Below are 230686 nucleotides of genomic sequence, written 5' to 3'. Positions count from 1 at the left end.
CGATACCGATGAAGGTATTAAAGTAGAGGGAATATATGACTATTCTGTATATACGTATATAATATCCAATTTATTTGATTATGAACTTGAAAAGAAACTAGCTCCTTCATTACTTGATTACATTAAAATGCACAAAATAGTTTCTGAAAAAGATATTATGACTTTATATGATTGGGATGAACAAATCACTGCTAGAGAATTAAAAAAGTTAAATCTTCAAAAACATGTCACTTATTTTGTAGGAAGAGATCAATTAACTTATTGGAAATTAAACAATGTATAGTACCCCTATGATAAATAAGGGTACTATTTTTTTGCAAAAAAATAGTGACGTGTGTTGCACGTCACTTAAACAAAGGGGATGGGAGAAATTTATTGACATAAAAGCAAAGGGGTATGCTTTATGTGTAAATTTCATAATCAAAATATATCACGAATTAAAGATATATTCAATCGTTTTGTCTTGAATTCTAAATTAAATATTGAAATTTTCTATAATATTATAAAGATTTAATTAATTTCTCAAATTCATCTAATTTTTGTTCAAATACTTTACACGCTTTTACAATCGGCTCTTTTGATGTCATATCAACGCCAGCATTTTTTAGCACGGTTAATGGTTCTTCAGAACTACCAGCTGATAACATTTCTTTAACATAACGATCTACCACTGGTTGTCCTTCTGATAAAATTTGCTCACTTAACGCAATCGCAGCACTATACCCTGTCGCGTATTGATATACATAGAAATTATAATAGAAATGAGGGATTCTTGACCATTCTTTTGAAATATTCTCATCTGTTACAACTGCATCACCATAGTATTTTTTATTAAGATTACCGTATAATTCATTTAATGCATCCGCAGTTAATGGTGTACCTTCTTCTTTCATCTGATGAATCAAATGTTCAAACTCAGCAAACATTGTTTGTCTAAATACCGTTCCCTTGAATCCTTCTAATTCATGATTTAACAAGTATAATTTCTTCATTGGGTCTGTCAGTTCTTGATGCATCGTATGAGCTAGCAATGCTTCATTGCAAGTCGATGCTACTTCTGCGACAAATATTGAATAATCACTCATATGTGACGGTTGATGTTTACGTGACAAATAACTATGTGCTGAATGACCGAATTCATGTGCTAATGTAAATAAATTATTGACGTTATCTTGCCAGTTCATTAAAATAAATGGATTTGTTAAATATGATCCAGATGAGTATGCTCCACTTCGTTTACCTTTATTCTCATATACGTCAACCCAACCGTTGGATAAGCCTTCTTTAATGATATCTAAATAGTCTTCACCCATTGGTTTTAAACCTTTGATCAACCACTCTTTTGCTTCTTCATAGGTTACTTTAAAATCGATATCTTTCACAAGTGGTGTGTACATATCATACATATGCATTTCATCTAATTGTAACAACTCTTTGCGTAACGCAGTATAACGATGGAGCAGTGGTAAATGTTCATTCACCGCATCAATTAATTGATCATAAACCACTTCATCAATTCTGTTCTGGTGCAATGCTTGGTGTCTACTCGAGTCATATCCTCTTACTCTTGCTGAGAATATGTGTTTATCTACAACACCTGATAATGTTGATTGAAGTGTGTGATTGTATTGTCCATAAGCTTTATACATACTATTATATGTGTTTTTTCTCAACACACGATCAGATGATTCCATCAACTTGGAATATGATCCTTGCGTTACAATGTGTCGTTCACCTGCTTGATCAATCGCATCATCAAACTGTATATCTGCATTGCTAAACATAGAAAATGTTTCTTCAGCAGTTGATAATGGCTCACTCGCAAGCGCTAATATTTTCTCTTCATTTGTTGATAGTGTATATGGTTTATCTTTTAAGATATTAATTAAATTAAATTCAAATGACTTTAATCCTTCATGCGACTCAATCATTTCCTTCATACGTGATTCATCAATGGACAGTAACTCTGCTGTAAAGTAGCTCCACGCAGCACTAAATTGTACCGCTAAACTTTGAACTTTATTCTCCATCGCACTATACGTTGAATTCGAAGTATCTTGATCATGTAACAAATGTGCATATACATAAAGTTTAGATAGTTGTTGTGAATCATTCTCAAGGGTTGTTATTGCTTCATATAACGTCTCACTTGATGAATTCAACTTCGTTTTAAATTGTTCTGCTTTATTGATATTTGATTTTACAACTTCAAATTGATCCCAAAATTGGTCATCACTTTCAAAAATTGTCGTTAAGTCCCATTGATCTTTTGGATTTATTTCATGTCTCTCTTTTAATGTAGTCATTAAAAACCCTCCTAAATATTGTGAATATTATTAATTCTATCATAATATTCTGTCGTTAATAAATCAATACGATCTGCTGTCAACGTTAATTTATAGTCATCATAAAATGTTCTCATAAAAAATGAATGTTCTATAAGCAACCTTGTTCCCTGCTCACTTTGTAACAACATTTGCCATGTCACAGGTGAGATTTTACAATACAGTGAATGACATGTTGTAATACCAACACATGATGGAATCGTATTATCAAATCTTTGAGCATAGTACATAGCCGTTAATGTAAGATCGTTAACATTCCTTTTTCGACGACATCGCTTGATATAGTCTTGAATTACATTCGATTTAATATGATATGGAATGTGATTTAGTTTATTGTTTGATGATTTACAATTAAGAGATTGGCGATTTAATAAATCATTTGCCGATATAATATGGTCATAATACATAAATGTGTGATCGCCACAATAGCTAAACAAATAAATTTGATGTAGCTGCAGTGTAGTATTATCAAGAGCATAAATGCTCAATGTTTCACCACAAATTAAAGACTGTTGAAATTGTGTCAAATCAATTAAATGTCCATTAAATTTTAAAGATTGATAATCAATAATCCATACAACATCAAACCCACATTCATAGTATCCATTTGAGCGCATTAGTATATCACTAAATGGAATGTTAGAACATTGAATTTCAATCGCTGTATGATGATTTACGAAAACATCTGGTATTTGTTCAATGTCTTTGATGTAATATTCTAAAGCAACACGATGATTTAAATGACGAAACAATTGATATAGATTATGTTTCATTGACAAATGTAATGGACTTTCTTTTTTATATTTATATGCATGACATAAGTGATGTCTTGCATGAGCAAAATGTGGTATTTTATGTTGACCGTGTTTAATAATGACAGGCTCATGACAGATTGGACAGCAATATTTATTGTTACGATTTGCATCATGAATTGACACAACTTCATTTGTTTGAATATCTTTAGCCATTAACATAAAAAAATACCTCCTACTATATATATCGTAAAATAGTAGGAGATTTCTTAATTATTTAACAAAAAATTTACAAACTTGTCTAAACACGTTATAAGTGAAAATTACTTTCCCATAATCTTCCAAATAGTGTCGTGTTTTCGTTGTCCTTTCAGCATACTCACTTATAATACTTAAAAATCTCAAGTACTGTTGTTGATCTGTTCCATGTAACTCGACTAAGTAATAATATTCATCATTTAAAACGTACAGCATATCATCCTTATCGAATGATTGTAATTCCTGTACTTTACTACATTGAATTACATCTTCAAAGTCATTAAACTTCATCAATAGTTCTTTATTGTATAATCTAACTTTCTCATCTTCTTTAGAATCAAGATGACCAGCCATTACATCGTCATATAATGCATTCATTTCATCATCAATCGCTTTGTTTTCTTCACTTTGCTGGTTAGATCTAGCTAATTTATAACCATTGTTGTGTACATCATACATATGCTCTTCATGTGTTGATTTCGTAACAATGACCTCAATCCCTTTATCAAATGCATGAATTTGAATCCACAACGGTCCATCCATCATGAAGTCTTCTTCCTCATTCACTTCATCCATCATCTTCCAGAAAAATTCTTCACCTTTTTGCTTATTGAACCATAGATCATCTTGCTTAAATCCACGTTCTTCAATATCACTGTACGTTACATATAATTTAATTGTCGATTCATCAATCCGTTCAATTCTCACTCTAATTCACCTCTCGTCCATATCTATTATATATATATTATCGCTTTTGGCGTTAAAGTTAAAATATAATGATTAAGTATATTGTCAAATAATTATATAGAAAGACGGACAAAATTGCAAATTAAAAGCGTATCTATCTTAATGATAGACACGCTTTTAAATGCATTTAATTGATTTTTATAAATCAACCATTTTTTGTGCTTCTTGTAATTGGAACGTACGAACTTTTCGTGGTAAAAATCTACGAATCTCATCTTCGTTGTATCCAACTTGAAGTCTTTTCTCATCCAATATAATCGGACGACGTAATAAGCCCGGGTTTTCTTGGATGATTTGATATAAATCTTGTAATGGCATTGCATCGATTTCGATGTTTAATTTTTGATATGTTTTAGAACGCGTAGAAATAATCTCTTCCGTTCCATCTTCAGTCATTCTCAAAATAGATTTAATTTCATCAATTGTTAACGGCTCTTGAAAAATGTTACGTTCAGTATAAGGAATATCATGTTCTTTTAACCATGCTTTCGCTTTTCTACAAGACGTACAACTTGGTGAGGTAAATAATGTAACCATACATATTACACTCCATTTCATATAAATTAGCCATTGTAACGAGATATGTAACAATAACTTGCTAAAAATTAGCTTATATATATTATAAAACGAGAACATTAAAATTTAATGAGATTCACATAAAATTATTGTAAATCTTCTATTAAATTAAATTCATAATTGTTTACAAATGATATAAAGCTTTATTCATCCTATATATTATTGTATCATAAATAGTATTAATATTAAAGTTAGTGGAGGTCATAACATGAAGACTTTATTTTCGGGTATACAGCCTAGTGGTGTCCCTACCATCGCAAATTATATCGGTGCGATTAAACAATTTCAAACGATGCAATACGATTATGAATCATACTTCTGTATTGTCGATCAACATGCAATTACAGTGCCTCAAGACCGTCTAAAACTTCGTGAACGTACACGACAACTTGCCGCAATTTATCTAGCTTCTGGGATAGATACAACCCATTCAACACTATTTATACAAAGTGAAGTTCCAGCTCATGCACAGGCCGGTTGGTTGATGCAATGTATATCATACATCGGTGAATTAGAACGAATGACTCAATTTAAAGATAAATCGTCGAAACAACAGGATGGTATTTCTGCTGCTTTATTAACATATCCACCATTAATGGCTGCTGATATATTACTCTATGGCACTGATATTGTGCCTGTCGGTGATGATCAAAAACAACATTTAGAACTGACTCGTAATTTAGCTGAACGTTTTAATAGTAAATACAATGATATCCTTACAATTCCAGAAGTAAAACTACCTGAATATGGTGCTCGTATTAAAAGCTTACAAGAACCAACAAAGAAAATGAGCAAGAGCGACTCAAATCAAAAATCATTTGTTTCATTGCTTGATCCACCTAAACAAATTGAGAAAAAAATTAAAAGTGCAGTCACAGACTCAGAAGGGATTATACGATACGATAAAGAGAATAAACCTGGTGTATCAAATCTATTGGATATTGTGAGTGTACTCAAAGATGCAACTGTTGAATCTATCGAAAAAGACTTTGAAGGTGTGCAATACGGAGAATTCAAATCGTTCGTTGCAGAAGTCGTAGTCGATGAATTAACTCCATTTCAAGAGCGATATGAACATTATATGAATTCAGAAGAGCTTGACCATATTCTAGATAAAGGTCGTGATCAAGCAAATATGAAAGCACAGAAAATGCTCACTAAGATGGAAAACGCAATGGGATTAGGTAGAAAAAGAAAATAAATATAAAGAAGGTATAACATAAACATATTTATGTTATACCTTCTTATTATTAATTATTATTAGCTTTATACTATTTCAAGTTACCTGTATATCCATTTTTATTTGCTTCTTTACGATATTCTTCGAATTCTTTCTCAGAACAATATACATAATGGTCTGGAGTAATTTCACGTAATTGAACAACATCATCCTCATCATAATTATGAACTTCAGGATCATATGTCGATCTTACACGTGTTCTCTCTGACTCAGGGTCTGGATGCGGAATGGCACTTAACAATGATTTCGTATATGGATGGAATGGTGAGTTATAAATATCATCACTCGTCCCGATTTCAACCAATTTACCAAAGTACATTACCCCTATACGGTCAGATATATATTTAACCATTGATAAATCATGCGCGATAAATAGATAAGTTAAATCATCTTCACGTTGCAAGTCTTGTAAAATGTTTACAACTTGCGCTTGAATTGATACGTCCAATGCAGAAATTGGCTCATCGGCGATAATAAAGTCTGGACTTACAGCTAATGCTCTTGCAATACCAATACGTTGTCGCTGTCCACCAGAGAACTCATGTGGATAACGGTTCGCATGCTCTCTATTTAAACCGACACGCTCTAGCAATTGATAAACTCTCTCTTTTTTATCTTGTTTATTTTTTGATAGTTTATGAATATCAATACCTTCTGCGATGATATCCATAACTTTCAAACGTGGGTTAAGCGAAGCATAAGGATCTTGGAAAATCATTTGCATTCTTCTATTGAATTCTGCTAAGTCTTTACGTTTTTTGATATCTTGTATATTTACATCATCAAAAATTACTTTACCAGCTGTCGCGTCATAAAGCTTAATAATTGTACGACCTGTTGTTGATTTACCACAACCTGATTCACCTACAAGTCCAAACGTTTCACCTTTATAAATATCAAATGAAACATCGTCAATCGCTCTTACTTCATTAGGTTTACCCTCATTAAAGTATTGCTTAAGACCTCTCACTTGAACTAATTTAGTCTTACCATCTTTATATAATTTAACGCCTTCTTTTTCTTCATCTGATAACCAGACAATATCATTACGAATACTAGATTTAACATCAATTTTAGGTGGTGTCATTATGCAAGTACCCCCTTCACTTGTTTTGGTGTATCAAACTGCCCTGGTAAATCACGATGCTTCATTTTCACCATTTCAGGTGGCTCTACATGTGGTGCATCCGGATGTAGTAACCAAGACCTTACAAAGTGTGTATCAGATACTTGGAACCATGGCGGTGGTTCTTCGAAATCAATTTCCAATGCGTATTCACTACGTGGTGCAAACGCATCACCTTTAGGCGGATTAATCAAATCAGGCGGCGTACCTGGAATGGCTTGTAATGAAATGTCTTTCGTTGTATCTAGTGATGGCATACTTGACAATAACCCCCATGTATATGGATGTTTCGGATTGTAGAATATTTCATCTACTTGACCACTTTCGACAATTTGACCACCATACATTACAGCAACTTTATCCGCAACATTTGCAACGACACCTAAATCGTGAGTAATGAAAATAATTGCAGTTCCAAATTTCTCTTTCAATTCATTCATCAAATCAAGAATTTGTGCTTGCATCGTCACATCAAGGGCTGTTGTCGGTTCATCAGCAATGAGTATTTTCGGCTCACATGCTAAAGCAGTCGCAATAACGATACGTTGTCTTTGACCACCAGAGAACTGATGAGGATACATCCCGTAACGCTCTTCTGCCTTCTTAATGCCAACATCCTTCAAAATTTCTATGGCTCTTTTCTTCGCATCAGATTTAGACATATTCATATGTTTGATTAATGGTTCTGCAACTTGACGTCCAATCGTCATTGTTGGATTAAGAGACGTCATTGGGTCTTGAGAAATTAATGAAATTTCACTCCCTCGAATGTTTTGCATGTCCTTCTCTTTAAGCTTAGCTAAGTCTTGATTATTAAATAACACTTGACCAGATTTAATTCTCCCAACACGACCTGGTAATAACCTCATAATCGCTTTCGTTGTAACAGATTTTCCTGAACCTGATTCACCAACGATTGCTAATGTTTCACCTTTATTTAAAACGAAGTCTACACCACGAACAGCTTGTACTTCGCCTGCACGTATGTCGAAGGATACTTTTAAATCTTTAACTTGTAATAACGGTTCTGTTGTATTTTCCATTAGGTTATCCTCCTTAATCTCTCATCTTCGGATCGAATGCATCACGTAATCCATCACCGAATAAGTAGAATGATAATATCAACACACTCAATACTAATGAAGGAATCATTAGTTGATATGGATGTAATAATAATACTTTACGGCCATCATTTATTAATGATCCTAATGATGCGTTCGGTGCCGGTATACCTAAACCGATAAAGCTTAAGAAAGCCTCTGAGAAGATTGCACCTGGAATTGAGAACATCAATGTTACGATAATTGGACCTAAAGTATTCGGTAAAATATGTCTAAAAATTAATCGACTTTTAGATGCTCCTAATGTTCTTGATGCCATAACAAACTCTTCATTCTTTAACTTTAAGAACTGCCCACGTACAATACGACTCATTCCGAGCCAACCAAGTACTGCCAGTGCAAAAATAATAGTGAACAATCCAGCATCCATAACAACAATTAGTAAAATAACTAAAATCAAGTATGGAATACTACTTAAAATTTCAACGATACGCTGCATAATTGTATCTACTCTTCCACCGACATAACCTGAAATCGAACCATAAATTACACCGATGATTAAATCAATTAATGAAGCTGCTAAACCGATAATGACAGAAATTTGAGTCCCTTTCCATACACGTGTCCATAAATCACGACCTAAGTTATCCGTTCCAAACCAATACGCTTCTTTAATGTCTCTCGTTTCATATACGTCGATTCCATCTTTATTTAAACCATCAAATGGTGAAAATGGTATATCAGCTAAAGCATGGACTTTCGGTGGCAAGTTTTTATGATCTAAGTTTTGTGCATGGAAACTATGACCATTCATCATCGGCCCTACCCAAGCCATAATACCGAGAAGTATCATGACAATTAAGCCAGCAAGTGCTAATTTGTTTTTATATATTTGATATGCTGCATCTTGCCAGAAGTTTTTACTTTTTCGTTGAATAACTTCATGTTGGCTTGAATCTTGTTTGGCAAACGCCATTGACCCTATTGGAGATGTTAATTCCTGATGTGCATCTGCTGCATTAACGTCAATTTTTTTTGTATGATCTTGTTCTCTAGTCATTAACTGTCACCATCCAATCTAATTCTCGGGTCAATTATCACATATAAAATATCTACCACGAGTAAAATTACAACGAGTAAAATACTGAAAAACATTGTCAACGCCATAATCACTGGATAGTCATTCGTCATAATTGAATTAACGAACTGATCACACATCCCTGGAATAGCAAAAATTTGTTCAATCGTTAAAGCCCCTGTTAAAGTAAATACAGCCATTGGCCCAACGATTGTAACGATTGGGATCAATGCATTTCTTAAAGCATGTTTAAACAATACCGAAACTGTCGAATTCCCTTTTGCTTTAGCTAAAGTAATATAGTCTGATCCTAATACTTCAATCATTTCAGCACGAATATAACGAGCTACCGTCGCAATTGGACTACACATTAATGCAATCGCTGGCATGATAATATATAATGGTCCATCCCAACCTGCAACCGGAAGTATTTCCCATTCAACCCCAAAAAAGTATTGTAAGTATGTACCAATTACAAATGACGGAACGGCTACGAATAATACTGAGATGAATGTTGCAAGGTAGTCAATCCAACTATTTTGTTTAACCGCTGCAATGACACCGAGAATTACTCCGATAATCACACCGAAAAAAATAGCATAGATTCCTACTTCAGCTGATACTGGTAATCTTTCCATAATCAATGGTAATACATCACGTCCATCGTATTTGAAAGAAACACCAAAATCTCCTGTTGCGATATTCTTTAAATATGTTAAGTATTGCACAAATACAGGGTCTCCTAATCCATATCTTTCATTTAAAATTTGTCGTTGTTCTGGAGATAATTTTTCATCATTAAATGGTGAACCTGGTAATAATTTCATTAAAAAAAACGTGATCGTTGCAATGATGTATAGTGTTACAAACATATAACCGATACGTTTTAAAATATATTTGAACATCGTTTAACCTCCTTAATATAGATGAATACGAAGAGTATGACATACTCTTCGTGTTCATCACTTATGTTGTATTATTTTGATTCTTTACCTTCAATACTTGTTGTCTTCAATGAGAAGTCAACACCAAATTTATGACGGTGATAATCTTTAATGTACGGTTGTTGTAAGTATGCAGCACCTGTTTGATACAACGGCATTACTGGTGCATCTTTCAACATTAATGCTTCAGCTTCTTGTAATGCTTTGATTCTTTCTTCCGGCTTCGTCGCTAGATCACCTTTTGCTGATTCAATTGCTTTATCATATTCAGGGTTAGACCAACCAGAACTGTTTTGGTTATTGCCAGTCGTTAAAATTTCTAAGAATGATAATGGATCTGGATAATCAGCTCCCCACCCTGAGAAACCAATTTCAAATTGTCCTTTATCTTCTAGAGCAATTTTTTGTTTGAATGGTTGTTGCTTAATTTTAAGTGATAAACCATCTAAGTTTTGCTCAAGTTGTGATTGGAAATATTCAGCATCCGTTTTTGCAGAATCTTGATCAAATGTTAACAATTCAATTGTAATCTCATCTTTTCCAAGTTCTTCTTTCGCTTTTTCCCAAGCTTTCTTAGCAGCTTCTGGGTTATAGCTATACGGTGCGTCTACACCTTCTGTATATTCTTCTCCACCTTCTGATTCAACTAATTCTGATGGTGTGAATTTGTCATATGCTTTTGAACCATTATTTCTATTTGATGAAACATATTTCTCTTTATCAATCGATTGTGCAATCGCTTGACGGACATTTTCATTCTTTAATGTTTCATTTTCTAAGTTAAATACGAAGTAGAATGTTGATGCACGTAAGTCAGTCTCAAAGTTTTCATCTTCTTTATAACTGTCAACATGTTCTGCACTTAAACCAGTAATATCAATTTTCCCTGTTTCGTAAAGGTTAATTCCTGTTTGAACGTCCTTAACAATTTGGAAGTTTACTTCATCTAAATTAACTGCTTCTTTATCCCAATATTCTTCATTTGGTGTTAATTGGTATTTACTTTCAGTCTCCCAGTTATTTAAAACAAACGGACCGTTGTATAAAGTCTTATCTTCTGACGTTCCATACTTACCATCTTGTTCATTATAGAACTTTTCGTTTAACGGATAGAACGTAGGGAATGTTAATAATTGTTGGAAGTATGGCACTGGTTTTTCTAATTCAATTTCTAATGTTTGATCATCGATTGCTTTGACACCTAATTCATCGACTTTCTTATCGCCATTATTAATCGCTTCTGCGTTTTTGATATCATATAAAAAGTACGCAAATTCAGATCCTGTTTCAGGGTTTAACGCTGTTTGCCATGCGAATACGAAATCTTTCGCCGTCACCGCTTCACCATTTGACCATTTGGCATCTTCACGCAATTTAATCGTATAAGTTTTCTTATCTTCTGATACTTCAGGCTCACCTTCGGCAACCCCTTCTTCAATCTTGTCATCTTTCCCTAAAGAGTATAGACCTTCTTGTGTTTGTCCTAACACACTCGTTGAAGCTGAATCTGTTGCAAGTGCTGAGTTCATTGTTGGAATATCAGATGCTGCAGATAAGTTTAAGACTTGTTTATCCTCACCATCTTCACCTGAACCACCTTCTGATTTACCACCACCGCTCGTTGAGCATGCTGCAAGCACTAACGATGCTGATAGTGTAAGCGCTGTCATCTTACCAAGGTTTTTATACATAATGTAACTCCTCCCAATGCAACTAACGTTGCAATCAATAATTCCTTCAATTTTCTGAAGATTAGTTTTATTATAGGGTAAATATTTTTTCAATGCAATATTGAATTTAAATTATATTTGTGCTTGTGGCAATTTTCTAATATTTTAACAGAGTAAAGAGCAATGAATGGGAGGATTCATTGCTCTCTATGAATGAAATTATTGATTTATATTCAAGGTAAATTATTCTTTACCTTCAATATCAACATGTTTGAATGTCATATCAGCACCAAATTTATGGCGTTGATAGTTTTTGATGTAAGGTTGTTGTAAGTACGCTGCACCTGCTTGATACATCGGCATAATTGCAGCATCTTCTAACAAGATATTCTCTGCTTCTTGCATTGCAGCCCAGCGTTCTTCAGGCTTATCGGCTAATTCACCTTTAGCATCTTTAACCAATTTGTCAAACTCTGAGTTCGACCACTCCATTTGGTTGTGTGCACCATCTGTCACAAACAAATCGACAAATGTCATTGGATCCGGATAGTCAGGACCCCAACCAGCAAATGATAATTGGTAATCTCCTTTAGATTCAAGCGCAAGCTTTTGTTTGAATGGTTGTTGTTTAATCTTAAGTGATAAACCATCTAAATTCTTTTGAAGTTGTGCTTGGAAATATTCTGCATCTGTCTTCGATGTTTCAGAATCATATGTTAATAACTCAATTTCTATTTTATCTTTACCGAGCTCTTTTTTAGCTTTTTCCCAAGCTTCTTTCGCACCTTCTAAGTCATATGACAATTCTGATTTAACGCCTTCAACATAATCCTTTTCGTCTGGACCTTTAACAAACTCTTTAGGCGTTAATTTATCAAAAGCGATGGAACCGTTGTTTAAATTTGATTGAACATATTTTTCTTTATCAATTGCCTTATTGATTGCAAGTCTTACGTTTTTGTTCGCCATGATTTCGTCATTTTGGTTAAATCTCATAAAGAATGTTGACGTTCTGAGTTCTGTGTTAAAGTTAGGATCTTCTTTATAATTATCTACATGCTCAGCACTTAAACCTACAATATCGATTTTTCCTGTTTCGTAAAGGTTGATCGCAGTTTGAGGGTCCTTTACGACTTGGAAGTTTACTTCATCTAACTTAACTGCTTCTTTATCCCAATATTCTTCGTTTGGTACAAGTTTGAACTTACTTTCTGTTTCCCAATCTGTTAACTCAAACGGTCCATTATATAGCGTCTTTTCTTCTGTCGTACCAAATTTATCACCTTGTTCTTCTACATACTTTTCATTCAATGGATAGAATGTAGCAAATGTGAGTAACTCTTTAAAGTACGGTAATGGTTTTTCTAATTCAACCTCTAATGTATAATCATCAACCGCTTTAATACCCAGTTCATCAACTTTTTTCTTTCCTGTATTTACGGCTTCGGCATTTTTAATATCGTACATAATATAGCCATATTCTGAAGCCGTTTCAGGATCTAACGTACGTTTCCAACCATATTCAAAGTCTTTGGCTGTTACTGGATCACCATTAGACCACTTCGCGTCTTCACGAAGTTTAAATGTATATTTTTTACTATCTTCACTAACTTCTGGTTCACCTTCTGCAATCCCATCTACAGCTTTATCATCTTCTCCTAATCTATATAATCCCTCTTGAGTTTGATTCATTATGTAGAATGATACTTGGTCAGTTGCTAATGAACTATCCATCGTAGGAATATCAGATGCTGCAGATAAATTTAATACTTTCTTTTCATCCGATCCTTCCCCACCTTCTTTAGATGCAGAGTCACCACTATTTCCTGTTGATGAACAACCTGCCAATGCTAATGTGAGTGCTAGTGTTGATGCAGTATAAAGTTTCCATCTTTTTGCCATGTGTAAATTCCTCCTAAGGTTTTATAAAATCTTTCTAATTAGAATTTTCAGAAGATTTGACTTAATTATACAAAGGCTTGAAAAATAATGCAAGTTTATTTTTAGAAAATTTAAATATTTTATTATTTTCAGTTATTTATTATCGTATTATCTTCTAAGAAATATTATGTTAATATTTAAAATAATAAAATACCAAAGGAGATCATATGAAACATATTTTAAGAAACACATTAATTTATTGTGCTGTAATCATTATAATTTCTATCATTGTTTTTCTATTTTTTAAAAATGATAAGATTGGTCAAACATTATTCGACTATATCGTCTTTTTCTCTATCATCGGTTTAACCATTTCACTCATTTTATTTTTGATCAATCGGAAAGCATATAGTATTTTTAGTTACTCTTTCAAAAAGTTTATGTACCGTATGAAACCAAAAAGTTTACAAAACATTCAAGCAAATGATGACGTGATGAATCCTAAGTCATTAAGTATCAACCCCGACATGCCATATCAGTTCGGAGGATTATTTATTGCATCGCTCTTTTTATTATTTACTTCAGGCATCATTTCATTATTCATTTAAAAAACGATCGACAATTTTTATTTTGTCGATCGTTTTTTTCATATTCATTCCATCTACAACTCAATCCATTTTATTTCATGGATTAATCATCAAACAAAAAAGATTAGGGTATTTTAAAATACCTTAACCTTCATAACGCTTCAACATTAATGTTGAATTATGACCACCAAATCCTAAACTATTCGATAGAGCATACTTAATATCTTGTTTTATCATTTCATTTGGCACATAGTCCAAATCACATTCTGGGTCTTTCTCAACATAATTAATGGTTGGTAAAATAATCCCATGTTCTAATGATAATGCAGAAAAAATTGCTTCTATTCCTCCAGCTGCGCCAAGCATATGACCTGTCATTGACTTCGTACTAGAAATCTTCATATTATAAGCATGATCTCCAAACGCATCCTTAATGGCCATCGTTTCAAATTTTTCATTTAGCGGTGTGCTTGTTCCGTGAGCATTGATATAATCTACATCTGTCGGTTGAATGCCAGCGTCTTCAATGGCCATCGTCATTGCACGTGATCCACCTGACCCACCAGGTGCTGGTGCTGTAATATGATGTGCATCTCCTGTTGATCCGTATCCTACAACTTCCGCATAAATATGAGCACCACGTGCTTTCGCATGTTCTAACTCTTCTAACATGACGATGCCTGCACCTTCACTCATTACAAATCCGTCTCGATTCGCATCAAATGGTCTACATGCACTATTAGGATCAGGATTCAATGTTAATGCTTTATTCGCTTGAAAACCTGCTAATCCCATTCGACTGATTGGTGCTTCTGTTCCACCAGCGACCATTGCTGTTGCATCACCACGTTGAATAAATTTAAACGCTTCACCAATACTATTCGTTCCTGTCGCACATGCTGTTACAGTACATCCATTTGGTCCTTTCGCACCTAAGTCAATCGAAACCTGACCTGCAGCCATGTCGGTTATCATCATCGGTACAAAGAAAGGGCTTACTCTTTTCGGACCACGTTTTAATAGCATATCATAGCCTACTTCGAATGTTCCGATTCCTCCAATACCACTACCAATCCACACACCAACACGTTCACTCAATTCTCCTTCTATTTTCAATCCACTATCTAACACTGCCTCACGAGAAGCGACGATTGCGTATTGAGTGAATCGATCCATTTTTCTTGCTTCTTTTTTAGAAAAATGATCTAACGCATCATAACCTTTTAACTCACCTGCAACTGATACTTCAAAATCTGTCGTATCAATTCGTGTAATCTCTCCGATACCATTTTGACCTTTCATTCCATTTTGCCATAACTCTTTTGCATTATTTGAAATTGGTGACAATGCACCTAATCCAGTAATAACAACTCTTTTTTTGTCCATCCGTGTCATCTCCTTATTTCCCCCAAGTTAATCCTAACGCACCATAAGTCAGTCCGCCACCGAAACCAACAAGTATAATGTTATCTCCATCATTTAGTTTATTGTTTTGACGTTCATAGTCCATCGACAACGGAATACTTGCAGCACTCGTATTACCATAACGATCGACGGTCACACTTAATTTATCAACATCAAGATTCATTCGTTCTCTAGCCGCTTCCATAATTCGAATATTCGCCTGATGAGGAACAAGTAAAGAAATATCTTCCGGTTGCCAATTACATTGTTCCATTACTTCAACAGAAATTTCCGGCATCATTCTTACAGCAAACCTAAACACTTCTCGACCATTCATTTTTAAATAATGTGTGTTTAAATCTTCATATAATAAATCTGCTCCAGAACCATCACTTCCTAGTTTATGGCTCTTGATTCCTTTGCCTTCACTGACCTTCGAAACAACAACGGCACCTGCTCCATCACCAAATAAAACAGCAGTAGAACGATCGGTCATATCTGCAATCTTTGATAATTTATCTACACCAATCACCAATACATTATCATACATATTAGATTGAACATACATTTGAGCCGTAATCACACTATATATAAAACCGGTACATGCTGCTTTTTGATCCAACGAAGGAATGGATGTAGCACCTAATTCATGTGCAATGATATTAGCAGTCGACGGAAATTGTTGATTACTCGTTGATGTTGCTACAATAATCAAATCAATATCATCGATTGTTAGATTCGCATCTTCTATTGCTTTCCTTGCTGCATTCACTCCTAAATCACTCGTTGTCTCATCATCTCTTGCAAATCTTCTTTCTTTAATACCTGTCATTTTGCTAATCCATTCATCATTCGTATCGAGGAACTTTTCAAAATCTGAATTTTTCATAATACGTTCTGGTACATATGTCCCTAATCCTATAATTCCAACACCCATAGGCTTAACCTCACTTTATTTTTTTAATGTAAGTTTTGTTATTTATATATTAAACATAATTTTATTAACTGATATTATTATTAGGTACTAATTTATCATATATCACATTAAATTGAAAACTTTTGATTTCTATATGTACATTATTAATACTTTTATTTATAATGATATCGAATGGGGAAAAATTGGAGGTTTAAACATGAAATATATTATCACATTATTTTGGGGCGTTTTATTATTTCATATGGTCAATTTCATATTAAATAGTTTAGCAGGCGGTGGTCCAATGGATCTTGTACAGGCTACGATTGCAAGTTTAATTTTTGGTGTCATTGTTATCCTCTTTGCATTGGTTTTAGATTTGTTAGCACCTAAAGTTGATGAGGAGTCAACGCATCATTAATAATTATATTAGTAAAGGGTTACTCAGAAGAGTAACCCTTTTTCTTTATTCACCATTCATCTGAAATTGAACTTCACTACCTTGACGTACTACATTAATTGTACAACCTTCTTCTAATCCTTCTCGAATAATGAATCTTGCAAGTGGCGTTTCAATCTGTCTTTGAATGAATCGTTTTAATGGTCTTGCACCGAATTGAACATCATACGCTTCTGTTGCTATCCATTCTTTAACATCATCCGATACATTCAATAATAAATGCTGATCTTTTAATCGTTTATTCAATTCACCGATTAATTTATCGACAATTCTAGTCATCTCAGATTGTTGAAGTGGTTTAAATATCACAATGTCATCCATTCGATTCAAAATTTCTGGTTTAAAATGAGCATGAAGGCTATTTTGTACTTGTTCTCGAGCCTCTTCTGTAATCATACCTTCAGAATTGATTCCATCTAATAAATATTCAGATCCAATATTACTTGTCATAATGATGATTGTGTTTTTGAAATCAACAGTACGTCCTTTTGAATCGGTTAAATGCCCTTCATCTAACATCTGCAACAGGACATTGAATACTTCTGGATGTGCTTTCTCGACTTCATCTAATAATACGACTGAATATGGTTTTCTTCTCACTGCTTCTGTTAATTGTCCACCTTCTTCATGTCCAATATATCCAGGAGGTGCACCAATTAATCGTGCAACTGTATGCTTCTCCATGTACTCACTCATATCGATACGAATCATATGCTTCTCAGAATCAAACATCGATTCAGCAAGTGATTTCGCAAGTTCTGTTTTACCAACTCCTGTTGGTCCTAAGAATAAGAATGATCCAATCGGTCTATTCGGATCTTTAATACCAGCACGTGCTCTCAATACTGCATCACTAACAAGTTCAACCGCTTCACCTTGACCAACAACTCGCTGATGAAGAATAGAAGATAAGTTCAACAATTTCTCTTTTTCTGTTTCGACTAGTTTGTTCACTGGAATGCCTGTCCATTGACTCACTATTGTACCAATCTCATCTTCAGTGACGACTTCACGAATATAACGTGTTGTTTGATCATTTTGCTCTTTATACTCTTCTTCTAACGCTTTCAATTGTTGTTCTAATTCTGGAATCTTACCATGTCTTAATTCTGCAGCTTTCTCAAGTTCATACTGTCTTTCCGCTTCTTCTAATTGTTGCTTATATTGATCTAACTCAGTTCTTTTATTTTGTACAACTTGAATTTTATCTTTTTCGACTTGTATTTTCTGTTGCAAATCTTGTTGTTCACTCTTTGCTTCAGATAATTCATCTTCTAGTTCTTTAAGTCTATTCTGACTTAATTCATCTTCTTCTTTCTTTAGTGCTTGTGCTTCGATTTCAAGTTGCATAACTTTACGATTTAACGCATCCAGTTCAGTAGGATTAGATCCCATTTCAGTATTAATCGTTGCACACGCTTGGTCAACTAAATCTATCGCTTTATCTGGTAAGAATCGATCCGTAATGTAACGATCAGCAAGTTCTGCTGCACTCACCAACGCTCTATCTTGAATTCTTACGCCATGATGGACTTCATACCGTTCTTTCAAACCACGCAAAATACTAATCGTATCTTCGATTGTAGGTTCTGACACGTTTACCTTCTGGAATCGTCGCTCTAAAGCACTATCCTTCTCTATATATTCACGATATTCATTCAAAGTTGTCGCACCAATGCAATGCAGTTCACCACGAGCCAGCATCGGTTTTAACATATTAGAAGCATCCATTGCTCCGTCAGTTTTACCCGCACCGACAAGCATATGAATCTCATCAATGAATAGTATAATTCTTCCTTCACTGTCCTTAATTTCTTTCAATACCGCTTTCAATCGTTCTTCGAATTCACCACGATATTTAGCCCCAGCAACGAGTGCACTTAAATCCAGTTCGAAAATCGTTTTATCTAACAAACTCTCTGGTACATCACGATTGACGATACGTTGTGCTAATCCTTCTACGATTGCCGTCTTACCTACACCTGGTTCTCCGATTAAGACTGGGTTATTTTTTCTTTTACGACTAATAATTCGAATTGTATTTCTAATTTCTTCGTCACGTCCTATAACTGGATCCATTTTCCCTTCTTTTACCTCTTTGACTAAGTCACGTCCATATTTTTCTAACGCTTCATATTGTACTTCTGGATTTTGTGTATTCACGTGATTACCCCCTCTTATTTTTTCAATTGCAAATTCAATTTCTTTTTTTTCTTTTTTCAAATAGTTTTTTGATACTGTGTGATGATCTATTGCACTAAGGAGTATATGTTCTTGTGATATAAAATCATCATCAAATTGATTCATTACCTTCTCAGCACTAATCATTACTTGATTTAAATCTGTACTTAAATATTGTCCATATTGTACAGAATCCCCTGATATTTTTGTATTACATTGATCAAGGTCTTCTTTTAATCGTTTAATATATGTTCCAATGTCTATTTCAGCTTTAAATAAAATCCTTTCCATTAATGAGCCTTCGGCGTTCATTAATGCTAACATTAACATTGTCGCGTTAATTTGTTGTTGTTGCTTTTCAATGGCGAGTTCTCGAGCACTGTTTAATGCTTCTGCGACAGATATTGTTAATTTGTTCATATCCATACGATTCACCTCTTAGTTTATTTAATAATTTATCGGTCAAATTTAACTTTGACTTTCTTTGACCTTAACTATAATATACATTATTTTAATCATTAATTCAATACCTTTTCTTAATAAAATTTCTTTTAAATTTTTGCATTTTCGTCAGTGCGTCACTATAATTATGAGTATTGCATAATGCAATTACTCTGCTGTATCAGTAAATAATTTAATATTTGAAAATTGTATCATCAAATACATAGTTCATAACAAAAGGATGGATGATCATGGAGCAATTATTCGATTGGATAGAGTTTTTGAAATACGTATTTTTAGGATTAGTTCAAGGCGTTACCGAACCAATCCCTATTTCCAGTAGTGGACACCTTGTATTACTACAAGAATTTTTAGGTATTGGGGCAAAGGGATTTACGTTTGAAATTTTAGTCAATACAGCGTCTTTAATTGCTGTCGTCATTATTTATTGGAATGATATCGTACAATTATTCATTCATTTTCTACAATATATTGGTGGCAAACGTTCAAAAGAAGTCATCGAAGACTTCAAATTTGTCATGTATTTAATCATCGCAACGATTCCAGCTGGTATATTAGGCTTGTTATTAGAAGACTTTATAGGAGATTATAAAAGTGCTTTACTTGTAGGTATCATGCTAATTGTTACAGGTATTGCATTGTGGGTCATTCGTAATAATCGTGGGAAAAAATTCGACGGCGACTTAACGTTGAAAGATGCTATTATTGTTGGATTTGCTCAAGCTGTTGCATTAATCCCAGGAATTAGTAGAAGTGGTGCAACAATCGTCGGTGCAATGGGTGTTGGTATGAATCAAAAGACTGCATTAAAGTTCTCTTTCTTATTGTACATTCCTATTAGCTTAGGGACTGCACTACTCGGTATTAAAGACATTATTAACGAACCACCAACTCAAAATATGGTCATTGCTTATATCGGTGCCTTTACTGCATCTCTTGTTGCAAGCTATATTTCATTGAAATGGTTACAAGGTATTATGGCGAAAGGCAATTTATTTATTTTTAGCCTATATTGCTTCATTGTAGGACCACTAGTTATCATATTATCTTTTTTCTTTTAACATAATCCATAAATTAACACTATCACGATGAACCAAATGTTCACACATTTGATTCATCGTTTTTTAATAGTATACTAGTAATTAATATTAACTATTCAAAGGATGAACGGTAATGTTAAAAAACAAACTAGAACACACTCCGTATTCTGTCATTAATTTCATTAGAGAAAATGGCACTCAAGTGTCGTTCAAAAAAAATGAGTACATTTACCAAGCGACAGATCAACGTGAATACATTTATTTAATATTAAATGGTCAAGTCGTTATTTCGAGAAGCTTTGAGAATGGCAAAGAATTTGCGATGAAACTTCTGAGTACATTTGGTCTATTCGGATCTACAGAAATTTATCCTTTGCAACCAACGTATCAAAACGATGCACAAGCAAGATCTGACGTTGTACTTGTCAAAATGGATACTGAAGTATTTGAACGTAGCGTCTTAGAAGATCAAGTGTTAACATACGAATGGATCCAGTGGTTACAAATCGATAATACACGAAAAGAATCACGAATTCGCGACCTGTTTCAATGTGGTAAAAAAGGCAGTCTCTATTCAACACTCATTCGATTGTCTAACTCATACGGACTAACTATTGATGGAGGTATATTATTAGATATTTCATTAACAAATCAAGAACTCGCTAACTTTACAGGTTCATCACGAGAAGTCATGAATAGGATGTTAAACGAACTCGTTAAATTAAATATTATTTCAATTGACCGCAAAAAAATCACGCTTCACAATATTGACTATTTACGCCAAGAAATTTCATGCGAAGAATGTATTAGTTCAATTTGTCGTATAGAATAGTAAATAAGAAAGGATTCCAATGTTTATTGGAATCCTTTCTTGCTTACTTGCCCTTCTAACACAATTTGAATTGATTTGCTGATCAAATTACTATATGCTTTTTTTCCTTTACGATTTAATTGACCCGATTCTTCATCAAAATAATCATCATTCGTATTCACTTCATAATTCCAATCAATGAGATACGTATTGTCGTACTCATTCGTCAATGCATAATAACTTTCATTGATCTCTCTAGAATACTCTTTATTACCTCTTAAATTAATCAAAAATATATGTTGATGAGGATGATTTATAATGAAGTCCTCAACTGATTCTAAATCTGGTTTTAACGTTCCACCTAATTGAATCACCATGACTTCACCACGTTGATCAAATTCACTATGATTCGCAAGAATTCTTGATAATCCTGTTCCACTTCTATTCACTTCAACATCTGTTGTCAAATTTGGTGTATCATTCTTTAATTGATCAACTACATCATTTGAAAATCCATCACCAATATAGAGATAATTTATTTTTTTCATATTAACATTTCTATACTCTGGCTTCTCGAGTTTAATTTCATCTTTAATAATTTCTGTATTTGATGATGAATAATCCTTAATGTCATCTTTAAAAAAACTATTAATATAGACAGTACTGACAATGAACAATATTAACAGACAAATAATCAATGCCGGTCTTATAAATTTCTGCCAATTTATTGATCTGATTGCATTTTTAAATCCTAACTTCTCTATAGGGCGTTGTATTTTACGATATGTTAATTCTGTTAATACACTGATAGCGATGATTGCAATGAGCCACTCAATAATTGAATGGTTAAATCCTATCGAACGAATGAGTACGATGATTGGCATGTGCCACATATATAATGGAAATGCTCGTTTACCTAGTAATACTAACGGTTTAAATTTGAAAATTAATTGCCCAATATTATTATCACGTATAGTAATCGACCAGATGAGTACACCGACAATCAAACTAAAGATAAATGTCCCACCGAAATATAGTAAAATATTTGTCGTCTTAGCTGTCATAAATGAAATAATCAATAATACAACCATTAAAATGGTCACTACAGGTAACACAAATTTGTCATAACGAAACTTAAATCGTGATGTGTTAAATTGTTGTGATATAAATGCTACTAAAGCACCCATTAAGAATGTTTGTAGTCGGGTATCAGTCCCTAAGAAACTCCTTGAAACACCTGCTGTCAAGAATACAATAGGCATTGCACTTGCACTAATAATCATTAAAAAAGCGATCGCTTGCATTGCTTTTAGATGGCTTTTAAATTTAAATAGCAATCGACAAATGAAAGTCCAAATTACAACACATTGTAATAATACACCTAACGCAAATAGATGTACTAATGGTTCTAGTATATATGCATCAAAATAACCATCATGGTATTGAATCATGTACCAATTTGGGACAATAAAAATCATAGACAATGCTGTATTACGGAGTTGATGAAAAGGTTCATATTGCATCAAGCTAAAGATGATTAATGTAGCCACGATAACAATCATCAATGTTGGTAAATACCTTAGCATGTATCGAGACATTTTTTCATTAATTTGATGGCCTTGATGACCATTTATACGTAGTAAATAATTTGTATGTAAGTACCCAGCAATTACGAGTAAAACATCGACGCCAAAAAAACCACCTGAAAACACTGTTCGATTCAAGTGGTATAAAACGATAAATATGATGGATAGTCCGATTAATCCAGTAATGCTATTATTATTTTTAGAATCGCTTATTCGTTGGTTCATAACTATTTCACCTTTATTCAAAATCAACAAAAACCATTATAGCATAAATCATAATAAATAAAGCATATGTAAAAAAAATAAATACACTGCATCATAAGTGAAATTTAAAATACTTACAATACAGTGTCAAAAATTATTTCATCTATTATATTAGCTTACACCAAGTGCAATTTTTGCATAACGTGACATCATGTCTTTATCCCATGGTGGATTCCAGACAATGTGTACATTGACATCTTTAACTTCAGGTAACTCCATCACTGCAGTATTCACTTGCTCAACTATTTGTGGACCCATTGGACAACCCATTGAAGTTAATGTCATTTCAACATTGACAACACCATCTTCATCCATATCGACATTATATACTAATCCTAAGTTAACGATATCGATTCCAAGCTCTGGATCAATGACGTTTTCAAGTGCTCCAAGTAAACTATCTTTCATTGATTCTTCCATATTTCTCTCCTCCATTCGTACAATTCGTGACTTTATTATATCAAACTCATATCCATAACAAAAGAAACTGAAATTCTTTTATGATAAAATAAATTGTATTAAACATTCAACTATTCAATTGATGATTGGAGTCACAATATGGAAAAACATTTAATTTGTTTAGATTTAGATGGCACATTACTATCAAATCAAAAAGAAATTTTACCTTTTACAAAAAAAGTACTATTAGAGCTTAAAGCTCAAGGACATATACTCATGATAGCGACTGGAAGACCATATCGTGCAACAGAAAAATATTACAATGAACTTTCTTTAAGTACACCTGTTGTCAACTTTAATGGCGCATTCGTTCATCATCCAACAGATTTATATTTTAAAACAGTCCATGAAACATTAGATTTGCAAATTGCAAAGGATATCATTGAAGAGTTACATGACTTAAAAATTCAAAATGTCGTTGCTGAAGTTAAAGATCAAGTCTTTATACACTACCATGATTCATTACTGATTGATGAATTTAGTATGGGTAACCCTACGATTTTACACGGTAATCTTGCTGAATTAATGGACGAACACTCAACAAGTATACTCATCCAGGCAGAAGAACGACATATTAAGGACATTAGAGAGCACTTGACGAATATTTACGCAGAAGCGATTGAACATAGACGTTGGGGCGACCCATTTCCAGTCATCGAACTTGTTAAAAAAGGAATCAATAAAGCTCAAGGTATTATGTATGTTAAAGAAAAGCTTGATTTAAATGGTGTAAAGACAATAGCATTTGGGGATGAAGATAACGACTTAGAAATGATTAAATATGCTGACATTGGTGTTGCAATGCATAATGGAATAAATGATTTAAAATCTGTTGCGACACATACAACATTATCCAATGAAGAAGATGGGATAGGACACTTTTTGAATGATTACTTTAACTTAGAAATGGAGGAATAACTTTATGGTAAGACTCATTACTGACTCAGGTGCTGATTTATCAGTCGATTATTTACAAGCTCATAATGTTGAATTCATTCCCTTCACGTTGACGATTGATGGAGAAACTTATACAGATCAACATGACATTACGACAGATGGTGTCTTACAGGCTATAAAAGATAAGAGAAATGTTAAAACACAACAAGCATCTCCTGAACAACTACTTAATGCTTTTACTAAAGTTGCAAAAACTGGTGAAGACGCAATATATATATGCTTTAGTAGTGAATTAAGCGGGACTTATCAAACGGCTAAATTAATATATGATGATGTGTTAAATAATTATCCAGACTTTAACTTAACAATTGTTGATACACACGCTGCAAGTATGGGACAAGGTCTGATTGTAAATCGTGCAATTGATCATAATAATCATTATAATCACCTTGACGATATATTATCCGCGATTCAACGCGATATAGAAAATATTATACATTACTTTACAGTCGATGATTTACATCATTTAGCACAAGGTGGCCGATTATCTAAGGGGTCAGCATTTTTAGGTAGTGTGATGAACATCAAACCACTCCTTCATGTTGAAAATGGCAAGCTTGTACCATTTGAAAAGCATCGTGGTACGAAGAAACTAATTAAAAGTATGGTCAACCACTTTGATAAACAAGCACAATCATCTGTAAAAAAACATATCGCAATCTGTCACGCAGATGCCATTGAATCTGCCGAAACGTTGAAGCAAGAACTTTTAAATATTAGACCCGATGCTGAAATCGATATTTACAATATCGGACCAATCATCGGTTGTCATACTGGAATGGGTTGCTTCACACTATTTTTCTTCAAGGAGTTAGACGATGAATAAGCGTATCATTATCATTGGTGGTGTTGCAGGTGGTGCGACTGTAGCAAGCCAGATTAGACGTTTAGATGATCAATGCGACATTGTCATTTACGAAAAACGACCATCCTTTAGTTTTGCAAACTGTGGCTTACCATATCATTTAAGTCATGAAGTTGAAGACATTGAATCATTATATGCAGCGTCAGTGGATGAATTCGACAACAAAAGAAACATCAAAGTTCACTTAAATCATGAAGTCATAAATATTGACACAAAGGTCAATAAAATTACAATAAAGGATGAACACAACGAACAAACGACAGACACTTACGATTTTTTGATTTTATCACCAGGTGCTCATGCTAAGCGCTTAGAAGTGAGAGGTCAGCACCGGCAATTCGTCCTTCATAATATTGAACAACTTGAAGATATCGAATCATCGATTAAGACACATGATATTCAAAACGTGACCATTATTGGGGCTGGTTACATTGCTTTAGAAGCAGCAGAGAACTTGAAAGAAAGAGGATTAAATGTTTCTATCATCAATCGAAGTGATCAATATTACAAAGCTGTAGATAGACAATTCAATGATGACTTAAGAGATACTTTATTATCTAATGATATTAAGCTGTATGAACATTGTGAAGTCGATCAGATCGATGCACATCAAGTAATATTAAACAATGGACAAACAATTTTATCTGACTTAGTTATTACTGCAATTGGTATAACACCATCAACTCAGTTTATTCAATCGAGTCAGATTGATTTAATAGATGACAAATTTATTAAAGTCAACGCATTAAATCAAACGTCTGTCGATAATGTATATGCATTAGGAGATGCGATCATGACAAGACGTGCGATAGATAATCAACCGATTCACTTACCATTAGCATGGATCACACACCGAGATGCAACGACCATCGCACATCACATTACAAATACAAAGATAGATAAACCTTCTCAAGGTGTATATAGTGCATCCATTATTCGACTGTTTGATTTAACGATTGCTACTGTCGGTTTGAAAGAATCAGAATTAACGGATGAATACATTAAGATAGAACATTCAGGTTATGATCGAGCAGGTTATATGCCAGATAAAGAAAAAATTCAAATCATTGTTTATATCGATCCATCTACCCATCAAGTTGCCAGAGCTTCAGCAATCGGTGGACGTGATGTCAGTAAGTATATTGATTTAATCACAATGTCGATGATGAATCAGATGGTTGTTGAAGACTTCATCAATATCGAACCTACATATTCACCACCATACGCAAGTCCTAAATCTATAATAAATATGATTGGATATAAAGCAATCAATGCATTTAAGAAATAAATCAAGGCAACCACTAAACTTAGTGGTTGCCTTGATTCTTTTTAGTTCGTTTCGTCAAGATAAATACGAAAATCCCAAATCCTATAAATATAATAAACGCTGCAATCAAATATCCCCAATTCATTGGTTGAACGTCAATCGTTGCATATAGTTCAGACTCTTCACGATTTAATATGAGTTCATGTTCTTCTTCCTTAGGATATACATTGTCTCCAATCAGAAGTCCTCGTAGCATTTTATCTTGTGATACAGAAGTAATGCGTTGATCTAACGTTTTATCCGTATTATTAATGTAATAAACAAATGGTACGTCGTCAGTCTTAATAGAAGTTAATAAGTAACCTTCGCCTTTTTTAATCAATTGCTTATCACTACGATAAACGACTTGATGATCTTTTAAAGTCGTCATGAAATGAGTAATATGATCAATAATCTCAGCATCCGTTCTAAAGTTCATTAATCGATGTATTGTTGGAAGTTCTTCTCCATTTAAGGCAATTTCTGTTCCATAATTAAAAAACACCGGTCCATTATGCATCATCATATAATCCGATAATTGCTTTATACGCTGCGGTGGAAACATATTTTCACTCGCTGCGAAATGAGTAAATCGTTCTGTAAACCACGTATCAGCAGCAAGAATTTCATGTTTATCATTACTATATGATTCTATCGGTTGGTTTATTGTTTTAAATGATTGTTGCAATGTTTTCGTTTTATGCGGCTGTTGAACATGGTCAAAGTTAGTTGATTTTCCAACCGTTTCAAAAGCATATGTCGTCACATTAGAAGGGAGAATTTCATTTGCATCAACGGATTGATGAGTATACATCGATAATCCATCAACATTATATTGTTCAACAAATTCATTCAACATCGATTGATATTGTTTTTTATTTTGCTCCTTAGTAAAGTCTATAAATTCAGTATCACCATAATAATCAGCAACAAGACCATCCATTTCAATCGATTGACCCGAATACTGATCGTTCGCTGTCATTGGTATATCAATTATGACTTTCATCTCTCTATCATGAGCAGCTTTGATCAGTTGTTTGAATTCATCCTCTGTCCCAAACATAGGCTCTAACGTCCCATAATCAACTTCTTTATACCCTAAATAATCTGTATCTTCATGGTCAAACACATTTGATAATTGAATTGCATTAAACCCCATGTCTTTGATATAGTCTAATTTATCAATGATCCCTACATAATCTCCACCATACGGTAGATGATCGTCTTCATCATTAGAAATATGCATATCATTTTGTGAATCACCATTGCTAAATCGATCGACGATTATACTATAAACTCTATCTGGTGTTTCATTATGTTGTTCACTTGCTAAAGCTTTGTAATTTGGCGTAGTGAATAAACTACTTAAAATCAATACACCGATGATCAGTTTCCGCATAAAGGTATCCTCCACAACTATATTATACCCATTATAATTGAATTATTGATATGAGTTCAACCATACACATGTCAAAGTCATGACAATCATTATATTCGACTAAATGGGAATATAATATTTTAAGTTGCCAGTCTCATCTCTATCCTTATTATCTGGCACTCACCAATCAAAAAAGACTACATCATCATGATGTAGTCTAAAAATCAAAATAAATTACTTGAAAATTGCCATGATTGCTTCCATAGGCAAGTGTAAACCTAATGCAATCGTTAATATTAATGCAACGATTGAACCGATAAAGAAACCACGTGATTTTTTCGCTTTTTTCTTCTTAATTAATGTCATTTCCATTAATCCAATTGTTATAATACCAAGTAAAAACTTAATACCGTACATCATTCCATCAATACCCATTGCATCCATAAATAAGACGATACCTGTAACGATAATGATCACATAAAATACTCGTAACACCATATGTAATACTTTGTATTGTGGTGTTGGTCCTTGTTGATCTGAGATGTTATTGTATGCGATTAAAAATAATATCACTCCAATAACCCAAGCTGTAATATGCGCATGTAGCATTTAATTTCACTCCTTTTTCAATAATACAAATTTCATTGTATCATGGTTTGATTTAAATAACTATCCTGTTGCTTTACGCCATATCCATTCAAGTGGTCCGTATTTAAAAAATTTACGATAGACCATAACGATGATGAGTTGGACAACAAATATTGTGATTAATAGTGGATAAATTTCTGTCAGTCCTAGGTCACCATATAACCCAAAGCCAATACTATAATACATAATTACAAGTGCAATGCTTTGTGTGATATATGTCGTCAAACTAAATCGCCCAATATATTGGAATGGTTTCATGAATAATTGTATGAATCGTTGCTTCATTAATTTCATAATCAGTCCTATATAACCAAATGCAACGAGATAGCCACCGAATGATGCAATTAATTGACTACTCAAAGAACCATTAGTGATGACTGGTAAAGCCTTTATAGCTAATCCAACACCAAGTAAAATAGGTATAATCCATAGTAGATGTTTGTCTAACCATTGTGACTTATACAACTGATGGCGTATAAACAGTATACCTAAAATCATGATTGGCAATATGCCGAATAAATCGGCTGTGAAAATATTGAGTAATCTGAATGTGAGAAAGAAATTAATATTCTCTTGAATAATATCAATGAACTGTCCTTGATCATAGCTTCTCGTACTCGATTCGATATCTTCCATCGATGTATAAATATCATTCTCTACTGTTAACGACAATAGCCATGAAAACAGTAGAGTACACATCAAATTAATTGATAGTAATGCAATAGATATGATGAGTTGTATCTTTGCTCTTAATCGAATAATTAATAATAACAATAGCCCACATATAGCATAATCTACGAGAATATCACCATAAAATAAAAATACACTATGAATTATCCCGAATAATAATAAAATCACTACTCTTTTCAATAACTTAAGTTGTCCATTTTGTCCTTTATTTACGGCGTTCTTATAAATAATATAAAATGTACATCCAAATAAAAATGCAAAGATTGGATAGAATGATCCGTTGATGATGATTGCACTCACGTCATACAATATATCATCTAAGCCCGAATAAAATTGGAATGGATTTGTGAAATGGAGGGGTGCGCTCATTGCAACCCCATTCATTAATAAAATACCAAATAAACTAATACCTCTCAATATATCTAGTAAATGAATTCTTTCCCGTTTATTCTCCATTGATTTCAACCTCTACTCCACTAAAATGATAAACATAAGCATCCACTCGTTTTTTTAGTATAGATTGTAATGCCAATTTATACTGAACCAGTTGAGTTGTGTAACGTTCTTTCAATATTGATTCCAAGTTATCTTTCATTCGATTTGTTTGAACTGAATCTGTCTTATAATCAATAATCTCATAATGGTCATCGAACACAAGCAGGACGTCAACCATTCCTTGTTCAAGCTGTGGATAATCTATCGACTCATTAATATGACTTCGATTGACGATGAATGGTAACTCTTCAATCACTTCATTCGCATTCAAAATTCTGTCATAAAGTTTAGAATTATAAAATTTTTGAATTTCATTCATATTAACAATGTTAAATTCATCATCTGTTATTGTACCATCATCAACTAATGAGCGAACGAGTGATTCGACCATATTAGCATCAACCGTGTCTTTAAATGGTAAATGCTGCATCACTTTATGCATTAACGTCCCATACTCTGCACGTGTTAACTGTTTTGTCTCTGCTAAAAACTTCGGTCTTTTTAATATAACTTGATCATGTTGAGTGGATTGATTTATTTCATATGTTTTGACTGTTTGATCTCCTTCAGTAGCCTTAATATCACTCACTGAAATTTTCGTCGGTTTATTTAAACGATTCGATGAATAAGGTGTATCAATACGCTCAAACCAAGCATCCTCTTGGATCATATCGTCATCACGATCTTGATTTTGCTTTAATAACGGTTGAACAGCTTTAACTTTAGGAAATTCGATGTTATATCGTATATCGTGATTCAGATTAATTTTATTTGCTTGATAATATAGCTCTGCAAAAACAGCGTATACAAAATCACTCGCTTTTTTGTATTGTAATCGCTCAAACGATGCAATGCGTTGATCCAACACTGAATATTGATAATGTGATTCTAAATCCAAGTCATCCTCATCTAGAGATTCATTCGTGACGAATATTAATTGCTGCTTTGCACGTGTCATCGCAACATACATTAATCTGAGCTCCTCACTATACGATAGATGCTTTCTAATTAACTTCGCTGCGTTCGATTGAATACTTTCAAACGTATATAGATATTCCTGATTAAAGGCAGGCATTGTAACACCTGTCTCATCAGTCAATATCACTCTATTATCCATAACCCGTGACATCATTTCGTAATTCAGGCAATAATAAACATATTCAAATTCTAACCCTTTAGATTTATGGACTGTCATCAATTTGACAACATCTGCATCATCTCGTAATACTGACACTTCTCCGATATCAATATTGTCATCAAGCAATCGTTGAACATAACGGATAAAATCCATAATCACAACGTTATGTCCTTCATTGAATTGCTTTGTCCGTTCAAATAGTCCTTGTAAATTAGCTTGTCTTTGCTCACTATTTGGAAGTCCAACTTGTTTTTCAATCAAATGATAGTAATCATAAATATAGACAAGCAATTCATTCATACTATGTTTCAGACTGTAGGCTCTTAAATTTTCAATATCATCCAACACTTGCTTACATCTTGATTGTAATGGGTGTGTATTACTCGTTGAAATGTATTGTAACTGCTCATAAAATGATAATCGTGAATTGCTCTGGTCACAATCTATACGTATCATTGCTAATTCTTCTTCATTGAAATAATAGCAATAAGATCTGAGTATTCCAATCAGTGGGATATCGTACATTGGGTTATGAATCACTTTCAATATACTCATCACTAATTTGACTTCGATCGCATCATAATATCCTGAAACATTTTCAGCATAGAACGGTAAGTTATACTCACTCATTATACGTTTATACGTATTTATATCTTTATTCTTACGATGTATGATTGCAAAATCTCGATAACTCAATTCACCATTTGACGCTTTGATTTTATCAATAATGTTTTGAGCGATAAAGTGTGCCTCGAGTTCCACAATCTCATCGTACTCAACTTGTTCTTGTTCATTCTCAGTGATTATATTTAACACAACAGGCTGATCTTCGATTGAAGATTGCCCCTTTCCAAAGTATAATTTCTGGTCATCATCATAGTTGATTTCACCAACCGACGAATCCATCACCGCTTCAAAGAACATATTCGTAAAATCCAATACCATTTTATTTGAACGGAAGTTTTTCGACAATGTGATCAACTGTCCATCGATATCTTCTTTATATTTATTGAATTTATCAATAAATAATTGTGGTTCTGCTTGTCTAAAACGATATATTGATTGCTTCACATCACCAACCATAAAGACATTACTATAAGGTTCATACCTTTTAAGTTCATTTATAATCGCTTCTTGCATCAAATTCGTATCTTGATATTCATCGACCATAATTTCTTTAAATTGTTGCCTATAATGATCAGCTACAAAGCCATGACGTGCACGAATAATATCCAATGCGAAATGTTCATAATCATTGAAGTCGATATATTGATTTTTGCGCTTTAATGCACCATATTGAGTGATGACCTTTTGAATCAATTTAAGATAAAATATTTGTGCATCTATCGCATCATAACTATATTCGATATGTTCGTCATAATCTATTGCAGCAAATTGCTCAACAATTTGTTTTAATTGTTCTTTATAAAGCCCATAAGCCTCTTTGACTGCCAGACCTTCTTCTGATTCGGTCATTTTCTTGGAGATTGTAATTGTGAAATCTCTTAAAGTAATATCAATAAAATATTGATTCACCGTTTTATAGTCCAATTCGTTATGTTGATAAAGCATAAACATCCGTTGAATCATCGATACATTTCTTTCATATTTTGAAATAAATGCGTCTGTTAATTTAAACGGGCTTTCTTCAACATTTACAGTGTGCTGACATACATCAAGCTGCTTATCCATTAATAACTGTGAAAATTGATTAAACAATCTAAACAATATGCTAAATTGCCCATTTAAATCATTGTTCACAATTTCTAATTGTTGTTTAATATATGCCTCTGGCTGATGTTGTAAAATCTCAATTTCTTGTTCAATGACTTCATCATAATCAGGTTTTGCAATGTAATGGTAATAACCATTGATGATGATTTTATATAATGTTTCTTCATTTGCATATATGTTGAGCATAGATAAGAATTTCGTCAATTCATCAACCTCTAATGCATCACCTGAGATATCATTCAACACTGTGTCAATCGAATCATTCAGTAATAATTTTACTTCGTTTGAATCTGCGGTTTGAAAATTCGGGTCCAAATCAATTAAATAATAATAAGTTTGAATTAATTTCAAGCAAAAACTATGAATCGTTGATATATGTGCATCTTGTAGCTTCGACAGTTGAGACAGTAAATGTTCATTTTTCGGGTCCGCTTTTAGATATTTGTGTATCGCCTTTTCTATTTTTAAGGACATATCTTTCGCACTTGCATTCGTAAATGTAACAATCATCAATTCATCGATGGATATACTATCATTTAATATTTTCTGCATAATGCGTTCAACTAATACCGTTGTTTTACCACTACCGGCGGCCGCTGCAATTAATATATCACTATCTTTCGCTTCAATTGCTCTCAATTGATCTTCAGTCCATTGTGGTGTATTACTCATCTACTTCACCCCACTGTTCAATCTTTTCTTTCGCAGTTTTATTGGAATGGGTTATTTTATTATAACGATTCCCTTTGAGCGTGATATCGATATGACAACTTTCTTTAAAATCACACATTGAACATACTGTGCGCTGACCATCTTTTAATGGATGAATCGATGTCTTACCATGATAAATATTTGAGACCGCCTGTTCAATATTATAGTCATTTACTTCAAGCATCTTGTATATAAAATCTAGTGGGACATGACGACCTTGTTGACTTAATGTACCATCTTTTTTTATTGATTGTGCGATAAATAATCCTTTTTGCTCATCCTTCAAATGTGCATCAAGTTGTTTAAGGATTTCAGCATCCGATACAAAAACACCATCAAATCTAAACTTCTTCATATGTGATTTGTCTAAATCATTAGTTTTTGGTAATTCATTCAACGTTGATATATGTTTATGTCCAGAGTTTACATGGTAGTATGCTAATCCTATTGGTACGATTGTTTGATCATCATGCTGACTTAATACAGTTTTTAAGTAGGTTGTGAGCTGCATTTGATGCCCTTCAAAGAGTTTTTTATAGTCAAGACTTTGATCACTACTTTTGTAATCAATGACAAAACTGTGCAATTTGTCATGATCATCTTGATACATATCGACTCGGTCAATTTGACCTTTTAATGTCACATTAATATTAGACTGGTCTTCAACCGTATATGATGGTCCTTTTAGTTGCTCTGCGACACCAAATTTCGCCTCAAATAATGATGGTTTAAAGTTGGATTGTTTAAGTTGGACTTGAATGGCTTTCATATTTTCGATTAGAAGTGCTTCTAGACGTTGAATCAAATGAATATCTTTAGACGTTTGAACAATCATTCGAAAGTTTTGCTCAATAAATTGTGATATATACTCACGAACGTTAACCTTTAATTCATCTTTCGTTAAAGTTTCTATTGGAAGTTCTTTTAACATCTTGTCCATCACATAATGGTAAAGCAATCCTGTTTGTTTTTGATCTAATTGAATAGGTTCAACTGGATACGCTTTAAGTGCATATTGCATATAGTGCTTGAACTGACACCCATTAAACATCTCAAGTCTTGATACGCTTGCTTCAAATGACTCTCCATACAAAGCCCGAGCTTGTTCTGTAGATAATGGTATTGCTTCATTAATATAATGGAAGCTATTGATAACATCGTCATATAATGCTTTATGTTGCTGACTCATATATTTTAAAAACTGTTCACTGCTTTGTTGTCCTTTTATTTGAATTACATCTTTTAAGTAATGTTTTGCCGAAGCGATTGTAAATATATATTCTGTTAAATATTTTTCTTTGATGATATTAAAGGATTGTATTTTGAGCCCATTGATCGATTGAATCAATTGTTGAATGTAAAATGATGGACCTACTGATTCGTTATTTTGATTACCTTCAGCAAATGAGACGAAAACTTTATCCGTAGCTCTAGTCATTGCATAATAGAATACAAATTTTTCATCAAGACTAAGCACAGATTGACTCGGACTTATATTAATATCATTATTCGAGAGAATTTCTTTATCTTTAGTATTAATAATAGCAGTATCAAGTGTTGCACTTGGTAATACGTTTTGATTCACACCAATTAAAATGACAATCGGTTTATTTGAAATCTTTGCTAAATCCATCGTACCAATCGATACTTCATCTAACGTTTGTGGAATATCACTGAACGTTAAACTGTTCAAGCCTGCAAGTAATATATCCAAAAATGTATCAACAGTCATTGAATGTTCATCAAGTAACGTCAGTTCATCTAACAACTCTATCAAACCATCATACGCTTGCTGTGTCTCGTCAAACCGATTAAAATGATCACCTGCTTGTTGTTCCAATTGAATCATCTGTTGAATATGTTCAACAACTTCTTCTTGATTAATACTGTGATAAATCCATTCAACAAGTTTATAAATAGTTATTTCATTCGATGTTTTCATTGAACGATATTGTTCAATCACCGGATCGATTTGATACAATATTGCATTTTTCAACTGGTTCATATGCTTTAACATTTCAGTCGTATAGTTAGAATGTTTGAACAGTGCTTCAGTCGTCCATCGGTTGAACGTAAAATGATGAATTAGACAATACTGTTCAAACCGATATATAGAATCTTTGTGATTTAGCTTCGGTAATAAGTATCCAGTCTTTAACATATCAAATACGGCATCATATTGATAAGGATTTTGTATAATTGATATTAGTTTTTTAACATATGTAATTAGTGGATGATTTTTCATCGTTTTTTTCACATCGGTCGCGTATGGAATCTCAAATTTCGTAAAGTAACGATCAATATATGGGATATATGCAGAATCACGGTATAATAGACCAATATCTTTATAGTTGTAACCATATTGTGTGATCATTTTTTCTATATGTCTAATCGCAAGTAATACTTCATCTTCATAGTTCGATGCACTATAAACCTCGATTGCTCCATCATTTTCTATTTCAATTGAATCGGTTGGATCTAGTATATGCTGGATACTATTTAACGTCTGTTGATGATGTCGATATACTTTATTAAAGGTCGTCACTAAAGGATCAACTTGTAACGTTTGACCAATGTGTTGCAGTCTATTAAATGTTTCATTTGTCTTTCGAAAAAGCGGTTTATCATTAAAATCTAACGTTAAAGCAATCGTTACAGATTGAGCATGTTGTATTAACAATTGTATAATATAATATTCTAAGTCTGTGAAATTATGATAACTGTCTATATATATATTTGATGTTCGGATATACTCGCTATCTTCGATATGAATTGCGAATTGTTTTAAAATATCTTCTTTATATAAAAATTGATCCTTCAATGCCTCTTCTACTTGTTCATAAATCAATGCTAAATCATGATATTTATAATAATAATATTCATCATGCTCATCCAACGCTTCAATCATTGCATATAAATCATCTGGCGTAACCATATACTTGTTGAACTCATCGATGCTTTCTTTAATTTGTTCACTGAAACCTACATACTTTACATGGTCATTAAAAAATTTTAATTCATGTCGATGTTTCGTCATAATGCTTTGTATAAGCATCGTCATCCCTTGATCAGTCAAACTATCATGTAACGGAACTCCTAAATCACTCAATACTCGATATGCTAACCGACCGAAATGATAAACATTCGTTCTAACGCTTCCAGAAATATCTTCTTCAGTTAACTGTTGTTCAAGTTGAAATGTTTCTTGTGTCGGTGTAATTAAAATTTGTGGATGCCCTAACGGATTGATCTGTTCTTGCTGCTGAATCTCATCTAAGATAGCCTTCGTTTTACCAGTACCACTTCGACCAATATATAATTTCATCAACATATCGTACTACACTCCTTAAAAACGCTTCCGTATATAAATACGAAAGCGTTTTGTTATTTCGCTGGATCAAAACTGTATTTAAACGTATCAAATGGGAAGTATCTCAAGCTGACTTCACCAACAATTTGATCTCTTTCGATTAAACCAAAATGTCTTGAATCTTTACTATTAATACGATTATCTCCAAGGACTAAATAATGATCTTCAGGAATCTTACTTTGACCTTCCATCCCATAAATATTCTTCATCTCAATATTTTCAGTCACTCGACCACCAACATTAGATTTGAGTGTTTCTAAATAAGGTTCAGAAACTTTCTGATCGTTGACAAATAATTGATCATCTTCATATTTAAAAGTATCACCGGGTGTAGCAATGATACGCTTAACATAATCGTCTTGATCATTTGCATGAAACACTACAACATCACCTTGCTCTATCTCTGTCAGTTGATAACCAATTTTGTTAATGATTAACTTATCCCCATCTTTTAGTGTCGGGAACATTGAATCCCCTTCAACAGAATATGTTATAAATAAAAACATTCGGATTACAAAAAATAAAATAACAGCAATAATAATTGTAATAATCCACTCTATAATTTCTTTTTTCATTGTGTACACCTCATGTTTTTAATTATATCACTTTACTGCGGACTTGATTGTTTATGCATTTTTTTCTCTAAAAATTTAGCGACAATATATAAAACTACTAATAATATAATGGTTGTGATTGATTTGATTGGCTTTTCAAAGAAAGAAGCGATATCATGACCGACAAAGCTCATGATAAATATCATGACAAATTTACTCACAATTAAAATAAATAAATATTGTTTGTATGTAATGTTAGACATTGCTGCGATAACATTGATAAAAGATGACGGAGTAAATGGAATACATAGCATAATAAAAATGATAATAGATCCTTTATGATCGACCCAGTCAATAAATCTTTGTATATTATCAATTTTTAAGAAACGTTTAACCCATCGATGCTGTTGAAACTGATTAATGAGTGCAAATACAGCAAAACATCCTGATACAGTTCCTGTATAAGTTAATATAAATCCTAACACAACTCCGAACGCATTCACATTAACAACCGCAAACATAAATAGTGGTAAAAATGGTAAGAAAGATTCAATAAATGGCAAGAGAAATGCCAGTATGAAATCAAATGGAGATATTTGTTCCATCAAAGCCTTAATATTTTCTTCTGATAAGTTTTGGAGAAGGTTATTCAATTGGTCAAACATATGATAAACCTCCCCCTCACTGAATCATTTTGAATATGATTATTTAGATTGGTTATTTAATGATTTTAAAATATCTTCATAACCAGGCTTACCTAACAATGCGAACATATTTTTCTTGTATGCTTCAACACCTGGTTGGTCAAATGGATTAACACCAAGTAAATAACCACTCATTGCACACGCCAATTCAAAGAAGTAAACTAAATAACCGAATGACTTAGCGCTTAATTCTGGAACTACAACTTCAATATTCGGGACACCACCAGAAGTATGTGCTAGCATCGTACCGATCTTTGCTTGTTCATTCACTTCATGAACTGTCTTACCTGCTAAGTAGTTTAAACCATCTAAGTTATCATCATTCTCTTCAATCGTAATATCTGCCGATGGTGAATCAATTGTAACCGTCGTTTCAAATAAATCTCTTCGGCCTTCTTGAATATACTGTCCAAGAGAATGCAGATCTGAAGTGAAATTAGCACTTGCTGGGTAAATACCTTTAAGTTCTTTACCTTCTGACTCTCCGTATAATTGTTTCCACCATTCATTAAAATATGACAACCTTGGATTGTAGTTGACAAGTAATTCAATTGTGTATCCTTTATTATATAATACATTACGCATTGCAGCATACTCATATGCAATATTATCCAATAATTCACTACTCGATAATTCATCCATAGCAAGTTTTGCACCGCTCATCATTTCATTAATATCGATCCCTGCAACAGCAATTGGCAATAGACCCACAGCCGTTAGAACAGAATAACGGCCACCGACATTATCTGGTACGATAAAAGTTTCATAGTCCTTATTATTGGCAAGTTCTTTTAATGCACCTTTTTCTTTATCCGTTGTTGCAAAAATTAGCGATTTAGCGCGTTCAGCGCCAACCGATTTTTCTAATATATTTTTGAAGATTCTAAATGCAATGGCAGGTTCAGTCGTTGTGCCTGATTTAGAGATAACATTGATCGCAAATGTTTTATCTTGAAGGTATGATTTTAACTCGCTCATGTAATCACTGGATAAATGGTGTCCTACAAATATAATTTCTGTACTACTATTCTTAAAAGGTGAAGTTAACATTTCTATTGCAGCACGAGCACCGAGATAAGAACCACCGATACCAATGACTAACAGCACATCCACTTCTTCTTGAATTCGTTGACTTGCCTGTTGAATACGTGAGAATTCATCGCGATTATAATGGAGTGGTAAATCTAGCCATCCTAAAAAGTCACTCCCCGCGCCAGTCCCTTCGTGCAAATTGTGATGTGCATTTTTAACAAAGTCTTGCATTCTTTGTAACTCATTATCATTAATGAATTGTTCTGTCATCGTTTTATTTAGTTTAATATATGTCATCTTGCGGCCTCCTAAAATTACTTCTTCTTAAATTATATATGGATTTGTATATATATTCAAAAAATTAATCAAAAAAAAGACACATATTAATGTGTCTTTAAAAATATCAATAAAATTAATTACTTATGCCCAACCACGATATCTTACTGCTTCAGCTGTTCGCTTAATACCTGACATATAGGCTGCTAAACGCATATCGATATGACGATTTTCATGTAAATCATAAATATCACTAAATGATTTGGTTAATTTTTCACGAAGTTTCGTATTCACTTCTTCTTCTGTCCAATAATATCCTTGATTGTTTTGGACCCATTCGAAGTACGATACAGTCACTCCTCCTGCTGATGCTAATACATCTGGAACAAGTAATACTCCACGGTCATGTAGTATTTTAGTTGCCCTCGGTGTCGTTGGTCCATTCGCAGCTTCAACGACAATATTCGCCTTGATTTGTTCTGCATTATCTTCAGTAATTTGATTACTGATTGCTGCAGGAATTAAAATATCACAATCTAATTCGAATAATTCTTTGTTCGTAATCGTATCTTCAAATAAGTTCGTTACCATACCAAAACTATCACGGCGATCTAATAAATAATCGATATCTAGACCATTTGGATCTTGTAATGCTGCATTGGCATCAGATATACCAACAATTTTCGCACCCATATCAGACAAAATTTTAGCTAAAAAGCTTCCCGCATTACCAAATCCTTGGATTACAATTCGTGCATCTTCTATATTAATATTACGCTTCTTACATGCCTCTTCAATACAAATGACTACACCTAGTGCTGTTGCACGATCACGGCCTTGAGAACCACCAAGCACTAACGGTTTTCCAGTAATGAAACCTGGCGAGTTAAACTCATCAATTGCACTGTATTCATCCATCATCCATGCCATAATTTGTGAATTCGTAAATACATCTGGTGCAGGAATATCTTTAGTAGGTCCAACGAATTGTGAAATTGCTCGGACATAACCACGACTTAATCGTTCAACTTCACCCATACTCATTTCACGAGGGTCACACATGATTCCACCTTTACCTCCGCCGTATGGTAAATCTACAATTCCACATTTAAGCGTCATCCACATAGATAATGCCGTCACTTCTTCTTCGTCAACATCTGGGTGGAATCTTACTCCACCCTTTGTTGGTCCAACAGCATCATTATGTTGAGCACGATATCCAGTAAATACTTTAGTTGAGCCATCATCCATCTTCACAGGAATACGTACTTTCAAGATGCGCAAAGGTTCTTTCATTAATTCATACATACTTTCTTCGAAACCTAGTTTTTCTAATGCATCTTTCATAATATTTTGGGTTGATAACACTAAATTATTAATCTCAGCCATTTAAATTCGCCTCTTTTATATTATAGTCAAATCTATTTCGATACACTGATCAATTACTTGCTTAACACTTTATTAATACGCTCAAGCGCCCAGTCTAATTGTTTTTTTGTAATAATTAATGGCGGTGCAAAACGAATTACTGTATCATGTGTTTCTTTACATAACAGCCCTTCTTCTTTAAGCGCTTCACAATATGGTCTAGCACTTTCAGTTAATTCTACACCAATGAATAGGCCTTTACCACGAACTTCTTTAATGATAGGATTATCAATCTTCTTAAGTTCTGACATGAAATATTCTCCAAGCTCTAAAGACCTGTCGGCAAGCTTTTCATCAATTAAAACATCTAATGCTGCTTCACTAACTTTGCACGCCAATGGATTACCACCAAACGTTGAGCCGTGAGATCCAGGATTGAAGACTTCTAGAATTTCTTTGTCAGCAAGAACACATGAAATTGGGAATACTCCACCGCCTAATGCTTTACCTAAAATATACATGTCCGGTTTAACATCTTCCCAATCACATGCAAATAATTTACCACTACGACATAAACCTGCTTGAATTTCATCGGCGATAAATAATACGTTATTTTCATCACAAATTTGGCGTACTTCTTTTAAGAAACCATCTGTCGGAATTAAAATACCTGCTTCACCTTGGATAGGTTCTAATAATACAGCAGCAGTATTTGGAGTGATTGCTTCACGAATCGCATCCGCATCACCGAAATCAACAAGTTTAATACCATCTAATAACGGACCATAACCGCGACGATACTCAGGTTCACTTGATAACGATACTGCGGCTAAAGTACGGCCGTGGAAATTATTATTCATTGCGATAATTTCCGCTTTATTATCTTCAACACCTTTCACATCATATGCCCAGCGACGAGCTGCTTTAATTGCTGTCTCAACAGCTTCCGCACCAGTATTCATTGGAAGCGCCATTTCTTTATTTGCCAATTTACAAATCTTTTCATACCAAGGACCTAGTTCAGCTGAGTGAAATGCACGAGAAGTTAAAGTAACTTTATCTGCTTGAGCTTTAAGCGCATCAATAATTTTTGGATGTCTATGTCCTTGGTTTACTGCAGAATAAGCACTTAACATATCCATATATTCCTTACCTTCTGGATCTTTTACGTATACACCTTCTGCTTCTGAAATAACAATTGGTAACGGCTTATAGTTCGGTGCTCCATATTCATCCGTCACTTTAATAATTTGTTCTGATTTACTCATAATATTCACTCCTTATTTAATATCGTACATGCTAAGTAATCACTAGATAAAGAGATACTTATTAGTATCTCTTTAACATTTCACTAGATGTTCTGCCTTGCATATGAAGAATTAAATAATCAGGGCCTCCTGCTTTTGAGTCTGTACCACTCATTTTGAATCCACCAAATGGTTGGTATCCGACAATTGCTCCTGTACAGTTACGGTTAAAGTATAAGTTACCTACCATGAAATCTTCGCGCGCTTGTTCAATATGCTCACGGTTTTTAGTAATTACTGCACCTGTTAAACCATAATCTGTATCATTCGCGTATTCAATCGCTTGTGTAAAGTCTTTAGCTGTTGTAAATCCAACAACTGGTCCGAAAATTTCTTCTTGCATTAATCGATCATTATGCTTCAGTCCAGAAAATACGGTTGGATGAACGAAATGACCTTTATTTTCATCAGTCGTTCCACCAGCTTCAAGTTTCCCTTCTTTTTTACCGATTTCAATGTATTCTTTAATTTTATCGATAGAAGCCTGATCAATCACAGGTCCCATCATATTAGATTGATTTACTGGGTCTCCAACTGTTAATTTAGTTGTTTTCTCTTTAACTTTTTCTAATAATTCATCATGAATATCTTCTAATGCGATGACACGTGAACATGCTGAACACTTCTGTCCACTAAATCCAAACGCTGAATCTACAATCGCTTGTGCCGCTAACTCTAAATCTGCACTTGCATCGACAACGATTGTATCTTTACCACCCATTTCAGCGATCACACGTTTTAAGTTCACTTGACCTTCTTGAACAATCGCTGCTTTCTCATAAATTCGTACACCAACATCGCGTGAACCAGTGAATGATATAAAGCGTGTGTCTTTATGCTCAACGATGTAATCACCAATATCTCTTGATGAACCTGGTACGTAGTTAATCACACCTGCAGGCAATCCAGCCTCTTCCATCACTTCAACGAACTTATAAGATACTGCTGACGCTAAACTTGAAGGCTTCAACAATACAGTATTTCCTGTTACGACCGCAGCAGCTGTCGTTCCTGCCATAATCGCTAATGCGAAGTTCCAAGGAGATACAACAAACCCTACACCTAATGGGATATAATCAAATTGATTGTACTCACCAGGACGACTTTCAACAGGCTCTCCGTCTTTAATTTTAAGCATTTGGCGACCGTAGTACTCTAAGAAGTCAATCGCTTCAGCAGTATCAGCATCTGCTTCTTTCCAAGGTTTCCCTGCTTCTTTAATTAATAATGCAGTGAATTCAAACTTGCGATCACGAATGATTGCAGCAGCTTTGAATAAAACATCTGCTCTTACTTCAGGAGCAACTTTTCTCCACGTTTCAAAACGTTCTTTTGCAGCTTCCATTGCTTGATTAGCATGCTCTTGTGTTGCTTGAGATATTTTACCAACAACCTCTTCAGTGTTTGCTGGGTTATATGTATCTTTCTTTTTATCTGTCATAATACGTTCACCATTAATAATTAATGGGTATTCTTCACCTAAGTATTCGCTTACAATATTAAAGCCTTCTTGCATCAACTTTTGATTCTCTTCTAATGAGAAATCTGTAAATGGTTCGTGTTTGTAAGGTATCATTGCATTGCCTCCTAAAGTTATATAAATTTAATTTTAATGTATACACTATATATAATGACAATATTCCAGCATAATTTCAACCATTTTGCCATACTTTTTGAAAGCGTTTAAATGACTGTCATTATCAAATCTATGACTCTATACTTATAGGTCCACTATAAATTTGTTAGATAATAAAGTAAATTCAAATTTTTAAATAAAAAAAATATATAGATAAACACTTTAGTTTTATCTATATACTTATAATTGTTTACCTCGTGCAATCCACTCTGGCATGTGTTGCTTTAATGATTCAAACCCTAATGTCTCAGTCGATATAACTTCATCAATGACAGATGAATAAGTTGTTTTCTTTTTATTAAAATGTTCATTATCTTTTAATGTTAAATTTAACTTACCACTTGGTTCTATACTCTTCACTTTGGCAACCACGATTTGTCCCTTGGATAAATGATCACCGATTGAATGTACAAAGTCATCCATCACTTCTGATATATGAATCAGACCATCTGTTTTATCTGGAGTTTGAACAAAAGCACCGTACGGCTTTATCGCAGTAATTTTCACCTTTACGCGATCTCCTTCGTTATATCTGCTCATTATTACCCCTACTTTTAAATTGAATTCGCTCATTATACAATTTGTATTTTATCATATTTTTATTGAGTTCTCTACAAATGTGAAATTGATTATATTTTAAAATAAAAAAGCATCACTTACGTGATGCTTATAAGGGAAGTTAAATCCTTACTCATTATCTTTATATAGTGATTTAAGTTGAAGTGCTTTATGAGTTATGTGTTCGATTTCATCGAGCTCAATCACTTCATCAAAGGCATTGATATATTCTTGCTGTATTGATTTACTGATATCCGTAGAAAGCTCATAATGATGAACACATTCCATGCACATATAAACTTCTGGATCTTGTAACGCATCATCATCAGGAAGTTCGAGAGGGTTCCACGTTCTAAATAAACGATATAATTCAATATTGAGTTCACTATTCATTACGTCGTTCCTCTTCGATTCTTTTCATTACTTCTTCTTCAAACTGCTTCATCGATTGCTCTTCTTTACGTGCTTTAATGACAAATATACGATAGCAAATAAAAGCTAATATAAAGAAAAACGTTAACGACAACATCGCAGGGATATATTCCGTTTTATCCTCTGGAAAGTATAAAAACTCCATCATATTAATCACCTTCTATTCACATACAGTGTAACAAATATCACATATAAATGTGTTGTTAATTGTGACAAATTAATGGAATACAATTAATCAATTGAAATAGATTCAATCACTACATCTTCTACAGGTTTATCTTGTGCCTTTGTCTCTACATTTGCGATTTTCTCAACAATATCCATGCCATTAATGACATGTCCAAATACTGAATGACGACGATCCAACCATGGCGTACCACCTTGCTCAGTATATGCTTTGACAATTTCTGCTGGGAATCCAGCACCTTCTAGTTGCGATAACATCTGACTCGGTACCATCTTCGCTTGTACAATGAAAAATTGTGAACCATTTGTGTTTGGACCAGCATTCGCCATACTTAGTGCACCATATAAATTATACAGTTTATCATCAAACTCATCTTCAAAAGCACCTCCAAAGCTACTTTCACCACCCATTCCAGTACCTGTTGGGTCGCCGCCTTGAATCATGAAGTCTTTAATCACACGGTGAAAAATAATACCATCATAATAATGGTCTTTTGCCAAAGTAATAAAGTTCTCAACAGTCTTAGGCACCAATGATTCAAACAATTTAATGTCGATATCCCCATAGTTCGTATGCAAAGTCGCTTTACGTTCACCGTCTAAAATTTCAGTTGTTAGTTGTGGATATTGTGTCATATTTATCTCCTTCTTAAACATAATCATTTTCTATTTCATTATATCAAAAAATAATAATTTTTCATTACGAAATCATCTAAAAGAAAGATGATTTTAATTAGAACAAAAGTGGTTTCATTTAAATATGAAGAAAGTATATTATATTGCGCTTGATTTTAGAATATACTGATTTTGTAGTATAATATTTAGTTGAGATTACAAACATTATCGAAAAGGAGTACGGTCTTAATGACATTTTTGCACATTGCAATTTTCATCCCTATCATTTGGGCAATTATTGTAAAGTCATTGGAACGATTCATTCATAGATTACATATTGGATGGTATGTATTACCTGTTCCAGTCTTTTTATTTATTTATTTCCTAACTTATATCCCTATTATTAAAGGAGGAGATGTCCATTATAGTGCCATGCATTTAATGCATCATTTCATGATGGATTTTAACCTTTATATTGATGGATTAAGCTTACTATTCGCTCTGTTAATTACCGGAATTGGTTCACTCGTTGTACTATATTCCATCGGTTATTTGTCACAAAAAGAGCAACTGAGTCATTTCTATATATACTTATTAATGTTTATGACAGCGATGCTTGGTGTTGTATTAAGTGATAACTTATTAATGCTCTACCTCTTTTGGGAGCTCACATCGATTTCAAGTTTCTTGTTGATATCATTTTGGAATAATCGTGCTCGTTCACTATATGGTGCTCACAAATCAATGATTATCACAGTATTTGGTGGTGTTATGATGCTTGGTGGATTCATCATCATCGGAAACATCGCTGGTACATTTAACATTCACGAAATTATTCCTCAGTTTGAATTGATTCAAAGTACGCCGTCAATTTGGATTGCAATCATTCTTATATTACTTGGCGCGTTTACAAAGTCTGCTCAATTCCCATTCTATATATGGTTACCTGATGCAATGGAAGCACCAACACCTGTTAGTGCTTATCTCCATTCAGCAACAATGGTTAAAGCAGGCATATATCTTGTCGCACGTTTAACACCAATCTTTAGTTTTCATGATTTATGGATATATAGCGTATCATTCGTTGGTCTCATTACACTTGTTTGGGCAAGCTTTAACGCAGTTAAGCAAGATGATTTAAAAGGTGTCCTTGCATTTAGTACGGTGTCTCAACTCGGTATGATTATGAGTATCTTAGGACTTGCTGCATTTGGTTATAATCACGGATACAACGATGCGGTATTCCAAGTCGCAACGGTTGGGGCAATATTTCATTTAATTAATCATGCAACATTCAAAGGAAGTTTGTTCATGATCGTTGGTATTGTCGACCACGAAACTCATACGAGAAGCCTGAAAAAGCTCGGTGGCCTCATGACGCTTATGCCAATAACCACTGGTATTGCAACAGTTACCGCATTAAGTATGGCTGGTGTTCCACCATTTAACGGTTTCTTATCAAAGGAAATGTTCATCAAAGTGATGTATATGGCAATGGATGCACCGAATAATGGTTTCAACAATTTCGGCATCATATTCCCAATTCTAGCAATTATCGGTAGCATCTTTACATTTATCTATTCTATTATGTTTGTCATCAAAACATTCGGAGGCAAATTGAATAAAGATGATATTCCACAAGTACCACATGAAGCACCATGGCTAATGTTAGCTTCACCATTAATTTTAGCGGTACTTGTAGTGTTCTTTGGATTATTCCCTAACGTACTATCTGAAACAATCATCGAACCTGCACGAAATGCAATGTTACACCAATCAATTGAAGAACACGTTCATATTTCAATGTTCCACGGTGTTAACAAAGCATTAATATCTACAATTGTTATTTTTATCATCGGTAGTATATTGTTCTACTTCTTGAAATCATGGATTCATTTATATGATAAACATCCTGAGAAGTTGACGTTAAACTATTATTATGATCGCCTGCTAGATTTCAGCAGTTTAATCGCGCGCAAAATAACACAAAGCTATATGACAGGATTTACAAGAACGTATTTAGTTTATTTGTTCAGCTTTTTGAGTGGGCTAACTTTATTTGCACTTGTCATGAAAGATATTCAATACTCATTACCAAAACTTGGGCAAATTACGATTGTGGAAATTACGATCACACTAATAATTGTCATTTCAACAACCATGATCATCATTGCGAAATCTAGACTATTTAGTATCATTATGCTCAGTTGTGTCGGCTATTCAATGGCTCTATTCTTTGTATTCTTCAGAGCGCCTGACTTAGCATTGACTCAACTTGCAATTGAAACAATTACGACAGCACTATTTCTAATTTGTTTCTATCACTTACCAAAGTTAAGTCGTCACGAAGAACAACGACGATTCAAAATTGGTAATTTTATCGTTGCAATTTCTGTTGGTTTATCAGTGATTGCAATTGGCTTATTGTCATTAGGTAATAAAACATTTGATTCAATCTCACAATATTATATCGATAATGTATATAAACTCGGTGCTGGTGAAAATATGGTTAACGTCATTCTTGTCGATTTCAGAGGGTTCGATACATTATTTGAAACGGTTGTGTTAGCCATTACAGGAATTGGCATCTATATATTAGTTAAATTAAGATTATCGAAAGGAGGCAGAAGAAATGAGAAAACAAGATAATGACGTGATTTTACGTAGTATGACACTCGTGATATTCTTTATCATTTTGACCTTTTCTTTTGCCCTTTTCTTCGGTGGTCACTACACACCAGGTGGAGGATTTGTCGGAGGATTAATGACGGCAGCTGCACTTATCTTAATTATCATTGCGTACGATATGAAAACATTAAAAGAAGCTGTGTCAATCGATTTCAAGAAACTATTAAATGTTGGATTAATATTTGCAATTGGGATGCCTTTTGTTTCTATGTTATTCGGTAAAAACTTTTTCCAACATTTCCATACGTATATTGACATACCCGTTTTCGGCAAAACAAGCTTACACACTGCAGTTTTATTTGACTTAGGAGTTTACCTTATCGTCGTATCTGTTACATTGATTATTATATTAACGATTGGAGAGAATGAATAATGGAGATTTTAACAATTTTTCTCAGTGGATTTTTAGTCGCTGCGGCCGTTTATTTAATGCTCTCTAAAAGTTTAATACGTATCATTATCGGTACAGGATTACTCAGTCATGGTGTTCACTTAATGTTACTGACAATGGGTGGATTAAAGCATGGTCGTGTTCCAGTACTTACTGAAGGGGTTAAAGATTATTCAGATCCATTACCTCAAGCATTGATCTTAACAGCGATTGTAATCAGTTTTGCTGTGACGGCATATTTCTTAGTCATAGCGTTTAGAAGTTACAAGGAGCTCGGAACAGATAATTTAGAAGCGATGAAAGGGGTGCATTTCGATGACTAATATTGCAGTATTTCCGATTATCATCCCATTGATCATTGCCATCATCCTACTTATTGTTCCGAATAAACCGATGATTAAGCGTATGATCTCTAGTGTGTCATCGCTCTTCTTAATTGCCATAACGATTTGGCTTTGTTATACCGTTTTTCATGACGGGACTCAAACAATGGCAAGTAGTGGATGGGTTGGCCCATTCGGGATTGTAGTCGTGGCTGATATGTTAAGTGCATTGCTCGTTTTAACAAGTAGTATTATTACGTTCTTTACAATCGTTTACAGCTTTCAATCGATTGGTAAAGCGCGAGAAGAACATTACTATTATGCAAGTATTTTCTTTATGATTTGTGGTGTTCATGGTGCATTTTTAACGGGTGATATATTCAATATGTTCGTCTTTTTCGAAGTATTTTTATTGTCATCATATGTTCTATTAACACTTGGTGGGACAAAAGTTCAACTTCAAGAGAGTATTAAATATATTTTAATTAATATCATTAGCTCAGGATTTTTCGTCATGGGCATGGGTATGCTTTATTCAGTCGTCGGGTCATTGAATATGGCTGATATCCATATGAAGCTGTCAACGCTGGATGAACCACTTCCAATTATTAGTATCATTAGTGTTATGTTTTTGTTTGTATTCGCAACAAAAGCGGGACTATTTCCATTGTACTTCTGGTTACCAGGAACATATTACGCACCACCAATACCAATTATTGCACTATTTGGTGCTTTGTTAACTAAAGTTGGTGTGTATGCGATTATGAGAACATATAGCTTAATATTTTTCCAAGATCCTACATTTACGCATAACATATTATTATTCTTTGCATTAGTGACAATTATATTCGGCTCAATTGGTGCCATTAGTTACAAAGATATGAAGAAAATTATCATTTATAATATTATGATTGCAATTGGTGTTATTTTAGTCGGTGTAAGTATGATGAATGTATCTGGTATTATGGGTGCTATTTATTATTTAATTCATGATATGTTCATTAAAGCAGCGCTATTCTTACTCGTCGGTATTATCATATCCATTACTGGATATGTAAACATTAACCGCTTCGGTGGTTTAATCAAATATTTCCCAGTGCTGGGATGGATTTTCTTTATTGCAGCACTATCTTTGATTGGAATACCTCCTTTGAGTGGATTCTATGGTAAATTTTTAATCGCACAATCAACGTTCCAGAATGGTCATTATATCGCTGGCGTTATAGTTTTGTTATCCAGTTTGTTTGTATTATCTTCAATTATTCGAGTGTTTATGAAAACGTTTTGGGGCAAAGAAGTCAATCCATTGCCTGCAGGAGGCGCCAATCATATTGACAAACTTAAATTTAGCGCATATAGCTTAGTCATCATTTCTGTACTATTTGGATTATTCGCTAATTCACTGTATCCAGTCATTGAAAAAGCACAGGATTCTTTCACAAACCCAACATCATATACTGAATATTTAGGAGGTGACTCACATGGCAATACAGATTCTCATTAACGTCTTACTGGCATTGCTATGGATGTTTATTAACAACTCATTCCAAGTCTCCTCGTTTTTATTCGGGTATATACTAGGACTATTTACCGTATACATCATGCGTAAATTTTTACCTGAAGAGTTTTATTTAAAACGCGTCATTAAAATATTAAAGCTTGTTTATGTATTTGCTGTCGAACTATTTAAAGCAAATCTGTCGGTATTAAAGATTGTAATGAAGCCACAGATTGATATAGAGCCGGCATTCTTTGCTTATCCGACAGAGCTTGAAAAAGATTGGCAAATTACTTTATTATCATCATTGATTACATTAACACCCGGGACTGTCGTTGTCGCTGTCAGCCATGATCAACGTACACTTTATGTACATGCAATTGATACAAAAGATGTTGACGAATCGATACATGGAATTAAACGTTCTTTCGAAAAAATGATCAAAGAGGTGAGTGAAAGATGACAATGTTTATAAAAATTATTCTATTAACGTCTCTGATCATCGTCTGCATCTCAATGATTGGTATCATTTATCGCTTAATTGTTGGTCCGACAGTGCATGACAGAGTTGTTGGTCTTGATGCATTAGGCATTACATTGATGGCAATCATCGCACTAATATCTATGGTGTTAGATACGAAATACTTTTTAGTCGTCATTTTATTAATCGGTATCTTAGCATTTATCGGAACGATATCCTTTGCGAAGTTTCTAGAGAAAGGTGTGATCATAGAACATGAACGATCTAATTCAGAACATCGCGATTAGTTTTATCATGGTCTTAATATTAATTGGTGCTTTACTAAGTCTCGTATCAACGATAGGTCTATTAAGACTGCCAGATGTTTATACTCGTACCCATGCAGCATCTAAAGCATCTACTCTAGGTGTAATGATGATGATGTTTGGTACTTTTCTCTACTTTTGGATTGTCAAAGGGCATTTTAACGCTGAGCTATTCTTAGCGGTACTATTCATATTTATTACAGCTCCTGTTGGTGCTCATTTAATTACGAGAAGTGCTTATTATTACGGCGTTGAACCGAGTAAAAGTACGTCTCATGATGACCTTAAAGAGACTAACGTCGATCAATCATAATTTAACACAGAGCGACTCAAATGAGTTGCTCTGTTTTTATTTGTCAAATGTTGATAATTAATGTTTAATAAAATATAAAGGATTAGCGCTTACAAAGGAAGGTACTTTATGGATGATAAATTAACTTTATGGTTAACGCATATGAAGAGCAGTTTCATTGATGAATCATATTACATTGACCAAACCGACGAGGAAATTAACAACTGTTTTACTGGTGCCCTTGACTTTGGAACAGCCGGTATACGAGGCGAGATTGGAATTGGTCCAAATCGATTGAACGAATTTACAGTACGCAGAATTGCTCATAGTGTTGCACGTTATCTCAACGATTCAAACTTACATAAAACAGCTGTCATCATGTATGACACACGACTATTCTCTGAAGAATTCTCAAACACCATCGCGACTGTGCTATCAAGTTATCAAATTCATACATTTATTTTCGATGCATATCACACGACACCAGAGTTATCATATGCTGTTAGATATTTAAATGCATCAATAGGATTTATGATCACTGCAAGTCATAATCCTAAAGAATATAATGGGATCAAGGTGTACAATCGTACAGGTGGACAAATATTAGACGAACAAGCGCACTCTATTAAATCCATATACGATCAGTTAAATGAAGATGAATTATTCAATCAATCCATAGAAGCAAATGAATCATTTATAGACATTTTAACAGATGAAGTCTCATCTTCTTATGATCATGAAGTCGTTAGTCAATACCATTCAATGGCCGATTTCAACGTTAAAACTGTATTTACAAGTTTACACGGGACTGCTTTACCGAGAGTGAAATCTATTTTATCAACACTCAATTATGATCATCTATTTGTGCTTGAAGACCAATCTAGTGCAGATGGAACATTTCCTAATGCGACGAGTTTAAATCCTGAAGATCCTAATGCTTTTAAAGATGCGATAAAATATGCTCAACAACTCAATGCTCACCTTGTCATTGCAACAGACCCTGACAGTGACAGGTTAGGAGTCGTTGTTTATCATAACGGAACATATAGACATTTAACTGGCAATCAATTAGGAGTCATTCTTCTAAAGCATATCATTGACAATACATCACATTTAGAACAAAGAACCGTCATCAAGTCAATTGTGACAAGTGATCTCGCGAAAGTAATATGTAAAGCACATGATGTTGAAATCAAAGATGTTCTTACTGGATTTAAGTATATTGGTGAGTGCATTGAAGAAATATCAAAAGATGAACAACAAAACTTTATTTTTGGATATGAAGAAAGTCATGGCTATCTAACATCTTCTCTTGTAAGGGATAAAGACGCAATACAAGTGATTCCTATGTTGATTGAATTAGCAGATACATTAAATCAAGAAGATAAAACATTAATTGATTATTTAGAAAACATTAATAATCATTATTGTCATTCGAGTGAAAAATTATATTCATTAACACTTCAACGTTTTGAAGGTGCGGAGAAAATCCAAAAGTTAATGAACTATTACCGACATCAACCAATTGAACAAATTGCTGGACTAGAAATTATATCCAAGGAAGACTTCATGTTGCAACAACAATTTGACCCAAATGGTCATGAACTTGGGACGTTAAAATTACCTCCAGCCAATGTCATTAAGTTTCACTTAAGAAATGGTTGGATCGTTATTCGCCCTTCAGGAACCGAACCGAAGGTTAAATTGTATATTTCAATACTTGAGCAATGTGACGATAGATTATTATCCAGTATTTACGAAGAAATTTTTGGAATTATTGAATAGAAGAATCCATCAACAACTTCATTGATTTTGTTGATCTAATAACATAAAAAGCCACCAACACTTTGTAATGTTGGTGGCTTCAATTACCTATTCCAAAATAAAATCCAACACCGGTTCGATTAAAAATCCAGTTGGCCCTTTCGGTCCTAAATGGCTGTCTTTATCAAACACTGCTGGTCCAGCAATATCAAAATGCATCCAAGGGTAAGATTCAGTGAAGTGTTCTATAAATGCTGCTGCAAATAATGCTTTTCCTGGGGTGTTCGTATTATTGACCACATCAGCAACATCACTATCTCGAACTTTTTTACGATCTTCATCTGTAATTGGCATTTGCCAAGCCGTCTGATGATAAAGATGCGCTTGTTCTATAATTGATTGAACCGACTTATTCATTGAATTCGTCATAACTGCTGCTTTATCATTGCCAAGTGCCATGACACTTGCTCCGGTAAGCGTTGCAAAGTCCAGTATACATTTCGGTCGATATTGACTCGCATAAAATACACTATCTGCTAAAACAAGTCGTCCTTCGGCATCTGTATTCGTAACTTCAACGCTGTCCCCTTGCATCGAAATAAAAACGTCATCTGGTTTCATGGCATGTGCGTTAACCATATTTTCACTGGCTGCAACAACAGCAATGATACGCTTGTTCGGTTTCAATTGCTTAATCGCCTTCATCATACCTAATACGTTCGCTGCACCACACATATCATATTTCATCGTTGGCATCCCTGTTTTTGATTTAATCGAGTATCCACCTGAATCATATGTAATTCCTTTACCAACAAGTACAATTGGTGCTTCGTCTTCCCCTGTCGGATTATAGTCAATACTAATTAAAGCTGGTTCATAAATTGATCCTTGTCCAACAGCTAAAATTAATCCTGCACCTAAATCCTCTAATGATTGCCCTTGGTAAATGTTGACCGTTGTATCATCATCAGCCATATGATTTGCATCTTGGACAAGATAATCAGGGGTTAAAATATTCGGTGGTATATTCGCTAAGTTTCTTGCATGTTCTATCCCTTTACCGTAACTTAAACCTACTGAGAACTCACTTTGCTCATCATTCGATAATGGTTGTTGAAAGGAAACATTTAACTGGAATAATGGTTTCTCTTTATAACCATAGTGATCAAAATGATAGCTATGTCTCAACAATGATATCGCAAGATGCTTATGAAATTGTGGTAATGATTTTATATGATCATCGATATAAAATTCAATTTCTGTAATATTATTTTTTTGAAGAAAGGCAACAAGATATTGAATGGCTCGTTGCAAAACAGATACTTTAAAGTTTTTTACATGTCCAATAGCCACCGCAATAACACGTTCTACATGGTCATCCTTCGATACTGATACTTGGCTCACTTCACCTTCGCTTAAAGCAATGACCTTAGACTTAACATATTGGTCATATTTTGAATCGAACAGTTGATCAATTGACTCTGTACTTTTTAACTGATTGATATTGTGTGGAAGAAACACAACACTTACCGCACTTTCTTGTGATTTCAATATATGCATACTTTCGCCTCCTTAAAACATTTGATACCCAGATTTCCGTAAATATTTCATCGTAAATCCTGCCGCAATTACACCGAACAAACCACTTGATAACATAATAATATCGGCAAGTTTCATATTGATAAAGCCATCTAATAACGCTTTAAAAGCACTTTGTGTATTGGTGAAATACTCAATCGTATCTATTTTATCGATGATCATCATGACAATAAAAGGATAAATCAATAACATAATCCACGTTTCTTTTAAAACCATATTCAATAAAAATGAAATACCATAAAACAAAACGAAAAACAAAACGACACTAATAATTAATTGGGGTAATGAAATGCCCATCTTAACACATCACTTTCATATAAAATATAGGCCTTATCAAAGTGACAAGGCCTATAAAAATCTTTGAAATTATAATACTTTACCTTTTTTGTATGCTAACAGTGGTCCACCGATTTTGTATATTGCTCTTGTATCGATAACTTTTTTCATAAATGAAGCTTTCTTACCTTGTAAATCTTTGCCCATTACATGTCCTACAGCATCGTTTGGTCCAAGTGAACAAACTGTCCCTTTTTCATCGTAATTAAACTTAGACGTCTTGTCTCCATCTAATACTGCTTTTAAATTTTTCGCTAAGTGATCACCTTGTTGCATTGCAATCTGAGCTGTTGTAGGATAAGGTCGAGCATTCTCACCTTCACCATTCATCACTGCTGAACAATCTCCAATGACGAAAATATTTGGATATCCTTCAATTGATAAGTCATCTTCAACAATGATACGTCCACGTTTAACGCCATCAAATGATGTATCCATTAAAGCATTCCCACGAACACCCGCTGTCCAAATTGCTGTATTCGCTTCGATTGTTTTCTCTTCATCATTCTCTTTTACAACAAAGCCTTGTTCATTCGCTGCAACAATCGGTGTTGCAAGCTTGAATTCTACACCTTTAGATTCAAGTGCATTCACTGCATAATTGACAAGTTCTTCAGAGAACATAGGCAACATCTTAGGCGCCGCTTCGATACAGATTAATTTTACATCTTCAGCATTCACATTGTACTGTGAACATAATTCAGGAACGCGTTCAGCGAGTTCTCCAAGTAATTCAACACCAGTAAATCCAGCACCACCAACGATAATTTTCAAATCATTAGGGTCTTTTACTTCTGATTCACTGTAATGCGCGAAACGCTCTTCGATATGTTGCTTAATCTTACGTGCAGACTCGACATTTGTAATCGACATTGCATGCTCATCCATACCCGTAATTCCAAATGTTTCACTTTCAAAGCCTAATGCCATCACTAAATAATCGAATGAGAATTCACCTTGGGTTGTATTCACTGTTTGATTGTCTTTATCAATTGCAGTGACTTCTGCAGGGACAAATTTAACTTTGCTTGCATCAATTACACTCGTAATTGGATAAATACCTTGTTCATAATTAATTGTTCCTGCAGCTGTTTCATGCAACCACGTTGATTCATAATGGTATGAATTTTTATTAATTAATGTAATCTCACAATCTTGAACTGATACTAATTTTTGTAATTTCACAACGGTTTGTAATCCAGCATATCCCGCACCAAGTACTAATATTTTTTTTCGTTCGAATCCCATTCAATACACCTCATTTTATTATTCTTATTTTCACCATATTTCTCATACATTATAAATTTTATCTGTTTTATGATTTGAATTCAAGCTTATTATTAACAATCTTCAGGAGTACCCGCGACATTTTTCGTTCTAAATGATGTTCCACAACCACATGACGCAATTGCATTTGGGTTGTCGATCGTAAATCCTCCACCCATCATACTTTCTTTGAAGTCGATTATCGTGCCGTTGAGTACTGGTGCATCTGACTTTTTCACAAGTACTTTTACACCATAATATTCTAATATAATATCATCATCAGATGGCTGTTCATCGCCACTCATTTGATACGTTAGTCCTGTACAGCCACCACCAGTTACAGATACTCTTAAATAACCATCTTCAAGATTTTGACTCTTTAATACATCTTTTACCGCAAATGATGCACTCTCTGTTAAAATAATTGCATTTTGTTCAGTCATAATATTCTTCCTTTCTCTCTGTTATTGATCTATTGAATCAATCTTTGAAATAATTTTATCGTATAGACGTTCTGGATTTTGTGCAGCTACTTTTTCTCCCTCGACAAAGGCATACATTGTATTGCTACATAATCCACACTCACTCAAGCATCCATAATCGATGACGTCGACTCTTGGATCTTGTTCAAGTTTTTCAAAAACGGGTCGTGAACCTTTCTCGATATTGGCTGCACACATTTCGACTAATATATACAATCCATCACCTCATTATAGTCTATAGTATAACATTGATTGACATAAGTTATCACTTAATTCATTTTCATGATATTATAGAATTGATACGAAATTGATAGGGGGCATTACAATGAAACGCTTACTTTTACTTGGTGGTGGCTACGGTAATATGCGTATTATGCATAAATTATTACCAAATACATTACCTAAAGATTATGAAATTATTTTGGTCGATGAGAAGCCTTTTCATGGCTTGAAAACAGAATATTATGCACTTGCTGCAGGTACAAAATCTGACAAAGAAGTGAGAATGAGTTTTCCAGAACATGAGCGCTTAAGCTATGTATATGGTGAAGTATCTAATATTGACTTAGACAAACAACTTGTAACCGTTGGTGAAAATCAAGTCGATTATGATATTTTAGTCATTGGTCTTGGTTCTGAAGATAAGTTCCATAACGTACCTGGTGCAAAAGAATATTCTTATACAATTCAACGTATGAATAATGCACGCCGTACACTAAAAATGACGGCTGAATTACCATCAGGTTCAACTGTAGGTGTCGTTGGTGCTGGATTAAGCGGCATAGAAATTGCGAGCGAACTACGTGAAAGTCGTAAAGACATCAACATTAAATTATTCGACCGTGGTGAACGCATCTTACCAGACTTCCCTGCTCGATTGAGTAAATACGTCGAACGTTGGTTTATTGAAAACAATGTTGAAGTCATCCCCCATTCTAATATTACTAAAGTCGATCAAAACAAATTGTACAATAATGAAGAAGCAATTAAAGTCGACGCTTCGATTTGGACTGCCGGAATTCAACCCGTTGAGGTTGTACGAAGTCTTGACATAGAAAAAGCAAAAAGTGGTCGAATCAAAGTCAATCAATACCATCAAATTCCTACGGATGAAAAAGTGTATATTGTTGGAGATTGTGCCGATTTACCATTCCCACCAACGGCCCAAACTGCCGAATTACAAGCAGAACAAATTGTAGATGTATTTAAATATACATGGGCAGACAAAGAATTACCAGGTACGATGCCAAGTCTAAAAGTACAAGGGATGATCGGTTCTCTAGGAAGTAAAGAAGGCTTCGCATACATTAAAGAAACAACCGTAACAGGTCGTATTGCTAGAATTTTAAAATCGGGCGTCTTATGGATGTACAAATTGAATGCTAAATAAACAAAAAGTAGCGAATCATGATTGATCCGCTATTTCTTTTTGTATGAAATGCTTAATTTGCTGGTACTGTATATAACCATCAGCTACTACTTCATCATTGATGACTAACGTTGGATAAAATAGTTCATCCTCATCGATTTGTTGAACGATATAATCATCATAATCTGTAATAATATCATCCTTAGACTGAATATCTTTATAGACATAATTAAAGTCTAAGTCAGGAAAGCTTCGTTGTAATATTGATTGTAGCCATTCATACGTTTCTTTAGATGATGGTGCATTGACACAACTTGCGCACACAACATCTGCACCATATACAACTACATTCATATGCGTCACGATTTGTTCACCCTTTCAACATTTAATAATTGACGTAATTATGTTATATTGTTATATATATTATACTATATATGTTACGCGAATGTGTAATGTTAAAGGAGCATGATAATAATGACAACTGAACAAGATACAATGTTTGAACAAGTTGAACAAGTGCTAGAGAAACTTCGCCCCTTCTTACTTCGAGATGGTGGTGACTGTGAGCTAGTTGCTGTCGATGATGGAATTGTCCAATTACGCTTACTTGGAGCTTGTGGTACATGTCCTAGTTCAACAATCACATTAAAAGCTGGTATTGAACGTGCACTATTAGAAGAAGTCCCTGGCGTTGTTGAAGTAGAGCAAGTATTTTAATCAATTCAATATATAATAAGACACGCGAGATGAATCATCATTCATCTCGCGTGTCTTATTTACTATTACGATAAATATCTATAAATCTATACGTTTTCGGATTATCGATGCAAGAAACCCTACAACTACTGCAACGATAATATCTTTTAATAAAAATGGTAATACTGCCAGTTGGAGCGACTTCATCATTGACGTTTCAGTCCCTGTAATGTAATTCATATTTAAATAAAAGCCAATAAAACCAATGATATAAATTACGATCATTCCAAGCACACTATATAATATTCGAATAACAAGTTGAGTATTCGAATGTTGTAGTCCAGCGACAAAACTCGCAAGTGGATAAGAAATCAAAAATCCAAGTGTTGGGCTTGCAAATGTAGATAGTCCTCCCCCTCCTGCAAAGACAGGGATACCTACAAAGCCTAATAATAAATAAATTACAGAACTTAACGCACCAATCTTTGGCCCAGCAATGGCACCTGCAAGTAAAACGAATGGAACTTGCATCGTAATCGGTACTGGTCCGATTGGGATTCTAATTTGTGCTCCAATTGAAATTAATGCTGCAAATAATGCAACGAATACTAAATCTTTTGCTTTCATATGTATAACTCCTTATCAAATTAGTAAACCTAATTAAAGATTATAGTTTACTAATTGATAAGTGTCAATGTCACTTTACAGAAATTACTTATTGATTGGTGTAATTGGATCTTTACCATCTAATACATTCAAAATATTATCAACACACAGTTGAATCATCTTATCACGCGTATCAACCGTTGCACTACCAATATGTGGTGTCGTCACGATACGGTCTTCTTTTAAGAATGGGTGATCTGTTTTCATTGGTTCTTCTCTAAATACATCAAGTGCCGCACCTTTAATCGATTCAGACTGAATTGCTTCAAGTAAATCTTCTTCGACAACGTGTCCACCACGTCCGATGTTTACAAATAACGCACTCTCTTTCATTTTGTCGAATGTCTCTTTATTAAATTTATCTTTCGTCCCATCATTTAATGGAGCAGTACATACAACAATGTCACTCGATTGAACCAATTCATCAAATTCACAATATTTCGCACCTGTTAACTGTTCAGCTTCGTCATTTCTAGAGCGGTTATGATACAGAACGTTACAATTAAATCCTTGAAGTCTTCTAGCGAATGCAGTACCAATACTACCCATGCCGTATATTCCTACCGTCTTATTGAAAATATCTGTTCCGCTCAATAAGAATGGCGACCAACCTGTCCATTCACCATTTTTCATGAAGTGATCAGCTTCAACGATACGTCTAGCAAGACTCATCATGATACTAAACCCTAGTTCAGCAGTCGTTTCCGTTAATACATCAGGTGTATTTGTGCCGATCACATCGTGTTGTTTAAATGCGTCTAAATCGAAATTGTCATATCCTACGGCAAAATTCGCAACAACCTTTAAATTTTCAGCATTTTCAAGCACTTCGCTGTCAATTTGATCACTCATCATCGTCATCATTGCATCAACATCTTTACTTTGCTCTAATAATGTCTCTCTCGGAATCGCTTTATCGAATTCTTCCCACACAATTACTTCATGACCTTCGCGTAATTGATCAATAAACTTCTCTGGCATATTTCTAGTCACTAAAATTTTACTCATTATAATCCTCCATTCTTTGAATCCAATCATATAATGTATCAACAGTATATGTTGGTTGTATTTCTTTATCTTGAACTTGATTCGTTGAGCTCACACCTGTATTCACATGTAATGTATCTACCGAAGCGTGAATACCTGTTAATATATCTGTATCATAATTATCCCCAACCATCAAAACATCTGTTTGGTCCCATCCATTTAATCTTAATATTTCTAAAATCATTAATTCATTCGGTTTACCGATGCTGATAGGTTCAATACCCGTTGAACTTTGAACGAGTGTTGTCAATGCACCATTACCGGGCATCATTCCACGTTCTGTCGGAATGTTTTTGTCAGGATTCGTTGAAATAAATTTGGCACCATTACGAATGAGTAATGTAGCCTTTGCAAACTTCTCATAAGTCACTTCTCGATCTAATCCGACAATCACCGCATCTACAGATTCACTTTCATCATCAACAATTTGAATATTCGCTGATCGTAACGTATTCTTTAATCCATCTTCACCAATGACAAATACACGCTTCATTTTATGCTGAATTAAGTATTCTTTCGTTGCCATTGCAGAAGTCATCACATGTTTTTCCATTGCTTTAATACCAAAACTTTGCAACTTTTCCGCAACGTCTATCGGTTGTTTCGTTGAGTTATTTGTCAAGAATCGATATGGTATTTCTTTATAATCTAAGTAATCAATGATCTCTTTCGCTCCATCGATTGGTTCATTGCCGTGATACATCGTCCCATCAAGGTCGAATATATAATATTGATATTGTTTCATGACTCACCTTCACCGAATGCATTCACTGGTCCAAGTTCCTGTTCTAAATATTGAATGACTGCTGCTGTGAATGATGTATAAGCATCGATATGCTCTTCAAGTAAAGCATTTAATTCGTCATGCTCAGATTCATATTCTCTTAACAGCCAACGTCTCACGACAAGCATTTCACTTAAATGTTGATGTATCGGTTCATCAATCACTTGTTCAGTCTTCATAATGTCTAACACATCTTGATAACTGCCCGGGTCACGCATAATAAATCCATCAATCATCATATTTCCAATATCAATAGATGATTCAACAAGCATATGTGCGATGCGTTCTGTTTTAAATCTTTCACGTTCTGTCGACTTAAATTGCTCAACTAACTTTTCAATATAGCGAGTCCTTTGGACTAACTTTTCACGATCTACAAAATACATCTTTACCAACTCCTCTTATGTTTATGATAGCATAGATATATATTGATTTAGAAAAGGAATGATACGTTTGATTGATTTCTATTTATACGATGATAGTGAAGATGCAAATATTAGATTTACGAGCTTTGTAGGTGATGAAAGTCGTTATGACTTGGCACTATTACAAACAAACCGTCACTTCGGCAAAACCATTGTCATGAATATGCAGAATAATAAATTTAGTATTATGGGTCGTGATGACTTGAATGAACCCGGTTATATTGAATATAGCTTAGGTGTTAATGAAAACGAAGCGAAAGAAGTTTATGAGTTTTTATCTGAATATATTCATTAAGAAAAGTCCTAATCATTTGATTAGGACTTTAAATATGCATTAAATGTTTTATTTTGTTGAATCAGTGGTTGATCACTCTCCGGTTGCTCTAATGATTCCACTTCTATATTTGTCTCGGTTGTCTCTTCATCAAGAGATATATCATAATCTTTATCATGCGTCGTAAGTCTCTTTAGAATGAAATACGGGCAGTTAAAATTACAATATTCCATCAAATAATCTTGAATCGCAGTTGACTTTTTCATCGCCAATATACCTTTTTTATTTCGCTTATAAAAGCCAGTTAATCGCAACTTATCGTAACCGATATCTCCTAAAATATAATCATATTTATCAAATAAATCTGCCCATTTATCTTCAACATCTTCAAGATTAAATGCACCTTTATAGTTTTCGATTAATTTATATTGATGTTTGTGGATTTTCATCGCACTCATGCATTATTCACCCTGTTCAAGCAACGCATCACCTTTGGCTTGTCTTTCTCTTGATGCTTCGTTCACTTGTTCATCAGCGTGATAAGAACTTCTGACCATAGGACCTGCTTCACAATGCTTGAACCCTTTCTCCATTGCAACTTTACGTAATTTACCGAACTCTAACGGTGAATAGTATTTCTTAACTGGTAAATGTTTACGAGAAGGTTGTAAATATTGACCAATCGTCATGATATCTACATCATTAGCACGTAAATCATCCATCACTTCATAAATTTCTTCAACTGTTTCACCTAATCCAATCATTAAACTAGATTTCGTTGGAATCTCTGGATAAAGTTCTTTCGAACGTCGTAATAACTCTAATGAACGATCATACTTCGCTTTAGCACGTACTCTAGGTGTTAAACTTCTTACTGTTTCTATATTATGATTTAAAATATCCGGTTGTGCGTCCATTAAAATTTTTAAGTTGTCATAACTACCGCCCATGTCAGATGGTAATACTTCAATCGTCGTATATGGATTCATTTCACGAACTTGTCTTACTGTATCGGCGAACACTTCAGCTCCGCCATCTTTTAAGTCATCACGTGCAACAGCAGTGATCACCGCATGTTTTAAGTTCATTTGCTTAACGCTTTCAGCAACACGTCTTGGCTCATCACGATCTAGTTCATTTGGTAATCCCGTCTTTACCGCACAGAAACGACAAGCTCTCGTACAAACTGCTCCTAAAATCATAAACGTCGCAGTACGTCTTTCCGCCCAACATTCGTGAATATTTGGACACTTTGCCTCTTCACAGACTGTGTTTAAGTTTTTCTCACGCATCATCTTCTTTAAGTTTGTATAATTTTTGTTCGTGTTTAATTTTATCTTTAACCAGTCTGGTTTACGAAGGATCTCTTCATTTTTTGTAGCCATCCGTTTCACTCTCCCAAATATGTATTATTATATTGATTTTATCATACGTTCTGTTGATTTCAAACACAGGAAAATCCCTATCCTTTATAATTAGAATATTACGACTATTCAATCCCTACTTTACAACTATGAATTAATGGAGTATGATAACTCTTATTTGTTACTACAATTTTTAAGGAGGTCTATTTAATGAATACTGTATTTATTATTTTGAATTTAATTGTATTCGTCGGTCTAATCATTGGACTTGTTTTATTGGAACATCGTAAGATGAAGTTTTCATACCGTGTCATGATTGGATTAATCATTGGTTTGCTATTTGGAGCATTGTTACAACTATTGTACGGAATGGATAATGAAATATTATCTAAAACTGTGTCATGGATTTCACTTGTTGGGTCAGGCTTTGTTCGCCTACTTCAAATGATCGTGATGCCGTTAATCTTTATCTCAATTCTTGCTGCATTTAGTAAGATGGATGTGACTGAGAAGTTTTTTAAATCTGGTGTAAAGATTATTTCAATATTGCTAGGGACTACAGCAATTTCAGCAATTGTAGGTATTGCCACTGCATTGCTATTTAAATTAGATGCATCAAGCATCAATTTAGGTGACGATGAGAATCAACGCGCTGTCTCTATCGAAGAAAGTGCAAATGAAATGGGAGACTTATCATTACCTGAACAACTTGTATCACTATTACCTTCAAATGCATTCGAAGACTTTGCTGGCATGAGACCTACATCAACGATTGCCGTTGTATTATTTGCTGTATTTATGGGGATTAGCCTCATTAAATTATTGCAAAAAAATAGTGAACATGGAGAGATGGTTCGCTCAATCATTTTAGCAGTAAACGATTGGATTATGGAGCTTGTTAAATTTATTTTGAGATTAACACCATACGGTATTTTAGCAATTATGGCGAATACTGTCGCAACAAGTAACTTTGCAGCATTGAAAGATTTAGGGTTATTTGTCATTGCGTCATACGTTGCATTAATTGGAATGTATCTTATTCACTTACTACTCATTGCTTTAATCGGATTAAGTCCAGTTCGATACTTTAAGAAAACAGCAGAAACATTAATCTTTGCATTCACATCTAGATCAAGTGCCGGTTCATTACCACTTAACATCCAGACCCAACAAAATAGACTTGGTATTCCATCAAGTGTTGCAAACTTTGCTGGAAGCTTCGGATTATCAATTGGTCAAAATGGATGTGCAGGGGTCTATCCATCAATGCTAGCAATTATGGTCGCGCCTGTCGCTGGAGTTGAAGTGAACTTACAATTCATTCTCACTTTAATCGTTGTAACAGTGATCTCATCACTTGGTATCGCAGGTGTAGGTGGTGGTGCAACATTTGCAGCCATCGTTGTATTATCTACAATGAATTTACCTGTTGCATTAGCAGCCGTTCTAATTTCAGTAGAACCACTCATTGATATGGGAAGAACTGCGTTGAACGTAAGTGGTTCAATGTTATCTGGAACAATTACATCGAAAACAGACGGAACATTGAATAAAGAAATATATAATTCAAATCAAATGGATGAACTCACAACACCGAGTATTTAAAATAGTGCTACCAACTAACAACAGGTTAGTTGGTAGTTTCTTCTTTCATCTCTAAAACTACCATTCAAAACACCGATTTAGTTGGTAGTTTCTCTTTTCACTTCTAAAACTACCATTCAAAACTCCGAATTAGTTGGTAGTTTCTCCTTCCATCTCTAAAACTACCATTCAAAACGCCGAATTGGTTGGTAGTTTCTTCTTTTATCTCTAAAACTACCATTCAAAACACCGAATTAGTTGGTAGTTTCTTCTTTCATCTCTAAAACTACCATTCAAAATAACAGGTTAGTTGGTAGTTTTATAAAAATACAACTAATCTACCCACTATAGTTTATACTCAATGTATAGGCTTTCAATTATGTATTAATTTCATTATAATGAAATTAGACTCAAATTTTTCAAAGGAGTGATAATATGTCGCGCGCTAAAGATTACCAAAGTGCTTTTGATATTATCGGTCCCGTGATGATTGGTCCTTCAAGTTCTCATACAGCTGGGGCTGTCAAAATTGGACAAGCTACAAGATCATTATTACATGGAACACCTGAACATATTGTAATACATTACTACGAATCATTTGCCAAAACACACGATGGTCATGGTACGGATCATGCAATTCTTGGTGGATTGTTAGGATATTCAACTTTTGACGAAAGAATTCGTGATGCTATAGAAACTGTGAAATCATTAAATATACCACTTCAAATTATTGAAGAAGAAATTGATTCAATAGGAGATCACCCAAATTGTGCGTTAATTAAATCTCAAATTGGGTCTCGTCGTATTGAGTTAAATGGAATTTCAATTGGTGGCGGTACGATTAAAATAAAAAGTATCGAAATTAATGGATTGATGATTTCACTGGATCATACATTACCATTACTCGTCATTGATGGACATTGCGATCGTAACATTATTGGTGATATGCTTGATGACTTATTCGATATGAATGTACAAATCGAGCAAGAAATTAAATCAATGAATAACGACCAACTGACAATGGCACTTCACCTTGATAGACCAATGTCAGATGAAGCTTACGATGAAATAAAAGAGAAGTATTCACAATTAACTTTTTCTTATATTAGTTAATCGTGTGTTAGGGGGGAAACTATGTTTGATACGATACAAGAAATTATAGATTATTCGAATACGCATCAAAAACCATTACACGAAATTATGATCGAACAAGAGATGCAACTGAGAAATATGTCATACGATGAAGTAATGGCCATGATGCAACACAACTTAGATGTCATGAGAGATGCAGTCATTAAAGGGACAACAGGTGATGGCGTAAAAAGCGTAACAGGTTATACCGGTGGCGATGCTGTTAAGTTAAAGCAATATAATACTGAACATAAAGCATTATCAGGTTCTGATATGATTGAAGCTGTTACTGGTGCAATCGCAACAAATGAAGTAAACGCTGCAATGGGTGTCATTTGTGCCACACCGACTGCTGGTTCGTCTGGTACAATTCCTGGCGTATTATTTAAACTCGAAAAAACGCATGATTTAACGAATGAACAAATGTTACATTTCTTATTTACCGCTTCTATTCTAGGGATGGTCATTGCCAACAATGCAAGTGTATCGGGTGCAATGGGTGGCTGCCAAGCAGAAGTTGGTAGTGCATCTGCCATTGCAAGTGCTGCTGCTGTATCGACATTTGGTGGAACACCTGAACAAGCCGGTCATGCATTGGCGATTAGTTTAAGTAACTTACTTGGGTTAGTTTGCGATCCAGTCGCTGGACTGGTTGAGATTCCATGTATTAACCGAAATGCCATAGGCTCAGGGAATGCATTAATATGTGCTGACTTAGCACTGGCTGGTGTTGAGAGTAAAATTCCTGTCGACGAAGTCATTATGGCGATGGATAAAATTGGACGAAATTTACCAAGAGAATTACGAGAAACAGGACTTGGAGGACTTGCTGGTACACCGACGGGTGAAGAAATAAAACGCAAAATCTTCGGCCCAAAAGCCTAATCATTAACAAAAAATACAGTATCCTTTTGAAATGGATACTGTATTTTTTATACTACATTATACTGTCTTCTTCTTTTTCCTAGGGATTGGCTTATAGAAGAAATATGCAAGTAAAGTCAAAATTATAAGTAATACAATAACAACCGATAAACTGATTAATAAACTCGATGTAAACCCTAATACTACATAACCGATCAATGATACAATTGCTGCAATAATCGCATATGGCATTTGTGTCAAAACGTGTACTATATGGTTACATCCAGCACCAGTCGAACTCAAGATTGTAGAATCTGAAATCGGTGAACAATGATCCCCAAATACACTTCCAGCAAGAACTGCTGCAATGCTTGGGATAATCAGATCAACAGCATCTAATTTCGTCATTATTTCACCTGCGATTGGAATGAGTATTCCAAATGACCCCCAACTCGTTCCAGTTGTTAATGCCATCACACCAGCCACAAAGAAGAATACTGCCAACATAAAGCCAACAGGAATTGATGCTCCGTTAATTATGTTAGCCATTGTATCGCCTGTACCCATTTGAGCGATTAAATCCCCTGTCATCCATGCTAAAGTTAAAATATAGACCGCGGGTAACATTGAACGTACACCGTGAATAAATCCAGTGCCGATATTTTTCGATTCGAATCGGTCTTCTTGTTTAGATTGCTTGAAATAATAAATTAATGCCGCAATCAAACTGACAAGACCACCAACGACAAGTGAATCTGTCACTTTCGTGTTTTCAAAAATTTTAATAAAATCAAATGTATAACCACTCTCTTGATATCCAGTGAAAATAATCATTGTAAATACAGTAATAATTAATAACGTCACTGGTATAATCAAACCTTTATATGTACCGTGTAAAATCGGTAAATCTGCAGCATCCACTTCACCAGGAATATCTAAACTTTCATCGACCAGCGAACCATGATAAATGGCTTCTTTCTCTTTATCTCTCATCATACCGATATCGACTTTGAAGATGATCACAATAAACATCACAACAATCGATGAAATTGCATAAAAATTATATGGAACTGTTTGAATAAATCCGCTAAATGCGCTCATATTCAATTCAGCCGCAATTAATACCGGGGCTATTAATCCCATAATACCTGCACCCCAACTACTAATCGGTGAAATAACACATATCGGTGATGACGTCGTATCGATATAATAACTCAACTTTGCACGAGATACTTTATGTGCATCTGTAATTGGACGAGACACTTGCCCTACAATTAATGCGCTAAAATAATCATCAATAAATACTAACATCCCTAAAATACCAGTGAAAAATTGCGATGCTCGTCTCGTTCTAATACGCTTCAACATCATTTCACTAAAACTTTTCGTTCCACCAGTCATCGTCACAAATGCAATCATACAACCTAATAGTATTAAAAAGATTAAAATATAAGCATTCCATGTATTAATCTCACCATCTGCATAAAAAATACTACTAAACGCACCCCATATGGAACCGATTGTCTCTAAAATATTTCCTTTATTGATGACAATTGAAGTAAGTAAAATACCAACACCTAAACTAAGCAACACTTTACGAGTAAAAACAACAAGCAACAAAATTAACAACGGCGGGATTAGCGTGATGTATTCCCATTCAAAAATATTCATCTTTTCTCTCCTCTCTTTTAAAAACCAACACAAAAAGAGCAATGACAGAATACGTCATTGCTCTACACAAGTATTCCATCCAAATTCTAGCTCACCAATGTTTAATTGACAGTGTATCGTTTGTTAAACTATACCCCAATAAAATGAATACCACATATTCATTTTATTTCGGCTTCATCGCCTTTCAATGCTGAATATTGGCTTGTGGAACCATTCAACATATACTCATCTTTGAAGCAACCTCTAATTATTTTGGATTGGTTATTTAATTAATAGTTAGTATATACAAAATTCATTGCCTTTTCAACCGTTTATTTTGAAGATTGAATATAAGTTCTAAAAATATCTCTTAAAAAGTCCGGTAAATAATAGACCTTATTCATAGACTTAAACTGTGGGATAAACTTACCAAATGTATACATATCAATCGTCGCGATATGATACGTCTGATCATTTTCGATACGTTCGCCTTTGATAAAATATTGTTCGGAGCTACTCATATAGCCGATATTATGGAAATAATACATTCCAAATAAATCGCCTCGAAATCCGAATCCTTTCACTTGTTCATTCTTATACTCATTCTTCAAACAATGTTTAAGGACTTCAATTAATTCATGACCTTTCAATTCAATATCTACCGTATTAATCGGATGAGGCAACATTTTGTGTAAGTCATATTCAGTAAAATCCCCACCGTCGAACCCACGAACAATTAAACCACTATTTAAAATAATTGTATCAGTTTCTGTATATATTCTTACCGCTTCTGCCAACTCGTATAATAATCGATTTGTAGAATATATTCTTCGCTCATAACGATTTAAATCGTTAGAAATTATATTATTTTTTAATAGTTGGCGACCTTTAATATAATATTCATCTTCAACTTTTGCCATATCATCTGTCGTATATAGCAAAGCTTCTATATTCAAAATCCGTCCCTCATCAAAGTGGATTTTCACTTCACCTAAGTATTGTCCGTGTTTACCCGCTGCCGCTTGCATTACGCCATTATGATATTTACCATGTTCAAAACGATGATGAGTATGGGCACCAAGGATTAGATCAATCGATGATAGTTCTTCTGATAATTCATCATCAATCCATTTTCCAAGATGACTTAATACAATGATTGCATCAACTTCATCACGGCGTGATTCAATGATTCGGTTCAATTGACTTTTAGCTTGATCGACAGTCCATCCAAGCGCCTTATAAAATACTGTAAATTCTGCTGTCACTCCAATGAATAGTAACTTCTTTCCTGCGACCTCATGAATGACATAATCGACGATATGATTCGGTTTCACTCCGTATTCATCATGTATATTACAACACGTCACTTTAAATTGTGCTTCATCGTATAATTGATTTAGATCATCATGTGTTAATGTAATACCTTCATTATTGCCGATTGTCGCAATATCAACCCCTGCTTCATTCATCAATTCTATATTCCCTTGACCAAGCGTTGCCTCGGTATATGGGTGACTACGATCGACATGATCCCCTAAATCAACAAAAACTGATGTATTAGGATATTCTTCACGTTTTGATTTCATAAACTCTTTAATTTGTAAGAAATTATTCAGATTACTATGGATATCGTTTGTATGGAAAATATGAATCGTTTGCATATTTTACCTCCTTCAATGAAGTTCAATCCTTACAAGAAATATTTAATGACAGAATATATACCGATTAACAATAACATCATTCGAAGTAATAAGACGATACGTTCAGATGCCATTTTTTTGTTTAACCATGAACCAATTTTTGCACCGATAAATGCTGCAATGATTAGCGTCACGGCATATATCCATACGACATTCCCTTGCATAATATGGCTCGTTGTGCCAGATAAACTTGCAGCAAACACCATCAACATACTCGTTCCGACTGCTAAATGCGGTGGGAATCTAAAGATAATGAGCATCAATGGTGTCATCAACACACCACCGCCGATACCGAACAATCCTGTAAAGAAACCAACAACAAATGTTGATACAATACCAGCAATTACGGGTACACCATATTCAAAAAATTCACCCGTCGGGCTACGATAGGTCGTCATCTGTTTCGGTTGAAACAGCTTCATCGGTTTAAATCGATCACGGAATAACAATATGAATGACACGATAATTAAAAACAGACCAAATACTAAATTAAAACTATCCAATGAGAAAAATTGACTCGTGTATGCGCCGACAAAAGCACCGGGAATGATTCCAATGAGAAATATAATCGCATTCTTAACATCGATTTGGTCGGACTTATAATAGCTAATTGTTGCGGATAATCCAGTAGCAATCAAAATAACGGATGAAGTACCAATGGCTTTTTGAGGTGTCATCATCGGCAAAATGCCAAGTTCAATTCCGAAGAAAATAAGTGACGGAACGATGATAATTCCCCCACCAATACCAACGAGTGAACCGGCGATACTTGCGATGAGCCCAATCAAAATTAACGTAATAATTTGTAGCATCTATATTCTCCTCATTCAAAAAAGTTTCATTTGACGTGGTGCCAAATCCACATATTCGATATTCAAAATATCTATTAATTTTAATGCATTCTTCGCAGCATGTCCCCCTGAATTATTGTTAAAGATCACATATACATCATCATCAACTTGATCGTCTACTGACTGAATATCGTGTGCGAATTGTGTTAATTCTTCTAAATTATAATCATACAAAAACCTCACCGCACGCCAAGCGTCATCTGTCATATCCTTTCGTGTCCAACCTTCATTGTTACGACCGTGAAATCTAAAGAACGCAGATTGTGCAGTAGTCTGTAATTCATAAGGTACATAGCCTTCTCCGACATTCGGTTCATCACATATTGCATGAATCAATTTTTGATGGTTTAAAAAGTTCAACGTATCTTGTTTAACATGTGGTAAAAACCAACTGTGATGTCTAAACTCAATGGCTACTGGCATTCCTTTAAGATTATTCCGAGCAAATATTAAATATTGAATATGTTCTGTACGACAATCAAACCATGGTGGGAATTGCATTAATACAAGACCAAGTCGTGATGATTTTACCAGTGGTTTAACAGACTCGATAAATTGATCAAATAACGCATCATATGTTAATTGTGATTCATCTAAAGTAGAATGTTGCGTCATCCGTCGCTCTGCTTTTACGATAAACTGGAACGAATCTGGTGTTTCACTCATCCATTTATACATATTTCGCTGCGGCTGAATTGCATAAAATGCAGTATCTAATTCAACAATCGGAAAAAATGATGCATAAGTTTTAAGCTTGTCACTTTTACGCATAATATCTTCATACAACAGATCATGATCTGTAAATCCACTGACACCAATTTTAATCATTTTATCACCATTTTTATTTTATCATATGTATCGACATAATTAATTTCATTCATTCCAATATGAATAATTCGTGTTAGAATAAGCTAGAGGTGAAATAGATGACAATACAATTTCTAGACATATCTTTTAAAGATGTACTCAAAAATATAACCGTTGAAATTCCTACTCACCAAATCACTGCAATTGTCGGTCCAAGTGGTGCTGGGAAATCAACATTTCTTAAACACATTAATCGATTAATATCACCCAATTCAGGTGATATTTTAATAGACGGTCAATCGATTGAATCCGTCGACATATTATCACTACGTAAGCGCGTTGGACTAGCTTTCCAAAGTGCACCAATGTTTAATGGAACGATTTATGATAACTTGAATATTCCGATGAAAATCCATCAACAACAGTTAGATAAAGATCGTGCACAGTCATTGCTTGATAAGGTTGACTTATCTCATCTATCCATCGACCAATCAATCAAAAATTTATCCGGTGGAGAAAAGCAAAAGCTTGCCATTGCGAGAACTTTAGTATTAAATCCTGACATATTATTACTTGATGAAATTACATCTAGCCTTGATGTTCATAGTGTTCAGGAGATTGAATTGTTGATTCAAAAATTAAATCAAGAAGATGATAAAACGATATTATGGATTACACATAATTTGCAACAAGCAAAACGGATGAGTCATTACACAATCGTTATGGAAGATGGAGAAGTCGTCGAAGCAGGTCCATTTGATACGTTATCACATCCATTTGTGAAAGGAGAATATTAATATGGATACATTTGCACTGATTGCATCGTATGTCTTTGTGCTAATTCCTATCATTATGAGTGTTGTACTTAAACTGGGCTTAGAGAAAGATGTCATTATTGCTGCGATTCGATCAACGATTCAGTTATTCATTGTCGGATTAATTTTGAAATATGTATTTGATAGTGAACAACTCATTTTCACATTTTTGATGGTGCTTTTAATGATTATCGCGGCAACACAGAATATTATCCAAAAAGACTCTGGTATTCAAGGGATGACGTGGAAAGTATTGACAGCTTTAATTACAGTCGAATTTTTAACGATGTCAATTTTATTATTCTTTAATATCATTCCACTGGAACCGAGATACATTATTCCAATTAGTGGGATGATGATTGGAAACTCGATGGTTTTATCATTGCTATTTTTGAATCGATTCCAAAGTGAAGTAGAACAAGGTCAAGAACAAATAGAACTCATTTTGTCATTTGGAGGCAATCCAAAACAAGCTGTCCATACTCAATTAAAGAACTCGATTAAATCTAGTATGATTCCAACCATTGAAAGTTTAAAAACAGTTGGTCTTGTACAGTTACCAGGAATGATGAGTGGTCAAATCATTGGAGGTGCTGAGCCCATTGTCGCGGTTCAATTCCAATTATTAATCATGTTCTTATTACTTACAGCTGCAACACTTAGTGCTGTCATTGTAGGATTTCTAAGTTATCCGACATTGTTTAATGATCGAATGCAATTTATTAATCTAACTTATCGAAAGGAGTCTTAATATGAAGAAGTATTTTAATTTGAACATTTTAATTTTCACTGTTTTATTTTCACTCGTGTTTAGTTATATTTTGAACATTTTTATCGGTATTCCAATTGGTATTATGTTAGGCATCTTTTTAGCTAACATTGATTTTAAATAAACATCAAAACTGCTTACTCAATGAGTAAGCAGTTTTTTTCTAATTATTAAAACTACAGTTCTACTCATTTCTACCTAATTTGTAGTCTTAAAAATTTTATTTTACGGCATCATATCCTTGTTCTTCGATAATGCCTTTAATTTGATCTAATGTAATATCATCGTCGAATTCAACACCGACTAATCCATCTTCCAAATTGACATCAACAGTATTGACACTTTCTTGTTCTAATAAAGCACCTTTTACGGCTTTCACACAATGATCACATGTCATACCTTCCACTTTAATCACTTTTTCCACATCAATCACCTCCTTTTAAAGTTTTACCCTTTTTAGTCTTAACGCATTCGTCACAACACTTACACTACTCAACGCCATTGCAAGACCTGCAATCCATGGTGCAAGGATTCCAATTGCTGCAATTGGAATTCCTAGTGTATTATACCCAAAGGCCCAAAACAAGTTTTGTTTGATATTTTTAATCGTTTCATGACTCATTTTAATCGCTTTCGGGATGAGCATCAAATCTCCACCCAGAATTGTAATATCTGCAGCTTCAATCGCAATCTCAGTTCCTGTTCCAATTGCAATCCCACTATCAGCAGTTGCAAGGGCTGGTGCATCATTGATACCATCTCCAATCATCGCGACACGTCTACCGTCGGATTGTAAATTAGATATTTTATCCGCTTTCTCTTCAGGCAACACACCTGCAATGACTTCATCTATTCCAACAGATTGGGCGATGGCTTTCGCAGTTAATTCATGATCACCCGTTAGCATAATCACATGAATGCCTTGTGTCTTCAACGTATCGATTGCTTCTTTCGCTTCATCTTTCACCGTATCTGCAACAGCGATTGATCCTACAAATTGCTGATTTATCGCGATCAGCATTTGAGTCTTCCCTTGCGATTCATAGTCAGGCAAATGCTGTTGATCAAATCCAGAGACGCCTATATGATCCATTAACTTTCGGTTCCCAATTAAAACGTGTTCACAATTAACAGATGCTTGAATACCTTTACCTGTTACTGATTCGAAATCATTCACTTCAAGCAATTCAAGATCCAATCGCTTCGCTTCTTCTACGATTGCTTTAGCTAATGGATGTTCTGAATGATTCTCGGCACTCGCAACGAGTTGTAATGTATTATGATCAATATCTAGGTTTGTCACGACTGGCTTTCCGTTTGTAATCGTTCCTGTCTTGTCTAATACAATTGTATCTATAGAATGTAAGTTCTCTAGATGTTCGCCACCTTTAAACAAAATGCCTGCTTCAGCTGCTTTCCCTGTCCCCACCATGATCGATGTAGGCGTTGCAAGTCCTAATGCACATGGACATGCAATTACAAGGACTGATATTGCAGCGACAAGTGCGGGTTCAAATTGTCCTGAATTGACAACAAAATACCATATGATAAATGTCATCACTGCAATCCCAATGACAATCGGTACAAAGTATCCAGAAATCACATCCGCTAATCGTTGAATATTTGCCTTAGAACCTTGTGCATCCTCGACAACTTTAACGATTGAAGCAAGTGCTGTGTCTTGACCGACCTTTGTTGCACGAAGTTCAACACGACCAGACTGATTGATCGTTGCACCAATTAACTCATCATCTACACCTTTCTCAATCGGTAATGATTCTCCGGTTAACATCGATTCATCGACAACCGTTTCTCCATTTACAATAATACCATCGACAGGTATTTTCTCTCCGGGTTTAATGATCAACCGATCTCCTTCGACCACTTCATCTACGCCAATCATCATTTCTTGACCATCACGTATCACACGTGCATCTTTCGCCTGTAGATTTAATAAACTTGTTAATGCATTCGATGTTTGAGTTTTCGCACGGGCTTCTAAATATTTACCGAATAAAATTAACGTAATCAACACGGCACTTGTTTCAAAGTACAAGTGCGGTGTATATCCATCAATCATGACATACTTTATTGTTTCATAGATGCTGTAAAAGTATGCTGCACTTGTACCGAGTGCAACGAGTACATCCATATTCGCGCCACCTGTACGCAAGTTTTTGTATGCACCGACATAAAATTGCCATCCGATAATAAACTGAACTGGTGTCGCAAATACCAATTGAAACCATGGATTCATAAAAATACTTGGTAAGTGCACATTAAACAAATGAACAAGCATCGTGAGTAATAGAGGGAATGATAATAGTGCTGAAATCAGTACTTTATTGCGCTTTCTCTTCAATGACTTGAGTTTACGATCTGAGTCATCATGAGCTTGTTCTATAGGTGTTGCATCATACCCTAACGATTGAATTCGTTCAATGATCGTTGCCGTATTTGTCGTATTCGTATAATAATTAATCGTCGCTTTCTCAGTCGATAGATTGACGACTGCTTCTTTAATCGTCGAATCTTTATTCAATACTTTCTCAATACGATTCGAACATGCTGCACACGTCATCTGATGTACATTTAACTCTAACTCTGTCGTTTGTACGTTATACCCTAATTTTTGTACAGTTTGAACCGCCTGTTCAAGTGTTGCATCTTCGGTCAATTCAACCATGGCTTTTTCGGTCGATAAATTAACTTGCGCATCCATGCCTTGTTGTTTATTCAACATCTTTTCAATTCTATTCGAACACGCTGCACACGTCATCCCTTCAATATTTAACGTATAAGCTTCACTCATTGATTTCACACCTTCCTATTTGTTGAATTGTTTCAATACCGTCATGAGTTCTTGAATACTCTCATCACCTTCACCATTCTGGATCGCATGCGTTACACAGTGTTGAATATGCTTCTCTGTCACTTGGAATCCAACATTTTTTAGTGCGGATTGAATGGCACTCAGCTGGATTAAAATATCAATACAATAACGGTCATCTTCGACCATTTTCTGCACACCACGAACTTGTCCTTCAATACGTTTCAATCGATTTAATGTTCTTTGAATATCTTCCTTAGGCGTCTCAGTCACTGGTGCATCTCTTAATGTTTCATCACACTTCATAAAATACCCCCATCACGTATTATTTATATTTTTATAATACCCTATATAGGTATTATTGTCAAGAAAAAAAGACCATACTAATATGTATGGTCCTCGCCTTGTATAAATTGAAGTTCATAAATCTCTTTGTCATTGAATGAATAGAAGTTATCAATTCTCGCATTAAAATCAACTGTTTTAGTTTTTTTACTCAAGTAATTATTATAATCAATACGAACTCTTAGCTTTGTTTTGTAGAATTGGTTTTTCAACGCATGTTCTAATTCTTCGTATACGCCTTGGTTAATCGGTAATAAATACGCATCATTACTCGGTAAAATATTCAAATATTTATTTTGTAATTCATTCTCACCATCAATATACATTGAGATACTTACGTTCCGTGCAGCACCACCACCCATATTGGATAGCTTAATATAATCAACAAACCGTTGCGGGTTATCTTCATTCGCATTTTTTAACTTTAATTCACCATCGACGTCTTCAAGAATTGTTTGGTTGAACCCAATCGACGGCATATATGATATTCTCATTTGAAAAATTTGAATCGATACAGAAATAAAATAAATCGTTGCCATAATAAATGTTCCAATCGAACCGATTGCACTGATCCAATCAATCATCGTAGCTCATCCTTTCATCCATATTAACGTATTCCACATTTAATCTATGATAAAACAAAAAGACCAGCCTCAGCTGGTCTTTCATTAAGGGTATAGGATAGTATTATCCTATAGATCCTTCCATTTCAAATTTGATTAATCGGTTCATCTCAACCGCGTATTCCATTGGTAACTCTTTCGTGAATGGTTCGATGAAGCCCATAACAATCATTTCTGTCGCTTCTTCTTCACCAATTCCACGGCTCATTAAGTAGAATAATTGCTCTTCTGATACTTTAGACACTTTCGCTTCGTGTTCTAATGAGATGTTGTCATTTAGAATTTCATTATATGGAATTGTATCTGAAGTTGATTCATTATCCATAATTAACGTATCACATTCAATGTTAGAGCGTGCACCTTCTGCTTTACGTCCGAAGTGAACGATACCACGGTAACTTACTTTACCACCATTTTTCGAGATCGACTTCGATACAATCGTAGAAGATGTATTTGGTGCTAAGTGAATCATTTTGGCACCAGCATCTTGATGTTGACCTTTACTTGCTAAGGCAATAGATAATGTCATACCACGTGCACCTTCACCCATTAATAGGCATGATGGATATTTCATCGTTAATTTAGAACCGATATTTCCATCAACCCATTCCATTGTACCGTTTTCTAATACTTTAGTACGTTTTGTCACTAAGTTATAAACATTGTTTGCCCAGTTTTGGATTGTTGTATAACGACAATACGCATCTTTTTTAACGATAATCTCAACAACTGCTGAGTGTAATGAATTTGTCGTATAGACCGGTGCTGTACATCCTTCGACATAATGTACGCTTGCCCCTTCATCGACGATAATTAATGTACGTTCAAATTGACCCATGTTTTCAGAGTTAATTCTGAAGTATGCTTGTAATGGTGTATCAAGCTTCACGCCTGGTGGGCAATAAATAAATGATCCACCTGACCATACTGCTGAATTCAACGCTGCAAACTTATTATCAGATGAAGGAATAACGCTTGCCCAGTGTTCTTTGAATAACTCTTCGTTTTCACGAAGTGCTGAATCAGTATCTTTAAAGATGACACCTTTATCTTCTAAATCTTGCTCCATATTGTGATACACAACTTCTGATTCATATTGTGCTGATACCCCAGCTAAGTATTTTTGCTCAGCTTCTGGGATTCCTAATTTATCAAATGTTTGCTTAATTTCCTCTGGTACTTCGTCCCATGAACGTTCCGCACGATCACTTGGTTTAACGTAGTACGTAATTTCATCAAAGTTCAATTCTGATAAATCGCCACCCCACATTGGCATTGGCATTTTATAAAATTGGTCTAATGATTTCAATCTGAAATCTAACATCCATTGTGGTTCTTCTTTCATCTCTGAAATTTTGCGAACGATATCTTCAGTTAATCCACGTTCCGATCTAAATAATGATACGTCTTCATCGTGGAAACCATATTTATAATCTCCTACATCTGGTGCTTGTTTAGCCATTTAAATCACTCCTCTTCATTTTCTGTGCCTTTTTCAAGGGCTTTCCATGCTAATGTTGCACATTTAATTCTCGCTGGGAATTGTGATACACCACTCAGTGCCTCTATATCTCCCATATCCTCTGTGATTTCGTAATCTTCTCCAAGCATCATGTTAGAAAATTGTTGACTCATCTCTAATGCACGTTCAACAGTTTGACCCTTCACCGTTTCGGTCATCATCGATGCACTTGACATCGAGATAGAACAGCCTTCGCCATCAAACTTTGCATCTTCTATAATATCATCTTTAACATTCATTGTAAGGCGAATGCTATCACCACATGTCGGATTATTCAAATCAACAGTCAAAGTTCCATCATCAATTTGCCCTTTATTACGTGGATTCTTATAATGATCCATAATCACCGAACGATACAATTGGTCTAAGTTTCCCATACTCATGCGAAAAACTCCTTCGTCTTCTTTAATGCTTCAACAAACGTGTCAATCTCTTCTTTCGTATTGTATAAATAGAAGCTTGCACGTGCTGTTGACGATACGTTCAACCATTTCATTAACGGTTGCGCACAATGATGGCCTGCTCGAACAGCAATCCCTTCGGTATCTAACACGGTCGCTAAATCATGAGGATGCACTCCGTCTAAATTGAATGTAATCAGACCAGCACGTTCATCTTTACCCGGCCCGTAAATTTCCAATCCATCGATTGCAGCCATTTGGTCGTATGCATATCGTACGAGCTCTGTTTCATGCTGATGAATGTCATCCATACCGATTTCATTTAAATAATCAATCGCGGCATGAAGTCCTATCGCTTCGGCAATCATTGGTGTGCCTGCTTCGAATTTAACAGGTAAGTCAGTCCATGTCGATTCATGCAATCCAACATAGTCTATCATATCTCCACCGTATTCTATCGGTTGCATTTTATTTAAGATTGATTTCTTACCATATAATACACCGATGCCTGTTGGTCCGAGCATTTTATGACTACTAAATGCATAGAAGTCACAGTCCAGTGCTTGAACGTCGACCTTCATATGTGGCACACCTTGTGCACCATCAACAAGTATATATGCTCCATGCTCATGTGCAATCTGTGCTACCGTCTTCACGTCATTGATTGTTCCAAGGACATTCGATACGTGCGTAATTGCGACGAGTTTCGTTTGATCTGTAATCGTCTCTTCCATCGCTTGTTTCGTAATCGTACCATCCTCACTTAAAGGGATGAACTTTAACTTGGCATTCGTACGAATCGCAAGTTGTTGCCAAGGGACAAAATTTGCATGGTGCTCCATTTCAGTGATGACAATCTCATCACCAGCTTCAATGAAGTCACGTTCATAGCTTGATGCAACAAGATTAATCGCAGCTGTCGTACCTCTAGTAAAAACAATTTCACCGAAATGCTTTGCGTTAATAAATTGTTGAACTGCCGTTCTCGCATTTTCATAGCCATCTGTCGCTTTCGTTCCGAGTGTGTGCACACCACGGTGAACATTCGAGTTATATTGTAAATAATAGTCGCTCATACGGTCGATGACTGCTGTTGGACTCTGACTCGTCGCTGACGTATCTAAATAGACCAGTGGATGGTTATTCACTTGTTGGTCTAGAATTTTGAAGTCTTGACGTATTTTATTAATATCCATCAACTCATCCTAACTTTTATGACTTACGATAATACTTTTTGTTCAATGACTTCTCTTAATTGTTTTTGAACACTTTCAATCGGTAATTCACGAACGACTGGGTCTAAGAATCCATGAATGACTAAACGTTCTGCTTCTTCTTGTGAAATTCCACGGCTCATTAAGTAGAATAACTGCATTGGATCGACACGACCAACACTTGCTGCGTGACCTGCAGTAACATCATCTTCATCGATTAATAAGATTGGGTTCGCATCGCCACGTGCTTTCTCACTGAGCATTAATACACGCGATTCTTGTTGTGCATCACTGCCTGATGCTGCTTTCTTAATGTATCCAACACCGTTAAATATAGAACTTGCAGCATCTTTCATCACACCATGTTTTAAAATATGTCCTATACTATCCTTACCGTAATGAATGATTTGAGTTGTAAAGTTCAACTTCTGTTCTCCACGACCAACGACAACTGTCTTCAAGTCACTTGAACTGTTATCACCCATTAAGTATGTTGTATTATCATTAATCGTATCGCCATCGTTCATTAAACCTAACGCCCAGTCTATGACTGCATCACGTGCTGCTACACCACGACGATTCACATAGCCTGTAAATCCTTCTGTTAAGAAATCAACAGCGCCATAAGTCACTTGTGCGTTGTCTTTAGCGATGACTTCGCTGACAACGTTTAATTGTCCATTAGAACGATCTACTGTTGAGATATAGTTCTCAACGTAAGTGACTTGTGCACTTTCTTCTGCAACAATTAATACGTGGTTGTATAATGATGCGTGCTCATCGTCGTGAATTGTCACCATTTGAATTGGCTCTTTCACTTCAACATTTTTCGGTACGTATAAGAATAAACCACCGTTCATTAATGCTGCATGCAACGCTGTTAACTTGTTGTCATCAACTTTCACACCGTCTTGCATGAAGTATTTCTGAACAAGCTCAGAATGTTCTGTCACCGCAGTTTTGATATCTTGTAAAATGACCCCTTGATTGATGAGTTCATCATCTAATTGAAGGTAAGCTTTCGTATTGTTATGTTGTACGTAAATATTTTTAACCGATTCGATGTCGATTAATTGCTTAGCATCTTCTGGTAAATCATTTAATGAATCGAATGATTCACCGTCAACGTTTAAAGATTCAATGTTGAAGAAGTTCCATTTATCTAATTTTGTTTTGTCTGCTTTTGGCATATCTAATGTTGCGACTTTATCCATCGCAGTTGTACGGATATCCATTAACCATTGTGGATCATTTAAAGATTTGGCAAATGATTCCACATCTGATTTTGTCACCGTTAATTCGCTAATCGATGTCATACTAATTCCTCCTATACTGTTAAATTGACTTACTATTCTACTGATGCATCTTCAATATTTAATTCTTCTTTGATCCACTCATAACCTTCAGCTTCTAAACGCTCTGCAAGCTCTTTACCACCTGATTTCACGATACGACCATTCATCATAACATGAACGAAGTCTGGTGTAATATAGTTTAATAAACGTTGATAGTGAGTGATCATTAAGCATCCGAAGTCTTCACCGCGTAATTTATTGATGCCTTTAGATACAACTTTCAATGCATCGATATCAAGACCTGAGTCAATTTCGTCTAGGATTGCAAATTTAGGCTCTAACATCATTAATTGAAGAATCTCGTTACGCTTCTTCTCTCCACCAGAGAATCCTTCGTTTAAGTAACGTTGCGCCATGTCTAAATCCATTTCCAAAAATTCCATGTTTTTATCTAATTTCTTAATGAATTGCATTAAGTTAATTTCGTTACCTTCTTCGCGTTGTGCATTCATCGCTGAACGTAAGAAGTCAGAGTTAGTTACCCCTGAAATTTCAGAAGGGTATTGCATCGCTAAGAATAAACCAGCTTGCGCTCTTTCATCAACTTCCATTTCTAAAACGTTCTCTCCGTCTAAATATACTTCACCTTGAGTGATTTCATAACGAGGGTGGCCCATAATTGCTTGAGCAAGTGTTGATTTACCTGTACCGTTAGGACCCATAACCGCATGAATCTCACCTTGGTTTACTGTTAAGTCGACACCTTTCAAAATTTCCTTGTCATCAATTGATACGTGTAACCCTTTAATTTCTAATGTTGAACCCATATCTATACCTCCACTATTATAATATATTCAATATTGTTTAATCGCACGTCACTATTTTATAATAATTATAATCTAGAGTCAAAACGTGTTTAAACATTTATATTCATTATATCGAATTTTAACGTTAATTAAAACTATTAATCATTATCTAATTTCCCTTAATAAAAAATATGTGTGTATTCATGGCTCCATGAATACACACCTAAAAAACCTATTAGCATAGCGTCAATAAAAAATTTCATTTACATTATTTCATTCTCATTTAGATAGAAAGTTCACGATATTAACCACGCCTTCCATCTTCGTCATAAATTCTACATATTCACCATTTTCAAAACGCATCAAAATTGGAACCGATTGAATCTCTTTGGATTGAGTCCATTGTGGCACGTAATTCAAATTCACTTTAATGATCGGCACGTCACGAACGTCTAATGCAATGTTTAACATGCGTTCAGCCATTTGACATGTTCCACACATTGAAGTATAGCCAAAGATAAAACATGTTGAATTAGATTGAATATGCGTTAATATATCGCTCAATTGTCTCGTGTCGTTCATGATACTTAAACTTTCCTTTCCAAACAAAACCTGTATCTACATAGAATTCATGTCGCATTAATACATTCGCCAAGTAATCCCTTGGACAACGACCGACTTCTGTAAACTTAGGATCAATATATATATGTGTTGATTCACTTAAATGCTTTTTGAACCATTTACGAATTTTGCGTCCTTCAGAGTCCGCATCGGATAAAATATAAACTTGTCTATCATATAACTCTTCGATCATCGCATCTAACTTTGCAACACCCATCGTACCATTCGTACATATAATGTCTACTGGTTCTAACAATACTTCTTCTACTCTTCTTTTGTCGGATTTCCCTTCAACAATTAGTACTTTATTTACAATACTCACTGCTTAATCACCCTTTATATAGAATTTTGAAGCGGATATAACAAAGACTCTAGATACACTCTAGAGTCTTATATTATTATTCATTTGTCATCTCTTTGTATTCAGCAGCAGACATTAATGCATCGATTTCTTCTTGCTTGAAATTAGATACTTGTACAATCCATGCTTTATCATAAGGTGATTCATTCACGAATTCAGGACTATCTTCTAATTCTTCATTGATTGCAACAACTTCACCAGAAATTGGAGCATATAATTCAGAAACAGTTTTAACAGATTCAACGTTACCAAATGACTCTTCTTTTTCTATAGAGTCGCCAATCTCTGGTAATTCAACGAATACGATATCACCAAGCTCTGATTGAGCGAAGTGAGTAATACCGATATACGCTTTATCTCCGTCAACTTTAACCCATTCGTGTTCTTTAGAGTATTTTAATTCCTCAGGTGTATTCATACTAAACCCCTCCATCAAATATCCTTATGTACTACAATTTTATTGTGACATTAAAAATATCAACTTGCAACTTTTTTAACTATTGATTCAACCATTTATTTGTAAATTCAGACTCTTTAAATCCGAACGATGCTTGCTCACCATCATAGACAAACGGACGCTTAATTAACATCCCATCGCTCGCCATCAGTTTCAACACATCCGTCATCGCCATATCGCTTAACTTCTCTTTCAAGCCTAATTCTTTATATGAATTGCCACGTTTATTCAACATTTGATCTAGATCAACATCATCTAACCCAATGACATGCGTTAATACATCCATCGTCGGTGGGTTTTCACGAATGTCAATTCGCTCATAAGGGATATCATGATCATCTAATGTTTTGATCGCCTTCTTACATGTACTACAAGACTTTAATTCGTATACTTTTAACATCATTATCAATCCTTTCATTTGTCAAAACTTTATTTTAATTATAAACTATTCAACAGAAAATCAAAAATTTTAAATGATGGAGGGAAACAAAATGAAAGAGATTAAAGAATTAAGTCAATTTAACGACATCATTCAATCAGAACAACCTGTCATCATTAAGTTCTATGCAACATGGTGCCCAGATTGCACAGTATTAAATAACTTTATCGGACCTGTTGTAGAACAATATAATGACTACGAATGGTATGAAGTGAATCGCGATGAACTGATGGAACCAGCTCAAGATTATGAAGTGATGGGGATTCCAAGTTTATTAATCTTCAAAGACGGAGACAAAATCGCTCATTTACATTCACGCGATGCCAAAACGAAAGAACAAGTTGAAACATTTTTACAAGCACACTTGTAATATGACGAAAAACGAGCGATGCAAAGTTTGCATCGCTCGTTTTTGTTGTGTCGTTTCGTATTCCATCTACAACTCCATCAATTTTGTTGATGGAATTCAACACATTATCACCACGTCTCAACGATATCATCATACCCATTAGAACGTTCTGAACTGTTATCATCATTGACATCCATCAAATACAACTCTGCAATGATCTCTTGATCACTTGAGATATTCATCATTTGATAATACTCTGGCGTGAACATGTAACCTGGTGTATGCCAACATGTTCCAACGGCTTCAGCGTGTAGCAAAAGCATTAAGTTTTGCATAAACGCACCACCAGCCATCAAATTCTCATGATGTTGCTTCTGACGTACATCGCGATCAACTGATACAACTAAAATCCCACCGAGCATTGATAGCTTCGATGCATGATTACGCTTCTTCTGTTCATCGCCTTTGAATGCGATATCTCCAACTTGTTCAGCATATTGTTCCAACTGTTCTTTTTGGACATACTTTATATGCCAAGGTTCACGTACACCATGATTCGGTGCATATATTGCTGAATTAATCGCCTGTTTAACGACGTCAACGTCAATCGTTGACTCTCCAAATATCTTGATACTTCTTCTATTTAAAATTGCGTCTTTAAGATTCATGTTGACTCCCCTCATACATTTCCAATTGATTCTTTAATATATCGACGTGTAGTTGTCCTGGTGCAGCACTTTCTGTAATCGCTCCAAATGTAATACAAGAACCGAAGACACCGCCTGCTATTCGACTAATTTTGCCGAGTTCAGACATTGAAATCCCTACGATATATTGTGATACTTGTTGTTTTGCTTCAAAGACCGCTTGCAATAAAACTAGGACGTCATGACCTGTTTCAGGCATGACAGCAACTTTCAAAATGTCACCACCCATTTCTTGCATCGACGTATAAATTGCCATTAATTCTTTGAACTTCGGTGTGTATTCAAAGTTATGATAACTTAACACGACACCTACTGCTTCACTTTGACTTAAATCGATCAAAGGTTTCACGATATCATCATACATGAGCATCTCAATATCAACAAGCTCAATGGCAGGGTGCTGTATTGCACGTTGTAGTAATTCGAAATATTCATCACTACTATAATCGCCATGACCTCCTTGACCTTTCGTTCTATATGTAAATAGAATCGGAATACCATTCAATTCTTCTTGCAATGCCGTCAAAAATTGTTCTAAATTCGCTAACGTCTCATCACTAAAATAGTCTGCACGAAGTTCTACAATATCTACATATCTATGACTGCTTAATATATCTTTTATTTGTCTTGATAGTTTTTCTAAATTTTCTCCAAGAAGTGACACAACAATTTTCGAATGTCCTTCTCCGATGTGGAGCTTTGGATTTAGCATACATTTCACCTCATTTTTACACTATATCATAAATCGATTTAATATGGATATCGATATTCATTTCTGAAAATTGACCATATTCAAAAAATGGTAGAATGATAATAATAAACGTCAAAAGGAGGTTAACATGTTCAAATATAGTCGAACGTTTTATAAGTTATTATCGTTTGATTTACTCTCTAAACTTGGGTCTAGTATCTTTATGTTCGGCGCCACACTATACATATATGACGTGACTCAATCGGTATTTGCATACACGATTGTACTCGCAATTTCTATGCTTGTTGGGACGTTAGCCCAACCGTTCATTGGATACATATCTGATTTTTTAAACAACCAAAAGATTATCACGATCAGTCAAACGGTCAGTGTACTATCGTTAATTCTTTATCTCATATGGCCATCTCCACATTTCATCTTGTTGGCCATTGTGATTACCCTTTTAAATTTAATCGACTCGATCATTCAGAACAGTATTTTAACGAGTATGAAGCGGATCCTCTACGAAGATGAAGTCAATGTCATTATTCCACTTCGACAATCGATTATGACAGGTGTTAATATTTTATCTCCGATTGTCGGTGGCTTCATGTTCGCGTTTGTTCCATTCAAACTGTTTGTCATTACCGTGTTGATTACGGAATGTATATCGATGATTCTCATATTATTGATTAATTTTAAACATGATGAGAAACAATCACAAATCCAACCATCTCAGTCCATGTTCAAAGAAATTAAAGCAGGGTTTCAATATGTATTAAAGCATAAAGTCATTCGCGCAATGCTCGTCATCGCTATGACTGCGAATTTATTATTCAGTTCAGTCACTGCGGGTATTCCGAAAATATTTATGGAAGACTTCTCACTCGGAGCACATCGACTCGGAATCGTTGAAGGAAGTTTAATGACGGGAATGTTTATTGGCGGTTTGGTTGTGAGCAAAATCTCAAAGCAACTGAAGTTAAAAAATTCACTTGTCGGTGGGCAATTTGTCGTCGCTTTGGTACTTGTATCCTTTAGTTTTCCTTATTTTATTTCAATGAATGTGACATTGATGACGATAGTATATGCAATCATTACATTCATATTAGGACTCACGATGGTTGTACAAAATACACCGTTCCAAATTTATTTACACAATCAAGTTGAAGAGCATATGAAAGGTCGTATGTTTAGTGTCGTATCGATGATTGCAATGTTCGTCATTCCGTTAGGATTAATCGCTTTCGGTATGCTTTACACGTATATTCCTCTTCATTATGTATTGTTCGGTGCGAGTGGATTACTCATTTTAAGCATTCTATTATTTGGACATCAAGTACCAAACATATACCCAAGCAATGAAGAGTGATTTAAGTCTACAGTTTTATCTTCTTACATCAATTCTGTAGTCTTATTTTACAAAAATAAGGACTAGACATCTGGATGTCTAGTCCTTATCATTATTTATCGAACATCTTCTAATTCAGCTTCATGTTGTTCAAAATAATCAACGACGTAAGAACAAACGGGTTGAATCTTATATCCGTGCTCACGAGCATATTCAATTAATGCTTCAACGAGCGCTTTTGCAATCCCTTCACCACGTCGATTCGGTGATACATAAGTATGCGTTGCGATTAACGTTTGATCTTTTACTTCATAATCAAGCTCTGCTTCACGTTCTGACTCTGTCCCGATGTAAAATTTACGATCGATATGCTGTATATTTAAATCGTTCATCTTTATCCCTCACTCTCTGCAAATGACTTAATCTTTTCACCAATTTGATCGCGTACAGTTTGGAACAATGTCCAGTCGCCACCGGCTGGGTCTTGGAATCCCCAATGTTCAGTTCGAACATGTGATGGTGTAATTGGACACACGTCTTTCGCATGATCGCATAGTGTAACGACTAAGTCTGCGTTATTTAAAATTTCAGGGTCAATGACACTAGACTCATGATCAGTAATATCAATCCCTACTTCATTCATTGCTTTAACCGCATTCGGATTGACGCCGTGTGCTTCAATCCCTGCAGAATAAACATCCCAATCTGGTAAGTATTTTTTACCAAATCCTTCAGCTATTTGTGAACGACAAGAATTGCCTGTGCATAAGAAATATATTGTTTTCGTCATACAATCACCTTCTCTTTATGATAATTTCATCTTACAATGGATGACGATCATTCAACAGTTAAATGCTCAAATTGAGTCATATACAATGCATAGTATCGTCCTTTTAAGTTCATCAATTCGTCGTGTGTGCCTTGTTCGACAATACGACCTTCTTCGATATATAAAATACGGTCAACACCTTTAATCGTTGAAAGTCGGTGTGCGATGACGAGCGACGTACGGCCTTTTGCTAATAAATCGAATGCTTGTTGAATTTTATGCTCCGTTGCAACGTCTAATGCACTCGTCGCTTCATCTAATATAATAATTGGTGGATTTTTTATAAACATTCTTGCAATCGACACACGTTGTTTCTGACCACCGGATAATTTCGTCCCGCGTTCTCCTACGATTGTGTCTAACCCTTCTTCCAATCCATCAACAAACGATTTTAACTGGGCATATTCGACAGCCTTCATAATGTCAGAATCATCAACATCTGGATGCCCATAGGCGATGTTCTCTCGTAAAGTCCCAGCGAATAAAAATACATCTTGTTGAACGATTCCAATATACGAACGAAGCGATTTCAACGTAAACCGCTCTAGCGATGTACCGTTAATGCGTATGTCTCCACTTGATGGTGCATAAAATCTTGGAAGCAATGAACAGATGGTAGACTTCCCGCCACCACTTGGTCCAACGAGTGCAATTTGTTCACCATGTTTAATCTTAAATGAAATATCATTCAACACATGCTGCTCGTCATACTTAAATTGTACGTGATCATATTCAATCGTTTCAATTTCACCCGTCAGCTCTATAGCCCCATCGCAATCTTGAATTTCAGGTTCAATCTCCATGATTTCTCTAAAATTACTAAACCCTGCGTATCCTTTTGGAAACATCTCTATCATCAAATTGATTGCACGAAGTGGTTCAAACAATACATTCGTAATCATGATGAACGCAACAAATCCACCATAAGATAATTCACCGTGCAACACGTAATAACTCCCTAAAATGAGTACAATGATTAATGTCGCTTTCTGCGAAATATGTGATATCGTCGTATTCCAACTCATAAAATTATAGGCCTTTAACTTCGTCTGTCGAAATGCGTCATTCGTCTCTTTAAATTGCTCTAATTCATATTTCTCATTCGTAAACGCTTGTACAAGTCGAATCCCACCGATATTATCGCTGATCACTTCGTTGAATCGACTAACATTTTTAAACAACGCCTTAAACGCACGGCCCATCTTTTGATTAAAAAATATCGTCACAAAGAAGATGATTGGAATGATGGTGAAAGTCACTAGTGCAAGCTTTACATCAATCGTCAATAATATGACGAAGGCACCCAACAACGTCATTAATGCCACGAATAAATCTTCTGGACCGTGATGTGCAACTTCACCGATATCCATTAAATCATTCGTTAACCGTCCGATAAGTTTACCCGTCTTATTTTTATCATAGAAACTGAAATTCAGTTTCTGTAAATGTGAATACAATTCATTTCGAATATCTCGTTCAATATTCGTCCCGAGCATATGCCCCCAATATGTCACAATAAACTTAAATACACCTTCGATCAAATAGACAATTAATAAACTGATCGCCGCAATGACAATCCACTTCCAATCTTCTGTTGGTAATAGTTCATCAATAAATATACTCGTCATGAGCGGAAATAATAACTCCAGCAATCCGACGAGCACTGCTGAACCAAAGTCTAATAGAAATAATTTTTTATAAGGCAAATAATACTTCATAAATTCCTTTAACATTGAACAACCTCCACGAAAAGACCTCACATCCTATTGCTTATTATACAATAGGATGTGAGGTCTTTGATATAAATTATTGTTCTGCGTAAATTACCGCACCATCATACTTTTGATCGATGAATTTCTCAACGTCTTCAGACTGTAACGCATCTACTAACGCTTTAATCTTATCGTCGTCTTTATGTCCTTCTTGAACAGCGATAAAGTTTACGTAAGGATTATCTTCTGGTTTCTCTAATTCGATTGAGTCATTCTTCGGACTTAACCCTTGTTCTAACGCGAAGTTAGAATTAATAATCACCGCATCTCCTTCGTCATTATCATAAGACTTCGGTAAGAATTCAGCCGCTTGTTTGTTGTTGAATTTGATGTTCTTTTTGTTTTCTTTAATATCATCAAATGTCGCATCTTTTAATTCAACACCGTCTTTTAATGTAATCAATCCAGCCTCTACGAAGAATCCTAAGAAACGACCTTCCTCTGCTGGATTATTCGATACGAACACTTCAGCACCTTCTGGTAAATCTTCTAATGAGTCATATTTCTTAGAATAGACCGCCATTGGTTCAAGGTGTACATTCCCAGCAACTTCAATCTTATATCCTTTGTTTTCTTTTTCTTTCTCTAAGTACGGTGTATGTTGGAAATAGTTCGCATCTATTTCTCCGGCATCTAATAACTTATTCGGTGTCGTATAATCATTAATTATCTTAATATCTAATTCGTAGCCTTGTTCTTCAAGGACCGGCTTTACTTGTTCTAAAATTTCAGCATGAGGTGCCGGTGATGCACCAACCGTAATCTTTTTATCCTCTTTATTCCCGCTGTCACTTTGCTGTCCACTGTCTTTACTATCTTCATTGCTACACGCTCCCAATACGAATACAATAGTCAATGTTGCGATTAAATAAATAATTTTTTTCATTTCAAATGCCTCCAATATTTTTTATAATGATTAAATTTTATGCTATATCTTTACTACTTACTAACTTACCTCTTATCGACGCGTCGTGCTAACAAGTCTCCTGTCCATTGAATGATAAAGACGATGATCAAGATGAAAATCGTCGACACCCAAATGACGTCGTTTTGGTTCCTTGTAAATCCGACTAAATATGCTAAATTTCCTAATCCACCGGCGCCAATAACACCCGCAACGGCTGTCGAACCGACAAGGGCAATGGCTGTGACGGTAATGCCAGAGATTAACGCTGGTAATGATTCACGAATGAGGACATTCCATATAATCGATCGTGTTGTCGCACCCATCGACTCAGCCGCTTCTATAACGCCTTTATCAATCTCTTTTAATGCAATCTCGACCAGTCTTGCATAGAACGGTGATGCGCCAATGATTAACGCAGGTAAAGCCCCTGTTGGACCACTAATCGTCCCGAGTAATAAACTCGTAAATGGTATCAAGATTAAGATTAAGATGATAAATGGAATCGCTCTAAACAAGTTCACAATAAATGAAACAATACTATAGAACACTCGACTAACACGATCTTCTCTTGTCGACGTTAAGAACAGTAACAATCCGAGGATAATACCGAATATAAACGCAAAAAATGTCGACACGACCGTCATATATAACGTCTCATATACAGCAACCCAAACATCATCCCATCTCACATTTGGCATCGTGACAATTTCTACAATAATATCTTTAAAACTCTTATTCATCGATAACCACCTCGATTTCTACATGACGTGATTTTAAATCTCTTCGAATGACTTCGAAGTCAAAGCCACCAGGTGGTAAAAATTGAACGAGCAACGAACCATAAGCCCCATCGCGACCGTACTTCATATTTGCTTGCAAAATATTCACCTCAATATCGTACGCCTTCGTTAAATAACTCACGATCGGCTCTGTCGTCGACTCTCCGATAAACTTCAACCGATAAATATGATACATCTGTTCATCGATTAACTGCTCGATCACACCACCATCATCATCGATATCTTCTTTGATGAACTCCTTCGTCACAGCGTGTTTAGGCGATTCGAACACATCACGCACAGGACCTACTTCAATAATCTCACCATGCTCCATCACCGCCACCTCGTCACAAATTTTACGAATGACGTGCATCTCATGGGTGATCAGCACGATCGTTAACTGCTCCTCTTCTTTCAATCGAACGAGTAAATCAAGAATCTCATCCGTCGTCCTAGGATCTAGAGCACTCGTCGCCTCATCACAAAGCAATACCGAAGGACCATTCGCCAGCGCACGCGCAATCCCAACACGTTGTTTCTGACCCCCAGATAATTGGCTCGGATAATACGACTCACGACCACTCAACCCAACACGCTCAACAAGCTCAAGTGCCCGCACACGAGCCTCTTTCTTGTTCACCCCAGCAATCTCTAACGGATACATAATATTCTGTAATACCGTTCTAGACCATAATAAATTGAAATGCTGGAACACCATCGATACCTTCTCACGCTTCTTACGAAGCGCCTTAGGCGATAATTTCGACATCGAATCATCACCAATCACGACCTCACCACTCGACGGGGATTCAAGCTGGTTGAACATTCGAATCAATGTACTCTTACCAGCCCCAGAAAAACCAATCACCCCAAAGATAGAACCCTCACGAATCGTCAAATTCACATCACGCACCGCCGTAATATCTTCACCACGGACGTTGAACACTTTGGATATATTTTTTAACTCAATCATATGACACCTACCTCTTGATCAAATTCACTTAATAGATTATTGATGAACCTAATATAAACAATACACATCCAGAGTGAATATACGGATTAACGGTTTAGCAGAATAAAAGGAAGCCAAGGTAAAGCGGAAGAGAAAGTAAACTAAAAAAGCTTTCTCTTATATAAAGAGAAAGCGATACGATCATACTTTCTCTCATCTTCATAAGTCATTAAGCTTATTGTGAATTGGCACCTTGTCATTTAAGACGGTTGCCGGGCTTCAAAGGGCACATCCCTCCACCACTCTGGATAAGAGTTGTTTTATTAAGTTGTTTATAATGATAACACCATCGTTTTTAGAATGCAACAACTATTTTATATTTTCTAATAAATTAGAATTCACATAATTACTAAAAGAAATTACGCAATCACACACGTACAAGATGAACTATTTCTTTGATATAATAAGATCAAATAAGGGGGTATATCATGAAGAAATATGTAAAAGTCGTAGGCGCTGTCATTGAAAAAGATGAGAAAATACTCTGCGCACAACGAAACGGTGAGAAGTCTTTACCGAATATGTGGGAGTTTCCAGGTGGGAAGATTGAAGACGGTGAATTGCCAGAAGCGGCGTTGAAGCGGGAGTTAATGGAAGAGATGGATTGTGAGATTAATGTGTTGGATAAGATTGTGACAACAGTGTATGAGTATGATTTTGCGACGATAGAACTCACGACGTATTATGCTGAGATGGTGAGTGATTCGATTGTGTTGCGTGAGCATCAGGATATGAAGTGGTTGTCTAGAGATGAGTTGGACTCAGTAGAATGGGCCCCAGCAGATATTGAGGCGATTGAGAAGATAAAAAATGGAATATAAAACGTTAAAACCGCAATTAATAAAACATCAATTGCGGTTTCCATTTCGTATAATAATCTTTCTATTCATTAAGTATTCTATACCTTCTAATTTCGTTAGAAGTAAATGCAATGACAGTACTTAAAAAATATAATATTGCAGCGAATACAAATATCCACTGAACACCAAATATATCTGCCATGTAACTACCGAGTAACAACCAAATGATATAACTGCCAAAGATTAAAGTATTAATTGTTGAATAAACACTCGATTGTATATCCAATGGAATCTCAGTTTGTAAAATAGACTTTTGGACAGTCTCGCGAATTTGATATGCCGGGCCATCAATAAAACAAATAATAATTGCTATAATTGCCAAACTATTTAATGAATAACCTATCGTAAGTAAAAACATGATAAAAGCAGATAGTACAATCGTATAACCACCAAGTCGATTGAAACTTTTACTAAATTTAATTAAAATTATACTACCTAATAGCGAACCTAAAGTATAGGTTGCCCCTTGTATACCCCAAATATGTTCGCCTTCATTTAAAATTTCTAAAGTAAATGTTAATAAAAATGTAGGCATCCAGATGATATTTGCTGAAGTTTCTAGTAAATCCATCATAGTAATATCGCGAACAATTTTTTTATCACGAATAAACTTTAATGCTTTAGTAAAGTTAGTGATATTATTTTCATCACGCTTTATACTATCTGCCCTCATGAACAATATTAATAATAACGATATAATAAATAAAAAAATGTACACTATAATGCTTATAATATTACCTAAAAAATTTACGATAGGAACAGCAACTAGCCAGCCTATCGTTTGTGTTAATTGGTTTGATATCGAGAACCAACTATTGCCCTGAATCAATTTTTCTTTGCTTAAAATAATAGGTATTAAAGCTAAACTACCGGGTGTGAAAAAGCTATTACTGATGTTAATTAAAAATACTAATATAAATAAAATATAAATATTTTCAAAATGATGTATCGGAATTAGAAATATGAAAATGATTGCAAATATAATTCTCAAGGATTCACTGTAAATTAATACATTGCGTATACTGAATTTGTGGAATATATAGTTACTGCCAATATAACTTCCGATTACCTTCGCTAACATAGATATTACGATGACTAAAGTAGATTCAAAAACACTTTTAGTATGAGCATAAATTAAAGTTAAGACTGTTACATTAAATATAATTTCACCTAAATTAGAGAATATATTGGTGAATAATAATTTATAAAAGTCTAATGAAAAATGTGATGATTTATTCATTACTTTCATCCTTTGAAGTTTACTATTATACTTTAAATTGCTTTATATCTATTTATCAATATTTAAATATGTAAAATCACTTTATAATAACATAAAATCAATTTAATAATTTAATTATTTTTTATATTATAACAAATTATAAATGATTGATTGTAGAACGATCGTTCGATATAATAATTAATAAAAATGTACATTTCTGTTGAGAGGAAGAATCACATGAAAACTATTAAAGTAGCTGAACTCTTTGCGGGGGTTGGTGGCTTCCGAATCGGATTAGAGAATACAGAAAACAAAATATTTGATATTACATGGGCTAACCAATGGGAGCCTTCAAGAAAAGTTCAACATGCTTTTGACTGTTATAATCGTAACTTCACTACTGGGGAACATTCTAATGTAGATATTGCAGAAGTTTCAGATGAAGAAATGAAAAATACAAATGTAGATATGATTGTTGGTGGATTTCCATGCCAAGATTACTCTGTTGCAAGATCTTTGAATGGTGAACTTGGTATGAGAGGAAAAAAAGGCGTTTTATTTTGGGAGATTGTTCGTTTCATACAAAACACACGACCTAAATACCTCCTTTTAGAAAATGTTGATCGATTATTAAAATCACCTTCAAAACAACGGGGTCGTGATTTTGGTGTTATGCTTTCGACTTTAAATGAACTTGGGTACGACGTTGAATGGCGTGTTATCAACGCTGCTGAATATGGAAATGCTCAAAAAAGACGTAGAGTTTTTATCTTTGGTTATTTAAATAATAGTAATTACGCGAAATCTATAAAAAATATTTCAAATAAAGAAGTCGTATTAAAGTCTGGATTATTTGCAAGTGGTTTTCCAGTTTTAGAAGAATTATATAAAGATAGAGAAAATGAAGTTCAACTTGGACATGATACAGTTAATATCTCTGATCATTTTAGCTTTAATTTTCATACGTCTGGCATTATTAGAGATGGTCATATTTATACAGCACATACAATTCCAATTGAAGAAACACCTAAAACACTTGGAGATATATTAGAAAATAATGTATCAGAAGAATATTTCTTATCAGAAGAAAAAATTGAAAAGTTCAAGTATTTAAGAGGTCCAAAAAAGCTAAAGCGAACTTCAGCCACTGGCCATGAATATCAATATTCAGAAGGCGGCATGTCTCCTTATGATGATATAAATAAACCAGCAAGAACAATGTTAACGAGTGAATCCTCTGTGAATAGAAGTTCACATTTCATAAAAGACGGGGATAATTATAGAACTCTTACGCCTATTGAAGCCGAAAGATTAAATGGTTTTCCTGATAATTGGACTGAAGGAATGCCAAATAAAATGCGTTATTTTTGTATGGGAAATGCTTTAGTAATTCCATTGGTCACTAGAATTGGAAATGAAATCGAACGAATTGAACAAGAACATAGTGATGATTCAATTCAATTAAACTTGTTTTAGCTTATCTATTATAGATAAGCTTTTTTTATTTGAATTTTTTTACTATACTTAAATTATAGACAGGAGTGACGATATGGCGAAGTTTGAATATTCAACGGTTGATGATCTTATAGATTATGCAAAGGAAGCGGAAGGAAAATATCTATACGAAATCGATAAACATGATATGTTGGAAAATACCAATGTAAAAGGTTCCGTTGGACACATTATTGAGGCAAGTTATTTCGGCTATGAAATTAATTCTAATGCCGAAGCTGATTTTGCTGATGTTGGTATTGAGCTAAAAGCTACTGGAATAACTAAAATGAAGTCAGGAAAACTAAAAGCAAAAGAAAGACTCGTATTAAACATAATAAATTACGAATCTGAAGTAAATAATTCTTTCTACTCCTCTAGTTTTTGGACTAAGAATTCTAAACTTTTATTATTCTTTTACGAATATAAAAAAGATAAAAACAATAAAATGGATAGAAAGAATACACAAATAGTTAAAGTCCATTTATTGGACTTTCCAGAAGAAGATTTGGAATTAATAAAAAAAGACTGGAAGTTAATACATAATAGAATAAAAAATGGAGAAGCTCATCTTCTTTCTGAAGGAGATACACTTATTCTAGGTGCTTGTACAAAAGGTAGTACTGCCAAAAAGTCGTTAAGAACACAACCTTGCAGTGATATTAAAGCAAAACAAAGAGCCTATTCTTTAAAACAAGGTTACATGTCAAATTTAGTTAGGAAATTAATCTCTAATGAATATTTAGAATCCATAACAACATCACGTGAAATTAACGAGAAATCTTTAGAAAGCATCTTAGAAAATAAATTTAAGCATTATTACGGAATGACAGATAAACAAATTGCTAAAGATTTAAATGTACCACTATCCAAAGGAAAATCAAAAATACCTGTACTGATGAGTGCTATGCTTGGAATTAAAGGAAATAACCTAAACAACATTGACGAATTTGAAAAGTTTAATATTAAATTTAAAACGATTAATTTAAAACCAAATGGCAAGATGAAAGAACATATGTCATTTGAACAAATTGATTTTCAAAATTATCTCGAGACGGATTGGGAAGACAGTTCACTTAGAGAAATGTTCGAAACAACTAAATGGTTATTTATAGTTTTTCAAATGAATTCAGAGGGTGAAAAAGTTTTTAGAGGAATACATTTATGGAATATGCCTGAACAAGAGATTGATACCCATTTAAAAACGTTCTACTTAAAAACTCAAAACATTCTCCATGAAGGGGTTACACTAACAAAAACTAACCGTGGTATTACGAATAATCTACCAAGTGCAAGTGAATCACCTATGTGTCATATTAGACCTAAAGCAAGAGATTCATCAGATCAATACGAATTGCCAGATGGACAAATGATTACTAAACAGTGTTTTTGGTTGAATAAAGAATATATAGAAAAACAGGTAGGTGTTGTAGATGAATAAAAGTCAAATGCAAAACGATATTGAGAGTGATGAAGAAATTGTTAAGTTTTTAGATCAATTCTTATACCCTACTCTAGAAGATGAATTTTACGTTAAATTTGAACGAGCTAATAATCTTGACGATCAGCATAGTGGTATTGATTTAAGATGTTTTTACAATGAAAATGAATCCTTTAATATTGATGAAAAAACAGCAGCACACTATTTTAAAGATGATTTGAGTAATCCTGGACTGAGTACATTTGCGTTAGAAGTGATGTATTTTAAAGATGATAAAGCAAAAGATGGCTGGTTGTTTGGAAATAAATACAATAGTACTGATACTTATATATTTAATTGGGGGTGGACAGAAAAGGGTTATAACAAAAAGAATAAAATTCATCATGATAAAATAGTAAAAATTGAATCAATGCATATTAACAAAAATACATTAAAGGAATATCTACAAGATAGATATCAAATTAATAAAGAAAATGTATTAGAAGTTTATGAGTCTCTCAAAGGAAATAATAATAAAGGTAATAGACTTCAAATTAGTAATAATAGTGATTTGAATGCTTACTTTATGTTATCAAATCAATATAATGAAAAACCGTTAAACATTATCATGCCCAAAAAAGAGTTATCATACATTGCAAATACACATTTATGTGTTTATAAAGATGAACCACCTAGATTTATTAAAACAAAGTAACTCATTTGATAATCCAAACGTATTTCAAATTTTTTATGATAAATAAGAAATACGTTTGGAGAATAAATTATTCCCCTACATCAATCGTAAACCCCATATCTTCCAACATTTTATAATCCAATTCATTCGCTTGGCCATTCGTAATCAGATAATCCCCGATAAAAATAGAATTCGCTGCTTGCATTGCTAATGGTTGCAATGTTCTTAAGTTAATCTCACGTCCACCTGCGATGCGTATCTCTTTGCTTGGATTAATCAATCTAAATAATGATAATATCCTTAGACATTTCTCTGGTGTCAAATTATCTTCATCACCGAACTTCGTCCCTTTCACAGGGTGTAAAAAATTCACCGGTATACTATCTGCATCGATTTCCTTTAATGCAAAAGCCATATCGATAATATCTTCATCACTTTCTCCCATCCCACATATTACGCCTGAACATGGTGATATATTATGCTTCTTCATCGTTTCTATTGTATTCACTCGATCTTCATATGTATGCGTCGTCACAACTTCTGAATGATAGTTTTCACTCGTATTGATATTATGATTATATCGATCAACACCTGACGCTTTTAACTTCATCGCCTGTTCTTCACTCGCTAAACCTAGACAAGCACATATTTTAAGTTGCGGGTGATTCGTTTTAATATCCTGCACTGTCGAAGCAATATGATTAACTTCTTTATCACTCGGTCCTCGACCACTCATCACAATGCAATACGTCCCTATTTGATTAGACGCACAGAAATCAGCACCTTCTTGAATACGACATGCATCAACAAGTTTATATGTTTCTTTGTTTTTCATTAATTTGGATTGTCCACAATAACCACAATCTTCAGGACAAATTCCACTTTTAGCATTGAGTAACATATTCAGCTTCACTTCTTTACCAAAGAAATGTTTACGCACTTTATACGCTTCATATAATAGGTCATATGTATCAACCGTTGGATCAATAAACATCTCTATCGCTTCTTCTTTTGTTAAATCTTGTTCATGAATCACACGTTCAGATAACATTGTATCTCCTCCTATATGATATATAGGATATCTATAAGTTTTAAATTTGTAAACTCAAAAAATATTTATAGTTTACTAATTGGAGATATTTAATGAGTCTAAAATAATAAAAATGTATTCATTTAGATCAATGAATACATTTGAGCATATTGATTTAATTCAACCAACCCTTTTTCTAACTCATCATACAATCCCACAATCATCACCCCTTTCATTTATCCAATTTATTAAAAATATTAAGATTAAATATTCTATATCTGTTATCTTACGAAGAATCTCTCTAGACCTATATCCTTCATCATCAATTACATACTACTAAATAACCCTTCCAAATATACATTAAATTATTTTTAATTTGACAACTGTATATATCGAGTGTATACTGTGCATATACAATATATACACATCACATTTATAATGAACCAAATTCGAAATGGAGGGTTATATGAACATACAACTCAACCAAAAAAGCGACAAACCGATCTACGAACAACTCAAATCAGAGATCATTCGTCTGATCATGAGTCAACAACTTCGTGAAGGTGAAGCTTTACTTTCAATGCGTGCGTTAGCTAAACAATTAGGTATTAGCGTCATTACAACAAAACGTGCGTACAAAGATTTAGAACAACTTGGCTACATTCAATCTATCGCAGGGAAAGGTACATTCGTCGCTCAGGGGAATACGACGATGATTCGTGAACAGTCACTTAAACAATTAGAGGGAAAAATTAAAGAATCGATTGAGATGTGTAAAGAATTAAACATTGAACGTCATGAATATGAAGAAATTATCGAGTTCTTATGGGAGGAATTATAATGAACGTCATTACGATTAATCAGTTGAAATCAAAGCAGGGGGACTTTGAATTAAACATCGATGAATTAAACATTCCAAAGGGGTATATTACAGGACTGATTGGGGAGAACGGTTCTGGGAAGACGAGTTTAATTTATCATTTATTAAACCTACGTGTACAAGACACAGGTGAGATTAAGATTTTTGACAGAACATTTATTGAAGACCGCGAATACATTTTGTCGAATATTGGGATTGTTTATAGTGAGAATCACTTTCCTGACTTCATGAATCCAAAAAGTTTAGAGAAAATCTTTATCGATTACTATGTCACTTGGGATTCTAACTTATATGCACATTACTTAGACAAGTTCGAAATCCCAATGACGAAAAAAATTAAAACATTATCACAAGGGATGAAAATTAAATTAAACATTGCCACTGCAATGAGTCATAAACCGAAGTTACTCATTCTTGATGAACCAACATCAAACTTAGACCCAACGTTTAGAATTGAACTATTAAATATATTACAAGATTTAATGTTAGATGAAGATCAGACGATATTATTTAGTACTCATATTACATCTGATTTAGAGCAGATTGCAGATTATATCGCGTTCATTGAAGAAGGTCGATTGATGCTTTATGAAGAGAAAGATCACCTATTGGAGCAATATCATATTATTGAAGGGGATGATCTGTTGTTGGATGATGAATTAGACCAATTGTTGATCGGTACTGAATTCAATGATAAGCGTTTTAAAGCGATGACAAAAGATGCGGATGTCTTCCGAGAATTATTTGGCGACAAAGTCATCATCAATCCAATCACCATTGATCAGATGATGTATTTCAGTAAATTGAAGAGATTAGGTGTTAAACATGAAGCAACATATTAAATTGATGCATCATTATAATCAACGTAAATACAAAGCAGTGATTATATTTTTAATCTTAAGTATCGTGTTTCATGTCATTTCTAATGTCATCCAGCAAGCGGAAATTGGAGATTTGTTGCTGATTGTCAGTCAGTTTATATTTATGATTTTTTTCACGTTTAGTATCGCTTTAATTTACAGTTATTTCGAAGATATGACGAGTCATGATTACAAGCAATCCATTTATACTTTCCCTAATCACAGACGTCATATCCTATCTGCAGAATTTATATATATGATTATTATTCATTGTGTACTTGCTGCTGTTTGGACGTTATTACACATCATCACAGGTCGATATGAATTGATTTTAGTCTCGATATCAATCATATTTATCGCGATTTTCATGCACACGCTTATATTTTTTATTTATTATTTCCTTAACTTCAATTGGATTTTAACCCTTATGGCGTACGGAATAATAGGAGTATCTGGTCTGTTCTACTACAGTCCAATGAAGAATTGGTATTTGAAATATCATCAAGCACCTACATTTGAATATGTATATATTCCAATCATCGTAAGTATTGTGACAATACTGCTCACAACGATTGGTTATCTACTTTTACAACGCAAAATAATGCATAAAACATATTGTTAAAGGAGGTTAGCATATGAGAGAAATAAAGTTAATAGCAAAAATGACTCCTTTAAGTACATTTTTTACAATCGTCTGCTATTTACTCATTATCATTTGTATTGCTTTAAACTTGATATTTAGTAATGCAGCCACAGTCCAAGATATTAATACAAATGAACAAACGATTTTCTATTTTTCAATAGATTTTCTAACACTCATTGTAATCTTATGTACGCTCTATATTTCATTTTTTTCGATGAATTTAGTGGACTTTTTCCTTAAAAGTGAAGCTATAGAATTCTTTTTTACGTTATCTTGGAAATATAAACAACTGATTAATGCTCAAATAGTTTTAATCACTTTGATTAATACCCTACTGATAGGGCTATGTTATATTTACTTTTTTATAATTGATAGACCTTTACTTGTCATGGCAATCTTTGTATCAGTTTCATTTAGCTTCATCTTTAATACAAGTTGTCTATTGGCTACTTCTAGTGGCAGATTTAATCTAGCAAATATTTTCGGCATGGTTACTAGTGTCATCGGATCATTATTACTATTACTCTTCTATAGTTTGATTTATAGTGATTATGACCTTAATTTAAATTTTCACCAAGATCCAACTATGAATATTGTTTTATATCATATTCCATATATCTTTTTAATCCTTTCACTATGTTTATTTGTATTTAGCTATCCTATGTATTATAAGAAAATTGTTTCATCTAGTAAGTGTTAAAAGTAAAAGGAGGTTAATGATAAATGAGAGATATTAAATTAATCACTAGGTTAATTCCTTTCAGAACATTTATTACGATTATATATTTATCGTTTATCATCATATGTTCAGGTATTAATTTCTACTTAAACTTCCAACATGCTGGTATGAACAATGAAGTACCTTCAGACAGATATTTCTTAAAAGACACGATGACCATTTTAATTTATATTATAAGTTTTCATATTTCATTATATTTAGGTGACTTAATGATAGAATTAAATAAATCTAATATTTCTACATTTATATTTTCACTACCGATAAAGTTTTCAAATTTTATTCAAAATATTATTATATTTAATCTTGTTATAAACATTATATTGATTTGCATAACATATCTTTATTTCTTATCGATTCATGAAACGAATCATATTTATAGTATATTAGCTCTTGTATCAATGAGCCTTTTTATTCAAACAGTATGTTTCACATTAACTTTTAATGGGGAATACAAAGATGCTCGTGATTATGGGATTGTCTTATCTATATTTGCAATCATTGTTCTTATAATACATTATATTTTAATCAATCAAGGCACCGAAATTTCTATTCACCTTAATAAAGATTCGATTGGTTATTTTCTATTAAATAACATATATTATATCGTGCTACTTATTTCAATCTGTGTACACATACTAAGTTACTTCATGTATAAAAGTAAGATAGCATATTCCAATAAATGTTGAATCTTTTGAAGCATAGTTTTGCATGTAAAAATGTATCTAGGACATAAGTAATCCTGACAAAAAAAAGCTATAAAATTTTGATGATCGTCAAAATTTATCGCTAATTTTTTATTTTACTATCTACACAAACCATATTTCTTATATTTATAATCATTAATTAAAAATTTATATTTCACTTTGAATGGATTAATTCAATGATTTTCTGTATTCAGAGTATTTCCGATTTACTCTGATTACCAGACTATTTTTCACTCATTTTCCTCTCGTATTCAGAGTATTTCCGATTTACTCTGATTACCAGACTATTTTCCACTTATTTTCTCTCATATTCAGAGTATTTACGATTTACTCTGATTACCAGACTATTTTTCACTCATTTTCCACTCGTATTCAGAGTATTCACGATTTACTCTGATTACCAGTAAATGAGTTGTTTTTTATTCTGTATGTTAGAGATATACGAAATAGCCTTACGTATTTCTCTTTTTCATTTGGTTGTAAAACATCGTAGGTGTATCAATTTATTAATTATTTCACTTAAAAAACTTACTTCGCTTCTCTAATCTCTTCTGCCATCTTATCACTATATCCAAAGAACCATGTCAATACGAACCCTACTGCGAATGAAACAGCTAACACTAGAATATACAATGGTAATTGCCCAATGTCTTCAATGAATAATAACATTCCTGGCAATACTGTAATCGCCATGCCTGATGCTTTCAAATGTAATAATGAAGCTAAGAATCCTCCGGCTGCTCCTCCGATTAAACCACAGACAAATGGCTTAAAGTATCTTAAGTTGACCCCAAAGATTGCTGGTTCTGTAATCCCTAAGAATGCTGAGAATGCTGATGGGAGCGCTAATGCTTTCAACTTCTTCTGACGTGTCTTCAATCCGACTGCTATTGTTGCAGCGCCTTGTGCGGTCATGGCTGCAGAGATGATTGGGTTGAATTCATTGTACTTGAACTCTTCTAATAGTTGAATCTCCATGAAGTTGAAGATATGATGTACCCCAGTCACAACGATAATTTGTTGGAAGAATCCAATAAGTAATCCAGCGATTCCGAATGGTAAGTCTAATACCCATTTTGTACCTGTTAAGATGATTGTCTCTATACTATGGAATACAGGTCCGATGACGAATAACCCTAATGTAATCATGACAAGTAACGTTACAAATGGTGTCACAATTAAATCAATCGCATCGGGGATTCTTTTACGCAAGAACTTCTCAAATTTCGCGCCGATTAACCCGACGAAGAATGCTGGTAATACTGATCCTTGATATCCTACTACTGGGATCATACCAAAGAACTTCAACGGTTCTGCAGATCCGTCACCAACGGCGTAGGCATTCGGTAAAGATGGATTAACGAGCATCAAACCAAGGACGATACCGAGCACTGGACTGCCGCCAAAGACTTTAAACGCACTCCATGCTACAAGCGCTGGTAAGAATGCAAACGCTGTGTCTGTTAAAACTTGCGTGAAGAGAATGAAATTCTCAGAAATATCATCAGGTGCCATACCCATCCAAGATAAGATTTGTTCATTCATTAATACGCCACGTAACCCCATAAATAAACCTGTCGCTACAAGTACTGGGATAATGGGTACGAAGACATCACCAAACGTTCTAATTGCGCGTTGGAACATATTGCCTTGTTTCTCCGCTTCTTCTTTCACATCACTCGTTGATTGTCCTTCAATCCCTAGACTTTCAACGGCGTTATAAATTTTATTCACTGTTCCTGTGCCAAAAATGACTTGATATTGACCTGAGTTGAAAAATGCACCTTTCACTTTATCGGTGTTATCAATCATATCTTGATCAATCTTCTCTTTATTATGTAAGACGATACGTAATCTCGTCGCACAATGTGCAATCGACTTAATATTTTCTTGGCCTCCAACGGCTTCAATGACTTGTTTTGCAATCTGTTGATCTGACATTGCCATATTTATTCCTCCTTTATTTTTATCTATAAAATTTTTATTGATTAATAAATCGATCAATTTCTTGCGCTGTCGGCAAACTTTCAATCGCGCCTTTCTTCGTTGTGGATAATGCGCCGACTGCATTGCTAAATTTCAACAAGTTCACTGCGTTCTTTTGAATATATTGTATTGGTTGTTGCTCAAGTCGTGCTTCGAGTAATTGATAAATGATTGAACCGATGAATGCGTCACCTGCGCCTGTTGTGTCTTGAACGTCAACGGTATATCCTTCGTCATGTGCGATTTTGCCGTCCTTCGTATAAATGGAAGCTCCGTCTGCGCCCTCTGTGTAAATAATAACTTCTGTATTTCCAGTAAATAACTGTTGTAACGAGCTAGAGTCTGCACTGCCTGTTAAATATTCTAACTCCTCATCGGCGATCTTAACGATATGTGCTTTCGGCATGAATTCAAGCACTGTTTCTTTCAGCGCTTCAACCGATGGCCATAAAGGGAATCTTAAGTTCGGGTCAAAGATGATTGTGCCGCCTGCTGATTCCATTCGTTCGATGACTTCGACATGCGCTTCTTTCATTGGTGATGGAATAAGATCAACTGAACAGAAGTGAAGCATATCTGTTGATTGAAAGTCTGTTTGAATTGTTGATTGGTTTAACAACATATCCGCTGATGGTTTACGATAGAATGCAAAGTCTCGTTCACCAGATTCCGTCAAACTGACAAAGGCGAGTCCTGTATTGGCTTCATCTGTTCTCTGAATAAAAGATGTATCAACACCTTGCTCATCAAGGGTTTCTGTAATAAGATCTCCAAATGCATCATTACCTAGTTGAGTGATCAATGCTGATTCTCCACCGAGCTTTGCCACACAGCTCGCAACGTTTGCTGGTGCCCCACCGACTTGTGATTCAAATCCTTTAACACGTTTCAGTTCTACACCTTTTGTCTGAGGGATAAAGTCAATTAATGCTTCTCCGATTGCGTATAGTTTTGGCATATTATATCTCCTTTCAAATCATATTTCGTCATATCCAGTGACACGTCTCCACCTTCTGAAGTCAATGTTATTTGATCAGATGAATCTTTCGGGAATATTCTTGCAGTCATCACACGTTCACCATCATTAATGAACATTTCAATACTCGATGTATCGACAAATATTTGTAATGTGCCCAATGGATTAGTAAGTTTAGTTGTCCTTGATGTTCCATCTACTCCATTCGGTAATACGCCACTCTTTGATCGATCGAGTGTCAGTTGTTGAGATGTTGCATCATATGTTAGTCGTGTACGTTCATCTTCTGATTGTCGGAGATCAATATGGAATGTATTCGATTGATTATCGTTAATCTTAACGATGAGTTCGTAATGCGTTCCAGTCATCTCATTTATAGTCTTTGGATTTGATGTGACATTCAGTGATTGCTTGGTTTCTGATTGTCTTAATTGTTGTAACGCTTTAAACGGTTGTTGAATCAGTTGATCATCTCTAACCGATAACGTTCTAGGCATTGTTAAACAGTGGGCCCATTCATCAACATCTGTCGGGTACTCAATATCTGGTAATCCCATCCAACCGATTAAAATACGTTCTCCGTGCTCGCCAATCATCGTTTGTGGGGCGTAGAAGTCGAATCCATGGTCTAATTCTTCAAATTCATCATGGGATAATGTCATTGAATCGAAATCTAATGATCCTATTAAGTATCCAGATTGATAAATGTTTCGATATCGATTGCCTTCACGATCAATGCCTTGAGGGCAAAAAAGGACGATATCATGGCCATCGATGTTGAATAAATCAGGACATTCCCACATGTAGCCAAACGATTTATAATCGGTCTTCAGTTCGCCCATCATTTGCCAATCTTTGAAATCTGTTGACTCATAGACGACGATTGTCCCCGTCTCGTTAACCCGTTGAGCTCCGATCACTGCATAATACTTATTTCGATTACTGTCATACCATACTTTAGGATCTCTAAAGTGTTCGGTGTATCCTGCTGGTGGTCCTTCGACAAAAGCGCGCTTATCCGCTGTTGTATTATTGTTTAACGTTGTAATTACTTGGTAAGGGATTCGTTCCCATTGTTTCGTGCGATGATTTCCGGTATAAACAAGTTTCAATTCATTATCCACGACAATTGCTGAACCACTATAAGCACCGTGAGAATCATAATGATGATTGGGTTTAACAGTAGGTCCAATCGCTTTGAAGTGAACTAAATCGTTAGATGTTAAATGATACCAATACTTCATACCATGTACTGCACCTAGTGGATGCCATTGGTAAAAAACATGGTATAGACCATCGTGATAGACAAGGCCATTTGGATCGTTTAATAAGCCAGAGATCGGTTGAATATGATACGTCTGACGCCAAGGTGCTTTATCCACTTTATTGATTAATCGATTGATTTCTTCAGAAGTTACATCTTCTAACGTTCGATACTTCATTTCTCTCGTCCATTCCATCTTACCCCTCCTTTTTTTCTTTTTATAATAAAAATGGGACCGGTACCAAAATTGGTTGAAAAAAAGTAAAACTCTCTACACAGAGAATTTTACGCCTCGGTCGGGTAAATGTCAACGCTTTCTTTTTCATCAAGGTCAAAGTCCATCCGATAAACAAGCGGCACGTCTTCACCGTCCAATAACTTTAGCATTGATTGTGCCGCGATACGCCCTGATGCTTCATATGGAAATACGATCGTTGTAATCATTGGTGTGACAATCGACGTTGTCTCATAACCACCAAACCCTGAGATCGACAGCTGCTTTGGCACGTTAATATCTTTATCAAGTGCCGCCTTTAACACACCAAGCGCAATATTATCTGTTGCACATATGATGGCATCATAACGCTGAACAATTGGTTTTGCTTTTTCTTTGGCATCACTCAGTTTGAACGTTGTCATGTAAACATCTGCTTGATCACCATGTTCACTCAATCCTTCTAAAACACCTCGTCGTCGATGAATACCAACCGCTTTATCCGTTTCATCGACACCGAAATAGGCAATACGATTGAAGTGTGCACTGCCAAAATAATGCCCAATTAATCGACCTGCTTCATAATCATTCTGGACTATTGAATGGATCCCTTCATGCGACTGACCGACAAGGATGACTGGCACATTCACTGTATGAATCGCTTCTAAATGTTGATCTGTCAAAGTTGTCGCAAAGAGAATAATCCCATCGACTTTATTTTTTGCAAGCGTATAGATCGCATTGATTTCTAACTGCTTGTCTAAATCGGTATTGACAATAATCGTTTGATACTGTCTTTCTCTTAAAAACGTCTCAATGCCATATAACGTTTGATTCGATGCATATGAATTCAATCTTGGGACGATTACCCCCATCATCTGTGTTCGTTTTGCTTTTAAGCTCTGAGCAAATTGATTCGGGCTATATCCTGTTTCCTTTACGACACGATCGATTTTGTCACGCGTCCGCTCACTAATAGAACCACCGTTCAAATATCTCGACACCGTACTCTTCGACACACCCGCCAACTTTGCAATATCACGAATATTCATCCGTTTCACCTCATTGTTTATGATAGCATATGTCATAATCATTTTAACCTCAATTATTTTTTCTACTTATAGTAGATAGGCAAAAGTGTTTTATACTTACGAACTGATTTAAATTCGTGATTTATTAAATCATTCATACTGATGACTTAAATTCTATCTAAGTTGCCAGTTTATCCTTCTCTTCTTCAATCTACCAACTTAAACGCCTGCTAAGTTGCCAGTTTATACATCTCTTCTCCAATCTACCAACTTAAACGCCTGCTAAGTTGCCAGTTTATCCTTCTCTTCTCCAATCTACCAACTTAAACACCCTCTAAGTTGCCAGTTTATCCTTCTCTTCTCCAATCTACCAACTTAAACACCTTCTAAGTTGCCAGTTTATCTTTCTCTTCTTCAATCTACCAACTTAAACACCCTCTAAGTTGCCAGTTACCAATTTGTTAACCTTTTGGTGACTATTTTGTGACCATATACAACCTAATTTTTAAAAAATTTATAATAAAAAAAGCCAAAACCCTTGCTATAGTAAGGTTTTGGCTTTTCAATATTTTCTATTTTAATGCACTAATGGAGATGGCGGGACTTGAACCCGCGTCCAGAGCTTCTACACGTCTAGTACTACACGCTTAGTCGTATGGTTAAGTTTAACCACATGATTGATCATACGACACTCCAACATGTGGCGAGTCTTATTCATCTCTTCTAAACGACTTAAGACGGCAGTGTTTAGCGTATCCTACTTAGGTTGAACCTCGCATCACTTTACATAGGCGATAAAGAGAGGAGGTGCAGAGTGCGATTAGGCAGCTACTGCGAAATTGTTTTGTTTGCCAGTTATTATAACTGAATGTGTTGGTACGAAGACAACCCTCCGACGTGCACTAGACGCTTCGATAACCCTGTCGAATCCTAAACATCCCCATAATATAAAATTGTAACGGTATATTATTATACCATACAATAAGCTATATTAAAAGCCTATTCTATGGTATAACATATCCTTCTTTTAACCACGATCTTTTAACGCGCGTTCAACGTCTCGTTTCATTGCTTTGTCTTTTAAGTCTTGACGTTTATCGAACTTCTTCTTACCTTTTGCAACACCGAGTAACATTTTACAATACCCATTTTTAATGTACATTTTAAGTGGTATCAATGAATACCCTTGTGTTTTAGAAATCCCAAGTAACTTGTCAATTTCTTTGCGCTTTAACAATAATTTACGATGTCTTAGCGGGTCGTGATTGAATCGATTCCCTTCTTCATACGGTGCGATATGCAAGTTATATACAAACATTTCGCCTTTATGGACTCTTGCGTATGCGTCCTGCATATTAACACTTCCACGTCGAATCGATTTAATCTCAGTCCCTTTCAGTTCCATTCCCGCTTCGTACGTTTCTTCGATTGTATAATCGTGGCGAGCTTTTCTATTTTGAGATACAACGTTGTTGTCTTTCGTTGGCTTCGCCATCATTCATCCTACTTTCGTTTCTTTTTCGATCGTTTTGCAACTTTTTTATAAAATGGTTGCTTCTTCGTTGATTCTTTTTTTGATTTATTCTTCTGTTGGGGTTTACCATTGTTTTTTTTACGATTTCTTGGCTTTTTGTCGCTTAAAGAAATTTGTTTCACTTGAGATTCTGACAGATCTCCTCGTGATTCATGCTCTAAAATTTGGAAGTCGATTTGTCGTTCATCAACGTTGACTCCAACACATTTCACTTTCACTTTATCTCCAATTCGATAAACCGTTCCTGTCCGTTCACCGACCATCACCATCATACGTTCATGAAAGTTATAATAGTCATCATTCATATCACTAATATGAATCATACCTTCAATCGTATTAGGCAGTTCAACGAATACACCAAAGTTCGCAATACTTGAAATAACCCCATCAAATTCCTCATCAATATGTTGTTGCATAAATTGTGTCTTTTTCAACTCATCAGTCGCTCGTTCGGCATCCACTGCACGGCGTTCACGGCTAGACGTATGATCTGCAATCTCTGGTAACTCTTGTTCCCAATACTTCGTCGTTTCATTCGACATATCTTTATCAATAACATATGTCTTAATCAATCGATGAACGATTAGATCAGGGAAACGTCTAATTGGTGATGTGAAATGTGTATAGAAATCTGTACTTAAACCAAAATGTCCTAAACTTTCTTCATCATATCGTGCTTGTTGCATAGAACGAAGCATTAATGTAGAAATAACAAGTTCTTCTGGCATTCCTTTTACTTCATCTACGATATCTTGCAATGCTCCCGGATGGATACTATTCGATGTCCCTTTCGCCATAATCCCGAAGTTTGTAATAAACTCAAAGAATGTCTTTAATTTTTCTTCTTTAGGATCTTCGTGGACACGGTATAAGAACGGTACATTCATCCAATGGAAATGCTCAGCGACACATTCATTTGCACAAAGCATAAATGATTCAATGAGACGTTCTCCGACATCGCGATTTCTCAGTTCAACATCTGTTGGGATTCCATCCTCATCGACAATGACTTTCGCTTCTTTGAAGTCGAAATCGATGCTTCCTCGTTCACTTCTCATACGTTCTAATATTTTCGCTAACGCATGAGCATCGTCTAACATACTCGTAATGTGGGCATATTTGTTCATTAAATCTTCTGGTTGTTCTGTTAATATTTTATTCACATCACGGTACGTCATTCGCTCATCAGAGTGAATGACACTTTCATAAAATTCATGATTGATGACTTTTCCTTGTGCGTTAATTTCCATATCTGCACTCATTGCAAGACGGTCCTCTTGTGGATTTAATGAACAGATTCCGTTACTTAACTTGTGTGGCAACATCGGAATGACACGGTCTACTAAATAAACACTCGTTGCACGGTCATAAGCTTCCATATCAATTGGTGAACCTTGTTCAACATAATGAGACACATCAGCAATCGATACAATCAATCGATAATTTCCATTATCTAATTTCTTTACAGAAATTGCATCGTCTAAATCTTTTGCATCGGCGCCATCGATTGTAATCGTTAACTCATCACGTAAATCAACTCGACCTTTGACTTCGTCTTCTGTTACAGTATTAGGAATATCATCTAATGCGTTCATCACTTCTTCAGGGAACTCGATATTGATGCCATGGGCATGGATAATCGACAGAATATCAACACCCGGATCATTTCTGTGTCCGATAATTTGGATGACTTTCCCTTCTGGATTGCTCGACTCATCAGGATACTTTGTAATCTCAACAACGACTTTATGACCTTCTACCGCACCAAGGTTGTCATCTTTACCTATAAATACGTCACGATTCATATCTTTTGAATCAGGTAGGACAAATCCGAAATGTTTCGCCTCAGTATAAGTCCCAACGACACGATTGTTCGCTCGTTTAACGATCGATTCGATACTCCCTTCAGGGTTATCACTATTGCCCTGATTTGATTCATGAATCTTGACGAGGACAATGTCATCGTTCATTGCTGTAGATGTATGTGTCGGTGGAATGAATATATCATCTAATTCACTATCTAATGGCATAACGAACGCGAATCCTTTTTTATGCAATCTGACCTTACCTTGTATTAAATCCGTTTGTTCAGTAGGCATATATTTATCTTTTTTCGTCCGCACAACGATACCTTTTTCTTCTAGTAATACGAGTGACTTTACAAGTGTTTTGAACTCTTCAGAATCAGTGATCTGAAGTTTCTCTTTAAATCCATCGACAGTCATTGGCTTATAATCGTTTGATTTAATGATTTGTTCAAGTTGTTCAACGTATTTCATATAAAGCCCTCCTTTCTCACTTAAAAATTTTCATATACTTTATATTATTCACTAAATTGTGTATTGATAAACGTTAATACGTCATCAAATAGCTGATTTTTTTGTTTATCTTGCGTAATAATGTGCCCAGATTGCTCATAATATTTCTTCTCTTTAATATCACTAAAGACACCGTTGTATATATCTTCAGCACTGTCAATATCAATCACTGTATCCAATGACCCTTGTGCAATATAAATCGGCGTCATGATATCATCTAACGAGGACACAACCTCTTCCATAAATGACAATAAATCAGATATCATCGATGTCGGCGCTAATGCGTTAACTTCTCGTTCAATGGTGTCGTGTGATTTCCCTTCTAACTGCTTAAATTGTCTTGCGAATCCGACAAACTTATTGAACATCTCATCTTCTGTTTTAAATCGCGTTGGCGAACACATCGTAGACAACGCGAATACATCACGGTGTAACGATAGCTTAAGCCCCATCAATCCACCGAGACTTATACCTGCGACGGCGATATGTTCATAACCTTGTGCTTTCAGTTCATCGTAACCATTCAACACATCACGCCACCATAAATGTGGATTAGATTGAAGGAGTGCTTCAGGTGACTCACCATGTCCATCATAAATAGGCGCCAATGAAGCAATACCTTGTTTTTGTAAGTAACGCCCGAATTGACGCACGTCACTCGAATTGCCTGTGAATCCATGGAGTAATAATACCGCGTATTCACTCTGCTCATCGAAAAAGAACGGCTTAGGTTGTTGAACTCTCATAACATCATTCCTTTACACTAATAGTATATTAAACACGGATGCGTATATCAAAAAATAAATCGACCTCTATATGAGAAGTCGATTTATAAATTAAATCTTCAAATATGTTAATGTGAGCATTATGATAAAAAATAGTAGTGACAAAATGACCGTTGCTCTGTGTAAAAATAACTCAGATCCTCTGATCTTCTGCTTACCAAATAATTGTTCACTGCCACCGCCAATAGCACCTGATAAGCCACTGCTTTTTCCAGGCTGTAACAATACAACAGTGATTAAACTAATACACACAATGACTAACAATACTGTAAGCGCAAGTTCCATGGTGTGGCCTCCTATAATTAATAACAAAATTATTATATCATGGAATACCATTCTGTTTCAATGGGGATGTTGGGTTTATGAGATTGTTTGATTTCAATTTGTGAATCTGCAGCTTATAATCTATTTATTAACCGCAGTTTCCTCACCATCTAAATTCCTGCGAAATATAACGGGCTTTTATTCCGCAGTTTCCTCGCCCTCTAAATTTCTGCGGAATATAACGGGCTTTTACTCCGGTGTTTCCTCGCCATCTAAATTTCTGCGGAATATAATGAGCTTTTATTCCGCAGTTTCCTCACCATCTAAATTTCTGCGGAATATAACGGGCTTTTATTCCGCAGTTTCAAACTCACAAAAAAAGAACAGATACCAAAATGATATCTGTTCTTCATTAAACAACTTACTTCTCATTTTCTAAATTTAAGTTATAGAAAGATTCTAAACCGTCGTATCTAGCTGTTTCGAATAATTCATCTTCGATGCGTAATAATTGATTATATTTCGCAACACGGTCTGTTCTAGATGGTGCGCCTGTTTTGATTTGACCTGCATTTGTCGCAACCGCAATGTCTGCGATTGTTGTATCTTCAGTTTCACCAGAACGGTGTGAAATCACCGCAGTGTATCCAGCACGTTTCGCCATTTCAATTGCTTCGAACGTTTCAGTTAATGTACCGATTTGGTTTACTTTGATTAAAATTGAGTTACCAACACCTTCTTCGATACCGCGAGATAATTTTGTCGTGTTCGTGACGAATAAATCATCTCCAACTAATTGTACGCGATCTCCGATGCGTTCAGTTAATAGACGGTGACCTTCCCAGTCGTTCTCGTCTAATCCGTCTTCGATTGAAATAATTGGGTATTTATTCACTAACTCTTCATACCAATCAACCATTTCTTTGCTTGATTTAACAACCCCTTCACCTTTTAGGTTGTATTCACCTTTGTCTGCGTCGTAAAATTCACTACTTGCAGCATCCATTGCAAGACGTACTTCTTCACCTGGTTTGTATCCAGCTTTTTCGATCGCTTCTATAATTGTAGATAACGCTTCTTCGTTTGAACCTAAGTTCGGTGCGAATCCACCTTCATCTCCAACTGCAGTGTTTAATCCTTTGTCGTTCAACACTTTTTTCAACGCGTGGAAAATTTCTGCACCCATACGTAACGCTGATTTGAAATCTTCAGCACCGACTGGCATGATCATGAATTCTTGGATATCCACATTGTTATCCGCGTGCTCTCCACCGTTTACAATGTTCATCATTGGGACTGGTAATTGTACACCGTTGAAACCACCTAAGTATTTATACAATGGTTGACCTAATAAATCTGCAGCAGCTCGTGCAACGGCCATTGACACACCTAAAATTGCATTGGCACCTAATTTACCTTTGTTTTCTGTACCGTCTAAAGCGATCATCATCTTATCGATTGATACTTGCTCTAATACACTGAATTCACCTTCAACAAGTTCAGGTGAGATAATATCATTGACATTATCAACCGCTTTCGTTACACCTTTACCAAGATAACGGTCTGCCTCACCATCTCTTAATTCAACCGCTTCATATTCTCCTGTTGAAGCACCTGATGGAACTAATGCACGACCAAATGCACCTGACTCTGTTAATACTTCCACCTCAATAGTTGGATTTCCACGTGAGTCTAAAACTTCTCTTGCATAAATATCTGTAATAATTGGCATAATTCATTCTCCTTTTAAATATAATTTTTGATTAAAAATTTATATTTATTGCTTGTTTTATTATAATCGTATTTCGTTAAAATGTATATTAATTCAACCGTTATCGTTGAATCAACGACTGTCCCGTCATATCATCTGGTTGCTCGATACCGAGTAAGTCAATCAAAGTTGGTGCTAAGTCAGCTAATTTACCACTTTTCACTTCAATTCCATCTTTAGTAATGATGACAGGCACTGGGTTTGTCGTATGAGCTGTCATCGGTTCACCGTTCATTGATACAACTTCATCAGAATTACCATGGTCTGCAGTAATAATTGCATGACCTCCACACGCAATAATATCATCGACAATTTCACCTAAACATTCATCGACTGCTTCGATCGCTTTAATTGTCGGTTCTAATTTACCACTATGACCGACCATATCAGGGTTTGCAAAGTTTAAAATAACTAAATCTAAGTCATCTTTTGCGAGTTCCTCTAGACAAGCATCCTTTACTTCGTAAGCACTCATCTCAGGTTTCAAGTCGTACGTTGCAACTTTAGGTGAATCAATTAATCGACGTCGTTCACCTTCAAACTCGACATGACGTCCTCCACTCATAAAGAATGTAACGTGTGGAAATTTCTCAGTTTCAGCGATTCTAAGTTGTGTCATATTCGCATCTTGCACAACTTCACCAATCGTGTTCTTAATGTCTTGTTTCTCAAACACAACGTCTGATTTGACACGGTCATTATATTTAGTGAATGTGACGAATTTAATATCTTTTAGACGATTATCCATATCGAATCCGATAAATTCTTGATCCGTATAAATCTCTGACAATTGTGCTGCTCTATCCGGTCTGAAGTTGAAGAATATCAAAGCGTCTCCATCTTGAACTTGCTGTGCTTCAAGTTGAGATTCATCCTCATGACGATTGACAGTGAATGGAATGACAAATTCATCATATACCTCTTCATCATATGATGCTTTCACACCTTGAGATGCACTGTTAAACTTAGGTCCTTCAGATGCAGTCATCGCACGATACGTTAATTCTTCTCGTTCCCAACGTTTATCTCGATCCATCGCATAATAACGGCCTGAGATTGTCGCAAACTGACCGACACCAATCTCTTCGAATTGTCGTTCAGTCTCTTCGATATATTTCAATGCAGAATCTTGTTCAACGTCACGACCATCTAAGAATCCATGAACATATACACGATCTATCCCATATGATTTAGCCATCTTTAATAGTGCGAATAAATGATTGTAATGTGAATGAACGCCTCCATCACTTAAAAGTCCGAGTAAATGAAGTGATTTATCATTTGATTTCACATAATCCATAGTGTCCTTCAATACTTCGATATCAAAGAAAGTCCCTTCTTCAATAGATTTATTAATTCTAGTTAAACTTTGATATACAACTCGTCCAGCACCGATGTTCATATGCCCAACTTCAGAGTTCCCCATTTGCCCATCAGGCAATCCGACATCTAATCCACATGCACTTAATTCATTATGTGGATATTGATTATAATATCGATCGAAGTTTGGTTTATTCGCTTGTTTCACAGCGTTCCCTTTCACTTCATTACGATTTGCAAATCCATCTAATATAATTAAAGCCGTTGGTGCTTTACTCATTGATAGCACCTTCTAATAATTGAACAAATGAATCAGCTTTCAATGATGCTCCACCAACTAATGCACCATCGATATCTGTTTGTGCCATATATTGCTTGATGTTTTCCGGTTTAACACTTCCGCCATATTGGATGCGAACGCTTGATGCAACTTGTTCATTGTAGATTGATTGAACGTGCTCACGGATAACCGTTGCCATTTCACCAGCATCATTTTCAGTCGCTGACTTACCAGTACCAATTGCCCAGATTGGCTCATATGCGATGACGATAGATTTTGCTTGCTCATCTGTTAAACCTTCCATCGCTTTCGTCACTTGTTCAGTCACAATGTTATTTTGTTCGTTTGCTTCACGTTCTGATTCAGATTCTCCAACACAAACGATTGGTATCATACCGTTAGAATAGACAGCGTGCACTTTTTTATTAATTAATTCATCTGTCTCATTGAAATATTCACGACGCTCTGAATGGCCTAAAATCACATACTCAATGCCCATGTCATTTAATGCGTGTGGAGATACTTCCCCAGTGAATGCACCGCTGTTTTCATAATGTGCATTTTCTGCACCAATGACAAGTGGTGTGTCTTTTGCTAAATCAATTAATGTTGTTAAATGGATAAATGGTGCACAAATCACCGCTTCAACATCACTTGACTTCGGTAATGTTGATAAGCTCTCCATAAATTCACGTGCTTCAGTCACAGTTTTGTTCATTTTCCAATTTCCTGCAATAATAGGTGTTCTCATTATATGACCTCCGATAATTTTTAAAATGTTATTTATTCGAAATTGCTTTAATACCTGGTAACTCAATACCTTCTAAATATTCTAACGATGCGCCTCCGCCTGTGGAAATGTGTGAGAATTCATCTGCAAAACCGAGCTCCATTGCAGCGGCTGCTGAATCTCCTCCACCAATAATTGTCGTCGCATCTTGTAAGCTAGCAATTGCTTTACATACACCAATCGTTCCTTGAGCGAAGTTTTCCATTTCAAATACACCCATCGGTCCATTCCATACGACTGTTTTAGCACCTTCTAATTCTTTGGCGAATAATTCAACAGTCTTAGAGCCAATATCAAGCGCTTGTAAGTCTGATGGGATTTCATCAATACTGACTTCTTTAATTTCTCCATCATTAGAGAATTCTTTCGTCACTTTACCGTCAACAGGTAACACAATTTTACCTTCCGCTCTTTCTAATAAATCTTTCGCAAGATCTAATTTATCTTCTTCTAGTAAAGATTGACCAATTTCTTTGCCTTGAGCTTTCAAGAATGTATAAGCCATTCCGCCACCAATTAATACTTTATCTGCTTTCGTCAATAAGTTCTCAATGACACCAATTTTATCGGATACTTTCGCACCACCTAAGATCGCCACAAATGGACGTTCTGGGTTGTCAACAACGCCACCGATAAATTTCATTTCTTTCTCCATTAAAAACCCTGCAGCTGTTTCTAAATGAGTTGATATTCCAACGTTAGATGCGTGATTACGATGTGCAGTTCCGAATGCATCATTGACAAATACATCGCCTAAACTTGCCCAATATTGACCAAGCTCTGGATCATTTTTACTTTCTTTTTTACCATCGATGTCTTCATAGCGCGTATTTTGAACGAGTAACACTTCCCCTTCGTTCATTGATTGAATCGCTTCTTCTAACTCTTCACCACGTGTTGCATCGACAAAGATTACATCTGTTGATAACAATTCACTAAGACGATTTGCTACTGGACGTAATGATAACTCAGCTTTATCGTCTTCTGATTTCACTTTACCTAAATGAGAGAATAATACTACTTTACCGTCTTCTTTTATAATGTGTTGAATTGTCGGTAATGCTTGTTGGATACGATTGTCGTTTGTAATCTCACCATTATCTAATGGTACGTTAAAATCTGCTCGTACAAGGACTGTCTTACCTTTCAATTGTAAATCATTCACTATTTTTTTAGCCATATGTTATGCCTCCAAAAGATTATTTTGTAAATGCTTTCACATCGATTATACAATATATCCATCGACGTTGAAATTATTGACTTCTTACATTGAAAATAAAAAGAGAAGGATATAGATTCATTCTATATATCCCTCCCCTTTTCAAAATTTATTATTTAGTTAATTTAGCAAAATGGCTTAATGTTCTAATTAACTGAGCTGTATAGCTCATTTCATTATCATACCAAGCAACCGTTCTTACTAATTGCTTACTATCAACTTCCATCACACGAGTTTGTGTTTCGTCGAATAATGATCCATATTCAATACCGATTACATCAGTAGATACGATAGGGTCTACGTTGTAACCGAATGATTCATTCGCAGCGTTCTTCATCGCAGCATTCACTTCATCAACCGTTACATTTTTATCTAATGACACTGTTAATTCAGTTAATGAACCAGTTCCAACAGGTACACGTTGCGCTCCACCATCTAATTTTCCATTTAATTCAGGAATGACTAACCCGATCGCTTTTGCTGCACCTGTTGAATTCGGAACAATATTTAACCCTGCAGCACGAGCACGACGTAAGTCTCCTCCTGAGTGAGGTGCGTCTAACGTGTTTTGGTCACCAGTGTATGCGTGAATTGTAGTCATTAAACCAGATTGAATACCGAATTCATCTTGTAATACTTTAGCCATTGGTGCTAAACAGTTTGTTGTACATGAAGCACCTGAAATTACATTTTCACTTCCATCTAATTCTTCATGGTTTACATTGTATACGATAGTTTTCATGTCACCTTTACCTGGTGCTGATAAAACAACTTTCTTCGCCCCTGCTTCGATATGAGCACTTGCTGCTTCAACTGATTTGAAAATACCAGTACATTCTAAAACGATATCTACACCAAGGTCACCCCATGGTAAATTTTTAGGATCCTTTTCTTCGTATGACTTAATTTTGTAACCATCTACAACAAATGAATCTCCTTCAACTTTTACTTCGCCGTCATAACGTCCTTGAGTAGAATCATATTTAAATAAATGCGCTAAAGATTCATCATCTGTTAAGTCATTGACTGCTACCACTTCGATTTCATCGTTATAGTTCTTCAAGATTTGTCTTAAGGCTAAACGTCCAATTCTTCCAAAACCGTTAATTGCTACTTTTACTGTCATATTATATTCCTCCTAGGAATTAATTTTTATATTTTTATTATTATTAAATCTCATAAACTAATGTACTTCATGGTTTACCTTATTCATCAGACACTAAAAATTTAGCGACTGCTTCATCAGTTATTAATGTTGTGTTTTTAGGTGCAATATTCAAATACGCTTTAATTGCTTCCTTCTTACTTGTACCTCCGGCTACTGCATAAATAGATTGCTTATCGTTTAAATCTTCAAACTTAAGGCCTATCGTTCTAATTCTATGCACCACTTCACCATCCATATTGAAATAGTATCCGAACGCTTCACCAACTGCTTGATGATCATCTAACAATTGATAAATATCATCATCACTTTGTCTTCGACTCGCCATCACTTTCGCTTGGCCAACTCCATGAATGACAATGTTTGCATTTTGAATTTTATTCAATACGTTTTGTACGCGTCGTTCAGATGTTAAAGCATTATACCCTTCTTCACTGACTTCATCTGGTACATATAGCACTTCATGTTGGCTATTTGTCTTCTCAGCCATTTTAGCAACGATTGAGTTCGCTTGCATCGACATATCTTCACCTAATCCACCACGTGCTGGAACGAATGTGACATTAAGTGGTGTCGGTTCTAAATATTTCGCAATGCTTGCCATTGTTGTACCACCAGTCACTGTAATTATGTCACCATCGGACATTTCACCGAGAAGTCGTTGACCCATCAATCGACTCATCTCTTCATCGATTGCATAATCTTGATCGACATCACCTTGAACAACATAACAACCACTAATATCATATTGCGACTTAATTTGATCACTATAAGCAGTCATATTCACTATCATATCAATATTATGTTGAAAAAATATCAAAGTTTCTCGTCCGATATCCGTTAACATAATGCCTTTCGCAGTGAACTGAACGAGACGTTGATCTCGTAATCCTTCAATATCTTTTCGAAGAATTCGCTCGGTTGTGCCAAATTTTTGAGCTAAAACTCTCCGACCAATTGGTTGCTCAGAAGCAATCATTTTCAAAATGTCATATCGATATTTCATTAATTCTACAATTTCAGGAACTAATCGCCTTTGATAATTTAATAATTCTATAAACGCGACCTCCCATCACTTGTATTAGTTACATTTTATGTCCCGCAAGGGACTTAATTTGTAACTTATGTATTAAATATAACATATTCTACAGACAATGCAATCAAAAAACCTCGATATAATAAAAATAATTTCATTTTCTGTAAATTTCATTTAAAATCAGTCAACTGTTACTGATATATTGTCAAATTCCATCTATACAACGACATGCTATTTTTGATAAGATGAATATTAAATAGAATTAAGCCCACGTAGTGTAATGGATAACACACAAGATTCCGGTTCTTGCAATGAAGGTTCGATTCCTTTCGTGGGTATAAATAAAGTAGGTAATCAGATGAAGTTGACTTGTTATACGAAATCAAACTGTGGATTATGTGAAGAAGCGAAATTACAATTAAATATTGTCGAGGATTATTTTAATAATCTTTCTGTGCAATATGTTGATATTACTAGTAACCCAGCATTAGAAGACAAATATATGTTAGAAGTTCCAGTAGTCACATACAATGATCAAGAAATACAATACGGGAACATCGATTGTGCTACGGTGATTGATTATATTGAATCTTTATAAAAAGTGTTAACAGACAAAAACATGCGTGCAAATTCATTTTGCGCGCATGTTTTTTATTGTTTAACCTTCTATTTTGTTATACATGCGTGCAGATTTGTTTTGTACGCATGTACGGATTACTTTCGATTACTTCACTTCATCAACAGTCACAAACTCATACCCTTCGTTTGATAGAAAGGTCAATACATCAACTAAACTCTCGACTGTTGTTTGATGAATATCGTGCATGAGCACAATTCCACCATCCTGATGATTTGCTTTCACTACTTCAAGAATCGCTTGAGGATCATGACTTTTCCAATCTTCAGTATCAATCGTCCAGAGTACAGGTTTCATATCAGTCACTTGATTTACACTAGCATTTGTAGAGCCGTATGGCGGCCTAAATGTTGATGGTTTTTCTCCTATAGCTTGGTGAATGAGATCGTTCGTTTCATCAAACTCTTGTTTTATCTGGCTTTGACCTAACGTCGTTAAGTCAGGATGATTCATCGTATGATTTCCTATTTGATGACCTCTTTCATGAACTTGTCTTACAATATTTTGATTGTACTTGACTTTAGAACCAATCATATAAAACGTTGCTTTCGCATTGAATTTATCTAATATCTCTAACACATGTGGTGTCGTGCTGCCATTTGGTCCATCATCGAATGTAAGGGCAATTTTTTTTGTTTTTTGCACACCTTTATCTTCGACTTGGCTTGTTGGTTTTTCACTATTTTTAGTACCATTTTCTTGTTGTGTTTCCTCTGATGAAGGGGCTTCAGTATAAGGATGATCTTCTTCGGTTTTCGGAACATCAATATGTTCAGGCGTGTTTACTTTAATCTGAGCAAGTTGTTTATCAGTGAGCTGTGTTAAATCTTGGTCAATTAAAATGACCTTTCCTTCATCAGTTAAGGAATCTTTTATCTTTTCCGTTGAAACTTCTAGAGAAAATGCACCAAGCGCTCCGGCTGCAACGTCATATTCATTGAAATTGAAGACGATTTTTTCGCCTTTCGGGTACGCTTTTAATTGGTTGTTTTGAATATAGTCTTTCAATGTAGGGTAATCTACATAGAAGTCTTTATCTTTATCTTTCTTTATTTCCGCTGATATTACTTTGTATAGAATATCATGCGCTTTTGGCTCATTAATGATAAAGTCATTAAAAGTGAATACATTATAATTCTTATTATCAATTATCCAAGTCTTATATTGAACATAGCCATTAGCCCCACTAACATTCATTGTATTTTCGAAGACTAATGTATACAAATTTTCACTCAGTTTATCAAGTTTGAAGTTGATGTTATGTGTTGATATTTGATTTGCTTTTTCCATTCGCGTTGACTCTTGTTCAAATAACATCTTTTGTTCCTTAATAAATTGTAATATGACTTTATTAATATCATCATCATGAAACAGTGGATATTGATATGACGCGTGAATATTATGTTCATCAATCACATCCATTTGAACTTCAACTTCATCATATAATGTATTCTTTTCTCCGTCTTCATTTCGTATTGCATTATCTTTACTTTCATCTTTATTTTGGTGGTCATCGTTTTTTTCTTCAGTCTTATCTGCTTCATCCTTTTGGCTTTCGTCTGTCTCATTTTCATTCATTTTTTGACTCACTTGCTTCGATGCACTATTATCGTCACCTTGTCCATTAATCCATTGATAAGTAAGAACCCCAGTTACAATCAATACTAATAGCATCATTACAGACAAAATAACTTTTAAAATTTTTGATACATTCACTACAATATCCCCTTTGTGTATATGTATACTAATGATTTATATCTCTATAAAATGTAAACATTACAATATAATGTTCGTATAGTTATATGTAAATGTCAATAGCTATATGTCAATTACGTTACAAAAATATTACATCGCGTAACATTTATATAAAGCTTTTCCTTTGACCTTTATTGACTTTAATTGTATAGTACATATAGAATAAATTAATACAGTTTTGGAGGAGATTTATATGAACTTAATACCTACAGTTATTGAACAGACGAATCGTGGAGAACGTGCATACGACATTTATTCACGCTTATTAAAAGATAGAATTATTATGCTTGGTAGTGCGATTGATGATAACGTTGCAAACTCAGTCGTTTCTCAATTGTTATTCTTACAAGCACAAGATAGCGAGAAGGACATTTACTTATACATTAATTCACCAGGTGGTAGTGTTACAGCTGGTATGGCGATATATGATACAATTCAACATATCAAACCTGATGTTCAAACAATTTGTGTTGGGTTAGCAGCGAGTATGGGGTCATTTTTACTTGCAGCTGGAACTAAAGGTAAGCGTTATGCATTGCCTAATGCTGAAGTTATGATTCACCAACCGTTAGGTGGTGCGCAAGGTCAAGCGAGTGATATCGATATTGCTGCGCGTCATATTTTAAAAACACGTGAGAAGTTAAATAATATTCTGGCGGAACGTACTGGGCAAGATCTTAGTGTCATAGAGAAAGATACAGATCGTGATAACTTCATGACTGCTGAACAAGCGAATGAATATGGTTTAATTGATGATGTTATGGTGCCAGAAAAATAATATAATTGGTATATTTTTGAACACATGAGCTAACTCATGTGTTTTTTTATTGAATTGTCTTCTTCAACTACTATAAAATGAAATATACAAGATTTTATAAATAATAGTAACAAATGAACAATTTAATGGAGGTGCTTGAGTGAATATTATTATCGCAGGTGGAACAGGTCTTGTTGGGAGTGAACTCGTTCGGACATTATCAAGACTTGATGACACGAAAATATACATCCTTACACGGAGTGAATCAAATGAAGTAAATCCGTATTTACAATATGTGAATTGGGATGATATGAAAGAATTATTGCCGATTAACCCTCATATTATTATTAATTTAGCCGGTGCAACGTTAAACAAAAAATGGACGGATGAATATAAACAAGAAATATTAAATTCTCGTTTGCATACAATTGATTCATTATATCAATACGTCGATTCGTTATCTGTAAAACCTCACACGTACATCAATGCGTCAGCAGTTGGATACTATCCTACCAGTCAACATGTAAAATATGATGAAGGGGATGTCTTTCAAAGTCATGACTTCTTAAGTGGTGTTGTCTCACGTATTGAATATGAATCTGATAAGTTTTCACAGTTTGATACACGTGTTGTAAAGACACGATTTGGTATAATATTAGACCGCGAACAAGGCGCATTAAGCGAAATGATCAAGCCATATAAATTTGGTGTTGGTGGAAAAATTGGTTCAGGTAAGCAATGGATGAGTTGGATTCATATTGATGATGCAATTAATGCATTATTGTTCCTCATATTTAATAAAGATGTATGTGGTCCAGTTAATGTCGTTGCTCCACATGCAGAAAGACAAGAAAATTTCAGTAAAACATTAGCAAGTGTTATGGATAAGCCGAATATGGCAATTGTCCCCAAACCAATCATTAAGGCGATATTAGGAGAACGATCTCAATTAATACTTGAAGGGCAAAGTGTTCAACCTTCCGTCTTATTAGATAAAGGATTTAAATATAAATACCCAATGTTAGAACAAGCTTTAAATCATCTCATTCATATTAAAGATTACTCTTAATATCAAAAGAGCCAGTTATTCAATGAAGAATGACTGGCTCTTTCAATATATTCATAAAATTTTTAAATAGGTTCATCATTTTTCAATTTTTCCGCCAGTTCATCTAATTTCCTCAGTCGGTGATTGACACCAGATTTAGAGATTGGTCCAGTAGACACCATTTCACCTAATTCTTTCAAACTAACGTCTTGATGCAAAACTCTAAGTCGTGCAATTTCTTGTAAACGCTCTGGCAATTCATCGATGCCGATCATTTGATCGATAAATTTAATATTTTCTACTTGTCTCATTGCAGCACCAATCGTCTTATTCAAGTTGGCGGTTTCACAATTGACTAATCGGTTCACTGAATTGCGCATATCTCTTACAATGCGAACATCTTCAAATTTTAATAACCCTTGATAGCCACCAATGATACTCAAAAAGTCAGCAATTTTTTCGGCTTCTTTTAAATAGACGATATTGCCTTTCTTGCGTTCGAACCGCTTCGCATTGAGATCGAATTCATTCATTAATTGCACTAATTGCTCAGCATGTGTTACATACAATGAGAATATTTCCAAGTGGTATGATGACGTCTCCGGATTATTCACTGAACCTCCGGCAAGAAAAGCTCCTCGTAAATAACTTCTTCGATCTTCTACAGTCGATAAAAATTGCTGATCAATCTCTCTTAAAAACACACCATCAACTAAAATACCTAAATCTTTAAGTATTTCTTTCGTGTTATCTTGTATTCTACAAATATATACATTATTCTTTTTAAGTTTCATCTTTTTCCGAACGAGCAGTTTCACATCAACTTGATATTCATATCGGATTAAACTAAATATTCGGCGTGCGATGGCTGGGTTTTCAGTTTGTACACCGATGACAAATTGACCTTGATTAATGGTTAAGTCTCCATTCATTCGAATGAGTGCCGATAACTCTGCTTTAGGATGTGATTCTTGTATTGAAAGTCGTGTCAGTTCTTGTTTAACATCCGCTGCAAAGCTCATCTAAATCTTCTCCTTATTTCTTATACTGAATCGTGCTTGTCTCTTGCAACACTATGTCGTAAAGCAGTTGTGCGATGACTTCATTATTATGTCTTACTGCAAGTTCTTCGTTTATTTTAATTAATTCATCATGTGTAATGAGGTCAACACCTAATTGTCGAAGTTTCTCTTCGTCACATTCCACTATGGTTGCACCGGTTTCTTTATATATTGACGAAATGTGTTTTGTAATTGGCTTTGTGTTTGCGATTACATAATCAACAATAGATGCATTTGCGTGCTCATGTATTGCTTCTATATGATCTGAAACACTATACCCTTCTGTTTCACCTTTTTGCGTCATAATATTGCAGACATATGCTACAATCGCATCACTATTACGAATCGCCTCAGAAATTCCGCGGACAATAATATTCGGAATAACACTCGTATACAGACTTCCTGGCCCTAAAATAATTAAATCAGCATCTTTGATCGATTGGAGTGCATCGTCAACCGGTTTGATGGTCATCGGGGTTAAAAATACACGGTCAATTCTTGAATTATTTAATGGTATATTGGACTCACCGACAACGACAGTACCGTCTTCATGTAATGCACTTAGTATAGGTGAAGTATTTGTAGAAGGGAGGACTGTACCTTTTACATTAAGGATGGTGCTTAATTTCTCAATCGCATCACCAAAGTTATCAGAAAGCTCATTCATTGCTGCAATTAATATATTCCCGACAGAATGATTACTAATTTTACCTTCACTAAATCGATACTGAAATAATCGTTCTAAATCCGGTTCAACATCACTCAAAGCAGCAAGTACATTTCTAACATCTCCTGGTGCTGGAATTTTCATTTCATCTCGAATAACACCTGTACTCCCACCATCATCTGCAACTGTTACAATTGCAGTAATATCTAATGGTAGTGCTTTAAGTCCACGTGCTAGTACAGATAAACCTGTTCCACCACCCATCAAAACTACTTTTAACTTAGCCATCGAATTTCCCTTCTATCTTTGCATCTCTATGATTTGTATACACTTCGAATTCATAAAGATCCTGTAATTCTTCCCCTAAACGTCTGCTGATGGCAACACTACGATGTTGACCACCGGTACATCCTATTGCAATCGTTAATTGAGATTTTCCTTCATCAATATATTTAGGCAACATAAATTTAAGCATTTCAATTAATTTCTTATAAAATACTTCGGTATCCTGCCAATTCATAACGTATTGGTAAACATTGTCGTTTAACCCTGTATAAGGTCTTAATTCAATCTCATAATATGGATTCGGTAAAAATCTGACGTCAAACATGAGATCTGCGTCAATTGGGATACCATGTTTAAAACCGAAACTCAATACTTGAACGTGGAACGGTTTCTGTTTGGATTCTAACATCAAATCAAGTAGCGTATGTCTTAACTCTTTAGCTTTCAAATTAGACGTATCAATGACTTTATTGGCACGAATTTTCGCCTCTGTCAGTAATTCGCGTTCTTCTTTAATTGCATTCAATAATGTAACACCATTTGTTGCTAAAGGATGTGCTCTTCTTGTTTCTTTAAATCTTGACACTAACGCATCATCTGTCGCATCTAAAAATATTAGATATGGATACACTTCACCTTTTGCCATTATATTGTCCAATTCACCAATTAATGCTTTGAACAATTCCATCCCTCTCGTATCAATCGCGAGTGCAACCTTTTGCATTGTCTTCGGTGCGTCAATCATGATCTCAACAAGCTTAGATAATAACACTGGTGGTAAATTATCGATACAAAAATATCCACTATCTTCAAATGATTGTAATGCTGCGGATTTACCAGCTCCGGATAAACCAGTGATAATGACTAATTTTTTATTAGAATCCATTAGAACCTCCAATTATTTGTCATTCAATGTTTCAATATAATGCTGTGCTTCGATTGCAGCGACACTACCATCACCTGTTGCAGTAACGATTTGGCGTAACGTTTTATTACGAACATCTCCCACTGCATAAATCCCTGGAATCGCTGTATGCATTTTATCATCTGTTTCAATATAGCCAAGTTCATTCGTAATATTTAATCCTTCAACAACTTGACTCAATGGTTTCATGCCGATATAAACAAACACTCCATCCGCTTTGAATTCACGCGTTTCTTGATTGTTCTTATCTTTTAAGATGACACCGCTCACCTTATTATCTTCACCTAATATTTTTTCCACCGTTGTATCATAAATAAAATCGATTTTTTCATTCTTAAACGCACGATCTTGCAATATTTTCTGTGCACGTAGTTCATCACGTCGATGTACAATCGTTACTTTGTCAGCAAATTTCGTTAAGAAGATTCCTTCTTCAACAGCTGAGTCTCCACCACCAACGACGACAAGTTCACGTCCTTTAAAAAATGCTCCATCGCACACTGCACAATAACTTACACCACGTCCTCCAAATTCTTCTTCACCTGGAATACCCATTTTTTTATACTCAGCACCTGTTGCAATAATTATTGTTGTTGCAGTGATTTCTTTATCTGAAGTTTTAAGTACCTTATAGTCTCCACGATCTTCAATCGCTTCAATATTTGCATATTGATACGTTGCACCGAATTTCTTAGCGTGTTCGAACATTTTGTTACTTAGTTCAGGTCCTGAAATATAATCAAATCCTGGAAAGTTCTCCACTTCTTCAGTATTAGCCATCTGTCCACCAGGCATACCTCTTTCAAGCATTACCGTTTTTAAATTCGCGCGTGATGCATAAACTGCAGCTGTCATACCCGCTGGTCCTGCACCAATAATCGCTACATCATAGTCGACTGTCATTTATAATTCCTCCAATTTTATTATATCGTTATTGTAATATGCATTGGCAATGATTACATTGTAACTGCTCATATGTTTATTTACGTTAATTGATCAAGTGCTTTATTTAGTGCATAGAGTGAAATATTATATTCGTTACAAATATATTTTTTCGTTTTTTTATGGCCAATACTTTGATAATAATGATAAATCGTCGCCCCGATCAATGCAGTTAATTGTTTCTCTGTCAATTGATGAATATCATTCAAATCATCAATCGTTTCAATCCATATATGTGCCATTTCGATAAAATCATCATCCACTTTAAATTGAGCTCTTATCAGTTGCAATCCTTTATGAAGTGGTTGTACTTGTTTAAATTGGACCTGTTGGAAAATGTGGGTTAAATACAATTTCTCACGATCTATTAATTGATCTGTAAATGTCCAATATTTAGGATTGGCTAAAGACTCTCTATATTTGACATGTGACAATAAGAATATTCCAATCAATCGATCATTAGAGTCTTCACTATGCAATAACGGTTGAACAATTGATTCAACGTAATGTATATCTGCTTCATAGTCCCATGGTGCGATCACTTTATAATGTTTGAATTGACGCTGAATATATTGATAAAGTTTCTTTGCGAAATCATATTTATCAATATAATAACTTGAATTCATTAAAGCAATAAGTAACTGTAGATTATTTGTTGATTTTTTCTTTTTATAAATCTGAAAGAGTAAATCATATGCATCATAATATTGTTTTAAAAAGGATAACACTACACCTAATTTAAGCTTTTGATCATCATTAATCGGTCTAATTTTTTTGAGTGTTGATAGGTAATTTTCAAAAGCTTCCGTTTCGTTTAAGTTATATAACAATAGCGTGTAATGGCATAACGCAGTTATGTCTGTTTGATCAATCCTTAATAAATGTTCTAATAATGTTCTCGCTTCTTCGTACTCTTCATTAAATAGATAGGACATGGCGAGTAAGTTTTGAATGAGTCGTGATTCCATCACTTCGTCATTTTGAATGAGTAACCATTCTTTAGCTTCTTTCAACTTCCCTTGGTTAAACAAATGATGAAATATATATTGTGTTGTATACACTTCTGCTTCATACAAAATGTCATAGAGCGATGTATATTGAACATCGTACATTTCAAGCATATCATTCAAATAATCATCATCGTCTGCGATTTGAACATACATTAATCCGAATAAAAAAGCATCATTTGGTCGCTGTTGCTGAATATACATCTCGCTTAACTGCTGATAATACTGTTCAACATCTTCACCGTCAATAATATATGAAAATAAAATTTTTTCTGCTTCTTCTAATAAACCGTTCAATGACAACATTGAAGTATATGTATAACGATATAATTCATTATCTGGTTCCTTATCGTATGCAAGCTCAAATGAATTTAATGCACTTTTCCAATCATTATTTAATTCAAATTTCAATCCACGATGATAGTGGAATGCAGCATCTTGTTTGAACTCTACAATATCACTCATATTGTCACCTCGCAGTTTTTTAAAAGTTTCAATTTATAATCTATTTAATAATTTATTTATTATTTTCTTTAATTTGAATCGGATGTCCATACGCTATTGTATGCGCAGGTATATCTTTTGTAACCACCGATCCTGCACCAATTGTAGCATGATGACCGATTGTAACGCCTGGTAAAATTGTACAATTAGCACCAATCATAACATGATCCCCGATATGAATCTCGCCTAAACGATACTCATCCGTCAAGTATTCATGTGTTAGTAATGTAGTATTATAACCAATTACACAATTATTGCCAATAAATATTTTCTCTGGATAAAATAAGTCGAATACAACTTTGTAAGCAATTGATGTTTCACTTCCGATGTTCATTTTTAAAATCTGTTGATATACTTTACGCTTAACCTTCATTGAAGGAATGAATCGACATATCTCCATAACCAATGTATTTTTAAGTACTTTAGTAAATCGAATCGTTTGATACACATTCCATAATGGATTCACATTAAATCCTGATACTTTCTTTAATTTACGCATGGCGAGCACCGTTAGAATGTATTATATAATTACCTTCGACATCTCTATATTTCGGATGTGTTTGTTTGAATCGACGATAGACAATCATCGCAATTGATACAACAATGATCACAATGGAAATGACCTGTGCTACTCTTAACAGTTCTGTTAACATCAAACTATCCGTACGCATACCTTCAATGAAAAATCGTCCAACAGAATAATAAATTAAATATGTCAAGAATGTCTCACCGATCTTTAAATATGGTCGAATCAATAATAAAATAATGAATCCTATAATGCTCCATAAAGACTCATACAAAAATGTTGGATGATAATATGTCCCATTAATATTCATTTGGTTAATAATAAATTCAGGTAACATTAGAGATTCTAAAAATTGTCGACTAACTTCGCCACCGTGTGCTTCTTGGTTTATAAAATTTCCCCAACGTCCAATGGCTTGGCCTAAAATAATACTTGGTGCCGCAATATCAGCAAGTTGAAAGAAACTATACCCTTTCACTTTACAAAAGATATAACCAGCTAAAAAAGCACCGATTAATCCACCATGAATTGCCATGCCACCTTCATATACTTTGAAAATATCCATCAAATTGTCTTGATAGTTAGACCATTCAAAAATAACATAATACAACCTAGCACAAATGAGTGCACTAATAATCGTAACCATGACTAAATCTGGAATAACATCTTTAGGTAATTTCTTTTTAGTTGCTTCACGATCTGCAAGTAAATAACCAATCAACATACCTGTAGCAATAATGACTCCATACCATCTGATGGATAGTGGTCCTATTTCTAATGCAACAGGGTCAATAATAGATAATATCATATACGTTCTCCTATTTTATTGTTATGAATGTTAATCTGACCTCAATGAGTTCATTCGGCGGTTAATCTCATCCGCAGCATTAATTCCAAGTGCATTCATTCTAAAATTCATTGCTGCAACTTCTATAATCACTGCTAGGTTTCGTCCCGGTCGAATCGGAATCGTTTTTTTTGGAACTTCTATACCTAATATATTGTCATACTCGATATCTAATCCAATTCTATCGTACATTTTCCCTTGCTGCCATTGCTCTAAATTAATAATAAGCGAAATTCTCTTCTCTGGTAATACAGCACCTGCTCCAAATAATTGTAATACGTCAATGACTCCGATTCCACGAATCTCTAACATATTATCGATCAATGGAGGACTTGATCCCATCAATATATTGTCGGCAACTCGCTTAATAATGACGTTATCATCCGCGACAAGTCTATGTCCTCTTTTTATAAGCTCTAACGCTGCTTCACTTTTACCAACACCACTTGAACCTACGATCAGTACACCAACACCGTACACGTCAATTAATCCACCATGAACATTCGTTTCTAATGCCAGTTCTCGAGTTAAGTATTGCGTTAACCTTGCCATGAATGATGTTGTTGATTCATCAGTTTGTAATAATGGGATATCCATTTCATCGGTTGCTTCAATGATCTCATCAGGGATTTCTAAACCCCTTGTCACAATAATACAAGGGGTTTCAGGTTGACAGAGTTGCTTGATCCGTTCTTTTTTCATCGCAGAGGTTAACTTTTGATTAATAAAACTAATTTCAGTCGTCCCTAAAACTTGTATACGATCGCTTGAATAATATGAAAAGAACCCAGCAATCTCTAACCCTGGTCTTGAAAGGTCAGAATTTTCGATTGGTCGATCAAACTGTTGCACATCATTGATTGAATATAAGTCAAACTTTTCAATCAGTTGATTGACTTTAAGCATAATTTCCCCCCCGTCTCGTAAAGATTATTTGTTCAAATACGGTTTCAAGTATCGTCCTGTATGCGAAGTACCTTTATTTACAATTTCTTCAGGCGTTCCTGTGGCAATCACTTCACCGCCACCGATTCCTCCTTCAGGCCCTAAATCGATAATATAATCAGCACTTTTAATGACGTCTAAATTATGCTCAATGATAACAACTGTATCACCTTGATCAACTAACCTTTGAATGACTTTCAACAGTCGATTGATATCATCGACATGTAATCCCGTTGTCGGTTCATCCATAATGTATACAGATTTTCCATCAGATCTTTTTTGTAACTCTGCTGCTAGTTTAATCCGTTGAGCCTCTCCACCGGATAATGTCGTTGCTGATTGACCAAGCGTAATGTAACCTAGACCTACATCATATAACGTTTGAATCTTACGCTTAATCTTCGGTATGTTTTCGAAAAACGCTAACGCTTCTTCAACAGTCATATTTAACACATCAGCAATATTTTTATCCTTATAAGTGATTTCTAGTGTCTCTCTATTATAACGTGTTCCATGACAGACTTCACACGGAACATAGACATCCGGTAAGAAGTGCATTTCTATCTTGATAATACCGTCACCACGACATGCTTCACAGCGGCCGCCTTTAACGTTAAAACTGAATCGCCCTTTATTATACCCTCGAAGTTTCGCTTCATTTGTTTCTTGGAAAATATGTCTTATATCATCGAATACACTCGTATACGTTGCGGGATTTGATCTAGGTGTCCTACCAATTGGTGCTTGATCGATTTCAATAACCTTCTCAATATGGTCCAGTCCTTTAATTTGTTTATGTTGACCTGGCTCTGATTTATTTTTATATAACTTATTCGCAAGAGACTTATATAATATTTCATTAACAAGTGTACTTTTACCTGATCCTGAAACTCCTGTCACAACAGTCATTACATTCAATGGAATATCGACTGTCACATTTTTTAAGTTGTTCTGTGTCGCACCTTCTATCGTTAAATATTTATCTATCTTTCTTCTCTCTTTCGGTGTTTCAACAGATTTCTCACCACTTAAATATTGTCCTGTAATACTTTCTTTAATCGCCATGACTTCATCTGGTGTTCCTTGTGCTACAACTTTGCCACCATGGATACCTGCACCCGGTCCGATATCAATTAAATAATCACTAGCTCTCATTGTATCTTCATCATGTTCAACAACGATTAAAGTATTACCAAGTTCGGTCATTTCTTTCAATGTTTGAATGAGCTTATCATTGTCTTTTTGATGCAAACCAATAGATGGCTCATCTAAAACATATAACACGCCACTTAATCTTGACCCAATTTGAGTCGCAAGCCTAATTCGTTGAGCTTCTCCACCTGATAAAGAACCCGCCATTCGATCTAAAGTCAAATATTCTAAGCCAACATTATTCAAAAATCCTAATCGCTCTCTAATTTCTTTTAAAATAAGCTCTGCAATTTTCTCGTCTTTTGCTGATAACTCTATCTCTAAGAAATATTTTAAGCTTTCGCGAATCGACATCTCTGTAATTTCACCTATATGATGACCATTGATCTTAACTGCTAAAACTTTATCGTTCAATCGATAACCATTACACGATTTACACACTTGCTCATCCATATACTTCTCCATTTGTGTTCGCGTATATTCACTTGGTGATTCTCTGTATCTTCGCTCTATATTATTAACTACCCCTTCAAATGCCATAACACGTGTTCTAGTCACACCATTATCTTGTTCGAATTGGTATTCAATTTCATCATGATGTCCATACAATATGATGTCTTGTTGTTTTTTTGACAATTTATTGAATGGTGTATTTAAATTAATATTAAAATGTTTACACGTCGTCTGAAGCAATGTTGGATAATAGTTAGAGCTAATCGGTTGCCATGGTACAATCGCACCTTCTTCAATCGACAGAGATGGATCTGGAATGACCTTGTCTACATTGACAGACATCTTATGACCTAATCCATCACAAGATTCACACGCACCGAAAGGGGAATTGAAAGAAAACATACTTGGTTCAAGTTTATCGATTGAAAAGCCACAATCAGGACATGCGAAATGCTCAGAAAAAGTCATATCCTCTCCATCTATAACATTTACAATCACATTCCCTTCAGCAAGTTGAAGCGCTGTTTGAATTGAATCACTCAAGCGAGTTTCAATCTCCTCTTTAATAACTAAACGATCGACAATCACATCAATATGATGCTTTTTATTTTTATTCAATTCAGGCGTATCTTCAATATCATATATCTCTCCATTAATTCGGACACGTGCATACCCTTGTTTAGCCACCTGTTGGAGTAATTGCTTATGTTGCCCTTTCTTGCCATTAATCAGCGGTGAGAGAATTTGAATTTTGGTACGTTGTTCTAGAGTCATCACTTGATCTACCATCTGTTGAACGGTTTGCGATTGAATTGGTACATTATGATTCGGGCAATATGGTACACCGATACGTGCGTAAAGAAGCCTTAAGTAATCATAAATTTCTGTAACCGTTGCAACCGTCGACCTGGGATTTCTATTTGTTGTCTTCTGATCAATCGAAATTGCTGGTGATAATCCTTCAATTGTATCAACATCTGGCTTATCCATTTGACCTAAAAATTGTCTGGCATATGCACTCAATGACTCTACATAACGTCTTTGACCTTCTGCATATATCGTATCAAAAGCTAGACTAGACTTCCCTGAACCACTCAATCCAGTCATCACAACAAATTGGTTGCGTGGTATTTCGATATCTAATGCTTTTAAGTTATGTGTTCTTGCACCTTTAACGATAATTTTGTCATTTACCATGTGTTCACCTTCTCCAATTGATTATCCTTCACCTTTTAGTTCAAATAATACATCTCTTAACTCAGTTGCACGTTCAAAATCTAGTGCTTTCGCTGCTTCATTCATCTCTTGTTCAATTTTCTCGATTTGTTTTTCACGTTCTTTTTTCGTCAATTTCTTAGAAGATTTCTTTTTATCTTTCTGATCTTGCTTAGATTCAGAGACATCCAATGTGGCTTTAATAGAGTCTGGTATATTTTTTAATATCGTTTTCGGTTGAACATTATGTTGTTCATTGTATTGTAATTGTTTCTCTCGTCGACGTTTCGTCTCGTCAATTGCTATTCGCATCGAGTCAGTGATTTTATCACCATACATGATCACATGACCGTGCTCATTTCTAGCTGCACGTCCAATTGTTTGAATCAATGAACGATGCCCCCTTAAAAATCCTTCTTTATCTGCATCTAATATAGCAACTAAAGAAACTTCTGGAATGTCTAATCCTTCTCTTAGCAAGTTAATTCCAACCAATACATCGAATTCACCGCGTCTCAGGTCTCGTATAATTTCAAGACGCTCAAGTGTCTTGATCTCTGAATGTAGATAACGAACTTTAATTCCAGCCTCTTTAAAATAATTCGTTAAATCTTCACTCATCTTTTTCGTTAACGTTGTCACTAATACTCTTTCATTTCGTTGAACTCTCACATCGATTTCAGACATTAAATCATCGATTTGGTATTCTGTTTTACGAACTTCTACGATTGGATCTAGTAAGTATGTTGGTCGAATGATTTGTTCGACCATTTCATCCGTATGATCTAATTCATAAGGCCCTGGTGTCGCGGAAACGTATATCAGTTGATTTGTTTTCTCTTCAAATTCATCAAACATTAACGGTCGATTATCTAGAGCACTCGGTAATCTAAATCCATGATCTACAAGCACTTGTTTTCTTGCTCTATCTCCATTATACATACCTCTTACTTGTGGCAAAGTTACATGAGATTCATCAATCATAACGAGCCAGTCATCACCGAAATAATCAAGTAATGTATAAGGTGTAGATCCAAGTGGTCTGAGTGTGAGATGTACTGAGTAATTCTCAATGCCCGAGCAAAATCCCATCTCTCTCATCATTTCTAAATCATAATTTGTTCGTTGTTCTATTCTCTGAGCTTCAAGTAACTTTCCTTCTTCGTTAAATTTCTTTACTTGTTCTTCAAGCTCTTTCTCTATCCGTTCAATGGCAATATTCATCTTCTCTTCTCGTGTGACGAAGTGGGATGCAGGAAAAATAGGAAAATGTTCTCTTTCACCTAATACTTCACCAGTAATATGATTGATTTCACGTATTCTATCTATTTCATCGCCAAAAAATTCTACTCGAATACATTGTTCATCTCGACTGGCAGGGAATAATTCAACGACATCCCCTCTTACCCTGAACGTTCCACGGCGGAAATCAATATCATTACGTGTATATTGGATATCAATTAATGATCGTAAAAATTGGTTACGTTCTAATTCCATCCCTGTTCGAATGGACACAACCATCTCTCTATATTCATCCGGATTACCGAGACCGTATATGCAACTGACTGATGCAATAATAATTACATCATCACTTTCAAATAAAGCACTCGTCGCACTATGTCTCAACTTATCAATTTCGTCATTAATAGATGCATCTTTTTCGATAAACGTATCCGTATGAGGGACATATGCTTCAGGTTGATAATAATCGTAATAACTTACAAAATATTCAACACGATTATTAGGAAAAAATGACTTGAATTCGCTATATAATTGCCCTGCTAATGTTTTATTATGTGCAATAATTAGCGTTGGCTTACCAACTTGTTGTATTACATTACTCATTGTAAATGTTTTACCAGTTCCGGTTGCACCTAGTAGCGTTTGATGACGCTTACCTTCATTGACACCTTTCACCAGTTCTTCTATCGCTTTAGGTTGATCACCTTCTGGTTTATATTTAGATTCTAGTTCAAATGATTTATGCGCTCTTGTGTTCATTTATTACGACCTCACTTCACGGTATATTCATTACTATCATACCAAATATAACTCTATTTATCCAAACGTTCGTTCGTATAAAAGCCCTATAAAGTATTCGTATTGATACGTTTACTTTATAGGGCTCAATTAGACATTCATAATAATTATTTCACCACATTTAATCCATTCCATTATCATCAAGGTTTAATGTGTCAACTATATACATACCAATCACAAGAGAACATGCATCTAAAAACAATATCCACTCAGAATGAAAAAAATCTTTATACACTGAGACACCAATAAGTATTAATGCTAGCGTGCTGCCGATAAATTTATTTCTAGCAACGACAGAGAAAAATATGACGAGTGTCATTGGCATAACCATTGCCATCATATACCATCCAATCATGATATATTGTACCTTTTAAGCACTTCCTCTGTTAACTCTTTTAATTCTGAACGAGGAATAAACTTCTCGCTTAGCATATCTGGAATAATATTAGTTAAGAAATCTCTTACACAATATAAATGATTAAATGAAATGATTGTACTTAATGATGATTCATAGATTTCGAAAAATAATGGCTCAGGATTTCTCTTTTGAATTTCACCGAATGATTCATATAATAAATCAACTTTATCTGCCACCGATAAAATCTGACCCTCTAGCGTATGGTCTTTTCCTTCTTTAAAACGTTCTATATATATTTGTTGTAATGACTCGGGGAATTCACTTTGAACAAATTTGATCGACATCGTCTCTTCAACTTCACTGAAGAGATGATTTAACTCATTTGAAGCATATTTAACAGGCGTTTTTATATCACCCGTAAAAATTTCAGGGTAATCATGATTTAGCGCTTTTTCATACAATATTTTCCAATCAATATCCTTACCGTTTTGTTCTTCAACAGTAGCCAAATACTGGGCAATCTTAGTTACTTTAAATGAATGTGCTGCAACATTATGCTCATCATATTTAAACTTTCCTGGACAGCGAATTAGCTTCTCCATATCTGACAAACTTTTAAAGTAAGCATGTACTCCCATTATTTTCCCTCCATTTCATCATAGATAAATGACACAACATCTTCACTTAATGCACCATATTTAACATATAAAATTTCACCAGATTGATTCACGAAAAATGTCGTAGGGATCATAGATACAGTGTTATCTTTAATGAACTGATCTTCATCAACCGGTGTGTATGAATTGTATTTTACATGATATTTATCCAAAAACTTTTTACTTTGTGTTTTTGAGTCTTCAATATTGATGCCGATAATACTAACATCCTTGTCATCATAACGATTGTCGATATCTACTAAATCAGGCATTTCTTCATTACAAGGACCACACCAAGAAGCCCATACATTAATTACATTTAATTTACTTTCCAATTGAATATGATCTGAAGTTGATGTTTTCGTATTGACGACTTCAGGTAATTCAAACTGTTGGCCAATAATATCATAATTTTTCATCGTCTCAACTTCTCTTTCTAAACTCTCTTGATCTACACTGTTCAATGCATTATATGTATAAGTTGATGAAATGATGATAATAATCAATAATATTATGCTTAAGATAATTGTAATTTTCTTTTTCATATGAACCCTTCTTCAAACTGATGTAATTGTTCATATCTTAATTGACTTTGTAGTACAAATCAAGAAAAACAAACAAAAACTCCTGATATTACATCAGGAGTTTGAAAAATAAAAGTATATATTAGAATCTGTAATATCCGTCAACGTGTCCCCAGATCCAGCTTACTGAACGCTTACCGATACCGTCAGTTGGATTTAACGCATCATATACCATACCGTTTCCTAAGTATACTCCAACGTGAGTTCCGTTATTGAATACAACTAAGTCTCCCGCTTGAGGGTTAGAAACTTTAGTACCTGCTGCTTGTTGTCCACGAGCTGTACGAGGAATGTTAATTCCTTTATAAGCTTTCATGAATTGTTGTGTAAATGCTGAACAGTCAACTGCGTATTGGTTATTAGCTCCAAATACGTAACGCTTACCAGATGCAATACGTGCTGCAATTGATTCAACACTTCCGTTGCTTACAGATGAACTTGTTTGTTGAACTTGAGCTTTACGAGCTGCTTCTGCTTGACGTTGTGCTTCCGCTTGACGTTGTGCTTCCGCTTGACGCTCTGCTTCTGCTTGACGCTCTGCCTCTGCTTTACGAGCCGCTTCTGCTTGACGCTCTGCCTCTGCTTTACGAGCCGCTTCTGCTGCTTGATTGTTATCTTCTTTAACTGTATTTGTTTCTGCAGGCTTAACTTCTTCAGTTTCAACTGCTTCTACTGTACGTGTTTGTGTAGTTGCTTCAGCTTGAGCTGGTGCTTTAACGACTAATGTTTTACCAGCATAAATCATATCTGATGATAAGTTATTCCACTCTTTAATTTTCTTGTAATCTACATTGAACTTTTGTCCAATTTTATATAGTGTATCTCCATACTTAATAGTATAAGTAGAAGCATTTGTATTTACTGGTGCTTCTGAAGTTTGTTGAGTTGCTTCATTTGATTTAGATTCAGTACTAGTTGATGCTTCAACTTTTTCTTCTCCTACTTTGATGACTTGGTTAGGGAAAATTAAATGTGAAGAAATGTTGTTTAGGCTTTGGATTTCACTTACTGATGTATTGTACTTAGCAGCAATACTCCATAAAGTATCTCCAGCTTTGATTTTGTATTCACTTGCATCAGCTGTTGTTGTTGCAATTCCAGTTACCGCAGTTACAGTTGCTAAAGATAATAATGTTTTTTTCATTATAAAAATCCTCCTGATTTGTGTGTAAATAATCTTTTATCCGTGTTATCAAAATTAACTAGACTTAATATATCACACGATTTATGTTCTGTGGGCATTGTAATGAAGATGTAATATAAACGAAAGATAAAACTGCAACTTTGTAACATTAGATTTACAAACATCAAAAAGCTCAATAGTATTGTCATACTACTGAGCTTTGTTTATATTAATATTAAATAAATAGCATTGCGATTATTTAATTATTCATTATTATCCTATTGACTATTTTTTCTCTGCTAACCATGTCGCTAATGTTTCAGCTTCTTCATCTGTTACATCTATAGATGGCATTGAACCTTTACCATTAATTATTACATCCTTAATTTCATCTTTAGATAGTTTCGCTCCAATTTTAGCAAGTTCAGGACCATTCGCACCTTCTAAGTCTTGTCCATGACACCCAACACATGACTTATTGCTATAAAGTTCTTCAGCTTCTCCACTACCTGCCGTTGTCGCTGTATCTTCTGTCTTCGCTTCTTCCTCCTTCGGTTCTTCTTCTCCACCACATGCACCAAGTACTAAACTTGATAATAACACAACAGATAATACCTTCTTCATCTTCATCATGTTAAAGCCCCTTATATATTATATTCATTTCATTATAATTGTAACATAATGTTCACATTTATTATGTGATTTTACTCACTTTTAGCGAGTTGATTTCTTAAATATCCATCGATGAACATTTGCAAATACCCATCCATCACCTGATCTGTATTACCTGTTTCAATATTCGTTCTATGGTCCTTAACCATAGAATATGGATGGAAGACATATGATCTAATTTGACTGCCCCATCCAATTTCTTTTTGATTCCCTTTAATTTGGTCAATCTCAGCTTGGCGGTCTTCTATTTCTTTTTGATACAGTTTTGATTTCAGTAATTTCATTGCTTGCTCTCTATTTTTAATCTGAGATCTTTCATTTTGACATGTCACGACAATACCTGTTGGTTGATGTGTGATACGAACAGCAGAGTCAGTTGTATTAATGTGCTGACCTCCAGCACCACTAGCACGATATGTGTCAACTTTAATATCTTCATTGCGTACTTCTATTTCAATTTCATCTATATTAAATTCAGGAATTACATCACATGATGCAAAAGACGTATGTCTTCTTCCAGATGAATCGAATGGACTAATTCGAACGAGTCTATGAACCCCTTTTTCAGCTTTTAACAATCCATATGCATTATGACCAATGATGCGAAGTGTAACCGACTTAATACCCGCTTCATCACCTGATTGATATTCAATCGTCTCTATTTTAAAACCTTGCTTTTCAGCATATCGTTGGTACATTCGAAGTAGCATCTCTCCCCAGTCTTGTGATTCTGTCCCACCTGCGCCAGGATGTATTTCTAATATTGCATTATTTTGATCATGTTCATCACTTAACAATAAATTTAATTCAAATTGCTCAACATCATGTTTGAAATTAGTAATTTCATGCTCTATTTCATGAAATAACTCTTCATCATATTCTTCTTTTAATAATTGATATGTCGCTTCGATATTTTCATGTGTTATTACCAATTGATCAAAAGCCGTGACCACTTCTTTAATCATATTATTTCTTTGAATGACTTGTTCTGCTTTTTGATTGTCATCCCAAAAACTAGGCTCAGACATGATTTCCTCATATTCTTTTAGTTGAGTTCTCTTTTCTTCTAAGTCAAAGAGACCCCCTAAAGTCATTTATTTTATCATTCGTTTCATTAAGTATTGATTTTATTTCAAAAAGTTCCATCATTATCTACCTCTCGATTAATAAACAATATATTTAAATATTATTTTATCATAATTAATGCAGTATCAATTTAAATTAATAAATAAATTTCATATCTTTTATTGAAAATAATTACAACTATGGTATTTTTATATTTAAGAAATAATTTACATTTAAAAGGAGGATAGTTAAATTTAAGTTAATGTTGTTATTGTCATTTCTGTCACTTATTCCTAAAGCTAATATTAATATAATTGAAGAAGGGGTTTAATTTATGAAAAAAGTACTACTAGCTTCATTTACATTGTTATTATCATTATCACTGTATGGTTGTGGTAAGAAAGATGTTACAGAATACATATCATTAGAATTCAACGGAGTAGATGGATATGGAACTACATCATATGATGTTGATCATGAAAAATTAATGGAAGAAGCTTATGACATTAAAGAAGAAGATTTTAAAGATTTATCAGAAGATGAAATTAAAGAGAAGTTAGATGAAGATACATTCAAAGAACTACGCTCAATTGGTATGGATGGTGGTTTAGATATTAAAGTTGAACCAGATGAAAAACTTTCTAACGGTGACAAAGTAAAAGTAACTGTTGATTTCAATGAAGATGATGCTAAAAAGATTAAAACTGGTGAAAAGGAATTTGAAGTAAAAGGTTTAAAAGAACCAGAAAAACTTACTAAAGAAATTGCCAAAGACTTAGTATCAATCGATGTATCAGGGTTAAGTGGTGAAGGATATGCAGATGTATCATCAAATACAAATGGTTTAAGTGCGACAGCAAGTAAACAAGATAAACTTAAAAACGGTGATAAAATTGAAGTTAAGGTTAATGTTGAAGATGAAGAAGAATTAGCTAGAGAAGGTTATACTTCTGATAAGAAAAGTTTCACAATTAACAAAGAAGTATCTGGCTTGGAAGAGCCTAAAGTGCTTTCAAGTGATGATATAAAGAAACATGTCATTCCTAAATTTAAAGGTGCAAGTGGTTCTGGTACAGCTGAATTAGAAAATACATTTAGTGATGAATTAAGTAGTTTAAGGTTTACAGTTGAAAATAATGGTGAACTTGAAAACGGCGAAAAAACTAAAATAATTCTTGAAGATGATTATAAGTCTCAATTATCTAGCATGGGTTATGTCATGGAAGATTCTGAAGGTGTAGAAGTTGAAGTTAAAGATTTAACAGACTATGCAAGTAAAGCTAGTGATATAAAAAATTTAGATTCAGTTCTAAGAATGATTGACGAAAAAACAAAAGAAGAATATAAAAGTGATGATTATAAAATTTATAAAACAGTAGAGCATGGTACTTATTATAACCAAACACGAGAAGATAACAGTATTTTTGGAGATGGTCAAGTTCATGGTACATTAGTCAAGCTATATGAAATTACTATTTCTGATGATGATGGAGAAGAGACAGATAAATTTAATATTATTAGAGGTTATAAAGATTTAGAACTTGACGAAGATAAAAAGGTAAATGTTTCAAAAATTGAAGAGTATACTAATAAATATAATGATGGAGAATCAATCGCTACAGTTAAAGATCTATTAGAAGGATATGGCTATGAAGCTGTTGGTAATAGTAGTAAGAATGAAGATGGAAATGAGGATAATAAAGATAGCGATAAAGAGGATAATTCCAAAGATGAAGATGAGAATAGTAAAGAATAATCTTAAATAATTTCATAGTATTAAAAAACTACGCCAACTAGTATACCTAATTGGCGTAGTTTTTTAAATTATTACTTTCCTAAGCAACAGTTTTTATACTTTTTACCAGATCCACATGGACATGGTTCATTTCTTCCAACTTTCTCAACTTGCTTCGGCTGTGCTTTAATTTTCTGTTTACCATCATTTGCTTGCATCGCTTCGCCTTTAGCCACTTGTTTACGCTTAAGCTCTGCTTCTTCATTCACTTCTGCTTTCAAAATATATTTCGTCACGTCTTCTTCTATACTATCAACAACAGCATCAAATAATTCACGACCTTCGTTTTGGTAATCACGAAGTGGATTTATTTGTCCATATGACCTTAAATGGATTCCAGTTCTTAACTGGTCCATCGTATCAATGTGACTTGTCCATTTATTATCCATGACTTGTAATATGATCATTTTTTCAAACTGGCGCATACGTTCTTCGCCCAATAGCTCTTCTTTATGACGATATTCAGCCATCACTTTCTCATACATTACATCGAAAATTTCATCATGTTCTTTTCCAATCAATTCTTTCTCTGTCACTTCTTGATCTGTTAAGTAGTGATCATTCGCATAATTAATGAACGCTTCATAATTGTATTGGTCTTCGTCCCCAACAAAATGGAAGTTAATCGCTCTCTCAAGTGCACCTTTAATATATGATATCACTCGATCAGAATTATCGTCTGATTCTAAAATTTCATTACGCTCTTCATACATAATTTTACGTTGCTTCGCTTGTACATCATCGTATTCTAATAATCGTTTACGTGCATCGAAGTTGTTCCCTTCTACACGTTTTTGAGCAGATTCAACTGCACGTGATATCATTTTCGATTCAAGAGGTGTATCATCATTCATTCCAAAGCGTTCCATCATGCCATGTAATCGTTCTGATCCAAATCTAACCATCAATTCATCTCTTAATGATAAGTAAAATCTACTATCCCCGATATCTCCTTGACGGCCTGAACGTCCTCTTAACTGATCATCGATACGTCGTGATTCATGTCGTTCAGTACCGATCACCGCAAGTCCGCCGACATCCGTGACACCTTCACCAAGTTTGATATCCGTACCACGGCCAGCCATATTTGTAGCAATCGTTACTGAACCACGTTCACCTGCATTTTGAATGATTTCAGCTTCTTTTTCATGATTTTTTGCATTTAAAACATTATGTCTTACGCCATTTTTCTTAAGAAGTTTAGATAAATATTCACTCGTTTCTACAGCAACAGTACCAATTAAAACAGGCTGACCTGCCTTATGTTTCGCAATAACCTCTTCAACAATTGCTTTATATTTTCCTTCCGGTGTTGCATAAATCAGGTCAGGTTTATCTGCCCTTGCAATCGGTTTGTTCGTAGGGATTTGAGTCACTTTCATGTTATAAATATCCATGAATTCTTCTTCTTCCGTTTTTGCTGTCCCCGTCATTCCACTAAGCTTATTATACATTCTGAAGAAGTTTTGGAATGTAATCGATGCCATAGTCTTTGATTCATTCTTAATCTCGACACCTTCTTTAGCTTCAATCGCTTGGTGTAATCCTTCAGAAAATCGACGACCACTCATCGTACGCCCTGTAAATTGGTCAACAATAACCACTTCTCCATCTTGTATCACGTAATCTTTATCACGCAACATTGTGTGGTGCGCTTTTAATGCATTATTTATATGATGTACTAAGTTCACATGTGCAACGTCGAACAAATTGTCAACTTTGAACATTTTTTCAGCTTTTTCGATCCCTTGTTCAGTCAGTTGAATACCTTTCGTTTGTTCATCATACGTATAATCATCATCTGATTTCAACATTCTTACAAATGCATTCGATTGGACATATAGTGTATTTGATTTCTCAGCTTGACCTGAAATAATTAATGGTGTTCTAGCTTCATCTATTAAAATTGAGTCCACTTCGTCGATGATTGCAAAATTTAATTCACGCATTACTCTGTCTTTCTTATACGCCACCATGTTATCTCTCAAATAATCAAACCCTAATTCATTATTCGTGCTATACGTAATGTCTTGATTATATGCATGTCGCTTATCAACCGTTTCTTTGGCGTTTAAGTTTAAACCAACCGTTAAACCGAGAAATTCATATAACTTACTCATTTCTTCTGATTGAACACTTGATAAGTATTCATTGACTGTTACGACATGAACTCCACGTTTTGTTAGTGCATTTAAATAGACCGGCATCGTTGCTGTTAATGTTTTACCTTCACCTGTTTTCATTTCTGCAATATCACCACGGTGTATCGCAATACCACCCATAACTTGTACTTTATAAGGTGATAGCCCTAATGTTCTCTTTGCCGCTTCACGAACGAGTGCAAATGCTTCTGGTAATATTTTATCTAAATATTTATCTTGTTGATCGATAGAACCCATTTCACTTAAATCATCAATATATTTATTTGTTTTTTCGATAAAGTCCTCGTCACTATATTTAGAAACCTCTTCTTCATACTGCATCACTTTATCGGCTATTTTTGATAAACTATTCAACTCTCTTTTATTCCCATCTAACACTTTCTTTAAAAAACCCATTAAGCTATCTCCTTTGCTCGTTCTTCATCTTTCAATGATAGCACTTTTTGACAGTATTTAAAACTGATATATGTTCCTTTATAAACTGTTACAAAAAATAAAAACACCGATCACAGTTAGCGATCGGTGCTTGAGTTTTAAATGTTTTTATTTTGTTTCAATTAATCCATATTTATCATCTTTACGTCGATATACGATACTTGTCTCATCAGTCTCTGCATCTGTAAAGATATAGAAATCATGTCCTAACATGTTCATTTGAAGTACCGCTTCTTCAGCATCCATTGGTTTTAAGCTGAATTGTTTAGATTTAATAATTTTAATGTCATCTTCTTCATCGTGATCCGGTTGAGTTGGCTCCACATGATTAAAGACATCTTGTTCTATACCTTTTTCACGGAATTTACGGTTCACTTTTGTTTTATGTTTTCTAATTTGTCTTTCTAATTTATCAACAATTAAATCCGTTGCAGCGTATAAATCATCATGACGTTCTTCAGCCCTTAATGTCAGATCCTTGAATGGGATTGTCACTTCGATTTTCGCTTTTGAATTATTATACGTCTTAATGTTTACATGCGCTTGTGCATTTGGACGATTTGCGAAGTAACGTTCTAGTTTATCGAGTTTTTTCTCGATGTGCTCACGAATTGCACCTGTTACTTCGATATTCTCTCCTCTAATTTCGTACTTAATCATAACTATCCACTCCGTTTCTATTGTTGTGTTAAAAAATATTTAACACTTATTTTCTACTTTTATTATACCCTTTTTTCCCTGCGTTTGCAAACGCATACACCTTTATATCATAAGGATTCAGATGGTTTAACACTTGTGCTGCATGGTGAATTGTCACCCCTGTCGTGATGATATCATCTACTATAATGATTGTTTTATCTTTGAAATCTATTGATACTTTCTTTATCTCATCTTCATCAATATAAAATGGATTATTTAACGCTAACCTTTGTTCTAAAGTTAATTGCGATTGCGTATATTGTTTATTCGTTCTTAAAATACGCTCATATCGAATTGAACTAGCATCCAACATCACTTCAACTTGATTAAACCCTCTGATCTTCAATCGTTCTTCACTGATTGGTATCGGCACGATAACACACTGTTTAGCTTGTAATTCATAATACACTAAATCTTTTTGAATGATATCTGATAATACACTTGCTCTTGCAATATCACCATTTGCTTTTAACTGATAAAAATAATCTTGTATAAAGGGGGTATAATGAAAAGAATAATGAGCAATTGATTTGTAATATGATAATTCTGGTTCAATGGTTGTTTTCTTAAATGTACCATTTTCGTTAAAATCATTACCATCCGTTATGACATAACGACTGTTCTCATTTTTTCTAACTCTACTTCTATTGATTAGATCTATACATGATTGACATATACTTAACTGATCTTGGTCATACGCTCTATAATCACAAATCAACATTTGTAACATCGTCATAAAATCAGTGTCATACTTAATATTTGACAGACAATTTATACACTTTTCATTCATATTAAATCAATACCCCTAAAATAAATGTTTATTATTTAATTCGTTGTATATTTGTACAATTATTTAATATTTTGTTTATTAATGATTGTTGTGAATTTTATGGCTGATTTATATTTACTTGTCTTCCATATAATCTCCATCTTTGATTCATATCTCTTATATATTTACATGCATAATACAGCTCCATATTATATAAAGCATAATACAAAGTGACTGTTCCACTTTTCGGTCCTATATAACGATCTGCTCTACCCATCATTTGTATCAATGTATTACGATCAAATTTGTGACTTCGCAATATAATAATATTTACATCTTTAAACGTTAGTCCTCTCTCCAACAATGTTGTTGATAATAGTACCGTGATTCGCCCTTGCTTGAAATCATCGATTAATTCCGTTCGGAGCTCACTATTCGAATAAATATAACCAATCTTAGATACATTTTGACGGAACTGATTTTGCAAAAATTCATTCAAAGTTAAAAGTTGTTCGATAGAGTGTACATAGATTAATAACTTTTTATTTTTATCCATCGCATTATTCAAAGAAATATATGGTTTGATTGCCTCACATACTATCCGCTGTTCAAATCGACTAGGTAAAAATTTCAATCTTGGTGTAACTAATGGCTTTTCATGAAACCGGACAGGTAAAATAAATGAATTTGCTTTCGGAATACGTTTTAAAGTAGGATTCAATGTAGCTGATACATAAATCAAAGTCCCTGAATGTGATAGCGCACTCAAAACAATGTCATGTAGTCTTAAATCACCACTGTATGGATATGCGTCCGCTTCATCAATGATAATGATGTCAAAGTAATTTTTATAATAAATTAATTGATGGATTGTCATAAAGTGCAACGAGTTGAACACGTGCTTACATATACCCATACACCTTATTGTAAACTCTACATCGAAGTATCGTTGTGCCTTTTCATGCAAATCCACGATAACATCCCTCCTTGGACAGACAATCGCAATGTTCAATTGACGATTCCTTGTGACCCATTTGTCACAACAGCTCAAAATAATCTCACTTTTACCGGCACCAGTCACTGCATATAAAAGATATTCATCGGTTGCTTTTTGTCTAGTTGTTGAATTACATATTGTTTTACATTGTATTCGATCAGACATTTGTTCGATGATACTTTGTTGATAGTGAGTGAGTTCGAACGGTAACCGAATTGATAATGCGTTAATGTCTTTATAATCTTGATGTGAATGGTTTACATATGGATAACCTTCAAAAGAATGAAACATACCGTATTGACTACATCTCCTACAATACAATGTGCTTCGCTGAGTAAATTGATGGATAAAAGAATGGAAGTCTGTTGGGTCTATTGAACAACATCGATTACATTTCCCTTGTGATATGAATGGATCAACATGAATATCACGATAAGACTTTTTATCATTAGATTTATCTAATGTCTCAATTTGTTTTCGGGTTAAGTAATATTTCATTCATAGTCTCCTATTTTTATATTATTTATTTATGTTACTGATCTATCATATTCAGGTACGAAATTCTTGAATAATTTTTTTGTATATTATTCTGAAACTCACGACAAGCACAACTTAACCTTTTTCATTTGATTTGAATTGTGTAAAAAGAGCAATAAAAAAGCACATGACCATGTATTGGTATGTGCTGTAAAATATTATATTTCTGTATGAACCGATTAGAAATCCCCGATCACCCATCCCATAGCAAGTGCTCCGGAACCTAAGTGCGTCCCAATTACTGGACCAAAGTGGCTCAGTGTAATATTTATATTAGGGTACTTTTCCTTCATTTTATATAGCCACTTTTCAGCAGCATCTTCATTATTAGCGTGAATAATTGTCGCATGTATCTGTTCATCCGGATACTGATGAACAATATCCTCAAAATAATGTTCTATTTGTTTAAGTGCTTTATTTAATGTTCTAATTTTGGCATTCGGAACAATCAATCCATCTTCAAAAGTGAGTACTGGTTTAATATGCAACATCGTCCCAATCATCGCTTGTGTTGCAGTTAATCGTCCTCCTTTTCTAAGGTTCGATAAATCATCAACAACAATATAACCTTCCGTTGTTTGGTCTCGCATTTTAGTCATCTCATCGATTATTTCATCGGCAGTTCGTTGATTTTTATGCTTGTATGCAAAATCTACATAAAAGCCTTCTATCATGCAAGCTAATTTTGAATCAAATGAGTAAACATCAATACCATCTACACTCTTCCCAGCCGTAATAGAATTTTGATATGTCCCACTAATGCCAGATGACAAATGAATTGCAATGGCTTTTTCATAGCCTTTATTTTTTAACTGTTCTAATAGGTCAATATATTCACCAATAGACGGTTGACTTGTCATCGGTAGTTCTTCTACCTGCTTCAATTTAGCATAAAATTCATTTGTAGTTATTTCATGAGATTCTTTGTATGATGACTGATTCAATATTACTGATAATGAAATAACATATAAGTCGTCATGCTGCTCTATATAATCATTACTTAAATAGGCAGTCGAATCTGTTATGATTGCTGTTTTCATTATAGAACCCCCTTCTTCTAAACATCCCTCTATGTTATAATAAACAAAAATTAAGACGAAATAAAGTTATTTTATTTTCTCACATAAACGAGGTCATTAAGATGTCAACTAACTTAACGATTTTAAATTCCCACCATACGACAATTGAAATTAAAAATTCAACATTTATCGCCTATCTAAAATACGTTGAGTCCGAACAAGAGGCAAAGTATTTTATTGAAAAAATTAAGCAACAACACCCTGACGCAAATCATAATTGCTCCGCATATATTATTGGACAACATCAAACAATCCAAAAAGCTAATGACGATGGTGAACCGTCAGGTACTGCAGGTGTTCCAATGTTAGAAGTTTTAAAAAAACAAAACCTTCATAATATATGCGTCGTTGTCACAAGGTATTTCGGTGGCATTAAGTTAGGTGGCGGTGGATTAATACGTGCATATAGTAAATCAACAAGTGAAGTTATTAATGATTCAACCATTGTCGCAATGAAACCATCTAAGCACGTCCAACTCACATTAAATTATGATCAGACACAGAAATTTGAACACGCGATTAAGGACACTGATTATTTACTTCAAGATACAACGTATACAGAAAATGTAACCTATGATTTAGCAATTTTAGAATCTGATTATGATGATTTTTTAGATTGGTTAAATCAAATGACACAATCCAATTATGATCTTATCGAAAAAGAAACAACGTTAAAAGGTTTCCCTGTTTAACGTTGTTTCTGCTTTTATCTATCTTTCTATTTATTGTATAATTTATTTTGTTTAATTTTTTCTTCGTATCATATTACGAATAGTATTTAATATCGGCTTATAATCATCATCGATTAACCCTGTCATCTCCACAATCAATTGAATTGTAATTAACAGTAACACAAATATAATAAAGACACCCCAATTTGTAGAATGATACAAGACGATACTCGCAGCACTAAACATAATAGCAATCGTGTAAATCAATATAACCGTTTGCCTATGACTAAACCCTAATTTAATAAGTTTATGATGTAAGTGTTCTTTATCAGCATTTACAATGGATACCCCTTTTTTATATCTTCTAATGACTGCAAAAAACATATCAACAAATGGAACCCCCAATATGACTAATGGGAAAAATAAAGAAATTAAAGTAATATTTTTAAATCCAAGTAATGATACGACACTAATGATATATCCAATGAGTAAAGCACCGTTATCTCCCATAAATATTTTTGCAGGATGAAAGTTATAAACAAGAAAACCTAATAAACTCCCAATTAAAATGACACAAATAAGCATGATGAAGATGTTTCCTTGTAGTATCGATATAAAGCCAATTGTCGTCAACGCAATCACTGCAACACCACTAGATAAACCATCTAATCCATCGATTAAATTAAATGCATTTGTAATTCCAACAACCCAAATGATTGTCACAGGTATACTCCAAAAACCAAACTCAATCAAGTAACCAAAGGGTGAAATAAAATCAATCATAATACCATAATAAACAACAATACCCGCTACGAAAGTTTGGACTAACAACTTAATCCAAGCCTTTAAGTCAACTACATCATCAATTAACCCTAGTAGTAGTAATATCCCTCCACCTATCACAATCGGCTTAATTTCAGGCTCAAACGGGTCAGCGATTAATAGACCTACGATAAAACTAATATATATAGGAACCCCACCAATCGTAGGTATAGGAGTTTTATGTACTTTACGATCATTTGGCATATCTACAATATCCCAACGTTTTGCTAATATTATCGTTAACGGTGTAGTGATGATTGCGACACAAAAAGTTAACAACAATACAATTAAAGTTTGCATATCAGTTATCCACCTATCAATAAGTTACTTTACTAAACGAATACATTCTTTATGATTTATCATATTTATTTATATCATAAATTCTCAATAAATTATATAAAGTTTCATTATTCGACTAGATCTCTACATTACAAATCAAAATAATTACGATAAAATAAATATAAATGTTATATAATGATAGAATAAAATTATACAATCATATGAATATGTTTATATGTAAGTTGATTTATTATATAATTTTATCAATTATATATGATAAATACATAATATTAAGCAACATACCAGAAAACAAAAAGAGGTGTATTTAAAGTGAGACGTTCTGAATATCAACAACAAGAAAAAAAAGCTTTCCCATGGGTTAAAGTGTTACTCTCATTGATCCTAATTATTACATTGCTTATTGCAGGGATCTTTTTGTACCTATTCCTTAAAGTTAAAAGCACTGCAGATACGATGACTGATGAAGAAACAGTAAACTATACATCAGAGAAACGTGAAAAGAAAGTTGATTTAAAGAAAAAGGAACCTATTTCAGTCGTATTATTTGGAACCGATTCTGATGCCGTGAGAGAAAGTAAAGGTAGTGGTGCTCGAACAGATACAATTATCGTTGCTACAATTAATCCAAACAAAGATAAAACGACAATGGTCAGTATCCCACGTGATACTCAAGCCAAGCTTGCAGATGTTGGAACTGTTGAAAAAATAAATCATGCTTATGCGTATGGTGGCCCAACAACAGCGATGAAAACGGTCGAAAACCTCTTAGACATTCCGATTGACTTCTATGCAACTGTAAACATGGATGGATTCACAACAGTCATTGATAAAATAGGTGGTATCGATGTGACAAGCCCAAATACATTCAGTATGGGTGGTTACTCATTTGTTGAAGGCGAGACGTACCATATGGATGGTAAAGAAGCGCTCGCATTCTCACGAAGTCGTAAACAAGCAGGTAGTGGCGGAGACTTCGGACGCCAAAATAGACAACAACTTGTCGTAGAATCAATTATGAAAAATCTTGTAAGTATTAACTCCGCATCTAATATTAATGGTATTCTTGATACTTTCGGTTCCAACGTGATTACAAATGCTTCTTTCAATGACTTAACAAAACTACAAAGCTATGGCGGTGCATTAGATAACATTGAACGTGATGCTTTAGAAGGATCTGGTGGAATCCAAGGTGATGGTTTATGGTATTTTGTACCGAGCCAACAATCCATTAACAATGTTAGCAATAAAGCTCGAGAAAATTTAGAGCTTTAATGTTAAAATAATAAAGTATTAAAAATAAAGCTATTATTAGCTTTATTTTTTTGTGATATGATGAAACTTTTGTTGTGAAAGAAGGTTATTTAACATGAAACAATCTAAATGGTGGGACTATCTACTCGTGATTGTCGGGGCAATTATTGTCGGTGTTACATACAATGCTTTTTTACTCCCCGCTAAACTTGCCGCGGGTGGCTTGAGCGGAATTACAACAATTTTATATGAGTTGTTTAGATTTGATCCAGCTACAGTTCAATATTTAGTCAATATCCCTTTATTCATTCTTGGATTAATTTTTCTCGGTAAAGATTTTACTTTAAAATCTATTATCGGTACTTTTATTGTGCCTACAGCAATATTTTTCTCAAAAGGTATTGTTCCTCATGGTGTGACAGATCCTTTATTAAGTTCGATATACGGTGGGATTGTCCTTGGACTTGGGCTCGGATTAGTCTACAGAGGTAACGGTAGTACGGGAGGAACAGTAACAATTGCTCAACTTCTACGTAAATTCACGGGGATCTCTAGTGGTTTCTCACAATTACTAGTAGATGCTATTGTTGTCATTACTAGTGCTTTAGTATTCAGCTTTGAGCTAGCATTATATGCTCTAATTGCAATTTACGTTACAAGTAAAGTGATTGATTTCGCTCAATTACAAACTGGTGATAACAAAATGGTCTTCATTATTACTCAGAATAAATCAGATGTCATTAATGTACTCCATGAATCAGTGGATCGAGGGGTTACAGAAATTAGCGCTCTCGGCGGATATTCAGGAGAGCAAAGATCTCTTCTATTATCTGTGATGGAAACGAAAGAAGCGATTTTTTTCAAACAAGTGATGCAACGAGAACAACCGAATTCATTTGTAATTTTTATAAACACGTCAGAAATCTTAGGGCGTGGATTTTCAAAAGGGAAGTATGATATAGAATCATAACTTGAGGTGTTTATATGTTATCGTCTGTATTCATTAACATAGCTATTATCATTGCGGGAGTATACCTGCTTATTCGTATTCAATTATTTGACCATTTAAATATTATGAAAAATAAAAATATCATTTCTATTTTGATGACAGTATTGGCAATAGTCTTATTAAAGTTCCCAATTCAACTTTCAGAAGAGCATCTATACTTAAGCTTTCTCATCATCATATTGTTATCGACAATCACATCACCAGTGCATACATTTATTAGTGCTTTAGTATTGTGTATTGCACATTATATTTTGATTCATTTTGATTTATTTTGGATGATTTTTTATTTGATCATTGCGCTTTTATTATCTAATATAGCCCCTTTCATAAAGGCAAATAGATTTAAAAATTTAATGTTATTTTTAACGTTATCCTTAATGATTTTTACAATTTTGCATATTTTTAACCCTGTAGAGCCATTAGTATTATTTTTATTTATCCCAATTTGCTATATTGCGATGCTTTCACTTTATTTAATATATAATGACTTAGATACATTCTCTGAATTAACTTTGAAGCAAAAATTTAGCCAGTCAAAAGATATTTTGACGAGCTTGTATAATGTGCGTCAATTTGATTACGATATCAATGAAGCCAATAATAATATTGAAACAATTCAATCATTTGGCCTAATATTGATTGATATTGATCACTTTAAATCAGTCAATGACAATTATGGATTTGAAAGTGGTGACTTAGTTCTTAAACAAATGAGCCAACTTATCTTGAACTATCTACCAAGAAATTCAAAAGCATATCGTAATAGTGGTGAAGAATTTTCAATCATTTCATTTGGCGCTTCATACAACGAATTGATTCATATTGCAGAATCCATTCGAAGGAATGTTGAAAAATCAACATTCCATACAAAGCATAATACGACATTAAATTTAACTGTTTCAATCGGAATCGGTTATAAGACTAAAGACGATATTTCAACAAATCGAAAAGTATTTATTGATGCAGATGAAATGCTCTATGAAGCAAAGAAAAATGGTACAAATAAAGTAATGTTCAATCCAACATTAACATTTAAAGCAGGTGATTCTGATGACTTATAATCATCAAATTGTAACAGACATTTCATTACTTGCAGGTCAAATTCTTTTAGAATCCGGTGCCGAAACTTATCGTGTAGAAGATACAATGAGTAGAATCGCTCGAAGCTTTGGAATCCGTAATACAGAAAATTTCGTAACTCCAACAGTTGTTATGTTCAGTATTAACGGTTATAACTCACAACTCGTCCGCATTAATGAAAGAGCAATCAACCTTGAGAAGATTGAAAGAACCAATGAAATCTCTCGAGCATTAGTCGGTGGTCACATTTCACCGGAAGAAGCGCTCGAAAAACTTACAGAATTGAAAGATACTAAATTGAGTTATTCAATTTTAATGAAAGTATTTGCTGCTGCACTCACCTCTTTATGTTTCTTTATTATGTTTAGAGGTGATTTTGAAGAATCTTTAATTGCATTCCTCGCTGGTGGTATTGGATGGATTACTTTTGAATGTGTAACTCTCTATACGAAGGCAAAGTTTTTCAATGAATTTTTCGCTTCATTTGCAGTTGCTCTTGTTGCTCAATGTTTCGCTATCACAATAGAATCAATTAATATGAGTTTAATTATCATCTCTGCATTGATGCCACTTGTTCCTGGTGTACCAATCACTAATGCAATACGAGATATATTAGCAGGCCAATTATTAGCTGGTTTAAGTAAAGGTGTGGAAGCTAGTATAACTGCCTTTGCAATCGGGGCTGGCGTTGCCATCGTGCTGATGTTCTTATAATCCCAAAAGTCATTCGTTTAAGGAGGATACATGTTTTATATTATTCAATGCATAATGAGCTTTTTCGCTTCTTTTACATTTGGAATACTATTTAATGTTAAACGTGAACTACTCATATATTGTGGAGTTATCGGAGCTATTGGTTGGTTAGTTTATGTTACTTTACAAGAGTTCGTATTCCAACCTATTTTTTGTATTTTCGTTGCAAGTTTTACTCTATCACTTAGTGCTCATATATTAAGTAAAATCGTAAAAAAGCCTGTGATTCTCTTTATTGTTTGTGGAATTATTCCATTAGTTCCAGGTGGCCTTGCGTACGAAACAACTAAACTTCTTGTACAAACCAATTATGATGGCGCATTATCTAAAGGATTAGAAGCTCTACTGAACTCAGGTTCGATAGCCATCGGAATCGTAGCAAGTGAAATTATCTTCCAGCTATTCCATGAACTATATATAACAATTAAAAGGAGTGTAACCAATGAAAAAAATAAATATTAATCAGACTGAAGTTATTAACAGATTTATTCAATATGCTAAGATCGACTCTCAATCTAACCCTGCAAATAAAACAACACCGTCTACAAAAAACCAATGGGATATGTTACATCTATTAAAATCACAACTTGACCAAATGGATATTGAATCCACACTGGATCATCATGGCTACTTATTCGCTACGTTACATTCTAATCTTGAGGACGATAACTCTTATACAATTGGTTTCTTATCACATGTTGATACCGCAACGGATTACAATGCGTCAAATGTTGCACCCCAAATCCATGAACACTATTCTGGGGAGAAGCTTCAATTAAATCAATCGACAACCTTAGATCCTGAAGAGTTTCCTCATTTAAAAACTTTGAATGATGTAACTTTAATCACAACTTCAGGCGATACATTATTGAGTGCTGATAATAAAGCTGGTGTCACAGCGATTATGGAATTGATTAAATATTTAGTCGAACACCCGGAAGTTCCTCACGGCACATTGAAATTTGGCTTTACACCTGATGAAGAAATTGGACGTGGTCCACATCATTTCGATGTTGAGGCCTTTAATGCGGATTATGCCTATACAGTTGACGGTGGTATATTAGGCGAACTTCAATATGAAAGCTTTAATGCAGCGAGTGCAGTTGTTGAAGTAAAAGGGCGAAATATCCATCCAGGTGCAGCAAAGAATCAAATGATTAACGCGATGAGTATTCTTGCCAAGTATCATTCTAATTTGCCAAATGAAGAAGTTCCAGAACTTACGGAAGGATATGAAGGATTTATCCATTTACTTCAAATGACCGGTGACGTACAAAGTGCAAAAGCAGAATATATTATTAGAGACCATGATAAAGAACTTTTCAATGAAAAGAAACAACTCATGATGCAAAAAGTCGAAAGACTTAATAAAATTCACAACAAAGAATTAGTCTCTATTCGAATTGAAGATCAATACAAAAATATGGGTGATGTGATCAACCAACATCCAAAACTCATTGAAGTCGCAAAATCATCAATGAAAACAATAGGAATAAATCCAATTGTCGAACCTATTCGTGGTGGTACTGACGGATCGCAATTATCGTTTATGGGCCTTCCTACCCCTAATATATTCACAGGAGGAGCGAACTTCCATGGTCCTTACGAATATTTAGTTGTCGACCATTTGATACAATGTATTCATACATTAATTCAAATCAGTGTTGAATTTTCACAAATAAAAAAATAATGTACAAAAATAGAGGTGTATCACATCAGTGATATACCTCTATTTTTTGTAAGTCAATCATTCTTCTGCATCAGCCAATGATAACAATGTAATATCTTGGTGGGATTTGCTCCACTTAATTTCACCATTTTGGAAATACAATGCTTGTGGTGATTCATGCTTAATCCCGAATTCTGATTCAATATAATTAGATAAATCTCTTTCTTCTTGAACTATTAAGTAATATCCATCCATATCTCTTTCATATAAAAAGTTATTATAAATATCAAATGCACTTGCCGAAATTGGACAAGTCTCACTATGTTTAAAAACAAAAATAGATTCGTTATCCTCTAGCATTTTGTTGAAATGGTCAATTGATGTCAATTTAGAAACCATATTTTCACCTCGCTACCTTATAATACAATGGTTTTGTTCAAATGGCTAGAGTAAAATTAACACGATTTCAATGAAAACGCAAATGAAGTTATGATATAATGACGTTCAATAGTAAATAATTAACGATATATTGAGAAAGTAGTTGATCTATATAATGAAAACTTCAAAAGACAATCCGACGATTCCGTTTAAAAGATGGTCTATTATTGATACGATTAATTTAACCGTTTTATTACTCGTTGCCTTATTTTTAAAAGACGATATCGTTCAAGAGCCCATCATGATGTGGGTGCTAATCATTGCTTTCCTATTATGGATTGGTTCAGTAATTTTTAGAAATTATTATATTTCAAAACTTAATGAAAAGTTTAAAGATAAATAATGTATTAAAATATCTTTATTGTAAATTAAAAGATTAAGTGATGTGATATCACTTAATCTTTTGTTATACCAATAGATTCTTCATATTCTTTTCTTTTTTCATGATAACTTTCTTCTAATCTTGTTGCGTACTTTTTAATATCTAACTTTGGCTGTATATCAATTTCTTGCATTAAATCACTATATTGAATCATTTTTTTTCTTTCAGAATAATAGTTTTTCAGAGTATAATAGATCTCTATTGTTTTATCACGCAGCGTTTTTTCTGAATTACTATTTGCTTTATTTTTATTTATTTCACTGATATGACCTTCAAGTAGTGGGAAGATCTCCTGTTCAATATAATCTTCTTTAGCTTTTCCAGTTAACTCTCCTGAAGACAACTTACTTGCCTTACTATTTAACTTTTCATTATTCTCGTTAATCTTTTCGATTAACTCTTGAATGGCTTTTTTTTCTTGTGAACTACCTTGTTTATTCACTAGATTGATAATATCTTCTCTTTCTTTTTTCGCATTATCAATCACTTCAGTTAAAGAAATAATGATTTCATTAGAGGATATTATTTTATTATATGCATGAATGTATTCTTGAATATCTTGTATCGTGTTATCAACATCAGTTACATTTTCTTCATACATTTGATATAATTTTTTCTGTTCCTTATTATTTGGTTTTATATTTTTCAATGTAGTTTTACGTTCTTCAATTAATGGTTCAATATCTTCAGCGATATTACGTTCAATAGCCTTAAATTTTTTTATATCATTTTTATCTACTTCGGTATCAAATAATTTAGAAATTTCTACAAGGTTTATTTTAGATAATTCTAATTCAATATTTTCAGTAATTTTATATACTTTTTGCATCTCTTGATCAAATGACTTATAGTCAGTTTGTTCTTCATTAGAGCACGCATATAATGACATAATGATTATAATAACCATGCTCAATATAAGAAACTTTCTCATATTATTGTTCAACCCCTAACAATATTATTATACATATAAATCACTTAATTTCATATAAAATATTAAATATAACTTTTATTTAAAACATATAGTCACTATACTTAGATCATTAGAAAGGATTAAACCATGTTGGATAATCATTATAATACTAAGCAATTGAACAAATGTCATATATACTATCTTGAACAATACGAAGACAATGAGCATATCAAGACTTTATTCCGTAACAGTAATGATCTAACACATGTATTCAAATACGTTTTTGAGTCTCCCATCAAAACAATTGAACCTATTGGAAGTGTTAAACGGCGAGATCAATACTTAAGATTAGAGCTAGATTTTTTAGTTACGATTGAATCACTACATGATATAACAGTTCTTGATGAAAAACGGTTAAACTATCATCAAATATATAGGTCCTATAAACGACAGTATCGCAAAGTGATGTTCAATCATTTCAAATCAATGAAAAGTTTAGAAATAGATTGTCGTTATCATATCGTTGAATATCAATCAAAGGAATACGAAAATCATATGCACATTCATACATTACTATCAGATCACGATTCAAATTTATTTCAAGAATTTCTAAATTTAAAGGAAAATACTCACTATAACAATTTATTACCCTCAACATATGAAAAACAAAAGCTTGACTTATTTAGGAAATACTCGAAATTTTAAACTATTATTTAAACAAGTGACGAATCAATGATTCATTAATGTAAATAGACATCTTTCTTGTTATAATAATGATATTGAATGAAAGGTGTGGCATGATGACTGAATTAAACATTAACTCTTTTTTAGAAGACATAACTTCTAAATTACCGAACTTATCAATTAAACGAAATGAACCATTAAAACATTACACATATACAGAAACAGGCGGACCTGCTGATTTATACATTTCTCCATCACTTTTTGATGAAGTAGAATTAATCCTATCAAAAGCTAGAACACATCAAATACCAGTGACTTATTTAGGAAATGGATCAAACATTATTATTCGTGATGGTGGCATAAGAGGTATAGTATTAAGTCTATTAAACTTAACTGACATATATCATGAAAATCAACTCGTTCACGCAATGAGTGGTGCTGCAATCATTGACGTAAGTCAATATGCATATAAACAAAGTCTATCTGGGCTTGAATTTGCATGTGGTATTCCTGGTTCAGTTGGTGGTGCAATATACATGAATGCTGGGGCATACGGTGGTGAAGTGAAAGATTGTTTGAAATATATTATAGCTGCAACAAATGCAGGAGAAATACTGACAATCGAAGCAGCTGACTTGCAACTGGATTACCGTAAAAGTATGATTCAAACAAATGATTATGTTGTACTAGAAGCAGTATTCGAATTATCTCCTGGAGATCAATCAACAATAAAACTAATGATGGATGACTTAACTGAACGAAGATCATCTAAACAACCATTAGAGTATCCGTCATGCGGTTCTGTATTTCAAAGACCTCCTGGTCATTTCGCTGGCAAACTAATTCAAGAATCTGATTTACAAGGTTATCGAATTGGTGGTGTTGAAGTTTCTAAAAAACACGCAGGATTTATGGTTAATGTAGATCATGGCACTGCATCTGACTATGAAGCACTTATAAAACATGTACAACAAACTGTTAAAGAGAAGTTCGATATCGAATTAAATTGTGAAGTTAGAATTATCGGTGAGCATAAATAAAATAACAGAATGCACATATCAGTGCATTCTGTTATTTTCATATCCTATTATTTTAATCCTTCTTTTACTTCATTAATTTGTTCTAATGTTGTCGTAACACTTCCACCTGCTAAATACCAAATATATGGATCTACTTCTATTACGTTATCATTTTTGATTGCATTGACATCTTTAATGACGTTATTCCCTAATGCCTTTTTCGCACTAGATTTACCACCTATTGCAACTCCTCTATCCATTGCATAAATGATATCAGGATTTTTCGCGTTAATATACTCAAATGAGATTACTTGTCCGTGACCTGATTCTTTAACATCTTTATCGACAGGCGTTAAGCCTAATTCACTAAAGATAAATCCGAAACGTCCACCTGGTCCATATGTAGACAATTCACCTTCATTTGCTAAAACAAACATCGCTTTTTTATCACTATCTTGAGCGACTGTTTTTACATCTTCAATCGCTTGATCTAATTTATCAATATGTTTTTTCACTTCAACTTCTTTATCGAAAATTTTCCCGATATTTTGGGCATTTGTTTTCATTGATTCTACATAATTGTTTGTATCTGGACCAACGAATACAACTTTAGCGTCTGGTGCTGCTTTCTTGAATTCATCTAAATTTTTTTGAGATGATTGTCGTCCAGAAATCAAAATAACATTTGGTTGTAATTCTGCAATTTTTTCGAAATCCGGTTCTTTCACTGACCCGATATTTTCAATTTCTTCTTTATTAAAATCAGATAAAAATTCAGGTAACGTTGAAGTTCCTTTTCCTTTCGGCACTCCGATGATGCTATCCGTTGCATCGATCTTATTCAGCAAGTCTAAACTACCATAATCAAACACGACAACTTTTTCTGGATTTTGTGCCACTTCGACTTTCTCTTTCACTTCTTTGTCCTCACTACCATCTTCTGCTTCCCCCGATGCAGTAAATGTGTTTTCTAACTGGACTGTTTCGCTCTTAGATGATGTATCATCATTCTTTTTTTCCTGATTCTCTGACTCATTGTTACACGCTGCTAATAGAACGACTACTGTAATGCTTAACATGAATATTAAGAATTTTTTCATGTTTTTATCTCCTATTCTATAATTTATTCCCTTTATATATTCTTTAAAGCTGTTAAATGAACTCGTGCATCACCTCCTTAAAGAAATGGATTGTTATATATTCTTATTAAATATGTGCTTTTTCCAATTTTTGTTGTTCTCTAATAAACCCATCAACATCTGGATTTTCTTCATTATCGAAATAAACACAAATTTGTTGCCCATAAATACATTCGATATTAATATCCATATCGTATATTTTCTTTAACATATCTGAATTAATCACTTCATCTTTTTTGCCATTCGCTACAATGGCTCCATCTTTCAACGCAACAATGTTGTCGGAATAGCATGATGCAAAGTTAATATCATGTATGACGATAATGACTGTTTTGTTCAATTCTCGCACTAAGCGTCTTAACGTTTGCATAATTTGAACAGAATGTTTCATATCTAAATTGTTTAACGGTTCATCCAGTAATATATATTCGGTATCTTGGGCAATCGTCATCGCAATATATGCACGTTGTCTTTGACCACCCGATAGCTCATCTAAATATCGATGTCTTAAATCATCTAATTGCATGTATTCTATCGCTTCATTCACTTTATTGTGATCTTCTTCTTTCAGCTTACCTTTCGTATATGGGAATCTTCCAAACTCGATAAGCTCTTGTACAGTAATTCTAAGTTGTAAATGATTTGATTGCTTAAGTATAGAGACTTTTTTAGCAAGTTGTGGTGAAGGTGTTTCCTTAATATTAGAGCCTTCAAGCAATACTTCCCCACTATCTTGAGCAACTAACCGACTTATCATCGATAATAGTGTACTTTTACCTGCACCGTTTGGACCGACAAAACTTGTAATCTTGCCTTTTTCTATTTCTACTGTCACGTCATTGATTACTTGTGTCTTATCAAATTTCTTAGATAAATTTTGTAATGAGATCATCTATGATCGACTCTCCTTAATAATTAAAAATATAAAGTATATACCACCGATAAAATTAATCAGTACACTAATTTCAGTTTCTTGTTGCATAATATATTGAACAATAGATTGCGCACCAATTAGCGACAATATACCAAATAAAATAGTTGTATATAATATATGTGAATGCTTATGAGACTTAATAAATTCATGTGCTAAGTTAACAATTAACAATCCTAAAAATGTAATAGGACCAACTAATGCAGTAGATACACTCACTAAAATGGCAACGATAAATAATAATTGTTTTACAATTTTATCGTATTCAACACCAAGGTTTATCGCATGATCTCTCCCAAGACCCATTACATCCAAATAAGGTAAGTAATATATATAAATGACAATAACTAATAATGCAATGATAACTGTACTAATGATAAGTAATTCTGATTGAATTGCATTAAAACTTGCAAACATTGTATTTTGCAAAATTAAGAAATCATCAGGGTTGATAAGTATTTGTACGAAGCTTGCTAAACTTTGGAAAAGTGTGCCAAGTATAACACCAATTAATAATAATTTAAAAATCGACTGTGCTGTTTTATTAAACATATAACCAAACAAAAACATTGTAAATGTAACTAAAGAAATCATTGCAATAAAGAAATTCAAATGTGTATTCATCATCGCTTGACTCGTTGCTCCAAAAATAAATACAAGCAATGTTTGGATAAATAAATATGCAGCATCTAACCCCATAATAGAAGGCGTTAATATTCGATTTCGACTAATCGTTTGGAATAAAGTTGTCGATACACCGATGGCAATTGCCATCAAAATCATCGCCCATATCCTTGTCAATCTTGATGGGAGTTGGTAGTGTAAAATTTTAAAATTAATATCCCAAAAAACATAAAATGTAATTGACAATAACGTGATGAGTGTAAGTATGCCGAGTTTAATCATTAAACTTCTTTTATGCTTCGCCAAAACCTTTTCGACTCCTTAAAATCATAATTAAAAATACGACACTACCAACGACTCCAATGACAAGACCAATCGCAATCTCATATGGGAAGATTACAATTCGTCCGATAATATCACAAATCATCACCAATATAGCACCAGTCAATGCAACATGCGCTAAAGTATTACGAATTGAATCCCCTCGGTACAACGAGACGATATTTGGAACAATCAATCCTAGAAATGGTAACATCCCTACTGTGACAACGACAACTGCTGTAATAATTGAAGTAATCAAGAGTCCAATTTGAACAATTCTTTGATAATTTAACCCTAGATTCACACTGAATGATTCTCCCATACCAGCAATCGTAAATTGATTAGCATATAGACCTGCAATAATAAGAAGAGGTATTGTAATAAAGAGAATCTCGTATCTTCCTGATGTTACAATGCTAAAGTCTCCTTGAAACCAACTTCCGATGGATTGAATACTATTGGATTTCAAGGCGATATATGTCCCTAATGAACTAATCACATTCCCTAGCATAATACCGACAAGCGGGACAAATACGATATCTTTAAATTTTACTTTTTGGATAATTTGAATGAATACAGATGTTCCAAGTAATGCAAGCACACTTGCAAACAACAACTTCAACAGTAAATTGGCTTCTGGGAAAAACATCAAAGAAATAATAATACCTAATTTCGCAAAGTCCATTGTACCAGCAGTTGTCGGTGCAACGAATTTATTTTGGGTTAATTGTTGCATAATTAATCCACATAAGCTTAAGCTCATTCCAGCAATGATAATACTAAAAGTTCTTGGCAATCGACTGGATAATAAAACATTCAATTGACTGTCATCTAGCGACAAAATATCATTTGGGTTTAAACTTACAACACCAACAAATATAGATATAATTGATAATACAAGCAAAGTAATACTCAAAATGGCAATTGATTTAGACATTGCGATCCAACTCTCTAAATGAAAATCATTCTCAATATAAACACTATAACATAGATAACTGACAATTAACAATAAGATATAAATAAAAAGTATCTATACATTACCTTGTATAGATACTTCTACGATTAATATATGAATCCAACTTCTACATTATCAATTTCAGATATCGCTTCTTCAAAGCTAGCATAATGTTTTGCCTTAAGATGGTTAAATTGTTCAACCGGTTCAACATTAAATATAAACGAAATATGTTGATTCTCTTCTAAGTATGATTGCATCCCATCAATACTACCTACTAGTGCACCAATAATAAATGACATCAATATAGGAGATGATTCACTATTAATCAAATCAATGTATTGAATCATACGACCATCTTTAGTTAACGTTGATTTGCTCGTTCTAAGACATAACAATGTTGACCAAATGAGGTGTGTCATTCTTTCTTCATATTCATGGTATGTTAGATGATCTAAATCTAGATTTGTTAAATCTATAGGATAATGATTCACTACGACATCTAATGGTTTATATTCACTTGGTATTTCCTCTAAAATATAATTCCAATCGATTTCTTTTTTGATATCTTGAATAAACTCAATACAGTCTGATTGTTCATCTTCTTGGCATTCACTCATCAATTGATCTAATGCGACATGATCTGAGTCAGTTAAAATTAATTTATTATTTTGTGTTCTTAATTTTTGAATTAACGGTCTTAGTTCATCACTTGTTGCATTCGATATAAATATATTTCTTTTATCTAACATAATTAATCCCCCTAGATTGTGATTACTATTTTACATGAATTGAATAGAGGATTTCAATTACTTCACTTCTATCGTTTTCTCTGGCATCGTGTGCATATCTCGAGCTGTCACATGACTAATTACATGATAAGTCCCAGCTTCCCTCGGTATAAATTCAAATATATATTGACCATCTTTATCATGTTTAGCTTCTATTTTTTGTGAGTTATCTTTGTTATCATCTTTCCAATATTCGAACATTACTTCATCTGCATCTTCTATATTCTCATCATCCATTGTAACATGTGCAATTGCTTTAATTTCTTCATCTATTGATCCTTTAGTTGGTAATGTTAAATCGACTTCTAACATCTTTACACCATCCGTCCCATGAGTACTATGGCTTTCTTGTTCATCTTGTGTATTACAGGCAGCTAAACCTATCAAAATAAACGAAAGTATTATTGTTAATAATTTATTTGATTTGTTCATATATAATCCCCCTTTAACTGTTACTCTTTATTATATACAATATCCAATAAAATTTAATGATTAAATAAGACTATTGTTTGACTTTCATATGTTATAATATCATACATATTGAAATAAAGAGAGGATTCATAATATGCGAGACCAAAATAAATTGAACGAATCAATTTCACATTTAGGTAATCAAAATACTCAATATCCAACAACATATACACCTGATGTATTAGAGTCTTTCGACAATAAACATCCGTATAGAGATTATTTTGTTAAGTTCAATTGCCCAGAATTCACATCACTTTGTCCAATTACGAATCAACCAGATTTTGCAACAATTTATATCAGTTACATTCCTGATCAAAAAATGGTAGAATCTAAATCATTGAAATTGTATCTATTTAGTTTCCGAAATCATGGTGACTTTCATGAAGATTGCATGAATATTATTATGAATGATTTAATCGAATTGATGGATCCTAGATATATTGAAGTATGGGGTAAGTTCACACCACGTGGTGGAATTTCAATCGATCCGTATTGTAACTATGGTAAAGCCGGTACTAAATACGAACAACTTGCAGAGAACCGATTATTTAACCACGACTTATACCCTGAAAAAATAGATAACAGATAATTTAATAAAGAGGTTATTAGCCGACCCTCTATAAAAAACTAATCCACCGATAACGATTAGTTATCGGTTTTTTTATTAAAGGAGCGTTTATATATGTTAAATGATAATAGAGCACTTGTCGTCTTTAGTGGCGGACAAGATAGTACTACCTGTTTGTTTTGGGCATTGGAACAGTATGATCATGTTGAAGTGATCACCTTCGATTATGGTCAAAGACATCTTAAAGAAATTGAAGTTGCTAAAGAGATTGCGAATGAATTAAATGTAAAACAACATTTATTAAATACAGAAATTCTAACATCTTATAACGCCAACAGTTTGACTAATAATGATATCGAAATTGATTCATCCAATGACGTGCCGAATACCTTTGTTCCAGGGCGCAATATGTTATTTCTTAATATTGCTTCAATTGTGGCCTATCAAATTGGAGCAAAACATATTGTAACTGGGGTCTGTGATACAGATTTCAGTGGCTATCCTGATTGCAGACGTGACTTCGTTCAATCGATGAATGAAACGATGAACTTAGCGATGGACTTAGAATTTGTCATTGATACACCGTTAATGACATTGAACAAAAAAGAAACGTGGCAACTTGCAGACGAGCTTGGTCAATTAGACTATATTCGATATCGCACATTAACTTGTTACAATGGTATCGTAGGTGATGGTTGTGGTGTTTGTCCATCTTGTAAATTAAGAGCCGACGGATTAGAAGCTTATTTAAATGAAGTTGGGAGGAAGTAATGATGTACATTCCTATTGATCATAATTATTCATTCGAATTAAATAAACAGTTTACTGTATCAAGTGCACATTATATTGATCATAAAGAAGCTGGTAAGTGTGCAAGAATTCATGGTCACAACTATAATATTCAATTAACGATTGGTGGGGATTCACTTGATGAATTAGGCTTTCTAGTCAATTTTTCTTTATTAAAAAAAGAAATACACGATTGGTTAGACCATCAACTAATTAATGAGCTCCCTGAATTCAATACTGTTGAACCTTCAACAGAACAAGTAGCATACCAAATTTATTTGAAAGGCCAACACTATTTAACAAGACAGCAAAACAATCCTAAATTACTTCAAGTCTTTGTACAAGAAACTGATTCAAGCTATGCTATTTATCGTCCAAAGGAGCATCAATCATGATTCCAGTACTCGAAATTTTTGGTCCGACAATCCAAGGAGAAGGCGCTGTGATTGGTAAAAAGACGATGTTTGTTAGAACAGCAGGGTGTGACTTTAGATGTAGTTGGTGTGATTCAAGTTTCACATGGGATGGTAGCCAAAAACATTTGATTCAACGAATGACAGCTGAAGAAGTATATAATGAGTTAAACAAGCTCGCTCCAAATAATTTTAATCACGTTACAATATCTGGAGGGAACCCAGCATTGATCAAGTCTCTAGATTCGCTTGTTCGTCTATTAAAAATTCAACATATAGAAATTGCTGTTGAAACTCAAGGTACAGTCTTTCATTCATGGTTGAATGAAGTCGATGATTTAACCATCAGCCCGAAACCTAGATCTAGTGGAATGAATCAAAGCTTAGAACAACTCGATCAGTTTATTAACTCGACAAAAGCAGTGAAAAGACGTTCTTTGAAAGTTGTCGTTTTTGATGAAGATGATATTGAGGATGCATTGATCTATCATAAACGTTATCCCGATATTCCATTTTATATACAAGTAGGAAATCCATTTTTAAATGAATCTGTAGAAAATCATCGTGATTATTTATTATCTAGGTATGAATGGTTAATCGAATCGGTCATGAATGATGAACGATTTTTAAACGTCCATATATTACCTCAACTTCATACTATCTTGTGGAGTAATAAGCAGAAGGTGTAATTTAAAAAGTTCTATTAATTCAGTGGATAAAATTTTATATCATAAGATTTTCTTCACTTAATTCAAACCTGACGATTATTCGCATTTTTATCGTCAGGTTTTCTTCATTTACTTCAAAACCTGATGATTATTCGCCTTTTTATCGTCAGGTTTTCTTCATTTACTTCAAAACCTGATGATTATTAACCTTTTTATCGTCAGGTTTCCTTCATTTACTTTAAAACCTGATGATTATTAACCTTTTTATCGTCAGGTTTCCTTCATTTACTTCAAAACTTGATGATTATTTTCCAGATCATATAAATACTTTCTATTAGTTCCGGTTCTTACAAAATATTTTTTTAATACTCTTTCTATAGTAGACCCAGATACTCCTTCACACCATATACACGCTTCTTTATAAGTAATTGGTCTTTTATGAATTGTAATCCACTCAATGATGTTATTGCGTATAAGCTCTTTTGTATTGTGCTTTGTATTACAATACTTACATACTGTGTATTTACATGATGGCTGTATGCAACTAGAGATTTCTTTACGACACGAACATAATATGCCAGATTTTATTTGTTTATCACTAAAATCATAATTCTTCATAAATATTGATCCATCAGTGATAAACCTTTTCATATGATTTAGATGCTTTAAACTCTTAGAATTCGAATGGCCATAATTTTTTAGATCATTCAATAACCTTAGTCGGTCATAATGCATATAAATATTTTTATTATGAAACGCTTTGTCTATCGAAAACTTAGGATTGATAAATACCATCATCATAACAATTTGTTGTTTAGGGAAAAGTTTAGATAGTAAAAAATGTTGTCTAGTGATAGATTCCAAAGGGTTTGGAATTGTGCGATAATCATTCGACCAATGATTATCGATAACACGATACTTTGAAGAATAGTTTTTGATATCGACGGCGATGATTTTATCATCGATAAATAATACTGAATCTAATTGAATCGTAGAGTTTTCAATTTTTAAATAGACATCGTTCAACTTTAAAAAACGTTCATTGGCTAACCAAAGGTCAAACTGCAATTCTCCCTCAAATCCTTTAAGTAAACGAGCATGTTCGTCAATGAGTGAGTCTTCCATTTGATATCTTCCAACAATCGCATTTAGTTGCTTTAAGTCGTTATTCACTTGTCTTATGTCAATGCACTCCTTTAATGGATTTGTACATTTTTATAATACAAAAAAACTCCCACGAGTGGGAGTTTAAAATTCAAAATCTTCATCTGTTAATGCTTCTACATTTAAAGCTAATACATATCCGTCACCTTTAACACTAAAGAAATCATGGTTTTTCGTACTTGTGTTTAATGCATTTTCAATGATTGGATTAAATCCATGTTCTTCAAAGTATGCGTCAAATCCTAAATTTGATAATGCTTTATTGCCGTTATATTTAACATAGTTTAACACATCTTGTGTTAAGTTCAATGGATCATAAAGCATTTGTGTATATGAGGCTTCATTTTCATACAGCGCTTCAAGTAATGTATACATTTCACGATCTGCTTGTTCACGCTCTTCATCTGTAAGTTTTTTTCGAATTGTTTGAGCATCAAGACCTGTAAAAACACCGTGTATACTTTCATCGAGCAATATCTTACGAATAATTTCTCCTGATGTAGTCATTTTTCCTTTTCCAGCTAAATATAACGGGTAGTAAAATCCAGAATAGAATAAGAATGACTCTAAAAACACACTCGCTACACGGGCCATATACTGATCATATAATGATGCTTCTTTTCCCCATAGTTTATGATATTTAGCAATAATTTTATCTGCTTTATATGTTAAATGTTTTTCATTAGGAACCCACTCTTCTAACAATTCATTAGTCTCTTGTGTTGATAATAATGTCGTAAATATATGCGAGTAACTTTTTGCGTGGATTTGCTCCATCATGCCCATAAATGAATACACTGCTTTTTTTCGTAAATCATCAGTGTGTAACATGATGAGTGGCATACCATCATCTGCTTGGTGAGTATCTAATCCTGTTAATCCAGCGAGCACTTTCTTGTACGTATCTTTCTCGGCACCAGTTAACGTTGACCAACTTGCTAAGTCCTTTGATACTTTGAATTCTGATTCAACCCACATTTGTGAAATATTTTGGCGCCAAAAGACGTTTGTTGTATCTTCTTGAGTATTCCAATTTACTGCTTCCATGTTTGACATTCCCCGCTTTAATTAGATTAAACTGAACAGCTTGTACATTCTTCAACGCTTAATAGTTTGTTTCGAGTATAGTACAGTGATTTCAACCCTTTATGATGTGCATATACATATAATCTTGCAAGTTCACGTGTTGAGATTTCAGAGTTTACATATAATATTGTCGAAATACCTTGGTCAATATGCTCTTGAATGACAGAAATCATATCGATTAATCTCATTTGATTTACCGTAAAGGCTGATTTGTAATACCACATTGTCTCTGGTGATAAGAACGGCATTGGATAGAATGTTTCAGCATTCCCATATGTTCTTCTTTCGATTTGATCAACAATTGGCATCACCGAGCTCGTCGCATTTTGTACGTATGAAATACTTTGCGTTGGTGCAATCGCTAAACGATACGCATGGTAAAGCCCGTGTTGTTGCACTTGCTCAGATAATGCTTTCCAGTCTTCACTTGTTGGAATATCGATCCATTCGAATAACGTTTTCACTTTATCGAACTGAGGCTTAACCTCATTTTTAATATATCGTTCGAAATATTTACCTGTTGCATAGTCACTCTTGTCAAAGTCTTTAAATGTTTCTTGGCGTTCTTTTGCAATCATCATTGATTTCTCAATAGAATAATAATTTAGCATCATAAAGAATACATTTGCAAAGTCACGTGCTTCTTCTGATTCATAATTTAATTTATTCTTAGCAAGATAACCGTGTAAATTCATCGCGCCTAATCCAACAGAATGCAATTCATCGTTTGCTTTACGAACACCTGGCGCATTTTTAATTGCAGTACTATTACTCACTACTGTAAGTGCATCGATACCAGAATGAATACTTTCACGAATCTTACCACTTTCCATCACGTTGACGATATTTAATGATCCTAAGTTGCACGAAATATCACGACGAATGACATCATCTGTTCCATAATCATTAATCGTTGAAGTCTCTTGAAGTTGGAAAATCTCAGTACATAAATTACTCATTTTCACTTGTCCAATGTTACTTAATGCATGATTAGCATTCGCGTTATCTTTAAACATAATGTAAGGATAACCTGATTGTAATTGTGTTTGTGCTATTTTATTTAACATTTCACGAGCATCGTATGATTTCTTCATGATGTTCTCGTTTTCGACAAATTTGTCATACCATTCGTCCATTTCAATATCATCCAATTGAACCCCATATTCACGTTCAATTGTATGAGGTGCAAACATAAAGAAGTCTTTCCCTTCTTTAGCAAGTTCTAAAAATTTAGAAGGAATGATTAATCCTGTTGAAATTGTTGCAAGTCTAATATCTTCATCAGCATTCACTTTCTTTGTATCTAAAAATTCAGGCACATCATAATGGAATATATTTAAATACACAGCACCAGCTCCAGGTCTTTGACCTAGTTGGTCAGCGTAGCTAAATCCACCTTCTAAACTTTTAGCAACGGGTAAAACACCTTTCGCGACACCTTTGATTCCCTTAATCGCTTCACCACGTGCTCTTAACTTTGATAAGTTAATCGCGACACCGCCACCAATTTTACTTAATTGTTTCGCTGTAGAGTCGATATAGTTAATCGAATTTAAGCTATCATCCACTTCTAATAAGAAGCAGCTCACCATCTCACCACGACGCGCACGACCTGCATTTAAAAAAGTCGGAGTTGCTGGTTGGTAACGTTGTTCAATCATCGAAAGAATATACTCTTTACACTTTTCGACATCACCTTTTGCTAAATATAAACTTACAATCACTACATGCTCTGTGTAGCTTTCTAAGTAGTTTTGTTTATCATTCGTTCTTAAAGCATAGTCTTTAAAGAATTTACTTGCTGCCATATAGCTCTTAAATTCAAATGGTAATGACTCACTATATTCAATAATTTCAATCAAATCATCTTCTGAGTATTCAGCGAATAAATCATAGTAAAAATCTTCATCAACCATATATCTTAAACGTGTGATTGGGTTATCAAAGTGTATCGTTAAATCATCGACTTCTTTCATATATTCTTGGAGTGCTTCTTGGTCTTTTTCTAATTTATAAAATCCATTCTCACCACGTTGAGTGACTTCATTGTTCAATTCGATATGTTTATATTGTTTCTTACCAGTTAAAGTCATACTAAATTAGCCACCTTTTGATTAAATATTTCTATATCTTTATCATTGCCATGCAATTCAAAAGTATGTAGTAACGGAACATTATACTTACCACTCAATGTCTTTGAAGCTTTCGCAAAGTTTTGTCCCCAATTTCTATTGCCACTCCCTACGACACCTTTTAAAAAGGTACTATTCTCTCCATAATTTAAAAATGTATCAACCACTTCAGGCACCTCTCCGAAACCAATCGTTCCAGTGACTAAAATAAAAGGCTCATACATCTCTAATTCGTTCGTTTCTTCTGTCAATTCAATCGTATGAATTGCATCTGTTCGTTGAATAAAACGACGAACATTTCCTGTTAATGAATAATACACAATTTGCATTGCGACACTTCCTAACACTATATATTGTGTTTTGTTTGAATGGCAAACACTATATAAGCTTTAAAAGTATTATAACATTTAATTATATTTATGATAACAACTAAATCTGATAAAACAAAAAACTATGATTCATACTAAAGATGTGCTATGTAATGTAATAATTAATTTTAATTTTATGTATCGAATAATATGTTATCATTTACTAAGCTCAAAAGAAAATCATCTAACCATGTATTTTCAATTTAATACGAAATAAATTTTTTACTATATATCATTACAATACTTCGGAGGTTTTTATTTTGTCTAACGTAACGAAAGGTATTATTTGTTTACTCATTGCTTCATTAGGTTTTAGTATTATGGGTTTATGTATCAAAATGAGTGGTGATTTACCGACGATGCAAAAAGCATTTTTCCGTAATTTCATTTCGATGATTGTAGCCTTTGGATTTGTCTTATACAATCGTGTACCGATGTTCGGACATCGCCAAAATCAAAAATTATTAATTGCACGAAGTGTGTTCGGTGTCATTGGTGTATTACTATTTTTCTATAGTCTTGACCATCTTGTACTGAGTGATGCCGAAATGTTAAATAAATTAAGTCCATTTTTCACGATTATTTTATGTTCGATCTTTTTAAATGAACGTATTCGTAAGTTCCAAATGATAAGTATCATCATTGCTTTCATCGGAACACTCTTTATTATCAAACCTGAACTTTCTCTTGAAGTGGTTCCTTCATTGATTGCTTTATTAGGTGCAATCAGTGCAGCAAGTGCTTATACAATCCTTAGAGTATTAGGGCCTTTGGAGAAGTTTTATACGGTTGTGTTTTATTTCTCGATGTTTTCAACGATTGTTTTACTTCCATTTGTTATAGTTAATTTCCATCCGATGTCAACGAAACAATTAGTGCTCTTAATTACTGCAGGTTTAATGGCAAGTATTGGACAGTTCGGGATTACACTTGCGTATCAATTTGCAGAAGCAAAACAAATTTCTATATTCTTTTATTCAACCGTGTTATTCAGTGCATTATTTTCAATTATAATATTCAAAACAATTCCAGATGCTTATAGCATTGTTGGATATATCATCGTATTTAGTGCTAGTTTCTATATGTTTATGAAACAAAGACCAAGAAAGCCTTTACATGAATGATAAATATTATTATTTTTCTAGCAAATCAGAATTATAGAAATTATTGATATAATATTGTACTTCATGCATTGTTATAGTATTCTATTATCACTGTTTTAATTGTTTGATAATTCAACAAATAAAGCAAAATGTCTTTTTGAAGGAGTGTGCTTGTATGGCTCGTCGTGAGTATACAGACCATGAAATAATTGAAAGTGTTCCCCGTAAAGGATTCTTCGGTCATCCTAAAGGATTATTAACATTATTCATCACTGAATTCTGGGAACGTTTTAGTTACTATGGTATGAAAGCCATCTTACTTTATTATTTATACTATGCAACATCTAAAGGTGGATTTGGTCTTAAAGAAACAGATGCGATGATCATCGTAACGTTATATGGTGCTTTAGTTATGATGAGTACTATTATTGGAGGTTGGTTCGCTGATCGTTTAATCGGTGCAAGAAAAGCAATAATTTATGGTGCCCTTCTCATTATGTTCGGTCACATTTTAATGAGTATTCCGGGTAACTTTACGATGTTACTGATTGCACTTGCTTTAATAATTATCGGGTCAGGTTTGCTTAAACCAAGTATGTCAACGAATGTAAATGAATTATATGAAAAAGAAGATTCAAGAATCGATGCTGGATTCACGATCTTCTATATGTCTGTAAACTTAGGTGCATGGATTTCACCATTTATTGTAGGACAATTACATAGTTCATTTGGCTTCCACGCAGGGTTTGCTGCAGCCGCGGTTGGTATGTTCTTCGGTTTAATTTGGTTTGTAATGACTCAAAAGAACACATTAGGTTTTACAGGACTAAATGTTCCAAACCCGTTATCTAAAGGCGAAGGCAAAAAAGTCACTTTAATCGCAACGGGTATCGCAATTTTAATTGCAATTATTTTATTCATTTTTAAATTATTCGGTATGTTGAACTTAGAAGGTATTACTTGGATTATGACATTCTTTGGTCTAGGTATACCGGCTATATACTTAACATATATGTATACACATCCAAAAACATCATCTGATGAGAAATCAAGATTATTAGCTTATATCCCGTTATTTATTGCTGCGGTAATATTTTGGGCGATTCAAGAGCAAGGGGCAACTGTATTAGCTGAGTTTGCTGATCAAAAAACACAATTAGATCTTAAACCATTACTTGGTATTGATTACGTAATCCCAGCTGCATTCTTCCAATCATTGAATCCTATGTTTATCGTAATCTTTGCCCCTGTCTTTTCGATGTTATGGGTTAAATTAGGAAAATTCAATCCATCAACACCGTTAAAATTTGCAATTGCATTGATCTTTGCGGGATTAGGATATATCGCGATGGTTTATCCAATTATGAGTGGTGAACAATTAATTAACCCATTATGGTTAGTATTAAGCTTCTTCTTAATCGTTTTAGGAGAGTTATGTATTTCACCTATAGGATTATCAACAACAACTCGTATGGCACCACAAGCATTTACAACTCAAATGTTGAGTGTATGGTTCTTATCAAACGCAGCTGCACAAGGGTTGAACGCACAACTCGTTCAAATTTATGGCGCAGTAGATCCAGCATCATACTTTGGTTATATGGGACTTGTAGCAATCGGTTTAGCTGTTCTACTTATTGTTTTAGTACCAATAATCAAAAAAGCAATGCGTGGCGTTCACTAAGATTAATTATTCTTTTATAGTAATATGCAAAACGAGCTCTGAAATTACTTTCAGAGCTCGTTTTCTTTAAACTATAACTGTTGGTCAAAATATTCTTTTACTTCAAGCCAAGAATTCACACGAATAAATTCATCATGTTCTAAATTATGATGTGCTGTAAACATAATCGATGTTCCTTTAAATGCTTTTAACTGCTTAGGATTATCGTCGATTAAGTAATCTGTTCCAACAACACCTTTATATCCGCAAAAAATAAAATTCTGTTCATCTAAAAATGGGAAGTATTTTTTTAACCATGCAAATTTTGCATCAAATGATGTAGGGACATCCATTGCAGCGGTTGCAATATACACATCGTAATCTTTCGTCAAATGTTCGACAACTTCTATCGCATCATCAATGACTTCTAACTCACCAAAAAATCCTCGATCAAATATAATTTCTTTGATGATATCAATATCTTCTTCATATGCATTGCTTAGCTTTTGATTCCCTAAATCCTCAATCGTATGGTTTGAACCTAATCTGTTGTTATATTTATCCAATAAACCTTGTGCAGTATTCGCTAGAACTTCATCCATATCAATTGCAATGCTCTTTCTCATAATATCTCTCCTTTTATTGGGCTAAATATGATTTAATCTCATCGATAAACAATGGACAATAATGTTTTAATTTGTAGTTGCCAATACCTGAAATGTTCATCATTTCTTTTTTGGACGTTGGCATTTTCTTAGAAAATTCTTTAATAATATGATCTTGAAATATCATAATCGGTGCAACATTATGTTTAGCACTTAATTTTTTTCGAATATTATAGAGCCTATCCAATAGCACTTGATCAATGTCTTTATGTGTTGAAATATCAACTATCTCTTTCACTTTTACTTTGAATGGATAGGTGTAAACTTTCTTTCCATCAAAAAGAATTGATTTTATACTTTCATGGCATCGCAATCCTTCATCAGTTAAATAAATATATCCTTTATAAACTAATTCATCTAACAAATGCCTTACTTCTTTAGTTTTATACTCTTTCAGTATACCATATGTTCTAATGTTGTTTAACTCACGGCTCAGTATTTCTTGATTCTCTTCACCACGTAACATTTGAATAAACAACTCTGATGCAATATCATCTTTTATTCTATACAGTGCACTGACAATTTTTTGTGCCTCTATTGTCATATCATAGGTTTTATCATTAGATTTACAATTACTACATCGCCCACATTCATTTAACCGTTGATTCGGATTGAAGTAATGAATAATAAATGCTTCTAAACATTGCTTTGTTCTTTTATACCGAATCATTTCATTCAATTTGTCACGTTGCTTTTGAATGTAATCTTCACTTCCGTTCGACTGGTCAATAAAGAATTGTTGTAAGTCTATATCTTTCTCAGAATATAGCAAAATACATTCACTTGGTTGACCATCACGACCTGCACGACCAACTTCTTGATAGTATGATTCTATATCACCTGGCATATTATAATGGATAATAAAGCGAATATTCGACTTATCTATTCCCATTCCAAATGCATTTGTAGCAACAATGACACGTTTTTCATCATACATAAAGGCTCGTTGTTGCTCAATTCTATCATTATTACTCATACCACCATGATAAGCTAAGCAGTCTATCCCCTGAGAAGATAAATATTCTGATAAGGATTCAACATTTTTTCTAGTCGATACATAAATAATTCCAGGTGATTTAGAATGATTTTTAATATATTCAACGATAAACTTTTGACGTTGATACGTTGGATTAACTTTGAGCGTTAAATTAGGCCGCTCAATAGAATTAATTGTTGTACAATGTGGTGGAATATTTAATAAATTTAAGATATCTGTCTTTACTTCATTCGTAGCAGTAGCTGTTAAAGCAATGTACCTACTCGATGGAAACAATTTTTTTATAATATCGATAGATTCTCTATAAGACGGCCTAAAATCGTGACCCCATTGAGAAATACAGTGCGCTTCGTCGAAAGCAATCATTTCGATATTGGCCTTCTTTAATATGTTAATAAAATATTCATTATTAAATCGTTCAGGTGCAACGTATAGTAATTTTATTTCACCACGCAATAACTCTTGTTCAACATCACGAATTGCTTGTCTAGACATTGAACTATTCATATATCTAGCTTGAATACCCGCTGCAACCAAAGCATCGACTTGATCTTTCATTAAACTAATCAATGGAGATATAACAAGAGTAATTCCTTCAAAATGCAATGCAGGCACTTGATAACAGACTGACTTACCTCCACCAGTAGGCAATATGCCAAGTGCTTTTCTTTCTTGTATTAAATCATGGATAATTGATTGCTGACCCGCTCTAAATTGATCATAACCGAAATATTTTTTTAATGTTTGTTCCAACATATAAGACACCTACCGACAATTTTCATTATATTATTATACACTATTTAAATAGCAATCGTTAAGTGTAACATCTAAAAAAGCTAGCATATAGTATATGCTAGCTTTAACTTTAATGTTAATATTCATTTGGTGAATACATATATTGACTTGTATCTACTTTTTCAAATCCATTTTGATCATAAAATCTAAATAAATCACCATAAATTAATTTATCTGATAATTCAAGTTCAATTTCTGCTTGTTTTTTTATTGCTTTGGTCTTTTCGGTTTCTTCGATTTTTTCATTTGTTTCTCGATCAAAAACTTCATTACCAATAATTTGATATTGATCTGTAATGACTTCACCATTTCTCATAATTACCATTTCTTTATGTTGATCAGAGAATAAATCTGTTCCGAACATAATATATTCTTTCGTATTAATGCCTTGTAAGTGCATTAATGTAGGCATCACATCAACTTGACCTGCTACATCCTCGACCACTTCACCATCCATCCCTGGTACTTTAATATAGAATGGAACACGTTGGTTATCCTGGTTCACTTCAGGTGTAATCTCATGTCCTTGTATTTCTTCCATCGCTCGATTATGATTTTCTGATATTCCGTAATGGTCACTATATATGACAATGACACTATCATCATACATGCCTTCTTCTTTCAAGTCTGATACAAAATCTTTAACCGCTTCATCCATATAGCGAGCAGTTTGAATGTAACCATCGACAGTATTATCTCCAGTATCCCCGCGATCAATCGTCGCCTCGTCTTCTGATAATGAGAATGGATAATGATGCGTTAACGTCAAGAAATGGGCATAATAAGGCTCTTTTAAGTCTTTTAAATATGACATGCTTTCTTCAAAGAACGGTTTATCGAGCAACCCTAAATTCTCTATATTATCACCTGTCATATCGTAAAATTCAGCATCATAAAATCGATCGACACCAAACCTTTTATATACTTGGTCTCGATTCCAAAATGTTTTGTAATCTCCATGGAATACTGCTGATGTATAGTTTCTTTGTTGATTTAAAATACTTGGTAATGCTTGATAATGGTTATCACCTTTTAAAGAAAATGCTGAACCTTCAGCTAATCCGTAAATAGAATTATCCAAAATAAGTTCTGCATCTGCAGTCTTGCCTTGTCCAGTTTGATGATAAAAATTTGGATAATATTTGAAATCGCCATTCCCTTTTGCTAGTTCATTAAGAAATGGTGTCACTTCTTCTCCATTATGTTCATATCCAATCATCCATGATTGTAAGCTTTCTAAATGGATTTTGATAATATTTTTATCTTTTGCGATTCCGAATGTCTCAGGATTTGGTTCAGCATTTTTTCTTTTCGTATAATTTACAATTTCACTTAAATCGTCTTCATTTGCTAATGCTTTTTGCGAACTATTTTGTAATGATTTAACACCATCATAAATAGTAAATGAATATGGCCCTAAATATTTCACTAAATACTTATGGTCAAAAGTACGTGTCAATAATTGAGGACGATCTGTTTCAGCCATTGCTAAATTCACAACAAATAAGCTCAAAGCTACTATAATAGATAATGGTACAAAGCGTTTTCTGAACAATTCATGTTGTGGGTATTGTAATACTTTAAATTTCATGATTAGCGTCATAAAAATTAATGGGATATCGAATAGATAAAGTAAATCATATGGTCTAACGGATGCTTGAATATTCGTCCCCATTGAATTCAAGTTAGACGATTGGCTTAATGTAGAAAACGTTATAAAATCTGAGAAAAATCTAAAAAATACTACGTTAGCATATAAAATAGTTGTTAATCCAATATAGACTAAAAACATGATAAAAAATGACTTTTTCCCTTTGAAAAACATCGTTAAACTTAGACTCAAAATAATCATTGCAATTGGGTTAAAAAATAATATTAAGTATTGATAGAATCCTTTTACCCCAAGTGAAAAATCAGTAAAATAAGCTAAATAAGTTTTCATTGTTAATAAAATAGTGAGTATGATTAATAGTGTCGTTATTTTTAATGGTTGTTGTTTAAAATTATTAAACATATGCATTCACTCCCTCTCTATATCCCCTTGGCATATGCAATCGTATTCTTTTAATGTTGTACTGACTGTATCAGTACTACTATATGTTTATATGTTATATTTTAGTTTAATTGTTACAGTTTGATTACAATATTAAATATTTGTAAACACTTTGTATGATATTGTACTACTTATATTATTCAAATTCAAGTATTATGATTGATTACTTAATTAAACCAAGTTATATAATTTATTATAAAAACAAAAAAGATGTTAACAATCGTTAACATCTATAACCTTTGATAAGTTTCTATTTGACAGTTACAACAGTATAAATCAAATCATCATAAGTGTATAATTTCTCAAAAATATATGGATTATTCAATAGAAATTAATTTAACGTTCTAAATTTATTTTCAATCGCCAAAAATAAACTTTTAATCCATTTTGCATGTCGGTATAAATTTTCATGCATTTGTTCTTCTGCGATTATTTTAAATTCAACGGTCGAACCAACCCTTTTTTGACTAATTTTAGACAAGTGGTATGACGGTATCACACCAATAATAGGGTGCCTTCCGATTGGATAATGATCATTTAATAATATAACAGGTTCATTATTTCTATTGATTTGGAGCATACCTTTACGTAGTTGCATTGGAAGTGGCTGTTCTTTGAATTCCAATAGCATTGAGTTATCATTTCGTTGAAGGACAATGCCTTGTCTATCATTTTGATGTGTCATTTGAAATTTATAATGAAGAAATTCATTTATTTTTTCAATATCGTATTGGCTCGTCGATACTTGAATATGGCAAATATCACTCAAATAATTCTGAGCAATTGTATAATGATCAATGCCCCATGATAATTCACCTTTTGATTGTAACACTTGATATAGCAATTGTTGACGATCATTCCATTCACGTTCTAACTCGAGTTCATCACCTTCGAAAATCTTGTAACCATATAATGCACGGCTATTACTAATATATGTTGACTTTGAACCAAAATGTGAAGAACTCTTAAAGCCACCAGCTATAGCTAAATATAAGTGATTCCCTTTAAACGCCGAATATGATTCAATTGTTTCACCAGGTTCAAATAAGTAAACTTTATAAGGCATAATGCTTCTCTTATTAGTGTGTGCAACAAATTTTGCACCAGTAAGCACCGCAATATGATAATCATTAAATGTTATCTTAGCAGGGCTTCCACTCATCTCAATGGTGGCCACATCTTCTGCATTTCCAACTAAAGCATTAGCTATATTATGCGCTAACATATCACTTGCCCCACTTTGCACGATATGTTTATGGCGATACCCTTTTCTACCTCTATCTTGAATTGTTGATAGGAACCCTGGATGATTAATTGTTAACGTCATGAAATTTCATCCTCCAAACGTTCGAACTGAACTCTATCTAGTACATTGATATTTCGAATTTCATCCGTAATGGATTTAATTCGTCCAATAAGTATCCCTTTAGTCTTATAACTTTTCGTGACAAGATGAATGCCCATATCTGAATAATATATATCATTCGGTTTTACGTCGATTGATTCATTAATATAGTCATCACCAATCATTAATTCAACGGGTATGATGACCTCTTCAGGATAATATCCGAATGTTGAAACTTTAAATGGTTGATTATACAGTTGATTCATATCAATGTGAATTACTTCTGAAAAGATCGAAGCACTTATTAAATGTAACTGATAATATTTATGCTGGTTTTCTTCGATGACTTCACTATTAAAATGCTTCAAATCGTTCCCTATACTCTGACTAATAGATTCAATCTGTTTTTTTAATGCGTTTAATGGTTTATGGGTATCATAATATTCCATTGCTTTCAGCGGATGATACAGAATATGTATCACATTATTTGAAAGAGAAATGTCAGTAATAAATTTGAATTTCTTTAATTGCTCATTAAGCAAAATATATAACTTTTCAATATCAATAGATTGAGTTTTTACTTGAATGACCTTATCTCCTAATACAGTGAATGTTAAGTTCATAATTTACCTCCTTATAAACGTTAACTATAAACATTAACTAAGATGATTTTCGATAAAACAACGAAAGCACTTCTTGCAACCATTCCACTGAACCAGCGATAAGAAAATAAATCACAAATGCAACAAATATTATTGTAATATATGCTGCAATCGCACTTTGCCAATAAGACTCATATTCAATCAAAAAGATACAAAGCTTATGTGCTATAAATACAATAATACAAATTAATATTATTAGAAAAAAATTGATCATATATATCACCTTAGTCTTCATTAATTAATCATTTTAATATCATTAATCTATTTTAATATGATGGAGGTTCACTGTCCCCCGTAAAGAATTAATAATTTTAATATTATTGATCTGTGAAATTGCCAAATCAATAAATTCGTTCACATGAATATCTTTTACAAAAATAGAGTGTTGTTCTAGCATTTTTTGACGTTGAATACCTGGCAATGCTCCAGCCTCAATAGATGGAGTATACCATACATCATTTATACAATATATAATATTTCCAATATCACACTCAACAATCATTCCTTCTTCATTATAGTATACATAATAGTTCTGTTCATTACTTCGTTGAGGAAAGCGATAGCGTCTATTCGTTTTTATACTCGTTAAAGAAGATTTTAGGATTGGCAATGTCGAAAAGCGTATTGTATTTTCTCCATCTATACTAGGTAATAATCTATGATCAAAATCAATGTTTCCTGAATTTGTGACAGTCATTCGAACGGTATGAGCATCGTCAGTTAAATGTTCTTCTAACTGTTTCTTTAACCTATTTAATAGAACATCTTGATTTACTTTGCTACTGCGCTCTAATCGGTCTATATGCAGTGGAATGTTTTCTACATCATCTGATTTAAAAGTCTCAATATAATAAAGAGGCGATAATTTCAATTGATCTAATACTTTTGTTTTATCTTTAAATTCTTCTACTTCAGCATCTGCATTAGAATTAATCGTAATGCCTGCACCTACACCATATGTAGCGGTATCATCTTTTATTTCAAGTGTTCTAATCGCAACATTAAAAATAGACTCACCTTTCGGCAACAATATCCCGATTGAGCCGCAATATATACCACGATGGATTGGTTCAATTTGTTTAATAAAGTTCATTGTTGAATATTTAGGAGCCCCTGTAATAGAACCACAAGGAAACAATTGATTCAACACATCATATAGCGACACTTGATTGGAGTATTTGGCTGTAATCGTAGAGATCATTTGCCATATCGTAGGATACGATTTAACTTCAAATAATGGATCAACATGTACCGACTTCACACCTGATATCTTCGATAAGTCATTCCTTAATAGATCTACAATCATTACATTTTCCGCTCTATCTTTAATGCTGTCACGTAGTAACTGTGGCTCTTTATTTTTCGATAACGTCCCTTTCATTGGAGATGTTACAATGGTGTTCTTCACTTCATCTAAGGTGAAAAATAATTCAGGTGATAGAGATATAATATGACGGTGATGCTTGTCATCAAATATATAACTCATATATTCTCCATCTTTTCGTTCTAATGCGTGCTCAAAAAAAGTGAATGGGCAAACCTTCCATTGAGATTGTAATCTCGTTGTAAAGTTGACTTGATATGTATATCCTTCACTTATATAAGACTTAACCATCTCTATACTCTCTTTCAACTGTGCATCCGATTGTGTCCACTCGAAGTGATGATCTGTACCTTCTTGTTGATAGTTTTTTCTGGTTTTTTTGACTGTTTTATTTTGATAAAATTCATACTTTGAAACCGCTTCGTCATAAACGATACAATGGGCAATCGGTCTATTTCCATGCTGTTTTTCCCCCTGTGGAGCACTACTGTGTTGATTATTTAGTTCTATACCATTTAGCAACTCTCCAACTTCATAATCTAATAGCATAATGACATATAATCCTTGGGATTGATATTTTTCAGCCTTTTCACAAAAATATTGAAATGAATGAGCATCGCTAAATTCACAGCAAAAAGAATCGATAGAGTCTACAAAATATAAAGGCTTGTCCATTTGAGGATATTGTATAATTGCATACGACATAAAACTCATCCTTTCCAACCTTTCATTTCAACAAAGTTCATTAATAATTGATGGCCATGTTCAGTCAATATTGATTCTGGATGGTACTGAACCCCTACAATTGGCTTATCAATATGCGCAAGTGCCATTGTTATCGTGTCATTATCATCTTCTATATAACTTAATTCAATCAGCTCATCATGACTTAATAATTGATTTCTATCAATGATTAATGAATGATAACGTGTAATAGCGTGAGAATAATTAATATTTTTATAAATAGGATGAGTTACACCTTCATCTGTTAAATTCAAAGTGAAGACTTCACCATGTACTGGACGCTGTTTATGAATATCTATATTAAATACATATCCAATCATCTGATAACCGAGACAAATTCCCAAGATCGGTACCTTACATGATTTAATGATAGATAACGTTCTGGGGTAATCTGATGGTTTACCAGGTCCAGGTGAGATAATAATGGAATCTGCTTGTTTGGCATAATGATTTATTAATTCATCATCATATTTTACTGTGATAACATTATCTTGTGTAATCGTTTTGATATAGTGTTCAATATTGTATGTAAATGAATCATAGTGATCAATAATTAATATCATATTTTAAACCTCAATGAATATTGTTATAATACTATCTATTGTATTTCTAAGAGTTATGGCTATAGTGATGTATTTTCTATTATAATTAACAACTCATAGTAATTGCTAACATTAATTACTTTAATGATTGATTATTAATTAAGTATTTTATATTCGTGTTTCTCAATTAATTTTGCTCATTTAACGAAATCAATTCTTGTTTCAAGAGAGTTTCATTCTTTTGAATGAGTGTATTATATATCAAGTCATATATAATAGTATTATACCAAGAAACTTTAATATCTATATATCATTTTCAAATCATTGAATATATTTAATACATATTACAATTAAAAAATGGAGGAGTACTGTGAATTCTACAACAAATAAAATTTGGACGAAAGACTTCATATTAATCTGTATCGCTAACTTCTTTACATTCTCAGCATTTCAAATGACTCTACCAACACTACCTCTGTTCATACAAGAACTTGGTGGAACTGATGAAATCATCGGAATGATTGTGAGTATTTTCACTGTAAGTGCTTTGCTTATAAGGCCATTTACAGGTCAAGGGTTAGAATTTATTGGTCGGCGTAAAGTCTACCTAACGGGTGTTATCCTGTTCGCATTGTCGTTGTCATTGCTTAGTATTGTGCATTCTATTTTGTTCTTATTCATTATTCGAATCATTCAAGGATTTGGTTGGGGAATGACGACGACGTCAGCTGGGACGGTTGCAACAGATATTATTCCCGAACATCGACGTGGTGAAGGAATGGGTTATTACGGTCTATCGGTCAACATTGCATTGGCTTTCGGCCCTTCCCTTGGCTTATTACTTGTTGATTTCATTAGCTTTATGGAGTTGTTTTTAATCACTGCTGGACTTGTATTTACTGCATTCATCATTGGTTTATTTATTCAATACAAGCCGATAGAATTGACCGAAACATCGGTCCGTCATTTCCAATTGGACTTCTTTGAGAAGAATGCATTACCACCAGCGACCTTATTATTTTTTATCACCGTGACTTTCGGTGGAATAACATCGTATCTACCACTCTATACTAAGGATTTAGGCTTTGCATCATATCATATTCAATTGTATTTCATGATTTACGCTATTGCTTTACTTGTAACGAGGTTATACAGTGGCCGATTATATGATCAATATGGTTTAAAACCTGTATTTGTCCCAGGTACATTATTGATTATTATCGCAATGCTATTATTAGCATGGTTGCCATCGCCAATTGTGTTGTATATTGCGGCCGCTCTATATGGCACAGGATTTGGTAGTGTTCAACCTGCTTTACAAGCGTGGGCAGTTAATAGTGCTAGTAAAACTCGTAAAGGAATGGCGAATGCTACCTTTTTCTCAGCGTTTGATCTAGGCGTCGGTATGGGTGCTTTAAGTTTTGGGTTTATTGCTCATATGACTGGTTATTCAACAATTTATATCGTTGCTGCATTGAGTGTGTTGACGTCTTTATGTCTATATTTATTCGTCATTCGAACACGTCAATCGAATTCAGTATCAAAATAAATTTTAATCATTTTGTTTAATGAAATTTTTCTCGGGTATATACTAAACATAAGTCATTAAGACTTAAGCAATGATTGAATTAATACGGAGGTATAAATTATGGGTATTATTATTATGTTAATTGTCGGAGGAATTATCGGTTGGTTAGCCGGAATGGTAATGGGTAAAGACATTCCAGGTGGAATCATCGGTAACATTATCGCTGGACTTTTAGGTGCAGTATTAGGTAGTTACTTACCATTTGTTCAGTTCGGACCAGTTTGGGGCGGAGTTGCAATTATTCCAGCATTCATTGGTTCATTACTATTAATCTTTATCGTATCAGCAATTCTTGGTGCGATGCGTAAGCGTTAATTAATAGTTTTCAATAATTATTAATCAAAACAATTTAAATGAAAAATCCCTAACCACTTTATGGTTAGGGATTTTCATTTTGTAATGAACATTAATTTAAATTGAAATAATGTCTCATTCGATTTTATTCTGGTGTATCATCACTACCTTCAATTGTGAATTCATCTGGATGCACACCATAACGTTTATCACTATTTAAATCATCAATTTTTTTCAATTCATCTTCTGTTAATTCAAAATCATATAATTCAATATTCTCTCTAATTCTTGAAGGTGTCTTAGATTTCGGAATAACAATTCTATTACGTTCAATATGCCATTTCAAAATAATTTGTGCGATACTCTTATTATACTTCTCACTCAACTCTATCATGATTGCTTCTTGATCTATATCTCTCAATCGATTAATTGGGCTCCATGCCATAATATGAATACCATGTTGTTCACAATATGCTTGTAATTCATGTTGGTTTAAATAAGGGTGGCATTCAACTTGATTGACTGCTGGTGTGATTGTAGTGTTTTCCATAAGTTCTTTCAGTTGCTCTTGAGTAAAGTTACAAACACCGATTGATTTAAGAATACCTTTTTCGTAATACTCTTCTAATACTTTATAACTTTCAATAAATAAGTTAGATTCAGGACATGGCCAATGGATTAAATATAAATCTATATAATCTGTATCTAACCTTTCTAATGTTTTTTCAATCGCTTCTTTCGTGCTTTCTTTATCTTGATCTTTATTCCATAATTTTGTTGAAATTAATATTTCTTCTCTTTTAATATTTGCTTCTTTCAATGCTTGACTTAGTTGTCTTTCGTTACCATAAAACGCTGCAGTATCATAATAAGTGTAGCCAGCTTCTTTAGCTGCTTTAACTGCATCATTCATATCGCTTTGTTCAGTAATCTTATACGTTCCAAAACCAACTTCAGGTACATTAATTTGGTTATGAATTGGATAAGTCTTCATAATCATCTTTCCTTCTGTATTTTTATATTAATTTTATCAATTATGTTTGACAAAATAAAAAATCTCGACTTAATAAGTCGAGATTTAATAATATTTATATGTTTTTCTATATCATTTAAATTTAAATGATTAATCTATATCTGTGTCTTCATCATCATTATCGTCTTGAGTTTTATTATAATGTCTTAATAATGCAACTTGTTTAATTTGATGATTCTCCGCATCCAATACAATCCATTTATCTTCTTCAGTATTGATATAATCGTCTTTCTCAGCATCGGTATTGATCATTTGGATCCATCCACCAATTGTATCTACTTCTTCAGAACCTTCAAACTCAATGCCAAATTGTTCAGTAATATCATCTAAAATGACACGCCCGTTAATATGGTATATATCTTCTTCAACCTTCACGATATCTGGTACTTCTTCATCATCAAATTCATCACGAATTTCACCAACGATTTCTTCTAGAATGTCTTCCATCGTGATGATACCAGCAGTTCCACCGTATTCATCAATCACAAGTGCAATATGAACGCGTTCACGTTGCATCTTAATTAACGCATCACTGATGCGCGTTGCTTCATGAATCAATGGTAAATTGTGCATATGTTTAGAGGCTAAAATTGAATCCCCTGCTGCATAATTCGTCAATAATTCCTTCACATTAATGAATCCTAATATATGGTCTTTATCACCATCTTCAGTGACTGGATATCTCGTAAATTGGTATTCTTGAACCACTTCTATAATTTCATCAATAGTGACTGGCATTTGAAGTGTAATCATTTGAGTTCTTGGAACCATAATATCTTTTGCAATTCTTTCATCGAAAGAGAAAATATTTTGCATATATGCAAGTTCGGTATGATTAATTTCACCTGATTGATAACTTTGAGTCATTATAATTTTAAGTTCTTCTTCAGAATGTGCATCTTCATGCCCTGCAGGCTGTACTCCAAATGCTTGAAGTATAAGTCTAGCTGTCCCGTTCATTGACCAAATTAACGGCTTCATAATAAATCCAAAGAAATATAATGGTCTTGATAAAAGCAATGTCATTTTCTCTGCAAATTGAATTGCTAATGACTTCGGTGCTAATTCACCAATCACGACATGAATGAATGTCACAATTATAAATGATGCAGTCACTGTCACTGCTTTCATCATTGCTGGTGGTATTCCAACCAATTCAAAAAGTGGATGTAAAATAGATTCAAAAGTCGATTCACCAATCCACCCTAATCCTAAAGCTGTCACTGTAATACCTAATTGACAGGCTGAAAGATAGTAGTCTAAATCATGTACCATTTTCTTTACAAGTTTCGCTGATGAATTACCTTCATCAATTAATTGCTCAATCCTTGAAAGCCTGACTTTAACTAGCGAGAATTCACTTCCTACAAACACCATCGTCAATAATATGAGTCCTACAAATATTAAAAAATTAAATAACGTACTTATGTCCAATTAGTTCCCTATTAAATAGGGATTCACCTCCACGAATTAATGACACCTCAATTGAGAAGTATCTTGATTTATATTTTGTTCATTTCTGCTTCTTAAGCTTTTATTTGAATTTGAATCTTCCAAACAATTCATTGTGCTTACTATTCTATTTTTACAAATCGCCTTCCCAATGGTGTCACCTCCGTTACAAAAATATACCAAGAATATTCTATCATATTAAAAAAAAAATAACCATGTAATTAACTAAATTGTAACATCTCGATTTGCTGCTTAATACGCTCTTTATCGATTTGGCTACCTATGATTACAATGACAGGCTCTCGTTTTAATTCATATGGCTCATACTGCGGAATGCCAAAGGCATATTGTAATAAATATGTCTCGTCTGGTATGTGTCGTAAAGTGACAAAACCTTTTACACGATATATATTATCATCTAATTGACCTAACCAATGATGAAGTGATTCAATTTCAACGCTATTGCTCAATTTAATGGTCATTGATTGAATGTTATGAGCACTAGGGTGTCTTTCAATCTCATTCATTAAATTGTGATCGGCATAAAATTTCACAATATCTTTTTCCGATAAATGTTCGATGGATTCAATAATATACGCTTGATCATTTATATTTTTTATTGCATTTCTAGCCAGATTAATTTCATCCTCTGTTAATACATCTAATTTGTTTAATATTAACGTATTAGCATACTTGATTTGATGTAGGTATAATTGTTTCATTTGTGGCGTAGTATTTAATGTTAGTAGTTTTTGACTATCGACCACTGTAATTAACTGTTTTAATTGTGTGAACTCCATGACCGCAGGTGCGCTAATCGCATCAATTATTTCAACTGGATCGGCAACACCTGTTGCTTCAATAATAATTAAATCTGGATTTAAGTTGTAATATAATTCATGTAATTGAACTTCTAAATCTTCTTTTAACGAACAACATATACAACCTTGCGTCATTGACTTAATACTCTGACTTTCTCCGATAATATTTGAATCAATATCAACTTCACCAAATTCATTCATTAGAATTACACTTTTCATATTTTTGTCTAATAATGATCTAAATTTCTTAAGAAAGGTTGTTTTACCACTACCAAGAAATCCACTAATAATGATGATATCCATGTCTTTCACCTGCATTTTTAGTTTTATTTTTTATAGTGCTCTAACAATATCTTACTTTCTATGATAGTCATTAATATGATTATTACCTATATCATGACCAAGCACATACAAATGACCATTAAATAATTGATATAGACTGTCAAACAATGCTTCATCTAATGATTGATGTTCAAAAATTACAATGGTTTTATTAAATTTCGTGGCTTGCTCTCTAAGAGCATGATGAAGTTTTTCAACTGTCACCTGGTCTAAACTTCTAAATGGTTCATCTAATATTAAGATTTTTTGATTACTGAGTAACGCCCTTAACAATTGAATTTTGCGACGCTCTCCTCCACTAATATTCATACCGTTCATCGATAATTCTTTATCTAAGGATAATTTAATATTCAGCATCAGCATATAATAATTCAATTGTTCAATATTTATATTTGGATTCACAAGTTTTAAATTATACATAATTGTGCCAGACTCAAAATAAGGATAATCCACGGTGGAGTGTACTTTGTTTCGATCAATGTTAATTTCCCCTGATTGTATTTGAGTTAATCCAGAGAATATACGAATCAGTGTCGATTTACCAGAACCACTATCCCCTTTGACTAAGATATATTGCCCGGGAAATGCTTTGAAACTTATTTGATCAAACAATAATCTCCCATCTGGCAATAAATATCTCAATGATTGAATGGAAATTACAGAGTGATTAAATTGACCATTTCCATTTAAATTATCATTTCTAACTAATCCAACCAATTCATTCAAATCAGATTCATCCAAATGATTATTATCCATGAATTTGCCTACATATATATTCTCATGGATATCATTTGTATTTCTAAATGTAAATTGTTCAATATTAAAATCATCGACATTAGATATTGTCATGAGCTTTATCTCCGCATCAATCCATTGTATTAATGAATCAATAAATGTAACTAACACTAATATAATGAGCGCAGTTATAGCAGCATCTAATTTACTTTCAATCAAGTATATGACCAATGCAATTGACAATATATATATAGTAATACATATTAACTTTATAATCTTACATACAAATTCAAACAGAAAGCTTAATGATTCATACATTTCTCGTACTTTTTGCAACTGGCTCAAAAATTGTGTTTCATATGAATGACTTTGTAAATTTAATTTAACTCGATGCCATTCGTCTAAATTCGCTTTATATTTTTTAAATTGATTGTTCTTTCTTTTTTCTAGTCGCTGTATTATCTTTTGAGAACCAAATAATATACTTTTAATGACTATAAATGCAATTGTAATGACCAATCCTATTTCTATTGAAATAATCAAGAGTACAACAATTAACAATAATTGCGTGATCAATACAATATTTCTTGGATGAATTCCTTCTATATGTTTTGACTGCTTTAGCTCTAATGATTCAATTGCATAATCAATATATGACGACTTATTGTGTAACATATTGATTGTTGGCAATTTTGAAATCATATGTTGAATGCGTTCCAACCTAAGGTGACTTACATCATTGAGAGTAATTTTGTGAGTTGTTAAGCGTTCAATATAATGGGTTGTAGCTTTCACAAGACCGAATAATTTCACAACAACAATCATCGAAATGAGGGCATACAGTGGCACGCCAATTGCACCTTGTACAATTAAGTAACCGCTTAAACCAAATAATAAGAAGTTAACCGTTTGACTAATGACCCCCATAAATAACCCCATTTTATTCATCATGATGCACCTCTAACTGATCAAAGTCAATAACATTCAATGGTTTTACTCGTTGTTTCACTAATGATAATTCATGTGTCACCATCACAACACATTTATTCTGGTCTGTAATTAGTTTTAACAGACACTTCAAAACACTTTGCTTTAATTCAATATTGAGTCCAGCAAGCGGTTCATCAAATAGTACAAATGGCTTATTATCCATCAACACACGCAAAATATTAATTCGTTTTTGTTCTCCATGACTTATTATAGATGGATCAATTAAGCCATCATGATAGCCAAAGCGTTCACAGATTGGATCTAATTTTAACATTTTAATATAATGAGCACATTCATCATAAGATTTATTCCCTATATTTTCTTTAAATGTCCCTTCAAAAATATACGAATGTTGTGGCAAATAGGAGACGGATTGACTTTGATAGAATTTAATACTGTCATTTAACAATTGTAAATATAGTGATTTCCCAACCCCATTGCGTCCAATGATCACATTAAATTGACTAAATTCTAATTCAACTTTTGGATAATGAATTGATTTACCTTCTAACTTTATATCATGCGCCTCTAAATTGACTGCTATTCCTTTATGAAGATTACTATCACTAAAATTATTAGTACCACTCAATTTTTCGCCATTCACAACAATATCTATATAACGTGAATTTTTACGATCAATGATTAATTGATCGAATGTATGGTCTAACAACTCTATTTGTCCCATCGACTCTTTTTTTGCATGAAAACTTTGGGATAAATTTTTGAGCGCCAAATAAAACTCAGGCACGACCATCATGACGATAAAAGCTGATTCAAACTCAATCGTTTTAAAAACGACTAATTCAAATCCAAGTTCAAGTGCTACGAGACCGATTGAAATCATTGTAATAAAATCCAGCATAAAGCCACTAACAAATACTGTTTTCAATAATTTCATCGATGCATTAGCATATTTTGAATTATAAGATTTCAAACGATTTACGACGTGTTGCTGGAGGTTAAGATTCACAACATCATCCATAGAGCGTAAAGTATTCATTAATGTAAATTGAAATTTATTTAATTCATTCATTTGAGTCTTCGCATCATCTTGAGTCTTCATTCCAACAACAATATATAACAATGGAATAAAAGGAGACGTCACAATTAATATAATCGCTGCAACCCAATGGTAATATAAAGTCACACCAAACATAATAATGAGAGTCATTACGCTTAATATTGCAGTAAATTGATAATTCGTGACATATTGTTTCGTCTTATCGAGAACAAACGTAAGTTGATGTTGTAGTTCACCAGCTTCTAATCTGTCTACAAGTGGTATCGAATTGATAATTATATTACTCCATTTGTTCGTTACGCGAGTTGCTTCAACACTCATCATGAGTTGACTTGCTTCTTGAAATATATAACGACCACTTAATAAAACAGCTATATATAATATCATTGAATAAGATACTGAAGCTTCTTGTATCAATAAATTTATAAGTTCCATTAATAATATGACAAAATATACAAATGAAATAATACTTAATATATTAAATAATATAGCTAATAATTTATTTAAAGTAATTTGTTGATATTGACGTAATAACATATTAAAACCTCATATATAATTATATTAAAACCTTTTTATTTATTAATCACTTAAAGATTAAAAATTATTACAAAGTAATAATTAGTAAGTAATATAAAATAGAACCTTCAGATCTACACTCCATTTTAATTTATAAAATAAATAAAGATTGTTATAATGTTAATATATCATTTTAACAATTCATTATGGTTGAAAGTATCTTGTCATGGGTATTAAATATGAACGAATGACTTTATTGATAGCAAGTTATTTTTACCACAATGCATTAACAACGGAGGATAATACAATGAATGAAAAAATTAAAACTGCAGTTAATTTACTTCCAGTCATATTAATTCCATTGATCAATGAACGCAAAAAAATTGCTGAACATCCAGATGTACAAAAAGCAACTTCATTAACGATTGACTCTTCTAAGAAAGTAGCCGATATCTCTAAAACAGCTGCAAAAAATATTCAAAATGCAGCAGTCAATACAAAAAATACGACGCAAAAAGTATATAATACAACTCATAATACTGCGAGTAATATTAATCAGTTCGTACAAAATAAAAAACAAAAATTTGATTACAATAAAGAAATGAAAGCTTATGAAAAAGAACAAAAGAATGAACAAAAAGAAATGGACAAACTCAAGAAGCAACAACAGAAAGAAGAAAAACGCATTGCTAAATCTCAAAAACCTTTAAATAATGGCCATCATATCGCTGGAATTAGCGAACAAGATATTACATCTTCAGAGATGCCAACATTAGATATGTATGAACACCCTATAAATAGTGAAGAATTGCATTATAATCCTGAACAGACGGAACGTGGAACAGTAGATGAAATTAAAACGTTGAAAACACCTTCGAAACCAATTAATAAAGATGTAGACATGTCTAATGTGAATCGAATCGAGTATGCTGACTCATACCGAGATGAAGATCAGCAACAATCGAATAAGCAAGGTATCTTCAATTATGATGAAACGCAAGACTTCTATGATACACCTAAGCATGCTAATCTATATGATTCATCACAAAACGATGTCGAAGAGAAGTATAAATATGCTGTATTAGGACATGATGAAGGTGAAACTCAACAATTAAATACAAATAATCACCAAAATACAAATGAACTGAATTCAAATAACGAAATCATTGGAAATAATGAAGATACTATGTATGAAATGACTCATAACCTTGCTTATCATGAAAAGCAAGATTATAACGCATTAACTGATACTGCTAGCCGTCATATCAATGCTATTTTAAGCTATTATAATAATCCAACATTCAAAAAGAAATCTAACGATAAGCATAAGGACCCTTCTTTATTCGATAAGCATTACGATCAAATTTTAAAACATTACCGCAATAAATAACATCTAAAATTGAATCAAAGATAATGATGAAGAGCTTGTCATCCAAGCTCTTTTTCATCGTCATTAACTCTATCCATACATTAATGGAACGGTGAATATAACATTAATGGAAAGGTGAATATAAATGAAGAATATTGCTATATTTTGTGGCTCACAAAAAGGAAAACAATTAGAATACATTCAAGAAGCAAAACAGTTCGCAACATTTCTTGCGAGAGAAGGATATACGATTGTCTATGGTGGTGGCGCTGTTGGTATAATGGGCGCAATTGCTGATGCAGCAATTGAAGCTGGTGGTGAAGTGATTGGTGTTATGCCGAATTTCTTAGTAGAACGTGAAATCGCTCACCCGAATTTAACAGAACTGCATACGGTGGATACAATGCATGAGCGAAAAGCATTGATGGCAGACTTAAGTGATGCCATTATTGCACTTCCAGGTGGTGCTGGAACTTTAGAAGAGTTTTTCGAGATGTTTACATGGGCTCAAATTGGTTTACATCGCAAGCCGATCGGTTTATATAATACTTTAAACTACTTCAATCCACTCATTGAAATGTTTAATCATATGATTACAGAGGAATTTATTAAAGAAGATTATATGAAAATGGTTGATATTGCGGATTCTCCTACTGAGATGATACGTTTATTAAAAGACTATCAAGATGTTCCAGTTAGAACATACGACTAATTGTTAAATCTTAAAATAGATAACCAATAATAAGAACCGACTAAGAATAGATGTTCTTGTCGATTCTTTCGATGTTTAAACTGTTTGGCTATATTTATAGAATGGGTTTATATATAATTTTTTCCATATAGCCTTTAATTCATATAATTAATGAATAGTTAAGTAATTTTCTTGAATAACTTTATTATTCGACTTCAACTTTATTTGAGCTCTCCCTTTATATGAATCATCAATCTTAATTTTAAATTTTTGCGTTACATAACCATCTTTCACTTTATACTGCTGTTCCTTTGAGTATGATGCTTCAGAGCTTTCGTTACCTTCAAGGAATTTTGAAATTACTTTGCCTTGCTGATTTTCAATACCTAGTTGCATTTTTTGATCATCCAATCTACCTTCATGTACATAGACTACAATTTCAAATGTTTCATGTGTATTTACATGAAATGGGAAATTCAACGTATATTCATATTTTTTATTGTTAAATTGTTGATCCTTATCTTTTCTGTCGATCTCATTATTATCTTTATATGTTTCATTTTTATTGTGATTGTTATCGCTGTTTTGATTGTTATTTTCATTTTGTGCATTATTATTGTTAATTTGACTTAAATAACTGCCTTTTTTGAAAGTCTTTGGATCAAACCAATCATAACCTTTTACTGGTGATCCCCACGGCTCTCTGTCATATTCTTTACCTTGGCCTGGTTCTTCTTCCTCTAATAATGGAGTAATTTTATCTCGCTCTATATTCTCAGGTAAAGATTCATATTCATCTTCACTCAAAAGCCATTTAATCGCGTTAATTGCAATGGTTTTATGACTAAATTCATTAAACCCAGGGTATGTTGTTTTCTCTCTACCATTATCTTCACGTTTATATTTTGGTGAGTCATCTTCAAAGTATGACGAGTCTCCAGCAAAAAAAGCTTTTCCTTTACCGACAACGCTTAAAGCCATCATTGCACCTTCATCTCTTCCGCCGTCATTATAGACACCTTGATCAACGGCATGGTCCCATGCATCTTTTTTAGATAGTTTGGGTGGATATATTATACCTTTTGCAATATCTGGATTTGTAATTGCAATCGTTGAACCTGCATTCATTTCAATTTTCTCTACACCTTCTGTAATACCAAAGCTTTGATCCGGAGAAACGATTTGAGTTGATTGAACTTTATCTAATGAATTATATCTAAATCTGACACCAAAATGCTCATGTAAGAAATCTACTCCCTCGACATCTTGCATTGCCTCAGCGTGCTTTTCTTTATTAGACATTCCTTTTGTTGGATTAGACATCGCACCGCGTCGATATCCATTCATAACTTCAGAAGAATCAAAACGATTAAAATTTCGATCGCCATTGTAATGATTTGATATGAAAAAGATCCCTCCTCCATTTTTCACAAATTCGATAATGGCTTGTTGTTCACTTATCTTTAGAGGAATATTCGCTTCAGGCATGACTAATACGTCTACTTCTTTTAATGTATTCTGATTGAGTTGTTGCATCCCATCTGTTTGGGTTATATGATAGCCATTTGATTTTAATGCATCTCCAAACTCTGAGAATCCGCCATCAATAACCCAATCAGCTTCACCTGACGTTTGACCATGTGATGCATCAAATAATATCGTTTTTTTCAAATTATCACCTTCGTGAGCATTATCATTCGATTGTTTATCATATAATGATGACTTTGAACTACATCCAATAAATAACATCATTACAACTATTGTAATGATGCTAAACAATGCATATTTAAACTTCATTTAACCAGTTCTCCTAGACGAAACTAAAAGTACATCGACATTCACATTAGCATTTTGTTGAAAAGATGAATGATCTGAAGTCTTATTTTCATGTTCAAAATTGTTATTCACATCTTTTTCGTCCATTTTTGCCACAACATTAATCTCAAACGGCTTATCTTTTACTAGATACTTGATTCGCACATCTCTTTTATCCTTTTTATTTTGTGGTGTTTGGTCAGCGTAAGGTATTACATCCCCAATTGTGCTAATCAATTCTACATTTAAATGTCTAGCAATTTCTTCACCTATTTTTTGAATTTTCATTGTTTGGTTTTCTAATGTCTTTAACACTTCTACATTCATATTAAATTCCTCCAAAATTTTTCGAATTTATATTAAAATTTATATCATTATTTATTTTAATCTCTTTTTCTATCACTATTCGTTCTATGTTCATTTTCTTCATGTCTTGATGATTCATTTCTATCATTATTGTTAACACCGTCATCACTATTAGTTACATCATCATTTTTTTACCATCTAAAGGTTCTTTCTCTGTCGACTTTTTCTTGTTTTCATCTTTTGGTTCATCACTATTTTGCTCTGAATCCGCCTTAGAATCAACCTTATCTTTATCGTCTTCTTGTTTATTATTTCCTTTTTGCTTTTGTTTTAAACTACTTGATTCTTTTTCAAGAGATTTAATGTCCTTATTAAGTTGTTCTTTCTCTTTTTCTAATGTTTCAATTTGAGAATTTTGCTCTTTAATTTCCTTACTTAACTTTTCATTATCCTCATCATTAGAACATCCGTTGAGCATAAATAATATGCCTACCGAACTAATAACTCTTATACATTTATTAAAAGTTAATTTCATTATTTTCCTCAAAGCCTTTCATGTATCTATTTTTAATCATTCATGTTCTTATACATTATCGATTTTTTTATTTTATAACCACCTTTTTGATTTAAAGATATCATAAGGTCATTTGTAGATGAAACTTCAGTTTTGATTAATTTATGCTGAGAATGATTTTTCACCCAAGATTCAAATTCAACTTTCAACCTTTTATGGTAACCTTTATTTCTATATGTGGGATTGGTCCATGAAAATTTAATATACCAACAAGGTTCTATCGGTTTAAAGATAACATACATGATACTGATTAACTGGTTTCCGGTATCATTTAGTATGTAATAGAGTCTTCCGAATTTTTCTTTCAACTCAAATTGAATCATTTCTTGATAAATTGCATAATTTATTTCACTACAAATTTGTTGTTCATTCAACATTTCTTTAACTAACTTATCAATCACCATATAATTATCCAACTAGAACGCCCCTTTGATACCGCTTATATAGACAAATATATTATCAATTCATTATTGAAATATTATTATTACTAATAATAATTATAGAAAAATTATAAAATGTGTTGATTATATTCGTATTTTTATTATAATCCGATTACTCTTCTAATGTATATCAATATTTTTCACATAATTTATTAATATAATGTAAATTTATTGTATTTTTTCTGTAAAAAGACTTTACCACCTTATTACTTTGGTATTCTTAAATGGCATTTACAATATTATTTTAAACTTAAGGAGGATAATTCATAATGAAACAATCTTTATTGAAATCAACGTTGCTTTTTAATCTTATCGTTATTTTAACATTGATAATGCCATTTAATACAATGCTCGCTGCACCTTCCACAGAATCACCAACAGTTGAGCAAGCTACAACTGAGTCATCAACTACTGAAGCGTTGTCTACAGAGGTAACATCATCTGAAGCAGCCTCTATTGAAGATCCTTCAACAGAACAACCTGCAACAGACACTTCATTGGAATCTATTTCTATTATGCATACTAATGATATGCACGGTAGACTTAAAGATGATGGTGATCGTTCAATTGGTATGGCAAAGTTGGAAACAATTAAAAAAGAACAAGATCCTACGTTCATGTTCGATGGAGGAGATGCATTCCAAGGATTACCTTTATCGAATTTTGACAAAGGAGAGAGCATGGCCAGAGCCATGAATGCCGTTGGATATGATGCGATGGTTGTTGGTAACCATACTTTTGATTTTGGTTATGAACAAGCAATTAAATATAAAGATTTGCTAAACTTTCCTATCTTATCATCTAACGTATACAAAGATGGTCAATTAAGTTTCACACCTTCATATAAAGTTACAAAAAATGATATTAACTACTCAATTATTGGCGTTACTACACCTGAAACTAAAACAAAAACTCATCCTAACAATATTCAAGGTGTAACATTTACCGAACCACTTCAAGCTGTTCGAAAACAAATGGAACAATTAAATAGTACGACTGATGTATTCGTTATTCTAGCTCATTTAGGCGTTGATGAATCAACACCACAAGCTTGGAGATCAACTTATTTAATTGACCAATTATCACAAATGGAACAATTTAAAGACAAGCCAATTATTCTAGTAGATGGTCATTCACATTCGTTATTTGAGCAAGGTCGCCAAATTACTGATAATGCGATTCACGTTCAAGCTGGTAACCACTTAGGACATTATGGTCTTGTATTAACTGATATTGAAAAGACTGCAACTGGTCATAACCTTAAAAATACTAAAATGTCTACACATGGTGCCGAAAGTCATTTAGAAACAGCTCCGTCATCAAACACTCAATCAATCGTTGATGAAGCTGTAGCGAATTTCGAACAAGAAACTAATGAAGTTATGTTCTATAACAAAGAATTATTAAATGGAACTCGTGAATTCGTTAGAACTCAAGAGACTAATTTAGGAAATATGATTGCAGATTCACTATATCATTATGGAAAATCTGCATTTAGTTCACCTTCCGATTTTGCTGTAACGAATGGTGGTGGTATAAGAGCCGACTTACCAGCAGATCAGGACATTACACTTGGTGACATCATCACAGTTTTACCTTTCGGTAACATTATCGCTCAAATAGATGTTCCAGGATCTGATGTAATGGCGATGTTCGAACATGCACTAAGTGCTGAACTGACTACAGATGAAGATGGTGAACAAGTTTTAGGTGCAAATGGAGCGTTTTTACAAGTATCAGATTCAATTAAAGTTTATTATGACATCAATAAACCGATTGGTGAACGTGTTGAAGAAATTCGCATTCTAAACCCTGAAACAAATAATTATGAACTTCTTGATGAAAATAGAACATACAAAGTTGCAACAAATGATTTCTTAGCTGTTGGTGGAGACGGATATACAATGTTAGGTGGCGAACGTGAAGAAGGACCATCTATGGATAAAGTATTTGCAGATTATATTAAAAATAACTTAGACTCTATCGATTCATATTACACAACAGAAAAAACAAGAATTTTACCAGCATCAATGTTACCATCTCTAGACCCTTCAACTGAAGAAGTCACTACCGAGGATATTTCATCTGAAGATGTAACGACTGAGGAAATCACTACTGAAAAAGTTACTGCTGAAGATATGACGACTGAAGAAGTTACAGCTGAACAGTCTTCTGAAGATACGACGACTGAAGAAATTGCAACTGAACAATCTTCTAAAGATATGACGACTGAAAATAACTCTAATAAATCAGTAATAGAAGAAAATCAATTATCAAACGAAGCAGAAAATGAAAACGAAATTCATGAACACTCAACAATTCAAAATAATCAAGATGATATAACTGAAAACAAAAACGTAGTGTACAGTGATGAAGATCAAGAACTCTCAGATAAATCAACATCAACTGATCAACAAGATGAAAGTGACAACTTATTACCTGCAACAGGTCAAACACCATTCAATCCATTAATTCCAGCAGTTGGTTTTATCATACTTGGAGCATTCTCGATTTTATTCACTCGCTCAAAATCTTCATTCTTTAACTAACATAATAATTCATTTCAATATCCAAAAAGCAACCATAGATATGGTTGCTTTTTTTGGATGTTATACTTTAACTTTTTACTTTACAAGTGAATATTCTTTTCATTCATATAAATTAACGTTACAATAGAGTTGTCAGATTCGTTTGACGACAACTTTATACATTTCTTTCGGGGCAAGGTGAAATTCCTAACCGGCGGTGTGTACTACAATGTACGAGCCCGCGACCTGCACATATTGAGTTATGTGTGGCTGATGTAGATGAGCTACAGCCGACAGTTAAAGTCTGGATGGGAGAAAGAAAATCAAAGCCTGTTATTTAATAGGTTTATTTGATGATGCGTTATTTCTCCTACACTATTCAATAGTGTAGGTTTTTTTATTAACGCTACTGTATAAGGAAGTGATATATATTGAAATATTTATACAATGCATTACAACTCGCAAAATTTGTAGAGCATCAAACAAGTACTAACCCTGCAGTTGGGTGTGTAATCGTAAATAATGGGAAAATCGTTGGAATGGGAGCTCACCTAATAAAAGGAGAACATCACGCTGAAGTACATGCATTAAAACAAGCTGGCCTTTCTGCTTCTGGTGCAACTTTATTCGTGACTCTTGAGCCTTGTAGCCATCATGGTAAGACACCACCATGTACTCAGGCAATTATTGATGGGGGTGTTAAAGAAGTAATATATGCGCATCGTGATCCAAATTCATTAGTCCATGGACATCATGTTCTAGAAGAGGCAAATATTAAAACAACGCATATGCCTTTGGCTGAAATCGAATTATTTTATCATCAGTTTGATATTACAATATCAAAACAACGTCCATATATTACAATAAAAACTGCAATGAGCATCGATGGCAAAATGCATCTAGATAACTTTGACTCTAGTTGGATTACATCTGAATCGAGCAGAAAAGATGTACATCAATTGCGACATCAATATGATGCAATTGCAGTCGGTGCAAACACTTACCATTATGATAAACCACGATTAAATGCTCGTTTAGATGATTATGGGCAACAACCTTTACCGATTATATTTACGAATCAGCCTAGAGACATATTAAACGATCAACACCAACATGCAATATTGGTGGGTCAATACGGGTTAAATCCAACTACAGCATTAAGTGACTTATATAACCAAGATATTTCTTCAATACTTATTGAAGGTGGACCAACCTTGATTAACCAATTATTAACTCAAAGACTATTTGACGAATTAATCGTCTACATTGCCCCGAAATTATTAGGTAGTCGACACACTATTTATGAGAATCCTCATATTACTTCAATGGAAGATATTCAACATTTAACACTCTTTTCCACTGAACAGTTCGAATCTGACATCAAACTTACTTATAGAAATGAGGTCGAACCATGTTCACTGGACTTATCGAATCCACAGGATTAATACTTTCAATTGACCAATCAAATAATGGTCTTAAAACTTTCACAATACAAGATGATACTGTAATCCAAGATATAAATATCGGAGATAGTATATCGATTAACGGTGTTTGCTTAACTGTGATTTACTTTGATACAAATTCATTTCAAGTTCAAGCAATTAAGGAAACACTTAACATTACCAATTTATCAATGTTAAACAATGATGATATTGTAAATTTAGAACGTGCAATGCTTCCTACAACACGATTTGGTGGTCATATTGTTCAAGGTCATGTCGATGGTGTAAGTGAGATTATACATTACGATAATCATAGTGACCATATTGAAATTAAATTAAGCATCCCAGAACATCTTATGAAATATATGTCACCTAAAGGTTCTATTACAGTAGATGGCATTAGCTTAACATTGTTCGATGTATATCCGAGTGATAATACTGCCACTTTATCTATTATTCCCGAAACAAAGCAGAAAACTAATATTTCGCATCGAAATATTGGCGACTTTGTTAATATCGAGTGTGACATATTAATAAAACATATCGATACGTTATTACAACATCAAGGGGGAAGTAAATATGACCTTTGATACAATACAAGATGCCGTGAAAGACTTATGTGCTGGTAAACCGATCATCGTTGTCGATGATGAAGATCGTGAAAATGAAGGGGATCTTGTGATGTTAGCCGAACATGCAACACAATCATCGATAAACTTCATGGCTAAGTACGGGCGAGGACTTATTTGCACTCCTGTCCATCACACAATTGCAGAAAGATTAAACTTACGTAAAATGACCAGTGAGAATACCGATCCACATGGGACAGCATTTACTGTGAGTATAGATCACATGAGTACAACAACGGGTATAAGTGCTAAAGAACGAGCTATTACGATAAAAGCGTTATTAAATGATGAAAATACTGCCCATGAATTCAATAGACCAGGACACATATTCCCTCTCATTGCACATCCAAAGGGTATTCATGCAAGAGGGGGACATACAGAAGCAGCCATTGAGCTTGCTAACCTATGTGACAGTAAGCCTGTCGGAGTTATATGTGAAATCATGAATGATGATGGAACAATGGCTCGATTAGATGATTTATTGCAATTCAAAAAGATACACCAATTAAAACTTATAAATATTGAACAACTCAAGAAATATATTTCTTCAATCGAACATACAGCAACCGTTAATATGCCAACACAGTATGGCAACTTCACAATGTATGGGTTTATCGAAAAAGCAAATGAAAAAGAGCATCTCGCACTTTTAAAAGACAAACCTAGAAATGATATGCCTGTTAGAATTCATAGTGAATGTATTACTGGTGATGTTTTTACATCTAAGCGATGTGATTGTGGTGAACAATTAGATCAAGCATTAAAAATTGCAGAACAACAAAATGGTATGATTATTTATCTACGTCAAGAAGGTCGTGGAATCGGCCTTACAAATAAGTTACGTGCTTACGAACTCATTGAACAAGGGTATGACACGGTCGAAGCAAACCATCAACTCGGCTTTACAGATGACTTGCGCACATATCACGTTGCTGCTGATATATTAAAATTCTTCGATATAAATCGTGTCAAATTAATGAGCAATAATCCTTGTAAAATCAATGGATTATCTTCATATGATATTGACGTAATAAGACAAGCACATGAAATTCATTTCAATGAAATCAATGAACAATACTTAAAAACAAAAAAAGAAAAATTAGGACATATGTTGGAGGTTAAATAAATGGAAAATATACAAAAAGTTCAAGGTCACTTAAACGGGCAAGAACTTAATATCGCAATTGTAACAGCATCATTTAACTCATTTATTACATCTAAATTAGAAGATGGTGCGATACACACATTAATTCAGCATGGTGTATCAAAAGAGAATATTACTACTGTGTCTGTACCTGGTGCTTATGAATTAGGACTCATTTGTAAAAAATTAAGCGAAACAAAACAGTATGATGCGATTATCGCATTAGGGTGTGTCATTAGAGGTGCAACGACACATTATGATTACGTATGTAATGAAGCAAGTAAGGGGATTCATCATGCGAGTCTCGAGACAGGGGTTCCTAATATATTCGGTGTAATTACTACAGAAACAATTGAACAAGCGATCGAACGTGCCGGCACAAAAGCTGGAAATAAAGGAAGCGATGCTGCAGTTGCAGCAATTGAAATGGCTAATTTAGTCAAAACGATTGAACAATAAATATCTATAAAATATCATTAAATATATCATTGAATAATTTAAGGACTTGAATGTCAATCATTCAAGTCCTTAGTCGTTAATAAACAATTTAAGTTAAAACAATGTGATATCCATAAAGAACCAAACGATCATCACTAATAATAAAAATATTTTAGCAATTGTTGAAGCTAAAAAACCAACAAATGAACCGATGGAAGCTTTCAACGCTAGATCAAAGTCATTATTTTGAATAAACTCAACAATAAATACTGCAATTAAAGGGACTAATATAATACCAAATGGTGGGAATACAAATAAACCGACAATAACGGAAATAAATGCAGTGATTTCACCAAGTGTTGAGCCTCCATATCTTTTAACAAAATAACTACTTGCGATAAAATCAGATATTAACGAAAACAATGTTATGACAATCATTGCAGACCAAAATACCCAAGACAATTTATCGTCATTAATTCCAAAATGGTAAACAAAGAATCCTATCCATGGAAAGATTGCACTCGGTAACATTGGTAATACAATGCCTACGAGTCCAAGTAAAAACAATACTATAATAATTAACCATAATGCTATCGTCATACTCTAACCTCCTCTTTACTAAAGAGTAATATTATAAAAGCCACTATTAAAAAACTTCCGCTTACATAGAATACATACCCTAATCCTACCCATTCACTCATTGCTCCACCAAGTAAATTACCTACAAATTGACCGACAATCATCGCATTAGAAAATAAAGTCGATGCATAACCCGGGAAATCAGGTAATAAGTCTTGGAAGAAACTAATCCCTAATCCTAACAATACTGATATAAAGAAGGCCAACGCAATTTGTCCAATGAGCATTGCATAAACAGATTCAAAAATACCAATAGAAATAAAAAATATAGCGCCTACAACAGCTCCAATTTTTAATAACGTCATCGTTTTTAAACGGCTTGCGAGCATACCTAAAAGAATCATGATGGGTACTTCTAGCCCTGCACATGCACTGGATAACCAGCCTACCTCTCGAGCAGATTCATTTAAATAGTTCTTTACATATAAAGGCATATTCAATAAATACATCCATTGACCTATATGTAGTAAAACAAATGCAATAAAGGGTAGCAATATTTCCTTAGTCTTAAACATATTAGGTGCTCCTGATTTAATATGTGTCGATGTTGAATAATGAAATTGAGTATTAGGTTTCTTAATAAATAAGCACGACACAAATACAACAAGAAATAGAAGAATTGTACCAATAAATAAACCATCGTAATCAAATTTCATTAATAGTATTGTTCCGACAAGAGGGCCCATCAAAAACCCAAAGCTAAACATAGACCTTAATACTGTATTCGCTAACACTGCACGATCACTATGAGATTCATTAATCCCTTCTCTAGCAATAGCATATAGTTGTGGCATTGCAGGCGCACCTAATCCTTGAAAGAGAATCACAAGAATAATCATCAGCAATGTATTACTAATCAATAGATAATTCATAAAAGCAAATACGAAGCATAACAACGAACAAAGTATAATAATATTTCGATATTGCGGTATCTTATCACTTAACCGTCCTACAACTGAATTGACTAGAAAGCTCATTAAAGCAATCATCGCAAGGAAAATACCGTGTTGTGTACTCGTTATACCATGAACTTCCGTTGTAAATAAAACAAGGAATGGTGCGGTGATTGCTACAGCCATTCCAATGAAAGTCATATTGGACAAAAATAATTTATAGTTTTTTATGTTCAACAATGATAGAAGCAAATTCTTCACCTACTTTATATGATTTATTCATTATAACAGGTTATTTATTGAATTGTATTACAATTGCTGCTTTATCATCATGAACTTTTGACCGTACAACCTTCATTTTATCCTTATCATTAAGTTCAAATTGATGTATTTTATCAGCAATGAGTTGGCAGCCTTCGTTATATAAATCCATGATTAAATCTTCTTCACTATTCACAACAGGATATAGTCCATCCGTATGTAGAATGACCGCTTCTAAGTTAGACATCGGTATCGAACCATTATTGAGAACTTTTTTCAGCGCACTATCACCGTTCAACACAGTGTATTCACTACTTAAATTAGCAAAATTACGATAATTAAGTGCCTCTTGTTTCATCTCTTCAGGCCATTCTCCTCGTTTGAATTCATCTAGGTTGTGATTACGCCATTGCTCCAATCGATCTATTTCACGACTTTTAAATCGATCTTCATTTATTTTCTTTACGATCATTCGTTCTTCTTCATTTTCTTCATTACGAAATATAGCATAAAGCATACAATCTGCAGTTTGAGACCATTCTATTATCTTTTGATCATCATTTATACGAATAACCGCATGACAGCATTGAAAACGATCTTTTGTTTCAATAGGATGTGCATTTAGCTCTTTCATACGCTGATCAATCGCGTAATTAGCTTCCATTGTAATATCCTTTATCGACATCTTGTTGAATCTACTCATACGATGATCATTCAAGTATTCTTGAACAGCATTCGTTGCATGTCTACCAGCTGTTAAACCTTCGTAAATCTCTTCATTCAAACTCGTTACACCATCAATGACCCCAAAAATTGATTGCTGATGATTAATAATTAGACCATCTTCATTGATTGGATTTTGACCTATACGTGTATATGCATCAATTGTGTAAGACATTGTTTCACCTAGTTATTTATATTTATTGTTCATTTGAAACTCATGGTCCAATATCATTTTCGCATGATTAACTTGTGATTTTATTTCATTAAAGCTATTTCTCACATAATCCATTATATGATTCGCTTTTTCGTATGCTGTATTAAAATCTTGTTGACTAATCAGACTATCATCTAAAGCTCGTTGAAGATCTTCTTCATCGACTAATTCAAATTGTCCATCAGGTAGAACTAGCACGTCTAAATATAAATCATGCGTTCTACAATTACCAAGCTCAGGTATATTCTCATAATTAATATCAATATAATATTGCAAAATTCGATCATGATTATCGAACATTACCGTCATACTATAAAAATGATCATTAGGAACAAGTTGTAACCATTTGTAGTGATCATCAATTACTTTCACTTGTTGATTAACAATTGTCAACGTTAATGGCTCTCTTACTTTCTTTACATAGATCATTGCAATAATACCACTGAATATATCATCATTAATAGCACGTTCGATGTAGTCTTTCTCAGTAATACGCCTCCAATTTCTCTTATCCGTATATTTAATCTTCATGACAAGCCACTCCTTATCATCAGTATACTAAAATAAGATAAATGATTCACACATTATGAATAGCTATTCTTTATACCCAATGGCGATACTTTCCACATCATCACGATTTGATTTTCCAATAAGATAAGTGAGTGAATCAGGTGATCCATATGACTCAGAGATTAACTCTTTTATCTCAATTAATTCTTTTGGATTGATCGATTGAGTTGTCATTTGAACTTTTCCTAAATCAGCTTCTTCGTCATTCATCATTTCATATTCCATTGTAGCTAAATATAACGCTTTATCATATTCAGAGTTAAATATTATTTTTTTATAATGTAAATCACTGTTCGATTGATTAAACAAATGATTTTTTATATCTTTTTGATTGATATAATTATGTTCAACTAAGAAGCTTAATAATGGTTGATCATAAATTGAGATATCTAAATAGACATCTTCATACTTTTCTGCGTCATCAAATGTTATAACAATTGTACCAACACTAGGATCAGTGGTTTTACCAGTTGAACTATCATATAACATTTTCAAGAGCTGCTGTTCAACTTGTTCAACATGTTCTTCTTTTATCTGTAATGATTTTTCTTTATGTTCATTATACATCTCGAATGATATGTTACGGCTATTTGCAAGTTTTTGTTCGATTTTCGCTATCATATTTTCATCAATTTCTCTTGCTTTCATATCTAGTGGTACTGATGCTGATAGATTGTTTGTTGTAACAGGGTATGTCCTAACTATTTTCTTACCATTGTCTAAAGTATATTGTAATGTATATTGTTTATATGACAAATATCCATTGATTAAATCAGACTTAACAGAACTTTGATGAAATTTAATAATATTTTGTATTTCTTCATCAGTTTTAACGGTTGATGATAATTGATCGGAATTAGTCAACTCACTTAGGTTCCTCAAATATGCTTCATCAGATAATAATTTAACTGAAGTAATTTCTGATTGTTTCGGAATATAACTTTCAAATTTATGTTTATAAAAAAGTATTACACTAAGTAAAATGATGTGAATCAAAGCAACCATCATTAATCTTCTAAAGTTCAATTGGATTTTAACAGTCTTTTGAATAAACATATTAACGATAATATATATGAGTAGAACACCAAGTATATATCCAATGACCGCTATATTTATACCGAAGAATTCTAAAATAATTGTTGATAAAAGCATTCCGATTAGACCACCCATTAATGTACAAATGATTACAAATATCGAATTTAATTGTTTGAAGGCAAATGTATTACTTACATATTCATTTTTTACTTTATAGAACAATATATAGGACCCTATCATTCCAATAATAATAAGTGCTGACCAGCACAATATAAATGCAATACTAAGCCCATCATAAACATTTTCTAATACATAGAATGGAAAGGTCATAAAGTATAACCAATTCGGAAGTTCAAACTGTTGTGAATAACCATTCAGTAAGTATTGAGCATTCAATCGAGTGAGTCCGTATAGAATGGCCGGTAATAAAATAACAATCGGCACCAACACAATGTGTAACAAAATATTATTCATACATAGCACTAATAATGTTGCAAATGTATAAAATACCATATAAATAAAGAAGCATATGATTCCCCAATAGAATATCTCGTTAATCGTTATTTGCTCGATAAATAGGAATTTCACGCCAATAAGCAAAACCATTTGAAAAATTAATGGAATCATCACCGCAAACAATCCAACATAATGTATATGCGTTAAAAGTGATGCTCGGTTAAAAGGTAATTGATGCATAAAGTCATTGCTATTCGTATTGTTACTAAAATAATGTAGAACAGCAACTACAATAACTGCATAAACACATAATCCAATAACTTGTAATGGCATCATATATAAAATTGGACGTTGCGTTTGTATAAACTCATTAATCGCTGTAGGACCATCCATATATATCATCAATAGTACAAATGGTTGTACTATTATATTAATAATTATCGTGATCAATATAATCCACTGAATATTTGAGAAAAAATGATTAAATAAACTACGATTCCAATATGATGTTGTGAATTTCATATCCTCTTTCCCCCATTTCATAACTGAAAATTTCTTCTAAAGTTAACGGTAAAATGTCATACATGAGAGGATTAAATTGAGTAATAATCTGCTCAATGTTATTGTCTTTACGTATTAAGAGTGTATACACACGACCTGTTTTAGTTTGTTTATATATTTGTAATTGATCAAATAATGCTTTTGGTGGATCACTTCTAAATGCGATTTGCAGTTTACAAATATTAGTTTTCATCGTATCTATAGCACTCGAATAAATCTTTTGACCGTAATGAAGAATTGTGACCGCATCGCATAAGTCTTCGACTTCTCTTAAGTTATGACTTGAAATCACTAATGTAACAGATCTCTCACTTACTTCTTGAATAAGTAAATTTTTAATCTTTTGACGTATAATTGGATCCAATCCATCAAAAGGTTCATCTAATAACAATATATCGGCTTTAATGCTTAACACTAAAATAAACAACGCTTGTCTTTGCATCCCTTTACTAAAAGACGCAATGGGCTGTTTTACATCCAATTGGAACATATCACATAATTGTTCAAACCTTTTTCCATCAAATGATTGGTAGACTCTTTCATAAAACTTACGCTGATCTTGTAATGAAGCACCTCTAAAAAAATATGGAATATCAGGAACAAAAACTACTTTTTGCTTCAATGCGCTGTTGTCATATATAGAACAACCATCAAAATTTACTTGCCCTATTTCTGCCTTTAATAAGCCCGCCATTACTTTGAGCATTGTCGTTTTACCTGCACCATTGGATCCTAATATACCGTGGATACTTCCTTCTGATATCAATAAATTGAAATGATTAATCACTTTTTGCCCTTCAATTGTTTTCGTCAAATTACTTATTTCGATATTCATTTATTTCAGCCCCTTCTTTTTGGATTTTATTTGTCACCTCATAAATCAAATCTTTAACATCTATGTCTAATAAGTTTGCTTTCTCAACGATTGGGATCAGTTCATCGATAAGCTGCTGTCGTTGTTCATCATAAACATGTGATTTCACTCGGCTTACAAAAGACCCCTTACCAGGTATTGAATATATATATCCCGATTCTTCTAACACTCTGTATGCTTTTTGAATCGTATTAGGATTCACTGTGATCATTTGGGCTAATTCTCTAACTGATGGGATCTTCTCATTAGGTTGTAGTAACCCGAGATGAATATGCTTTTGAATTTCTTCGACCAATTGTGTATAGATTGGTACTTTGGACATTGAATTTATATTGAATATTTTAATCACCTACTCTATACTAACTGTACTATTTAATATAATACAGTTTAAAATATAAAAAAACAACAAACTTAGATTTAAGTTTGTTGTTCTACATTGATTTAATATTTATTAATATTTTTATTCATCCACATTATGATACACATTTTGAACATCTTCTAATTCTTCTAGAGCATCAATTAACTGTTCAAACGTCTGCATATCATCATCTGATAATTTCAATTCACTTTGTGCAGCTAAGTTTCTCTCTGCAATTTCGAATGTTTCCACACCATTTTGCTCTAATGTATCTCGAACACTATGGAATTGTTCAAAAGGCGCCGTAATGATGAGCGTATCGTCTTGTAATTCAATTTCTTCTACATCAATTTCTGCTTCTAACATCCATTCAAGCACTTCGTCTTCACTAAATCCTTTAATTCCAAATACGCATAGGTCATCAAATAAATAAGATACAGAACCGCTTTGGCCCATATTACCACCATTTTTACCAAAAGCAGCTCTTACGTCACTTGCTGTACGATTCACATTGTTTGTTAATGCATCAACGATAATCATACTTCCAGCCGGTCCAAATCCTTCATAACGAAGTTCATCGAAAGTTTCTTCAACATTCCCTTTCGCTTTATCTATTGCTTTATCTATAATATGCTTTGGCACTGAATAAGTTTTGGCACGATCCAATACCGCCTTTAGTGCTTGATTTGACTCAGGATCTGGCTCTCCTTTCTTCGCTGCCACATAGATTTCACGACCAAATTTAGCATAAATTCTAGAAGTGTTTTTATCTTTTTGTGCTTTTTTCTCTTTTATATTATTCCATTTACGTCCCATTTCATTCATCTCTTTCTCTATTCGTAATATTTCATTGTTTTATTATAACATTGTTTTAAAATCATCTTTTAAACTTATTAGCAAAATATAGTACTCTCTTAATAATCATCACTAAGTTGACAAATAGATTAAATCCCATTTCTCGTGGTGAATAGCGATTATGCTTAATTCTATTAAAATCATACATTGTATATAATATATACAAAAACAAAGCAAAGATATTTAATGCTAGATAGAAATAAGGAATTTGAATAAAGAAACCGACTAAACTTCCAAAAATCAATGCGATTAAGCCAACAAATAAAAACTTACCCCATCCTGCTGCATCATCAATGATGAAATATCCAATAATCCCTGCAACGATAAACGTCGCAATGGCTACACCAATATTTTTGTAAAATAATGATTCACCTAAATTATGCATATACATAGTGAATGTTGTGTAACTCAAAACGCCTAATAGTAACGCGTATAAATGTGATATCACTAAATTAAAAGTTTTTGATATTCTCACGAAGAATGATACCATGACAATACCAAATAAAACCATGTGAACGGTTGGTCTATACTCTGCCGGTAAAAACTGTCCAAAAAAAGCTCCGACACCAAAAATCAACCAATAATATATAAAATAAAACCATGTCATTTTAATTTTTTTCGAAACACCCGTACTAAGAGTACTCTCTACCATTCAATCACCTCTTTAAATTTTCACCATGATATCATTCCTTTATATCAGATATTGTATCACATAGCATGTATTTCTTAACTTCTACACTGATTGACCTGACGTTTCAAAATTTACAATGCGCATTTCTACACTATAAACGAGTTGAACAAGTTGATGAAAATTAGCTTGAGTAAGCAAGTACAAATGCCAAGGAAGACTTGGTTCATAATCATGCAAAGCAATTAAGAACGAATCCTCACTTCTTAAAGCACGGAATTCCATTCTCCCTCTCTTTTCGGATTGTTTATTTTCTAGTTTCCCACCAACGATGTCGTACCTTACAATCCCTTCTTTGGAGCGCCTATCTACATATGATAAATGGAGCAATGATTCATTATTAGCTTTAAAAGAAATTTTTACATCATTTTCAGTTTGTTCAACGTTGATAAATTGATGTCCACTCTCTTTTAACCAACTAAAATAATGCATTGCTATATCTTCAATATCCATATTTTCTGGCATAATAAACTTATGAACACTTCGCATTGAATTTTTACTATCAACTTTCATGTTTAACATTTTTGGTCGTCTACTAACCTTTATACTTGTTTTCTGAACAGGCGTTGAATAAGATTCCAAGCACTGAACAACAGCATCATATGGTACATTTTCTGTCACATATATAATTTGGCAGACATTGTTATATTCCGCAGCACGCGCGATATTATCCGCAATGAGTAGATACAAATCTTCAAACTTGCCTTGAATTTTACGCGCATTTCGCATAATAGGATCTTCAAAAAAAATGACAGTATGAATTCCTTTTAATGCCTTTTCCATTTCACGTAATGAGAAGATATCTCTTTTTAGATAAGTTATATGCTCTGTTGGTGGCAAGTCACGACTACTTAAAGTAACTATCTCATAATTATGTTTAAGTTGTTCCTTTAATTCCCTACCAATATGACCTACAACGCCAGGCATAAAGACTTTATGTTTCATATCGTTGACCTTCTTTCATTATAATTAAAGTTAATATAGTTAAACAAAGTACGATAATACATCCTATACTTATAAACCCTAAATTAAACTTTGTAAACACTCCGCTGACAAGTGCCCCGACGATAGATCCAATACTAAATGCAGCGTACAATATACCATTTGCCAATCCTCTATTATGGTGGCTAGTATATAAGCTAATCATTTTATTCATTGACATAAAAATCATCGCAAAACCGACCCCATAAATTGTCATAGTAAACACTGCAATAATGAGTGTCGATGTAAATTGTAAAGCAATCATACATACAATCAAAACTGTTTGACCGAACAACATATTTCTACTTAAAACCTTAAAAGAAGGTTTATGAATACCTTTGATAAATAGCATAATTGCAATTAAACCATAGATTGTTAATAAAATACCTGTAAACTTCGATGACAAATTCATATTTTCCACTGTAATCGGTAAGTGATAAGTCAATGCACCATTTGCAAGCATTAAAGAAAATGCAACAATGTATGCCAAAACAAGTGGCGGTTTTAAAATATGTTTAAAATGAATTGAGATCACTTGATCACTTTTCTTCTGATCGATTGATCTGTTAGAAATATTTTGTTTTGCTTCAGTCATCACAATTATGGCCATGATTATAAATAAAGCTAGCTGAATATAATACACTGAATGATATGATTCATTACTTGATACAATTCCACCAATCATTGGGCCAGTAATTGCAGCAACACCAATAGCAATTCCACTTCCTGACGCTTTATGCTTTAATTCTTTTATATGTTCTAAATCACCTAGCCATGCAAACAACACCGGTGTTAATACACCTGCAAATAATCCATGTAATCCTCTTAGCAATAGCAATTGTTCTGCTGAGTTAATTAATAGATATAAACACATTGATGGTAAAAGTATTAATAAAGTCATTAATACAATTCTTTTTCGACCATATCGATCTGACAATATACCTCCAATAACATTACCTATTAAATTAGTTAAGGAGTATATACTTACAATGAATGCAGCAAATTCATGGGATGCTCCTAATTGCAATGAAAACGGAGTGATGATGGGTAATTGGATAAATAAATCCATAAATGCAATCCAAATTAATATATATATTTTTAGCATGATAAAGCCGCCTTTAGTTATTTATATAACATATTATAAATCTTTCTTAGAATGATTTCGATGACTTTGAATAAAAAAATGCAATCAATCTTGTATTAAGATTAATTGCATTTTTGAATTATCATATTTAAATCAAACATCTTTACGGAAATGATCCACAATTAAACTGATTGCGCCGTCACCAGTTACGTTTGTTGCAGTACCAAAACCATCCTGAGCCATATAAAGAGCAATCATCAGTCCTATAGCACCTTCACCGAAGCCTAGAATTGAAGCCAAAATTCCACTTGCGGCCATAACTGATCCACCAGGTACACCTGGTGCTGCGATCATGATAATCCCAAGCATTAATATGAAGCCAATCATTGTTGGAATACTAACTAAATCCAATTGTGGCAAAACAAGCATTGCTGCAGTAGTACAACTTACAAGTGTAATCGTTGACCCTGATAAATGGATTGTTGCAAGCAATGGTATTGAAAAGTTCGCAACTCCTTCACTGACACCATTACTTTTTGCTTGAGTTAAAGTTACTGGAATTGTCGCTGCACTACTCATTGTACCTAATGCTGTAAAGTATGCTGGCAACATATTTTTCACAAGATTTAATGGGTTTTCTTTACGCAAAAATCCTGCTGTAAAATACAACACTGTTAACCAAATCCAATGCATTATAATAGCAGCAATTAAGACGAAACCAAATACTTTCATAACCGACATTACAGTACCTTGCGCTGTCATTTCTGCAAAAATACCAGCGATGTAAATTGGTAAGAATGGAATTAAAATATATTCAATAACGACTTCTGTAATCTTACTACCTTCTTTAAACAACGTTACAATCATATTAGACTCAGTCTTAATTGCATAAATACCAAATAAGAATGCTGTAATTAATGCTGTTAGAACGCCCATTAATGGATCAAACTCAAAATTAAAAAACGGTTCAATCGCCTCTGCTTCGCTAGGTACCTTTCCTCCTTTAGCAATGATAGGCATTAGTGTATATGCAACAATCATTGCAAATAATCCTGCAATAATTGTAGAAGTATATGCAACACCAACAGTCATGCCTAACAACTTCCCGCCATCTTTTCCAACAGATGTAATCCCTGCACCAATAAAGAATAAGATAATGAGAGGAATTAAATAGTTAATAAATTGCCCGAAAATCCCTTTAAATGTAACCATTGCTCGTGTAAGCCATTCAATATCAATAAGTCCAATCAAAACCCCTATAATAATACCTGATAATAATTTAACGATTAACTTCATTATGTTATACCCCGTCATTCATAAATTGTGTACCCTTAATTTATCATATAATTCAATAATTTAAAATATTACTTCGAAAGCGTTTTCTATGTTTTGAAATAGATATATTTAATTGTCATCTTTTTGACACCATTAAACTTGTGAATTACTTTACAATATAGATGAGGTGAATGATTATGAAATTCAAAAAGCAAAGTCAACATGGTGTGTGGGCAATGATATTTGCACCAATAATACTTGGCATTATATTTTCAAACGTGAATTGGTACCATCTTTTATTTGTTATCACCTGGACTTTATCATTTATGACTTTCGATCATATCCTTTTTTACTTTAAAAAAAGAAAGAAACGTATTCCTTACTTAAAGTCTGGTTTGTTGTTATGTATTGTTACAACAGTCATTACATGCATCATTATTGTAAATTATCCTCAGTTAATCTATTTCTATTTATCGATGATTCCATTTATCATCATGAACCTATATTTTTCAATATCTAAAAAAGACCGACTAATATGGAACGATATAGCGGGTATAACCAACTTTGCAATTGGTGGCTTAATGAGTGGTTGGATCGGAAATCAAGCACTTCATTTCGAAGTTTTTATTTTAACAATGCTGTTCTTTATAGGTACAGTCTTTTTTGTTAAAACAATGATTCGAGAAAAGAATAACCCTCAGTATAAACTTTACAGTTGGGTATATCATTCCATCGCATTAATTGCTGTAATTTTTATACACCCTCTATATCTATTAGCTTTTCTACCTTCATTAATTAGATCAATTGTCTTTTATGGGCAAGGTCTACCGATGAAGAAAATCGGTATTATTGAAATTGTAAATGTATGCTGGTTCGTAATCATCATCGCTTTAATCTAATCCTCACTAGTTGTATTGAATCATATTGAATATTTTAAAAATGCATAAGTTTAACCAAATAAGACCTCAGTTTGTAAGTACTCATCACAAACTGAAGTCTTATTTATTTTCATAGATTCATTATAATGAATCAATTAATAACTTAATCGCAAGCCCAATAACAATAACAGCCATCACAATATTTAAATATTTCTCTTCAACTGTTGCGGTGAATTTACCGCCATAATAAGCTCCAATCACATTACCTAAGCCAAGTGCGACAACATAGCCTAGATGAACATGTCCTTCTATTACAAAAATCACTGTTGAAATTAACAAGTATATTGTAATAATCAAAGTTTTCAAGCTTTGAATTTCAGCATAACTTAACGTTGGCATAAATATTCTAAATGCTATGATAAATAAGAATCCTACTGCCGCTTGAATAACACCACCATAAATTCCAATAAAGAAAAAGACTATACATAGAGTGACATACATCAATTTAGTTAAATGTTCTCTTTCTTGGTTAATGAATTTTTGAGGTTTAATAAATATGACGAATAATACTAAAATCATTACAATAGCTAGTATTCTGTTGAAAATTTCGTCTGGTAAATCTACTGCAAATTTAGCCCCAACGATTGATCCAATGGTCGTAGGAATGGCAACTAAAATTGAAAGTTTCCATCTTAATAAGCCATGTCGATTGAATTCATAAATTGCTGATAAGTTTTGGAAAAAAATTGCGACACGATTTGTCCCATTCGCTGTTTGAGATGGCAAACCAAAAAAGATCAAAGCAGGTAGTGCAATCAATGAACCACCTGCAGATACAATATTAATAAAACCTACAAAAATTCCAATAAAAAATATTAAAAAATAAGCCAACATATCCATACAATACACTCCAAAAATTCATTAATACTCTAACTTTATTTCTTTTTATATATTGTGTCAATATGTCGCACTTCTGATTCAATGAGTTGTCTATTCGGTTCTAATTTTGGTGGCAATGATAATGTCTCCCCTAACGTTTCATATGGTTCATCTTCCATAAAACCCGGACCATCAGTAGCAATTTCAAATAAAATGCCATTCGGTATTCTTGCGTATAACGATTTAAAGTAAAAACGATCGACATAACCTGAATTTGGTAATCCTACTTCATTATATCTATTTATCCATTCATAAAGTTGTTCAGTATTATCTACTCTAAATGCTACATGGTGCACAGTGCCATATCCATTGATAGCACCTAATTCATCTTCATTCTTTTGAATGATAACTCGTGCACCATTACCACCTTCACCCATTTCAAATAATGACATATGATCTTCTTTTTGAATTAGATTCATTTCATATACTTGTTTCAAAATTTCCTCCATATGATCAACTTGACTTACATTTAATACGACTGGTCCTAAACCTACAATCGCCATTTGTTGTTCAATAGGTCCGTCTTTCCAAGGTGTTCCAGGTGCAACTCCAGTTTGACCTTCATCCGATATCAATGCATAAAGTTGTCCATCAAAATCTTCAAACGGTAATACATTTACTCCGAATTGTTTAACAATATCTTCATGTTCTACATGATATGTTTCAAACCTTTGTTTCCAATATAATAGCGCTGCATCTGACTGTACTCTGAAGTATGTTCTTTGTATTTCGTTACGACCATGACGTCCTTTCGATATTCCCGGGAAATCAAAAAATGTCATATCTGTACCTGCACTGCCTATATCATCTGCAAAGAATAAATGATATGTATGAATATCATCTTGGTTCACTGTTTTTTTCACTAACCTTAACCCCAAAATGTGAGTAAAAAATTCATATATTTTTTCGGCATCACTCGTAATCGCTGTAACATGGTGTATTCCTTTTAGTTGTTTCATATAATCCCCCTGTAACATTATATTAATATACACATCAATTTTATCTTGAATTAAAGATAATTTTACCCTGTTTTATTCTATATTGCAAATCTTGAGTATTAACATAAAAAAAGACACGATAAACGTGTCTCCTATAACAATTATTCAATAATATCTGTATCTTTTGGTAAAATTACAGCTACAATAATATAGACAATAATTAACGGAAAATTCGTCGTAAGTAATGCTAATACAACGGTAGCAATACGAACAATACTAACATCCCAGTCGAAGTATTCTGCAATACCACCACACACACCAGCGATCATAGAATCAGTCGTTGAGCGGGTTAACTTTTTTGTCACAGTGTTCACTTCTTATTTTTATCATTAAACATTAAAGATGGGATCATTTTAAAAATCAATTCACATTAATATATACCCTATTTCTGTTCCGGATAACCCTCAATGACCCCGATAAACATGTTAAATGCCTTCTCAAAACATTGTTCATTCAATCCAAATTTAGGATGGTGATGTTGATACCTATATTCTCTTTACTCGTCTCAGTAATTTCAATCAATTCACAATGTTCTTAATTGACCTAATATTGATCGTATATATTGTGCTGTCTCATACTCTTTAAATGACACCTCTGGTTGTTGATGTAAGTGTCTTCGATACTCTATAATTTCCAACTCATACTGCTTGTAACTTATAAAATAATTATCCGCCTATATGTATTCTGTTTTAAATATTCTTTGATAATGATATAAAAAAGCTAAACTCCAAATCATTAGAGTTTAGCTTTACATCATTATTCAACTGTAACAGATTTAGCTAAGTTCCTAGGTTTATCTACATCACAATCTCTATGTAATGCTGCGTAATATGAGATTAACTGATATGCTACAACTGATACTAATGGTGTTAACAATTCATGGACATGTGGTAATACGTAAGTATCTTCTTCTTTCTCTAATCCTTCTGAAGAAATGATACATGCTTTTGCTCCGCGTGCTTCAACTTCTTGAACATTACCACGAATTGAAAGGTTAACATTTTCTTGAGTTGCTAATGCTAAAACTGGTGTTCCTTCTTCAATCAATGCGATTGTACCGTGTTTCAATTCTCCACCAGCAAATCCTTCCGCTTGTATATATGAAATTTCTTTTAATTTCAATGAACCTTCTAAGCTGACATGGTAATCCATGCTACGTCCGATGAAGAATGCATTTCTAGTTTCACTTAAATATTCTCTAGCAATTTCTTCCATGCGGTCTGCATCATCAATAATTGCAGACATTGCCGTTGTTACTTTGGCAAGTTCTGGCATTAAATCTACATTTGTATCAATGTTATTATCACGTGCTGCAACTTGAGCCAAAATTGATAATACTGCGATTTGTGCAGTGTATGCTTTCGTTGAAGCAACAGCAATTTCAGGTCCTGCATGTAATAACATTGTAAAGTTCGCTTCACGAGATAAAGTTGAACCTTGAACATTAGTAATTGTTAATGACTTATATCCTTTTTCTTTAATATTTACTAGTACTGCACGGCTATCTGCAGTTTCTCCTGATTGAGATATAAAGATGAATAAAGGCTTCTCGCTAAGCAATGGCATATTGTATGAGAATTCTGAAGCAACATGCACTTCTGTTGGTATTTGTGCCCATTTCTCTAAATATTCTTTACCAACTAAACCGGCATGGTAACTCGTTCCACATGCAATAATATATACACGATCTGCTTCTTTAACTGCTTCAGATATATTACGATCAATCTTCAATTGACCTTCATCGTCCTGATAATTTTGAATGATTTTACGCATTACTGCAGGTTGTTCGTTAATTTCTTTTAACATAAAATGAGCGTAAGTCCCTTTCTCGATATCATCAGCATCGATTTCAGCAGTATAAGGGTCTCTGTTAATTGTTTCACCATCTAATGTTTTGATTGTAACGTTATCTTTTGTCACGATTACAATTTCTTCATCATTTAACTCTACAAATTGATCCGTTACTTGAAGCATTGCCATTGCATCACTTGCTACAACATTAAAGTCATCACCTAGACCTACAAGCAAAGGAGACTTATGCTTAGCAACATAAATTGTTTCACTCTCTTCTGAGTCTAATAACGCAATAGCATATGAACCATGGATTGTTTTCAATACTTTCGTAAATGCATCCTCTGTTGATAATCCCTCATTTGAGAAGTGTTCAATCAAATGAACAATAATCTCTGTATCTGTTTGAGATGTTAATTGAACATCTTTAATAAATTCAGTTCTTACTTCTTCATAATTTTCGATGACACCATTATGAACAAGTGTGAAACGACCTGATGTTGATGTATGAGGGTGTGCATTAATCACACTTGGCTTACCGTGTGTTGCCCAACGTGTATGACCAATACCTGTTTTGGCTTCTACATCACCATCTACTTTTTCACGTAATTCAGCAATACGACCTTTTTCTTTGAAAACTTTAATACCTTCTTCATTACGAATAGCAATACCTGCTGAATCATAGCCTCTATATTCTAATTTCTCTAATCCTTTAAGTAAAATTTCTTTCGCATCTTGATTTCCAATATATCCTACAATACCACACATAACAATTCCTCCATATTTATATATAAATCATTGGACTTTATCTCTTTGTTCGCATTGTCACCAACCCGTTTTAAAGATAAAGTTTACGACCGTTATGGCCGGAATGGCATCCGCCGAATTTTCGATCACCATTCTCCTCGTCTGCATTATAGATTTTGCTCTGGCGCTTTTGATAGATTATGTCTATACATCTATCCTCCTTTGACACAATTTATTTAATTGTACAGTAGAGCGTATCTTGAAGCAAATATTTTAATGTTGAAGTATAACAAAAAAATAAACAAGGAATGAAAGTCATTCCTTGTTTATTTAAATTTATTCATTCAAACCCATTTCATTTTTCACAACGTCAGCAATTCTTTCCGCATACTGAATTGCCTTTTCTTCAGTAGCTGCTTCAACCATCACTCTTACTAATGGCTCTGTTCCCGAAGCCCTAACTAAAATACGACCTTCTCCATTCATTTCTGTATCAACTTTTGTCATGACTTCTTGGACTTTATCATTTTCAGTAACAGCATGCTTATCTGTTACTCGGATATTCACTAATGTTTGAGGGTATGTTTCAACTTCTTTTGCCAATTCACTTAATTTTTTCCCAGATTGTTTAACTATGCTTGCCAAATGGGCACCCGATAACAGTCCATCTCCTGTCGTATTGTAATTCATCATAATTATATGACCAGATTGTTCTCCGCCTAATGTATAATTATTTTGGCGCATTTCTTGTACAACATAGCGGTCCCCTACTTTAGTCTTTACACTTGATAATCCTATCCGATCTAACGCTTTATAAAAACCTAAATTACTCATTACTGTTGACACAATTGTATTGTCTTTTAACTCGTTATTCTCATTCATATATTTACCAAGTATAAATAAAATTTTATCACCATCAACAATATCTCCATTTTCATCGACAGCAATTAAGCGATCGCCGTCACCATCAAATGCTAAACCAAAGTCTAGCCCTTCATTTTTCACTAACTCTCTTAATTTTTCCGGATGCGTAGACCCGACCTGCTCATTAATGTTATATCCATCTGGATTACATCCAATTGTAACTGTCTCAGCTTCCAAATCACCAAATAAGAAAGGTGCTAGAGAATGTGTTGAACCATGAGCTCCATCTAATCCAATCTTAAGTCCATCTAAGTCACCTTCAACCGTTGACTTAATATAACTGATATATTTCTGACCACCTTCGAAATAATCAGATGTTTGGTATAGTGACTTCCCTGTAGGTCTTGGAAGTGTATCTTCATCCATATCGATGAGATTCTCGATTTCGTCTTCTTGTTCATCCTTTAATTTAAAACCATCGGCACCAAAAAACTTAATTCCATTATCACCGACTGGATTATGAGAAGCAGAAATCATAACACCTGCTTGAGCTTCCATTTCTTTTGTTAAATAGGCCACACCTGGTGTTGAAATAACACCTAATTTCATCACTTCAATACCAGTAGATAGTAATCCTGCAATTAATGCTGACTCTAACATTTCACCACTTATTCTAGTGTCACGACCGACAAGTACTGTTGGCGCCTCATGACCTTGCTTAGCAAGTACATAACCTCCAAAGCGTCCTATTTTAAATGCTAATTCTGGTGTTAACTCCTCATTTGCAACACCTCGTACTCCATCCGTTCCAAAATATTTACCCATAATAAATCCCCTTTTCAATATTATTCATTTTCTTTTTTGACTATAACTTTCGCTTCAATTTCTTTTGGTTCTGCTTTCGAAATATTCTCTGGCAAAGGAATATCCACGTTAATTGTAGAATCATTTGATAAATCATTTACATCTACTGGCACATCTATCGTACCTATTTTATCCAATGTTTCACGGTCACCATAAAGTTTTACTTGGCTAGTATCAAGAGATACTTTATCTAATGCGTAACCTTTTTTAACCTCACCTTCGATATTTGGATTCAATGAAACGGTTTTAGACGTCTCTTGAACATCAATATTTACAGTAATAGTAGCTGGTTTTACAGTAACATTTAGTTTGTTTAAGTTAGCGTCAAAGACATTAACCTCTGCTTTTTCTGTGACATCTTGATTGATTTTAGTATCTGATGATAATGTAGCTTTCACATAACTAATTCTTGATATTTCGGATTTTCCCCCACTGATTGACACTTGTGTAGGCTTTGAACTTTCACCAACAAGTTCATATCCCGTTGCAATTCGACTATTATTCACCTCGGCTTCTACATCAAAACGCTCAGTCAGCAATTCCTCTATCGTAATTGATGATTCAGTTGGCTTAATACTGTATTCTAGTTTATCTGAAATGTTTTCGGCCTCAAAACTGACATTATGATCTCCAGTATTTAAATTCGAAAGATCTGTAGTTATTGTAAAATCTTGAGTAGCGCTTGTTCTTTTTACAATACTCTTTGGACCTGATATTTCTATATCGACAGATTCAGGTAGTCCTGATACATATAAGTTTTCTTTATCGTATTGAGCATCTACAGGCACATTTTTTATCGTTGTCGTTTGTTCTCCATTATATTGGCCTTCCCCAAATAAATTATCGAACACATCATTTACTGATAAGAATAAAAATAAAGCGAGTAAAAAAGCTATAAACCTAAGGCCCCATTTATTTTCAAGCATCGATTTCACCTCGGTTCACAATATCATAACCAAACCAATGTTTATTTAGCAACACTTCTAACTCTTCGTAATTCACTTCTTTGTATAGTTTACCATCATGTGTAACACTCACATTACCTGTCTCTTCAGATATCACTAATGTAAATGCATCTGTAATTTCAGAAATTCCTACTGCAGCACGGTGTCTAGTACCAAGACTCTTTTGAATCTTTGGACTATCAGATAACGGGAGGTAACTAGCAGCTGTAGCAATCTCATTACCTTGAATAATCATTGCACCATCGTGCAAAGGTGTATTTGGTATAAAAATATTAATAAGTAATTCAGAAGTTATTTTACCATTTATAGGTATTCCTGTCTCAATATAATCCTTTAATCCTGTTTCTTTCTCAAAAACGATTAATGCACCAATTCTTCTTTTAGCCATATATTTAATACTCTTCATCATCTCTTCAACCAGTGTCTCTCGCTCAGTTGATTTATTAACATTCGATGATCTAAATAAACTACCGCGGCCCAATTGCTCAAGTGCACGTCTTATTTCTGGTTGAAATAAGATAATAATCACTAGAAAACCCCACTCTAGAAGCGTATTAAATATACTCGTCGTCGTCGTGAGGTTCAATATATCACTCACAACTTTACCAATTAATATGAATAAGATTCCTTTCAGCAATTGAATTGCTTTCGTCCCTCTCACAACGGTGATAATCAAGTAAAAAACATACCAAACGATACATAAATCTATAATGCCAATGACGACATCCCATAATGTTAAATTTTCTAATACTTTAAAGTCCATTCACACAATCTCCTCCAAACACCACAAACAATACATAAATTATATCATAAACAACCCAGAGCGCTCGATGATAAACAAATCAAGTAAATTTATTTTTTCTTGTTTATCGAGTAGCTCAAACTGATTTACTTCATTCTTAGTTAACATATTTTCATAATCAACAAAAGTAGGTACTTCTTCGTAAAATTTATGACTTTCATTATCCTTACTTAACCAATGTGAAATATTTACATCTTTATTTAATATCATAAGTAATCGTTTTTTTACTTCTAAATTACTCTTAATTGTCTCATATTTCTTAAATTCATCCACTAATGAATTTAAGTCTTTATTGAAAATGTCATGAACATATATTCTGCCAAAAATAATTTCATGCATATAATGCATATAATCAAACTTTACATTAAATGTATAAGCTTTATTAAAATAGTACATTGAATGGTAGTAGTCTCTCAAAAGAGTACTTGTCACACCTAATAAATATAATACTTCTGAGACATTCTGATTTGTTATGTAATTTCTCTCTATACTAAACAATGTTTCATAAAAAATATTCATTGCTTCCTCATATTCATTCAAAACAAGATGTAACTTTCCCTTTTGGATATACATCTTAATACGATCGACTGCTGACGTATGATATTTCATATTTTTTATAGCCAATATGATGTGTTTCATACTGTCTTTATATATTTTATTATTGAAGTAATAGATACTATATATATAATGAATTCTACTGACTTCATGATGTGTTAACTCATTATTTGCTTCATACTTCTGGTTCATGAAATCTTCCATTAAATCATCTAAATCATCAGACTCCGTCTCTACTTTGCTTAGCATTTTAGCTATATGACGCTCTAAAGTAATTGAGTCGACATGATTGGATTCAATATTTTTTTCAAGGTCATCTATTGTCGTGTTAAGCCTTTCAGATAACCTTTTTAATACACTACTAGATGGTTGAACAGATCCTTTTTCAATAAGGCTTAAATAAGTTCTTGATATAATTCCTTCACATAGTTCTGTTTGAGTCATACCTTCTTTTTTTCTTAAAGACTTAATTTGATGACCTATCATGAAAGTCCCTCCATGAAATAAATTATAATAAGTTAATTATAATATATTTCTATCCAAAAAAATGCTACTTTACAAAGACTTAACAATAAGATATTTGACACTATATTTAAATAATTAGATAATAAATTTAATAGTAAATATGATAAAGGAGTCAAACTTTATGAATGATATTTTAGTGATAGATAATCTCGATCAATTAAAATGTGTAAGTGATCCATTTAGAATACAGCTATTATCTATTTTAGGGGACGAGCCAAAAACTGGTCAACAAATTGCTGACATATTAGAAATTCCTAGAGCAAAAATTCATTATCACCTTGCTGAATTAGAGAAAAATGGTATCATTGAATTGGTTAAAACAGAACAAAAGCATAGTATCATTCAAAAGTTTTATTTACCTGTTGCTAAAAAATTAGTTCCAAGTCATGAGCTTTTAAGATATCGTGACGATGAGAAGAAAAAAGATAGACTATCATACCCTTTGAAAATCAATGAAAATAATTTAGATTCATTCAAAAAAGATTTAAAAAAACTTGTAAAAAAAGCTTCTACAAAAAAAGGAGAAGAAGAGTTTATCGTTCAAGTCATGCCTTTATCTGATTCAGATGAAAATTAAAAGAGCCGAATTAGCTAAACTAACTCGGCTCTTACTATAATTTATTATAAATACTTTTTACCAAAAAATACTTCTGCAATGTAAGTTGCAACTTCAGCTGTTTTATTTTTTTCATCTAATAAAGGATTAACTTCCACGATTTCAAAAGAACTAATTACATCTTGATCATGCAAATAAGTTAATGCTTGATTCGTCTCACGCAATGTTATACCATTTACGACAGGTGTTCCAGTACCTGGTGTAAATTGAGGATCTAACCCATCTACATCTAGTGATAAATGAATTCCATCTGTTTTATCTTTTAAATAACTCACTGTTTCTTCCATAACTCTCCCAATACCTAATCTAGCAACATCATCCATAGTAAAACATAAAATATTATTTTCTTTAATATATTCAATTTCACCTTCATCTAAATCTCTCACACCAATCAAAACCACATTTTCAGGTTTAATTTTGACACCGTCTTCGTACAAGTTCACAAGTTTTTCATGACCTATCCCTAATGCTTGAGCCAATGGCATACCATGAATATTTCCCGAAGGACTTGTTTTACTATCATTTAAATCTCCATGTGCATCATACCAAATAACACCTAAATTTTCGTAATGCTTACTTAATCCAGATAAAGTACCTAACGCGATAGAATGGTCTCCTCCAATGATAAATGGGAAATCACCATTTTCTACAACTTCATCTACTTGTTTAGCTAACTTTTCATTAAATTTAATAACTTCTTCTAAGTTCCTTAAATTGTCATTTTTTTCTTTACTATGTATTTCAACATTGATTTTCTCGGCTTCTATATTTCCTAAATCCTTTATATCCACATTTAAAGATTTAATTCGACCTACTAAGTTTGTATAACGAATTGCATCAGGTCCTAAATCAACACCTAAACGTGGTTGACCAAAACAACTTGGTGCACCAATCAATTTTACTTTTTTATCCATTTTGTTCATTCCTCTCAAATAAGTGATCTAAGAAAACGCTTACTATATTAATATACAAAAAAATGAAAATGGATTCAAACATGAAAAAAAGGACTACAAAAGTAGTCCTTTAATGATGAGCCATAGAGGATTCGAACCTCTGACCCTCTGATTAAAAGTCAGATGCTCTACCGACTGAGCTAATGGCTCATTATGGCTGGGCTAGTTGGATTCGAACCAACGCATGACGGAGTCAAAGTCCGTTGCCTTACCGCTTGGCTATAGCCCAATAATGATGGTGGAGGGGGGCAGATTCGAACTGCCGAACCCGAAGGAGCGGATTTACAGTCCGCCGCGTTTAGCCACTTCGCTACCCCTCCGAAATATTAAAATAAATGGTGGAGAATGACGGGATCGAACCGCCGACCCTCTGCTTGTAAGGCAGATGCTCTCCCAGCTGAGCTAATTCTCCATGACAATAATGACCCCTACGGGATTCGAACCCGTGTTACCGCCGTGAAAGGGCGGTGTCTTAACCGCTTGACCAAGGGGCCTATGGCTCCACAGGTAGGACTTGAACCTACGACCGATCGGTTAACAGCCGATAGCTCTACCACTGAGCTACTGTGGATAAATAAAAAAATTGCCCGGCAACGTCCTACTCTCACAGGACGTCAGTCCAACTACCATCGGCGCTAAAGAGCTTAACTTCTGTGTTCGGCATGGGAACAGGTGTGACCTCTTTGCTATCGTCACCAGACAATTCAATTGAATGCATACACA

Annotated in this window: 223 protein-coding genes, 7 tRNA genes, 1 rRNA gene, 1 other RNA gene and 3 riboswitches (1 of these 235 cut by a window edge); of the genes, 67 read left to right on the top strand and 165 right to left on the bottom strand. The window is 33.8% G+C overall.

The window, feature by feature from the left end:
- Positions 1-283 carry the 3' end of a DsbA family protein gene (locus tag EDD62_RS01160; protein WP_077140649.1) on the top strand. 515 nt of this gene lie to the left of the window's left edge, so only the last 283 of its 798 coding nucleotides appear in the window; its start codon lies beyond the left edge, outside the window; it ends in the stop codon at positions 281-283.
- 217 nt (positions 284-500) lie between these two features.
- On the opposite strand, the gene pepF is transcribed toward EDD62_RS01160, so the two are convergent.
- The 4 genes from pepF to spxA all read right to left on the bottom strand — a co-directional run bounded on the left by pepF (position 501) and on the right by spxA (position 4639).
- Positions 501-2306 (bottom strand): oligoendopeptidase F, encoded by a 1806-nt coding sequence (pepF, locus tag EDD62_RS01155; protein WP_123807218.1) that lies wholly within the window; start codon positions 2304-2306, stop codon positions 501-503.
- An 11-nt stretch (positions 2307-2317) separates the two neighbouring features.
- Complete coding sequence (locus EDD62_RS01150; RefSeq protein WP_123807217.1) at positions 2318-3319, bottom strand: competence protein CoiA; 1002 nt, start codon at positions 3317-3319, stop codon at positions 2318-2320.
- Positions 3320-3370: 51 nt separating this feature from the next.
- Positions 3371-4063, bottom strand: coding sequence for an adaptor protein MecA (gene mecA, locus EDD62_RS01145; RefSeq protein ID WP_077140652.1), 693 nt, complete (start codon positions 4061-4063; stop codon positions 3371-3373).
- Between the two features lie 177 nt (positions 4064-4240).
- On the bottom strand, positions 4241-4639 hold the full coding sequence (gene spxA, locus EDD62_RS01140; protein WP_123807216.1) for a transcriptional regulator SpxA: 399 nt from the start codon (positions 4637-4639) through the stop codon (positions 4241-4243).
- A gap of 247 nt (positions 4640-4886) precedes the next feature.
- On the opposite strand from spxA, the gene trpS reads away from it, so the two are divergent.
- Positions 4887-5879, top strand: coding sequence for a tryptophan--tRNA ligase (gene trpS / locus EDD62_RS01135; protein ID WP_123807215.1), 993 nt, complete (start codon positions 4887-4889; stop codon positions 5877-5879).
- A gap of 70 nt (positions 5880-5949) precedes the next feature.
- Here the strand turns inward: trpS and EDD62_RS01130 are convergent, their stop codons facing one another.
- The 6 genes from EDD62_RS01130 to EDD62_RS01105 form a co-directional block, all read right to left on the bottom strand.
- Positions 5950-7005, bottom strand: a complete 1056-nt coding sequence (locus EDD62_RS01130; protein ID WP_123807214.1) for an ABC transporter ATP-binding protein — start codon at positions 7003-7005, stop codon at positions 5950-5952.
- Positions 7005-8087: an ABC transporter ATP-binding protein gene (locus EDD62_RS01125; protein WP_077140655.1), complete on the bottom strand. Its 1083-nt coding sequence runs from the start codon at positions 8085-8087 to the stop codon at positions 7005-7007. Before EDD62_RS01125 ends, EDD62_RS01130 begins: the two co-directional genes overlap by 1 nt.
- A gap of 13 nt (positions 8088-8100) precedes the next feature.
- Entirely contained in the window at positions 8101-9165 is a 1065-nt protein-coding gene (gene opp3C, locus EDD62_RS01120; protein ID WP_077140656.1) for an oligopeptide ABC transporter permease, read from the bottom strand.
- Positions 9165-10088 carry an ABC transporter permease gene (locus EDD62_RS01115; protein ID WP_123807213.1) on the bottom strand — a complete coding sequence of 308 codons (924 nt, stop codon included), beginning with the start codon at positions 10086-10088 and terminating at the stop codon, positions 9165-9167. The genes opp3C and EDD62_RS01115 overlap by 1 nt, the downstream gene beginning before the upstream one ends.
- Before the next feature lie 71 nt (positions 10089-10159).
- On the bottom strand, positions 10160-11818 hold the full coding sequence (locus EDD62_RS01110) for a peptide ABC transporter substrate-binding protein (protein ID WP_123807212.1): 1659 nt from the start codon (positions 11816-11818) through the stop codon (positions 10160-10162).
- A 222-nt stretch (positions 11819-12040) separates the two neighbouring features.
- Positions 12041-13699 carry a peptide ABC transporter substrate-binding protein gene (locus EDD62_RS01105; RefSeq protein WP_123807211.1) on the bottom strand — a complete coding sequence of 553 codons (1659 nt, stop codon included), beginning with the start codon at positions 13697-13699 and terminating at the stop codon, positions 12041-12043.
- A 206-nt stretch (positions 13700-13905) separates the two neighbouring features.
- On the opposite strand from EDD62_RS01105, the gene EDD62_RS01100 reads away from it, so the two are divergent.
- Entirely contained in the window at positions 13906-14286 is a 381-nt protein-coding gene (locus EDD62_RS01100; RefSeq protein ID WP_123807210.1) for a DUF3899 domain-containing protein, read from the top strand.
- Positions 14287-14409: 123 nt separating this feature from the next.
- Here EDD62_RS01100 and fabF read toward each other — a convergent pair whose 3' ends face one another.
- Positions 14410-15651, bottom strand: coding sequence for a beta-ketoacyl-ACP synthase II (gene fabF / locus EDD62_RS01095; RefSeq protein ID WP_123807209.1), 1242 nt, complete (start codon positions 15649-15651; stop codon positions 14410-14412).
- A gap of 13 nt (positions 15652-15664) precedes the next feature.
- Positions 15665-16606, bottom strand: a complete 942-nt coding sequence (locus tag EDD62_RS01090; protein WP_123807208.1) for a beta-ketoacyl-ACP synthase III — start codon at positions 16604-16606, stop codon at positions 15665-15667.
- Between the two features lie 196 nt (positions 16607-16802).
- Between EDD62_RS01090 and EDD62_RS01085 the strand changes: the two genes are divergently transcribed.
- Positions 16803-17006, top strand: coding sequence for a YjzD family protein (locus tag EDD62_RS01085; RefSeq protein WP_077140663.1), 204 nt, complete (start codon positions 16803-16805; stop codon positions 17004-17006).
- A 45-nt stretch (positions 17007-17051) separates the two neighbouring features.
- Here EDD62_RS01085 and clpB read toward each other — a convergent pair whose 3' ends face one another.
- Positions 17052-19652, bottom strand: a complete 2601-nt coding sequence (gene clpB, locus EDD62_RS01080) for an ATP-dependent chaperone ClpB (RefSeq protein WP_123807207.1) — start codon at positions 19650-19652, stop codon at positions 17052-17054.
- A 266-nt stretch (positions 19653-19918) separates the two neighbouring features.
- Between clpB and EDD62_RS01075 the strand changes: the two genes are divergently transcribed.
- Together EDD62_RS01075 and EDD62_RS01070 are read left to right on the top strand one after the other, a co-directional pair.
- Positions 19919-20749: an undecaprenyl-diphosphate phosphatase gene (locus tag EDD62_RS01075; protein WP_123807206.1), complete on the top strand. Its 831-nt coding sequence runs from the start codon at positions 19919-19921 to the stop codon at positions 20747-20749.
- A 112-nt stretch (positions 20750-20861) separates the two neighbouring features.
- Complete coding sequence (locus EDD62_RS01070) at positions 20862-21560, top strand: Crp/Fnr family transcriptional regulator (protein WP_123807205.1); 699 nt, start codon at positions 20862-20864, stop codon at positions 21558-21560.
- Between the two features lie 23 nt (positions 21561-21583).
- On the opposite strand, the gene EDD62_RS01065 is transcribed toward EDD62_RS01070, so the two are convergent.
- Both EDD62_RS01065 and EDD62_RS01060 read right to left on the bottom strand, forming a co-directional pair.
- Entirely contained in the window at positions 21584-23350 is a 1767-nt protein-coding gene (locus tag EDD62_RS01065; RefSeq protein ID WP_123807204.1) for an acyltransferase family protein, read from the bottom strand.
- Positions 23351-23500: 150 nt separating this feature from the next.
- Positions 23501-23809: a metal-sulfur cluster assembly factor gene (locus EDD62_RS01060; protein ID WP_077140668.1), complete on the bottom strand. Its 309-nt coding sequence runs from the start codon at positions 23807-23809 to the stop codon at positions 23501-23503.
- Positions 23810-23947: 138 nt separating this feature from the next.
- On the opposite strand from EDD62_RS01060, the gene EDD62_RS01055 reads away from it, so the two are divergent.
- The 3 genes from EDD62_RS01055 to EDD62_RS01045 are packed head-to-tail and all read left to right on the top strand — an operon-like array spanning position 23948 to position 26958.
- Positions 23948-24766, top strand: a complete 819-nt coding sequence (locus EDD62_RS01055; RefSeq protein ID WP_123807203.1) for a Cof-type HAD-IIB family hydrolase — start codon at positions 23948-23950, stop codon at positions 24764-24766.
- A gap of 4 nt (positions 24767-24770) precedes the next feature.
- Positions 24771-25631: a DegV family protein gene (locus EDD62_RS01050; protein WP_123807202.1), complete on the top strand. Its 861-nt coding sequence runs from the start codon at positions 24771-24773 to the stop codon at positions 25629-25631.
- The gene (locus EDD62_RS01045) at positions 25624-26958 is read left to right on the top strand and encodes a CoA-disulfide reductase (RefSeq protein ID WP_123807201.1); all 1335 of its coding nucleotides are present in this window, start codon (positions 25624-25626) and stop codon (positions 26956-26958) included. The genes EDD62_RS01050 and EDD62_RS01045 overlap by 8 nt, the downstream gene beginning before the upstream one ends.
- Before the next feature lie 19 nt (positions 26959-26977).
- Here the strand turns inward: EDD62_RS01045 and EDD62_RS01040 are convergent, their stop codons facing one another.
- The 15 genes from EDD62_RS01040 to EDD62_RS00970 all read right to left on the bottom strand — a co-directional run bounded on the left by EDD62_RS01040 (position 26978) and on the right by EDD62_RS00970 (position 45829).
- The gene (locus tag EDD62_RS01040; protein ID WP_123807200.1) at positions 26978-28375 is read right to left on the bottom strand and encodes an alpha-amylase family glycosyl hydrolase; all 1398 of its coding nucleotides are present in this window, start codon (positions 28373-28375) and stop codon (positions 26978-26980) included.
- A gap of 213 nt (positions 28376-28588) precedes the next feature.
- Positions 28589-28963, bottom strand: a complete 375-nt coding sequence (locus EDD62_RS01035) for a YisL family protein (protein ID WP_123807199.1) — start codon at positions 28961-28963, stop codon at positions 28589-28591.
- A gap of 60 nt (positions 28964-29023) precedes the next feature.
- Positions 29024-30148, bottom strand: a complete 1125-nt coding sequence (locus EDD62_RS01030) for a DUF418 domain-containing protein (RefSeq protein ID WP_123807198.1) — start codon at positions 30146-30148, stop codon at positions 29024-29026.
- The gene (gene addA / locus EDD62_RS01025; RefSeq protein ID WP_123807197.1) at positions 30138-33731 is read right to left on the bottom strand and encodes a helicase-exonuclease AddAB subunit AddA; all 3594 of its coding nucleotides are present in this window, start codon (positions 33729-33731) and stop codon (positions 30138-30140) included. The genes EDD62_RS01030 and addA overlap by 11 nt, the downstream gene beginning before the upstream one ends.
- Entirely contained in the window at positions 33724-37101 is a 3378-nt protein-coding gene (locus EDD62_RS01020) for a PD-(D/E)XK nuclease family protein (RefSeq protein WP_123807196.1), read from the bottom strand. The genes addA and EDD62_RS01020 overlap by 8 nt, the downstream gene beginning before the upstream one ends.
- A gap of 53 nt (positions 37102-37154) precedes the next feature.
- Positions 37155-37715, bottom strand: coding sequence for a signal peptidase I (gene lepB, locus EDD62_RS01015; RefSeq protein WP_077140677.1), 561 nt, complete (start codon positions 37713-37715; stop codon positions 37155-37157).
- A gap of 32 nt (positions 37716-37747) precedes the next feature.
- A complete protein-coding gene (locus EDD62_RS01010) occupies positions 37748-38359 on the bottom strand; it encodes a TVP38/TMEM64 family protein (RefSeq protein WP_123807195.1) in 612 nt (203 codons plus the stop codon).
- 39 nt (positions 38360-38398) lie between these two features.
- Positions 38399-39727, bottom strand: a complete 1329-nt coding sequence (locus EDD62_RS01005) for a glucose-6-phosphate isomerase (protein ID WP_077140679.1) — start codon at positions 39725-39727, stop codon at positions 38399-38401.
- Positions 39728-39850: 123 nt separating this feature from the next.
- The gene (locus tag EDD62_RS01000; protein WP_077140680.1) at positions 39851-41095 is read right to left on the bottom strand and encodes a Glu/Leu/Phe/Val family dehydrogenase; all 1245 of its coding nucleotides are present in this window, start codon (positions 41093-41095) and stop codon (positions 39851-39853) included.
- A 53-nt stretch (positions 41096-41148) separates the two neighbouring features.
- Positions 41149-42342 carry an ornithine--oxo-acid transaminase gene (locus EDD62_RS00995; RefSeq protein ID WP_077140681.1) on the bottom strand — a complete coding sequence of 398 codons (1194 nt, stop codon included), beginning with the start codon at positions 42340-42342 and terminating at the stop codon, positions 41149-41151.
- 61 nt (positions 42343-42403) lie between these two features.
- Positions 42404-43957: an L-glutamate gamma-semialdehyde dehydrogenase gene (gene pruA, locus EDD62_RS00990; protein ID WP_123807194.1), complete on the bottom strand. Its 1554-nt coding sequence runs from the start codon at positions 43955-43957 to the stop codon at positions 42404-42406.
- Positions 43958-44197: 240 nt separating this feature from the next.
- Positions 44198-44557 (bottom strand): S1 RNA-binding domain-containing protein, encoded by a 360-nt coding sequence (locus tag EDD62_RS00985; protein ID WP_192843525.1) that lies wholly within the window; start codon positions 44555-44557, stop codon positions 44198-44200.
- A gap of 147 nt (positions 44558-44704) precedes the next feature.
- Positions 44705-44968 (bottom strand): DUF1871 family protein, encoded by a 264-nt coding sequence (locus EDD62_RS00980; protein ID WP_123807193.1) that lies wholly within the window; start codon positions 44966-44968, stop codon positions 44705-44707.
- On the bottom strand, positions 44961-45155 hold the full coding sequence (locus EDD62_RS00975; RefSeq protein WP_123807192.1) for a hypothetical protein: 195 nt from the start codon (positions 45153-45155) through the stop codon (positions 44961-44963). The genes EDD62_RS00980 and EDD62_RS00975 overlap by 8 nt, the downstream gene beginning before the upstream one ends.
- Before the next feature lie 83 nt (positions 45156-45238).
- A complete protein-coding gene (locus EDD62_RS00970) occupies positions 45239-45829 on the bottom strand; it encodes a peptidylprolyl isomerase (RefSeq protein ID WP_123807191.1) in 591 nt (196 codons plus the stop codon).
- A gap of 228 nt (positions 45830-46057) precedes the next feature.
- Between EDD62_RS00970 and EDD62_RS00965 the strand changes: the two genes are divergently transcribed.
- The 8 genes from EDD62_RS00965 (at position 46058) to EDD62_RS00930 (ending at position 53571) form a co-directional block, all read left to right on the top strand.
- On the top strand, positions 46058-48457 hold the full coding sequence (locus EDD62_RS00965; protein WP_123807190.1) for a Na+/H+ antiporter subunit A: 2400 nt from the start codon (positions 46058-46060) through the stop codon (positions 48455-48457).
- Entirely contained in the window at positions 48441-48869 is a 429-nt protein-coding gene (locus tag EDD62_RS00960) for a Na(+)/H(+) antiporter subunit B (protein ID WP_077140687.1), read from the top strand. The genes EDD62_RS00965 and EDD62_RS00960 overlap by 17 nt, the downstream gene beginning before the upstream one ends.
- Positions 48869-49210, top strand: a complete 342-nt coding sequence (locus EDD62_RS00955) for a Na(+)/H(+) antiporter subunit C (RefSeq protein ID WP_077140688.1) — start codon at positions 48869-48871, stop codon at positions 49208-49210. The genes EDD62_RS00960 and EDD62_RS00955 overlap by 1 nt, the downstream gene beginning before the upstream one ends.
- Positions 49203-50714 (top strand): Na+/H+ antiporter subunit D, encoded by a 1512-nt coding sequence (locus tag EDD62_RS00950; RefSeq protein ID WP_123807189.1) that lies wholly within the window; start codon positions 49203-49205, stop codon positions 50712-50714. The genes EDD62_RS00955 and EDD62_RS00950 overlap by 8 nt, the downstream gene beginning before the upstream one ends.
- Positions 50692-51171, top strand: coding sequence for a Na+/H+ antiporter subunit E (locus EDD62_RS00945; protein ID WP_123807188.1), 480 nt, complete (start codon positions 50692-50694; stop codon positions 51169-51171). The genes EDD62_RS00950 and EDD62_RS00945 overlap by 23 nt, the downstream gene beginning before the upstream one ends.
- Positions 51172-51173: 2 nt before the next feature.
- The gene (locus EDD62_RS00940) at positions 51174-51476 is read left to right on the top strand and encodes a Na(+)/H(+) antiporter subunit F1 (RefSeq protein ID WP_077141166.1); all 303 of its coding nucleotides are present in this window, start codon (positions 51174-51176) and stop codon (positions 51474-51476) included.
- The gene (gene mnhG / locus EDD62_RS00935; RefSeq protein WP_123807187.1) at positions 51445-51807 is read left to right on the top strand and encodes a monovalent cation/H(+) antiporter subunit G; all 363 of its coding nucleotides are present in this window, start codon (positions 51445-51447) and stop codon (positions 51805-51807) included. The genes EDD62_RS00940 and mnhG overlap by 32 nt, the downstream gene beginning before the upstream one ends.
- Before the next feature lie 108 nt (positions 51808-51915).
- Positions 51916-53571 (top strand): phospho-sugar mutase, encoded by a 1656-nt coding sequence (locus EDD62_RS00930; protein ID WP_123807186.1) that lies wholly within the window; start codon positions 51916-51918, stop codon positions 53569-53571.
- Positions 53572-53658: 87 nt separating this feature from the next.
- Here the strand turns inward: EDD62_RS00930 and EDD62_RS00925 are convergent, their stop codons facing one another.
- The 5 genes from EDD62_RS00925 to EDD62_RS00905 all read right to left on the bottom strand — a co-directional run bounded on the left by EDD62_RS00925 (position 53659) and on the right by EDD62_RS00905 (position 57449).
- Positions 53659-55110 (bottom strand): M17 family metallopeptidase, encoded by a 1452-nt coding sequence (locus EDD62_RS00925; RefSeq protein WP_123807185.1) that lies wholly within the window; start codon positions 55108-55110, stop codon positions 53659-53661.
- A 12-nt stretch (positions 55111-55122) separates the two neighbouring features.
- Entirely contained in the window at positions 55123-55446 is a 324-nt protein-coding gene (locus EDD62_RS00920; RefSeq protein ID WP_123807184.1) for a YuiB family protein, read from the bottom strand.
- Between the two features lie 69 nt (positions 55447-55515).
- The gene (locus EDD62_RS00915) at positions 55516-56733 is read right to left on the bottom strand and encodes an NAD(P)/FAD-dependent oxidoreductase (RefSeq protein ID WP_077140696.1); all 1218 of its coding nucleotides are present in this window, start codon (positions 56731-56733) and stop codon (positions 55516-55518) included.
- A gap of 92 nt (positions 56734-56825) precedes the next feature.
- The gene (locus EDD62_RS00910; protein ID WP_123807183.1) at positions 56826-57194 is read right to left on the bottom strand and encodes a HesB/IscA family protein; all 369 of its coding nucleotides are present in this window, start codon (positions 57192-57194) and stop codon (positions 56826-56828) included.
- A gap of 21 nt (positions 57195-57215) precedes the next feature.
- The gene (locus EDD62_RS00905) at positions 57216-57449 is read right to left on the bottom strand and encodes a YuzB family protein (RefSeq protein ID WP_123807182.1); all 234 of its coding nucleotides are present in this window, start codon (positions 57447-57449) and stop codon (positions 57216-57218) included.
- A gap of 109 nt (positions 57450-57558) precedes the next feature.
- Here EDD62_RS00905 and EDD62_RS00900 point away from each other — a divergent pair, with 109 nt between their 5' ends.
- A complete protein-coding gene (locus EDD62_RS00900) occupies positions 57559-58623 on the top strand; it encodes an NAD(P)/FAD-dependent oxidoreductase (protein ID WP_123807181.1) in 1065 nt (354 codons plus the stop codon).
- A 15-nt stretch (positions 58624-58638) separates the two neighbouring features.
- Here EDD62_RS00900 and EDD62_RS00895 read toward each other — a convergent pair whose 3' ends face one another.
- Positions 58639-58965, bottom strand: coding sequence for a DUF1462 family protein (locus EDD62_RS00895; protein WP_077140699.1), 327 nt, complete (start codon positions 58963-58965; stop codon positions 58639-58641).
- A gap of 111 nt (positions 58966-59076) precedes the next feature.
- On the opposite strand from EDD62_RS00895, the gene EDD62_RS00890 reads away from it, so the two are divergent.
- Positions 59077-59319, top strand: coding sequence for a NifU family protein (locus EDD62_RS00890; RefSeq protein WP_077140700.1), 243 nt, complete (start codon positions 59077-59079; stop codon positions 59317-59319).
- 78 nt (positions 59320-59397) lie between these two features.
- Here EDD62_RS00890 and EDD62_RS00885 read toward each other — a convergent pair whose 3' ends face one another.
- From EDD62_RS00885 to EDD62_RS00870, 4 genes are all read right to left on the bottom strand, one after another.
- Entirely contained in the window at positions 59398-59925 is a 528-nt protein-coding gene (locus EDD62_RS00885) for a biotin transporter BioY (protein WP_077140701.1), read from the bottom strand.
- Between the two features lie 84 nt (positions 59926-60009).
- The gene (locus EDD62_RS00880) at positions 60010-60972 is read right to left on the bottom strand and encodes a 2-hydroxyacid dehydrogenase (RefSeq protein WP_123807180.1); all 963 of its coding nucleotides are present in this window, start codon (positions 60970-60972) and stop codon (positions 60010-60012) included.
- Complete coding sequence (locus tag EDD62_RS00875) at positions 60965-61756, bottom strand: TIGR01457 family HAD-type hydrolase (RefSeq protein WP_123807179.1); 792 nt, start codon at positions 61754-61756, stop codon at positions 60965-60967. The genes EDD62_RS00880 and EDD62_RS00875 overlap by 8 nt, the downstream gene beginning before the upstream one ends.
- A complete protein-coding gene (locus tag EDD62_RS00870) occupies positions 61753-62181 on the bottom strand; it encodes a DUF86 domain-containing protein (RefSeq protein ID WP_077140704.1) in 429 nt (142 codons plus the stop codon). The genes EDD62_RS00875 and EDD62_RS00870 overlap by 4 nt, the downstream gene beginning before the upstream one ends.
- Before the next feature lie 67 nt (positions 62182-62248).
- On the opposite strand from EDD62_RS00870, the gene EDD62_RS00865 reads away from it, so the two are divergent.
- Positions 62249-62515: a DUF3055 domain-containing protein gene (locus EDD62_RS00865; RefSeq protein ID WP_123807768.1), complete on the top strand. Its 267-nt coding sequence runs from the start codon at positions 62249-62251 to the stop codon at positions 62513-62515.
- Positions 62516-62535: 20 nt separating this feature from the next.
- On the opposite strand, the gene EDD62_RS00860 is transcribed toward EDD62_RS00865, so the two are convergent.
- Together EDD62_RS00860 and lipA are read right to left on the bottom strand one after the other, a co-directional pair.
- A complete protein-coding gene (locus EDD62_RS00860) occupies positions 62536-62952 on the bottom strand; it encodes a YutD family protein (protein ID WP_123807178.1) in 417 nt (138 codons plus the stop codon).
- 3 nt (positions 62953-62955) lie between these two features.
- Complete coding sequence (gene lipA, locus EDD62_RS00855; protein ID WP_077140707.1) at positions 62956-63879, bottom strand: lipoyl synthase; 924 nt, start codon at positions 63877-63879, stop codon at positions 62956-62958.
- 189 nt (positions 63880-64068) lie between these two features.
- Here lipA and EDD62_RS00850 point away from each other — a divergent pair, with 189 nt between their 5' ends.
- The 3 genes from EDD62_RS00850 to sdaAA all read left to right on the top strand — a co-directional run bounded on the left by EDD62_RS00850 (position 64069) and on the right by sdaAA (position 67458).
- Positions 64069-65463 carry an L-cystine transporter gene (locus EDD62_RS00850; protein WP_077140708.1) on the top strand — a complete coding sequence of 465 codons (1395 nt, stop codon included), beginning with the start codon at positions 64069-64071 and terminating at the stop codon, positions 65461-65463.
- A gap of 414 nt (positions 65464-65877) precedes the next feature.
- On the top strand, positions 65878-66555 hold the full coding sequence (locus EDD62_RS00845; RefSeq protein WP_077140709.1) for a serine dehydratase beta chain: 678 nt from the start codon (positions 65878-65880) through the stop codon (positions 66553-66555).
- A 21-nt stretch (positions 66556-66576) separates the two neighbouring features.
- The gene (gene sdaAA, locus EDD62_RS00840; protein ID WP_077140710.1) at positions 66577-67458 is read left to right on the top strand and encodes an L-serine ammonia-lyase, iron-sulfur-dependent, subunit alpha; all 882 of its coding nucleotides are present in this window, start codon (positions 66577-66579) and stop codon (positions 67456-67458) included.
- Positions 67459-67515: 57 nt separating this feature from the next.
- Here the strand turns inward: sdaAA and EDD62_RS00835 are convergent, their stop codons facing one another.
- The 4 genes from EDD62_RS00835 to EDD62_RS00820 all read right to left on the bottom strand — a co-directional run bounded on the left by EDD62_RS00835 (position 67516) and on the right by EDD62_RS00820 (position 72466).
- Positions 67516-69108, bottom strand: coding sequence for a Na+/H+ antiporter NhaC family protein (locus EDD62_RS00835; RefSeq protein ID WP_123807177.1), 1593 nt, complete (start codon positions 69106-69108; stop codon positions 67516-67518).
- A gap of 79 nt (positions 69109-69187) precedes the next feature.
- Positions 69188-69362: riboswitch (Lysine riboswitch) on the bottom strand.
- A 57-nt stretch (positions 69363-69419) separates the two neighbouring features.
- Entirely contained in the window at positions 69420-70748 is a 1329-nt protein-coding gene (locus tag EDD62_RS00830) for a bifunctional metallophosphatase/5'-nucleotidase (protein WP_123807176.1), read from the bottom strand.
- A gap of 29 nt (positions 70749-70777) precedes the next feature.
- Positions 70778-71599: a sulfite exporter TauE/SafE family protein gene (locus EDD62_RS00825; RefSeq protein WP_123807175.1), complete on the bottom strand. Its 822-nt coding sequence runs from the start codon at positions 71597-71599 to the stop codon at positions 70778-70780.
- Positions 71600-71614: 15 nt separating this feature from the next.
- Entirely contained in the window at positions 71615-72466 is an 852-nt protein-coding gene (locus EDD62_RS00820; RefSeq protein WP_123807174.1) for a DUF72 domain-containing protein, read from the bottom strand.
- A gap of 98 nt (positions 72467-72564) precedes the next feature.
- On the opposite strand from EDD62_RS00820, the gene EDD62_RS00815 reads away from it, so the two are divergent.
- The 3 genes from EDD62_RS00815 to EDD62_RS09150 are packed head-to-tail and all read left to right on the top strand — an operon-like array spanning position 72565 to position 74153.
- Complete coding sequence (locus EDD62_RS00815; RefSeq protein WP_077140715.1) at positions 72565-73242, top strand: ABC transporter ATP-binding protein; 678 nt, start codon at positions 72565-72567, stop codon at positions 73240-73242.
- A 1-nt stretch (position 73243) separates the two neighbouring features.
- Positions 73244-74011, top strand: a complete 768-nt coding sequence (locus EDD62_RS00810) for an ABC transporter permease (RefSeq protein WP_077140716.1) — start codon at positions 73244-73246, stop codon at positions 74009-74011.
- Position 74012: 1 nt separating this feature from the next.
- A complete protein-coding gene (locus EDD62_RS09150) occupies positions 74013-74153 on the top strand; it encodes a hypothetical protein (protein ID WP_161485379.1) in 141 nt (46 codons plus the stop codon).
- A 96-nt stretch (positions 74154-74249) separates the two neighbouring features.
- Here the strand turns inward: EDD62_RS09150 and EDD62_RS00805 are convergent, their stop codons facing one another.
- From EDD62_RS00805 to EDD62_RS00745, 13 genes are all read right to left on the bottom strand, one after another.
- Positions 74250-74453 carry a copper ion binding protein gene (locus EDD62_RS00805; protein ID WP_123807173.1) on the bottom strand — a complete coding sequence of 68 codons (204 nt, stop codon included), beginning with the start codon at positions 74451-74453 and terminating at the stop codon, positions 74250-74252.
- A 15-nt stretch (positions 74454-74468) separates the two neighbouring features.
- Positions 74469-76841: a heavy metal translocating P-type ATPase gene (locus tag EDD62_RS00800; RefSeq protein ID WP_123807172.1), complete on the bottom strand. Its 2373-nt coding sequence runs from the start codon at positions 76839-76841 to the stop codon at positions 74469-74471.
- 15 nt (positions 76842-76856) lie between these two features.
- Positions 76857-77165, bottom strand: coding sequence for a metal-sensing transcriptional repressor (locus EDD62_RS00795; protein ID WP_123807171.1), 309 nt, complete (start codon positions 77163-77165; stop codon positions 76857-76859).
- A 77-nt stretch (positions 77166-77242) separates the two neighbouring features.
- Entirely contained in the window at positions 77243-77788 is a 546-nt protein-coding gene (locus EDD62_RS00790; protein WP_123807170.1) for a hypothetical protein, read from the bottom strand.
- A 103-nt stretch (positions 77789-77891) separates the two neighbouring features.
- Complete coding sequence (gene sufB, locus EDD62_RS00785; RefSeq protein WP_077140721.1) at positions 77892-79289, bottom strand: Fe-S cluster assembly protein SufB; 1398 nt, start codon at positions 79287-79289, stop codon at positions 77892-77894.
- A 5-nt stretch (positions 79290-79294) separates the two neighbouring features.
- Positions 79295-79732: a Fe-S cluster assembly sulfur transfer protein SufU gene (gene sufU / locus EDD62_RS00780; RefSeq protein ID WP_123807169.1), complete on the bottom strand. Its 438-nt coding sequence runs from the start codon at positions 79730-79732 to the stop codon at positions 79295-79297.
- The gene (locus tag EDD62_RS00775) at positions 79729-80946 is read right to left on the bottom strand and encodes a cysteine desulfurase (protein WP_123807168.1); all 1218 of its coding nucleotides are present in this window, start codon (positions 80944-80946) and stop codon (positions 79729-79731) included. The genes sufU and EDD62_RS00775 overlap by 4 nt, the downstream gene beginning before the upstream one ends.
- 23 nt (positions 80947-80969) lie before the next feature.
- The gene (gene sufD, locus EDD62_RS00770) at positions 80970-82280 is read right to left on the bottom strand and encodes a Fe-S cluster assembly protein SufD (protein WP_123807167.1); all 1311 of its coding nucleotides are present in this window, start codon (positions 82278-82280) and stop codon (positions 80970-80972) included.
- A gap of 32 nt (positions 82281-82312) precedes the next feature.
- Positions 82313-83086, bottom strand: coding sequence for a Fe-S cluster assembly ATPase SufC (sufC, locus tag EDD62_RS00765; protein ID WP_123807166.1), 774 nt, complete (start codon positions 83084-83086; stop codon positions 82313-82315).
- Positions 83087-83344: 258 nt separating this feature from the next.
- A complete protein-coding gene (locus tag EDD62_RS00760; protein WP_249037313.1) occupies positions 83345-83548 on the bottom strand; it encodes a thioredoxin domain-containing protein in 204 nt (67 codons plus the stop codon).
- A gap of 49 nt (positions 83549-83597) precedes the next feature.
- Entirely contained in the window at positions 83598-84008 is a 411-nt protein-coding gene (locus EDD62_RS00755; RefSeq protein ID WP_077140727.1) for a toprim domain-containing protein, read from the bottom strand.
- A 76-nt stretch (positions 84009-84084) separates the two neighbouring features.
- Positions 84085-84465 carry a glycine cleavage system protein GcvH gene (gcvH, locus tag EDD62_RS00750; RefSeq protein ID WP_077140728.1) on the bottom strand — a complete coding sequence of 127 codons (381 nt, stop codon included), beginning with the start codon at positions 84463-84465 and terminating at the stop codon, positions 84085-84087.
- A 79-nt stretch (positions 84466-84544) separates the two neighbouring features.
- Positions 84545-84904: a Spx/MgsR family RNA polymerase-binding regulatory protein gene (locus EDD62_RS00745; RefSeq protein ID WP_170152732.1), complete on the bottom strand. Its 360-nt coding sequence runs from the start codon at positions 84902-84904 to the stop codon at positions 84545-84547.
- Between the two features lie 91 nt (positions 84905-84995).
- Here EDD62_RS00745 and EDD62_RS00740 point away from each other — a divergent pair, with 91 nt between their 5' ends.
- Entirely contained in the window at positions 84996-85313 is a 318-nt protein-coding gene (locus EDD62_RS00740) for a thioredoxin family protein (RefSeq protein WP_077140730.1), read from the top strand.
- A 107-nt stretch (positions 85314-85420) separates the two neighbouring features.
- Here the strand turns inward: EDD62_RS00740 and EDD62_RS00735 are convergent, their stop codons facing one another.
- Positions 85421-85960: a nitroreductase family protein gene (locus tag EDD62_RS00735; protein WP_170152731.1), complete on the bottom strand. Its 540-nt coding sequence runs from the start codon at positions 85958-85960 to the stop codon at positions 85421-85423.
- Positions 85950-86711 carry a type I 3-dehydroquinate dehydratase gene (aroD, locus tag EDD62_RS00730; RefSeq protein WP_123807162.1) on the bottom strand — a complete coding sequence of 254 codons (762 nt, stop codon included), beginning with the start codon at positions 86709-86711 and terminating at the stop codon, positions 85950-85952. The genes EDD62_RS00735 and aroD overlap by 11 nt, the downstream gene beginning before the upstream one ends.
- 127 nt (positions 86712-86838) lie before the next feature.
- Between aroD and EDD62_RS00725 the strand changes: the two genes are divergently transcribed.
- A complete protein-coding gene (locus tag EDD62_RS00725; RefSeq protein WP_123807161.1) occupies positions 86839-88062 on the top strand; it encodes an MFS transporter in 1224 nt (407 codons plus the stop codon).
- A 95-nt stretch (positions 88063-88157) separates the two neighbouring features.
- Here EDD62_RS00725 and EDD62_RS00720 read toward each other — a convergent pair whose 3' ends face one another.
- From EDD62_RS00720 to EDD62_RS00695, 6 genes are all read right to left on the bottom strand, one after another.
- Complete coding sequence (locus EDD62_RS00720; protein WP_123807160.1) at positions 88158-88433, bottom strand: GNAT family N-acetyltransferase; 276 nt, start codon at positions 88431-88433, stop codon at positions 88158-88160.
- Positions 88434-88435: 2 nt separating this feature from the next.
- Positions 88436-88831: an arsenate reductase (thioredoxin) gene (gene arsC, locus EDD62_RS00715; RefSeq protein ID WP_123807159.1), complete on the bottom strand. Its 396-nt coding sequence runs from the start codon at positions 88829-88831 to the stop codon at positions 88436-88438.
- 47 nt (positions 88832-88878) lie between these two features.
- Positions 88879-90603, bottom strand: a complete 1725-nt coding sequence (locus tag EDD62_RS00710) for an ABC transporter ATP-binding protein (RefSeq protein WP_123807158.1) — start codon at positions 90601-90603, stop codon at positions 88879-88881.
- A 73-nt stretch (positions 90604-90676) separates the two neighbouring features.
- Complete coding sequence (locus tag EDD62_RS00705; protein WP_123807157.1) at positions 90677-91528, bottom strand: MetQ/NlpA family ABC transporter substrate-binding protein; 852 nt, start codon at positions 91526-91528, stop codon at positions 90677-90679.
- A 65-nt stretch (positions 91529-91593) separates the two neighbouring features.
- Entirely contained in the window at positions 91594-92289 is a 696-nt protein-coding gene (locus tag EDD62_RS00700; RefSeq protein WP_123807156.1) for a methionine ABC transporter permease, read from the bottom strand.
- Positions 92282-93301 carry a methionine ABC transporter ATP-binding protein gene (locus EDD62_RS00695; RefSeq protein ID WP_123807155.1) on the bottom strand — a complete coding sequence of 340 codons (1020 nt, stop codon included), beginning with the start codon at positions 93299-93301 and terminating at the stop codon, positions 92282-92284. Before EDD62_RS00695 ends, EDD62_RS00700 begins: the two co-directional genes overlap by 8 nt.
- Positions 93302-93490: 189 nt before the next feature.
- Positions 93491-93595, bottom strand: a riboswitch (SAM riboswitch).
- Between the two features lie 173 nt (positions 93596-93768).
- Between EDD62_RS00695 and EDD62_RS00690 the strand changes: the two genes are divergently transcribed.
- Positions 93769-94161 carry a (deoxy)nucleoside triphosphate pyrophosphohydrolase gene (locus EDD62_RS00690; RefSeq protein ID WP_123807154.1) on the top strand — a complete coding sequence of 131 codons (393 nt, stop codon included), beginning with the start codon at positions 93769-93771 and terminating at the stop codon, positions 94159-94161.
- Between the two features lie 61 nt (positions 94162-94222).
- On the opposite strand, the gene EDD62_RS00685 is transcribed toward EDD62_RS00690, so the two are convergent.
- Positions 94223-95440, bottom strand: coding sequence for an MFS transporter (locus tag EDD62_RS00685; RefSeq protein ID WP_170152730.1), 1218 nt, complete (start codon positions 95438-95440; stop codon positions 94223-94225).
- A 216-nt stretch (positions 95441-95656) separates the two neighbouring features.
- Between EDD62_RS00685 and dcm the strand changes: the two genes are divergently transcribed.
- The 3 genes from dcm to EDD62_RS00670 all read left to right on the top strand — a co-directional run bounded on the left by dcm (position 95657) and on the right by EDD62_RS00670 (position 99045).
- Positions 95657-96895, top strand: a complete 1239-nt coding sequence (gene dcm / locus EDD62_RS00680; protein ID WP_123807152.1) for a DNA (cytosine-5-)-methyltransferase — start codon at positions 95657-95659, stop codon at positions 96893-96895.
- A 73-nt stretch (positions 96896-96968) separates the two neighbouring features.
- Complete coding sequence (locus EDD62_RS00675; protein ID WP_123807151.1) at positions 96969-98351, top strand: Sau3AI family type II restriction endonuclease; 1383 nt, start codon at positions 96969-96971, stop codon at positions 98349-98351.
- Entirely contained in the window at positions 98344-99045 is a 702-nt protein-coding gene (locus EDD62_RS00670) for a hypothetical protein (RefSeq protein ID WP_123807150.1), read from the top strand. The genes EDD62_RS00675 and EDD62_RS00670 overlap by 8 nt, the downstream gene beginning before the upstream one ends.
- A gap of 67 nt (positions 99046-99112) precedes the next feature.
- Here the strand turns inward: EDD62_RS00670 and bioB are convergent, their stop codons facing one another.
- Positions 99113-100075 (bottom strand): biotin synthase BioB, encoded by a 963-nt coding sequence (bioB, locus tag EDD62_RS00665; protein ID WP_123807149.1) that lies wholly within the window; start codon positions 100073-100075, stop codon positions 99113-99115.
- 445 nt (positions 100076-100520) lie between these two features.
- Between bioB and EDD62_RS00660 the strand changes: the two genes are divergently transcribed.
- The 3 genes from EDD62_RS00660 to EDD62_RS00650 are packed head-to-tail and all read left to right on the top strand — an operon-like array spanning position 100521 to position 102416.
- Positions 100521-100895, top strand: coding sequence for a GntR family transcriptional regulator (locus tag EDD62_RS00660; RefSeq protein ID WP_077140744.1), 375 nt, complete (start codon positions 100521-100523; stop codon positions 100893-100895).
- Positions 100895-101776 (top strand): ABC transporter ATP-binding protein, encoded by an 882-nt coding sequence (locus EDD62_RS00655; protein WP_170152729.1) that lies wholly within the window; start codon positions 100895-100897, stop codon positions 101774-101776. Before EDD62_RS00660 ends, EDD62_RS00655 begins: the two co-directional genes overlap by 1 nt.
- Positions 101760-102416, top strand: a complete 657-nt coding sequence (locus EDD62_RS00650) for a hypothetical protein (protein WP_123807147.1) — start codon at positions 101760-101762, stop codon at positions 102414-102416. The genes EDD62_RS00655 and EDD62_RS00650 overlap by 17 nt, the downstream gene beginning before the upstream one ends.
- A gap of 375 nt (positions 102417-102791) precedes the next feature.
- Here the strand turns inward: EDD62_RS00650 and EDD62_RS09145 are convergent, their stop codons facing one another.
- The 16 genes from EDD62_RS09145 to EDD62_RS00575 all read right to left on the bottom strand — a co-directional run bounded on the left by EDD62_RS09145 (position 102792) and on the right by EDD62_RS00575 (position 121803).
- Positions 102792-102941 (bottom strand): hypothetical protein, encoded by a 150-nt coding sequence (locus EDD62_RS09145; RefSeq protein WP_170152728.1) that lies wholly within the window; start codon positions 102939-102941, stop codon positions 102792-102794.
- 1467 nt (positions 102942-104408) lie between these two features.
- Positions 104409-105827: a sucrose-specific PTS transporter subunit IIBC gene (locus tag EDD62_RS00645; RefSeq protein ID WP_211329108.1), complete on the bottom strand. Its 1419-nt coding sequence runs from the start codon at positions 105825-105827 to the stop codon at positions 104409-104411.
- A gap of 34 nt (positions 105828-105861) precedes the next feature.
- Positions 105862-106824 carry a carbohydrate kinase family protein gene (locus EDD62_RS00640; RefSeq protein WP_123807146.1) on the bottom strand — a complete coding sequence of 321 codons (963 nt, stop codon included), beginning with the start codon at positions 106822-106824 and terminating at the stop codon, positions 105862-105864.
- Positions 106791-108302, bottom strand: a complete 1512-nt coding sequence (locus tag EDD62_RS00635; RefSeq protein WP_123807145.1) for a glycoside hydrolase family 32 protein — start codon at positions 108300-108302, stop codon at positions 106791-106793. The genes EDD62_RS00640 and EDD62_RS00635 overlap by 34 nt, the downstream gene beginning before the upstream one ends.
- Positions 108303-108391: 89 nt before the next feature.
- Positions 108392-109372: a LacI family DNA-binding transcriptional regulator gene (locus EDD62_RS00630; protein ID WP_123807144.1), complete on the bottom strand. Its 981-nt coding sequence runs from the start codon at positions 109370-109372 to the stop codon at positions 108392-108394.
- A gap of 565 nt (positions 109373-109937) precedes the next feature.
- Positions 109938-110293, bottom strand: a transfer-messenger RNA (tmRNA) gene (gene ssrA / locus EDD62_RS00625).
- 85 nt (positions 110294-110378) lie between these two features.
- Positions 110379-110849 (bottom strand): SsrA-binding protein SmpB, encoded by a 471-nt coding sequence (smpB, locus tag EDD62_RS00620; RefSeq protein WP_077140751.1) that lies wholly within the window; start codon positions 110847-110849, stop codon positions 110379-110381.
- Positions 110850-110854: 5 nt separating this feature from the next.
- A complete protein-coding gene (gene rnr, locus EDD62_RS00615) occupies positions 110855-113164 on the bottom strand; it encodes a ribonuclease R (protein ID WP_123807143.1) in 2310 nt (769 codons plus the stop codon).
- Positions 113165-113208: 44 nt separating this feature from the next.
- Positions 113209-113949 (bottom strand): alpha/beta hydrolase, encoded by a 741-nt coding sequence (locus tag EDD62_RS00610; RefSeq protein ID WP_123807142.1) that lies wholly within the window; start codon positions 113947-113949, stop codon positions 113209-113211.
- A gap of 90 nt (positions 113950-114039) precedes the next feature.
- Entirely contained in the window at positions 114040-114273 is a 234-nt protein-coding gene (gene secG, locus EDD62_RS00605; protein WP_077140754.1) for a preprotein translocase subunit SecG, read from the bottom strand.
- Between the two features lie 400 nt (positions 114274-114673).
- Positions 114674-115984, bottom strand: coding sequence for a phosphopyruvate hydratase (gene eno / locus EDD62_RS00600; protein ID WP_077140755.1), 1311 nt, complete (start codon positions 115982-115984; stop codon positions 114674-114676).
- A gap of 100 nt (positions 115985-116084) precedes the next feature.
- On the bottom strand, positions 116085-117623 hold the full coding sequence (gene gpmI / locus EDD62_RS00595; RefSeq protein ID WP_123807141.1) for a 2,3-bisphosphoglycerate-independent phosphoglycerate mutase: 1539 nt from the start codon (positions 117621-117623) through the stop codon (positions 116085-116087).
- Entirely contained in the window at positions 117616-118374 is a 759-nt protein-coding gene (gene tpiA / locus EDD62_RS00590) for a triose-phosphate isomerase (RefSeq protein ID WP_123807140.1), read from the bottom strand. Before tpiA ends, gpmI begins: the two co-directional genes overlap by 8 nt.
- Before the next feature lie 28 nt (positions 118375-118402).
- A complete protein-coding gene (locus tag EDD62_RS00585) occupies positions 118403-119593 on the bottom strand; it encodes a phosphoglycerate kinase (RefSeq protein ID WP_077140758.1) in 1191 nt (396 codons plus the stop codon).
- A gap of 151 nt (positions 119594-119744) precedes the next feature.
- Positions 119745-120758, bottom strand: coding sequence for a type I glyceraldehyde-3-phosphate dehydrogenase (gap, locus tag EDD62_RS00580; protein ID WP_123807139.1), 1014 nt, complete (start codon positions 120756-120758; stop codon positions 119745-119747).
- A gap of 79 nt (positions 120759-120837) precedes the next feature.
- Positions 120838-121803: a sugar-binding transcriptional regulator gene (locus tag EDD62_RS00575; RefSeq protein WP_123807138.1), complete on the bottom strand. Its 966-nt coding sequence runs from the start codon at positions 121801-121803 to the stop codon at positions 120838-120840.
- A 296-nt stretch (positions 121804-122099) separates the two neighbouring features.
- Between EDD62_RS00575 and EDD62_RS00570 the strand changes: the two genes are divergently transcribed.
- Positions 122100-122171: transfer RNA gene (locus EDD62_RS00570), tRNA-Arg, on the top strand.
- Between the two features lie 20 nt (positions 122172-122191).
- Positions 122192-122431 carry a glutaredoxin family protein gene (locus tag EDD62_RS00565; RefSeq protein WP_123807137.1) on the top strand — a complete coding sequence of 80 codons (240 nt, stop codon included), beginning with the start codon at positions 122192-122194 and terminating at the stop codon, positions 122429-122431.
- Between the two features lie 126 nt (positions 122432-122557).
- Here EDD62_RS00565 and EDD62_RS00560 read toward each other — a convergent pair whose 3' ends face one another.
- Complete coding sequence (locus EDD62_RS00560; RefSeq protein WP_123807136.1) at positions 122558-124186, bottom strand: polysaccharide deacetylase family protein; 1629 nt, start codon at positions 124184-124186, stop codon at positions 122558-122560.
- A gap of 232 nt (positions 124187-124418) precedes the next feature.
- Here EDD62_RS00560 and clpP point away from each other — a divergent pair, with 232 nt between their 5' ends.
- Both clpP and EDD62_RS00550 read left to right on the top strand, forming a co-directional pair.
- Positions 124419-125003, top strand: a complete 585-nt coding sequence (gene clpP / locus EDD62_RS00555; protein ID WP_123807135.1) for an ATP-dependent Clp endopeptidase proteolytic subunit ClpP — start codon at positions 124419-124421, stop codon at positions 125001-125003.
- A 139-nt stretch (positions 125004-125142) separates the two neighbouring features.
- Entirely contained in the window at positions 125143-126051 is a 909-nt protein-coding gene (locus EDD62_RS00550; RefSeq protein WP_123807134.1) for a TIGR01777 family oxidoreductase, read from the top strand.
- 62 nt (positions 126052-126113) lie between these two features.
- Here EDD62_RS00550 and whiA read toward each other — a convergent pair whose 3' ends face one another.
- The 16 genes from whiA to prfB all read right to left on the bottom strand — a co-directional run bounded on the left by whiA (position 126114) and on the right by prfB (position 143138).
- Positions 126114-127052 (bottom strand): DNA-binding protein WhiA, encoded by a 939-nt coding sequence (gene whiA, locus EDD62_RS00545; RefSeq protein ID WP_077140765.1) that lies wholly within the window; start codon positions 127050-127052, stop codon positions 126114-126116.
- Positions 127053-127065: 13 nt separating this feature from the next.
- Positions 127066-128046: a gluconeogenesis factor YvcK family protein gene (locus EDD62_RS00540; protein ID WP_123807133.1), complete on the bottom strand. Its 981-nt coding sequence runs from the start codon at positions 128044-128046 to the stop codon at positions 127066-127068.
- Positions 128039-128929: an RNase adapter RapZ gene (gene rapZ, locus EDD62_RS00535; RefSeq protein ID WP_123807132.1), complete on the bottom strand. Its 891-nt coding sequence runs from the start codon at positions 128927-128929 to the stop codon at positions 128039-128041. Before rapZ ends, EDD62_RS00540 begins: the two co-directional genes overlap by 8 nt.
- Before the next feature lie 12 nt (positions 128930-128941).
- Positions 128942-129871, bottom strand: a complete 930-nt coding sequence (trxB, locus tag EDD62_RS00530) for a thioredoxin-disulfide reductase (RefSeq protein WP_123807131.1) — start codon at positions 129869-129871, stop codon at positions 128942-128944.
- A gap of 80 nt (positions 129872-129951) precedes the next feature.
- Positions 129952-131382 carry a tetratricopeptide repeat protein gene (locus EDD62_RS00525; RefSeq protein ID WP_123807130.1) on the bottom strand — a complete coding sequence of 477 codons (1431 nt, stop codon included), beginning with the start codon at positions 131380-131382 and terminating at the stop codon, positions 129952-129954.
- A 52-nt stretch (positions 131383-131434) separates the two neighbouring features.
- Complete coding sequence (locus tag EDD62_RS00520) at positions 131435-131920, bottom strand: acyltransferase (protein ID WP_123807129.1); 486 nt, start codon at positions 131918-131920, stop codon at positions 131435-131437.
- Positions 131913-132755 carry a prolipoprotein diacylglyceryl transferase gene (gene lgt / locus EDD62_RS00515; protein WP_123807128.1) on the bottom strand — a complete coding sequence of 281 codons (843 nt, stop codon included), beginning with the start codon at positions 132753-132755 and terminating at the stop codon, positions 131913-131915. Before lgt ends, EDD62_RS00520 begins: the two co-directional genes overlap by 8 nt.
- Positions 132756-132785: 30 nt before the next feature.
- Positions 132786-133700, bottom strand: a complete 915-nt coding sequence (gene hprK / locus EDD62_RS00510; protein ID WP_123807127.1) for an HPr(Ser) kinase/phosphatase — start codon at positions 133698-133700, stop codon at positions 132786-132788.
- Positions 133701-133724: 24 nt separating this feature from the next.
- Positions 133725-136541 (bottom strand): excinuclease ABC subunit UvrA, encoded by a 2817-nt coding sequence (uvrA, locus tag EDD62_RS00505; RefSeq protein ID WP_123807126.1) that lies wholly within the window; start codon positions 136539-136541, stop codon positions 133725-133727.
- 21 nt (positions 136542-136562) lie between these two features.
- Entirely contained in the window at positions 136563-138560 is a 1998-nt protein-coding gene (gene uvrB, locus EDD62_RS00500; RefSeq protein WP_123807125.1) for an excinuclease ABC subunit UvrB, read from the bottom strand.
- Between the two features lie 160 nt (positions 138561-138720).
- Entirely contained in the window at positions 138721-138936 is a 216-nt protein-coding gene (locus EDD62_RS00495) for a DUF2198 family protein (RefSeq protein ID WP_407922646.1), read from the bottom strand.
- Positions 138937-138950: 14 nt separating this feature from the next.
- Positions 138951-139595 (bottom strand): YfbR-like 5'-deoxynucleotidase, encoded by a 645-nt coding sequence (locus EDD62_RS00490; RefSeq protein ID WP_123807124.1) that lies wholly within the window; start codon positions 139593-139595, stop codon positions 138951-138953.
- Positions 139595-140158: a TlpA family protein disulfide reductase gene (locus EDD62_RS00485; protein WP_123807123.1), complete on the bottom strand. Its 564-nt coding sequence runs from the start codon at positions 140156-140158 to the stop codon at positions 139595-139597. Before EDD62_RS00485 ends, EDD62_RS00490 begins: the two co-directional genes overlap by 1 nt.
- Positions 140159-140279: 121 nt before the next feature.
- Entirely contained in the window at positions 140280-141341 is a 1062-nt protein-coding gene (locus tag EDD62_RS00480; RefSeq protein WP_123807122.1) for a LysM peptidoglycan-binding domain-containing protein, read from the bottom strand.
- 264 nt (positions 141342-141605) lie between these two features.
- On the bottom strand, positions 141606-141950 hold the full coding sequence (gene cccB / locus EDD62_RS00475; RefSeq protein WP_123807121.1) for a cytochrome c551: 345 nt from the start codon (positions 141948-141950) through the stop codon (positions 141606-141608).
- Positions 141951-142024: 74 nt separating this feature from the next.
- Positions 142025-143138, bottom strand: a protein-coding gene (gene prfB, locus EDD62_RS00470; protein WP_170152727.1) for a peptide chain release factor 2 whose coding sequence is annotated in 2 segments (ribosomal slippage) — positions 142025-143065 and positions 143067-143138 — 1113 coding nt in all. Because the reading frame shifts where the segments join, the coding sequence is not laid out codon by codon here.
- A 253-nt stretch (positions 143139-143391) separates the two neighbouring features.
- Between prfB and EDD62_RS00465 the strand changes: the two genes are divergently transcribed.
- Complete coding sequence (locus tag EDD62_RS00465) at positions 143392-144813, top strand: hypothetical protein (protein WP_123807120.1); 1422 nt, start codon at positions 143392-143394, stop codon at positions 144811-144813.
- Positions 144814-144884: 71 nt separating this feature from the next.
- Here EDD62_RS00465 and secA read toward each other — a convergent pair whose 3' ends face one another.
- The 5 genes from secA to EDD62_RS00440 all read right to left on the bottom strand — a co-directional run bounded on the left by secA (position 144885) and on the right by EDD62_RS00440 (position 151491).
- Complete coding sequence (secA, locus tag EDD62_RS00460) at positions 144885-147410, bottom strand: preprotein translocase subunit SecA (RefSeq protein ID WP_123807119.1); 2526 nt, start codon at positions 147408-147410, stop codon at positions 144885-144887.
- Positions 147411-147557: 147 nt separating this feature from the next.
- Positions 147558-148109, bottom strand: a complete 552-nt coding sequence (gene hpf / locus EDD62_RS00455; protein WP_077140780.1) for a ribosome hibernation-promoting factor, HPF/YfiA family — start codon at positions 148107-148109, stop codon at positions 147558-147560.
- 46 nt (positions 148110-148155) lie between these two features.
- Positions 148156-148938, bottom strand: a complete 783-nt coding sequence (locus EDD62_RS00450; RefSeq protein ID WP_123807118.1) for a ComF family protein — start codon at positions 148936-148938, stop codon at positions 148156-148158.
- A gap of 97 nt (positions 148939-149035) precedes the next feature.
- Positions 149036-150412, bottom strand: a complete 1377-nt coding sequence (locus EDD62_RS00445) for a helicase-related protein (RefSeq protein WP_123807117.1) — start codon at positions 150410-150412, stop codon at positions 149036-149038.
- 218 nt (positions 150413-150630) lie between these two features.
- Positions 150631-151491, bottom strand: coding sequence for a DegV family protein (locus EDD62_RS00440; RefSeq protein WP_123807116.1), 861 nt, complete (start codon positions 151489-151491; stop codon positions 150631-150633).
- A gap of 101 nt (positions 151492-151592) precedes the next feature.
- Here EDD62_RS00440 and EDD62_RS00435 point away from each other — a divergent pair, with 101 nt between their 5' ends.
- The gene (locus EDD62_RS00435) at positions 151593-152222 is read left to right on the top strand and encodes a YigZ family protein (protein WP_123807115.1); all 630 of its coding nucleotides are present in this window, start codon (positions 151593-151595) and stop codon (positions 152220-152222) included.
- A 51-nt stretch (positions 152223-152273) separates the two neighbouring features.
- Here the strand turns inward: EDD62_RS00435 and EDD62_RS00430 are convergent, their stop codons facing one another.
- Entirely contained in the window at positions 152274-153323 is a 1050-nt protein-coding gene (locus EDD62_RS00430; protein WP_123807114.1) for a glycosyltransferase family 4 protein, read from the bottom strand.
- A gap of 309 nt (positions 153324-153632) precedes the next feature.
- Here EDD62_RS00430 and EDD62_RS00425 point away from each other — a divergent pair, with 309 nt between their 5' ends.
- From EDD62_RS00425 to pepT, 6 genes are all read left to right on the top strand, one after another.
- A complete protein-coding gene (locus tag EDD62_RS00425; RefSeq protein ID WP_123807113.1) occupies positions 153633-154595 on the top strand; it encodes an LCP family glycopolymer transferase in 963 nt (320 codons plus the stop codon).
- A gap of 94 nt (positions 154596-154689) precedes the next feature.
- Complete coding sequence (locus EDD62_RS00420) at positions 154690-155544, top strand: YitT family protein (RefSeq protein ID WP_123807112.1); 855 nt, start codon at positions 154690-154692, stop codon at positions 155542-155544.
- Positions 155545-155558: 14 nt separating this feature from the next.
- Positions 155559-156644, top strand: coding sequence for a GGDEF domain-containing protein (locus EDD62_RS00415; RefSeq protein ID WP_123807111.1), 1086 nt, complete (start codon positions 155559-155561; stop codon positions 156642-156644).
- Complete coding sequence (locus EDD62_RS00410) at positions 156634-157377, top strand: threonine/serine exporter family protein (protein WP_077140789.1); 744 nt, start codon at positions 156634-156636, stop codon at positions 157375-157377. Before EDD62_RS00415 ends, EDD62_RS00410 begins: the two co-directional genes overlap by 11 nt.
- 30 nt (positions 157378-157407) lie before the next feature.
- Entirely contained in the window at positions 157408-157878 is a 471-nt protein-coding gene (locus EDD62_RS00405; RefSeq protein WP_077140790.1) for a threonine/serine exporter family protein, read from the top strand.
- On the top strand, positions 157859-159106 hold the full coding sequence (gene pepT / locus EDD62_RS00400) for a peptidase T (protein WP_123807110.1): 1248 nt from the start codon (positions 157859-157861) through the stop codon (positions 159104-159106). The genes EDD62_RS00405 and pepT overlap by 20 nt, the downstream gene beginning before the upstream one ends.
- Before the next feature lie 57 nt (positions 159107-159163).
- On the opposite strand, the gene ytxJ is transcribed toward pepT, so the two are convergent.
- Positions 159164-159484 carry a bacillithiol system redox-active protein YtxJ gene (ytxJ, locus tag EDD62_RS00395; RefSeq protein ID WP_077140792.1) on the bottom strand — a complete coding sequence of 107 codons (321 nt, stop codon included), beginning with the start codon at positions 159482-159484 and terminating at the stop codon, positions 159164-159166.
- 154 nt (positions 159485-159638) lie between these two features.
- Here ytxJ and EDD62_RS00390 point away from each other — a divergent pair, with 154 nt between their 5' ends.
- Positions 159639-159866 (top strand): hypothetical protein, encoded by a 228-nt coding sequence (locus EDD62_RS00390; RefSeq protein WP_077140793.1) that lies wholly within the window; start codon positions 159639-159641, stop codon positions 159864-159866.
- A 52-nt stretch (positions 159867-159918) separates the two neighbouring features.
- On the opposite strand, the gene EDD62_RS00385 is transcribed toward EDD62_RS00390, so the two are convergent.
- On the bottom strand, positions 159919-160836 hold the full coding sequence (locus EDD62_RS00385) for an EMYY motif lipoprotein (RefSeq protein ID WP_123807109.1): 918 nt from the start codon (positions 160834-160836) through the stop codon (positions 159919-159921).
- A gap of 126 nt (positions 160837-160962) precedes the next feature.
- On the opposite strand from EDD62_RS00385, the gene EDD62_RS00380 reads away from it, so the two are divergent.
- Together EDD62_RS00380 and murB are read left to right on the top strand one after the other, a co-directional pair.
- Positions 160963-161520: a hypothetical protein gene (locus EDD62_RS00380; protein ID WP_123807108.1), complete on the top strand. Its 558-nt coding sequence runs from the start codon at positions 160963-160965 to the stop codon at positions 161518-161520.
- A 95-nt stretch (positions 161521-161615) separates the two neighbouring features.
- Positions 161616-162539 (top strand): UDP-N-acetylmuramate dehydrogenase, encoded by a 924-nt coding sequence (gene murB / locus EDD62_RS00375; protein WP_170152726.1) that lies wholly within the window; start codon positions 161616-161618, stop codon positions 162537-162539.
- A 47-nt stretch (positions 162540-162586) separates the two neighbouring features.
- Here murB and EDD62_RS00370 read toward each other — a convergent pair whose 3' ends face one another.
- The 6 genes from EDD62_RS00370 to EDD62_RS00345 all read right to left on the bottom strand — a co-directional run bounded on the left by EDD62_RS00370 (position 162587) and on the right by EDD62_RS00345 (position 167711).
- Positions 162587-163618, bottom strand: coding sequence for a ferrated catecholamine ABC transporter substrate-binding lipoprotein SstD (locus tag EDD62_RS00370; protein WP_123807106.1), 1032 nt, complete (start codon positions 163616-163618; stop codon positions 162587-162589).
- 106 nt (positions 163619-163724) lie between these two features.
- Entirely contained in the window at positions 163725-164549 is an 825-nt protein-coding gene (locus EDD62_RS00365) for an iron ABC transporter ATP-binding protein (protein WP_123807105.1), read from the bottom strand.
- On the bottom strand, positions 164550-165518 hold the full coding sequence (locus EDD62_RS00360; protein ID WP_249037312.1) for an iron chelate uptake ABC transporter family permease subunit: 969 nt from the start codon (positions 165516-165518) through the stop codon (positions 164550-164552).
- The gene (locus EDD62_RS00355) at positions 165505-166470 is read right to left on the bottom strand and encodes an ABC transporter permease (RefSeq protein WP_123807104.1); all 966 of its coding nucleotides are present in this window, start codon (positions 166468-166470) and stop codon (positions 165505-165507) included. Before EDD62_RS00355 ends, EDD62_RS00360 begins: the two co-directional genes overlap by 14 nt.
- Before the next feature lie 125 nt (positions 166471-166595).
- Entirely contained in the window at positions 166596-167240 is a 645-nt protein-coding gene (locus EDD62_RS00350) for a hypothetical protein (protein WP_077140801.1), read from the bottom strand.
- Positions 167241-167297: 57 nt separating this feature from the next.
- On the bottom strand, positions 167298-167711 hold the full coding sequence (locus EDD62_RS00345; protein ID WP_077140802.1) for a FixH family protein: 414 nt from the start codon (positions 167709-167711) through the stop codon (positions 167298-167300).
- Between the two features lie 133 nt (positions 167712-167844).
- Between EDD62_RS00345 and queF the strand changes: the two genes are divergently transcribed.
- The 4 genes from queF to queE all read left to right on the top strand — a co-directional run bounded on the left by queF (position 167845) and on the right by queE (position 170209).
- Positions 167845-168339, top strand: coding sequence for a preQ(1) synthase (queF, locus tag EDD62_RS00340; protein ID WP_077140803.1), 495 nt, complete (start codon positions 167845-167847; stop codon positions 168337-168339).
- 93 nt (positions 168340-168432) lie between these two features.
- A complete protein-coding gene (queC, locus tag EDD62_RS00335) occupies positions 168433-169089 on the top strand; it encodes a 7-cyano-7-deazaguanine synthase QueC (RefSeq protein ID WP_077140804.1) in 657 nt (218 codons plus the stop codon).
- Between the two features lie 2 nt (positions 169090-169091).
- The gene (locus tag EDD62_RS00330; protein WP_249037311.1) at positions 169092-169502 is read left to right on the top strand and encodes a 6-pyruvoyl trahydropterin synthase family protein; all 411 of its coding nucleotides are present in this window, start codon (positions 169092-169094) and stop codon (positions 169500-169502) included.
- A complete protein-coding gene (gene queE, locus EDD62_RS00325; protein ID WP_123807103.1) occupies positions 169499-170209 on the top strand; it encodes a 7-carboxy-7-deazaguanine synthase QueE in 711 nt (236 codons plus the stop codon). Before EDD62_RS00330 ends, queE begins: the two co-directional genes overlap by 4 nt.
- A 264-nt stretch (positions 170210-170473) precedes the next feature.
- On the opposite strand, the gene EDD62_RS00320 is transcribed toward queE, so the two are convergent.
- From EDD62_RS00320 to nrdI, 4 genes are all read right to left on the bottom strand, one after another.
- Entirely contained in the window at positions 170474-171361 is an 888-nt protein-coding gene (locus tag EDD62_RS00320) for a nuclease-related domain-containing protein (protein WP_123807102.1), read from the bottom strand.
- A gap of 75 nt (positions 171362-171436) precedes the next feature.
- A complete protein-coding gene (gene nrdF, locus EDD62_RS00315) occupies positions 171437-172399 on the bottom strand; it encodes a class 1b ribonucleoside-diphosphate reductase subunit beta (protein ID WP_123807101.1) in 963 nt (320 codons plus the stop codon).
- A gap of 26 nt (positions 172400-172425) precedes the next feature.
- Positions 172426-174531, bottom strand: a complete 2106-nt coding sequence (gene nrdE, locus EDD62_RS00310; RefSeq protein WP_123807100.1) for a class 1b ribonucleoside-diphosphate reductase subunit alpha — start codon at positions 174529-174531, stop codon at positions 172426-172428.
- Complete coding sequence (nrdI, locus tag EDD62_RS00305; RefSeq protein WP_123807099.1) at positions 174528-174899, bottom strand: class Ib ribonucleoside-diphosphate reductase assembly flavoprotein NrdI; 372 nt, start codon at positions 174897-174899, stop codon at positions 174528-174530. Before nrdI ends, nrdE begins: the two co-directional genes overlap by 4 nt.
- A gap of 299 nt (positions 174900-175198) precedes the next feature.
- Here nrdI and EDD62_RS00300 point away from each other — a divergent pair, with 299 nt between their 5' ends.
- The gene (locus EDD62_RS00300) at positions 175199-176062 is read left to right on the top strand and encodes a DMT family transporter (protein ID WP_123807098.1); all 864 of its coding nucleotides are present in this window, start codon (positions 175199-175201) and stop codon (positions 176060-176062) included.
- 154 nt (positions 176063-176216) lie between these two features.
- Entirely contained in the window at positions 176217-177725 is a 1509-nt protein-coding gene (locus EDD62_RS00295; RefSeq protein WP_123807097.1) for a peptide MFS transporter, read from the top strand.
- A 71-nt stretch (positions 177726-177796) separates the two neighbouring features.
- Here the strand turns inward: EDD62_RS00295 and EDD62_RS00290 are convergent, their stop codons facing one another.
- From EDD62_RS00290 to EDD62_RS00255, 8 genes are all read right to left on the bottom strand, one after another.
- The gene (locus EDD62_RS00290) at positions 177797-178333 is read right to left on the bottom strand and encodes a 5' nucleotidase, NT5C type (protein ID WP_077140813.1); all 537 of its coding nucleotides are present in this window, start codon (positions 178331-178333) and stop codon (positions 177797-177799) included.
- A gap of 10 nt (positions 178334-178343) precedes the next feature.
- The gene (gene recQ, locus EDD62_RS00285) at positions 178344-180122 is read right to left on the bottom strand and encodes a DNA helicase RecQ (RefSeq protein ID WP_123807096.1); all 1779 of its coding nucleotides are present in this window, start codon (positions 180120-180122) and stop codon (positions 178344-178346) included.
- Between the two features lie 115 nt (positions 180123-180237).
- Positions 180238-182175, bottom strand: coding sequence for an LTA synthase family protein (locus EDD62_RS00280; protein ID WP_123807095.1), 1938 nt, complete (start codon positions 182173-182175; stop codon positions 180238-180240).
- 370 nt (positions 182176-182545) lie between these two features.
- Entirely contained in the window at positions 182546-183541 is a 996-nt protein-coding gene (locus EDD62_RS00275; RefSeq protein ID WP_123807094.1) for a 5-oxoprolinase subunit C family protein, read from the bottom strand.
- Positions 183538-184182, bottom strand: a complete 645-nt coding sequence (locus EDD62_RS00270; RefSeq protein ID WP_123807093.1) for a hypothetical protein — start codon at positions 184180-184182, stop codon at positions 183538-183540. The genes EDD62_RS00275 and EDD62_RS00270 overlap by 4 nt, the downstream gene beginning before the upstream one ends.
- Positions 184183-184219: 37 nt before the next feature.
- Positions 184220-184435, bottom strand: a complete 216-nt coding sequence (locus tag EDD62_RS00265; RefSeq protein ID WP_123807092.1) for a hypothetical protein — start codon at positions 184433-184435, stop codon at positions 184220-184222.
- A 42-nt stretch (positions 184436-184477) separates the two neighbouring features.
- On the bottom strand, positions 184478-186250 hold the full coding sequence (locus EDD62_RS00260) for a chorismate-binding protein (RefSeq protein WP_170152725.1): 1773 nt from the start codon (positions 186248-186250) through the stop codon (positions 184478-184480).
- Between the two features lie 5 nt (positions 186251-186255).
- Positions 186256-186852, bottom strand: coding sequence for an anthranilate synthase component II (locus tag EDD62_RS00255; protein ID WP_123807090.1), 597 nt, complete (start codon positions 186850-186852; stop codon positions 186256-186258).
- A gap of 349 nt (positions 186853-187201) precedes the next feature.
- Between EDD62_RS00255 and EDD62_RS00250 the strand changes: the two genes are divergently transcribed.
- Both EDD62_RS00250 and EDD62_RS00245 read left to right on the top strand, forming a co-directional pair.
- On the top strand, positions 187202-188380 hold the full coding sequence (locus EDD62_RS00250; RefSeq protein ID WP_123807089.1) for an MFS transporter: 1179 nt from the start codon (positions 187202-187204) through the stop codon (positions 188378-188380).
- 99 nt (positions 188381-188479) lie between these two features.
- Positions 188480-188734, top strand: a complete 255-nt coding sequence (locus EDD62_RS00245; protein ID WP_123807088.1) for a GlsB/YeaQ/YmgE family stress response membrane protein — start codon at positions 188480-188482, stop codon at positions 188732-188734.
- Positions 188735-188858: 124 nt separating this feature from the next.
- On the opposite strand, the gene EDD62_RS00240 is transcribed toward EDD62_RS00245, so the two are convergent.
- The 5 genes from EDD62_RS00240 to EDD62_RS00220 all read right to left on the bottom strand — a co-directional run bounded on the left by EDD62_RS00240 (position 188859) and on the right by EDD62_RS00220 (position 195644).
- The gene (locus tag EDD62_RS00240) at positions 188859-189707 is read right to left on the bottom strand and encodes an aldo/keto reductase (protein WP_331463348.1); all 849 of its coding nucleotides are present in this window, start codon (positions 189705-189707) and stop codon (positions 188859-188861) included.
- A 129-nt stretch (positions 189708-189836) separates the two neighbouring features.
- Complete coding sequence (locus EDD62_RS00235) at positions 189837-191180, bottom strand: hemolysin family protein (RefSeq protein ID WP_123807086.1); 1344 nt, start codon at positions 191178-191180, stop codon at positions 189837-189839.
- Between the two features lie 239 nt (positions 191181-191419).
- Positions 191420-192322 carry a CobW family GTP-binding protein gene (locus EDD62_RS00230; RefSeq protein ID WP_170152724.1) on the bottom strand — a complete coding sequence of 301 codons (903 nt, stop codon included), beginning with the start codon at positions 192320-192322 and terminating at the stop codon, positions 191420-191422.
- Between the two features lie 51 nt (positions 192323-192373).
- The gene (locus EDD62_RS00225) at positions 192374-194044 is read right to left on the bottom strand and encodes an ATP-binding cassette domain-containing protein (protein WP_170152723.1); all 1671 of its coding nucleotides are present in this window, start codon (positions 194042-194044) and stop codon (positions 192374-192376) included.
- A complete protein-coding gene (locus EDD62_RS00220; RefSeq protein ID WP_123807083.1) occupies positions 194037-195644 on the bottom strand; it encodes an ABC transporter transmembrane domain-containing protein in 1608 nt (535 codons plus the stop codon). The genes EDD62_RS00225 and EDD62_RS00220 overlap by 8 nt, the downstream gene beginning before the upstream one ends.
- 286 nt (positions 195645-195930) lie before the next feature.
- Between EDD62_RS00220 and EDD62_RS09285 the strand changes: the two genes are divergently transcribed.
- Together EDD62_RS09285 and EDD62_RS00210 are read left to right on the top strand one after the other, a co-directional pair.
- Positions 195931-197013: a hypothetical protein gene (locus EDD62_RS09285; protein ID WP_211329107.1), complete on the top strand. Its 1083-nt coding sequence runs from the start codon at positions 195931-195933 to the stop codon at positions 197011-197013.
- Positions 197014-197137: 124 nt separating this feature from the next.
- Positions 197138-197704, top strand: coding sequence for an LOG family protein (locus EDD62_RS00210; protein WP_123807082.1), 567 nt, complete (start codon positions 197138-197140; stop codon positions 197702-197704).
- A gap of 147 nt (positions 197705-197851) precedes the next feature.
- Here EDD62_RS00210 and EDD62_RS00205 read toward each other — a convergent pair whose 3' ends face one another.
- The 4 genes from EDD62_RS00205 to EDD62_RS00190 all read right to left on the bottom strand — a co-directional run bounded on the left by EDD62_RS00205 (position 197852) and on the right by EDD62_RS00190 (position 200794).
- Complete coding sequence (locus EDD62_RS00205) at positions 197852-199480, bottom strand: DNA-binding protein (RefSeq protein ID WP_123807081.1); 1629 nt, start codon at positions 199478-199480, stop codon at positions 197852-197854.
- On the bottom strand, positions 199481-199825 hold the full coding sequence (locus EDD62_RS00200; RefSeq protein ID WP_123807080.1) for a hypothetical protein: 345 nt from the start codon (positions 199823-199825) through the stop codon (positions 199481-199483).
- 154 nt (positions 199826-199979) lie between these two features.
- Positions 199980-200282: a hypothetical protein gene (locus tag EDD62_RS00195; protein WP_123807079.1), complete on the bottom strand. Its 303-nt coding sequence runs from the start codon at positions 200280-200282 to the stop codon at positions 199980-199982.
- 89 nt (positions 200283-200371) lie between these two features.
- Entirely contained in the window at positions 200372-200794 is a 423-nt protein-coding gene (locus EDD62_RS00190) for a GNAT family N-acetyltransferase (protein ID WP_123807078.1), read from the bottom strand.
- A 293-nt stretch (positions 200795-201087) separates the two neighbouring features.
- On the opposite strand from EDD62_RS00190, the gene EDD62_RS00185 reads away from it, so the two are divergent.
- The 5 genes from EDD62_RS00185 (at position 201088) to ribH (ending at position 207020) form a co-directional block, all read left to right on the top strand.
- On the top strand, positions 201088-203367 hold the full coding sequence (locus tag EDD62_RS00185; protein WP_123807077.1) for a 5'-nucleotidase C-terminal domain-containing protein: 2280 nt from the start codon (positions 201088-201090) through the stop codon (positions 203365-203367).
- 159 nt (positions 203368-203526) lie between these two features.
- Positions 203527-203670: riboswitch (FMN riboswitch) on the top strand.
- A 107-nt stretch (positions 203671-203777) separates the two neighbouring features.
- Entirely contained in the window at positions 203778-204791 is a 1014-nt protein-coding gene (gene ribD, locus EDD62_RS00180) for a bifunctional diaminohydroxyphosphoribosylaminopyrimidine deaminase/5-amino-6-(5-phosphoribosylamino)uracil reductase RibD (protein ID WP_170152722.1), read from the top strand.
- The gene (locus EDD62_RS00175) at positions 204758-205378 is read left to right on the top strand and encodes a riboflavin synthase (RefSeq protein ID WP_123807075.1); all 621 of its coding nucleotides are present in this window, start codon (positions 204758-204760) and stop codon (positions 205376-205378) included. Before ribD ends, EDD62_RS00175 begins: the two co-directional genes overlap by 34 nt.
- Positions 205368-206543 (top strand): 3,4-dihydroxy-2-butanone-4-phosphate synthase, encoded by a 1176-nt coding sequence (gene ribB / locus EDD62_RS00170; protein WP_123807074.1) that lies wholly within the window; start codon positions 205368-205370, stop codon positions 206541-206543. The genes EDD62_RS00175 and ribB overlap by 11 nt, the downstream gene beginning before the upstream one ends.
- Before the next feature lie 9 nt (positions 206544-206552).
- The gene (gene ribH / locus EDD62_RS00165; protein WP_123807764.1) at positions 206553-207020 is read left to right on the top strand and encodes a 6,7-dimethyl-8-ribityllumazine synthase; all 468 of its coding nucleotides are present in this window, start codon (positions 206553-206555) and stop codon (positions 207018-207020) included.
- A gap of 93 nt (positions 207021-207113) precedes the next feature.
- Here ribH and EDD62_RS00160 read toward each other — a convergent pair whose 3' ends face one another.
- The 12 genes from EDD62_RS00160 to EDD62_RS00105 all read right to left on the bottom strand — a co-directional run bounded on the left by EDD62_RS00160 (position 207114) and on the right by EDD62_RS00105 (position 218487).
- Positions 207114-207599, bottom strand: coding sequence for a DUF456 domain-containing protein (locus EDD62_RS00160; protein ID WP_123807073.1), 486 nt, complete (start codon positions 207597-207599; stop codon positions 207114-207116).
- Positions 207596-208783, bottom strand: coding sequence for a sugar efflux transporter (locus EDD62_RS00155; RefSeq protein WP_123807072.1), 1188 nt, complete (start codon positions 208781-208783; stop codon positions 207596-207598). The genes EDD62_RS00160 and EDD62_RS00155 overlap by 4 nt, the downstream gene beginning before the upstream one ends.
- 40 nt (positions 208784-208823) lie before the next feature.
- Positions 208824-209690 carry a hypothetical protein gene (locus tag EDD62_RS00150; RefSeq protein WP_123807071.1) on the bottom strand — a complete coding sequence of 289 codons (867 nt, stop codon included), beginning with the start codon at positions 209688-209690 and terminating at the stop codon, positions 208824-208826.
- Positions 209691-209702: 12 nt separating this feature from the next.
- Positions 209703-210260 (bottom strand): ribonuclease FAU-1 family protein, encoded by a 558-nt coding sequence (locus tag EDD62_RS00145; protein ID WP_123807070.1) that lies wholly within the window; start codon positions 210258-210260, stop codon positions 209703-209705.
- A 63-nt stretch (positions 210261-210323) separates the two neighbouring features.
- Positions 210324-212312 (bottom strand): hypothetical protein, encoded by a 1989-nt coding sequence (locus EDD62_RS00140; protein ID WP_123807069.1) that lies wholly within the window; start codon positions 212310-212312, stop codon positions 210324-210326.
- Positions 212281-213186, bottom strand: a complete 906-nt coding sequence (locus tag EDD62_RS00135; protein ID WP_123807068.1) for an ABC transporter ATP-binding protein — start codon at positions 213184-213186, stop codon at positions 212281-212283. The genes EDD62_RS00140 and EDD62_RS00135 overlap by 32 nt, the downstream gene beginning before the upstream one ends.
- Positions 213167-213574, bottom strand: a complete 408-nt coding sequence (locus tag EDD62_RS00130) for a GntR family transcriptional regulator (RefSeq protein ID WP_170152721.1) — start codon at positions 213572-213574, stop codon at positions 213167-213169. The genes EDD62_RS00135 and EDD62_RS00130 overlap by 20 nt, the downstream gene beginning before the upstream one ends.
- Before the next feature lie 111 nt (positions 213575-213685).
- Positions 213686-214399: a YebC/PmpR family DNA-binding transcriptional regulator gene (locus EDD62_RS00125; RefSeq protein WP_123807066.1), complete on the bottom strand. Its 714-nt coding sequence runs from the start codon at positions 214397-214399 to the stop codon at positions 213686-213688.
- Positions 214400-214460: 61 nt separating this feature from the next.
- Positions 214461-215090 (bottom strand): Bax inhibitor-1/YccA family protein, encoded by a 630-nt coding sequence (locus EDD62_RS00120; protein ID WP_123807065.1) that lies wholly within the window; start codon positions 215088-215090, stop codon positions 214461-214463.
- An 81-nt stretch (positions 215091-215171) separates the two neighbouring features.
- Positions 215172-216071, bottom strand: a complete 900-nt coding sequence (locus EDD62_RS00115; RefSeq protein WP_123807064.1) for a Rossmann-fold NAD(P)-binding domain-containing protein — start codon at positions 216069-216071, stop codon at positions 215172-215174.
- Positions 216061-217212, bottom strand: a complete 1152-nt coding sequence (locus EDD62_RS00110; RefSeq protein WP_123807063.1) for an MFS transporter — start codon at positions 217210-217212, stop codon at positions 216061-216063. The genes EDD62_RS00115 and EDD62_RS00110 overlap by 11 nt, the downstream gene beginning before the upstream one ends.
- Before the next feature lie 132 nt (positions 217213-217344).
- On the bottom strand, positions 217345-218487 hold the full coding sequence (locus EDD62_RS00105) for a dicarboxylate/amino acid:cation symporter (RefSeq protein ID WP_123807062.1): 1143 nt from the start codon (positions 218485-218487) through the stop codon (positions 217345-217347).
- A gap of 176 nt (positions 218488-218663) precedes the next feature.
- Here EDD62_RS00105 and EDD62_RS00100 point away from each other — a divergent pair, with 176 nt between their 5' ends.
- Positions 218664-219365 (top strand): YwiC-like family protein, encoded by a 702-nt coding sequence (locus tag EDD62_RS00100; RefSeq protein ID WP_170152720.1) that lies wholly within the window; start codon positions 218664-218666, stop codon positions 219363-219365.
- 120 nt (positions 219366-219485) lie between these two features.
- On the opposite strand, the gene EDD62_RS00095 is transcribed toward EDD62_RS00100, so the two are convergent.
- The 8 genes from EDD62_RS00095 to EDD62_RS00060 form a co-directional block, all read right to left on the bottom strand.
- On the bottom strand, positions 219486-220244 hold the full coding sequence (locus EDD62_RS00095; RefSeq protein WP_123807060.1) for a sulfite exporter TauE/SafE family protein: 759 nt from the start codon (positions 220242-220244) through the stop codon (positions 219486-219488).
- A 35-nt stretch (positions 220245-220279) separates the two neighbouring features.
- Complete coding sequence (locus EDD62_RS00090) at positions 220280-221242, bottom strand: ring-cleaving dioxygenase (protein WP_123807059.1); 963 nt, start codon at positions 221240-221242, stop codon at positions 220280-220282.
- 140 nt (positions 221243-221382) lie between these two features.
- A complete protein-coding gene (locus EDD62_RS00085) occupies positions 221383-221586 on the bottom strand; it encodes a PspC domain-containing protein (RefSeq protein WP_123807058.1) in 204 nt (67 codons plus the stop codon).
- Positions 221587-222037: 451 nt separating this feature from the next.
- Positions 222038-223840: a glutamine--fructose-6-phosphate transaminase (isomerizing) gene (glmS, locus tag EDD62_RS00080; protein WP_123807057.1), complete on the bottom strand. Its 1803-nt coding sequence runs from the start codon at positions 223838-223840 to the stop codon at positions 222038-222040.
- 315 nt (positions 223841-224155) lie between these two features.
- Entirely contained in the window at positions 224156-225508 is a 1353-nt protein-coding gene (gene glmM / locus EDD62_RS00075; protein ID WP_077140854.1) for a phosphoglucosamine mutase, read from the bottom strand.
- A gap of 20 nt (positions 225509-225528) precedes the next feature.
- Complete coding sequence (locus EDD62_RS00070) at positions 225529-226473, bottom strand: CdaR family protein (protein WP_123807056.1); 945 nt, start codon at positions 226471-226473, stop codon at positions 225529-225531.
- Positions 226466-227275: a diadenylate cyclase CdaA gene (cdaA, locus tag EDD62_RS00065; protein WP_077140856.1), complete on the bottom strand. Its 810-nt coding sequence runs from the start codon at positions 227273-227275 to the stop codon at positions 226466-226468. Before cdaA ends, EDD62_RS00070 begins: the two co-directional genes overlap by 8 nt.
- Before the next feature lie 39 nt (positions 227276-227314).
- Entirely contained in the window at positions 227315-228355 is a 1041-nt protein-coding gene (locus EDD62_RS00060) for a helix-turn-helix domain-containing protein (protein ID WP_123807055.1), read from the bottom strand.
- A gap of 160 nt (positions 228356-228515) precedes the next feature.
- Between EDD62_RS00060 and EDD62_RS00055 the strand changes: the two genes are divergently transcribed.
- On the top strand, positions 228516-228971 hold the full coding sequence (locus EDD62_RS00055; protein ID WP_123807054.1) for an ArsR/SmtB family transcription factor: 456 nt from the start codon (positions 228516-228518) through the stop codon (positions 228969-228971).
- 44 nt (positions 228972-229015) lie between these two features.
- Here EDD62_RS00055 and rocF read toward each other — a convergent pair whose 3' ends face one another.
- The 8 genes from rocF to rrf form a co-directional block, all read right to left on the bottom strand.
- Entirely contained in the window at positions 229016-229924 is a 909-nt protein-coding gene (gene rocF, locus EDD62_RS00050; RefSeq protein WP_123807053.1) for an arginase, read from the bottom strand.
- A 116-nt stretch (positions 229925-230040) separates the two neighbouring features.
- Positions 230041-230113: transfer RNA gene (locus EDD62_RS00045), tRNA-Lys, on the bottom strand.
- 4 nt (positions 230114-230117) lie between these two features.
- Positions 230118-230192, bottom strand: a tRNA-Gln gene (locus tag EDD62_RS00040).
- A gap of 7 nt (positions 230193-230199) precedes the next feature.
- Positions 230200-230283, bottom strand: a tRNA-Tyr gene (locus EDD62_RS00035).
- Between the two features lie 16 nt (positions 230284-230299).
- Positions 230300-230375 (bottom strand) — tRNA-Val (locus EDD62_RS00030).
- Between the two features lie 10 nt (positions 230376-230385).
- Positions 230386-230457, bottom strand: a tRNA-Glu gene (locus EDD62_RS00025).
- 2 nt (positions 230458-230459) lie between these two features.
- Positions 230460-230534, bottom strand: a tRNA-Asn gene (locus tag EDD62_RS00020).
- 14 nt (positions 230535-230548) lie between these two features.
- A 5S ribosomal RNA gene (rrf, locus tag EDD62_RS00015) occupies positions 230549-230663 on the bottom strand.
- Positions 230664-230686 lie beyond the last annotated feature (23 nt).

This window comes from Abyssicoccus albus, from assembly GCF_003815035.1.
In the GTDB taxonomy this organism is placed as follows: Bacteria; Bacillota; Bacilli; order Staphylococcales; family Abyssicoccaceae; genus Abyssicoccus; species Abyssicoccus albus.
This window is presented reverse-complemented; position numbering and strand designations above follow the sequence as displayed.

Bases quoted from the DNA above. Each gene is read 5' to 3' on its own strand.
- pepF (WP_123807218.1), bottom strand. From the start codon at position 2,306: ATGACTACATTAAAAGAGAGACATGAAATAAATCCAAAAGATCAATGG.
- EDD62_RS01150 (WP_123807217.1), bottom strand. From the start codon at position 3,319: ATGTTAATGGCTAAAGATATTCAAACAAATGAAGTTGTGTCAATTCAT.
- spxA (WP_123807216.1), bottom strand. From the start codon at position 4,639: ATGGTTACATTATTTACCTCACCAAGTTGTACGTCTTGTAGAAAAGCG.
- trpS (WP_123807215.1), top strand. From the start codon at position 4,887: ATGAAGACTTTATTTTCGGGTATACAGCCTAGTGGTGTCCCTACCATC.
- EDD62_RS01130 (WP_123807214.1), bottom strand. From the start codon at position 7,005: ATGACACCACCTAAAATTGATGTTAAATCTAGTATTCGTAATGATATT.
- EDD62_RS01125 (WP_077140655.1), bottom strand. From the start codon at position 8,087: ATGGAAAATACAACAGAACCGTTATTACAAGTTAAAGATTTAAAAGTA.
- opp3C (WP_077140656.1), bottom strand. From the start codon at position 9,165: ATGACTAGAGAACAAGATCATACAAAAAAAATTGACGTTAATGCAGCA.
- EDD62_RS01115 (WP_123807213.1), bottom strand. From the start codon at position 10,088: ATGTTCAAATATATTTTAAAACGTATCGGTTATATGTTTGTAACACTA.
- EDD62_RS01110 (WP_123807212.1), bottom strand. From the start codon at position 11,818: ATGTATAAAAACCTTGGTAAGATGACAGCGCTTACACTATCAGCATCG.
- EDD62_RS01105 (WP_123807211.1), bottom strand. From the start codon at position 13,699: ATGGCAAAAAGATGGAAACTTTATACTGCATCAACACTAGCACTCACA.
- EDD62_RS01100 (WP_123807210.1), top strand. From the start codon at position 13,906: ATGAAACATATTTTAAGAAACACATTAATTTATTGTGCTGTAATCATT.
- fabF (WP_123807209.1), bottom strand. From the start codon at position 15,651: ATGGACAAAAAAAGAGTTGTTATTACTGGATTAGGTGCATTGTCACCA.
- EDD62_RS01090 (WP_123807208.1), bottom strand. From the start codon at position 16,606: ATGGGTGTTGGAATTATAGGATTAGGGACATATGTACCAGAACGTATT.
- EDD62_RS01085 (WP_077140663.1), top strand. From the start codon at position 16,803: ATGAAATATATTATCACATTATTTTGGGGCGTTTTATTATTTCATATG.
- clpB (WP_123807207.1), bottom strand. From the start codon at position 19,652: ATGGATATGAACAAATTAACAATATCTGTCGCAGAAGCATTAAACAGT.
- EDD62_RS01075 (WP_123807206.1), top strand. From the start codon at position 19,919: ATGGAGCAATTATTCGATTGGATAGAGTTTTTGAAATACGTATTTTTA.
- EDD62_RS01070 (WP_123807205.1), top strand. From the start codon at position 20,862: ATGTTAAAAAACAAACTAGAACACACTCCGTATTCTGTCATTAATTTC.
- EDD62_RS01065 (WP_123807204.1), bottom strand. From the start codon at position 23,350: ATGAACCAACGAATAAGCGATTCTAAAAATAATAATAGCATTACTGGA.
- EDD62_RS01060 (WP_077140668.1), bottom strand. From the start codon at position 23,809: ATGGAAGAATCAATGAAAGATAGTTTACTTGGAGCACTTGAAAACGTC.
- EDD62_RS01055 (WP_123807203.1), top strand. From the start codon at position 23,948: ATGGAAAAACATTTAATTTGTTTAGATTTAGATGGCACATTACTATCA.
- EDD62_RS01050 (WP_123807202.1), top strand. From the start codon at position 24,771: ATGGTAAGACTCATTACTGACTCAGGTGCTGATTTATCAGTCGATTAT.
- EDD62_RS01045 (WP_123807201.1), top strand. From the start codon at position 25,624: ATGAATAAGCGTATCATTATCATTGGTGGTGTTGCAGGTGGTGCGACT.
- EDD62_RS01040 (WP_123807200.1), bottom strand. From the start codon at position 28,375: ATGCGGAAACTGATCATCGGTGTATTGATTTTAAGTAGTTTATTCACT.
- EDD62_RS01035 (WP_123807199.1), bottom strand. From the start codon at position 28,963: ATGCTACATGCGCATATTACAGCTTGGGTTATTGGAGTGATATTATTT.
- EDD62_RS01030 (WP_123807198.1), bottom strand. From the start codon at position 30,148: ATGGAGAATAAACGGGAAAGAATTCATTTACTAGATATATTGAGAGGT.
- addA (WP_123807197.1), bottom strand. From the start codon at position 33,731: ATGAGTAATACACCACAATGGACTGAAGATCAATTGAGAGCAATTGAA.
- EDD62_RS01020 (WP_123807196.1), bottom strand. From the start codon at position 37,101: ATGTTGATGAAATTATATATTGGTCGAAGTGGTACTGGTAAAACGAAG.
- lepB (WP_077140677.1), bottom strand. From the start codon at position 37,715: ATGAAAAAAGAAATTATAGAGTGGATTATTACAATTATTATTGCTGTT.
- EDD62_RS01010 (WP_123807195.1), bottom strand. From the start codon at position 38,359: ATGTTTGACCAATTGAATAACCTTCTCCAAAACTTATCAGAAGAAAAT.
- EDD62_RS01005 (WP_077140679.1), bottom strand. From the start codon at position 39,727: ATGACATATATTAAACTAAATAAAACGATGACAGAACAATTCATTAAT.
- EDD62_RS01000 (WP_077140680.1), bottom strand. From the start codon at position 41,095: ATGGCTGAGATTAATAATTTAGTGTTATCAACCCAAAATATTATGAAA.
- EDD62_RS00995 (WP_077140681.1), bottom strand. From the start codon at position 42,342: ATGAGTAAATCAGAACAAATTATTAAAGTGACGGATGAATATGGAGCA.
- pruA (WP_123807194.1), bottom strand. From the start codon at position 43,957: ATGATACCTTACAAACACGAACCATTTACAGATTTCTCATTAGAAGAG.
- EDD62_RS00985 (WP_192843525.1), bottom strand. From the start codon at position 44,557: ATGAGCAGATATAACGAAGGAGATCGCGTAAAGGTGAAAATTACTGCG.
- EDD62_RS00980 (WP_123807193.1), bottom strand. From the start codon at position 44,968: ATGAATAGTGAACTCAATATTGAATTATATCGTTTATTTAGAACGTGG.
- EDD62_RS00975 (WP_123807192.1), bottom strand. From the start codon at position 45,155: ATGATGGAGTTTTTATACTTTCCAGAGGATAAAACGGAATATATCCCT.
- EDD62_RS00970 (WP_123807191.1), bottom strand. From the start codon at position 45,829: ATGACACAATATCCACAACTAACAACTGAAATTTTAGACGGTGAACGT.
- EDD62_RS00965 (WP_123807190.1), top strand. From the start codon at position 46,058: ATGACATTTTTGCACATTGCAATTTTCATCCCTATCATTTGGGCAATT.
- EDD62_RS00960 (WP_077140687.1), top strand. From the start codon at position 48,441: ATGAGAAAACAAGATAATGACGTGATTTTACGTAGTATGACACTCGTG.
- EDD62_RS00955 (WP_077140688.1), top strand. From the start codon at position 48,869: ATGGAGATTTTAACAATTTTTCTCAGTGGATTTTTAGTCGCTGCGGCC.
- EDD62_RS00950 (WP_123807189.1), top strand. From the start codon at position 49,203: ATGACTAATATTGCAGTATTTCCGATTATCATCCCATTGATCATTGCC.
- EDD62_RS00945 (WP_123807188.1), top strand. From the start codon at position 50,692: ATGGCAATACAGATTCTCATTAACGTCTTACTGGCATTGCTATGGATG.
- EDD62_RS00940 (WP_077141166.1), top strand. From the start codon at position 51,174: ATGTTTATAAAAATTATTCTATTAACGTCTCTGATCATCGTCTGCATC.
- mnhG (WP_123807187.1), top strand. From the start codon at position 51,445: ATGAACGATCTAATTCAGAACATCGCGATTAGTTTTATCATGGTCTTA.
- EDD62_RS00930 (WP_123807186.1), top strand. From the start codon at position 51,916: ATGGATGATAAATTAACTTTATGGTTAACGCATATGAAGAGCAGTTTC.
- EDD62_RS00925 (WP_123807185.1), bottom strand. From the start codon at position 55,110: ATGCATATATTGAAATCACAAGAAAGTGCGGTAAGTGTTGTGTTTCTT.
- EDD62_RS00920 (WP_123807184.1), bottom strand. From the start codon at position 55,446: ATGGGCATTTCATTACCCCAATTAATTATTAGTGTCGTTTTGTTTTTC.
- EDD62_RS00915 (WP_077140696.1), bottom strand. From the start codon at position 56,733: ATGGGATTCGAACGAAAAAAAATATTAGTACTTGGTGCGGGATATGCT.
- EDD62_RS00910 (WP_123807183.1), bottom strand. From the start codon at position 57,194: ATGACTGAACAAAATGCAATTATTTTAACAGAGAGTGCATCATTTGCG.
- EDD62_RS00900 (WP_123807181.1), top strand. From the start codon at position 57,559: ATGAAACGCTTACTTTTACTTGGTGGTGGCTACGGTAATATGCGTATT.
- EDD62_RS00890 (WP_077140700.1), top strand. From the start codon at position 59,077: ATGACAACTGAACAAGATACAATGTTTGAACAAGTTGAACAAGTGCTA.
- EDD62_RS00885 (WP_077140701.1), bottom strand. From the start codon at position 59,925: ATGAAAGCAAAAGATTTAGTATTCGTTGCATTATTTGCAGCATTAATT.
- EDD62_RS00880 (WP_123807180.1), bottom strand. From the start codon at position 60,972: ATGAGTAAAATTTTAGTGACTAGAAATATGCCAGAGAAGTTTATTGAT.
- EDD62_RS00875 (WP_123807179.1), bottom strand. From the start codon at position 61,756: ATGAAACAATATCAATATTATATATTCGACCTTGATGGGACGATGTAT.
- EDD62_RS00870 (WP_077140704.1), bottom strand. From the start codon at position 62,181: ATGTATTTTGTAGATCGTGAAAAGTTAGTCCAAAGGACTCGCTATATT.
- EDD62_RS00860 (WP_123807178.1), bottom strand. From the start codon at position 62,952: ATGAGTGCGATGAAAATCCACAAACATCAATATAAATTAATCGAAAAC.
- lipA (WP_077140707.1), bottom strand. From the start codon at position 63,879: ATGGCTACAAAAAATGAAGAGATCCTTCGTAAACCAGACTGGTTAAAG.
- EDD62_RS00850 (WP_077140708.1), top strand. From the start codon at position 64,069: ATGAATACTGTATTTATTATTTTGAATTTAATTGTATTCGTCGGTCTA.
- EDD62_RS00845 (WP_077140709.1), top strand. From the start codon at position 65,878: ATGTCGCGCGCTAAAGATTACCAAAGTGCTTTTGATATTATCGGTCCC.
- sdaAA (WP_077140710.1), top strand. From the start codon at position 66,577: ATGTTTGATACGATACAAGAAATTATAGATTATTCGAATACGCATCAA.
- EDD62_RS00835 (WP_123807177.1), bottom strand. From the start codon at position 69,108: ATGAATATTTTTGAATGGGAATACATCACGCTAATCCCGCCGTTGTTA.
- EDD62_RS00830 (WP_123807176.1), bottom strand. From the start codon at position 70,748: ATGCAAACGATTCATATTTTCCATACAAACGATATCCATAGTAATCTG.
- EDD62_RS00825 (WP_123807175.1), bottom strand. From the start codon at position 71,599: ATGCTACAAATTATTACGTTAATTTTGATTGGGCTCATCGCAAGTATC.
- EDD62_RS00820 (WP_123807174.1), bottom strand. From the start codon at position 72,466: ATGATTAAAATTGGTGTCAGTGGATTTACAGATCATGATCTGTTGTAT.
- EDD62_RS00815 (WP_077140715.1), top strand. From the start codon at position 72,565: ATGACAATACAATTTCTAGACATATCTTTTAAAGATGTACTCAAAAAT.
- EDD62_RS00810 (WP_077140716.1), top strand. From the start codon at position 73,244: ATGGATACATTTGCACTGATTGCATCGTATGTCTTTGTGCTAATTCCT.
- EDD62_RS09150 (WP_161485379.1), top strand. From the start codon at position 74,013: ATGAAGAAGTATTTTAATTTGAACATTTTAATTTTCACTGTTTTATTT.
- EDD62_RS00800 (WP_123807172.1), bottom strand. From the start codon at position 76,841: ATGAGTGAAGCTTATACGTTAAATATTGAAGGGATGACGTGTGCAGCG.
- EDD62_RS00795 (WP_123807171.1), bottom strand. From the start codon at position 77,165: ATGAAGTGTGATGAAACATTAAGAGATGCACCAGTGACTGAGACGCCT.
- EDD62_RS00790 (WP_123807170.1), bottom strand. From the start codon at position 77,788: ATGATTGATTGGATCAGTGCAATCGGTTCGATTGGAACATTTATTATG.
- sufB (WP_077140721.1), bottom strand. From the start codon at position 79,289: ATGGCTAAACAAGCACCAGATGTAGGAGATTATAAATATGGTTTCCAC.
- sufU (WP_123807169.1), bottom strand. From the start codon at position 79,732: ATGAGTATGGGAAACTTAGACCAATTGTATCGTTCGGTGATTATGGAT.
- EDD62_RS00775 (WP_123807168.1), bottom strand. From the start codon at position 80,946: ATGGATATTAATAAAATACGTCAAGACTTCAAAATTCTAGACCAACAA.
- sufD (WP_123807167.1), bottom strand. From the start codon at position 82,280: ATGACATCGATTAGCGAATTAACGGTGACAAAATCAGATGTGGAATCA.
- sufC (WP_123807166.1), bottom strand. From the start codon at position 83,086: ATGGGTTCAACATTAGAAATTAAAGGGTTACACGTATCAATTGATGAC.
- EDD62_RS00760 (WP_249037313.1), bottom strand. From the start codon at position 83,548: ATGGCTGAACGCATGTTAAACATTGCATTAGACGTTCGTGACGTGCCG.
- gcvH (WP_077140728.1), bottom strand. From the start codon at position 84,465: ATGAATACACCTGAGGAATTAAAATACTCTAAAGAACACGAATGGGTT.
- EDD62_RS00745 (WP_170152732.1), bottom strand. From the start codon at position 84,904: ATGTTAAAAGTATACGAATTAAAGTCTTGTAGTACATGTAAGAAGGCG.
- EDD62_RS00740 (WP_077140730.1), top strand. From the start codon at position 84,996: ATGAAAGAGATTAAAGAATTAAGTCAATTTAACGACATCATTCAATCA.
- EDD62_RS00735 (WP_170152731.1), bottom strand. From the start codon at position 85,960: ATGAATCTTAAAGACGCAATTTTAAATAGAAGAAGTATCAAGATATTT.
- aroD (WP_123807162.1), bottom strand. From the start codon at position 86,711: ATGCTAAATCCAAAGCTCCACATCGGAGAAGGACATTCGAAAATTGTT.
- EDD62_RS00725 (WP_123807161.1), top strand. From the start codon at position 86,839: ATGTTCAAATATAGTCGAACGTTTTATAAGTTATTATCGTTTGATTTA.
- EDD62_RS00720 (WP_123807160.1), bottom strand. From the start codon at position 88,433: ATGAACGATTTAAATATACAGCATATCGATCGTAAATTTTACATCGGG.
- arsC (WP_123807159.1), bottom strand. From the start codon at position 88,831: ATGACGAAAACAATATATTTCTTATGCACAGGCAATTCTTGTCGTTCA.
- EDD62_RS00710 (WP_123807158.1), bottom strand. From the start codon at position 90,603: ATGTTAAAGGAATTTATGAAGTATTATTTGCCTTATAAAAAATTATTT.
- EDD62_RS00705 (WP_123807157.1), bottom strand. From the start codon at position 91,528: ATGAAAAAAATTATTTATTTAATCGCAACATTGACTATTGTATTCGTA.
- EDD62_RS00700 (WP_123807156.1), bottom strand. From the start codon at position 92,289: ATGAATAAGAGTTTTAAAGATATTATTGTAGAAATTGTCACGATGCCA.
- EDD62_RS00695 (WP_123807155.1), bottom strand. From the start codon at position 93,301: ATGATTGAGTTAAAAAATATATCCAAAGTGTTCAACGTCCGTGGTGAA.
- EDD62_RS00690 (WP_123807154.1), top strand. From the start codon at position 93,769: ATGAAGAAATATGTAAAAGTCGTAGGCGCTGTCATTGAAAAAGATGAG.
- EDD62_RS00685 (WP_170152730.1), bottom strand. From the start codon at position 95,440: ATGAATAAATCATCACATTTTTCATTAGACTTTTATAAATTATTATTC.
- dcm (WP_123807152.1), top strand. From the start codon at position 95,657: ATGAAAACTATTAAAGTAGCTGAACTCTTTGCGGGGGTTGGTGGCTTC.
- EDD62_RS00675 (WP_123807151.1), top strand. From the start codon at position 96,969: ATGGCGAAGTTTGAATATTCAACGGTTGATGATCTTATAGATTATGCA.
- EDD62_RS00670 (WP_123807150.1), top strand. From the start codon at position 98,344: ATGAATAAAAGTCAAATGCAAAACGATATTGAGAGTGATGAAGAAATT.
- bioB (WP_123807149.1), bottom strand. From the start codon at position 100,075: ATGTTATCTGAACGTGTGATTCATGAACAAGATTTAACAAAAGAAGAA.
- EDD62_RS00660 (WP_077140744.1), top strand. From the start codon at position 100,521: ATGAACATACAACTCAACCAAAAAAGCGACAAACCGATCTACGAACAA.
- EDD62_RS00655 (WP_170152729.1), top strand. From the start codon at position 100,895: ATGAACGTCATTACGATTAATCAGTTGAAATCAAAGCAGGGGGACTTT.
- EDD62_RS00650 (WP_123807147.1), top strand. From the start codon at position 101,760: ATGAAGCAACATATTAAATTGATGCATCATTATAATCAACGTAAATAC.
- EDD62_RS09145 (WP_170152728.1), bottom strand. From the start codon at position 102,941: ATGACACTAGTAACCATGCCGAAAATATTTGCTAGATTAAATCTGCCA.
- EDD62_RS00645 (WP_211329108.1), bottom strand. From the start codon at position 105,827: ATGGCAATGTCAGATCAACAGATTGCAAAACAAGTCATTGAAGCCGTT.
- EDD62_RS00640 (WP_123807146.1), bottom strand. From the start codon at position 106,824: ATGCCAAAACTATACGCAATCGGAGAAGCATTAATTGACTTTATCCCT.
- EDD62_RS00635 (WP_123807145.1), bottom strand. From the start codon at position 108,302: ATGGAATGGACGAGAGAAATGAAGTATCGAACGTTAGAAGATGTAACT.
- EDD62_RS00630 (WP_123807144.1), bottom strand. From the start codon at position 109,372: ATGAATATTCGTGATATTGCAAAGTTGGCGGGTGTGTCGAAGAGTACG.
- smpB (WP_077140751.1), bottom strand. From the start codon at position 110,849: ATGATGGCGAAGCCAACGAAAGACAACAACGTTGTATCTCAAAATAGA.
- rnr (WP_123807143.1), bottom strand. From the start codon at position 113,164: ATGAAATACGTTGAACAACTTGAACAAATCATTAAATCAAACGATTAT.
- EDD62_RS00610 (WP_123807142.1), bottom strand. From the start codon at position 113,949: ATGAGAGTTCAACAACCTAAGCCGTTCTTTTTCGATGAGCAGAGTGAA.
- secG (WP_077140754.1), bottom strand. From the start codon at position 114,273: ATGGAACTTGCGCTTACAGTATTGTTAGTCATTGTGTGTATTAGTTTA.
- eno (WP_077140755.1), bottom strand. From the start codon at position 115,984: ATGCCAATTATTACAGATATTTATGCAAGAGAAGTTTTAGACTCACGT.
- gpmI (WP_123807141.1), bottom strand. From the start codon at position 117,623: ATGAGTAAAGCACCAACGGCTTTAATTATATTAGATGGATTTGCAAAT.
- tpiA (WP_123807140.1), bottom strand. From the start codon at position 118,374: ATGAGAACACCTATTATTGCAGGAAATTGGAAAATGAACAAAACTGTG.
- EDD62_RS00585 (WP_077140758.1), bottom strand. From the start codon at position 119,593: ATGGCTAAAAAAATAGTGAATGATTTACAATTGAAAGGTAAGACAGTC.
- gap (WP_123807139.1), bottom strand. From the start codon at position 120,758: ATGACAGTAAAAGTAGCAATTAACGGTTTTGGAAGAATTGGACGTTTA.
- EDD62_RS00575 (WP_123807138.1), bottom strand. From the start codon at position 121,803: ATGAAATATCGATATGACATTTTGAAAATGATTGCTTCTGAGCAACCA.
- EDD62_RS00565 (WP_123807137.1), top strand. From the start codon at position 122,192: ATGAAGTTGACTTGTTATACGAAATCAAACTGTGGATTATGTGAAGAA.
- clpP (WP_123807135.1), top strand. From the start codon at position 124,419: ATGAACTTAATACCTACAGTTATTGAACAGACGAATCGTGGAGAACGT.
- whiA (WP_077140765.1), bottom strand. From the start codon at position 127,052: ATGAGCTTTGCAGCGGATGTTAAACAAGAACTGACACGACTTTCAATA.
- EDD62_RS00540 (WP_123807133.1), bottom strand. From the start codon at position 128,046: ATGGCTAAGTTAAAAGTAGTTTTGATGGGTGGTGGAACAGGTTTATCT.
- rapZ (WP_123807132.1), bottom strand. From the start codon at position 128,929: ATGGATTCTAATAAAAAATTAGTCATTATCACTGGTTTATCCGGAGCT.
- trxB (WP_123807131.1), bottom strand. From the start codon at position 129,871: ATGACAGTCGACTATGATGTAGCGATTATTGGTGCAGGACCAGCGGGT.
- EDD62_RS00525 (WP_123807130.1), bottom strand. From the start codon at position 131,382: ATGAGTGATATTGTAGAGTTCAAACAAGATGCTGCATTCCACTATCAT.
- EDD62_RS00520 (WP_123807129.1), bottom strand. From the start codon at position 131,920: ATGCGTAAATTAAAGAAAGTATCAGGATTTAATGTGAATCCATTATGG.
- lgt (WP_123807128.1), bottom strand. From the start codon at position 132,755: ATGATATTATCTATTATTGACCCTGTTGCATTAGAAATAGGACCACTA.
- hprK (WP_123807127.1), bottom strand. From the start codon at position 133,700: ATGCTTAAAGTCAATCAACTGATTGAAAAGTTTGACTTATATTCAATC.
- uvrA (WP_123807126.1), bottom strand. From the start codon at position 136,541: ATGGTAAATGACAAAATTATCGTTAAAGGTGCAAGAACACATAACTTA.
- uvrB (WP_123807125.1), bottom strand. From the start codon at position 138,560: ATGAACACAAGAGCGCATAAATCATTTGAACTAGAATCTAAATATAAA.
- EDD62_RS00495 (WP_407922646.1), bottom strand. From the start codon at position 138,936: ATGGCAATGGTTATGCCAATGACACTCGTCATATTTTTCTCTGTCGTT.
- EDD62_RS00490 (WP_123807124.1), bottom strand. From the start codon at position 139,595: ATGGGAGTACATGCTTACTTTAAAAGTTTGTCAGATATGGAGAAGCTA.
- EDD62_RS00485 (WP_123807123.1), bottom strand. From the start codon at position 140,158: ATGAAAAAGAAAATTACAATTATCTTAAGCATAATATTATTGATTATT.
- EDD62_RS00480 (WP_123807122.1), bottom strand. From the start codon at position 141,341: ATGAAAAAAACATTATTATCTTTAGCAACTGTAACTGCGGTAACTGGA.
- cccB (WP_123807121.1), bottom strand. From the start codon at position 141,950: ATGAAGATGAAGAAGGTATTATCTGTTGTGTTATTATCAAGTTTAGTA.
- EDD62_RS00465 (WP_123807120.1), top strand. From the start codon at position 143,392: ATGAAAAAAGTACTACTAGCTTCATTTACATTGTTATTATCATTATCA.
- secA (WP_123807119.1), bottom strand. From the start codon at position 147,410: ATGGGTTTTTTAAAGAAAGTGTTAGATGGGAATAAAAGAGAGTTGAAT.
- hpf (WP_077140780.1), bottom strand. From the start codon at position 148,109: ATGATTAAGTACGAAATTAGAGGAGAGAATATCGAAGTAACAGGTGCA.
- EDD62_RS00450 (WP_123807118.1), bottom strand. From the start codon at position 148,938: ATGAATGAAAAGTGTATAAATTGTCTGTCAAATATTAAGTATGACACT.
- EDD62_RS00445 (WP_123807117.1), bottom strand. From the start codon at position 150,412: ATGAAATATTACTTAACCCGAAAACAAATTGAGACATTAGATAAATCT.
- EDD62_RS00440 (WP_123807116.1), bottom strand. From the start codon at position 151,491: ATGAAAACAGCAATCATAACAGATTCGACTGCCTATTTAAGTAATGAT.
- EDD62_RS00435 (WP_123807115.1), top strand. From the start codon at position 151,593: ATGTCAACTAACTTAACGATTTTAAATTCCCACCATACGACAATTGAA.
- EDD62_RS00430 (WP_123807114.1), bottom strand. From the start codon at position 153,323: ATGCAAACTTTAATTGTATTGTTGTTAACTTTTTGTGTCGCAATCATC.
- EDD62_RS00420 (WP_123807112.1), top strand. From the start codon at position 154,690: ATGAAACAATCTAAATGGTGGGACTATCTACTCGTGATTGTCGGGGCA.
- EDD62_RS00415 (WP_123807111.1), top strand. From the start codon at position 155,559: ATGTTATCGTCTGTATTCATTAACATAGCTATTATCATTGCGGGAGTA.
- EDD62_RS00410 (WP_077140789.1), top strand. From the start codon at position 156,634: ATGACTTATAATCATCAAATTGTAACAGACATTTCATTACTTGCAGGT.
- EDD62_RS00405 (WP_077140790.1), top strand. From the start codon at position 157,408: ATGTTTTATATTATTCAATGCATAATGAGCTTTTTCGCTTCTTTTACA.
- pepT (WP_123807110.1), top strand. From the start codon at position 157,859: ATGAAAAAAATAAATATTAATCAGACTGAAGTTATTAACAGATTTATT.
- ytxJ (WP_077140792.1), bottom strand. From the start codon at position 159,484: ATGGTTTCTAAATTGACATCAATTGACCATTTCAACAAAATGCTAGAG.
- EDD62_RS00390 (WP_077140793.1), top strand. From the start codon at position 159,639: ATGAAAACTTCAAAAGACAATCCGACGATTCCGTTTAAAAGATGGTCT.
- EDD62_RS00385 (WP_123807109.1), bottom strand. From the start codon at position 160,836: ATGAGAAAGTTTCTTATATTGAGCATGGTTATTATAATCATTATGTCA.
- EDD62_RS00380 (WP_123807108.1), top strand. From the start codon at position 160,963: ATGTTGGATAATCATTATAATACTAAGCAATTGAACAAATGTCATATA.
- murB (WP_170152726.1), top strand. From the start codon at position 161,616: ATGACTGAATTAAACATTAACTCTTTTTTAGAAGACATAACTTCTAAA.
- EDD62_RS00370 (WP_123807106.1), bottom strand. From the start codon at position 163,618: ATGAAAAAATTCTTAATATTCATGTTAAGCATTACAGTAGTCGTTCTA.
- EDD62_RS00365 (WP_123807105.1), bottom strand. From the start codon at position 164,549: ATGATCTCATTACAAAATTTATCTAAGAAATTTGATAAGACACAAGTA.
- EDD62_RS00355 (WP_123807104.1), bottom strand. From the start codon at position 166,470: ATGTCTAAATCAATTGCCATTTTGAGTATTACTTTGCTTGTATTATCA.
- EDD62_RS00350 (WP_077140801.1), bottom strand. From the start codon at position 167,240: ATGTTAGATAAAAGAAATATATTTATATCGAATGCAACAAGTGATGAA.
- EDD62_RS00345 (WP_077140802.1), bottom strand. From the start codon at position 167,711: ATGAACAAATCAAATAAATTATTAACAATAATACTTTCGTTTATTTTG.
- queF (WP_077140803.1), top strand. From the start codon at position 167,845: ATGCGAGACCAAAATAAATTGAACGAATCAATTTCACATTTAGGTAAT.
- queC (WP_077140804.1), top strand. From the start codon at position 168,433: ATGTTAAATGATAATAGAGCACTTGTCGTCTTTAGTGGCGGACAAGAT.
- EDD62_RS00330 (WP_249037311.1), top strand. From the start codon at position 169,092: ATGTACATTCCTATTGATCATAATTATTCATTCGAATTAAATAAACAG.
- queE (WP_123807103.1), top strand. From the start codon at position 169,499: ATGATTCCAGTACTCGAAATTTTTGGTCCGACAATCCAAGGAGAAGGC.
- nrdF (WP_123807101.1), bottom strand. From the start codon at position 172,399: ATGGAAGCAGTAAATTGGAATACTCAAGAAGATACAACAAACGTCTTT.
- nrdE (WP_123807100.1), bottom strand. From the start codon at position 174,531: ATGACTTTAACTGGTAAGAAACAATATAAACATATCGAATTGAACAAT.
- nrdI (WP_123807099.1), bottom strand. From the start codon at position 174,899: ATGCAAATTGTGTATTATTCATTAACAGGAAATGTTCGTCGTTTTATT.
- EDD62_RS00295 (WP_123807097.1), top strand. From the start codon at position 176,217: ATGGCTCGTCGTGAGTATACAGACCATGAAATAATTGAAAGTGTTCCC.
- recQ (WP_123807096.1), bottom strand. From the start codon at position 180,122: ATGTTGGAACAAACATTAAAAAAATATTTCGGTTATGATCAATTTAGA.
- EDD62_RS00280 (WP_123807095.1), bottom strand. From the start codon at position 182,175: ATGTTTAATAATTTTAAACAACAACCATTAAAAATAACGACACTATTA.
- EDD62_RS00275 (WP_123807094.1), bottom strand. From the start codon at position 183,541: ATGACGTTAACAATTAATCATCCAGGGTTCCTATCAACAATTCAAGAT.
- EDD62_RS00270 (WP_123807093.1), bottom strand. From the start codon at position 184,182: ATGAACTTAACATTCACTGTATTAGGAGATAAGGTCATTCAAGTAAAA.
- EDD62_RS00265 (WP_123807092.1), bottom strand. From the start codon at position 184,435: ATGATCAATTTTTTTCTAATAATATTAATTTGTATTATTGTATTTATA.
- EDD62_RS00260 (WP_170152725.1), bottom strand. From the start codon at position 186,250: ATGTCGTATGCAATTATACAATATCCTCAAATGGACAAGCCTTTATAT.
- EDD62_RS00255 (WP_123807090.1), bottom strand. From the start codon at position 186,852: ATGATATTAATTATTGATCACTATGATTCATTTACATACAATATTGAA.
- EDD62_RS00245 (WP_123807088.1), top strand. From the start codon at position 188,480: ATGGGTATTATTATTATGTTAATTGTCGGAGGAATTATCGGTTGGTTA.
- EDD62_RS00240 (WP_331463348.1), bottom strand. From the start codon at position 189,707: ATGAAGACTTATCCAATTCATAACCAAATTAATGTACCTGAAGTTGGT.
- EDD62_RS00230 (WP_170152724.1), bottom strand. From the start codon at position 192,322: ATGGATATCATCATTATTAGTGGATTTCTTGGTAGTGGTAAAACAACC.
- EDD62_RS00225 (WP_170152723.1), bottom strand. From the start codon at position 194,044: ATGAATAAAATGGGGTTATTTATGGGGGTCATTAGTCAAACGGTTAAC.
- EDD62_RS00220 (WP_123807083.1), bottom strand. From the start codon at position 195,644: ATGTTATTACGTCAATATCAACAAATTACTTTAAATAAATTATTAGCT.
- EDD62_RS09285 (WP_211329107.1), top strand. From the start codon at position 195,931: ATGAATGAAAAAATTAAAACTGCAGTTAATTTACTTCCAGTCATATTA.
- EDD62_RS00210 (WP_123807082.1), top strand. From the start codon at position 197,138: ATGAAGAATATTGCTATATTTTGTGGCTCACAAAAAGGAAAACAATTA.
- EDD62_RS00205 (WP_123807081.1), bottom strand. From the start codon at position 199,480: ATGAAGTTTAAATATGCATTGTTTAGCATCATTACAATAGTTGTAATG.
- EDD62_RS00200 (WP_123807080.1), bottom strand. From the start codon at position 199,825: ATGAATGTAGAAGTGTTAAAGACATTAGAAAACCAAACAATGAAAATT.
- EDD62_RS00195 (WP_123807079.1), bottom strand. From the start codon at position 200,282: ATGCTCAACGGATGTTCTAATGATGAGGATAATGAAAAGTTAAGTAAG.
- EDD62_RS00185 (WP_123807077.1), top strand. From the start codon at position 201,088: ATGAAACAATCTTTATTGAAATCAACGTTGCTTTTTAATCTTATCGTT.
- EDD62_RS00175 (WP_123807075.1), top strand. From the start codon at position 204,758: ATGTTCACTGGACTTATCGAATCCACAGGATTAATACTTTCAATTGAC.
- ribB (WP_123807074.1), top strand. From the start codon at position 205,368: ATGACCTTTGATACAATACAAGATGCCGTGAAAGACTTATGTGCTGGT.
- EDD62_RS00160 (WP_123807073.1), bottom strand. From the start codon at position 207,599: ATGACGATAGCATTATGGTTAATTATTATAGTATTGTTTTTACTTGGA.
- EDD62_RS00150 (WP_123807071.1), bottom strand. From the start codon at position 209,690: ATGTCTTACACAATTGATGCATATACACGTATAGGTCAAAATCCAATC.
- EDD62_RS00145 (WP_123807070.1), bottom strand. From the start codon at position 210,260: ATGAAGATTAAATATACGGATAAGAGAAATTGGAGGCGTATTACTGAG.
- EDD62_RS00140 (WP_123807069.1), bottom strand. From the start codon at position 212,312: ATGAAATTCACAACATCATATTGGAATCGTAGTTTATTTAATCATTTT.
- EDD62_RS00135 (WP_123807068.1), bottom strand. From the start codon at position 213,186: ATGAATATCGAAATAAGTAATTTGACGAAAACAATTGAAGGGCAAAAA.
- EDD62_RS00125 (WP_123807066.1), bottom strand. From the start codon at position 214,399: ATGGGACGTAAATGGAATAATATAAAAGAGAAAAAAGCACAAAAAGAT.
- EDD62_RS00120 (WP_123807065.1), bottom strand. From the start codon at position 215,090: ATGGTAGAGAGTACTCTTAGTACGGGTGTTTCGAAAAAAATTAAAATG.
- EDD62_RS00115 (WP_123807064.1), bottom strand. From the start codon at position 216,071: ATGAAACATAAAGTCTTTATGCCTGGCGTTGTAGGTCATATTGGTAGG.
- EDD62_RS00110 (WP_123807063.1), bottom strand. From the start codon at position 217,212: ATGCTAAAAATATATATATTAATTTGGATTGCATTTATGGATTTATTT.
- EDD62_RS00105 (WP_123807062.1), bottom strand. From the start codon at position 218,487: ATGAAGTTAATCGTTAAATTATTATCAGGTATTATTATAGGGGTTTTG.
- EDD62_RS00100 (WP_170152720.1), top strand. From the start codon at position 218,664: ATGAAATTCAAAAAGCAAAGTCAACATGGTGTGTGGGCAATGATATTT.
- EDD62_RS00095 (WP_123807060.1), bottom strand. From the start codon at position 220,244: ATGGATATGTTGGCTTATTTTTTAATATTTTTTATTGGAATTTTTGTA.
- EDD62_RS00090 (WP_123807059.1), bottom strand. From the start codon at position 221,242: ATGAAACAACTAAAAGGAATACACCATGTTACAGCGATTACGAGTGAT.
- glmS (WP_123807057.1), bottom strand. From the start codon at position 223,840: ATGTGTGGTATTGTAGGATATATTGGAAATCAAGATGCGAAAGAAATT.
- glmM (WP_077140854.1), bottom strand. From the start codon at position 225,508: ATGGGTAAATATTTTGGAACGGATGGAGTACGAGGTGTTGCAAATGAG.
- EDD62_RS00070 (WP_123807056.1), bottom strand. From the start codon at position 226,473: ATGCTTGAAAATAAATGGGGCCTTAGGTTTATAGCTTTTTTACTCGCT.
- cdaA (WP_077140856.1), bottom strand. From the start codon at position 227,275: ATGGACTTTAAAGTATTAGAAAATTTAACATTATGGGATGTCGTCATT.
- EDD62_RS00060 (WP_123807055.1), bottom strand. From the start codon at position 228,355: ATGATAGGTCATCAAATTAAGTCTTTAAGAAAAAAAGAAGGTATGACT.
- EDD62_RS00055 (WP_123807054.1), top strand. From the start codon at position 228,516: ATGAATGATATTTTAGTGATAGATAATCTCGATCAATTAAAATGTGTA.
- rocF (WP_123807053.1), bottom strand. From the start codon at position 229,924: ATGGATAAAAAAGTAAAATTGATTGGTGCACCAAGTTGTTTTGGTCAA.